The 230686-nt window shown below is 61.2% G+C and carries 191 protein-coding genes and 2 pseudogenes (2 of these 193 running past the window's edge); 109 read left to right on the top strand and 84 right to left on the bottom strand.

What is annotated here, in order from left to right; genetic code table 11:
* Positions 1 to 156, bottom strand: the 5' end (the start) of a protein-coding gene (locus tag AD666_RS16595) for a serine hydrolase domain-containing protein (protein WP_371259603.1). The gene continues 975 nt to the left of window position 1, outside the view; the window shows 156 of its 1131 coding nt (coding positions 1-156); it begins with the start codon at positions 154 to 156; the stop codon falls past the left edge of the window.
* A gap of 181 nt (positions 157 to 337) precedes the next feature.
* On the opposite strand from AD666_RS16595, the gene AD666_RS16590 reads away from it, so the two are divergent.
* Positions 338 to 1216: a LysR family transcriptional regulator gene (locus AD666_RS16590; RefSeq protein WP_053154078.1), complete on the top strand. Its 879-nt coding sequence runs from the start codon at positions 338 to 340 to the stop codon at positions 1214 to 1216.
* 52 nt (positions 1217 to 1268) lie between these two features.
* Here the strand turns inward: AD666_RS16590 and AD666_RS16585 are convergent, their stop codons facing one another.
* From AD666_RS16585 to yfcF, 4 genes are all read right to left on the bottom strand, one after another.
* A complete protein-coding gene (locus tag AD666_RS16585; protein WP_053154074.1) occupies positions 1269 to 2096 on the bottom strand; it encodes an EamA family transporter in 828 nt (275 codons plus the stop codon).
* Between the two features lie 75 nt (positions 2097 to 2171).
* Positions 2172 to 3077 (bottom strand): transcriptional regulator GcvA, encoded by a 906-nt coding sequence (gene gcvA / locus AD666_RS16580; RefSeq protein ID WP_053154070.1) that lies wholly within the window; start codon positions 3075 to 3077, stop codon positions 2172 to 2174.
* Between the two features lie 63 nt (positions 3078 to 3140).
* A complete protein-coding gene (locus AD666_RS26460) occupies positions 3141 to 3350 on the bottom strand; it encodes a YceK/YidQ family lipoprotein (protein WP_156315952.1) in 210 nt (69 codons plus the stop codon).
* Entirely contained in the window at positions 3253 to 3885 is a 633-nt protein-coding gene (gene yfcF / locus AD666_RS16575; protein ID WP_053154067.1) for a glutathione transferase, read from the bottom strand. The genes AD666_RS26460 and yfcF overlap by 98 nt, the downstream gene beginning before the upstream one ends.
* A gap of 437 nt (positions 3886 to 4322) precedes the next feature.
* Here yfcF and AD666_RS16570 point away from each other — a divergent pair, with 437 nt between their 5' ends.
* Complete coding sequence (locus AD666_RS16570; RefSeq protein WP_156315951.1) at positions 4323 to 6119, top strand: hypothetical protein; 1797 nt, start codon at positions 4323 to 4325, stop codon at positions 6117 to 6119.
* 134 nt (positions 6120 to 6253) lie between these two features.
* Here AD666_RS16570 and AD666_RS16565 read toward each other — a convergent pair.
* Positions 6254 to 6772: pseudogene (locus tag AD666_RS16565) on the bottom strand (LysR family transcriptional regulator); the annotation flags it as partial.
* A 244-nt stretch (positions 6773 to 7016) separates the two neighbouring features.
* On the opposite strand from AD666_RS16565, the gene AD666_RS16560 reads away from it, so the two are divergent.
* From AD666_RS16560 to AD666_RS16505, 12 genes are all read left to right on the top strand, one after another.
* A complete protein-coding gene (locus tag AD666_RS16560) occupies positions 7017 to 7982 on the top strand; it encodes a LysR family transcriptional regulator (protein WP_053154062.1) in 966 nt (321 codons plus the stop codon).
* Between the two features lie 363 nt (positions 7983 to 8345).
* A complete protein-coding gene (locus AD666_RS16555; protein WP_053154058.1) occupies positions 8346 to 9257 on the top strand; it encodes a dihydrodipicolinate synthase family protein in 912 nt (303 codons plus the stop codon).
* Complete coding sequence (locus tag AD666_RS16550; RefSeq protein ID WP_053154055.1) at positions 9250 to 10767, top strand: aldehyde dehydrogenase; 1518 nt, start codon at positions 9250 to 9252, stop codon at positions 10765 to 10767. Before AD666_RS16555 ends, AD666_RS16550 begins: the two co-directional genes overlap by 8 nt.
* Positions 10764 to 12110 carry an FAD-binding oxidoreductase gene (locus AD666_RS16545; RefSeq protein ID WP_053154053.1) on the top strand — a complete coding sequence of 449 codons (1347 nt, stop codon included), beginning with the start codon at positions 10764 to 10766 and terminating at the stop codon, positions 12108 to 12110. Before AD666_RS16550 ends, AD666_RS16545 begins: the two co-directional genes overlap by 4 nt.
* A gap of 72 nt (positions 12111 to 12182) precedes the next feature.
* Positions 12183 to 13031 (top strand): glycine betaine ABC transporter substrate-binding protein, encoded by an 849-nt coding sequence (locus AD666_RS16540; RefSeq protein ID WP_053154050.1) that lies wholly within the window; start codon positions 12183 to 12185, stop codon positions 13029 to 13031.
* Positions 13032 to 13106: 75 nt separating this feature from the next.
* Positions 13107 to 14225, top strand: coding sequence for a glycine betaine/L-proline ABC transporter ATP-binding protein (locus AD666_RS16535; RefSeq protein WP_053154047.1), 1119 nt, complete (start codon positions 13107 to 13109; stop codon positions 14223 to 14225).
* The gene (locus tag AD666_RS16530) at positions 14222 to 15070 is read left to right on the top strand and encodes a proline/glycine betaine ABC transporter permease (RefSeq protein WP_053154043.1); all 849 of its coding nucleotides are present in this window, start codon (positions 14222 to 14224) and stop codon (positions 15068 to 15070) included. The genes AD666_RS16535 and AD666_RS16530 overlap by 4 nt, the downstream gene beginning before the upstream one ends.
* The gene (locus AD666_RS16525; protein ID WP_053154040.1) at positions 15067 to 15903 is read left to right on the top strand and encodes a proline/glycine betaine ABC transporter permease; all 837 of its coding nucleotides are present in this window, start codon (positions 15067 to 15069) and stop codon (positions 15901 to 15903) included. The genes AD666_RS16530 and AD666_RS16525 overlap by 4 nt, the downstream gene beginning before the upstream one ends.
* A 47-nt stretch (positions 15904 to 15950) precedes the next feature.
* Complete coding sequence (locus AD666_RS16520) at positions 15951 to 16934, top strand: GlxA family transcriptional regulator (RefSeq protein ID WP_053154038.1); 984 nt, start codon at positions 15951 to 15953, stop codon at positions 16932 to 16934.
* Positions 16935 to 17057: 123 nt separating this feature from the next.
* Positions 17058 to 18044 (top strand): lipase, encoded by a 987-nt coding sequence (locus tag AD666_RS16515; protein WP_053154035.1) that lies wholly within the window; start codon positions 17058 to 17060, stop codon positions 18042 to 18044.
* Between the two features lie 238 nt (positions 18045 to 18282).
* Positions 18283 to 20079: a pentapeptide repeat-containing protein gene (locus tag AD666_RS16510; RefSeq protein WP_053154033.1), complete on the top strand. Its 1797-nt coding sequence runs from the start codon at positions 18283 to 18285 to the stop codon at positions 20077 to 20079.
* Positions 20080 to 20145: 66 nt separating this feature from the next.
* Entirely contained in the window at positions 20146 to 23319 is a 3174-nt protein-coding gene (locus AD666_RS16505) for a hypothetical protein (RefSeq protein WP_053154031.1), read from the top strand.
* A 56-nt stretch (positions 23320 to 23375) separates the two neighbouring features.
* Here AD666_RS16505 and AD666_RS16500 read toward each other — a convergent pair whose 3' ends face one another.
* From AD666_RS16500 to AD666_RS16490, 3 genes are all read right to left on the bottom strand, one after another.
* Positions 23376 to 25229, bottom strand: a complete 1854-nt coding sequence (locus AD666_RS16500) for an ABC transporter ATP-binding protein (RefSeq protein WP_053154028.1) — start codon at positions 25227 to 25229, stop codon at positions 23376 to 23378.
* 237 nt (positions 25230 to 25466) lie between these two features.
* A complete protein-coding gene (locus AD666_RS16495) occupies positions 25467 to 27032 on the bottom strand; it encodes a M10 family metallopeptidase C-terminal domain-containing protein (RefSeq protein WP_053154026.1) in 1566 nt (521 codons plus the stop codon).
* 146 nt (positions 27033 to 27178) lie between these two features.
* Positions 27179 to 28165 carry a fimbrial protein gene (locus AD666_RS16490; protein WP_082339816.1) on the bottom strand — a complete coding sequence of 329 codons (987 nt, stop codon included), beginning with the start codon at positions 28163 to 28165 and terminating at the stop codon, positions 27179 to 27181.
* Between the two features lie 290 nt (positions 28166 to 28455).
* Between AD666_RS16490 and AD666_RS16485 the strand changes: the two genes are divergently transcribed.
* Complete coding sequence (locus tag AD666_RS16485; RefSeq protein ID WP_053154022.1) at positions 28456 to 28824, top strand: hypothetical protein; 369 nt, start codon at positions 28456 to 28458, stop codon at positions 28822 to 28824.
* Positions 28825 to 28833: 9 nt separating this feature from the next.
* Here AD666_RS16485 and AD666_RS16480 read toward each other — a convergent pair whose 3' ends face one another.
* The 7 genes from AD666_RS16480 to AD666_RS16450 form a co-directional block, all read right to left on the bottom strand.
* On the bottom strand, positions 28834 to 31299 hold the full coding sequence (locus tag AD666_RS16480) for a fimbria/pilus outer membrane usher protein (protein WP_082339815.1): 2466 nt from the start codon (positions 31297 to 31299) through the stop codon (positions 28834 to 28836).
* Between the two features lie 176 nt (positions 31300 to 31475).
* Entirely contained in the window at positions 31476 to 32213 is a 738-nt protein-coding gene (locus AD666_RS16475) for a molecular chaperone (RefSeq protein WP_053154020.1), read from the bottom strand.
* A 69-nt stretch (positions 32214 to 32282) separates the two neighbouring features.
* The gene (locus AD666_RS16470) at positions 32283 to 32873 is read right to left on the bottom strand and encodes a fimbrial protein (protein WP_053154017.1); all 591 of its coding nucleotides are present in this window, start codon (positions 32871 to 32873) and stop codon (positions 32283 to 32285) included.
* A gap of 239 nt (positions 32874 to 33112) precedes the next feature.
* Complete coding sequence (locus AD666_RS16465) at positions 33113 to 33760, bottom strand: response regulator (protein WP_053154013.1); 648 nt, start codon at positions 33758 to 33760, stop codon at positions 33113 to 33115.
* A gap of 35 nt (positions 33761 to 33795) precedes the next feature.
* Positions 33796 to 37011 (bottom strand): hybrid sensor histidine kinase/response regulator, encoded by a 3216-nt coding sequence (locus AD666_RS16460; protein ID WP_053154010.1) that lies wholly within the window; start codon positions 37009 to 37011, stop codon positions 33796 to 33798.
* A 78-nt stretch (positions 37012 to 37089) separates the two neighbouring features.
* Positions 37090 to 38277, bottom strand: a complete 1188-nt coding sequence (locus AD666_RS16455) for an EAL domain-containing protein (RefSeq protein WP_053154008.1) — start codon at positions 38275 to 38277, stop codon at positions 37090 to 37092.
* A complete protein-coding gene (locus tag AD666_RS16450) occupies positions 38274 to 41087 on the bottom strand; it encodes an ATP-binding protein (protein WP_053154005.1) in 2814 nt (937 codons plus the stop codon). The genes AD666_RS16455 and AD666_RS16450 overlap by 4 nt, the downstream gene beginning before the upstream one ends.
* Positions 41088 to 41362: 275 nt before the next feature.
* On the opposite strand from AD666_RS16450, the gene AD666_RS16445 reads away from it, so the two are divergent.
* Positions 41363 to 42268: a cation diffusion facilitator family transporter gene (locus tag AD666_RS16445; RefSeq protein ID WP_053155351.1), complete on the top strand. Its 906-nt coding sequence runs from the start codon at positions 41363 to 41365 to the stop codon at positions 42266 to 42268.
* A gap of 56 nt (positions 42269 to 42324) precedes the next feature.
* On the opposite strand, the gene AD666_RS16440 is transcribed toward AD666_RS16445, so the two are convergent.
* The gene (locus tag AD666_RS16440; RefSeq protein WP_053155349.1) at positions 42325 to 42801 is read right to left on the bottom strand and encodes a DoxX family protein; all 477 of its coding nucleotides are present in this window, start codon (positions 42799 to 42801) and stop codon (positions 42325 to 42327) included.
* Between the two features lie 349 nt (positions 42802 to 43150).
* On the opposite strand from AD666_RS16440, the gene AD666_RS16435 reads away from it, so the two are divergent.
* The 3 genes from AD666_RS16435 to AD666_RS16425 all read left to right on the top strand — a co-directional run bounded on the left by AD666_RS16435 (position 43151) and on the right by AD666_RS16425 (position 45269).
* Positions 43151 to 43594: a DoxX family protein gene (locus AD666_RS16435; protein ID WP_082339813.1), complete on the top strand. Its 444-nt coding sequence runs from the start codon at positions 43151 to 43153 to the stop codon at positions 43592 to 43594.
* A gap of 52 nt (positions 43595 to 43646) precedes the next feature.
* Positions 43647 to 44570, top strand: a complete 924-nt coding sequence (locus AD666_RS16430) for an NADP-dependent oxidoreductase (protein ID WP_053154003.1) — start codon at positions 43647 to 43649, stop codon at positions 44568 to 44570.
* 141 nt (positions 44571 to 44711) lie between these two features.
* On the top strand, positions 44712 to 45269 hold the full coding sequence (locus AD666_RS16425) for a flavin reductase family protein (protein WP_053154000.1): 558 nt from the start codon (positions 44712 to 44714) through the stop codon (positions 45267 to 45269).
* A 6-nt stretch (positions 45270 to 45275) separates the two neighbouring features.
* Here AD666_RS16425 and AD666_RS16420 read toward each other — a convergent pair whose 3' ends face one another.
* The 3 genes from AD666_RS16420 to AD666_RS16410 form a co-directional block, all read right to left on the bottom strand.
* Positions 45276 to 46145 (bottom strand): helix-turn-helix domain-containing protein, encoded by an 870-nt coding sequence (locus tag AD666_RS16420; RefSeq protein WP_053155345.1) that lies wholly within the window; start codon positions 46143 to 46145, stop codon positions 45276 to 45278.
* Positions 46146 to 46297: 152 nt separating this feature from the next.
* Positions 46298 to 46723, bottom strand: a complete 426-nt coding sequence (locus tag AD666_RS16415; protein ID WP_256222677.1) for a nuclear transport factor 2 family protein — start codon at positions 46721 to 46723, stop codon at positions 46298 to 46300.
* 120 nt (positions 46724 to 46843) lie between these two features.
* Positions 46844 to 47749 (bottom strand): LysR family transcriptional regulator, encoded by a 906-nt coding sequence (locus AD666_RS16410; RefSeq protein WP_053153997.1) that lies wholly within the window; start codon positions 47747 to 47749, stop codon positions 46844 to 46846.
* A 26-nt stretch (positions 47750 to 47775) separates the two neighbouring features.
* Between AD666_RS16410 and AD666_RS26455 the strand changes: the two genes are divergently transcribed.
* The 6 genes from AD666_RS26455 to leuD all read left to right on the top strand — a co-directional run bounded on the left by AD666_RS26455 (position 47776) and on the right by leuD (position 52334).
* A complete protein-coding gene (locus AD666_RS26455) occupies positions 47776 to 47949 on the top strand; it encodes a hypothetical protein (protein WP_156315950.1) in 174 nt (57 codons plus the stop codon).
* 34 nt (positions 47950 to 47983) lie between these two features.
* Entirely contained in the window at positions 47984 to 48748 is a 765-nt protein-coding gene (locus AD666_RS16405) for an SDR family NAD(P)-dependent oxidoreductase (RefSeq protein WP_053153994.1), read from the top strand.
* A 28-nt stretch (positions 48749 to 48776) separates the two neighbouring features.
* Positions 48777 to 49085 carry a putative quinol monooxygenase gene (locus AD666_RS16400; RefSeq protein ID WP_053153991.1) on the top strand — a complete coding sequence of 103 codons (309 nt, stop codon included), beginning with the start codon at positions 48777 to 48779 and terminating at the stop codon, positions 49083 to 49085.
* Positions 49086 to 49114: 29 nt separating this feature from the next.
* Positions 49115 to 49954, top strand: a complete 840-nt coding sequence (locus AD666_RS16395; RefSeq protein WP_053153989.1) for an oxidoreductase — start codon at positions 49115 to 49117, stop codon at positions 49952 to 49954.
* Positions 49955 to 50300: 346 nt separating this feature from the next.
* Positions 50301 to 51722, top strand: coding sequence for a 3-isopropylmalate dehydratase large subunit (gene leuC, locus AD666_RS16390; protein WP_053153986.1), 1422 nt, complete (start codon positions 50301 to 50303; stop codon positions 51720 to 51722).
* A 3-nt stretch (positions 51723 to 51725) separates the two neighbouring features.
* Positions 51726 to 52334: a 3-isopropylmalate dehydratase small subunit gene (gene leuD / locus AD666_RS16385; RefSeq protein WP_053153983.1), complete on the top strand. Its 609-nt coding sequence runs from the start codon at positions 51726 to 51728 to the stop codon at positions 52332 to 52334.
* 37 nt (positions 52335 to 52371) lie between these two features.
* Here the strand turns inward: leuD and AD666_RS16380 are convergent, their stop codons facing one another.
* On the bottom strand, positions 52372 to 53289 hold the full coding sequence (locus AD666_RS16380; RefSeq protein WP_053153979.1) for a LysR substrate-binding domain-containing protein: 918 nt from the start codon (positions 53287 to 53289) through the stop codon (positions 52372 to 52374).
* A gap of 68 nt (positions 53290 to 53357) precedes the next feature.
* Between AD666_RS16380 and AD666_RS16375 the strand changes: the two genes are divergently transcribed.
* From AD666_RS16375 to AD666_RS16365, 3 genes are all read left to right on the top strand, one after another.
* Positions 53358 to 54854 (top strand): acyclic terpene utilization AtuA family protein, encoded by a 1497-nt coding sequence (locus AD666_RS16375; RefSeq protein ID WP_256222675.1) that lies wholly within the window; start codon positions 53358 to 53360, stop codon positions 54852 to 54854.
* Positions 54847 to 55155 carry a DUF4387 domain-containing protein gene (locus AD666_RS16370; RefSeq protein ID WP_053153973.1) on the top strand — a complete coding sequence of 103 codons (309 nt, stop codon included), beginning with the start codon at positions 54847 to 54849 and terminating at the stop codon, positions 55153 to 55155. Before AD666_RS16375 ends, AD666_RS16370 begins: the two co-directional genes overlap by 8 nt.
* Positions 55156 to 55256: 101 nt before the next feature.
* Complete coding sequence (locus AD666_RS16365) at positions 55257 to 56627, top strand: MmgE/PrpD family protein (protein ID WP_082339811.1); 1371 nt, start codon at positions 55257 to 55259, stop codon at positions 56625 to 56627.
* A gap of 74 nt (positions 56628 to 56701) precedes the next feature.
* Here the strand turns inward: AD666_RS16365 and AD666_RS16360 are convergent, their stop codons facing one another.
* Positions 56702 to 57907: a citrate synthase gene (locus AD666_RS16360; RefSeq protein WP_053153969.1), complete on the bottom strand. Its 1206-nt coding sequence runs from the start codon at positions 57905 to 57907 to the stop codon at positions 56702 to 56704.
* A gap of 338 nt (positions 57908 to 58245) precedes the next feature.
* Here AD666_RS16360 and AD666_RS16355 point away from each other — a divergent pair, with 338 nt between their 5' ends.
* The 13 genes from AD666_RS16355 to AD666_RS16295 all read left to right on the top strand — a co-directional run bounded on the left by AD666_RS16355 (position 58246) and on the right by AD666_RS16295 (position 72361).
* Positions 58246 to 59541 (top strand): CitMHS family transporter, encoded by a 1296-nt coding sequence (locus tag AD666_RS16355; protein WP_053153966.1) that lies wholly within the window; start codon positions 58246 to 58248, stop codon positions 59539 to 59541.
* 132 nt (positions 59542 to 59673) lie between these two features.
* Positions 59674 to 61032 carry an OprD family outer membrane porin gene (locus AD666_RS16350; protein ID WP_256222674.1) on the top strand — a complete coding sequence of 453 codons (1359 nt, stop codon included), beginning with the start codon at positions 59674 to 59676 and terminating at the stop codon, positions 61030 to 61032.
* Between the two features lie 29 nt (positions 61033 to 61061).
* Entirely contained in the window at positions 61062 to 62087 is a 1026-nt protein-coding gene (locus tag AD666_RS16345; protein ID WP_053153960.1) for a phosphoglycerate dehydrogenase, read from the top strand.
* Entirely contained in the window at positions 62084 to 63061 is a 978-nt protein-coding gene (locus AD666_RS16340; protein WP_053153957.1) for an alpha/beta hydrolase, read from the top strand. Before AD666_RS16345 ends, AD666_RS16340 begins: the two co-directional genes overlap by 4 nt.
* Positions 63062 to 63079: 18 nt before the next feature.
* On the top strand, positions 63080 to 64360 hold the full coding sequence (locus AD666_RS16335; RefSeq protein WP_053153954.1) for an alpha/beta fold hydrolase: 1281 nt from the start codon (positions 63080 to 63082) through the stop codon (positions 64358 to 64360).
* Between the two features lie 146 nt (positions 64361 to 64506).
* Entirely contained in the window at positions 64507 to 65211 is a 705-nt protein-coding gene (locus AD666_RS16330; protein WP_053153951.1) for a heavy metal response regulator transcription factor, read from the top strand.
* Positions 65208 to 66584 carry a heavy metal sensor histidine kinase gene (locus AD666_RS16325; RefSeq protein ID WP_232777336.1) on the top strand — a complete coding sequence of 459 codons (1377 nt, stop codon included), beginning with the start codon at positions 65208 to 65210 and terminating at the stop codon, positions 66582 to 66584. The genes AD666_RS16330 and AD666_RS16325 overlap by 4 nt, the downstream gene beginning before the upstream one ends.
* A 116-nt stretch (positions 66585 to 66700) precedes the next feature.
* Positions 66701 to 66961: a DUF2790 domain-containing protein gene (locus AD666_RS16320; RefSeq protein WP_053153947.1), complete on the top strand. Its 261-nt coding sequence runs from the start codon at positions 66701 to 66703 to the stop codon at positions 66959 to 66961.
* 46 nt (positions 66962 to 67007) lie between these two features.
* Positions 67008 to 68051: an oxidoreductase gene (locus tag AD666_RS16315; protein WP_371259602.1), complete on the top strand. Its 1044-nt coding sequence runs from the start codon at positions 67008 to 67010 to the stop codon at positions 68049 to 68051.
* A 72-nt stretch (positions 68052 to 68123) separates the two neighbouring features.
* Positions 68124 to 69443, top strand: coding sequence for an NTP/NDP exchange transporter (locus AD666_RS16310; protein ID WP_053153941.1), 1320 nt, complete (start codon positions 68124 to 68126; stop codon positions 69441 to 69443).
* A gap of 91 nt (positions 69444 to 69534) precedes the next feature.
* The gene (locus AD666_RS16305) at positions 69535 to 70155 is read left to right on the top strand and encodes a TetR/AcrR family transcriptional regulator (protein WP_053153938.1); all 621 of its coding nucleotides are present in this window, start codon (positions 69535 to 69537) and stop codon (positions 70153 to 70155) included.
* Between the two features lie 105 nt (positions 70156 to 70260).
* Entirely contained in the window at positions 70261 to 71040 is a 780-nt protein-coding gene (locus tag AD666_RS16300; protein WP_053153935.1) for a thioesterase family protein, read from the top strand.
* A gap of 49 nt (positions 71041 to 71089) precedes the next feature.
* A complete protein-coding gene (locus AD666_RS16295; protein ID WP_053153933.1) occupies positions 71090 to 72361 on the top strand; it encodes an OmpP1/FadL family transporter in 1272 nt (423 codons plus the stop codon).
* A 76-nt stretch (positions 72362 to 72437) separates the two neighbouring features.
* Here the strand turns inward: AD666_RS16295 and AD666_RS16290 are convergent, their stop codons facing one another.
* Both AD666_RS16290 and AD666_RS16285 read right to left on the bottom strand, forming a co-directional pair.
* Positions 72438 to 73223 (bottom strand): SDR family oxidoreductase, encoded by a 786-nt coding sequence (locus AD666_RS16290; protein WP_053153930.1) that lies wholly within the window; start codon positions 73221 to 73223, stop codon positions 72438 to 72440.
* A 56-nt stretch (positions 73224 to 73279) separates the two neighbouring features.
* Positions 73280 to 74746 (bottom strand): efflux transporter outer membrane subunit, encoded by a 1467-nt coding sequence (locus AD666_RS16285; RefSeq protein WP_053153927.1) that lies wholly within the window; start codon positions 74744 to 74746, stop codon positions 73280 to 73282.
* A gap of 221 nt (positions 74747 to 74967) precedes the next feature.
* On the opposite strand from AD666_RS16285, the gene AD666_RS16280 reads away from it, so the two are divergent.
* The 4 genes from AD666_RS16280 to AD666_RS16265 all read left to right on the top strand — a co-directional run bounded on the left by AD666_RS16280 (position 74968) and on the right by AD666_RS16265 (position 81752).
* On the top strand, positions 74968 to 76077 hold the full coding sequence (locus tag AD666_RS16280; RefSeq protein ID WP_053153925.1) for an efflux RND transporter periplasmic adaptor subunit: 1110 nt from the start codon (positions 74968 to 74970) through the stop codon (positions 76075 to 76077).
* Positions 76074 to 79154: an efflux RND transporter permease subunit gene (locus AD666_RS16275; protein WP_053153922.1), complete on the top strand. Its 3081-nt coding sequence runs from the start codon at positions 76074 to 76076 to the stop codon at positions 79152 to 79154. The genes AD666_RS16280 and AD666_RS16275 overlap by 4 nt, the downstream gene beginning before the upstream one ends.
* A 239-nt stretch (positions 79155 to 79393) precedes the next feature.
* Positions 79394 to 80491: a carboxynorspermidine decarboxylase gene (locus tag AD666_RS16270; RefSeq protein ID WP_053155338.1), complete on the top strand. Its 1098-nt coding sequence runs from the start codon at positions 79394 to 79396 to the stop codon at positions 80489 to 80491.
* Positions 80492 to 80516: 25 nt separating this feature from the next.
* Positions 80517 to 81752, top strand: coding sequence for a saccharopine dehydrogenase family protein (locus AD666_RS16265; RefSeq protein ID WP_053153919.1), 1236 nt, complete (start codon positions 80517 to 80519; stop codon positions 81750 to 81752).
* Between the two features lie 103 nt (positions 81753 to 81855).
* Here AD666_RS16265 and AD666_RS16260 read toward each other — a convergent pair whose 3' ends face one another.
* Positions 81856 to 82758 (bottom strand): LysR substrate-binding domain-containing protein, encoded by a 903-nt coding sequence (locus tag AD666_RS16260; protein WP_053153916.1) that lies wholly within the window; start codon positions 82756 to 82758, stop codon positions 81856 to 81858.
* Between the two features lie 157 nt (positions 82759 to 82915).
* Between AD666_RS16260 and AD666_RS16255 the strand changes: the two genes are divergently transcribed.
* The 3 genes from AD666_RS16255 (at position 82916) to AD666_RS16245 (ending at position 87824) form a co-directional block, all read left to right on the top strand.
* Complete coding sequence (locus tag AD666_RS16255; protein ID WP_053153913.1) at positions 82916 to 85969, top strand: FAD-binding and (Fe-S)-binding domain-containing protein; 3054 nt, start codon at positions 82916 to 82918, stop codon at positions 85967 to 85969.
* Between the two features lie 260 nt (positions 85970 to 86229).
* Entirely contained in the window at positions 86230 to 87303 is a 1074-nt protein-coding gene (locus AD666_RS16250; protein WP_053153911.1) for an alpha/beta fold hydrolase, read from the top strand.
* A gap of 23 nt (positions 87304 to 87326) precedes the next feature.
* On the top strand, positions 87327 to 87824 hold the full coding sequence (locus AD666_RS16245; RefSeq protein ID WP_053153908.1) for a cytochrome P460 family protein: 498 nt from the start codon (positions 87327 to 87329) through the stop codon (positions 87822 to 87824).
* Between the two features lie 16 nt (positions 87825 to 87840).
* Here AD666_RS16245 and AD666_RS16240 read toward each other — a convergent pair whose 3' ends face one another.
* The 13 genes and pseudogenes from AD666_RS16240 to AD666_RS26805 all read right to left on the bottom strand — a co-directional run.
* The gene (locus AD666_RS16240; RefSeq protein ID WP_053153905.1) at positions 87841 to 88890 is read right to left on the bottom strand and encodes a hypothetical protein; all 1050 of its coding nucleotides are present in this window, start codon (positions 88888 to 88890) and stop codon (positions 87841 to 87843) included.
* 31 nt (positions 88891 to 88921) lie between these two features.
* Positions 88922 to 90733, bottom strand: a complete 1812-nt coding sequence (locus tag AD666_RS16235) for a hypothetical protein (protein WP_053153901.1) — start codon at positions 90731 to 90733, stop codon at positions 88922 to 88924.
* 3 nt (positions 90734 to 90736) lie between these two features.
* Positions 90737 to 92035 (bottom strand): hypothetical protein, encoded by a 1299-nt coding sequence (locus AD666_RS16230; protein WP_053153898.1) that lies wholly within the window; start codon positions 92033 to 92035, stop codon positions 90737 to 90739.
* Positions 92036 to 92054: 19 nt separating this feature from the next.
* Positions 92055 to 92975: a hypothetical protein gene (locus AD666_RS16225; RefSeq protein WP_053153896.1), complete on the bottom strand. Its 921-nt coding sequence runs from the start codon at positions 92973 to 92975 to the stop codon at positions 92055 to 92057.
* Positions 92976 to 93036: 61 nt separating this feature from the next.
* Positions 93037 to 95418, bottom strand: a complete 2382-nt coding sequence (locus tag AD666_RS16220) for a hypothetical protein (RefSeq protein ID WP_053153893.1) — start codon at positions 95416 to 95418, stop codon at positions 93037 to 93039.
* Positions 95419 to 95430: 12 nt separating this feature from the next.
* On the bottom strand, positions 95431 to 96570 hold the full coding sequence (locus AD666_RS16215) for a hypothetical protein (protein ID WP_053153890.1): 1140 nt from the start codon (positions 96568 to 96570) through the stop codon (positions 95431 to 95433).
* Positions 96549 to 97994, bottom strand: coding sequence for an alkaline phosphatase family protein (locus AD666_RS16210; protein WP_053153887.1), 1446 nt, complete (start codon positions 97992 to 97994; stop codon positions 96549 to 96551). The genes AD666_RS16215 and AD666_RS16210 overlap by 22 nt, the downstream gene beginning before the upstream one ends.
* Positions 97984 to 99213 carry a metabolite traffic protein EboE gene (gene eboE, locus AD666_RS16205; RefSeq protein ID WP_053153884.1) on the bottom strand — a complete coding sequence of 410 codons (1230 nt, stop codon included), beginning with the start codon at positions 99211 to 99213 and terminating at the stop codon, positions 97984 to 97986. The genes AD666_RS16210 and eboE overlap by 11 nt, the downstream gene beginning before the upstream one ends.
* Positions 99210 to 100094: a TatD family hydrolase gene (locus tag AD666_RS16200; protein WP_053153882.1), complete on the bottom strand. Its 885-nt coding sequence runs from the start codon at positions 100092 to 100094 to the stop codon at positions 99210 to 99212. Before AD666_RS16200 ends, eboE begins: the two co-directional genes overlap by 4 nt.
* Positions 100095 to 100133: 39 nt before the next feature.
* The gene (locus AD666_RS16195) at positions 100134 to 100898 is read right to left on the bottom strand and encodes an EboA domain-containing protein (protein ID WP_053153878.1); all 765 of its coding nucleotides are present in this window, start codon (positions 100896 to 100898) and stop codon (positions 100134 to 100136) included.
* Positions 100895 to 101785, bottom strand: a complete 891-nt coding sequence (locus AD666_RS16190; protein WP_053153875.1) for a UbiA family prenyltransferase — start codon at positions 101783 to 101785, stop codon at positions 100895 to 100897. Before AD666_RS16190 ends, AD666_RS16195 begins: the two co-directional genes overlap by 4 nt.
* On the bottom strand, positions 101782 to 103656 hold the full coding sequence (locus AD666_RS16185) for a 3-dehydroquinate synthase (protein WP_053153872.1): 1875 nt from the start codon (positions 103654 to 103656) through the stop codon (positions 101782 to 101784). Before AD666_RS16185 ends, AD666_RS16190 begins: the two co-directional genes overlap by 4 nt.
* A 251-nt stretch (positions 103657 to 103907) precedes the next feature.
* Positions 103908 to 103973: pseudogene (locus tag AD666_RS26805) on the bottom strand (hypothetical protein); the annotation flags it as partial.
* 183 nt (positions 103974 to 104156) lie between these two features.
* On the opposite strand from AD666_RS26805, the gene AD666_RS16180 reads away from it, so the two are divergent.
* The gene (locus AD666_RS16180; RefSeq protein ID WP_053153870.1) at positions 104157 to 104981 is read left to right on the top strand and encodes a lipid II-degrading bacteriocin; all 825 of its coding nucleotides are present in this window, start codon (positions 104157 to 104159) and stop codon (positions 104979 to 104981) included.
* Positions 104982 to 104987: 6 nt separating this feature from the next.
* Complete coding sequence (locus AD666_RS16175) at positions 104988 to 105401, top strand: hypothetical protein (protein WP_156315948.1); 414 nt, start codon at positions 104988 to 104990, stop codon at positions 105399 to 105401.
* A 55-nt stretch (positions 105402 to 105456) separates the two neighbouring features.
* Here AD666_RS16175 and fabI read toward each other — a convergent pair whose 3' ends face one another.
* The 8 genes from fabI to gloB form a co-directional block, all read right to left on the bottom strand.
* Complete coding sequence (gene fabI, locus AD666_RS16170) at positions 105457 to 106251, bottom strand: enoyl-ACP reductase FabI (RefSeq protein ID WP_053153864.1); 795 nt, start codon at positions 106249 to 106251, stop codon at positions 105457 to 105459.
* Between the two features lie 19 nt (positions 106252 to 106270).
* Positions 106271 to 107881 carry an ABC transporter ATP-binding protein gene (locus AD666_RS16165; protein ID WP_053153861.1) on the bottom strand — a complete coding sequence of 537 codons (1611 nt, stop codon included), beginning with the start codon at positions 107879 to 107881 and terminating at the stop codon, positions 106271 to 106273.
* A 1-nt stretch (position 107882) separates the two neighbouring features.
* On the bottom strand, positions 107883 to 108902 hold the full coding sequence (locus tag AD666_RS16160; protein WP_053153858.1) for an ABC transporter permease: 1020 nt from the start codon (positions 108900 to 108902) through the stop codon (positions 107883 to 107885).
* A gap of 1 nt (position 108903) precedes the next feature.
* Positions 108904 to 109977 carry a microcin C ABC transporter permease YejB gene (locus tag AD666_RS16155; protein ID WP_053153855.1) on the bottom strand — a complete coding sequence of 358 codons (1074 nt, stop codon included), beginning with the start codon at positions 109975 to 109977 and terminating at the stop codon, positions 108904 to 108906.
* A gap of 4 nt (positions 109978 to 109981) precedes the next feature.
* The gene (locus AD666_RS16150) at positions 109982 to 111835 is read right to left on the bottom strand and encodes an extracellular solute-binding protein (RefSeq protein WP_053153852.1); all 1854 of its coding nucleotides are present in this window, start codon (positions 111833 to 111835) and stop codon (positions 109982 to 109984) included.
* On the bottom strand, positions 111832 to 113664 hold the full coding sequence (locus AD666_RS16145) for an extracellular solute-binding protein (protein ID WP_053153850.1): 1833 nt from the start codon (positions 113662 to 113664) through the stop codon (positions 111832 to 111834). The genes AD666_RS16150 and AD666_RS16145 overlap by 4 nt, the downstream gene beginning before the upstream one ends.
* Before the next feature lie 122 nt (positions 113665 to 113786).
* Positions 113787 to 115247, bottom strand: a complete 1461-nt coding sequence (locus tag AD666_RS16140; RefSeq protein WP_053153846.1) for a transglycosylase SLT domain-containing protein — start codon at positions 115245 to 115247, stop codon at positions 113787 to 113789.
* Positions 115248 to 115346: 99 nt separating this feature from the next.
* On the bottom strand, positions 115347 to 116114 hold the full coding sequence (gene gloB / locus AD666_RS16135) for a hydroxyacylglutathione hydrolase (RefSeq protein WP_053153841.1): 768 nt from the start codon (positions 116112 to 116114) through the stop codon (positions 115347 to 115349).
* Between the two features lie 66 nt (positions 116115 to 116180).
* Between gloB and AD666_RS16130 the strand changes: the two genes are divergently transcribed.
* The 4 genes from AD666_RS16130 to AD666_RS16115 all read left to right on the top strand — a co-directional run bounded on the left by AD666_RS16130 (position 116181) and on the right by AD666_RS16115 (position 119204).
* A complete protein-coding gene (locus tag AD666_RS16130) occupies positions 116181 to 116939 on the top strand; it encodes a class I SAM-dependent methyltransferase (RefSeq protein ID WP_053153838.1) in 759 nt (252 codons plus the stop codon).
* Between the two features lie 64 nt (positions 116940 to 117003).
* The gene (gene rnhA, locus AD666_RS16125; RefSeq protein WP_053153835.1) at positions 117004 to 117456 is read left to right on the top strand and encodes a ribonuclease HI; all 453 of its coding nucleotides are present in this window, start codon (positions 117004 to 117006) and stop codon (positions 117454 to 117456) included.
* Between the two features lie 110 nt (positions 117457 to 117566).
* Positions 117567 to 118319 carry a DNA polymerase III subunit epsilon gene (dnaQ, locus tag AD666_RS16120; RefSeq protein WP_053153832.1) on the top strand — a complete coding sequence of 251 codons (753 nt, stop codon included), beginning with the start codon at positions 117567 to 117569 and terminating at the stop codon, positions 118317 to 118319.
* A 270-nt stretch (positions 118320 to 118589) separates the two neighbouring features.
* Positions 118590 to 119204 carry a GNAT family N-acetyltransferase gene (locus tag AD666_RS16115; protein WP_053153829.1) on the top strand — a complete coding sequence of 205 codons (615 nt, stop codon included), beginning with the start codon at positions 118590 to 118592 and terminating at the stop codon, positions 119202 to 119204.
* Here the strand turns inward: AD666_RS16115 and AD666_RS16110 are convergent.
* Together AD666_RS16110 and AD666_RS16105 are read right to left on the bottom strand one after the other, a co-directional pair.
* Positions 119170 to 120063, bottom strand: coding sequence for a LysR family transcriptional regulator (locus tag AD666_RS16110; RefSeq protein ID WP_053153826.1), 894 nt, complete (start codon positions 120061 to 120063; stop codon positions 119170 to 119172). The genes AD666_RS16115 and AD666_RS16110 overlap by 35 nt on opposite strands.
* 78 nt (positions 120064 to 120141) lie before the next feature.
* Positions 120142 to 120375 carry a hypothetical protein gene (locus AD666_RS16105; RefSeq protein WP_053153823.1) on the bottom strand — a complete coding sequence of 78 codons (234 nt, stop codon included), beginning with the start codon at positions 120373 to 120375 and terminating at the stop codon, positions 120142 to 120144.
* Positions 120376 to 120555: 180 nt separating this feature from the next.
* On the opposite strand from AD666_RS16105, the gene AD666_RS16100 reads away from it, so the two are divergent.
* The 6 genes from AD666_RS16100 (at position 120556) to AD666_RS16075 (ending at position 127787) form a co-directional block, all read left to right on the top strand.
* Positions 120556 to 121113, top strand: coding sequence for an NADPH-dependent FMN reductase (locus AD666_RS16100; RefSeq protein ID WP_053153820.1), 558 nt, complete (start codon positions 120556 to 120558; stop codon positions 121111 to 121113).
* 260 nt (positions 121114 to 121373) lie between these two features.
* Positions 121374 to 124379: a hypothetical protein gene (locus tag AD666_RS16095; RefSeq protein WP_053153817.1), complete on the top strand. Its 3006-nt coding sequence runs from the start codon at positions 121374 to 121376 to the stop codon at positions 124377 to 124379.
* A 427-nt stretch (positions 124380 to 124806) separates the two neighbouring features.
* Positions 124807 to 125136, top strand: coding sequence for a DUF6124 family protein (locus tag AD666_RS16090; protein ID WP_053153814.1), 330 nt, complete (start codon positions 124807 to 124809; stop codon positions 125134 to 125136).
* Positions 125137 to 125376: 240 nt separating this feature from the next.
* Entirely contained in the window at positions 125377 to 126003 is a 627-nt protein-coding gene (locus AD666_RS16085) for a hypothetical protein (RefSeq protein WP_053153811.1), read from the top strand.
* Positions 126004 to 126123: 120 nt separating this feature from the next.
* Complete coding sequence (locus AD666_RS16080) at positions 126124 to 126471, top strand: metalloregulator ArsR/SmtB family transcription factor (protein WP_053153808.1); 348 nt, start codon at positions 126124 to 126126, stop codon at positions 126469 to 126471.
* A 32-nt stretch (positions 126472 to 126503) separates the two neighbouring features.
* Positions 126504 to 127787: an arsenic transporter gene (locus AD666_RS16075; protein WP_053153805.1), complete on the top strand. Its 1284-nt coding sequence runs from the start codon at positions 126504 to 126506 to the stop codon at positions 127785 to 127787.
* Positions 127788 to 127890: 103 nt separating this feature from the next.
* Here the strand turns inward: AD666_RS16075 and AD666_RS16070 are convergent, their stop codons facing one another.
* Positions 127891 to 128856 carry a DUF1853 family protein gene (locus AD666_RS16070; RefSeq protein ID WP_053153804.1) on the bottom strand — a complete coding sequence of 322 codons (966 nt, stop codon included), beginning with the start codon at positions 128854 to 128856 and terminating at the stop codon, positions 127891 to 127893.
* A 103-nt stretch (positions 128857 to 128959) separates the two neighbouring features.
* Between AD666_RS16070 and AD666_RS16065 the strand changes: the two genes are divergently transcribed.
* The 8 genes from AD666_RS16065 to AD666_RS16030 all read left to right on the top strand — a co-directional run bounded on the left by AD666_RS16065 (position 128960) and on the right by AD666_RS16030 (position 139342).
* Positions 128960 to 129850, top strand: a complete 891-nt coding sequence (locus tag AD666_RS16065) for an NAD(+) kinase (RefSeq protein ID WP_053153802.1) — start codon at positions 128960 to 128962, stop codon at positions 129848 to 129850.
* Positions 129847 to 130821, top strand: a complete 975-nt coding sequence (locus AD666_RS16060; protein ID WP_371259601.1) for a metallophosphoesterase — start codon at positions 129847 to 129849, stop codon at positions 130819 to 130821. Before AD666_RS16065 ends, AD666_RS16060 begins: the two co-directional genes overlap by 4 nt.
* Positions 130818 to 131690 carry a rhomboid family intramembrane serine protease gene (locus AD666_RS16055; protein ID WP_053153796.1) on the top strand — a complete coding sequence of 291 codons (873 nt, stop codon included), beginning with the start codon at positions 130818 to 130820 and terminating at the stop codon, positions 131688 to 131690. The genes AD666_RS16060 and AD666_RS16055 overlap by 4 nt, the downstream gene beginning before the upstream one ends.
* Before the next feature lie 45 nt (positions 131691 to 131735).
* Positions 131736 to 131996 (top strand): YeaC family protein, encoded by a 261-nt coding sequence (locus AD666_RS16050; protein WP_053153794.1) that lies wholly within the window; start codon positions 131736 to 131738, stop codon positions 131994 to 131996.
* A complete protein-coding gene (locus AD666_RS16045; protein WP_053153791.1) occupies positions 131993 to 132823 on the top strand; it encodes a DUF2797 domain-containing protein in 831 nt (276 codons plus the stop codon). The genes AD666_RS16050 and AD666_RS16045 overlap by 4 nt, the downstream gene beginning before the upstream one ends.
* Positions 132824 to 132836: 13 nt before the next feature.
* Complete coding sequence (gene pepN / locus AD666_RS16040) at positions 132837 to 135494, top strand: aminopeptidase N (RefSeq protein WP_053153788.1); 2658 nt, start codon at positions 132837 to 132839, stop codon at positions 135492 to 135494.
* Positions 135495 to 135870: 376 nt separating this feature from the next.
* Positions 135871 to 136923: a YCF48-related protein gene (locus AD666_RS16035; protein WP_053153787.1), complete on the top strand. Its 1053-nt coding sequence runs from the start codon at positions 135871 to 135873 to the stop codon at positions 136921 to 136923.
* A 43-nt stretch (positions 136924 to 136966) separates the two neighbouring features.
* Complete coding sequence (locus tag AD666_RS16030) at positions 136967 to 139342, top strand: RND family transporter (RefSeq protein ID WP_053153785.1); 2376 nt, start codon at positions 136967 to 136969, stop codon at positions 139340 to 139342.
* A 142-nt stretch (positions 139343 to 139484) separates the two neighbouring features.
* On the opposite strand, the gene AD666_RS16025 is transcribed toward AD666_RS16030, so the two are convergent.
* The 3 genes from AD666_RS16025 to AD666_RS16015 form a co-directional block, all read right to left on the bottom strand.
* Positions 139485 to 144197 carry a dermonecrotic toxin domain-containing protein gene (locus AD666_RS16025; RefSeq protein WP_053153782.1) on the bottom strand — a complete coding sequence of 1571 codons (4713 nt, stop codon included), beginning with the start codon at positions 144195 to 144197 and terminating at the stop codon, positions 139485 to 139487.
* A 135-nt stretch (positions 144198 to 144332) separates the two neighbouring features.
* A complete protein-coding gene (locus AD666_RS16020; RefSeq protein WP_053153778.1) occupies positions 144333 to 145052 on the bottom strand; it encodes a FadR/GntR family transcriptional regulator in 720 nt (239 codons plus the stop codon).
* Between the two features lie 236 nt (positions 145053 to 145288).
* Positions 145289 to 147025, bottom strand: coding sequence for an IlvD/Edd family dehydratase (locus AD666_RS16015; RefSeq protein ID WP_053153775.1), 1737 nt, complete (start codon positions 147023 to 147025; stop codon positions 145289 to 145291).
* A 190-nt stretch (positions 147026 to 147215) separates the two neighbouring features.
* Between AD666_RS16015 and AD666_RS16010 the strand changes: the two genes are divergently transcribed.
* From AD666_RS16010 to AD666_RS26800, 7 genes are all read left to right on the top strand, one after another.
* Positions 147216 to 148538 carry an MFS transporter gene (locus AD666_RS16010; protein ID WP_053153772.1) on the top strand — a complete coding sequence of 441 codons (1323 nt, stop codon included), beginning with the start codon at positions 147216 to 147218 and terminating at the stop codon, positions 148536 to 148538.
* A gap of 157 nt (positions 148539 to 148695) precedes the next feature.
* Complete coding sequence (gene araD1, locus AD666_RS16005; RefSeq protein WP_053153770.1) at positions 148696 to 149688, top strand: AraD1 family protein; 993 nt, start codon at positions 148696 to 148698, stop codon at positions 149686 to 149688.
* A 13-nt stretch (positions 149689 to 149701) separates the two neighbouring features.
* Complete coding sequence (locus AD666_RS16000) at positions 149702 to 151282, top strand: aldehyde dehydrogenase (NADP(+)) (protein WP_053153767.1); 1581 nt, start codon at positions 149702 to 149704, stop codon at positions 151280 to 151282.
* Positions 151283 to 151504: 222 nt separating this feature from the next.
* The gene (locus AD666_RS15995; RefSeq protein ID WP_053155336.1) at positions 151505 to 151801 is read left to right on the top strand and encodes a DUF5629 family protein; all 297 of its coding nucleotides are present in this window, start codon (positions 151505 to 151507) and stop codon (positions 151799 to 151801) included.
* Positions 151788 to 152963, top strand: coding sequence for a lactonase family protein (locus AD666_RS15990; protein WP_053153764.1), 1176 nt, complete (start codon positions 151788 to 151790; stop codon positions 152961 to 152963). The genes AD666_RS15995 and AD666_RS15990 overlap by 14 nt, the downstream gene beginning before the upstream one ends.
* 155 nt (positions 152964 to 153118) lie before the next feature.
* The gene (locus AD666_RS15985; protein ID WP_053153761.1) at positions 153119 to 153298 is read left to right on the top strand and encodes a hypothetical protein; all 180 of its coding nucleotides are present in this window, start codon (positions 153119 to 153121) and stop codon (positions 153296 to 153298) included.
* A gap of 179 nt (positions 153299 to 153477) precedes the next feature.
* The gene (locus AD666_RS26800) at positions 153478 to 153603 is read left to right on the top strand and encodes a hypothetical protein (RefSeq protein WP_256222672.1); all 126 of its coding nucleotides are present in this window, start codon (positions 153478 to 153480) and stop codon (positions 153601 to 153603) included.
* Between the two features lie 79 nt (positions 153604 to 153682).
* Here the strand turns inward: AD666_RS26800 and AD666_RS15980 are convergent, their stop codons facing one another.
* From AD666_RS15980 to AD666_RS15940, 9 genes are all read right to left on the bottom strand, one after another.
* Positions 153683 to 157324, bottom strand: a complete 3642-nt coding sequence (locus AD666_RS15980) for an AAA family ATPase (RefSeq protein WP_053153758.1) — start codon at positions 157322 to 157324, stop codon at positions 153683 to 153685.
* The gene (locus AD666_RS15975) at positions 157321 to 158565 is read right to left on the bottom strand and encodes an exonuclease SbcCD subunit D C-terminal domain-containing protein (RefSeq protein ID WP_053153755.1); all 1245 of its coding nucleotides are present in this window, start codon (positions 158563 to 158565) and stop codon (positions 157321 to 157323) included. The genes AD666_RS15980 and AD666_RS15975 overlap by 4 nt, the downstream gene beginning before the upstream one ends.
* 250 nt (positions 158566 to 158815) lie before the next feature.
* Positions 158816 to 160453 (bottom strand): BatD family protein, encoded by a 1638-nt coding sequence (locus AD666_RS15970; RefSeq protein WP_053153753.1) that lies wholly within the window; start codon positions 160451 to 160453, stop codon positions 158816 to 158818.
* A complete protein-coding gene (locus AD666_RS15965) occupies positions 160450 to 162180 on the bottom strand; it encodes a tetratricopeptide repeat protein (RefSeq protein ID WP_053153750.1) in 1731 nt (576 codons plus the stop codon). The genes AD666_RS15970 and AD666_RS15965 overlap by 4 nt, the downstream gene beginning before the upstream one ends.
* A complete protein-coding gene (locus AD666_RS15960; RefSeq protein ID WP_053153746.1) occupies positions 162177 to 163256 on the bottom strand; it encodes a VWA domain-containing protein in 1080 nt (359 codons plus the stop codon). Before AD666_RS15960 ends, AD666_RS15965 begins: the two co-directional genes overlap by 4 nt.
* Positions 163249 to 163743, bottom strand: a complete 495-nt coding sequence (locus AD666_RS15955; protein ID WP_053153743.1) for a DUF4381 domain-containing protein — start codon at positions 163741 to 163743, stop codon at positions 163249 to 163251. The genes AD666_RS15960 and AD666_RS15955 overlap by 8 nt, the downstream gene beginning before the upstream one ends.
* The gene (locus AD666_RS15950; RefSeq protein ID WP_053153740.1) at positions 163740 to 164684 is read right to left on the bottom strand and encodes a DUF58 domain-containing protein; all 945 of its coding nucleotides are present in this window, start codon (positions 164682 to 164684) and stop codon (positions 163740 to 163742) included. Before AD666_RS15950 ends, AD666_RS15955 begins: the two co-directional genes overlap by 4 nt.
* Positions 164685 to 164693: 9 nt before the next feature.
* Entirely contained in the window at positions 164694 to 165653 is a 960-nt protein-coding gene (locus tag AD666_RS15945) for a MoxR family ATPase (protein ID WP_053153736.1), read from the bottom strand.
* Positions 165654 to 166111: 458 nt separating this feature from the next.
* Positions 166112 to 166465, bottom strand: coding sequence for a hypothetical protein (locus AD666_RS15940; protein ID WP_053153733.1), 354 nt, complete (start codon positions 166463 to 166465; stop codon positions 166112 to 166114).
* A gap of 429 nt (positions 166466 to 166894) precedes the next feature.
* Here AD666_RS15940 and AD666_RS15935 point away from each other — a divergent pair, with 429 nt between their 5' ends.
* Positions 166895 to 171763 carry an NAD-glutamate dehydrogenase gene (locus AD666_RS15935; RefSeq protein ID WP_053153730.1) on the top strand — a complete coding sequence of 1623 codons (4869 nt, stop codon included), beginning with the start codon at positions 166895 to 166897 and terminating at the stop codon, positions 171761 to 171763.
* Positions 171764 to 171878: 115 nt separating this feature from the next.
* Here the strand turns inward: AD666_RS15935 and AD666_RS15930 are convergent, their stop codons facing one another.
* The 3 genes from AD666_RS15930 to AD666_RS15920 form a co-directional block, all read right to left on the bottom strand.
* Positions 171879 to 172280: a cupin domain-containing protein gene (locus tag AD666_RS15930; protein WP_053153727.1), complete on the bottom strand. Its 402-nt coding sequence runs from the start codon at positions 172278 to 172280 to the stop codon at positions 171879 to 171881.
* A gap of 141 nt (positions 172281 to 172421) precedes the next feature.
* The gene (locus AD666_RS15925) at positions 172422 to 172715 is read right to left on the bottom strand and encodes a putative quinol monooxygenase (protein ID WP_053153725.1); all 294 of its coding nucleotides are present in this window, start codon (positions 172713 to 172715) and stop codon (positions 172422 to 172424) included.
* Between the two features lie 122 nt (positions 172716 to 172837).
* Positions 172838 to 174271, bottom strand: coding sequence for a PLP-dependent aminotransferase family protein (locus AD666_RS15920; RefSeq protein WP_053153722.1), 1434 nt, complete (start codon positions 174269 to 174271; stop codon positions 172838 to 172840).
* Between the two features lie 166 nt (positions 174272 to 174437).
* Here AD666_RS15920 and AD666_RS15915 point away from each other — a divergent pair, with 166 nt between their 5' ends.
* Positions 174438 to 174878 (top strand): carboxymuconolactone decarboxylase family protein, encoded by a 441-nt coding sequence (locus AD666_RS15915; RefSeq protein ID WP_053153718.1) that lies wholly within the window; start codon positions 174438 to 174440, stop codon positions 174876 to 174878.
* 137 nt (positions 174879 to 175015) lie between these two features.
* On the opposite strand, the gene AD666_RS15910 is transcribed toward AD666_RS15915, so the two are convergent.
* A complete protein-coding gene (locus AD666_RS15910) occupies positions 175016 to 175348 on the bottom strand; it encodes a hypothetical protein (protein WP_053153715.1) in 333 nt (110 codons plus the stop codon).
* 204 nt (positions 175349 to 175552) lie between these two features.
* Here AD666_RS15910 and AD666_RS15905 point away from each other — a divergent pair, with 204 nt between their 5' ends.
* The 3 genes from AD666_RS15905 to AD666_RS15895 are packed head-to-tail and all read left to right on the top strand — an operon-like array spanning position 175553 to position 177706.
* Positions 175553 to 176185, top strand: coding sequence for a secretin and TonB N-terminal domain-containing protein (locus tag AD666_RS15905; protein ID WP_082339836.1), 633 nt, complete (start codon positions 175553 to 175555; stop codon positions 176183 to 176185).
* Positions 176182 to 176727 (top strand): sigma-70 family RNA polymerase sigma factor, encoded by a 546-nt coding sequence (locus AD666_RS15900; protein WP_053153709.1) that lies wholly within the window; start codon positions 176182 to 176184, stop codon positions 176725 to 176727. Before AD666_RS15905 ends, AD666_RS15900 begins: the two co-directional genes overlap by 4 nt.
* Before the next feature lie 37 nt (positions 176728 to 176764).
* A complete protein-coding gene (locus AD666_RS15895) occupies positions 176765 to 177706 on the top strand; it encodes a FecR domain-containing protein (protein WP_053155334.1) in 942 nt (313 codons plus the stop codon).
* A 90-nt stretch (positions 177707 to 177796) separates the two neighbouring features.
* On the opposite strand, the gene AD666_RS15890 is transcribed toward AD666_RS15895, so the two are convergent.
* Positions 177797 to 178066: a hypothetical protein gene (locus AD666_RS15890; RefSeq protein ID WP_053153706.1), complete on the bottom strand. Its 270-nt coding sequence runs from the start codon at positions 178064 to 178066 to the stop codon at positions 177797 to 177799.
* 501 nt (positions 178067 to 178567) lie between these two features.
* Here AD666_RS15890 and AD666_RS15885 point away from each other — a divergent pair.
* From AD666_RS15885 to AD666_RS15875, 3 genes are read left to right on the top strand one after another with little or no spacing between them, the layout of a single operon-like run.
* Positions 178568 to 179116 carry a TRAP transporter small permease gene (locus AD666_RS15885; RefSeq protein ID WP_053153703.1) on the top strand — a complete coding sequence of 183 codons (549 nt, stop codon included), beginning with the start codon at positions 178568 to 178570 and terminating at the stop codon, positions 179114 to 179116.
* Positions 179113 to 180393 (top strand): TRAP transporter large permease subunit, encoded by a 1281-nt coding sequence (locus AD666_RS15880; RefSeq protein WP_053153700.1) that lies wholly within the window; start codon positions 179113 to 179115, stop codon positions 180391 to 180393. Before AD666_RS15885 ends, AD666_RS15880 begins: the two co-directional genes overlap by 4 nt.
* A 53-nt stretch (positions 180394 to 180446) precedes the next feature.
* Positions 180447 to 181466 carry a TRAP transporter substrate-binding protein gene (locus AD666_RS15875; RefSeq protein ID WP_053153696.1) on the top strand — a complete coding sequence of 340 codons (1020 nt, stop codon included), beginning with the start codon at positions 180447 to 180449 and terminating at the stop codon, positions 181464 to 181466.
* A 158-nt stretch (positions 181467 to 181624) separates the two neighbouring features.
* Here AD666_RS15875 and AD666_RS15870 read toward each other — a convergent pair whose 3' ends face one another.
* The 3 genes from AD666_RS15870 to AD666_RS15860 all read right to left on the bottom strand — a co-directional run bounded on the left by AD666_RS15870 (position 181625) and on the right by AD666_RS15860 (position 184541).
* Positions 181625 to 182416: a transporter substrate-binding domain-containing protein gene (locus tag AD666_RS15870; protein WP_053153693.1), complete on the bottom strand. Its 792-nt coding sequence runs from the start codon at positions 182414 to 182416 to the stop codon at positions 181625 to 181627.
* A gap of 105 nt (positions 182417 to 182521) precedes the next feature.
* Positions 182522 to 183148, bottom strand: a complete 627-nt coding sequence (locus tag AD666_RS15865) for a response regulator transcription factor (protein ID WP_053153690.1) — start codon at positions 183146 to 183148, stop codon at positions 182522 to 182524.
* A 31-nt stretch (positions 183149 to 183179) separates the two neighbouring features.
* On the bottom strand, positions 183180 to 184541 hold the full coding sequence (locus tag AD666_RS15860; RefSeq protein ID WP_053153687.1) for a cache domain-containing protein: 1362 nt from the start codon (positions 184539 to 184541) through the stop codon (positions 183180 to 183182).
* A gap of 342 nt (positions 184542 to 184883) precedes the next feature.
* Here AD666_RS15860 and AD666_RS15855 point away from each other — a divergent pair, with 342 nt between their 5' ends.
* The 3 genes from AD666_RS15855 to yjiA all read left to right on the top strand — a co-directional run bounded on the left by AD666_RS15855 (position 184884) and on the right by yjiA (position 188361).
* Positions 184884 to 186944 carry a carbon starvation CstA family protein gene (locus AD666_RS15855; protein WP_053153683.1) on the top strand — a complete coding sequence of 687 codons (2061 nt, stop codon included), beginning with the start codon at positions 184884 to 184886 and terminating at the stop codon, positions 186942 to 186944.
* 16 nt (positions 186945 to 186960) lie between these two features.
* Complete coding sequence (locus tag AD666_RS15850; RefSeq protein WP_003201656.1) at positions 186961 to 187158, top strand: YbdD/YjiX family protein; 198 nt, start codon at positions 186961 to 186963, stop codon at positions 187156 to 187158.
* A gap of 234 nt (positions 187159 to 187392) precedes the next feature.
* A complete protein-coding gene (gene yjiA / locus AD666_RS15845; protein ID WP_053153680.1) occupies positions 187393 to 188361 on the top strand; it encodes a GTPase in 969 nt (322 codons plus the stop codon).
* A 105-nt stretch (positions 188362 to 188466) separates the two neighbouring features.
* Here the strand turns inward: yjiA and AD666_RS15840 are convergent, their stop codons facing one another.
* The 3 genes from AD666_RS15840 to AD666_RS15830 form a co-directional block, all read right to left on the bottom strand.
* Complete coding sequence (locus AD666_RS15840) at positions 188467 to 189012, bottom strand: hypothetical protein (protein WP_053153677.1); 546 nt, start codon at positions 189010 to 189012, stop codon at positions 188467 to 188469.
* Positions 189013 to 189242: 230 nt separating this feature from the next.
* Positions 189243 to 190496: a serine hydroxymethyltransferase gene (gene glyA / locus AD666_RS15835; protein WP_053153674.1), complete on the bottom strand. Its 1254-nt coding sequence runs from the start codon at positions 190494 to 190496 to the stop codon at positions 189243 to 189245.
* A 219-nt stretch (positions 190497 to 190715) separates the two neighbouring features.
* Entirely contained in the window at positions 190716 to 194564 is a 3849-nt protein-coding gene (locus AD666_RS15830; protein WP_053153671.1) for a bifunctional diguanylate cyclase/phosphodiesterase, read from the bottom strand.
* 271 nt (positions 194565 to 194835) lie between these two features.
* Between AD666_RS15830 and ettA the strand changes: the two genes are divergently transcribed.
* A complete protein-coding gene (gene ettA, locus AD666_RS15825) occupies positions 194836 to 196500 on the top strand; it encodes an energy-dependent translational throttle protein EttA (protein WP_053153666.1) in 1665 nt (554 codons plus the stop codon).
* Positions 196501 to 196687: 187 nt separating this feature from the next.
* On the opposite strand, the gene AD666_RS15820 is transcribed toward ettA, so the two are convergent.
* The 3 genes from AD666_RS15820 to AD666_RS15810 form a co-directional block, all read right to left on the bottom strand.
* Positions 196688 to 197179, bottom strand: a complete 492-nt coding sequence (locus AD666_RS15820; RefSeq protein WP_053153663.1) for a GreA/GreB family elongation factor — start codon at positions 197177 to 197179, stop codon at positions 196688 to 196690.
* Between the two features lie 195 nt (positions 197180 to 197374).
* The gene (locus tag AD666_RS15815) at positions 197375 to 199228 is read right to left on the bottom strand and encodes a DUF4105 domain-containing protein (RefSeq protein ID WP_053153659.1); all 1854 of its coding nucleotides are present in this window, start codon (positions 199226 to 199228) and stop codon (positions 197375 to 197377) included.
* A gap of 86 nt (positions 199229 to 199314) precedes the next feature.
* Entirely contained in the window at positions 199315 to 199803 is a 489-nt protein-coding gene (locus AD666_RS15810; protein WP_053153656.1) for a DUF3015 domain-containing protein, read from the bottom strand.
* A 284-nt stretch (positions 199804 to 200087) separates the two neighbouring features.
* Between AD666_RS15810 and AD666_RS15805 the strand changes: the two genes are divergently transcribed.
* From AD666_RS15805 to AD666_RS15790, 4 genes are all read left to right on the top strand, one after another.
* On the top strand, positions 200088 to 202526 hold the full coding sequence (locus AD666_RS15805; RefSeq protein ID WP_053153653.1) for a Lon protease family protein: 2439 nt from the start codon (positions 200088 to 200090) through the stop codon (positions 202524 to 202526).
* 253 nt (positions 202527 to 202779) lie between these two features.
* Positions 202780 to 203121, top strand: coding sequence for a hypothetical protein (locus tag AD666_RS15800; protein WP_053153650.1), 342 nt, complete (start codon positions 202780 to 202782; stop codon positions 203119 to 203121).
* 117 nt (positions 203122 to 203238) lie between these two features.
* Positions 203239 to 203727, top strand: coding sequence for a TIGR00645 family protein (locus AD666_RS15795; RefSeq protein WP_053153647.1), 489 nt, complete (start codon positions 203239 to 203241; stop codon positions 203725 to 203727).
* Positions 203728 to 203921: 194 nt separating this feature from the next.
* Positions 203922 to 204539 carry an FKBP-type peptidyl-prolyl cis-trans isomerase gene (locus AD666_RS15790; protein ID WP_053153644.1) on the top strand — a complete coding sequence of 206 codons (618 nt, stop codon included), beginning with the start codon at positions 203922 to 203924 and terminating at the stop codon, positions 204537 to 204539.
* Between the two features lie 123 nt (positions 204540 to 204662).
* On the opposite strand, the gene AD666_RS15785 is transcribed toward AD666_RS15790, so the two are convergent.
* The 3 genes from AD666_RS15785 to AD666_RS15775 form a co-directional block, all read right to left on the bottom strand.
* On the bottom strand, positions 204663 to 204920 hold the full coding sequence (locus tag AD666_RS15785) for a hypothetical protein (protein WP_053153642.1): 258 nt from the start codon (positions 204918 to 204920) through the stop codon (positions 204663 to 204665).
* 203 nt (positions 204921 to 205123) lie between these two features.
* Complete coding sequence (locus AD666_RS15780) at positions 205124 to 205465, bottom strand: zinc ribbon domain-containing protein YjdM (protein WP_053153639.1); 342 nt, start codon at positions 205463 to 205465, stop codon at positions 205124 to 205126.
* A gap of 123 nt (positions 205466 to 205588) precedes the next feature.
* Positions 205589 to 206557, bottom strand: coding sequence for a polyprenyl synthetase family protein (locus tag AD666_RS15775; RefSeq protein ID WP_053153636.1), 969 nt, complete (start codon positions 206555 to 206557; stop codon positions 205589 to 205591).
* A 240-nt stretch (positions 206558 to 206797) separates the two neighbouring features.
* Here AD666_RS15775 and rplU point away from each other — a divergent pair, with 240 nt between their 5' ends.
* From rplU to AD666_RS15750, 5 genes are all read left to right on the top strand, one after another.
* On the top strand, positions 206798 to 207112 hold the full coding sequence (gene rplU / locus AD666_RS15770) for a 50S ribosomal protein L21 (protein WP_007950961.1): 315 nt from the start codon (positions 206798 to 206800) through the stop codon (positions 207110 to 207112).
* Positions 207113 to 207147: 35 nt separating this feature from the next.
* Positions 207148 to 207405: a 50S ribosomal protein L27 gene (rpmA, locus tag AD666_RS15765; RefSeq protein WP_053153633.1), complete on the top strand. Its 258-nt coding sequence runs from the start codon at positions 207148 to 207150 to the stop codon at positions 207403 to 207405.
* A 189-nt stretch (positions 207406 to 207594) separates the two neighbouring features.
* The gene (cgtA, locus tag AD666_RS15760; protein ID WP_053153630.1) at positions 207595 to 208818 is read left to right on the top strand and encodes an Obg family GTPase CgtA; all 1224 of its coding nucleotides are present in this window, start codon (positions 207595 to 207597) and stop codon (positions 208816 to 208818) included.
* A gap of 203 nt (positions 208819 to 209021) precedes the next feature.
* The gene (gene proB / locus AD666_RS15755) at positions 209022 to 210140 is read left to right on the top strand and encodes a glutamate 5-kinase (RefSeq protein ID WP_053153626.1); all 1119 of its coding nucleotides are present in this window, start codon (positions 209022 to 209024) and stop codon (positions 210138 to 210140) included.
* Positions 210141 to 210149: 9 nt separating this feature from the next.
* Positions 210150 to 210614 carry a CreA family protein gene (locus AD666_RS15750; RefSeq protein ID WP_053153624.1) on the top strand — a complete coding sequence of 155 codons (465 nt, stop codon included), beginning with the start codon at positions 210150 to 210152 and terminating at the stop codon, positions 210612 to 210614.
* Between the two features lie 103 nt (positions 210615 to 210717).
* Here the strand turns inward: AD666_RS15750 and rpsT are convergent, their stop codons facing one another.
* Complete coding sequence (gene rpsT, locus AD666_RS15745; RefSeq protein WP_007970922.1) at positions 210718 to 210996, bottom strand: 30S ribosomal protein S20; 279 nt, start codon at positions 210994 to 210996, stop codon at positions 210718 to 210720.
* 253 nt (positions 210997 to 211249) lie between these two features.
* On the opposite strand from rpsT, the gene murJ reads away from it, so the two are divergent.
* From murJ to ispH, 6 genes are all read left to right on the top strand, one after another.
* Positions 211250 to 212788 (top strand): murein biosynthesis integral membrane protein MurJ, encoded by a 1539-nt coding sequence (murJ, locus tag AD666_RS15740; RefSeq protein WP_053153621.1) that lies wholly within the window; start codon positions 211250 to 211252, stop codon positions 212786 to 212788.
* A 118-nt stretch (positions 212789 to 212906) separates the two neighbouring features.
* Complete coding sequence (ribF, locus tag AD666_RS15735) at positions 212907 to 213845, top strand: bifunctional riboflavin kinase/FAD synthetase (RefSeq protein WP_053153618.1); 939 nt, start codon at positions 212907 to 212909, stop codon at positions 213843 to 213845.
* A 13-nt stretch (positions 213846 to 213858) separates the two neighbouring features.
* Positions 213859 to 216690, top strand: coding sequence for an isoleucine--tRNA ligase (ileS, locus tag AD666_RS15730; protein WP_053153615.1), 2832 nt, complete (start codon positions 213859 to 213861; stop codon positions 216688 to 216690).
* A complete protein-coding gene (gene lspA / locus AD666_RS15725) occupies positions 216683 to 217195 on the top strand; it encodes a signal peptidase II (protein ID WP_053153612.1) in 513 nt (170 codons plus the stop codon). Before ileS ends, lspA begins: the two co-directional genes overlap by 8 nt.
* Positions 217188 to 217625 carry an FKBP-type peptidyl-prolyl cis-trans isomerase gene (gene fkpB / locus AD666_RS15720; RefSeq protein ID WP_053153609.1) on the top strand — a complete coding sequence of 146 codons (438 nt, stop codon included), beginning with the start codon at positions 217188 to 217190 and terminating at the stop codon, positions 217623 to 217625. The genes lspA and fkpB overlap by 8 nt, the downstream gene beginning before the upstream one ends.
* Before the next feature lie 192 nt (positions 217626 to 217817).
* On the top strand, positions 217818 to 218765 hold the full coding sequence (gene ispH, locus AD666_RS15715) for a 4-hydroxy-3-methylbut-2-enyl diphosphate reductase (RefSeq protein ID WP_053153606.1): 948 nt from the start codon (positions 217818 to 217820) through the stop codon (positions 218763 to 218765).
* Here the strand turns inward: ispH and AD666_RS15710 are convergent.
* On the bottom strand, positions 218742 to 219251 hold the full coding sequence (locus AD666_RS15710; RefSeq protein ID WP_053153603.1) for a GspH/FimT family pseudopilin: 510 nt from the start codon (positions 219249 to 219251) through the stop codon (positions 218742 to 218744). The genes ispH and AD666_RS15710 overlap by 24 nt on opposite strands.
* A 127-nt stretch (positions 219252 to 219378) precedes the next feature.
* Here AD666_RS15710 and AD666_RS15705 point away from each other — a divergent pair, with 127 nt between their 5' ends.
* The 7 genes from AD666_RS15705 to thiO are packed head-to-tail and all read left to right on the top strand — an operon-like array spanning position 219379 to position 226171.
* Positions 219379 to 219852, top strand: coding sequence for a GspH/FimT family protein (locus AD666_RS15705; protein WP_053153600.1), 474 nt, complete (start codon positions 219379 to 219381; stop codon positions 219850 to 219852).
* Positions 219849 to 220307, top strand: coding sequence for a type IV pilus modification protein PilV (gene pilV / locus AD666_RS15700; protein WP_053153599.1), 459 nt, complete (start codon positions 219849 to 219851; stop codon positions 220305 to 220307). The genes AD666_RS15705 and pilV overlap by 4 nt, the downstream gene beginning before the upstream one ends.
* Positions 220304 to 221017, top strand: coding sequence for a PilW family protein (locus AD666_RS15695; RefSeq protein WP_053153596.1), 714 nt, complete (start codon positions 220304 to 220306; stop codon positions 221015 to 221017). The genes pilV and AD666_RS15695 overlap by 4 nt, the downstream gene beginning before the upstream one ends.
* 10 nt (positions 221018 to 221027) lie before the next feature.
* Positions 221028 to 221507 (top strand): PilX N-terminal domain-containing pilus assembly protein, encoded by a 480-nt coding sequence (locus AD666_RS15690; RefSeq protein ID WP_053153593.1) that lies wholly within the window; start codon positions 221028 to 221030, stop codon positions 221505 to 221507.
* Positions 221494 to 224607, top strand: coding sequence for a pilus assembly protein (locus AD666_RS15685; RefSeq protein ID WP_053153590.1), 3114 nt, complete (start codon positions 221494 to 221496; stop codon positions 224605 to 224607). Before AD666_RS15690 ends, AD666_RS15685 begins: the two co-directional genes overlap by 14 nt.
* Before the next feature lie 9 nt (positions 224608 to 224616).
* On the top strand, positions 224617 to 225018 hold the full coding sequence (locus tag AD666_RS15680) for a type IV pilin protein (RefSeq protein WP_053153587.1): 402 nt from the start codon (positions 224617 to 224619) through the stop codon (positions 225016 to 225018).
* Positions 225019 to 225070: 52 nt separating this feature from the next.
* Positions 225071 to 226171 (top strand): glycine oxidase ThiO, encoded by a 1101-nt coding sequence (gene thiO / locus AD666_RS15675; protein ID WP_053153584.1) that lies wholly within the window; start codon positions 225071 to 225073, stop codon positions 226169 to 226171.
* 547 nt (positions 226172 to 226718) lie between these two features.
* On the opposite strand, the gene AD666_RS15670 is transcribed toward thiO, so the two are convergent.
* The 4 genes from AD666_RS15670 to AD666_RS15660 all read right to left on the bottom strand — a co-directional run.
* Positions 226719 to 228065: a sigma-54 dependent transcriptional regulator gene (locus AD666_RS15670; protein ID WP_053153581.1), complete on the bottom strand. Its 1347-nt coding sequence runs from the start codon at positions 228063 to 228065 to the stop codon at positions 226719 to 226721.
* Positions 228062 to 229651, bottom strand: a complete 1590-nt coding sequence (locus tag AD666_RS15665; RefSeq protein WP_053155332.1) for a nitrogen regulation protein NR(II) — start codon at positions 229649 to 229651, stop codon at positions 228062 to 228064. Before AD666_RS15665 ends, AD666_RS15670 begins: the two co-directional genes overlap by 4 nt.
* Positions 229641 to 229874: a PP0621 family protein gene (locus AD666_RS26110; RefSeq protein ID WP_082339798.1), complete on the bottom strand. Its 234-nt coding sequence runs from the start codon at positions 229872 to 229874 to the stop codon at positions 229641 to 229643. Before AD666_RS26110 ends, AD666_RS15665 begins: the two co-directional genes overlap by 11 nt.
* 125 nt (positions 229875 to 229999) lie before the next feature.
* A protein-coding gene (locus tag AD666_RS15660) for an outer membrane protein assembly factor BamD (protein WP_053153578.1) crosses the window boundary here: on the bottom strand, positions 230000 to 230686 show its 3' portion. 330 nt of this gene lie beyond the right edge of the window; only the last 687 of its 1017 coding nucleotides appear in the window; the start codon falls outside the window, past its right edge — the gene reads right to left on this strand; the stop codon is at positions 230000 to 230002.

Here is a 230686-nt window from a genome sequence, read left to right as displayed (position 1 = left end):
GGCGTCGGTGCGCATCGGCAGGCCAGCCTCTCGGTCGGCCAGGCCCGCGGCGTTGCGATAAGTGATTTCGCCGCGACGGGCAACCAGCACCACGGCGCCCACCAGGCGTTTGTCTTCGATGGCACTGGCCAGGGCAGCGTCGATTCGCGTCTGCATGGGGTCAGTGGCGATAGCGCTGGATAATTGGATGGATTCTTTTGCGGTCATGATCGCGATTCCCTGCTGTAATGGACGTCGCCATGCTAGGTCGCAGACGGCAGAGGAAACAGAGGCTAGAATTCCGGACACATCGGACGTTTCGTTCCGCAATCCAAGGCGCAAAACTCAAGGAGAGAGTGTGGACAACCTCAGCGGAATCTCGGTTTTCGTCCAGGTCGCCGAAACTCGCAGTTTTGTCGCGGCCGGACGGCTACTGGGGGTGTCGTCATCGGCGATCGGCAAAAGCGTCGCGCGCCTGGAACAGCGCCTGGGAGTCAGGCTGTTTCATCGCAGCACCCGAAGCATCAACCTGACGGCGGAGGGCATGCTTTTCCTGAATCGCTGCCAGCGCGTGCTCAATGAACTGGAAGCGGCGGAACTTGAGCTATCGAGCACCAGCAGCGAACCGCGGGGCAAGCTACGCGTGAGCCTGCCCCTGGCCGGGCAGTTCCTTTTCACGTTGTTGTCCAGCTTTGCCAAGCGATACCCGGACATCCATCTGGAACTGGACTTCAGCGACCGCCTGGTGGATGTCGTGGAAGAGGGCTTTGATGCGGTGGTCAGGACCGGTGAGTTGAATGACTCTCGCCTGGTGGCGCGGCGACTGGGCGCTTTCCGTTTCCTGCTGGTGGGCGCCCCGGCCTATTTCCAGGCCCAGGGTATGCCCGTGGACGCCAGCGACTTGAGCAACCACGACTGCCTGTTATACCGGGTGCCATCGACCGGCAAGCTCGAACGCTGGCCGCTACCGGACAAAACCCACAACGGCGCGCAGGATCTGCGGGCCGTGCTGGTCTGCAACAACATCGACATGCTTTTCAACGCCGCGATAGAGGGACGGGGCATCGCCTGCCTGCCGGAATTTGCCGTCAAGGAGACTCTTGAATCCGGGGAACTGCAGGCCGTGCTAACTCAAGAGGTAACCCGCACCATCCACTTCAGCGTGCTGTGGCCGCCAAATCGCTTTATCACACCCAAGCTGCGCTGCTTCGTGGATTTCATCTCCTTGCATATGTGAGCGGGCGGGGATGTCGGGGCGCGGCGCGTCCGGATCCTGAGAAACCAATGAGTCAGCCGATCAAGAGGGTGCCGCTGACGATTACCGCGCATGCCAGGACGCGGCGTGCAGTGAGTGTCTCGCCGAGGAACACGTAGCCAATCAACGCGGCGAACAGCACGCTGGTTTCGCGCAGCGCCGACACCGCGCCCAGGGGCGCTTCGTTCATGGCGTAGATGACGATTCCATAGGCCAGCAAGGAGACCAGCCCGCCGGCCAAAGCGGTAAATATTCCGGGCCGGAATGAGAACAGGCTGCGGGCGTCGCGCACACCGATGTACACCAAAGGCATCAGGACGCCCCACAAGGCACACATCCACACGGTGTAGGCCAGCGGCGCGCCGGAGAGCCGGGTGCCGATGCCGTCGGTGACGCTGTAGGCCGCGATGAAGCAGCCTGTTCCCAGCGCATAGGGCAGGCTGGGAACCGACAGTTTGCGCCCACTGAACGCCAGCGAAATGATTGCGCCCGACACCAGCGCGATTCCCAGTAATGTGCTGGGGGCGATGTGTTCTCCGGCAAAGATCGCGGCGCCCAGGGTGATCAACACAGGTGACGAGCCACGGGCAATCGGATAGGTCTGCCCCAGGTCGCCGAGCCGGTAACTGCGCACCAGGAACAGGTTGTAGCCGACATGCAGCAACGCCGACAGCAGCGCGTAGCCCCAGCTGGCGGGCGCTGGCGGGACCATGAACGCGGCCGCGACAATACAGGCGATGGCGACCGCGATGCACATCATTGTCATCGACCAGAGCCGGTCGGCGCCGCCACGCAGCAGCGCATTCCAACCGGCGTGGAGGAGCGCAGCGAAAAGAATCAGCAAAGTGATATGGATAGGCATGCGCCGATGTTAAGCAACCCGGTGCCCGGACGACAGAGAAGTCTGCTCATCCTTTCATGAATAAAACTTCATGCATCATCCATTAATCCGTTGGAATTTCAGCGCCTCGCTCATCAACCACTGGCGGAAGCTGACAATGTGCGGTTGCGATTCGATGCCTTTCGGGCAGACGAAATAGTAGGCCAGCGGTGAAGGGAACGACACGTCGAACAGCCGCACCAGGCGACCGTCACTGATTTCGGCTTCAACGTGTCCGCTGCGTACCAAGGCGACGCCATGGCCGAGCAAGGCTGCTTCGACCGTCATGTTGGTATCGCCGAACCTGACACTCTCCTTGAGTGGCAGGAAATCCAGTCCGACTTTTTGAAACCAGGCCTCCCATTTCGGCGCCAACTCAGCGCCATCTCGCGCCAGCAACGGGTAGTGCAACAGTTCGACGGGGCTGTGGGGTGTCCCGAAGCGCTTCAGCAGATCCGGGCTTGCCACCGGAAACACCTGTTCACCGAACAGAAACTCAGAATACAAGCCAGGATAACTGCCCTTGCCGAGTCGGATCGCGACGTCCGCCTGGGCATCGGAGAAGTGGATGATCCTGTCCGTGGTGTCCAGTGAGACCAACAGCTCGGGAGACTGGCGGGCGAGGCCGGGCAAGCGTGGCAGCAGCCATTTCAGCGCGAAGGAATAAGTGGTGCTGACTTCGAGCCGGACCCTGTCCTTTTGTTCGCGCAGGTCGGCCAGGGTCGCCTCCAGGCTCATGAAGAATTCCCGCACGATGGGCGCCAGCGTAGCGCCTGCTGCGGTCAGGCTCAACGACTTGCCACGCTCGAACAGTTGCAATCCCCAAAGCGCTTCGAGATGCCTGAGCTGGTGACTGACCGCGCTCTGGGTGACATGCAGTTCCTCGGCGGCAGCGGTAAAGGTCGTGTGCCGGGTGGCTGCTTCAAAGGCACGCAATGTGGCGGTCGGTGGAAGGTCTCTCATATATGGATGTCCCGGCGAGTCTTGGAGATGCGAGGTATGAACGTGAGCTCATGTTAGAACATCTCAGCGGGGCAGGATCAGCGTATCGGCGACGAAGCCGGATGGCGGGTCGATGATTGCAAACGGCGGCAGGGCGCTCGTGGCCCTGGCGTCGTCGGCTGTATCTGCGTGTCTTCTACAGCGCAGGACGTTGCAGCTTGACCCATTCCTGCACCGTGGGTCGTTGCCACTGGCGCTGTGCGTATTCCACCAGCGCGCCGGGCACGGAGTCACCGTTGAGTATCAGTCGGTTGAGCATCACCGCCAGGTCAACGTCGGCAACCGACCATTGGCCGAACAGGTATTCCGGGTTGTCGGCCAGCAGCGCTTGTGCGGCACTCACCAGCTTGCGCGCTGCCGACTCGGCCGTTGGCGACAAAGGCGCCGATTTGACCCCGTAGAACACCACCAGTGTCGAACGCTCCTGTCGGATCGGGAGCAGGTCACTGCGCAACCATGCCTGTACTTGTCGTGCCTTCGCCCGTTGGAATCGATCCTGCGGATAAACCGGGGTCAGCGGGAAAGCCTCTTCCAGGTACTCGGTGATCGCCGATGATTCGGACAAGGCGAAGTCGTCATGCACCAGGGTCGGCACCCGCTGGGTCAGCGAAAGGCTCGAATAGTTCTCGGCCAGGTTTTCGGACGCACCGAGGTCTATGGGGTTCATTTCAAAGTCGATGCCCTTTTCACGAAGTGCCACGAAAACAGACATGGCATAGGGGCTGCAGAACTGGGCGTCAACGTACAGGCGCAGGCGGGACTGGGTCACGGGGGCATCTCCTTATGTATGAAGGGCCCACGCTACGAGTTCGCGCATCATAAATACAATTCAGGTTTTTCATGGGGGTATTCCTGGCCGGAATAGCGCTCAGTCAGCATCGCTCTTACGCCCGAAAAAACTGCGTCTACACTCGTTTTTGCTGGCCAGGAAGGATCGACGGCTGCCACAGGTTTTCGTTGGGTCCTTGAAAACTTTCTTCAAGACAAGGAGCTGTCATGACTTCCCCTGACTCTCTTGCGATTGCACAACCCATGAGTCTCAATCCGGCTGCCAGCGCATCTTCGAGTAAATGACTCAGCTGGGTTTGCACTCGGGCCTTTCATTGAAAAGTTTCCATAAGAGCTTGCGCCAACCGGCGCATTTCCCGGTCGTCGTGCAAGTCCACGGCGACTATTGCTGTCCACACTGCGCGTAGGAGAACTGTCGTGAATACACTGCAAGCCTTTCTTACCGATTCGAAAGCGCTTCCGCTTTTGTCGTCAGCAACGCCGCTCGTCCAATGGCAAGATGTCAGTACCAGCGCATTGGCGCAGTACGCGCCGTCCGACGCCTCATTACCCATGGGGCAATATGCGGTCGCCACCGTGATGAACTGGGCACCGGGGCAGGGCTTTGCCGGCGCTATCCCGACATGGGAAGTGGGCGATGGTACCTGGGGCGTCATCGGCTTCCTGCCGCATCCTGGATTGCAAGTGATGCAGATTCCACTGAGCGATCTGGCCGGCTATGACTTGACCGACCCACGGAGTTGCGGACAAGGCGTCATGCACTGGGCGCAGCTTGAGGAAAACGGTTCCAATCAGCTCGCGATCCCGATGTATGTCAACGATGGCGAGACGTTCAATGCGCTGGTGTTCACCCCGAGCTACCCGACCCTGACGTTCTACGATGCGCCGAACACCCAGCTGTATTTTTCACTCCAACAACCGGCCAAGCTGATCAATCTGATGGATCCGGCGGTCTGGGCCAATGCCGTCATGCGAGTGGCCAACAACCTGGGCTTCGCCGCCGGCTGGCCGACCTGGGAATACACCACGAACCGTGGCCTGATCGGTATCCCGGCCTATGACCTCGGTGCGGTGCCCGACGCGAGCGCCGAGAACGTCACCACCGTGCTCAAGTTGCTGCACCGCACGTTCTTGTCGCTGCAAACCTGCGAGAGTGTCTCCTCATCGCTGTCCTCCGGGGTCTTCGTCGATTTTACCGCCCCGGCGATTGCCGATCCGACGTTGCAGATTCTTACCGATTGCCTGTTCGGTGCCGTGCAGGTTTGCCTCAATGCCATTCCGGGTGTCGGCGGGCCGCTGGCGGCGCTCGTCTCGTCGGGGGTGCAGGTGGCCCTCGACGCGACCAAGAGCAGCGGCGGTACATTCTCGCTCGAGCAATACCAGACCATGCTCGTCGCCGCGTCCAATGCCACGATCAACTACGTCACCCAGTTGCACGACAAGTTGCAACAGGCAACCGGAGACGATTTGCAGACGCTGTGGCAATCCACGTACGACGATCCGCTCTCGGGACGCAGCATCACCCTCGGGCTGCTCGCCAATACCCCGGCAGAGGTCGTCAACGGTGACAGCTATTGGGCGCAACTGTCGCAGCAGCTGGAGGTGAGCTATCTGGACAACCTGAAGGTCCAGATCACCGCGCAGTTGTTCGGCATCTGGTCGCGCACTTACCAGAATCGGCCGGCGGACAAGCAGTGGTGGTACGGCACCGTTGCGTCGGTGACCGCCCCCGGCGGCGATTGCTCGAAGTACATTGCCAGCAGCGATAGCGATCTGTCGGTCTGGTACAACGATGCGCAACAGGTGGACGATTACGTCACGCTCAATGAGTGGTGGATGCAGTTGCTCGCCAGCAGCAGTCCCGAGTATCCACCGCCCTCGTTGGTGTACAACCTATTCTCCAACGACGGCTTTGGCGTGACGACCGGCTGGCTGGGGACGTTCACCAAGGAGCAGCTCTATACCCAGTTCTTCCTTCAACAGACCCAGATCGGCGTGATCGGGCCCCAGACGTGGGTGTACAACCAGTCGGATGCGATTGTCAGTGCCTCGATGATTGACCTGAAGGCAGGCTATGCGCTCGCCGGTTCTACGGACACCCACGGTCAGGTGCAGGTGTATTCATCCAACGCCATAGTCAGCGAGATGAACTCAACGTGCGGGTTCTCGCAGCCGGTCATTACCAACGAGTTGGCGCCCATTTTGACGTCCTGAGCTTCATCACAGAGATTGACAGTCCCCGGACGTGGCAGCGGACGGGGGCTGTATTGGGTGAGTGTGAACCCGCTTCCAGCTGCTACCCAGAGTCTCCTCATCCTTCCATGAGCAGACTTTAATGCATCCCAAATCCTTTGGACCTTCAGTGCCTTGCCGATCAACCACTGACGGAAGCTGACGATGTGCGGCTGCGATTCGATGCCCTTTGGACAGACGAAATAGTAGGCAAGGGGGACGGGAATGGCACGTCGAACAACCGCACCAGCCGGCCATCGCTGATTTCGGCTTCAATATGTCCACTGCCGAGAGAGACTCGGCAAGCGTGGCAGCAGCCATTTCAGGGCGAAGGAGTACGTGGTGCTGACTTCAAGCCGGCCCCTGCCTTTCTGTCCGCGAAGATCGGCCAGGGTGGCCTCGAGGCTCATGAAGAATTTCCTTACGATGGGCGCCAGCGTCGCCCCTGCTGCCGTGAGGCCGAGCGACTCGCCACGTTCGAACAACCGCAATCCCCAAAGCTCTTCGAGATGCCTGAGCTGGGGGCTGACCGCGCTTCGAGTCACATGCAGCTCATTGGCTGCAGAGGTAAAGGTTGTGTGTCGGGTGGCGACTTCGAAGGCACGCAATGTAGCGGTCGGTGGCAGATCTCTCATGTATTGGCTATCCGGCGAGTCTCTGGAAATGAGAGGCATGAACATTGGCTCATGTTAGAGCATCTCAGGGGGGAGGGGATGAGAAGTTGGCCATCGTGGGCTGATTGAACTGCATGCGGGACACCAGGGCTACAGCCGGCATGGCAATTTCCGTTAATCTCTTCCTTGCGCTCCCCAAGCCAATCAATTACCCCCTTTTCTTGCAGGCCCTCGGGTCCCGAACCGGATATCAATACACCAGGTTATGGTCAAGCACATCGAACCCGACATGACGCTGCTGAAAATGCCGTCCCTCAAAGCGGTGAAGTCGTTCGTAGCGGCTGCGAAATACCAAAGCTTTACCCGTGCGGCGGAAGCCTTGTGCGTTACCCAGGCCGCCATCAGCCGACAGATTCGGGAGCTGGAGGGATATCTCGGGGTCAATTTGTTCAAACGGGTTGGCCGGGCGGTGGAGCTGACCGAGGCAGGGGTGATTTTTTTCGACGCGGCCCAGATGTCTTTCGTCAATATTTCACAAGCGGCCGAACGCATCCGGACGAAAAACTCCGGCAAGAAGATCCTGACGCTCTGCTGCTCCCCGGCGTTCTCTGCACTGTGGTTGTCGGCGAGGCTGCCGACATTCTTTTCCCAGAATCCTGACATCGATCTTAATTTCATCACTACCCAGAATTTCCTGTCGATGGAGCCTGGGATCAAGCCCGACATCTTCATCACCAAGATGGCCAGGATCCAGGATGGCTACCGTAGCTATCCGTTGTTTCACGATGTCATTTATCCGGTATGCACGCCCCGATACCTGGCCGATCATCCCGAATTGTCGAGCCTGGAAGCCCTGCGCGATGGTGTTCTGTTGAACCTGAGCCCCTATGGGCGCGCCCAGGTCGCCGAGCACGTCGATTGGGGAGTCTGGTTTGCTTTCCACCGTATTGTCATGGACGAGCGTCCGCATGACAGTCCTCACGTGCTCAATGCCAACGATTACAACCTCATCATCAGCATGGTGTTGACCCATCAAGGGGTGGCGCTCGGCTGGAACCATCTGGTAGCGCACCTGATCGAGAGCGGCGCGCTGGTCCGCCCGGTCGCCGATGAGATGGTGCTCAAAGAGAGCTTGCATTATCTGACCTTCAGGGAAGATCGCCAGACGGATGAGGCCTGCTGTCGGCTCAGGGACTGGCTGCTGTCCCAATTCGGCCGTAACGCCGATTGATAACATTTTGTTATGCATTGATCGGCATAAAGGTTTCTTGTCGATGCGCAAGGCCAAGACGTAATCTTGGTCCAAGCCGCAAGCACCACTCGGCGTAACCAGAATAATGCCTCAAGGACTTACGACTGCCATATTCGTAGGTTTGAAAATAAGAAGCCGTCGTCACTGCCAATTGGGATAGATACGGTCTGATAAGGTTTTAAACGGCGAAAGCCGGTCTGCCCTGCATCGAGTACTGTCAGCCAGCGCTATAGACAGTGTTCTGATGACGCCTCAAATAATGGAAGTTTATACCGTGCTTCGAAGAGCGCAGGCCGTTGCGCTCGTTGATACTTCCGGTCATTCATATTCGGAGAAGTTGTCGTGAGATTCGAAGGTATTTATACACCCGCCGTCACGCCTCATAAGCCTGGTGGTGAAATCGACTGGAACGTATTTGCAGAAGTTCTGGAATATCTGGTGGAAGCGAAAGTGCATGGCATTATTATTGGAGGCTCGACGGGCGAGTATTATGCGCAAACCGCCGAAGAGCGTCTGAAACTTGCAGCTCATGCCAAGGATGTCATAAACAACAGTGTGCAACTCATCATTGGCACCGGTGCGATCCGAACCGAAGATGCCGTGTTGTTTGCCGAAGACGCCAGGGCCATCAAGGCCGACGCCATCCTTGTGACAACGCCTCCCTATGCGCTCCCGACCGATCAGGAAAACGCCATTCATGCGTTGACCATCGATCGTGCGGCCAACATGCCGATCATGCTTTACAACTATCCAGGTCGGATGTGCGTACAAATGAACGAGGAATACCTCGCACGCGTCGGCAGGTCGAAAAACGTTATCGCGATCAAGGAAAGTTCCGGTGATATGGGACGCGTGCACTTGCTCGCTCGTGAATTTCCACATATCGCACTGTCCTGTGGCTGGGATGATCAGGCACTGGAATTTTTCGCCTGGGGGGCGAGAAGTTGGGTGTGTGCCGGTTCCAACTTTCTGCCCAGAGAACATGTGGCGTTATATGAGGCCTGCGTGGTCGAGAAGAACTACGATAAGGGACGTCAAATCATGTCCGCGATGATGCCGTTGATGAACGCACTGGACGGCGGAAAGTTTGTGCAGTCGATAAAGTTTGGTTGTGAACTGAATGGGCTCAACGTGGGCGATGTACGTGCGCCGCTGCGGCCATTGAACTCAGAGGACAAACGCAGCCTTCAGACTGTTATCACTCATGTGAAGCGCACCGTCGCCCACATTACTTCGGGAGCCAACCATGCGTGATCTATTGACCGCGGCTGAATATGCAGCCATCGCCAAATCGATGTCGTTTCCCTCTAACGCATTCATCAATGGCTCGTTCAAGCCCGCGCTTTCGGGCAATACGTTTATCACCAGCAATCCCGCTACGGGCGAGGTGCTTGCCGAAGTCGCCGCCTGCAACGCCGATGACGTGAATTACGCCGTCAGCAAAGCCAGGGAGGCTTCTGAGGATGGTCGCTGGAGGTCGTTGCCGCCCGGCGAGCGCAAGGCCGTCCTGTTGAAGTTTGCCAAACTGCTGGAGGTCAATAGCCATGAACTGGCGGTCCTTGAAAGCCTGGACAGCGGCAAGCCGGTGCGCGAATGCCAACTGGTGGATGTACCGGACACCGTCCATACGTTGCGCTGGCATGCCGAGTTGATCGACAAGATTTACGACAACACCGCGCCAGTCGGTGATGGAGCACTTGCCCTGGTGGTACGTGAGCCGATTGGTGTGGTCGGTTGTGTACTGCCCTGGAATTTCCCGTTGCTGATGCTGGCCTGGAAGATTGGCCCGGCGCTTGCCGCCGGTTGCTCAGTCATTGTCAAGCCCGCCGAGCAAACCAGCCTGACCACGCTGCGGGTCGCCGAGTTGGCCTTCGAAGCGGGCGTGCCGGCCGGTGTGTTGAACATCGTCACCGGCACCGGGAAGGATGTCGGCGAGCCGATCGGCTTGCACAAGGATGTCGACATGGTGAGCTTTACCGGTTCGACAGCCACCGGCCGCCGATTCCTGCACTACGCGGCGGATTCGAACCTCAAGCGCATCGTGCTCGAGTGCGGCGGCAAGAATCCTGCCGTGGTCATGGACGATGCCGAAGACCTCGATCTGGTCGCTGAACAAGTGGTCAATGGCGCGTTCTGGAACATGGGCGAGAACTGCTCGGCGACCTCACGCCTGCTGGTGCATGAGTCGGTGAAGGATGAGTTGCTGGCGCGCATGGGCGCTTACATCCGTGAATGGAAGATGGGCGATCCACTGGATCCTCACAATCGGGTAGGGGCCCTGGTCAGCCCGGAGCACTTCGAAAAAGTGAAGTCATACCTTGAGTACGCCACGGCTGGAAAACTTGAAGTGGCCTACGGCGGTGAAACCGAGGGCGACGCCTTCGTCGAGCCTACGGTTGTCGTTGGGGTCGACCGGGAAAGCCGGCTGTTCCAGGAAGAGATTTTCGGTCCTGTACTGTCAGTCACCACCTTCAGTTCAATCTCTGAAGCCGTTGCCTTGGCAAACGACTCGGTATACGGCCTCGCCGCCTCGGTCTACACCGGCAGCCTGCGCAAGGCGATCAAACTGTCCCGTGAGATTCGGGCCGGTATCGTGACCGTCAACTGCTTCGGCGAAGGCGATGCGTCCACGCCGTTCGGTGGTTACAAGGAGTCCGGCTTCGGCGGTCGAGACAAGTCCATCTTCGCCCATGACCAGTACACCGAGCTGAAGACCATCTGGATCGATGTGTCGGATCGCTCCGTGGACGAGACCGTAAAATGAGCCACCATTGCATCAAGCGCTTGCCGGTCGATACCGGGGTTTCAGGGTGGGAAGCCATCTCGACGCGTGTGACGCCGGTGCGCATGCTTGATGGCAATGTCACGGCGGACTGGTTGATCATCGGTGCCGGATTTGCCGGATTGTCAGCCGCCCGCCGCCTGTCCCAGTTGCGCCCGCAGGACTCCATCGTCGTCGTCGATGCCCATGAAATCGCCAAGGGGCCGGCCGGTAGGAACTCGGGTTTCATGATCGACGTACCGCACAGTCTGTCATCGGGCGAGTACTCGGTCGCCGGCGAGTCCGCCACGGCGTTGGAGATTGCGCAGAACCGGTTTGCCATTGAGTTCGCGGCGCAAGCGGCGCAGGAGTACGGCATGACGGCCGAAACGTTCGATCCGTCCGGCAAGATCAATGCAGCGGCAACCGAGCGCGGCATCAAGCTGAACCTCAATTACGCCAAATCCCTGCAAGCCATTGGTGAGCAGTACGAATTGCTCGATGCCGCCCAGATGCGCGAGATCACCGGATCGAATTATTACCACGGGGGGCTCCGCACGCCTGGCGCGGTGATGATTCAACCGGCCCAGTACATCCGCGACCTGGCCCACGGCCTGGCGGATAAAATCACCCTGTTCGAGCGCTCACCCGTGGTCGAGTTATCCCGTCAGGGGGGCAGTTGGCTGGCCAAGTCTTATCGTGGTCGCGTCAGTGCCGCCAAAGTGATCCTCGCGGTCAATGGTCATGTCGAGGATTTCGGCCACTTTCAGGGCCGCCTGCTGCATGTGTTCACCTACGCTTCGATGACGGCGGCCTACAGTCATGCTGAGTTCAATCGTGACGTTACCGGGCAGGCCCGGTGGGCATTGTTGCCTGCCGATCCAATGGGAGCGACGGTCCGCAAGGTCACTGCAAATGGCTTGTCGCGAATCGTCATCCGGACCCGATTCACGTATGACCCGAGTATTCAGGTCTCGCTCAAGCGGGTGGCGCAAGTGGCGCAGGAGCAACGACATTCTCTGGATGCGCGCTTTCCTGAATTGCAATCGACACCGCTGGAGTTCAGTTGGGCCGGACGTCTTTGTTTAAGCCGCAACAGTGCTCCGGCGTTTGGAGAGGTGGAGGAAAACCTGTATTCGGCGTGCTGCGAAAATGGTCTGGGGACCGTGAAGAGTACGCTGGCAGGTGTCATGGCTGCTGAGCTGGCAACCGGGACGGATTCAAGGTTTCTCGAAACCTTCAGCCGCAGCCCTGAACCCAGCAAGCTTCCGCCAAAAATAATAACCAACCTGGGGGTCGGCTCGGTCATTCGCTGGCAAGCCCTCAGAGCAGGTCGAGAAGGTTGACTGCCCTGTACCACAACGGCTTCCGTTCCCCGGAAGCCATCACTCTCTGTTGATAGGTAGATGAGGAAGACCATGAAAAAAATGTGGAAGGCACTGTGCGCCCTCGCAATGGTGGGCCTGATGAGTTTGTCCGCCCAGGCGGAAGAAAAGACGATCACCATGGGAACATTGTCGTGGGAAGACCTGACGCCCATCACCGGCATCACCAAGAAGGCGCTGGAAAATTCCGGCTACACCGTGAAAGTCGTCGAGTTCTCCGAGTGGGGCATTGCCTACGCCGCCCTGACCAAAGGGGATATCCAGGTGCTGGCGTCGCAAATCGACTACGCGGCTTACGACTACTGGAACAAGAACAAAAACCGCCTGGAAAAACTTTCGCCGGTTTCCTTCGGGCTCTATCAGGGCATCGCCGTACCGAAGTACGTGACGATCGATTCCATCGACCAGCTTAACGACAACGCCGATAAGTTCGGCAACAAGATCATCGGCATTGAACCAGGCTCGGGCTTGATGAGCGATGCCACAAATGCGGTCAACAGTTACGGCCTCAAGCCCAAGTTGCTCGAAGGCAGTACTGCGGCAATGACCGCAGCGCTGAAGTCGGCGGTAGACCGCAAGGAGTGGGTAGCCGTCACTGTCTGGGAACCGTCCTGGATGGCGCAGAAATATGACCTCAAGTTCCTGAAGGATCCAAAGGGTGTTTTCCCACCCGCACAGGGTTACTACTGGGTAGGGCACAAGGGTTTCTCCGAAAGCTACCCTCACGCACGTGAAGTGATGGCGGGCGTTTACGTTCCCCTGGCCGACATCACTCAGATCAATAGCGCAGTCAAGGACGGTAAAACCATGGCTGAAGCGGTCAAGGACTGGACCGACAACCATGCCGAGCTGATGAAGCGCTGGGCTAATGTGAAGAATTAAGACGCACGTAGTTTGCCACTGCCGCCTTTCGTTCAATGAGAGAAGCCAGAAGCACTGGCTCGATGGGTTACCAAAATGACAACGGCTGATATCGACACCAACGAAGTACTGATAGATTGCCAATCAGTCTGGAAAATCTTTGGCAATAGAGCCCCGGCGGCAATGCAGGCTGTGGTGGAGCGGGGCTTGAGCAAGACCCAGGTCCTGCAGGACTACAGTTGCGTGGTCGGCGTCTCTGACGTCAGTCTCCAGGTTCGTCGCGCGGAGATCTTCTGCATCATGGGGTTGTCCGGCAGTGGCAAATCCACGCTGATCAGGCTACTCAACAAGCTGATCACACCGAGTGCGGGGAAAGTGCTGGTCAAGGGCAAGGATCTTTCCTCATTGACCCCCGCGCAATTGCGCGATGTGAGGGCGCGCAATATCGGCATGGTTTTTCAGAGCGTCGCGTTGTTGCCAAACCGTACCGTACTGGAAAACACCGCCTTCGGCCTGGAAGTCCAGGGCGTCGGCAAGGCCGAACGCTACAAGGTCGCAGAACGTGCGTTGGCCAAGGTAGGGCTCACCGACTGGGCTTCACGTTACCCGAGCGAGTTGTCCGGTGGCATGCAGCAACGCGTCGGGCTCGCCCGGGCCATTACGGCGGATCCCGAAGTCATCTTGATGGACGAACCATTCAGCGCGCTCGATCCGTTGATCCGCCGTCAACTGCAGGATGAGTTCCGTCAGTTGACCAAGGAGCTGGGAAAGTCTGCGGTATTCATCACCCATGATCTGGATGAAGCGATCCGCATTGGTGATCGCATCGCGATCATGAAAGACGGCGTCATCATTCAAGTTGGCACGGCGGAAGACATCGTGCTCAATCCTGCGGACGACTACGTCGCGGAGTTCGTTGCGGGCATTTCGCGCCTGCATCTGGTCAAGGCTCATTCGGTGATGACGCCGGTGGAGTCATACCGGGCCGCGAACCCTGGCTGTGATATCTCAAGGTTGCTCAAGACCACGCTCAACGCCGACATCAATGAGTTGATCGGCCTGACGATGAAGTCCGAGCGTGATGCATTGGCAGTCGTCGACGCCGGCGCGGTGGTCGGGATCATCACGCCGCGTGACCTACTGCGGGGCGTCCAGGGGATTCCAAACGAATTCACTGAGCGTTCGTGCAATGCGATGGCGGAGGTTTCCCCATGAACACGCCCGACTTTTCCAGTCAGTTCGACGCTGCGATAGACGCCGGGCTTGGCTGGCTTGCAGACAACGGTGAGTTCGTATTCGACGCCATGAACGCGGCGCTGGCCGGCGTTTATAAAGCGGTCTTGTGGTGCATTGCGTCACCACCGTCTTATGTCATTGCGCTGTTGATCGCGCTGATCGGTTGGCGCGCCGTCGGCAGGCGCTTCGCGATCCTGTCCGGGCTGGCGTTGTTGTTTTGTGCCTTTATCGGTTTGTGGGCAGAAACGGCAAGCACCCTTTCCTTGGTACTGACGGCTACGTTCCTGGCCTTACTGGTGGCTATACCCCTGGGCGTATTGGCGGGGCTCGCACCGTCCATTGATCGTGTCGTAGACCCCTGCCTGGATCTGATCCAGACGATGCCGCCTTATATCTATCTGCTACCGGCAATTGCCTTGCTGGGGTATGGCCCGGCCACCGCGCTGCTGGCAACCTTCATCGTGGCGGTGCCACCGGCGTTTCGCCTGACGTCGCTGGGCATTCGCATGACGCCCAAGGCCTTCATCGAACTGGGCGACGCCAGCGGCGTTACCGGTTGGCAGATGTTCTACAAGATCCGCTTGCCGTTCGCGCTTCCCAGCATCATGGCCGGTGTGAACCAGAGCCTGATGATGGCGTTCGGCATGGTAGTGATTGCCGGCATCGTTGGATCGGGAGGCCTGGGTGAGTCCATCTATGGTGCGGTCCGCACACTGGATATTGCCAAGTCCATCAACGCGGCCATCGCCATCGTGATCCTGACCATGATTCTGGACCGGCTGGCGCAAAGCGCCGTTCGAGCACCCAACGGAGAGCAACCATGAACTTTTCTCCCGGCGCCTTTCTGGCACCCGTCGTCGATTGGCTCAACGCCAATTTCCACGGGTTGTTCGTCGTCATCAGCAAGGTCATCGAAACGACCCTGGGTGCAGTGGAAAGCGTATTGCTCGCTCCTCATCCCTACGTCCTCATTGGCCTGGTGGTCATGGCGGCGGTGTTTTTCGCCAACAAGAAAGTGGCGGCGTATGCCGCTGTGATGCTGGCCTTCTGTTTGTTCTCGGGGCTCTGGCGCGCCTCCATGCAAACCATCGCCCTGGTCGCGGTGGCGGTGCTCATCTCGGTCGCCATCGCGTTCCCTTTGGGCGTCCTGGCCGCGCGGATAAAACGTGTCGATGCAGCGCTTCTACCGGTTCTGAACATCATGCAAACCGTCCCGCCCTGGGTGTACCTGATCCCTGCGGTGATGTTGTTCAGCCTGGGACGTGTGCCGGCGATCATCGCTACGATTGTCTACGGCATCCCACCGATGCTCCGACTGACCACCCTGGCGTTCAAGCAGTTGCCCAAGGAGCTGTTGGAGCTTGGACAGGCCTCAGGCGCATCGCCGCGGGACATCCTGTTCAAGATCGAACTGCCAACGGCCGCGCCGACCCTTTTGGTGGGCCTTAACCAATGCATCCTGCTCTCGCTCGCGATGGTGGTATTGGCGGGGCTGGTGGGGGCAGGTGGGCTGGGCGCCGAAGTGACGCGGGGTCTCACTCGAATGGAGATGGGACTGGGCTTGCGCGCCGGTCTGGCGATCGTCGCGGTGGCGTTGCTGCTGGATCGGCTGTCGCGCGGCGCACTGCAACGCCATTCGCCGCGTAAGCTTGTTTGAGCGAGGCGAGGCAGTCAGTGATCACACGGCGTCAGTTCAGCGGAGTGATGCAAGGTAAAAACCTTCGCTTCCTGCCGGAAGAAAGGGCAACACCCGCACGAGAAACCCGCGCAGGCTTTCTTTTGCTCGAGCATTTTTCGTTACCGGCGTTCACGCAGTTCCTGGACACCCTCGTGACCGCGAATCTGTTGCGGCCTGGCCTGTTCTCGACCACCACATTCGGGCTGGACGGCGCCGAGGTCGTCAGTGATCTCGGGCTGGTGATTCGTCCCGATGCGGTACTGGCTCGGGAAACGCTGCGGGGGCTGGATCTGTTGGTGATCTGCGGCGGTTATCGGACCGAGCTGAAGGCCGATGATGGCCTGATCGCGTTGCTGCAAGGCGCGTCCTGGCTCGGCATCAGCCTGGCGGGGTTATGGAATGGATCGTGGTTCCTCGGCGTTGCCGGTTTGCTCGATGGCTACCGGTGCGCCATTCATCCGGAGCACCGACCGGCGCTCGCGGAACTTGCCAAGGCGACTCAGGTGACCAGTGACGCTTTGGTCATCGACAAGGATCGGCTCACCGCGTCGAGTCCGGCGGGCGCTTTCCAGATGGCGTTGAGCTGGGTAGGCGGACTGCATGGCAAGGCGCTGGTGGATGGCATTGAAGACATTCTGTCATTCGAAGAATCGCGGTACAGGCGTATCAAAGCTTCCCCACTGGTATGTGTGAGCCCGCCCTTGCGCGAAGTCATTTCGCTCATGGAAGCGAACCTGGAAGAACCGTTGGCGATGCCTGAACTGGCCCGCTATGCCGGACGCTCCCGCCGTCAACTGGAGCGGTTGTTCAAGGAACAGCTGGGCACACCCCCTCAACGTTACTACCTGGAACTGCGCATCACCGAAGCACGACGACTGCTCCAGTACACGGCGCTTTCGCAAACGGAGGTCCTGGTGGCCTGTGGGTTTGTTTCCCCCAGCCATTTCAGCAAGTGCTACAGCTCGTATTTTGGCTATCGCCCGTCAATGGAGAGACGGCGGGTCAAGTGATTCGTCAGCACTCACATTTTTAAAAACTGCGACTACACTCGCTCTTGCTGGCCCAGAAGGATCGACGGCTGCCAAAGGTTTTCGTGGATCCTTTGAAAACTTTCTTCGAGACAAGGAGCAGTCATGACTACCCCGGACACACTTCTGCAAAGGCAGATCAGCCTTACGCATGCTTTCGTGGTCAACAATGCGGCGTTGCATTCTCAGACCTGGAAAGACATGAAGAACCCGACGTCGAGTCAGGTTTCGGACAATATTCTTACGCGTCTCAAGGCCTCCAAGGTAGGCGGCGGTTATGACATCGTCTGGGGCCCCGCGCTGGTGCCGGATGGCGAGCACGTGGCGCACATTACCGTGGTGCTGGCCGACAGGAACAATGAGAACAACCTCGTCGTCGTGACCAGTGGGACACTCATCGACTCCATGAAGGATCAGGTGGACGATCTGGATATTTTCCCCATGGTGTCATTGCAGAGTGTTATCCCGGGCTGCCAGGTGACGGCGAGTATCGCCGAGGGCACTGCAAAGGGTGTGGGCGCGATACTGACGACGGCACCTACTGTCGGTTCTCAGGACACGCTGTGCGATTTTCTAGGGAAGCAGAAAAGTGGGACGAACATCCGCTTGGTCGGTCATAGCCTCGGCGGCGCGCTGATGTCGGTGGTCGCGCTTTATCTGAAAGACAAATTTCCGGGCTTTAACTACTTTTGTGAAACCTTTGCCGCCCCCACGGCGGGCGACGGTCTTTTCGCGAGCTATTTCAATAAGCAAATGGCCGGTCATGCGTTGCGCATCTACAACAGCCTGGATGTCGTTCCGATGGCGTGGTGCGCCACTTCGCTTAATTTCTCCCTGACGGTCTATGACAACGCCATTGATGACTTCATGAAGAATTCGGTGTGCTCCAACATCGACAAGGTTGTGAATAACAACCTGAACTATACGCAATGGGGAATGGGCAGCGCGAACATGGAACTGCGGCTCTGTGGGAAACCCAATTCCGATTGCAAAAGCTACGAGTCTCAGTCCGGCTATCAGCACATCTACGAGTACATGACACTGCTGGGTTTGCAGCCTGGCGATATACCGATGCCGCCGTCCGGCAGTTAATGGAATAGTTTCGCTGTCCTGATATTCGGGTGGCAGGCAGAGGCCTTCCATGGGAAGCCTGCCACTCGGATATCCGGAAACTTTCTAATTGCAACGGTGCTTGAATCGTCTTCTGCCAAGAACCGTAGTTTTTTCTCGCTCATCAATCGGCGATTAATTGCGGAGCAACTATGTCTGATGCCGGATTCTGTTTTTTGTGTTTTCTCGCCACCGCGGACCAGCCGATGAGGAAGCTGAAATGACCAACCCGAACGCCGTGAAAACTTACATCGGCTGTTACTACCTCACCAACGTTATTAATACCAGTACCTGGTTCGCCTACCGCCAGGGTGATTCGTTGGCCTGTCAGCTATCGGACAACGGCGACTTGAAAGACGCGACCTTATTTGCCTTTTACCTGGGGGATAGCTTCACCCCCGACACTGTCAGCCTGGGCGGCCACAACTGGCTTCAGGTCCAATCGGTGCACGACGGGGTGTGGTTGGACTTTGGCAGCTCGATTCCGGGCGGTGCCGCAGGCGATTTCTATGTTGCGCTTACCTCTCCAGACACACCTGCGACCCTTGCTCTGTCGAGCGGCACCAAGTACGGGATCCCGCCAATGAATAACACCATCTGGATGGAGCTCGTCCAAGGCAAGTCGGTTGTATCGGTCTTCTATATGGACATCCTGGACAAGACGGTCGTCTGGACAGATGTGGCGAAGGCCGTGGAGTTTGCCAACGTGTCTGCACCTCTCACGACGAAGCAGCTACTCCCGGCTGCATGGGACCTGAACAAGCAGACTTACGACCAGACCGACTTCGGGTATCTGTTCCTGAACAATGCTGATTTCTCCGGTACCCGGGTGACAAACAGCAATCTGAGCAATGTCACCTTTTCGGGCACCGCGAATTTCCCGGAGGCGGTGCTTGATGGCAGTAATTTTCGCGGTTGCAAGTTGGATGGCGCGAGCTTTTGTAACGCCTCGCTCAAGGACGTCGATTTCAGCAACGCCAGCCTGAAAGGATGCGACTTTTCAGGGGCAGTGTTCGACAACTGTAACTTGGAAGGCGCTGACCTGACAGGCGCCGACCTGTCCCTGGCGACCCTTTCGGATCTCACCAAGCCCATCTGCATCACTCGAGCTGAGACAAACCGAACTATTTTTTCGAACGCCCGGGTGAACAAGATCCTCACGCATGAGTTCGACGGCGAGGATGATGATATCTACGTCTGGAGCTATGCACAGATGGACGGTGTCCAGTTCATGATGGAAGATCCCGACCACCCGGGCGCGGCGATCCTCGATGGGACGCTCGATAATCTGATCGCAAAATATGCCGTGCTGACCGGCGTGCAGTTCGGTGCCGTGGGCTCTCCAAGCATCAGCTACTCGGACTTTTCCAACGCTCAGCTCGGGGGCGCCAACCTGGTGAACGCGGACCTGTCCTACACCAAGTTCGACCATGCCACCTTCTCGACACCGGACGGCAAGCACCGCTGTAATCTGAGCGGTGCGTACCTGCTCAATGCCACATTCAGCAACGCGGACCTGTCGTACGCCATGATGCCGTTCTGCTACTTGTATGGCGGCAAAGCGACGCTGGTCGATGCGACCATCAAACAGGTGGACTTCACGGGGGCGTACCTCTTCGCGGCTAATTTCTCGGGTGTAAGTGGACAGAATGCTGTGGGTGCCACCTTCGACGGAGCGTGCCTCATCAACGCCAAATTCGTCGGTGTCGATCTGGCGACCGTGGATGATCAACGCGCCTGCTCGTTCGCGAGCGCGTGTCTTCAAGGGGTCGATTTTTCCGGTGCGAACACAAAGGGCGTCAATTTCACGGGAGCGGCCGTCAGCACAGAGGAAGGCACCTTGAATGTCCATGGCGGCCGGGAAGATACGACCCAGCTTACGTACGGCATCACACAGCTGCCGGAGAACACCATTGACGCGACGTGCCCGAACGGCCAGACAGGGCCGTGCACCGGCACTATGTGGCACGCCAACGACGCCCCCATGAGCGACTGGCATTACAACGACCACAGCTGACCGCGAGACACGACATATCCTGCGCGAACGTTCGCATCCAATATCATCGATAACAGGGAAGCAATCATGAATCAAGGGAATGATGGGGCGGCCGGCCGGCGCACGGACAAACTGCCCGGACCGACCGAGACGCGCACGCTGCACTTCGACCTCCGGCACTGCAAGGACCCGGACGACGTGCTCCTGCACGCGAATCTGAGGCAATACCGGCTCGAACGTCACACGCCGCAGACCCTGGCACGGGCCAGCCAGGACACGCCTTTCCTGGCCCTGCTTGCTCAGGAGCACGTCACGCATTACATCGAGGACCTTCCCGTCCCCTCGAACCGCCCGGCACTGGTCACCGTGTCCACGGGAACCGGTGAGGGATCGATCCGCAACACCCTCTCCATGTTCTTGCACGTTCCCAAGGCCGGCAGAGCGGCTGCACGGGAAGAAATGAAGAGGCGCGGCAAGGACGTACTCGCTTCGGCACGCGACAAACTCGCCAGGTACGGCATCACGTCGGAACATCTCGAACCGCTGGTCCTGGAGGGCGATTTCCCGGACCACGTCGATAATTACGTCGAGGCCATGGAGGCCGCGGTGGCCGTGCTTTTCCATCACCCGAGCCTGCTGAATCTCAGTGGTGACAACGGCGGTGCCATCCCGGCGTATATCAAGGAAAGCTGCATCAAGGAGGCGATTGCCAATGATGCCAACACCTTGGTGGATACGATCAACGGAGCCGGTGACGCGTGGCAGAAAAAAGTACCGCTGCTCGACTGGAATAAACAGCAGGTGTACGACGGCGACAAACCGCTCTATACGTCCAAGCTCAACGAGGGCGTGCGGATGGCCGTGTCGAGTACATTGCCACTGGCGATCCAGTTATCCCGGCAGGATGAATACCTTCGCGGCGCGCTGTGGAAAGTGTTCGAGGGTGTCGTATCGAGCGAGTACCAGGGCACGGCCGGCACTCATTCAATGCGCCGGCGTGACCAGGACTCCCAATGGCAATTGAAGAACCTGACCCCGGGCCTGGGCGTCGTGGTCGACCCTGCCAGCGTGAAGTACGACGGCAGCAACATGTCCGTGACGGTGGAGAACCAGTGGCTCAGGCACCTGGGAGCCTACATCGAGTTCCTGGATGCCCGCGGCACTCCCGTCGCGCCACCGGATTCATGGCCGGCGGTTTCGGTTCCCAGTATGTTCAGCGGCACCGCCACAACCAAGTACCTCGACCGAGTCGGGCCCATCGATGAGATCGCCGGTATCCCTATCGATGTCACCGATATGACGCTGTCGTTCCCCGTGCCGGACGCGGCCAACGCGGTGAACATCCATCTGGCGGGCCTTGGGATTTTCGGCCCCGGGCATACCGACCGGCATATCTGTCTCCTGGGCATCTTCATGACGGCAACCTTCGAGTATGCGATCCCGATCATCGCGCTCGCCGCGGGGGCCGCCTTGATGAAGACGGAGTTCGTCACCAATCTGCTGAAGGACAACGCGGTCTACGTTGGGATCCTGGGTGTCTTGGCGACGATCGACGCGGCGATCATCGACTACGCATTGACGGGCGGAATCAAGGAGGTTCTCCTCAAGCTGGCCAACATCATCGGGCCCTTGTTGTGGAAGACAGGCTTGAAGGCGATGTTGCTGGAGTTTATCGCGCAAGGGGCCCTGGAGGAGGCGATCCCATTCGTGGACCTGGCCCTGGAAGCGGTCAACGCGGCGATTACCGCTGTGCAGCTTGGCCAGACGATATTCGAGGTGCTTGAGGCCGCGCCGATCTATACCTCAACGGTGACGAGGACCATCGATCTGAATATCACCCTCATGCCGGACTCGCAGTTCCATTACTTCCCCATGCAGGCGACGCATTACGTGGTCACTGTCTCGTACGACAGCCAGGTGACGGTCCCTTCCAAGACGTTTTCGTTGTCGCAGGGGACGAACAACCAACCCATCCCGATCAGTTTCAAGGGCGTTCCGGGTGGAGGAAAGTTGAAGGTGACTGCCATTTTCTACGCCGACGACGGATGGGTTGCGGGCAAAGGGGGCACTGACTGGACACCCGCGTTGGGCACGGACGGCAGCACGCTGGTGATACCGGACCTGGAGATCAAGAACAGCTTGCCTCCACTGACCAAAAGCTCGGTCTACGAGCACGTGGAGAAGCTGGTCTACGAGGGCGGTGCGCACGTGTGGAGCAAGGGCGCGCCGCTGCCGACGGCCACGGCGACCTCCGGCTCGGATCTGCTCAGCCTGACGAGCATTACCCTGGCGCAGGGCCCCGCGTCGATCGGCTACGGCTGGCAGGCCACTCATCTGAACATTCCGGAAAACCTCCCGACCAACCCCCGGTCGATCGATGCCATGTACACGGTGCAGAACGTGTCACTTCTCGCGCCACCGGAGCAGGCCTACCAGCCACTCGACGTCGGCTATACCGGCAAGTCCGGCATCTGCTACGACCTGGTGAGCCCGTCGGACGGGTCGGGGAGAAACTTCTTTCTCGACGGCAACCCGATTGCAGCCGGTAGCGAGTATGACGCACCGTCGTATGTTCATCTTCGCAAAGTCACGCTGAGCTATGACAACGAAGCGAAATGCGCTCCTCTTCAGTCCGGGGTGGGGCAGAGCTATGGTCGATTCCCGGCGGGTATCCCACTGGACGATTTCGTCCTGCACCCGCAGGGTTATGTATTTGCCATCAGTACCGGGCGAAGCAAACTGCTGCGATGCGAGCTGTCGAGCGCACCCGTCGCGGATGGTGAAGCCCCGGACGCCTGCCTGCTCTGCGGCAAGGGCTCGCGGGAGGGGCTGCTGTCGGATCCGGTAGCGATCGCCATCGGTCTGGATGGTGTAGTGATGGTGCTCGAAGCCGACAACGCACGGGTGCAGGCGTTTGACATCCACGGTAATCCGGTCAAGTACTTCCAGGACAAGACCTCGTCGACGTTGGCGCTGAACGCCCGTGGACAGGCGACTTATCTCGACCTGGACGTGGAGGCCAAGGGGTATGTCTACGTGCTCTCCTATACCGACGACGGCAGTTCGCCGGATGACTACTACATGGATATCTACACGCCGCAGGGCGATCTTTTGGTGTCAACGCAAGGCGTCGCCGCCGGCAAGCTCACCGTCAGCCTGGACCGGAACGTATATGCGCTCAACTACGAGCTGATCCACGGCGCGGACGGCAAGCCCGAGCCCTCGATCAGCCATTGGATGCCGCCGGCTCCGTCCAGTTGAAATGAGTTTGCGCCAACCTGTGGGAGCACGGCTTGCCCGCGATAGCGGTGGGATGGTTATTCCACCGCTTCAAGCACCCCCCGATCCTCACCCAGGAACCCACCGCTCTGATGGTGCCACAACCGCGCATAAGTGCCGTTCTTCGCCAGCAGTTCGGCGTGGGTGCCTTGTTCGACGATGCGTCCCTCGTCCATGACAATCAGCCGGTCCATGGCGGCGATGGTTGACAGTCGATGGGCGATGGCAATGACCGTCTTGCCCTCCATCATTTCATCGAGGCTTTCCTGGATGGCGACTTCGACTTCCGAATCCAGCGCGCTGGTGGCCTCGTCCAGCAACAGGATCGGGGCGTTCTTGAGCATCACCCGCGCGATAGCGATGCGTTGGCGTTGCCCGCCCGACAGCTTGATGCCGCGCTCACCCACCAGCGTGTCATAGCCTGAATGGCCTTGTCGGTCGCTCAGTTGACGGATGAAGCCATCGGCCTGGGCATTGGCCGCTGCCCTGCGGATCTGTTCTTCGGTCGCATCCGGACGACCGTAGGCGATATTGTCGCGAATGGAGCGGTGCAGCAGCGAGGTGTCCTGGGTGACCATGCCGATGGCGCTGCGCAGGCTGTCTTGCGTGACCTGGGCGATGTTCTGGCCGTCGATGCGAATCTCACCGCTGTCCACGTCATAGAAGCGCAGCAGCAGATTGATCAGGGTCGATTTGCCGGCGCCGGAGCGGCCCACCAGGCCGATCTTTTCCCCCGGACGGATGTCCAGGCTCAGGCCATCGAGCACCTGGCGTTCACCGTTGTAGTTGAAGCGGACATTGTCGAAGGTCACCGCACCGCCAGTGGGCACCAGTACGCCGGCATCGGGTGCATCCACGACCTTGGGGCCGCGGGTCAATGTCGCCATGCCATCCTGCACGGTGCCGATGCTCTCGAACAGCGAGGTCATTTGCCACATGATCCAGTGGGACATGCCGTTGATCCGCAGCGCCATGGCCGTGATTGCTGCCACGGCCCCGGTGCCGACTTCGCCCTGGTGCCACAACCACAAGGCATAGCCGCCGGCGCCGAGAATCAGCGCGACCACCAGCGCCTGGTTGACGATTTCGAACTGGCTTACCAGGCGCATCTGGCGAAAGCCGGTGAGCTTGAAATCTTCCATGGCCGCACGGGCGAAGTGCGCCTCACGCTTGGAGTGCGAAAACAGCTTTACCGTGGTGATGTTGGTGTAGGCATCGGAGATGCGCCCGGTCATCGACGACCGCGCATGGGCCTGTTCCTGTCCGACTTGCCCCAGGCGTGGCACGAAGTACAGCATGGCCAGGCCGAACAATGCGACCCAGGCCATGAACGGCAGCATCAGTTTCAGGGCGAAGCCACCGGCCAGGGCGATGATCGCAATAAAGTACACCCCGATGCCGGGGGCGATTTCGATGACAGTGAACAGTACCTCGCGCACGGCGAGGGCCGTCTGCATCACCTTGGTCGTCACCCGTCCGGAGAACTCGTCGGAAAAAAACGAAAGGCTCTGGCGCAGCATCAGGCGATGGAAATCCCAGCGCAGCCGCAACGGCAGATTGATCGCCAATACCTGGTGCTGAACCATGGTGCGCAGCGCCACCAACCCGATGCTGGCGAGCAACACGATGCCGATGCCCCACAACACCCGGCTTTCCTGTCCCTGCGCGTCGCCGCCCGCTTGCCAGGTCGAGAGCAGGTCCACGACTTGTCCCAGAAAGGAAAACAACCAGGCTTCGTAGATCGACACCCCGGCACTGAGCAGCGCGAACACCAGGACATAGCCGCGAGCGCCCCGGGTGCAGGCCCACAGGAAGCGGACCAGACCGACAGGGGGAGGTGGTGCTTCATCGGGTGGGAAAGGGTCGAGTCTTCGTTCAAACACACGAAGCATTGGGGTCTCCGGAAAGTTCTTGATAGGGGATTTTGCCACTTAACGGCTGCCTGAGGGGCCGCGAGACAGGGGCGGCGCGCCAAGGCGTACCTGGACGAAACCGGACATGAGCCCATGATTGGCCGACCCATTGCACCGCAAAGCCTCACGAGAGGGGCGAGTGGGGGCTGAAGGGCGAACCGTGTCACGCCTTGCCCGGCGAGCAGTGGCGCCAGCTAAGGTTGGCCCGTGACCCGATCAGACCACGTCCGTATGCAGGTTCGGACCTGTGCCTATCAACGTCAGTTCCACATGCCCCGGCGGGGGCACCTCAGCGGACTTCGCGCCAGTATCGGCGCTGGCCGGCGCGCTGTTGTCCGCCGCACTGAACAGCAGGTTGCTCTCGTTGAGCCGGGAGGAAACGTTGCCGTCGATCACCAGTTCGAAACGTTGTCCGTCGCCATTGGCCTCGAAGCTCTTCAGGTAAGTGCGTGTGTCGTCGGCATTGTTTCGGATCGCCAGCGTCCCGTCGTATCCGTTGCCGATGCCGGTGAAGCCCAGGGCACTGAGATCGATACGGTCTTCGTCGGGATTGAAGTCGAGCAGGCGATCGCTGCCGCTACTGTCGGCGCAGCGGAAGCTGTCGGCCACGCTGGCATAGCGCAATACGTCGCTTCCCGCGCCACCGGAAAGCAGGTCACGGCCGAGATTGCCCTGCAGCAGATCGTCTCCCGCCAGGCCACGCAGGATCTCATCGGTTTCCAGGCCTTGCAGCTTATCCTCGCCAGAGGAGCCCACCAGTCTGGCGGTGCCATCCGTGCTGCCGAACGTCGTGTCAAGGCTGCCATCGGCATTCAGGCGAACCGCAGCAAAGTCACTGCCATGGTTGGCGTAGGCGTGTCCGGCCAGCAGGATCCTGCCATCGTCCAGCAAAGTGATTTCGCTGGCCAGGGCCGAGTCGCCGGGCAGGTCGACGCTGACCGTCCCCTGGTTGCCGAAACTGAGGTCCAGGCTGCCATCGGCGTTGAGCCGGGTCACGGCAAAATCCTTGAAGGTGCTGGTGCTGGCCACCAGGATCTTGCCGTCGTCCTGTATGGCCACGTCGCCACGGTAGCTGCCGAGAAAGGACAGCGACGCGATGCCGCCCTCGCCAAAGTCGGTATCCAATTCCCCATCGGCCGTGTACTTGAGCAAGCTGTTCTGGAAGCCGGGCGCGCCCTGGACCAGCAGGCCTCCATCTGCCATCGGGGTCAGGCCTTGCATGAACTCGAACGTGCCGTCGGCTTGCAGCGTCAAGGTGCCTTGCGTGCCAAACGCCATGTCCCGGGTGCCGTCGGCATTCAGCTGGGCCACTTTCAGAGTGTGACCTTCCAGCGCACTGACCAGCACGCCCCCGTCGGCCTTGGCCTGTACCAGGGGGGCTGAACCAAACCCGCTGGGCAGGCTGGCCGCGGCATTGCTGTTGAAGGTGAGGTCGGCTTTGCCGTCCGGCCCCCAGCGCTGGACGATGGCGGTATCGTCATGCCCTTCGTGGGCAGTCACCACCGCACCGTCGGCCTGGACCTGAAGCGTGTATGTCTTTTCGAGAGGGATCTGCTTGTGGATCACCTGTCGGCCGGCGTTGCCGTAGTCCTTGTCCAGACTGCCGTCGGCAAGAAGGCGGGTGAGCGAAAAGTCCATGCCCTCGTCCAGGTCGTCGCTGTACTGGCTGAAGCCGGCGATCAGAATCGAGCCATCGGGCTGTATCACCACGTCCTGGGCATTATCCGCATGTCCCGCGATATCGACGATCATCGTCCCAGGGGCGCTGTAGGTGGTGGCCATGTTTCCAGTCCTTTAGAGCATCGCAAAGCGTTGACTCTAGCCCAGTACCATTGATGCGCCAGGGTTTCTGGACAACTGGCATGGCAGGCAATCCAGCTGGCCACGGATGAGCGGGGCTCAGGCATCTCCTCGAAAGCGGGCGTCCGTCACAGGTAATTCATGATGAACCAGACGTCTGCATTCGCGGTTCCTGCGCTCAGGCCAGGATCGAGTATCCCGCTGCTTCCCGAGGGCAGGACGCGCAAATACCGCGCTGTCAGGGGGATGCTGAAGGTTCCGCCCGCGGCGGGGGACTCGCCAAGGACATAGCTTTTGTTGAGTTCCAATGGTTGCTGGTCGTTGCCAAGCAGTTGCAGTCCCAGGCCCTTGGCGGTGGACGTATTGTTGAGGTTGACGATACCCAGGCTGGCATTCCATGCGGGACTGTTCGGGGTCGGGGCGAGTGTGTAGGTAATCTTGTTGATGCCCTTGGGGCAGTTGTTGACCCTTATATTGAAACTGACCGGGGCGGATTGCGAACCATATTCCGCAAATGAACTGAGCTTGTGTTTGCCCATGTCCACGGTCACGTCTGGCGTGTCGCAGGATTGGGCAACGATGGAGGTGCTGCTGGTCACGCTCATCGCCAGGGGCGTGATGCTGTCGAAGTAGTAATAGCCATATATTCCCGAAGGAAGCTTCAGCAGCTCGCCCTGGGTGTCGGCGATCTTTATCAGGCGTAGCGCGTGCTGGGAGCCATTCCACCCCCAGGTGCCGGAGGGGCCGTTATCAATGTTGGGGTAGCCGCGTGCCGGGGTGTTGTTGATTTCGACGCGTATCCACTGCCAGGCGATGCCTGTATTGCCTATCGGGAATATGTTGTTGCCGGGTGTCGTTGTCCCAAGGCTGTTTTTGATGCCATAGGTATACCCCGAGGGGCACGTGTAGGAACTGTTTACGCCTTGCAAGGTTTTTGTCGGCGTTTCATAAAGGACCGTTCCATTTGGGGCATCCCGGGGCACCGATATCGTCGGCGGAAAATCGAATTGCATGGTGGTCAGGCCGTGTCCTTTCACAAAGGAACAGGCTGCCTCTGCTCCCTGGCCCGTCAAGGCGAGGAAAACGATGGGTACTATGGTTTTTCCTGGTGTCATTCAAGACCTGCTCTGGGTGGGTGCGACGCTGCGCGGGGATCGATTTGAAGTCGGAAGGTTGACGGAGGCTGGGACAGGGATATTGGAATTCGACGATAAGATCTGTGGTCGGCTTTTGGAATCGGAAGATTCCTATACTCCACGTCCGCAGCACCGAACCGATCGGGTGGACACGCCTGCGCTGGGGCCGGAATCGCTTGGACGGTGGTCCCGAGCTCTTTCACAACACTCAAGATCCCTCTGCCGCTGACGACATAGACCTTGATGACTCAAGCCAAGGAGCAGTCGCTATGGGCGTTAAAGAGGTAGTGATGGGCGTGTCGCTGTGGGTGGCCCTGAACGGGGCGTGCCAGGCCGAACCGGCGTTGACCGAAGGCGTTATCCGTTTCACCGGGAGCATCGTCGAGCCAGGGTGCCGAACGGACATGAACCCCGGCGTCGCGATCGAACTCGTCGAATGCCCGCGTGCGGCCCGCGGCGCTACTCTCGATGTCACACACATGGGCGGCCAGGGCAACCAGACACCCGGCGTCTCGGCACGCCTGATCGCGGACAGCGGCACGGACGAGCCTTATTACAATCAGCGCTACGCCCTGGTGGACGCGGCCGGAAAGCCCGTGCTCGATGGCACCTGGCTGGTGACGCTGACGGCGCCATGAGGCGCACCGTCAGGGCCTGCATTCGAGCCTGACCCGCTCGTAGTTCAGAGCCTTGTCGCGCTCGGGCAGGGAGTAACTCGCCTGGCATTGCTTGTCCGCCCATTTGATGGTGAGCGTGGCGCTCGGGTCCTGCACCAGGGCCAGGGCCTTGCCGGAAGGATCGGCCATCGCGATCTGCTTGCCGCTTGAGTCTTCCAGCACCGTGCCGAACGGCAGATGCTTGTGCATGGCATCGAACAGTTCGAACTGGACCCGCCGACCGGTTTGCGAGGCGTAGCGCACCAGTACGGCGGCGCCGCGTCGAGGCACGACTTGTTGGGTGGCATTCTCGATCTCGACATCGGCGCCCAGATCACGAGTGTCGAGGCTGATCCAGTTCACCCGGTAGGGTTGGGTGTTGGGGATGACCGCAAAGCCGTTGCGGCCGGTTTTGGTTCCGCTGAAACTGCTGATCTTGACGCCGCCGGGTACGTCTGGCACCTCGGCCAGTGCAAAGGTTTCACCCAGGGTCTGCCCGAGGTTGATCCCTCCCGCGTGGGCTACCACCGAACCGGCGAGGTTCAGGTTCTGCGAGGTGTAGCCGCGACCCTGGCTGTAGCCCGCATTGATGTCCACGAAGGGCTGTCGGGTACTGATGCTCGCCGATCCCGAATTGCCGCTGGTGCTGCTGTTGCCTGCCTGTACGGAATAATAGGTGTCGCTGTTTTCCGATAGGTAGCCGTTCACCCCCAGTTGAGTGCTGTCGCCGGATTTCTGGCTGGTGGTCGAGAAATACGCCCGGGGTGCCCGTGGTTTGGAACCGAGGGGAAACGACAGCGACAGGTTCATCTGTGTGTCGTTGTTCGAGGGGCCGAAACTTCCCACGTCCTGGGTGTGGATCACGCCGAGGTTGTAGGTCAGGTCACCCCAGTTGTTGCTGTAGCCGGCGGACACACTCTGGGATCCGCCTCGTCCCCAGTAACGCTGGTCGGTAGCGTTCAGGTAAAGGCTTCCGAACTGCTGGTTGCGGCCCAGGCTCTGGCTCACGGTCAGGTCCGTGCGGGTCTTGGAGTTGCCGCGACGCTGTTCGGCGTAGCTCTGATCCTCGATATGTTCGGTCAGCGTGCGGTAACCCTCGGTCGAGTAACGGTAGGCAGCGAGGGTGAAGTTGGTGTTGGTGCCACTGAAAGTCTTGGCGTACAGCATCCGCAGGCTGTTGCCTTGTGTGGTCTGGCCGTGGGACTGGCTGGACGAATGGGTCAGGTCGAACGACACGGCCCCCCAGGGCGTATTGCGACCCAGGCCCATGGACAAGGCCCTGAAATTATCGGTTGCCTGTACGCCGACGATGCCGGTCGTGTTGCTGCTCAGGCCGTAGGCCAAGGTACTGCTGAGCATCTGCGGCGATGCCAGGCCTTCGGTGTTGCTCTTGTACTGGCCCGCCGAGACGCTGTAGTTGACCTGCCCCTGGCGCACCATGATCGGCAGGCTGGAGAAGGCCTGGATGGTTTCACGTCGGCGGCCGTCCGCTTCGATGATCGTCACCTGGAGATCACCGTTGGAGCCGCTGGGGTAGATATCGCTGATCTCGAAAGGACCAGGCGGCACGTTGGTGCTGTACAGGATGTAATCGTTCTGGCGAATCTCCACGGTGGCGTTGCTTTGCGCAACGCCTCTGATGACCGGTGCGTAGCCACGTTCGCTGTCGGCGCGCATGCCCTCGTCGGAGCTCAGCATCAGCCCGCGGTAGCGGACGCTGTCGAACAACTGCGAGTCGGAAAAAATGTCCCCCGCGCTGAACTGTCCCTTCAGGGCCGTGACGTCATGTTGCACATAGCTACGGTTGCTGGTGAACGTATTCGGCCGGCCGGTCTGGCTGTTGAAGTTGGATTCGTTGCGCAGCCTCCAGCCGCCGAGGTTGATGCCGTTGCGCAGACCCAGGTTGTTGGAAATCGTCGTGGCGCTGTCGGTGCTGTTGCGATTGCTGCTCAACTGATAGTTGATGAACCCAACGGGCACTCCCGCGTCCCACAGCGCGGGGTCGACATAACCACGCATGCCTCGTTGCATGGCGATCTGCGGAATGCTGATCGACAGTCGCAGGCGACTGGGGTCGTAGTTGACGGTCGCCTGGTCGATCAAGGCCGGCAGGTCATGGCAGGCGTCCGGCGCAGCGTTTTTGAGGCGGTCCGCCACTTCGGGCCGGCTCAGGTTGATCCCCAGTTGCTGCAAGGTTTCCAGGGTCAGGCAGGCTTCCACTTTTGCGCTTTTCTCAACGCGCCGAAAATCGATATCGCGACGGCCGACCAGCACGTCGTTGCTGTAGACGTCCACCCGATAATTTCCTGGCAAAACGCTGTTGGCCGAGAGCAGCAGATCCAGGTCCACGGAGGACGCTGCGCCTTGCAGGAATGAGGTATTGAACTGGCTGACTTGAAGGGGTTCTTGAACTGCCGGGTCGCCAGCTTCTGCGAGCTGGGTCAGGCCTGCCAACATCGCCAGGTATAACGCGTTAAGACCAAAGTTAATGGACGACGTCGTTTTTGTCGGGGAGTTGGAGTTGCTGCGTGGGAATAAAGACATGCCCAGCCCTATATCGCTACGGACGACAGAAGTTAAGGTTCGTTATTGAAATCGGAGAGCGTCGGGAACTGCTGTGAGTACGGCGATCGTTATTGCACTGCTTTTCCATTGACGGCCGATGCACCGGTGAAAGTCGCTGCATAGCGAACTTGCGCACCGTAATCGTTGATGCTTGAAAAGTTGACGCTCGAATAGTTCGAATGTGTGGCCTGTTTAAGAGGGAGCGTTTTGGTCTCGCCGGGCGCAATCATCATGGAGTCCACCGGGTGTTCAGTGCTGGAGCCTGAACGAACGGCCACTTCCGACAATGAAACGTGATAGAGACTCGGGTTGCTTATCGTCAATGTCGCATGACCTTGCTGCTCGCCCAGTCGCCACGACAGTTGTTCAGGCGCCAGATACGCTTCTGACGCAAGGCCGACAGGGCGGAAGAACACCTTGATGCGCTGGCGTACCGCCAGTTGCAACGTGTTCGGCGTCTTGGCGGCCTGGGGGATTTCCTGGACATTGAGCCATACCACCGATTCCTTGTCGGTTGGCATGCCGGTGCCCTCATAGATAATCCGCAGCAGTTGCTGTTCCTTGGCCATGATCCTTGCCAGCGGCGGTGTCACGGCAAAAGGGACTGGCGCTTTCTCGGTCTCGCCGTCGATCCAGGATTGAATCAGCAGGTCGTCACCATTGTTACGTACCTTGATGCTGACCTCTTTGTGCTCGGCGTCGAACACCAGGCGGGTCGCGCTCAGCGAGATGCCGGCGCTTGCCTGTGCTGCAAGCAGTGCGCAGTGCAAACCCACGCACAACGATAGGAAGTGTCGGTTGAACATGACTGGATGCCTGAAATTGAGAAAAGGCGGGACCCTGAAGTCCCGCGCAGTATCAGCCCCGTCCGGCCCTTACTCGTATTGCAGGGTGAACGGCAGGGTGGCGTCGCCGCGACCGGCCACGGCGGTCTTCGGATCGGCAGTAGTGACGTAGGCAGCGGAGAACTTCAGGGTCGCGCTGCCGTCCTGCAGGGTGTTTTCGATTCTGGCGGCAGTTGGGGAGCTCAGGTCGATCTGGTCGCCATTGGCGTTCAGCAGGGCGATACCGATGTTCTTGGCTGCGCCTACACCGTCAGTCAGCTTGAGGACCTTGGTGCCGGTCACGATGCCCGAGCCCGCGCCTTTGGTCGGTTCGAAAATCATCGCAACCTTGGTGCCGGCGTTGCAGTTGATCTTCATGTCGAAGTTTTCCGCGCTCAGCTTGCCGCTGCCGATGGGTGCTGCTGCTGTGCCCATGTCCTTGATGGACACTTCACCCATGGGCACCGAGATGGTTTTATTCAGGCCGGCACTTTCGATGGAGCAGGCGTCGTTGTTGATGATGCCGCTGAAATTGATAGTGCCACTGCCGGCCAGGGTGGGCGTTACCGGATCAGCTGCAAACGATTGACCCGCGGCGGCGAGCATTGAAAGTGTCAGCAGTGTCAGCGATATGTTCTTCATTTAAATATCCATATGTCGGAGATAAGTTGCGTTCTAAACGCCGGGCCAATTTAGTTTTTTGCCGGGGCACGGGCCATCAGACAATTCTGATTGATGTCAATGGGCTAGTTGTGGGCGGAGCGTTTAGAGCGATGAACGGGCCTGCGCCTCATGCACAGACCGTCAATGTATGAATGTTGGAGGAGGGCGCGCGAAAGTTGAAAGTTATAGAAATGACAAGTAGGCGCGAAGAGAGTTGTTCAACTGAAGATATTGTTCTCCAGGCAATACGTCAGCAGATCCTGGTCGCTGGAAACTTCAAGTTTACGCATGGCGGCGATTTTCTGGGTGCTGACGGTCTTCGCGCTCCTGGACTGGCTTTTTGCGATGGCAGTGACGCTCAGCCCCGAGACGAACAGGCGCAGAATCTCGAACTCCTTGGGCGATAGCCTCGACAGCCGTTCATCCAGCGCGACGTTCTGCTCCCTCACGCTATGGGCCAGGGGCCTTGCACTCTTGAAAGGGCGTCCCTGGGCGATGGCCGTGAGCGCAAGCTGGATGTCGTCCTGCAACTGGTTCTTCTGGATGACACCGACCACGCCCAGTTCATGGAGCCGTGTCAGGATCAGCGGGTTGGAGATCATCGTCAGCAGGAGGATTTTCACCTCCGGGAAGTGCCGTCGCAGGTACTCCACCAGTTTGAGTCCATCACCGTAGGGTGAGTCGGCCGGCATGTTGAAGTCCGTGATCACCAGGTCGACCGGCTGGTGTTTGAGAAGCTCTATCAGTCCATTCGAACAGACCGCCTCACCGACGATCCGGAAGCGGTCGTCGCGTTCTATCAGCTCACGCACGCCCAGCAATACGATGGGGTGATCATCCGCGATCACGACGTTGAGTGTGGCCATGTTGGCTATCCCTAATACGTTATTGAGTCATACCGTCATGCCAGTGCGTCGAGCATCGCTCTCAATCGCCCAAGCATAGCCTCGATGTCGCCGGCCAGGTCAGGTGTCATGTGCCGGCCCTCCAACCGGTTCTCCAGGTCGATGCAGGTTTGCGCCAGGTCGGCCGCCTGCACGGCGCCCAATGCCCCGGCCATGCTGTGCAGTTGCCGGGCTACCGCGGCGGTGTCGTTGCCTTGGAGCGTGGCATTGAGCGTGTCGATATCCTGCTGCATCGTGCTGAGGAACAGGTCCCGCATTTTCGGCGACAGCTGTGGTCGGTCGGCATTGTGCACCGTGTCGGCCGCAGGCGGTGCCGGGCTGAAGGGGGGCGGCTCGGCGAGCTTGCAGTGTTTCAACAGCTGTGTCCGCAGCATGTGCAGGTTGAGCGGCTTTACCAGCCAGGCATTCATGCCGACCGCAGCGCAGCGCTCTCCCTCGTCGCGCAGGGCATTGGCGGTCACGCCGATGATCGGCAGGTCCGGCTCGTTCCTGCGCAGTGCCTGGGCCAGTTCATAGCCGTTCATTACCGGCATGTTCACATCGGTCAGCACCAGGTCGAATGAGCCGGGCAACCATTGATGCAGGGCCTGCTCGCCATTCGCCGTGGCGACTACCGAGCAGCCCAGCGCCTGCAGTTGCTCCTTGATGATCGCCCGGTTGATCGGGTTGTCCTCGGCCACCAGGATGTTCAGGTCCAGGTGTCGTGGCGGCTCCATGGTCGATGGGAATGTCCGTGAGTCGGTGCCCTGCTGGGCGAAACGTATTGCCCATGCCATCGCCCGGATGTCGTACGCATCCACGGTCCAACCGGCGCGGGTGTACTCCGGCGGGTTAGGACCGGCGGCCCTGGCGATTATCCGCGGGCCAGTCCAGGAGGACTCCTGGGACGAGGGCAGTACATCGAGCAACAGCGATGATGCGCACGGCGGCTGTTCCGGGTTGACGATACGGGTTTCCTGGCCTAGTCGTTCGAGCCAGTTGCAGACATGCTGCGCCAGTTCAGGCGTGGGTGCCTGTACATAGACGGGCGGGGTGTGCGGATCGAATTGCGGGCAGTCGCCCAGATGGCCTTGGCCGCAGGCAAGCTTGAGTTGCAATGAAAAACTGCTGCCGAGCCCGGGTTCGCTCACCACTTTCAGCTCGCCGGCCATCAGTTCGCATAACCATCGGCAGATCGCCAGGCCCAGGCCGGCGCCCGCTTCGCTGGACGCATCGCGAACCTGGTAGAAAGGGTCGAACAGCTGGGCCTGTTGCGCTTGGGAGATGCCGATGCCGGAGTCGCTGACCTGCCACAGCAGGCTGGCGACGTCGGCATTCTTGTCCAGGACTCGCAACCTCAGTACGACGCGTCCGTTGTCGGTGAACTTGATCGCGTTGCTCACCAGGTTGTTGAGGATCTGGCGGATCCGCAGCGGATCGCCCCGCACCTGGTCGGGAACGGCGGGGTCGATACAGGCGTAAAGCTGCAAGCCCTTGGCCTGGGCGAAAGCGCTGTAGGCCCGCAGGGTCTCTTCGGTCAGTTCCAGCGGGCAGAAGTCCTGGGCCTCGATGGTCATCTGCCCGGCTTCGATCTTCGATACATCCAGTACGTCGCTGATCAGTTGGAACAAGGTGGCCGACGAGCGCTGGATCGTGCGCAGGTATTCCTGCTGGCGGGGGGCCAGCTCAGTCAGGCCCAGGAGTTCCAGCGTGCCCAGTACGCCGTATAAAGGCGTGCGAATCTCATGGCTCATGGTCGCCAGGAAACGGGTTTTTGCCGCATTGGCGGAATCGGCGGCGTGCAGTGCCTGTTCCAGCGCCGCGGCATCCTCGATGTGGCGGGTCACGTCGTTGAATGCGCAGATCCAGACCTCCTGCCCGTGATAGCGAGCCCCGACGAAACCCACCTGCAGATGGCGACCGTCGATCTGCAGCTCCGTCTGGCCCGCACGGGTGAGCAGTTGCCTCTGCTCGAGTGCGGCGATCAGTTTGTCACTTGGCTGCCATTGTTGAAGACGCTGGTTCTGCAGGAGGATCTTGTGATCGCTGCGACGTATCACGCACAGGCCGGTGGGAGCGCTGTCGATGATCGCGCGACTGAAGGCCTCGCTTTCGGCGATGCTCTGGTGGGCCTCATGGGCGGGCAAGACCACGCGAGTCTTGTACCACCGGTTGAAAGCCCAGCCACCGCCGATGCTCGCGAGCATCAGCGTCAACATGCCCAGCAAGGGCCACCAGGCATAGTCGATGAAGCTCTTGAAGCCGACCACATAGACGGCTGTCCAGGGCTGTTGCCCGTCGCTGGAAATCTTGAGCACCAGGCCATCGAGACGAAAGTTGAGCCCGTCCTTGAGGTCTTGCCCAGGCTTTTCGGCGCCTACCAGCAGGGCACCGTTGGGGGCTACCAGGCTGAAGCGATCGTAGATCGACCACTCCATGATGCGCTCGATCTCGTTGAGCTGGTTCAGGTTCAGCAGCGAAGCCACCACCACCCAGGGGCTGGCACCCCGGATACCCAGCTGGGTGGCCGGCATGTCGATGTTGATGTAGGCCAGGACGGTCGGCGGGGCGCTGTTGTCCGTTTCGGCGCTATAGCGCACCCAGTGCACGCGACTGTCCGCAGGCCGAGGGTTGTCCTCATGCAGCCGTTGCAATATCTGGTTCATGACCTGCTGGTAGGTGCCGCCCTGGATCTGGCCGACGCCGCGCAGGCGGCCGGCAGCGGGCACGGCGATATCGAAGTTGTCCGGCATGTTGAACAGGAACACTTGCGGCGACTGGTAATACGACGCCGACCAGAAGGCGCTGTAGTAGCTGGCCAAATGGGCACCCAGGCCGAAGACCCGGTGGCGTTCCCCCGGCTCGATGGTGGCCGGGTTGATCTTCACGCTGAAGGGCAGGGAGAAAGACAGTTCCTGGCCTTTGTAGATGCCATCGCCTTCATCCGGCAACGGCTCTTCGACAAACATCCGGAACTGCCCGGTATCCAGCGGCAGGCCTTTGGCGCTTTGCCGGGCAATCGCATCGAGGAAGGCGTCCTGTTCGCCGATGTTTTCCATCAGCCTGGCGAAGTGAAACCGAACGGTGTCGCGCTGCTCCTCGATCATTCGGTTCAAGCCCCAGGCACTGAGACCGATCAATAGCGACGCCAGACCGCCCAGCACGATCAGCCCTTTGTTCATCTTCAAGGAGCTGCTGGTCAGTTTCTGTAGAAGATCATCGGAATGGGTCATTGGGCCAACCTTTGAAGGACGCTCGGAAACGTTGCGCACCGCGCGACCTTGGACAAAATGAAAATGGATTTCCAGTCGTCAGTCGACCAAGGCCGGCCCATCCTGAGTCAGCAATTGCTGGAACTCGCTGGACGACACGGCATGGGAGATCAGGAAACCCTGCACCTGGGTGCAGTTGATTCTACGCAATAGCGCCAGCTCCTGCGCCGTTTCAACCCCTTCGGCCACGACCGTCAGGCCCAGCTGGCGGCCGAGCGCGACGATGCTGGTCAGGGCCTGGGTCAGTTCTTCATTGGTGGTACAGCCGTGCACCAGCGCCCGATCGATCTTCAACTCGGTGAACGGTGTCGAGACCAGGTTCATATACGAGCTGTAGCCCTGGCCGAAGTCGTCCTGGGAAAGGCCAAACCCCTTCATGCGCAACCGGCATGCACCGGCGTAGAAGTTGCTGATGTCTTCGGGCATGGAGCACTCCATCAACTCGAAGCAGATCATCGCCGGAACACCCTGGTGCTCGAGGACGAACGCGAGGATCCGGTCCGCCAGGTCCGGGCTGTTGAGCAGATGCGTGGGCAGGTTGATCGACACCGGGATGGCATAGCCCTGGCTGCACCATTGGTTCTGAGCGACGATCGCTTGCTCCAGGATGTGCCAGAGCAGGCATTCTTCCAGGTCGAACGCCTTGAGTGCCGGCAGGAAAACCCCGGGCAGCAGAAGCCCATGCTCGGGATGAACCCAGCGCACCAACGCTTCGGCGGCCACGATCCGCCCGTTGGCCAGGGACTTCTTGGGTTGGAACCAGGCGCGCAACTCGCCGCTCTCCAGTGCATTGCTGATGGCCAGGTGGTCGATCTGCGGGCCGGGAAGGGGCAGGTCAGCCTGGCGCAGGCCGCCCAGTTGATCGGTGAGATTGCGCAATGCGGCGAGCTTGACCGGCTTGGATATCAGCCCTATGACTTTGACGCCCAGGTTACGGGCGGCCAGGCTTGCGCTCGTGAGCATTCGTCTGGACGCCACACTCATGATCGCCAGCGCGGGCCGGGCGCCGGAGGCGGCCAGTCCCTGGATGAACTGGATGCCGTCCATGCCGGGCATCAACAGATCGGTCAGGACCAGATCGAAATCACGCTTTTTCAGGCAATCCAGCGCCGCGCTGCCTTCCTGGGCGAATTGCAGGTCGAAATCCCCCAGCTCGCTGAAGAGGTTCTGCAGATACACCTGCTGGAATGGGTGGTCTTCGACGACCAGTACGCTGATGGGTTTCATGAGGGGGTTCTTTCGTAGGGCGCCAGTTGGTTATGCAGGGCCTGCAGGGTGAAAGGCTTGACCAGGCAGTGGTTCATGCCTGCGGCCAGGCACAGTGCTTCTTCGCCGCGCATGGCATTGGCGGTAGCGCCGATGATCGGTACTTCGCAGCCAAGGCGGCGTAGCTCGCGAGCCAGTTCATAGCCGTTTATGCGGGGCATGTTGACGTCGCTCAGCACGACATCGAACCGACCCCGGCGCCACATCGCCAACGCTTCTTCACCGTTTCCGGCCAGTTCCGCCGTGCAACCCAGTTCCTGCAATTGGTCATGCAGGATCAACTGGTTGATGACGTTGTCTTCCACCACCAGGATATGCAGATGCAGTTTTTTCAGGTGCCGCGGCCAGATGTCATGCGCAGGTTCGATGGCGCACAGGCCCTGGGCGCGGCTGACGGCCTGGTGGATCGCGTTCAGGTGATTGATGTTCACCACCCAGCCGTCGGCAGCCTGCTGGGGGTCGTTATAGCCGTCGCCGGTCGCCATCACCAGCGACCCGGTCCATTGCGGGGCCAGGCGTTGTTCGAAGGAACCCGGGTGCAGCTCGAGCAGCACGGCTCCCTGGGTCGGAGCGCCCGGGGCAGGGCGATCGAGTTGCGCACGTGCGCCCCAGCGACGCAACCAGCCACTCATGGTCTCGGCCAGTTCACGGATGGGGGAAACCACGAAGACCACTTTCGGCAGCAGAGGCGGGACGCTGCTCGCCGGCGCGGGCGCCATGGGCTGTTCGAGCGAGAGGGTCAGGGAAAAACTGCTGCCCAGCCCGGGCTCGCTGACCACGCGGATACTGCCATTCATCAGATGCGTGAGACGCTGGCAGATGGGCAGGCCCAACCCGGTACCGGCGATCACGTTGGTGTGGCCGCGGGTCTGGTAGAAGGGTTCGAAAATGCGCGACTGGTCTTCCTGGGTTATTCCCTTGCCCGTGTCGGAAACCTGCCAGAACAGGCTGACCCGCTCACCGTCCCGCCCAGCCAGCTTGACTCGCAGTACGATTCGGCCTGCATCGGTGAATTTGACTGCATTGTTCAACAGGTTGTAGAGGATCTGACGGATTCTGGAGACGTCGCCGATGACCCGCTCAGGTACCTTCGGATCGATGACGGCATACAAGTCCAGCCCTTTGCCATGGGCTGCGGCCGCATAGCCCTGGGTCGCCTCGTGAATCAGGTCCAGCACGCTGAACTCGGTGAGCTCCAGGGCCAGTTGCCCTGCCTCGATCTTGGAGACGTCCAGGACATCGCAGATCAATTGCAGCAATGTCGCCGAAGAGCTCTCGATGGTGCGAAGGTAGTCGGTCTGCTGGGCATCCAGTTCGGTTCGCGCCAGTAATTCCAGTGTCCCGAGCACGCCGTACAACGGGGTGCGGATCTCATGGCTCATCGTCGCCAGGAACAGGGTCTTGGCTTCATTGGCGGCGTCGGCCAGCTGTCGTGCCTGCTCCAGGGCTTCTTCGATCTGCGTGCGGGTGCTGATATCGCTGAACGCGCAAAGCAGCACGTCTTCGCCTTTGTAGCGGGTGGGGGCGCAACTCAGGTACAGGTGGCGTCCGTCGGCCGCCTCGAAGTAGTCGGTGACCTGCGGGTCCATGGCGTCGAAGGCCCGGTAGATCCATCGAGGGCTCAGGCGCTCGCGTTCGCCGCTTTGCCCCAGCCACTGCTGCGACAGGGTGTTCTCCAGGACCACCTGGCCATTGGCGCGGCGCAGCACGCACAGGGCCACAGGGGCCGTCTGGATCACATCGCTGCTGAACAGCTCGCTTTCCACCAGGGCCTGGATGCGGCTGATGGTCGGCGCGATGAAGCGATGTTCGAGGCGGCGAATCAGTATCCACACCAGGCTGATGCTGAACAGGCAGAACAGCAGGGCACCCACGAGGCGGGGCCATAGCGCCAGGAGGACGTCTCGCAAGTCGATGGAGTACACCAGCTGCCAGTCGGAGGACTTGAGCTGCTTGCGCATGACCAGGTGGTCGGGTAGCCAGGCATCGCCGACGAAGCCGAAGAAATTCTGCCGTTGCACCTGCAACAGGTTCTGGCTGAGTTGCGCCGGCTGGCTGTTGCTGAATACCAGCATGCCGTCGGGATTGAACATCATGAATTGCCCGGCGCTCCTGTCGTCCAGGGCGTGGGACACCTCGCGACCGTCCATTTCCAGCCCCAGCCAGCCGGAGTCGAGGTCGCGCCGATCGAGACGAATGAACATGTACAGCTGCGAATGACTGCTCGACTGATTGGTCAGCCAGAGCTCATTGACCGAGGCCCTGTTGTCACCTTTCAACGCTTGCAAGCGGTCCAGCATCGCCGAGGGAAAATCGCCCACGGCAGGGGTCGCCGTGTAAAGCCGCTTCACTCGCACATCGTTGCCGCTGCTGACATAGAGCAGGTTCACTTGTCTGCTGGTCAGGTAGTCCCTGACCCGCTCGGTCAACCAGATGCTCCATTGCTTGCCTTGTGCGTTGCCCAGCAGCAGGTGGATCTCCTCGGGCGACACCTGTGGCTTCACCCCCTCGGGCTTGCGGATGGCCGACAGGCTCAGGCTCTCCAGCAATGCCCCACGGGTCGTGAAGAACGTATGGGCCTCGGCGATGGCGCTGCTCATGTGGCTGCGCCTGCGCGATACCTCGGCATTGAACGTCAGCAGCAGAAAACTGTAGACACCACTGAGTATGCCCACGAGCAGCACCACGCCAAAGATGCGCAGCAGGCGTCGGGCGGCATTGGGAGTGGAGAGGAGGGGGTTGATCTGGTGAAGGTAGTTCTTCAATTTCATCCAGCCAACCTAGCGAGGCGCGAGCCGCACGGGTATCAGACGATTCCGAAAGCGTGGCCTCGGGAGCCTGGCATGGGGCACGCGCTGGCGGGCCTGACACGTGCGACGGCCATGCCCGCCGGCCCTCGATTCGAGTGTCGGCCCGGCATAGGACGATTCTTAAAATGCCGAAGGTGGGCGTCTTCAAAGGCTCCTTGCCAGGGCGATGAAGTAGACTGTCGCCCGGAAATCGATCGTGCTGTGCATCGATTCGAATGTTGTCAGAGGTAAGCTACGTGAGTAACCGAGGTGAGCAGTCGCTGCTCAAACAATCCACTTTCCTGATGTTCGCCGTGGCGATTGCCGGGATCTGCACCGGTTTCATAACGGGTGCCCAATCCATCCTGTTCGATGGTTTTTTCTCGTTGGTCGCTACCTTCATCAAGGTACTGATGCTGATCACGGCCAGGTTGATCGCCAAGGAAAGCAACCACCGCTTCCAGTTCGGATTCTGGCATCTGGAGCCCATGGTCCTGCTGATCGAAGGCAGTTTCCTGCTGCTGATCGCCATCTATGCCTTCCTCAATGGCGTGTCCGGCATCATCAACGGTGGCCGTGAAATCGAGCTGGGCATGGTGATCATCTATGCCGCGGTGTTCACCGTCGTCGAGTTCGGCTATTTCTTCTACGTTCGCTACCGCAATCGAACGCTCAAGTCATCGCTCATCCAGTTCGACAACATCAGTTGGCTGGTCGACGCGATGCTTTCGGTGGGCCTGCTGGTCAGTTTCCTGGTCGCTCTGTTGCTCAAGTCCCAGGGTTACGGGCAGTGGGCGATGTATGTCGACCCGTTGATCCTGATCCTGCTGGCGCTGAGCATGCTGGCACCGGCCTTCAAGATCCTGCGCCCGGCTTTGCGCGATGTATTGGGTATCGCACCGGATCACCTTGACGATACGGTGCGCCAGGTGATGGACGCGGCCACGGTGGAACACGGCTTCGAGGACTATGTGTCCTATGTCCAGAAGCACGGGCGGGCGCGCTTTATCGAGATCCACATCGTGCTCCCGGCGGATTACCGGTTGCAAACCGTAGGGCAACTGGACGCGATCCGTGAGCAGATCTCTGCCAGGTTGGGTCAGGCCGACGCGACGCGGTGGCTGACCATTTGCTTTACCGGTGATCGCAAGTGGATCGCATGATTGCACACCGCCCTTGAAATGCCTGACTGAGGAGCGCGACGCCCGCTCGCGCCACCTCAGCCGGCCCCCAGGCGTGTGTCCACTGAGTGCGCGCCGCCACCACGCGCAACGATGTAGAGCGCCAGGAAACCCATCAATACCGGAAACTCGATGCCCCGGTCTATCCAGGGCCAGGTCGGTCCGAGCGCATAGCTGATGGCAAGCATCTGGATTGCGATCAGCAGGGCCACCAGCCTCGTGGCGAGCCCCACCGCCAGCATCAGGGCGCCAACGGTTTCCAACAACATGACCAGAAACGCGAGCTGCGCAGCGAAGGGCAGGCCCATGACGTTCTGGATGAGGTTGATCGACCCGGCCATGGGATCGGCCATCGACCCGTGGGACGTGCGCAGCGCCTTCGGCAGTCCGTGGGTGAACAGGACGATGGCGAATACCGTGCGCAGCAGGGCGTACAGATAAGGTTCGAAGCGGTCGGCCCGCAGGTTCACGGCGGCCAGGGCGGAGCGCAACGTCGATGAATTCTCTATGGTCATGGGGAGTCCCTTGCGCAGTTGCGGGGCTGATGAGTCACAGGCTCCGCTCTGGACGGGGCGGCGTGCCTGGCGGGGATGGAGGGCATTGTTCTGGTTTGGGAGCAGGAGATAAACCGTGTGAAGTTGCCAGGTGAATTCAATGGCGACGAACAATCGGCTCCGACTGGAAACGAACCGCAAGGGCAACCGGTTCATGGGTATTTTCCAATACTTCAACCGACGCTCGGCTTTTCTATTTAATAGAACGATTTGATCGAAATTAGCTGGCTTTTTAGGTAAGTGAGTTGCGCGCAGAATTCACCTCATTGCGGCTCACCAAAGGTGGTGAGCCCTTCAAGAGGAAACCACCATGACTCACCCCAACGTATCGTCCAGCACCGTCACCAACACCGCTTTCGGCCCTGCCGCCTCGTTGTCTTCATCCGCTGCATTCGCCGGGCGCATCTTGCTGAGCGCCATCTTCCTGCTCTCCGGCGTCTCCAAGATCGGCGCATCGGCGGGCATGGTCGCTTATATCGAATCGGTCGGCCTACCGTTCCCGAGCCTGGCCCTGGCAATCGCCATCCTGGTGGAAGTGGTCGGCGGTGTTGCCCTGATTCTGGGCTACCGCACACGCCTGGTCGCGGCCGGTCTGGCCCTGTTCAGCGTCGCCACCGCGCTGGCGTTCCATAACCAGCTTGGCGACCAGAATCAGTTCATCCACTTCTTCAAGAACATCGCCATGGCCGGTGGCCTGTTGCAGGTAGTTGCCTTTGGCGCCGGCCGCTTCAGCCTGGATGCGCGCCGCGCCTGACCCTGGGCCGGCCTGCCGCCGGCTCGCCATTTCCTTTTTTACGAGGTGAGAGATGAAAGCGATTCGCGTAGCACAGTACGGCCCGGTTGAAGGTTTGTCGTTCGAGGAGTTGGCCTCGCCGGTTCCAGGCCAGGGTGAGGTGTTGATCGAAGTGGCCGGCAGCGGCGTGAACCCGGTCGATTGGAAGGTCCTTTCCGGTGCCATGAAGGCGTTCATTCCACTGCAGTTGCCCTATACGCCAGGCGTCGAGGTGGCCGGTCGCGTCGCGGCGGTAGGGGAAAACGTCAGTGGCCTGGCTGTCGGCGACGAGGTGTTCGGTTTCATCAATATCGTTGGCGGGTATGCCACCGAGGTGGTCGCCAGCGCGGAGCGTCTTGCGCATCGGCCCAATCGCCTGACGGCGTTGCAAGCCAGTGGTGTTCCGGCGGTCGCGTTGACTGCCTGGCAGGCCCTCCATGAGCATGCACGGATCAAGGCCGGCCAGCGCGTGCTGATCCACGGCGCGGCGGGCGGTGTCGGCAGCATGGCGGTGCAGATGGCGCGTATGGCCGGCGCCACCGTTATCGCCACCGCCTCGGCGTACAACCATGACTACTTGCAAGCACTGGGTGCCGCGCAGGTGATCGATTACAACCAGGCTCCGTTCGAGTCTGTCGTGGACCGGGTCGATGTGGTGCTGGATCTGGTCGGTGGCGATACCCAGGTGCGTTCCTGGTCGGTGCTCAAGCCCGGCGGTGTATTGGTCTCCCCGGTGAGCCCGCCCGACGCCAGCCTGGCCGAAGCCGCCGGGGCCTGCGGCAAGCATTTCGCCACACGCTCCGACGGTGCGCAGCTCCAGCACATTGCCTCGTTGTTCGAATCCGGTGAGCTGGTGATCGAGGTCCAGGTGCTGCCCTTGTCCCAGGCCGAGGACGCGCTGCGCCAGAGCAAGGAGCGGCACATACGTGGCAAGCTGGTACTCGACGCCAGTCGATAGGTCCGTGGCGGCAATGAATCGAACCGGGCAGACGCCCGGTTTTTTCATGCGCAATTTCCCGACACCCTCGACAGTCTTCCGACAGACCGCCGCTCGCAAGTGCGAGAAGCTGGCCTCCGGTTTCCATCGGAGGACATTGCCATGCAGCGTTATGAAAAGACCGACTTTCCCGTGGTCGAGACCCGTCGTCATCTCGAGACCGGCCCCATCGTGCTGGTCACATCCGGCTGGCGGGGCGAAACCAACATCATGACCATGGGTTGGCACATGATGATGCAATTCAGTCCCGCGCTTTTCGGCTGTTACATCTGGGCAGGCAACCACAGTTACGAACTGATCCGCCGCAGCCGCGAATGCGTGATCAACGTGCCCACCGCGGACATGGTCGATGCGGTCGTCGCGGTGGGCAACAGCTCGGGGCATTCGCTGGACAAGTTCGAGGCGTACGGGCTGACCGCGGCGCCGGCCCACCATGTACAGGCGCCGTTGATCCAGGAATGTTATGCCAGTTTCGAATGTCGCCTGGCCGATGATCGCCAGATCGACGAGTACGGTCTGTTCATCTGGGAAGTGGTGAAGGGGCACGTCGCTGCCACGGTGAGCGAGCCGGCCACCTTGCATTACTATGGGCAGGGTCGTTTTCGCGTAGCGGGCCCGATGCTCGACCTGAGCGAGCGCTTCAAGCCGCAGAACCTGTAGGGCCGCTCATGCCTGGCGGTAAGTGCTGGGCGTGACCCCCACCTCGCGCCGGAAGACCTGGGAGAAATGGCTTGGGCTGCAATAGCCCACCTCCAGCCCGATATCGATGATGCTGCGATCGGTTTCGAGCAGCAGTTGCCGGGCCCGACTCATCCGCAGGCGGATGAAGTACTGCGAGGGCGACAGTCCCGTCGCGCGCTTGAAGACCCGGCTGAAGTGGTACTCGCTCAATTCGGCGATCCGGGCCAGTTGCGCGAGGTTGAAGTCTTCGGCCAGGCCCTCGTTCATGACCGCCAGGACGCGACGCAACTTGTAAGCTTGCAAGGCGCCGCTGCGTCGGTTGTCGCCGTGCGGATCGCGGTATCGACGGATCAGGTGCACGGCCAGGGCCTGGGCCAGGCTGTGGACGAACAACGGGCTGGGCTGGCGTTGCTCGGTGAGTTCGATGCGCAACTGATCGAGGATGAAGTCCACCCGCTCATCCCGGGCCCCGGAGATGTCCAGGAAACTCACCGGATCGGGATGGTCCCCCAGGACATCGCGGGCAGCCTGATCGATCAGCGACAGGCCCAGGTACAGGTGCATCACTTCGAAGGTGTCGCATTCCACTGTCTGCCAGCGCATTTCGTAGGGATCGCGGGTATTGGTGAGGAAGAAGTCGCCGGCCTCCACGAGGGCGGCTTCCCACGCGCCGCCGAGCGCGCGCTCCTCGACCCTGGCCCGCCCCGCCAGTACCCACACCAGCAGCGGCTCCACAACGGCGGGCACCAGTATCGGCTCGACGATGCTGTGATGGCTGAACAGCTGCACCACCACATCCTGCATGGCCGGGTGCGATGGCAGTGCCTGCGCCGTTCCCGGCAAATGTTGCGGCATGGACTCGGCCATGATGCGCTGGGCATCGCTGGCGGCCAGGTCGGTATCTTCAGGCGGGTGCACAAAAGGCTCCATGGGCGACACTCTCGGACAAGGGCGGCACCGATAGGGTAACGCAGCAATGGCCTGCCGGAGCAAGAGTGTCCGTCGACTCAGTTCGCCAGGGCCGGTATGGGGGCGTCGAGGGCGAGGGCGGCCCGTACAGGGTCGAAGTATTCGCGGATGAACGCCAGCTTGCCGTTTTCCACCCGTACGAACAGCACGTAATCCTGTTCATAAAGGCGTCCGGTGTGCTTGATCGTTCCCTTGGCCTTGACTTGCGCGACGGCCTCCAGAGGGTTCGTACTCGGTTGGATACGAAGGTCGTAAAAGAGAAAGTCCTGCACCGCGCCGACGAACCAGCCGACATGGCCCAATACCTGATCGCGCCCCTCGAGCCGCGCCGGATGGCCGAGGGCAGGGGCAAACGGCAGCTCCCATACCAGGTCATCGGCGATCAGGTTCTTCCAGCGCTCATGGTCATCCACAAACAACTCGAAATGCAGGTGCAGCAGCCGCTCGGCAGTCATCATGGTCATCACTCGTCTCAAGGCGAAGGCGGGGCGTGCCGGACGGCAGGCCTGGAGCATTTGTCTCACGGCACCACCGTCATGAAAAGCCAGTTGCTTTCGACGTTCAGGTTCGATTTTCTCGAACGATCAGAGATCGGTCGCCTGTGCCTTGAAGCGCTCGATCAGCCAGCTGGCCGCGGGGCCCGGGGGCATGTCGGTGCGGTAGACGACGTCAAAGCCATAATCGCCGCCTTGGCAGTCGGGCAGGTCGAGGTGCACCAGACGGCCGCTGGCCAGGTCGTCGCTCACCCTGTCGATGGGCATGTTGCCCCAGCCGATGCCTTCGCGCAGCAGCGTGTGCTTGGCCCCCAGGTCGGCCAGTCGCCAGGTGCGGGTGCCGATGACCGCGAACTCCTGGTCCTTGGTCAGGCTGGAGCGGTCGGTGAGGACCAATTGCACATGGGCGCGCCCGGCACCCGGCGCATGGGGGGCCGATTGGGCCAAGGGATGGTCGGGAGCGGCGACCGGAATCAAAGCCACCTTGCCCACGCCGATGCGTTCGATGCCGTCGAGGTTATGGGTCAAGGGGCCGCTCACGCCCAACGTGGCCGTCCGGTCCAGCACCCGTTGCGTCACCGCGCCCAAGGCCTCGACGTGCAAGTGCAGCGACACGGTCGGGAAGCGCTCGCGAAAGGCCTTGAGCGCGTCCACCACACGCTCGCTGGGCAGCATCACATCGAGGACCAGATGCACCTCGGCTTCCAGCCCATGGAGCAATCCACGCACCTTGGCCCGCAGGCCGTCGATACCGTTGTAGATGGTGCGCGCCTCGGCCAGTACCGTGCGCCCGGCATCGGTCAACTGGGGTTTGCGGGTGGTCTTGCGGTCGAACAGGCTTACGCCGAGCTGCATTTCCAGGTTGGCGATGGAGTAGCTCACCACCGACGTGGCCCGATGCAGCTTGCGGGCGGCACCGGCGAAGCTGCCGACGTCCACCACGGTCAGGAATACCCGAAGCTGGTCGAGGGTTGGCGTGCCTGGGTCTGAAATCATTTCTAATCGCTCGAACGTTTTCTTGAATGTTATCCGGATTTTTCCGACAAGCCACTGCGATCGATGGCCGCGAGGCTGCGTCGTTCACCTCGGCGCAAGATCCCGACAGCCTCGGCAAGCCTGCAAAAGCCTGGATCGGCCCGTTGCGAGACAGTGAAGCCGTCGATAACGACAGCGCCTCACAGGCGCCGAGCCGATGAATGTCTCCTCGGCTCGCAACGCAGGAGAGCAATCATGAGCGATATCAAGCAGCATTTTCCCAACGAAGTCGAAGGCAAGGTCGCGCTGGTCACCGGTGCCGCCAGCGGCATCGGCAAGGCTATCGCGTTACTGCTGCATGCCCGTGGCGCCAAGGTCGTCGCCGAGGACCGAAACCCCGCCGTCGAGGCGCTGGCCCGTCCCGGACTGGTGCCGCTGGTGGCCGACATTACCGAAGATGGCGCGGCCGAGCGCGCGGTCGGGCTGGCCGTCGAGCAGTTCGGCCGGCTGGACATCCTGGTCAATAACGCCGGGATCATCATCAACAAACTGGTCATCGACATGACCCGTGAAGACTGGGAGCACATCCAGGCGGTCAACGCCACTGCGGCCTTCCTGCATTGCCGCGAAGCGGTCAAGGCAATGATGCCCAACAAGGCCGGCGCCATCGTCAACATCGCGTCCTATGCCTCCTATTTCGCCTTCCCGACCATTGCCGCCTATACCGCCTCGAAAGGTGCCTTGGCCCAGCTGACCCGCACCCTGGCCCTGGAAGCGATCGAGCATGGCATTCGTGTCAACGCGGTGGGCGTCGGCGACGTGGTGACCAACATCCTCAACGACGTGGTCGAAGACGGCCCGGGTTTCCTGGCCCAGCATGGCGAGGCCGCGCCCATCGGTCGTGCCGCGCAGCCAGAGGAAATCGCTGAAGTCGTCGCTTTTCTCGCCTCGGACCGCGCAAGTTTCATCGTCGGTTCGGTGGTCATGGCCGACGGCGGCATGACCGTCACCGCGGGTTGATCGATCCACTGTCATACAGGAGAACATCATGAGCATGTTGACCAATGTGGCTTTCTTCAACGCTCGGCCTGGGCAGGGCGAGGTGCTGGGCCAACGCCTCCTGGCGTTGGTCGGCCCCACCCGGCAGGAACCTGGCTGCGTTCGTTACGAGATCTACCGGGCCGCCGATTCCGCCGAGCGCTGGTTCGTCTACGAAGACTGGCGCTCGCCCGCCGACTTCGACGGCCATATGCAGACGCCCTATGTGAAGGCCTTCATGAAAGAGCTCGACTCGCTCTGCAGCGAGGCCCCCGAGATCCGCGCCTTCGGGCAGCAGCCCGATCCGGCTGGATCCTGAAACCCGACCATTCACAGGAGATACGGACCATGAGCAAGCAGCACTCGTGGCTGGTGACCGGTTGTTCCACCGGTTTCGGCCGATTCATCGCAACTCATCTGCTGGAACGCGGCGAGCGTGTGATCGTCACCGCTCGCAACGCCGAGCAGGTACGGGATCTTGCCGACCTTGGCGAGGCCCTGATACTGCCGCTGGATGTCACCGATGCCGAGCAGGCCAAGGCCGTCGTGGCGCAAGCCGAGCGCCTGTTCGGATCGGTGGATGTGCTGGTCAACAACGCCGGCATCGGCTATTTCGCCGCCGTCGAGGAGACTGACCCGCAGTCGGCGCGGCGGCTGTTCGAGGTCAATTTCTTTGGCTCCGCCAACATGATCCACGCCGTACTTCCCGGCATGCGCCAGCGAGGCCGAGGCATGATTGTAAACCTGACCTCCATCGGGGGCCTGGCCGGCTTTCCAGCAGTGGGTTATTACTGCGCGAGCAAGTTCGCACTGGAGGGGTTGTCGGAAACCTTGCGTGCCGAGGTCGAGCCGTTGGGTATCGGTGTCATGACGGTCGAGCCCAGTGCGTTTCGCACCGAATGGGCCGGTTCGGCCACCCAGGTCAGCGAGTCCATCGCCGATTACGATGCCACCGCCGGGCAGGCGCGTCGCGCCTATGACGCTTCCATAGGCCGGCAGGAAGGCGACCCGGCTCGCGCGGCTGCGGCGATCTACTCGGCGGTCACCGCGGCGCAGCCCCCCCAGCGTCTGTTGCTGGGGAACCGGGCCGTTGATGTCGCAATGGATAAACTCTCGGCCATGCAGACCGAGTTTCGCACTTGGGAACGCGTTTCCCGTGGGGCTGACTTTCCTTTGCCTGAAGCTTGAATACGGCCCGCAATGTGCACGGGTGCAATCTACCCAAAGCGAGTATGTGTTGCTCAAGCCCCGCCAGGGACGGACGGGGCTAAGCATGGGGGCTATTCAACAGAAAAGCCTCAGGCCACGACAGTGGCCGCTCCAAGGACCCTTGCTCCTGGGGGCTGTCATCGATGGGCCAATCCGTTACCGCTCCAGTAGAACAGGCTGAGTGGGCATGCCGGCTCCGAGATCGACGCGGCCCATTATTCACGAATCGTGTTCCGCACCATTACTCCGAGGCCATTGATGGGGATTTCATTGGGCCTATGCTGGGGATCAACTCCGATCCCGCATGACAGAAGAGCCCACCACCATGACCGGCCCTCGCACGCTTTATCAGAAACATATCGACAGCCATACAGTCTGTACCCTGGACGATGAGGGGCATGTCTTGCTCTACGTCGACCGGCAGGTGGCCAACGAATACACAAGCCCGCAAGCCTTCAGCGGGCTTCGTGAAGCCAAGCGCAGCGTTTGGCGTCCGGGGGCGACGCTGGCGGTGGTCGACCATGTCAACCCGACCGCCCCCGATCGTATCGCCACCATGCCCGATTCGGGCGGTGCCTTGCAGGTCTCTTATTTCGAAAAGAACTGCCGGGACTTCGGTATCGAGTTGTTCGACGTGCTGGATAAACGCCAGGGCATCGAGCATGTGGTGGCCCCTGAGCAGGGCTTCATCTTGCCCGGCATGGTGGTGGCCGCTGGCGACAGCCATACCACCACCTATGGGGCCCTGGGGGCCTTCGGTTTTGGTATCGGCACTTCCGAGATCGAACACCTGCTGGCGACGCAGACGCTGGTTTACAAGCGGCTCAAGACCATGCGTGTCACGGTCACCGGCAAGCTGGGCGTGGGCATCACCTCCAAGGACATCATCATGGCGTTGATCGAGAAGATCGGGGCGTCCGGTGCGACCGGTTACGCCATCGAATTCGCCGGCCCGGTGATTCGCTCACTGAGCGTCGAAGCCCGGATGACCATCTGCAACATGGCCGTCGAGGCGGGCGCACGGGGTGCATTCATGGCGCCCGACGAGAAGGTCTATGCCTATCTCAAAGGCAGGCCACGTGCTCCTCAGGGCGAGCTATGGGATGCCGCTCAAGATAAGTGGCGCGAACTGTTCACCGATGAAGGCGCGGTGTTCGACAATGAAGTCCGGTTGGACGTCAGCGCCCTGGAGCCGATGGTGACCTGGGGAACCAGTCCGGACCAGGTGTTGCCCGTGGGTGGGACCGTGCCAGACCCCAAGGCCGTCGCCGATCCGATCCTGCGCCAGGGCATGCAGCGCGCCCTGGCCTACATGGGCCTGGAGCCGGGCATGGCGTTGAGTGACGTGACGATCAGCCATGCGTTCATCGGTTCGTGCACCAATGCGCGCATTGAAGACTTGCGCGACGTCGCTCGCGTGGTGAAGGGCCGGAAAGTCGCTGCGACGGTACGAGCGATGATCGTTCCCGGATCGACTTCGGTACGTGCCCAGGCGGAGCAGGAAGGACTGGCCAAGGTCTTCCTCGATGCCGGTTTCGAATGGCGTCAATCCGGATGCTCCATGTGCCTTGCAATGAACGATGACGTGCTCGCTCCGGGGAATCGCTGCGCCTCCAGTACCAACCGGAATTTCGAGGGGCGCCAGGGGGCGGGCGCTCGCACCCATCTGATGAGTCCTGCGATGGTTGCCGCCGCAGCGATCCGGGGCCGCCTGACGGACGTACGCCTGTTGACCGAGGAGGCTTGAACCATGCAACCCTTTGACAGCGTGACCGGAAAAGCCGCACCCATCCTTGCCTCGAACGTCGACACCGACGTGATCATGCCCAAGCAGTTCCTCAAGGGCATCGACCGGAGCGGACTGGATAAAGGCGTGTTCTTCGACCTGCGTTTTTTGGAGTCCGGCGAGCCCAATCCAGACTTCGTCCTCAACCGGCCTGCCTGGAGCGGTGCCCGTTTCCTGGTGACCGGGCCCAACTTCGGGTGTGGTTCAAGTCGTGAGCATGCGGTATGGGGGCTCAGGCAACTGGGGATCCGTGCCCTGATCGGTACGAGCTTCGCGGGTATCTTCCACGACAACTGCCTGCGCAATGGCGTGCTCGTGATACAGCTCTGCCAAACGCAGTTGCAGGCGCTGGGGCGGGTCGTGAGCGACGGGGCGAGCGCCACGCTTACCGTCGACTTGCCCAACCAGCAGATTCGATTGAGCGACGGGTCGAGCATCGGCTTCGCCATCGACGAACTGCGCAAGCAAGCCTTGCTGCTGGGCCTGGATGCCATCGGCAGTACCCTGCGGCGAGCGGTGCAGATCCGGGATTTCGAAGCGCGGTATCACGCCGCCCATCCCTGGCTGGGCTGAGTTTTTTCACGGGCATCGGGCGGCGACTGCCGGATGCTCAAACCAGGGATAGATCGTCGAAATGCGCCTCGAAGAACTCGATGCAGACCCTCAGCTTCGCCGACTGGCTTAGCCGTGTCGGGTAGGTGGCCCAGACATTGGCGCTCTGGAAATGGTCGGGCAGCACCTGCACCAGCTGTCCGCTCTGCAGCATGGGTTTCACGTCCCATAACGAACGCAGGATGATGCCTGCGCCACTCAAGGCCCAGCGCGACACGATCTCGCCATTGTTCGATGAAAGTGGCCCGCTGACCCGGACCGATTCTTCGACGCCATCCTTTGTCAGGTTCCAGATGCCGAAGGCATTGTTACGCTCCTTGAGCACCAGGCAATCGTGCCCGGCCAGATCATCCAGAGACGTCGGGACGCCACGCCGCTGGAGGTACTCCGGAGCGGCACAGAGTACCCTGCGGTGACTGGCCAGCTTCTTGTGCAGGAGGTGGTTGGGCAGGTCGTCACCCACGCTGATTTCCATATCGAAGCCTTCATTGACGATGTCAACCAGACGATCGAACACGTCGAGACGGATCTCCATGCGCGGGTACAGTTGCGAAAGAGCAGGAATCGCTGGGGCGACATGGTTGCGGCCAAAGCCGAAGGAGCTGCAGATGTGCAAGCTTCCCTGCAATTGCTGCCGGGCGTCGGTCAGCTCGCTGATGAAATCCTCCATGTCCCCCAGAAATCGCGTGGCCCAGGTGCGGACACGTTCGCCTTCGTCGGTCAACGCGACCCGGCGGGTCGTGCGATGCAACAGCCTGGTCCCCAGTGTCGTCTCCAGGACCGCCATCCGCTTGCTCACATACGCGGGCGAATAGCCCAGTTCCTCCGCCGCGTGGCCGAAGCCGTTCTTGCGGATAACGGTGAGGAAGACACGCAGGTCTTCGGGCAGTAAGGAACGCTCGCGATTGATGCTCATATGCCTCATGACCGCTCATTGATCTTTGATGTGAACGATAAGAATGCCCAACTTACCAGCAAAGATATATGGATAAAAACTGTCCACTTGTCAGCCTGATTCCAGGCTTTATGATCGCCCCACAAATAAATAAAAAAGAGGCTTCTATGGGGCGGCTATTCGAGGGTTGCGTAAAAGTCATTGTTCCCTGTGGTTCTTTGGGGGCAGGTGTTCGCGAAGAAGAAATTGCCTATGGGTTGGCAGCCGGCGCGCAAGTCATTGCTTCGGATGCCGGATCGACCGACAGTGGCGCGGCTTATCTTGCACTTGGCAAATCGAAGAATAATCGCGGTTCGGTAAAGCGCGATCTGACTATATTGATGAAAGCCCAGGCATCCTCTGGCGTGCCGATTATTATCGGTACTTCCGGACAGGCCGGTGGCGATCTCAATCTGAACTGGACGCGGGATATCGTCATTGAAGTTGCCGGGGAACTCGGGGTGACGCCGAAAGTTGCTCTTATCTATTGTGAGCAAGAGAAAGACACCATCAAGCGACTGAATGCCCAAGGGCGTATCAAGCCTCTTGCGCCACACGGTGAACTGGACGACGCAACGGTCGATGCCTGCGAGCACATTGTCGCCGCGCTGGGGGTCGAGCCGTTCCTCGCGGCGCTTGATGGCGGCGCGGACATCATACTGGCCGGTCGCTCCACCGACACCGCCGTCATTGCCTGCTATCCGATCTGGAAGGGTGCGCCCTGGGGGCCGTCCTGGCATGCCGGCAAGACAGGCGAATGTGGCGTGCAGTGCGCCGTCAACCCGACCCTGGGCTCTGGAATATTGCTGAGCGTGGATGCCAACGGGTTCAATGTGGAGCCTCTGAGCCGGGACAACCTGTGCACGCCCCACAGTGTTTCCGCGCATATGCTCTATGAAAACAGCGATCCGTTTCGCTTGTTGGAGCCGGGAGGCATCCTGAATGTCGCCGACGCTCGTTATACCGATCTGAACGGGCGCACCGTTAGGGTGGAAGGGTCGCGCTGGGAGCCGATGCCCTACACCATGAAGCTGGAAGGCGCCGCCGCGGGTGCCTATCAGACCATCATGCTGGTGGGTATCCAGGACCCGGACGTACTCAACGACATCGATGGTTTCCACGACCGCCTGCTCGAAGCGCTCTATACCCGTACCCGCCAGTCCATTCCCGCCGACGAGTTGGGTGAGTTTCATATATCCCTGCGCATGTACGGTTGGAATGCGGTCACCGGGATGAAGCCGCCCGCAGGAACCTTGCCACCTCCCGAGATCGGCATGTTATTCGTGGCCACGGCTGCAACCCAGCAACTGGCGGACACCATCGCGCAGGCCTGCAACCCGTACTTTTTCCATTATCCAAGTGTCATGGGCAAGGAACTGCCTTCCTATGGATTCGCGTTCACGCCCGCGGATATCCCTCGCGGCCGGATTTTTGAATTCAAGCTCAATCATGTCGTGCAGCTTGAAGACCCAATGGAGCTGGTACGTATCAAGTGGATTGACCTTTCTGAGGCGGCGTCAGCTGCGAAGGAGTTGAATCGTGATTAAGTTGCGCGATGTCTGCCGTCATGTTCGATCGAAACAAGCCGGACCGTTCTGGATTACCTTCGATATCTTCTTCAATGGCCGCGAGAACTTTGAACGTTATTCCCGCAGCGACGCACTCTCGCCGGAGCAGTTTGCCCGCTTATATGGCACCGATCCCGAACGGGTGAAATACATCCCGGTGCCCAATCTGGAAATGGTCAAGATCTCCTTCCCCCGCGCTACGCCGCAAGGCGGAATGGTCGAGCGTGACATGCATGCGGGTCAGCAGTACGTGCGGTTGCTCGACGTCGTGATGGACTGAAATCGTCCGTCATCGATCACCAGGCTTGTACGAGAAAAGTCGGCGCGACGTCTCGTATAAAGCCTGGAAACCGACCGCTCAAACTGGAACAAGAGGTGAATATGCAAGAGTCGACCATTGCCCGGCGGCTGGCGCGCTACGCCCATGGGTTTGCGCAACAGCGTCTGCCTGACACCATCGTCGCGATCGTGCGCCAGCGTTTCATCGACAGCCTGGCATGCGTGCTGGGCGCCTATGGAGCGCCGCCCATCGATGCCGCCGTCCGTTATGCCGAGTGTCATCGCGGCGGGACCTCCAGCGTGTTTGGCACAAGCCTGCAGACAACGGCCGAAATCGCCGGGTTCGTGAACGGCGCCATGGTGCGCTTCCTGGATTACAACGACGGATACATGGGCCTGGAGCCCGGGCATCCCAGCGACAACATCCCGGCCTGTCTGGCGGTGGCGCAAGCCGAGGAGGCGAGTGGGGAGCAGCTGATATCGGCCATTGTGCTGGCGTATGAAATCCAGATGCGGCTGCAGGATGCGGCCAGCCTGAACAAGCGCGGCTGGGACCACGTCAATTACATCAACGTCGCCATGGCTGTGGCGGCCTCCAGCCTGATGAAACTGGACGTGGGCCAGACTGAACAGGCGATCAACATCGCGCTGAGCGGCCACTTGGCAATGCGCCAGGTCCGTAGCGGAACACTCTCGGACTGGAAAGGCTGCTCGGCGGCCAATGCGTCACGCAACGCCATTTTCGCCGCACAACTGGCGCGTCATGGCATGACCGGGCCGTCGCCGGTCTTTGAAGGCGACATGGGCTTCTTCAAACTGGTTTCCGGGCCCTTCGAGCTGGACATGGATCGTTTCGGTTCGCCTGAAAACGGTGACTACGCCATACGACGCTCGCTGACCAAGACCTTTCCAACCAACGGTGAGCTGCATACCGCCGTCTGGGCGGCGCTTGATATACGCAAGCGTATCGCCGGTCTTGAAGAGATCGCCGCCATCACCATCGAAACCTCGGAATTCAACCGTCGGGTGTTGGCCGATACTCCGGAAAAGTGGCTGCCCAGGACCCGGGAGACCGCCGACCATAGCTTGCCCTACAACGTCGCCCGGGCATTGATGGATGGCGACATCACTATCGGCTCCTATGCCGAGCAGAAGATCCACGACCCAGCGGTGATCGGCCTGATGGACAAGATCATCGTGGTGGAGGATCCCGGACTCACTGCGTTGTTTCCCCGGCATCTGGCCAACCGTCTCGTCGTCACGCTGAGATCGGGCGAGACCGTCGTCAGCGAGATGATCACCGGGCCCGGCTCCGTGGAGACGCCCATGACCGATCACGACTTCGAACGTAAATTCAGGCGCATGGCAGCCCCCCATATCGATGCATCGGCACAGGCGACGATATTGGATTTCGTGGCCGGGCTTGAGCATCAGGCGCGGTTCGAGGACCTGTTTGCGGCGATGGCCCGATAGTTCCGGGCGGTACGTCACACCTCACGCAACGTACAGGCCCGGCAGGGCAGGGAGCCCTCGCCGGGATGCAGGGATCAGGCGTGCCCCTGTCGGGAGGTTCCTGGCAGGGTTCCGGTGTACCGTGCGCGCGCGCGGGCATCGAGATGTTGGTTGTATTGCTCGCTGGCGTGGGCAATCCAGCCAATCAACCGACCGACCCCTGCCAGTGCGATTTCCTGCCCGTGCAACCCAAACTTCCTGCCAATGAAGCTCACCAGGAGAATGAATTCCGGTGGGTATGCCACCAGCTCGGCAGCCACTGAAAAAGCCTTCTGCAATTTGGCGAACTCTCCGTCCCCAGCGAATGCCTCGGTCAACGCCTGCATCAGGTTGCTGGCCCGCGGATCGTTGATGGAGTGCACATTCGGACCGAACCCCACAATACGTCCGTCCTGGCTGTAGCGTTGCAAGATAGGCTGGGTAGGATCCGTCGCCGTGCAGATCTCCTCGATCATCCTGCTGGCTGCTTCGTTCCTGCCATACGCGATCTTGTGGCCCCTGGCAGCGGCGAGTCCCGCGATCACGGCGTAGTAGGGCGTGGCACCTGTCGTGGCGGCGACGCGAACGCTGTGGGTGGTGTGGTCCAGCTCATGATCGATGCTGAGAATCAGCAGGCGTCGAATCAGGTCAGCGAGTGCCGGCCGGACCCCGCAAGCCTGGGTGATGAATTCATGCAGCGGCTGCGTGCTCGGCTCGGTTGCGCCCACCACTAGGGCGGCGAACCACCTCACCACATCCGCACCGGTGCGGGCATAGCTTTCGGTGGAAAGATCGAAGGCCTTGGGGTTCTCTCTCTGCACCAGCGGAAACAGTGCAATCGCCTTTTCCGGCGCGGACAGGTGTTCGTAGATTTTCAGTAACTTGCCGCTGTCTTTCGGAACACGCGGCAGCGAAGCGCCGAAGGCCGAAGGCACCTGCCACATCAGGCCGGCAACCTCTTCGACCGTTGCATGGTCGGCCAGCTCGGTGACGTCGTGCCCGCGGTAGAAAAGCCCATCATCGGTGATGAGGGTGATGGCGCTGTCCGCAGGCGGCGAACGTTTCACCGAAGGCTTCGCCCCCGCCGGGTGCTTGACCAGGCGCTGGATGTCTTCGGCCCAATAGCGGCGCTTGGGGGAACCCGGGATCTTGATGGAACGGATGTTCTTGCGGCTGACATAGGCGTACAGCGTAGGGAGGCTGACCCTGAGCATGGCTGCCGACTCTTCCGCCGAAAGGTACAGGTCTTCTTGTTCTGGCATGACGGATTCGTTCAGGTTGATAAATATATGTCCATATTTACTGTTTATTCGACGAATTCGTCAATGTTCATTCCGGCAGCATTTTTCCTGTACCCGTGTCCGTTTTTTCATTCGACGGGCTCATTCGCATTCGCGGATGAACAGTACGATGATTCGATCGACGATCGTCCTATCCCTGATCAAACAAGGCCTACAGCTCTTTCGGATGAGTTCGGAAACGACAGACATTGACAAAAAAAATCAAGATTTACAGCTTATTCCCGCCTATGTAGATTTTGTTAAGAAGTTGCTTGTTCACATTGATTTCAACTCCATTATAAAAATAAGAAGGTGCACGCATGGCTTGGCTAGGTTTCGCAATGGTCGTTACGTTTATGGCGTTGATCATAAGCAAGCGGCTCTCCGCGGTTACGGCGCTGGTACTGATTCCGGTGGCTTTCGGATTGGCGAGTGGCGCAGGGCCGGAGCTGGGCGCAATGGTGATGGATGGGGTGAAGCAGGTCGCGCCCACCGCACTGATGTTGATGTTCGCCATCCTGTATTTCGCGATCATGTTCGACGCCGGGCTCTTCGAGCCCGCTGTACGGCGCATCCTGCGTCATGTCGGGAACGATCCACTTCGAGTGGTGTTGGGTACGGCCTTGCTGGCCGCCGTCATTTCGTTCGATGGCGATGGCGCGACGACCGTTCTGATTGTCACGACAGCCTTCCTGCCACTGTATCTGCGCCTGGGGATGAATCCGCTTATCCTGGCGTTGATGCTTCTGTTGACCAATACGGTCGTGAACCTGATTCCCTGGGGCGGGCCGGTCGCCCGTGCCGCCAGTGCGCTTCACGTCGACGTAGGGGAAATGTTCCTGGGACTGGTGCCCGCCATGCTGGTGGGGCTTGCCTATGCCTTCCTGGTCGCGTTCTGGATCGGCCATAAGGAGCGGCGTCGCCTGGGCTGGACACCCGCGCAGAAGGAGGCCGGGCCGGCGCTGGACCAGGTGCCGCTGCCTGAAGTCCGGGCCGAGACACAAAGGCCCAGACTGTTCTGGATCAACCTGGCGTTGACCGCCGGGCTCATGTACGCCATGGGTACGGGGTTGGCGCCCTTGCCGCTCGTGATGATGGTGGGCTTTTGCCTGGCGCTGTTGATCAATTACCCGCGCCTGGCCGAACAGAAGGCCCGGATCGCGGCTCACGCCGAAAGCGTGTTGACGGTCATTGCCTTGATATTCGCTTCCGGGGTCTTTACCGGCATCTTGTCCGGCACGGGAATGGTCGACGGGATGTCCGAGAAAATCGTGCAAATGATTCCTGAGGGGGGCGGCCAGTACTTCAGTATTCTGACTGCACTTTTGGCCTTGCCGCTTAACTTCCTGCTGTCCAATGACGCGTTCTTCTTCGGCATCCTGCCGGTGCTGGGGGCTGCCGGCGCCGAATACGGGATCACCCCGATGCACATTGCCCGCGCCTCTGTCCTGGGACAACCGGTACATGCACTGAGCCCCCTGGTCGCGGCGGTTTATCTCATCAGCGGGATCATCAAGCGTGATATGGGCGATATGCAACGATATTGCTTGCTCTGGGCAATCGGCAGCAGTCTTGTATTGATAGTCACGGCCATCATTACGCGGGCGATCATCTAATAACTTTCTATTTGCACAGTTCGCTGCACCGAAGTTGAAGGGGCGCTGCTCGCGCCTGCACGTCAACAATAAAAATAATAGATGAGGTGGTCGATGAACTCGATTAACGCCGTCGTTGTGGCTTTTTGTTCAATGGTTGTTATATCGGATAGTTGCCTGGCAGCCGCCATCAGTTATCCGGACCGGTTTCAGCACGAAGGCAAGTTGAATGCCTATCTTCGTTCTGTCTATATCAATACGCGCATATCCAACGACTTGATCGAAGACCGTTTCGGTGGATTTCCCGATGGCAACGAACTGGGCGGGACCGGGGTCGGGGCAATCGTTGATTACAACTCCAACTATTGGGCCGGAATTGTAGGCTTCGATGCCTCTCTCTACGCTGTGGCGATGCTCGACTCGAAAGACAACGGCCGGGATCTGTTCGACGACACCGATGGAACCAATGGCGGCTTCGCAAAGCTCGGCCAAGGTTATCTGAAGGCGCGCCATGTGGGGGACGGATGGAATGCCGACGCACAAATAGGGCGAGGCCGTTTCGATGCCGGCACCCTGGTGAGCCTCGATACGCGGATCGTTCCAGGCTCCTACCAGGGCGCCCGTACCCATCTGAATTTCACCGACATGGGGATTGGTCCACTGCCGGGAACGCTGGGGTTCGAAGCCGCGTACATCAACAGGAGCTCGCCCCGGGACCGGGAAGAATTCGAGCACCTGCTGAGCCAGACGGGGGAGAAAATAAAGGACCTGTACACCTACGGCATCAAATACGATTTGAAGGCCATCGAGCTGAGCTACGATCACGGTGTATCGCGGGACTTCAATGAAAATACCCGTTATGGCCTGACCTTGCAGGCACCGCTTGGCAAGCGCGCCGGGGTTGTGCTGGACACCCAGTATTATCAATTCGAAAAGGCCGGGCCAATATGGGAGCGTGACTGGTCGGCAGGCCAGGCGGCCTATGATGACGAGGCCAGTTGGCTGAACATCAACCTGGGTCTGCTGCTGGATAAGGTACGCCTGGGAGTGTCCTTTTCCGAAACCAAAGCCCAGTTGAGCAACGGGCAACTGGGGTATGCCTACTTCGATCATGCGGACAACGTCGACGGCAAGATGGATGCCTGGACGCGCTCCGGCAATGACTTCAATAACGATGGTGAAAGGACCTGGCAGGTCGGTGCCGAATACGACCTCTCCGGTCTTTCGCTGTTCGGCGCTTCGCTGGACGGCTTCAAGGCCATGGCCATCTACAAGCAAGGCGAATTCGACGCCAGCAATCCCCTCAGCGGCCAACGCACCGATGTGCGCGAGCGGCAGAAGGAATATCGCGTCTATTACCGATTCGATGAAAAGGAATACGCCGGACTTTCAGTAGGCGTGATCTATATCGACTACCGGATCAACGAGGATTTTGTCGCCCTTGTATCCGCCCAGCCGGATAACGTGGTCAGCGGATCGGAAGCGCGCGTGTATCTGGACTACGCATTTTGACCATCGACTGACCGATCGAGAACCCCCTGATGAAACCACGCCATAGAATAGTGATCACCCAGCGCTTTTTTGATCCCGAAGCCGTCGCCTTCCTGCAAGCGAACGACTGCGAGGTGGTCATCGCCGAGCCTGACCGCGGGCAAACAGAGGGGCAGTGGAGCGAACGCCAATTGATCGCGCTGCTCAATGAGGCAGATGGCTGGATTGTCGGGCATGCGAACATCACGGCCAGTCTGTTAGGTTCACTCCCACGCCTGAAAGTCATCGCTCGCCGAGGCGTGGGTTATGAACGTGTCGATACGGCGGCGGTGATTGCCACGGGAAAGGTCGCGACCATCGCACCTGGCGGAAACGACGCCAGTGTCGCCGATCATACCGTGGGGCTGATGCTTGCCGTCTGTCGCAAGCTCAAGCAATGCCAGGCGGGCCTGGCCGGCGGTGACTGGACGATTCCCCTGGGAAACGACCTGTACGGCAAGACCGTCGGTGTGGTGGGACTGGGGCGGATCGGCAGGGCGGTGGTGCAGCGCCTGTCCGGGTTCGACGTCACGACCCTGATCCATACCCCTCACCCGGATGAGGCACTGAAAAGCAGCGGCCAGGGTTGTCGTTTCGTCGATCTGCAGACCCTGCTCAAGCAAAGCGATTTCATTACGCTCCACGCCCCGCTCACTCCTCAGACCCTGGGAATGATCGACAGCCAGGCGTTGGCGTCGATGAAACGTTCCGCCGTGCTGATCAATGCCGCACGGGGTGGGTTGGTGCGGGATGCGGACTTGTTGCTGGCCTTGCAACAGGACCTGATAGCGGGGGCGGGGCTCGATGTTTTTGAAAGCGAGTCGGATCCGGCGCTTGCCGCCGTCAGCGAGCAATTGATCCAGCTTCCCAACGTAGTGACGACGCCGCACGTAGCGGCCTCCACGGTAGAGGGGCTCAATCGCACCAATCTGATCGCTGCCCGGTGCGCGATGGCGGTCCTGCAGGGGGGCAATCCTCCCGGGCATTGCGTCATCGCGGATGGTCGGCAGGCCACCGCGCCAAGGGTGACGCCATGAGCCGTCGCGCAAACCCGTCGGTGGCTGTCGACCCCCAGGTTCACCCTGATCTGGTTGCCGTTGCGACGACCTTGCGTGAACTGGATCTGCTGCCTGTCGTTCACGGGGACGTGCAGAACGTCCGGGCCCAACTGGAGCGGATCAACGCCTGGGCGAACCAGGGCAGCGTGCCGCTGTGCTACGAGCGCACGCTGGGGTTTTCCGTCAACCGTCGCCGGGTGGCGTGCAAGCTGTATTGGCCGCAAGCCGAAGAGACGCCGATGCTGATGTTTTACTGTCACGGCGGAGGGTTTCGGCATGGATCGGTCACCGGTTGGGACGCTCCTTTGCGCCAGTTCGTGCGCGACAGCGGCCTGGCGGTGCTGTCCATCGATTATGCGCTGTCGCCGGAATACCGGTTTCCTGTGGCGTTCAATGAGGTGGTCTCCATCGTGAGCCGGGTCATCCGTCTGAACGCTGTCACCGATTGTCGGGTACGCGGGTACGTACTGGCGGGGGATTCCGCCGGCGCCAACCTGGCCCTGAGCGCCGCCATTGCCCTGCGCGACGCGGGAGTGGACGCGTTGCGGCAGCTGGTCCTGTTTTATGGCAGCTACTCCAGGAACGTTACCTCCGATTCGTGGCGACGCTTCGGCGGATACGGCGGGCAGAATCTCTCGGCCGAAACCATGAGCGCCTACTGGGCGAGCTACTTGGGCAATGATGAGCGCGACTGGCGAGTGCAGCCGATCCTGGCTGACCTGGCGGGTCTGGCGCCCGTGCGCCTGATTGTCGGAGCGCTGGATCCGTTACTCGACGAGAACCTGGAGCTCGCGGACAAGCTGCGGCGCTGTGGCGTGGCGACGCACTTGGATGTGCTTGCGAACATGCCCCACGGGTTCATCCGTTTCAATGAGGTGGCACCGGTGGTGCGGCAGGTGATCCGTACCCAGGGCGCCGCGTTGCGTGAGGTGCTGGCGGTGTCTTTTCCTTGATTGTCAGGTGATTGTCCGATGCTGATTTTTCGAACCTTCGCGATGGCCGCGCTGCTTGCGTCAGGGTGCCTGGCAGGCCTGACGGCAATAGTTGTCCATGCCGCCGTCGACGATAAGCTTCCGGTCGGCCCTTCGGCAGGCGACATGGTGCTGTCCCCGTTCTATCGGTGGTCCGATGCAATGCCCGCGCTGCCCGGTGTCGTTCTGAAAAAAGAGCCGCTGGCATTGCAGGAAACGATGCCGGCCGCCTCGCAAGCGATGCGCATCCTCTACAGCTCCACCGACCAACGCTGGCAGTCGGGGCAGGTCCCCGTGAGCGGGGTGCTGTTTCTGCCGAACGTTGCGCCACCGTCCGAAGGTTGGCCGCTGTTGGCTTGGGCACACGGCACCGTGGGCATCGCCGACCGCTGCGCCCCCTCATGGACGGGACTGCGCGAGCGCGACGCGGCCTATATCAATCGCTGGTTGGAACGTGGGTTTGCGGTGGTCGCGACGGACTATCAGGGCTTGGGCGGTCCGGGACCTCATCCCTATACGTTCTGGCAGGCGGAAGGCCGCTCGATCCTGGATGCCATTCGGGCCGCCCGGACAATCGGCCCCCAGGTGATTTCCGATCGCGTGTTCCTGGCCGGGCAGTCGCAGGGCGGAGGCGCCGCGCTGGGCGCAGCGATACTCGCCGAGACCTACGCGCCGGAGCTCAATATCCTCGGCGCGGTGCTCACGGCCCCGAACAGCACCTTTCCCGACGGCCCCGTGGCGTTGCCGGCGCGCCAATCCAACACGGTATTTTTATCGTTGGCCTCCGGTGGCCTGCGGGAAAACGCGCCGCGGATCGAAGATCTGCTGACGTCGAAAGGCCTTGCACTGCTCGAAGTCGCCCGAGAGGGTTGTACCCGTGAAATCGCCCGCAAATCACGCGAGCTACAGGTCGAGTCCGTGTCAGAGCTTCTGACCGTCACACCCGACATCCTGGATGCGCTGCGCATTCCAACGACGGATATGCCCCTGGCATCGATTCCATTCCCCGTGCTGATCGCCACCGGCCAGGCTGATCGGACGATTGCACCGCTGCGCCAGTACGCGGTCGCGGCGGCGTTATGTGCCGCCGGCAACCACGTTTCCTGGCGGCTCTATGACGGGTTGGGGCACGATGGGGTGCTGCATGGCTCGTTGAACGAGGCCTTTGCCTTCGCGCGGGCGCAACTGGATGGACAAGGTTTTGCCTCGACCTGTCGCGCCCTCGAGCGGCCCGGTCCGCCCGGTGAGCGAAACCCGCATGCGCCTTTCAATGACGATTGAGGCGGGTTACAGGCCACGGCCATCGAGCCTTTCTGACAGGAATGTCAGGAAGCGGTCAGCCTCCGGACACTTTCGTTATCTAGACTGGAGAATGGCTTGATGCAGGCTGTGGTGCCTGCCTGTCCCGCTTCCAGAGGAATTACCTGATGCGCCTGCTTATCGTCGAGGACGAGGAAAAGACTTCCTCCTATGTGCATCGTGGCTTGAGTGAACTGGGCTACATCGTCGATGTGGCGAACAACGGCATCGATGGCCTGCACTATGCGCTGGAGCTGGATTACGACGTAGTGATCCTCGATGTGATGCTGCCCGGCAAGGACGGATACGATGTGCTGCAAGGCTTGCGCGTGCACAAGAACACCCCGGTCATCATGCTATCGGCCCGAGGAGCGGTGGACGACCGCGTACGAGGGCTGCGCGAGGGCGCGGATGATTACCTGGGCAAACCCTTTTCGTTCGCCGAGCTGGTGGCACGGGTCCAGGCCCTGATACGGCGTCGCGCTGGCGACACGGCCGACTTGACGCATCTGCGCATCGACGATCTGGAAGTCGACCTGCAGGCGCGCAAGGTGACCAGGGGCGGGCTGCGCCTGGACCTGACGGCCAAGGAGTTCTGCCTGCTGAGCCTGTTGGCGCGGCACCAGGGCGAGATCCTGTCGAAGTTGATGATTGCCGAGCAGGTCTGGGACATGAACTTCGACAGTGACGCCAACGTGGTCGAGGTCGCGATCAAGCGCGTCCGGGCCAAGGTCGACGCGCCGTATCCGCGCAAGCTGCTGCATACCGTCCGTGGCATGGGTTATGTGCTGGAGAGCCGCGAGACTAATGCTCGCCAGGCCGGGCTCCCATGATGAAGCGATCGATAGCCCGGCGGCTGGCCCTGATGTTCGCGCTGGCCGCCATGCTGATCACATCGGTCAGCGCGACGTTACTGCGTTGTTCGTTGAAGCAATCGCTCAATGAGCAGATGCAGAACGAGCTGATCCTGCGCCATTCCGTGCTCGATCCGGTGCTCGCCAAATACGACTCGCCGGCGTTCTGGGTCGGCCTGCGACAAAAACTGGATGGCCTGACGCCTGCCGATGAACGGGTGCGCTACTGGGTCGTGGTGGATAACCCGGCCTACAGCTACGGCGGGCAGATGCCGGATGGCCAGGACTGGTCGAGGCGTCCGGATGGCTTCTCCACCCTCGAAATCGCTGACCGGGACCGTCCGATGGAACTGCTGGTCAAAACCATTCCCGCCCTGGGCAGCCGTCCTGAATTGCGATTTATCGTGGGGCTGGATTCGACGCCATTCATGAAAACCCTGGACCACTTCACCAGGATACTGATCCTGATTTCCGCCCTGGGTGTGGTACTGGTGGCGTTGCTCGGTTACTGGATTGCGCGTTTTGGCCTGGGACCCGTGAGGCGACTCAGCAGGCAGGCCAACAGCCTGCCGCCGGGCGATTCGAAGCAGCGGCTGGACACCGAGGCACTGCCGGGCGAATTGCAGGAGCTGGCGATGTCGTTCAACGGCGCCCTGGCTCGTCAGGAGGCCGCCTGGTGCCAACTCGAAGGGTTCAATGCCAATGTGGCCCATGAACTGCGAACGCCCCTGACCAACCTGATCGGGCAGACCCAGGTGGCCTTGGCTCACGGTCGGGATGTAGGCGAGCTTCAGGACCTGTTGCAGTCGAATCTCGAGGAGCTGGAGCGGCTGGGGGGCATCGTCAATGACATGCTCTTCCTGGCGGGGGCTGAAAGCGGGCAGCGGGCAACCGAGCTGAGTGATGTCTCGCTCTACGAGGAGGCGTCCAAGACCGTGGAATATCTCGAGCCCGTCTTGCACGACAAGCAACTGAGCGTGGTCATCACCGGCGATATGCGAGTCCGGATCGACCGGCGCCTGTTTCACCGTTCGCTGGCCAATCTGTTGCAGAACGCAGCGCGCTACGCGGTCCCGGCGAGCACCATCACGGTCAGTCTGGTGAGCCAGGGAATGCAGGTGGAGGTCAGCGTTTCCAATGCCGGCGAGCCCATTGACGGCGTACATCTGGAGCGTCTGTTCGAGCGTTTCTACCGTGCCGACGCCGCCAGGGCCCGAAGCGATGCGCACCACGGCCTGGGGCTCTCGATCGTGCGGGCGGTGGCGTCCATGCACGGAGGGCGCGTGTTCGCCCGCAGCCAGGACGGGTTCAATACGTTTGGATTTTCCTTGATGAACCAGGCCGTCCGCTAAGATTCCGATCCGTTTGGCGTTTGACATCTTCCTGTCAGTCGCCGGTCACCTTGACGTCAGTCACCCCTCCCTAGAGTGCTACGACCATCCCGGTGAGGACAGTCGTGGAGTCCGTTATGAACATCCGAAATGTATCGACCGCCAGCTTGCTGGCCGTTATCGCGTTGAGCAATCCGTCCCTGTTCGCCAAGGAACAGACGCAAGACCCGGCCTACGAATATGGCATGCCGCTGGACATCGCCCGGGTCATTCGCATCGAGGCGCCGGCCCCGCAAACGTGCGAGGTCGTGCGGGCCAAGATGACTTATGTGAATACGCAAGGCGTCATCGAGCGCGTCAGTTTTCTGCAATTGGCTGAGGCGTGCGCCATCCAGTAAGCGTCCGGCAATGCCGGCTCATCCTTCGAAATGGAGAATTCCCATGATGTGGATCAGCACAACAACACCCGTAGACATCAGAAACCGGCTGGTGAGGCTGGCCCGCGTGCTGGCGGCCAGCGTCACGCTGCTCAGCGTGGTGAGCGTCGAAGCCACCGACAAGGTTGCGCCGAAACCGCAATGGTCGACACGCGATATGCCGTCGCAGAAAGGCCGGATTATCCTCATCACCGGTGGTACGAGCGGTATGGGCTACGAGGATGCGCTGGCACTGTCCCGCGCAGGCGCCGAGGTCATCATTGCCGCTCGCAATCCGGAGCGCGGTGCCCAGGCCATCGCCCGGATCAGACAGGCCGTGCCTGACGCCAGGGTGCAGTTCGAAACGCTGGACCTGGCCGATCTTTCATCCGTACGCGGCCTGGCTGAAAGACTCAACCGGAGGCTGCCGCGACTGGACGTCCTGATCAACAACGCAGCCATCATGGCGCCGCCGGAGCGAGGGACGTCTGCCGATGGCTTCGAGCTCCAGTTGGCAACCAATTACCTGGGGCATTTCGCCTTGACCGGCCTGCTGGTGCCGTTGTTGCGCCAGAGCCAGGATCCTCGGGTGGTTAGTCTGTCGAGCATTGCCGCCGCTCGTGGCGCGATGAACTTCGATGATCTGCAGGCTGAGCGCAAATACGAGCCCTATGCTGCCTATGCGCAATCCAAGCTTGCTGTCCTGCATTGGGCATTCGCGCTGCAACGGCGCAGTGAGGCAGCCGGTTGGGGCATCCGCAGCCTGGCGGCGCATCCGGGTGTCGCGGTCACCGAGCTGGTCGAACGTGGCCCCGGCTTGAACAGCGAATTCGGTCAGCGGTGGGCGCAGGACCGTGACGCGTACCACTCTGCCGCGCAAGGGGCGTTGTCCACACTGTATGCAGCCACTGCGCCCGAGGCCGCCGGCGGGGCCTACTACGGCCCTATCGGCGACGAGGAAAAACGCGGCCCGCTGGGCTTCGCCAGAACGCCGACGACCGCGACCCACGAGGCGGATGCCGAACGGCTCTGGACCGTTTCCGAACGGCTCACAGGCGTCACCTATCGCTGATGTTCCCGTTGGGCACGGGGCATATGCCCCCGTGCCTGCCCCTTGGTGCATGGCCATTCCCCAGGAGCTTCCATGAGTAGGCTTACTTATCTGCATCGGTTGAGCATCGCCCTTAACGCACGCGACGAGGAACTGCGTCCGGCGCTGTGTGGGTTTCTGCTGTTTCTCTGCCTCTTCGCCGGTTACTTCATGCTGCGCCCGATCCGTGAATCGATGGGCATCGCGGCGGGTGTGGAAAATCTGCAATGGCTGTTTACCGCGACCTTTCTGGTCATGCTGGCTGCCGTTCCTTTGTTCGCCTGGCTCAGCGCCAGGGTTCCACGCCTGCGACTCGTTGACTGGGTGTATGGATTCTTCGGCATCAACCTGCTGATGTTCGTCGAGCTGTTCGAATACCAACCGGACAGTCTGTGGCTGGCTCGGGTCTTTTACGTCTGGATATCGGTCTACAACCTGTTCGTCGTTTCCGTGGCCTGGAGCCTGATGGCGGATGTCTTCGACAGTGAACAGGCCAAGCGCCTGTTCGCTTTCATCGCTGCAGGCGCAAGCATCGGCGGGCTGTTGGGACCGGCCCTCAGCGCGGCGCTCATTGGTGTCATCGGCGCTTCGGGGTTGATGCTGTTGGCGGCTCTGTTGCTGGGTGCCACGCTGGTCTTGAAGCGCAGGCTCATGGCATGGCGCGAGGAGGGCGGGGCCGGGCGACCGGGTGCCGCACCGACGCAACATCCTCGCCAGCCCCTGCGCGGCAACCCGTTCAGCGGCTTCACGGCCGTGCTCCGGTCACCCTATCTGTTGGGGATCGCCGGCTTCGTGGTGCTGTTGGCCACGGTCAGTACGTTTCTCTATTTTGAACAGGCCCGCCTGGTGAGCGAGCACTTCCCGGATCGTGAGGCGCAGGTTCGTGTCTTCGGCACCCTCGACGTGATCGTGCAGGCAGGTGCCTTGCTGTCCCAACTGTTCATCAGCGGGCGCATCGCACCGAAGCTGGGAGTGCGTGCGCTGTTGGCAATCGTGCCGTTGATCATGTGCATCGGCTTTCTGGGGCTTGCCTTGGCGCCCGGGTTCGCGTTGCTGGCGACATTGATGGTGGTGCGGCGGATCGGCGAGTACGCGTTCGTCCGGCCGGGCAGGGAAATGCTGTTCGCCTCGTTGGATGCCGAGAGCAAATACAAAGCCAAGAATTTTATCGACACTGTGGTTTATCGGGCGGGTGATGCCATGAGCGGTTGGGTGAAAAGCCTGCTCGATGTGCTGGGGCAGGGGGCCGGACTGGCGGCCATGATCGGTGCGTGTTGCGCGTTGGTGTGGGGATTGCTCGGCTGGCAGTTGGGACGGCGGGCTGATGATGGACAGGAAGAGGCGGAGCTGCACGCCAGTGTCGCCGAGACGTGAATCCTGTCGTAATCGACGAACGGCAAATTGTGACCAATAATAAAATGAGTCACAATTTGTCATCGGCCTTCAGGATGCGTAAGCTGCCCACATGAATCAATCATCATCACCTTCGCCCAGCACTCGTGGCCCAGCCGATCACGACATCCGAAACCAGATTGTCGCGGCCGCCAATGAGCACTTCAGTCAATACGGTTACGCCAAGACCACAGTGTCCGACCTAGCCAAGGCCATCGGATTCTCCAAGGCCTACATCTACAAATTCTTCGACTCCAAGCAGGCAATTGGCGAAGCCATCTGCTCCGGTTGCCTTTCGAAGATTGTCGAGGCCGTGGAACAGGCCACCCGGGAAGAGGACCTCTCTTCCACAGAGCGTTTCCGACGCCTGGTCAAGACTCTGATCACCACTGGCGTGGATCTGTTCTTCAACGACCGCAAGCTGTATGACATTGCCGCCTATTCGGCCTCGGAGCGTTGGCCCAGCTCGCAAGTCTACAACGAACGGATCAAACGCTTCGTACTGGACGTGGTGCGGGAAGGGCGCGAGAGCGGTGAGTTCGAACGCAAGACGCCGCTGGATGAGACCGTGGAGGCGATACATCTCGCGCTGCGGCCCTTCGTCAACCCGCTGCTGTTGCAACACAACCTCGATTACGTGGAAGAAGCCCCCACGCTTATCTGCAATCTGGTCCTGCGCAGCCTCATGCCCTGAGCCAGTCACGGCCGATGCGATGAGGATTGCGTTGTCTTTTTTGTGACTGTTGACACAAATGGTCACATGAATAATCATGGCGCATCTGCTTTTCGAGGGTCTGCTATGACCAGCTTCGCCCAGGTGGTGGCGCAATTCGATCCAAGTGTGCCTTTCGTCTGCCCGCCTGAATGGCGGCAGGGCCGGACCATTTTCGGCGGGCTGTCGGCGGCGCTGTCGCTGGAAGCGGTCTTGCGCGAGCGTCCCCAGGGCTTTCCTCCCTTCAAGTCCGCGCAGGTGTCATTCATAGGGCCAGTGACCCAGCCCCAGACTTTCGATGTCAGCGTGTTGCGCCAGGGGCGATCCGTTACTTCGGTATCAGTGGATTGCCTGTCCGGCGATGAGCTGGCGCTGCGCACGACATTGCTGTTCGCCCAGCCGCGGCCCAGCCGGATCGTCCACGACTCCTGGGGATGTCCAATGGTGGAAGGGCCGTCTCGATACGCCACCCTGGAGCTGGATAAGCGGATTGCGCCGGCCTGTGCCTGCAACTTCGAGATGCGCCCGGCGGGCGGTTCGCTACCGGTGTCCGGCGCCGACAATCCGGAGCTGCTGATGTGGGTACGTCATTTGGATGCGCAAGGCGTGGACCCGGCGGTGGCGTTGATCGCGCTGGCAGACAGCTTGCCACCGGCGGCCATGACCTGCTTTACCGAACCTGCCGCCATCAGCTCTGCCTCCTGGACGATTGACCTGCCACAGCCGGCGGCGGCTGGCGAATGGTTTCTGGTCAGCTCCTTCAGTCAGCAAGCCCAGGAAGGTTATTCGTTGCAGGACATGGAGGTCTGGGACGAAAGCGGTCGGCGAGTGCTTTGGGCGCGCCAGACCGTGGCGATTTTTACCTAGTAACACATCAACTGCTCCATACCTCAGCAATTGTTTCCAGAGTCCGATAATGAAAAAAATAATGCTCAAGGCCCCGGTGGGTCTCGCTGTAATGCTGTCCACTTCCCAGGTGCTTGCCAGCGGTTTCGCGCTTAACGAGCAAAGCATCAGTGGGATGGGGGTGGGGTTTGCCGGGCGCTCTTCCTCCGCTGAAGATGCCAGTACCGTCTTCGGAAACCCGGCGGGCATGTCTCGCTTGAAGAAGGAGCAGGTCAGCCTCGGGGCGGCCACATTGTTTGCCAAGAGTGACATCAGCCAGACCCGCAGTACCTTCGGCGGCCAGGAGGACGGCGACATGGTGCCGACGACCACAATACCGATGGGGTATTACGTCAAGCCTGTGGATGAGCACTGGGCCGTTGGCGTTGGCTTCTATGTACCGTTCGGTCTGATTACCGATTACGGCAGCGACTTTGCCGGGCGTTATTACGCCAACAAGAGCGAGGTCAAGACGCTGACCTTCCAGCCGACCATCAGCTACGCCTTCAACGACAAGGTGTCGATCGGTTTCGGTCCTACGATCAATCGCATCAGCGGCGAGATATCAGGGATGGTGCCAAACCCGCTCACTCCCGGCAGCAACGACGGGAAGCTGAAAAGCACCGGTGACGACACGGCGCTCGGCTTCAACGCCGGCATCCTGGTGCAGGCCACGGACCGGACTCGTCTGGGGCTGACCTACCATTCCAAGGTCAGCTATCACCTGGATGCCAAGTCCAAGCTCACCGATGGGATCTTCAGCCTGCTGGGGGTCAGCGGTACAAGCTATGACGCATCGTTGGACGTCGATACCCCGGAATCGGTGGACTTCTCGGTCACTCACCAGCTCAACGATGACTGGACCCTGTATCTGGGCAGCACCTGGACGCGCTGGAGTCGTTTCAAGGAACTGACCATCGAGAACTCGGGTCTGCCTCCGTTGCTGAGCGGGGCGCTGGGTACCATCAGCGAAGAGCAGAACTGGCATGACACCTGGGCCCATGCGATTGGCGCGGCCTACAGGCTGAACAATCAGTGGGTTCTTCGCGCCGGCTTCTCGGTCGACCAGTCACCGGCCAACAACACCAATCGTGGGCCTCGGATCCCGACCGGGGACCGCAGCGTGATCAGCCTCGGTGCCGGTTGGACTCCGGTGGACGATGTCACGATCGACGTGGCTTATTCGTACCTGTGGGAAGAGAGCGTGCGGGTCAACGATGCCTCCGCCAGCCGTGGCGCGTACAGTTCCAAATACCGGAACAGTGCGAACGGCTTCGGCGCTTCCGTCAGCTATCGTTTCTGAGACCACTGAGCCGGGAACCCATGCGGGCTCCCGGCTTCTTTTCACCCTCTCGAACATGCCCCGCCTGGTCGTCGACTCAGGTGCCCATCACCTGTGTCATCAAACGCTGGTGAAACCGTCGTGGCGTGGCCCAGGTCAACACGGTGATCGCCTTGTTGCCAAAGCCCGGTACGACGCTCATGCGGCCGGCTTGCAGCGCGCGGATTCCGGCGCGTACCACCGGCTCGGGTTGCATCATGACCATTTTCAGGGCCGGCGTGAGCTTCTGGCTGGCGTTTTGCGCGAACCCGGTGTCCGACATGCCCGGGCACAAGGCCGTCACAACGACGCCGTCGCGCTTGAGTTCCTGGTGCAGCGCTTCGCTGAAGCGAAGCACATAGGCCTTCGCCGCGCAGTACACCGAAAAGTGCTTCACACCCTGATAGGCCAGCAGGCTGGCGACCATCAGAATGTGCCCGCGTCGCCGGTCCCGCATGTCGGCCGCGAAGAGTCGCGTCATGGCCGTCAGGCTGGCGATGTCCAGATCGATCATCGCCAGGGATTGGTCCAGGGTGTGTTCCACGAAAGGGCCTTGCAAGCCATGGCCGGCGTTATTGATGAGCACGTCAATGGTGATGCCGCGCCGAGTCAATCGCTCGTGCAGTTCGATGGCCGCCGGGATCGAGGATAAATCGACCTGCTCGACGATCACCTCAATGCTGAACTGCTCGCGCAGTTGCGCCGACAGTGCTTCCAGCTTATCCAGCCGGCGGGCGACCAGGACCAGCGATTTCCCCTGTTCGGCATATTGTCGGGCGAACTCTTCGCCAAATCCGCTCGAGGCGCCCGTGATGAGTACCCAGGAATTGCCGTTGGCTTGCATGTTGCTGTGCTCCGGTGGTTTTAACCGCAAAGAAAAAGAGAAGGGCGTTGGTCAGGTCATCGAGTGGCTACAGGCTCAGGCTCAGGCTCGGCAGGCTGCCAGCCGCCGCCGAGGGCCCGGAATGCGGCGACGGCGGCCCGTGCCGATTCCGTTCGGGCCTGGGCCCGGGCGTCGGAAGCCTGCAGCAGCGTCTCGTCGGCGTTGAGCACATCGATCAGGCTGGCCGTCCCTTTCTGGTAAGCGATAAAGGACGATTGGCGAGCCTGGGTCAGGGATGTTTCGCCGGCGGTGAGCGTGGTGGCCTGGGCTTCTCGATTCACCAGGGCAGAGAAAGCGTTCTCGACGTCTTCAGTGGCCCGCAGCACGGACTGGCGATAAGCGGCCAGGGCTTCGGCTTCTTGTCCCTTGGCCTGATCGATCTGGGCATTGATGCGGCCGAAGTCGAACAATCTCCAGCGCAATCCCAGCGCGCCGGACGCCTGGCTGGCGCCGCCGGAAAACAGATGCCCGGCGGAAACGGTCGTAGCGCTGCCCAGCAACGCGCTGAGGGAAAATTTCGGATAGTACTCGGCGACGGCCTCACCGATGCGCGCATTCGAGGCCGCCAGGCGACGCTCGGCCACGATCAGGTCTGGCCGGCGACGCAGCAGATCGGCGGGCGTTCCCATCGCACTGATTTGGGGTGCCAAAGGGATACTGCCGGTAGGGGTCAGTTGTGGGCGGTGGGTGCCTGGCGGAGTGCCAAGCATGACGTCCAGCGCATTCATGGCGGCATCCAGACCCGTCTGCAGGACCGGTACGGTCGCCTGCACTTGGGCGAGTTCGCCCTCGGTCTGATGGACCTGGTAGCTGGCAGCGAGGCCTTTGCTGTAGAGCAACCGGACTTTTTCCAGCAGGTCCTGCTGGGTTTTGACCTGGTGGTTGGCGATATCCAGCCGGGCCTGCAGGCCGCGCAGGGTGATGTAGATGTCGGCGGTTTGCGCGGCGACGGCCAAACGGGTGGCTGCCGCACCGGCCTCGGACGCCTGGTACTCGGCCAGGGCGGCTTCGCGTCCGCGTCGCAGACCGCCAAAGATGTCCATCTCCCAGCTGGCGCCCAGGTTGAGCTCGTAGGCATTTCCATAACGATCAAAACCTGGGGTTGAATTGAGCACTTGGCCGATTGGGGTTTCGACCGATTGGTAGGTGCGGGCGGCCTGGCCACTGATGTTCCCCGACGGTAACAGCGCTGCATTGGCCGCTCCCAGGCCGGCCCGAGCCTGTGCGACCCGTGCCGACGCCTGCGCCAGGTCCAGATTCTGCTCAAGGGCCTTGGCAATGAAGTCGCTCAGCACAGGATCGCCAAAGCCCTCCCACCAAGTGACCAGGCTGGCGCGTGACGCGGCGGATCGTTGTTCGACGGCAGACTGGCCGATGAACCGATCCGACAGCGCGGCGTCCGGGCGGTGGTAGTCGGGGCCGACTGCGCAACCAGCCATCAGGCTGGCGCTCACCAGAAGAGCAAGGGGGCGAAGAGGGAGCATCAGGATTCCTCGGGGGGAAGCATGTTTTGTGACCATATTATATTATGGTCACTGCCTGTCAATTGACTCTTCAGGAACGAGTATTCTGTAGTGTGCAGGTTATAACCAGAAATGGCGGCGGTTCGCTTACGCAGGGCTAAGATTGACAGGCTGTGACCATTGACAGTATTGGTCACAAGCATAAGAATGTCGCATCTTCCTCTGCTCAATAAAGGGAACCTATGCTCCGGCCTCGTCCTGCCATCCTCGCCGTTTGCTTGTTGCCTCTCGTCCTGACGGCGTGTGGCGATTCATCCACCGCCAAGGATCCGCGCACGCTGGCCCCTCTGGTCAGGGTCGCTGACGTTCGGGGTTCGTCCGATAGCTCACGCTCGTTCACCGGTGTCGTGGCCGCGCGCGTCCAGAGCGATCTGGGTTTTCGCGTGTCGGGCAAGGTGCTGGAGCGTCTGGTCGATGCCGGCCAGAGCGTCAAGAAAGGGCAGCCCCTCATGCGCCTGGACCCGGTCGACCTGGGCTTGCAGGCGCGAGCGCAACAGGAGGCGGTGACGGCCGCCAAGGCTCGGGCCAAGCAGACGGCCGATGACGAGGCGCGCTACCGCGAGTTGGTTGCCGCCGGGGCGATTTCCGCGTCGGGCTACGACCAGATCAAGGCCGCCGCCGATACCGCAAAGGCGCAGCTCAGCGCTGCCGAGGCCCAGGCCGATGTGGCCCGCAATGCGTCCGGCTATGCCGTGTTGGTCGCGGATGCCGATGGCGTGGTGATGGAAACCCTCGCCGAGCCGGGGCAAGTAGTCAGCCCAGGGCAACCCGTGGTCCGACTAGCTCGGGCCGGTCAGCGCGAAGCCGTTGTGCAACTGCCCGAGACCCTGCGCCCAGCGCCGGGCGCCAGCGCGCAGGCGACGCTGTATGGCAGTACGGCCGGGGCCGTCACGGCAAAACTCAGACTCCTTTCGGATTCGGCCGACCGTGTGACGCGTACCTTCGAAGCGCGCTATGTGCTGGAAGGTGCGCTGGCCAATGCTCCACTGGGCTCGACCGTCACCCTGCGCATCGCCGAAGCCGCCGCCCAGGGGCGGGTGCTGCAAGTACCGATTGCGGCCTTGTACGACCCCGGCAATGGCACTGGCGTGTGGGTCATTGACGGCGAGCCGGCAAAAGTCAGCTGGCGACCCGTCCAGGTATTGAGCTTGAGCGACGACGCCGCACGCGTCACCGGCCAGCTCAACGTGGGCGAACGTATCGTCGGGCTGGGCGCACATCTGTTGCATGAAGGCGAGTCCGTGCGACTGACCCAACAAGCTGACATGAAGGTCGTGGAGAACCGCCAATGAGCCTCAATTTATCGGCCATCGCCGTTCGCGAGCGCTCGATCACGATTTTCCTGATCTTCCTGATTGCTGTCGCGGGAGCCCTTGCCTTTTTCAAGCTCGGGCGTGCGGAGGATCCGCCTTTCACGGTCAAGCAGTTGACCGTCATCACGGCCTGGCCGGGCGCGACGGCGCAGGAGATGCAGGACCAGGTGGCCGAGCCGCTGGAAAAACGCCTGCAAGAATTGAAATGGTATGACCGAACCGAAACCTACACCCGGCCGGGCCTCGCGTTCACCATGGTATCGCTGCTCGACCGCACGCCACCGTCAGAGGTGCAGGAAGAGTTCTACCAGGCGCGCAAGAAACTCGACGACGAAGCCACCAGGCTTCCGGCGGGTGTCATCGGGCCGTTGGTCAACGACGAATACTCGGACGTGACCTTTGCGCTGTTCGCCCTCAAGGCCAAGGGTGAGCCGCAGCGCTTGCTGGTGCGCGATGCCGAGGCCTTGCGCCAACGCCTGTTGCACGTGCCAGGCGTGAAAAAGGTCAATATCATCGGCGAGCAGGCCGAGCGCATCTTTGTCTCGTTCTCCCATGATCGCCTGGCCACCCTGGGCGTTTCGCCCCAGGACATCTTCGCGGCGCTCAACAGCCAGAACGTGCTCACACCCGCCGGTTCCATCGAAACCAATGGCCCGCAGGTTTTCCTGCGGGTGGACGGCGCCTTCGACAAACTGGAGAAAATCCGTGATACGCCCCTGGCGATCCAGGGGCGCACTTTGAAACTTTCGGATGTGGCGACGGTGGAGCGGGGCTACGAAGACCCGGCCACGTTCCTGGTGCGCAACAACGGTGAAGAAGCCTTGTTGTTGGGTGTCATCATGCGAGAGGGCTGGAATGGCCTCGATCTGGGCAAGGCCCTGGACGCCGAGACAACCAGGATCAATGAGGCCATGCCGCTGGGCATGACCCTGACCAAGGTGACCGACCAGGCGGTGAACATCAGCTCGGCGGTCGACGAGTTCATGGTCAAGTTCTTCGTCGCCTTGCTGGTGGTGATGGTCGTCTGCTTCATCAGCATGGGTTGGCACGTCGGTATCGTGGTCGCGGCTGCTGTACCGTTGACCCTGGCGGTGGTGTTCGTGGTGATGGCGGCCACCGGCAAGAACTTCGACCGGATCACCCTGGGCTCGCTGATCCTGGCGCTCGGGTTGTTGGTGGACGACGCGATCATTGCCATCGAGATGATGGTCGTGAAGATGGAGGAGGGCTACGACCGGATAAAAGCCTCTGCCTATGCCTGGAGCCACACGGCCGCGCCGATGCTGTCCGGTACGCTGGTGACGGCGATCGGTTTCATGCCCAACGGTTTTGCGCAGTCCACCGCTGGCGAATACACCAGCAACATGTTCTGGATTGTGGGCATTGCACTGATCGCCTCCTGGGTGGTTGCAGTGGCCTTTACCCCTTACCTGGGGGTGAAGATGTTGCCGGACATCAAGAAGGTCGAGGGCGGCCATGCCGCCATCTACGACACCCCGCGCTACAACCGCTTCCGTCGGATCCTGACGCGGGTCATTGCGCGCAAATGGCTGGTGGCCGGCGCGGTTGTCACGCTGTTTGCCATCGCCATCCTGGGCATGGGGCTGGTCAAGAAACAGTTCTTCCCAACCTCTGACCGGCCCGAGGTGTTGATCGAGGTGCAGATGCCCTATGGGACCTCCATCGAGCAGACCAGCGCCACGACCGCCAAGGTCGAGGCCTGGCTGCAAAAACAGGAAGAGGCCAAGATCGTCACGGCCTATGTCGGGCAGGGTGCGCCGCGTTTCTTCCTGGCGATGGCGCCGGAGCTGCCGGATCCATCGTTCGCCAAGGTCGTGGTGCTGACGGACAGCCAGGAATCGCGGGAAATCCTCAAGTTCCGTTTTCGTGAAGCAGTGGCCGAAGGGCTCGCGCCGGAGGCCCGTCTGCGGGCGACCCAGATCGTGTTCGGACCGTATTCGCCATTCCCTGTGGCATACCGGGTCATGGGGCCTGACACGGCGAAGCTGCGCGAGATTGCCGCGCGCGTGCAGGATGTCATGCAAGCCAGCCCGATGATGAGGACCGTCAACACCGATTGGGGCCCACTGACGCCGACGCTGCATTTCAACCTGGATCAGGATCGCTTGCAGGCGGTAGGCCTGACGTCCAGCGCCGTGGCCGAGCAATTGCAATTCCTGCTGGCCGGCGTACCGATCACGGCGGTTCGCGAAGACATCCGTTCAGTGCAGGTGATGGGGCGCGCCGCGGGCGATATCCGCCTCGATCCCGCCCGGATCGAAGGCTTCACGCTGGTGGGCGCGGCGGGCCAACGGATTCCGCTGTCCCAGGTGGGCGAGGTGGATGTACGGATGGAGGACCCGATCCTTCGCCGTCGCGACCGTACCCCGACCATCACCGTGCGCGGCGACATTGCCGAAGGCCTGCAACCGCCGGATGTCTCGACCGCCGTCATCAAGCAGCTGCAGCCGATCATCGACACGCTCCCGGACGGCTACCGTATCGAGCAGGCCGGGGCGATCGAAGAGTCCGGCAAGGCCGGCAAGGCGATCCTGCCGCTGATGCCGATCATGGTGGCGCTGACGTTGCTGATCATCATCGTGCAGGTGCGTTCGATCTCGGCCATGATCATGGTGTTCTTCACCGCGCCCCTGGGGCTGATCGGCGTGGTGCCGACGCTGCTGATCTTCAACCAGCCGTTTGGCATCAACGCCCTGGTCGGCCTGATCGCACTGTCGGGGATCCTGATGCGCAATACGTTGATTCTGATCGGGCAGATCCACCAGAACGCCCGGGAAGGTCTGGATCCGTTCCACGCGGTGATCGAGGCCACGGTGCAGCGGGCCCGGCCGGTGCTGTTGACGGCACTGGCGGCCATCCTGGCGTTCATCCCGCTGACCCACTCGGTCTTCTGGGGAACGCTGGCCTACACGCTGATCGGCGGCACGTTCGTTGGCACCATCATGACGTTGGTGTTCCTGCCGGCGATGTATTCCATCTGGTTCAAGATCCGTCCTGCTGCGACCGTTCGAACCGAAACCGCGAGGCCGGTCTAGACGATTGATCGCTGGATGAATCCTGCTTCCGACCCAAATAACAGAAATGCCACTCGATGAGTGGCATTTTTTTTCGCCGAAACCGCCTGGAGGGCAGCTGGACAGCGCTTTGGCGAACGCTGTTGCCAGGGGCGCCTGGCGGGTGTTTCGTATCGATCCGGCAAGCTGCACTTTCGATCTGTGGCCAGTGAAGGCACAATGCGCATCCTTTTTTGGCTGGCCTTGCCGGGGGCCTCGAAATGATCAAGACACCGTACTACCTCATCGACAAGCAAAAACTGCTGGCGAACATGCAGAAGATCGCCTACGTGCGCGAGCAGTCCGGGGCCAAGGCCCTGCTGGCGCTCAAGTGTTTCGCCACCTGGTCGGTGTTCGACCTGATGCAGCAGTACATGGACGGCACCACGTCCTCGTCGCTGTACGAGCTCAAACTCGGTCGCCAGAAATTCGTTGGCGAGACCCATGCCTACAGCGTGGCCTGGGCCGACGATGAAATCGAGGAAATGATCGAAAACTGCGACAAGATCATTTTCAACTCCATCAGCCAGCTGCAGCGTCACGCGGATGCTTGCGCAGACAAAGTGCGCGGTCTGCGGGTCAACCCGCAAGTGAGCAGCTCCGATTACCTGTTGGCCGACCCGGCACGTCCTTTCAGTCGCCTGGGCGAGTGGGACCCGGTCAAGGTCGAGGCGGTGATCGAGCAGATCTCCGGCTTCATGTTCCACAACAACTGCGAGAACGGCGATTTCGGCCTGTTCGATCAGATGCTGGGCACTATCGAGGAACGCTTCGGTCATCTGTTGCATAAGGTCGAGTGGGTCAGCCTGGGCGGCGGTATCCATTTCACCGGTGAGGGCTATGCCCTGGATGCTTTCTGCGCACGCCTCAAGGCGTTCTCCGAAAAGTATGGCGTACAGGTCTACCTGGAACCGGGCGAGGCGGCGATCACCCAGAGCGCTTCGCTGGAAGTCACCGTGCTCGATACCCTTTACAACGGCAAGCATCTGGCCGTCGTGGACAGCTCCATCGAGGCGCACATGCTCGATTTGCTGATCTACCGCCTGAACGCCAAGCTGGCGCCCAGCGAAGGCGAGCATACGTACATGGTTTGCGGCAAGTCGTGCCTGGCCGGAGACATTTTCGGCGAATACCAATTCGATCGTCCGCTGGCCATCGGCGATCGACTGTCGTTCATTGATGCGGCGGGTTACACCATGGTCAAGAAAAACTGGTTCAACGGTTTGAAAATGCCATCCATCGTAGTGAAACAACTCGACGGTACCGTCGAAGTGGTTCGTGAATTTGGGTTCGAAGATTATCTGTCCAGCCTCTCGTAACTGGCGGAAAGGAGAATTGAAAAAATTGAAGAAGAACGTCCTTATCATTGGTGCAGGAGGTGTCGCCAAGGTGGTGGCCCACAAGTGCGCGCAGCACAACGACGAACTCGGTCGTATTGCTATCGCGTCGCGCAACATCTCCAAATGCCAGGCCATCATCGACAGCGTCAAGGCCAAGGGTAGCCTCAAACAACCCGCTGAAATCAAGGCTTTCGCACTGAACGCCCTGGACATCGAGGCGACCAAGGCGCTGATCCGCGAGACCGAATCGCAGATCGTCATCAACGTCGGCTCCGCTTTTCTCAACATGTCGGTGCTGCGTGCCTGCATCGATACCGGCGCGGCCTACCTGGACACCGCCATTCACGAAGAACCGGGCAAGATCTGCGAGACCCCGCCCTGGTATGGCAATTACGAGTGGAAGCACCTCGAAGAATGCCAACAGAAGAACATCACGGCCATTCTCGGCGCGGGTTTCGATCCGGGTGTGGTCAACGCCTACGCGGCGCTGGCACAACAACAGTATTTCGACCAGATCGACTCGATCGACATCCTGGACGTCAACGCCGGTTCCCATGGCAAGTATTTCGCCACCAATTTCGACCCGGAAATCAATTTCCGTGAGTTCACCGGACAAGTATGGAGCTGGCAGAACAGCCAATGGACCAGCAATACGATGTTCGAGGTCAAGCGTACCGATGACCTGCCGGTCGTGGGATCGCAGAATCTCTACCTGACCGGCCACGATGAAGTGCACTCGCTGTCGAAGAACCTCGGCGTGCCCAATGTGCGTTTCTGGATGAGCTTCGGCGAGCACTACATCAATGTCTTCACCGTGCTCAAGAACCTGGGCCTGCTTTCCGAGCAGCCGGTCAAGACAGCCGAAGGGCTGGAAGTCGTGCCGCTGAAAGTGGTCAAGGCCGTGCTGCCTGACCCTAGCTCCCTCGCACCCGGCTATACCGGCAAGACCTGCATCGGTGATCTGGTCAAGGGCACCAAGGACGGTAAGCCGCGCGAAGTGTTCATCTACAACGTGGCTGACCACGAAGAAGCGTACGCGGAAACCGACAGCCAGGGCATTTCCTATACCGCAGGCGTACCGCCGGTGGCCGCCGCCTTGCTGGTTGCCCGTGGCGAGTGGGACGTGCAACGCATGGTCAACGTCGAGGAACTGCCCGCCGAGGCTTTCCTCAAGGCACTGGATGTCATGGGTCTGCCGACACGCATCAAGGATGAGCACGGAGACCGTCCCTGGAACTGAGATGCTTGAGATTGCCTGATCAGGCGAATCTCGTTTCTCGTTCCTGGCCTTGAAAAAATGGACCTCTGAAAAGAGGTCCATTTTTTTTGCGTGACCGCAGGGGTCATTGATCCGGAAACGGCAGCGACAGCAACCATTGGCTGAAGGCTTTCAGTGAAGGCAGGTGCTGGTAGCGGGTCGGGTAGGCGAGGAAGTAGCTGCGTCCACTTTCCATCGGTTCGGATACCGTGACCAGCTCGCCACTTTTCAATTCGTCCTGCACCAGAATGTGCGGGATCAGTCCGATGCCGATGCCCGCGGACACTGCCTGGATCAAGTGAGCCGTAAGCTCGAAGCCGGGACCGGATCTCATTTGCCGATGGTCGAGGCCATGGGCGTCGAACCAGTCCGACCAGACGCTGGGCCTTGAAACCACGTTGAGCAGCACCTGCCCGGCAATATCCTCGGGTGACAAAGTGCGGTATCCGGGCAGCGCCGAGGGGCTGGCAATAACCACCAGTTTTTCTGTGAGCAGCTTGTGCGAGATATAGCCGGGCCACTCGCCGGAGCCTGCGCAGATGATCGCGTTCATGTCCTGGGTGGACGCCTGGACGTCTTCGCGGATAATTCTGGAATGGATATGAACCAGTATGCCTGGATGCCTGGCGTAGAACTCATGCATCCGGGGCAGCAGCCATTTCGAACCCAGCGTTGGCAGCACTGCCAGGTTCAAGGGGCCCCCGTCGTTCCGGTACGAAATGGCTTGCAACGTTGCGCTGCGAATGCGCCCCAGCGCTGCCGTCAATTCGTGCTGATAGAGTGCCCCGACCGCCGTCAGTTCGATTCTGCGGCCTTCACGTCTGAAGAGTTCGATGTCGAGTTGTGCCTCCAGGGTTTGAACCTGGCGGCTGACGGCGCTCTGGGTCAATGCCAGTTCTTCGGCGGCCTTGGTGAAACTGCCATGGCGAGCGGCGGCCTCAAAGGCAACCAACAGAGACATCGAAGGCGTCAATCTTCTTGGATTCATTCATAAAGCTCATGCAAAAACGGCAGGAATTACGTTTGTTCCAAGGACGTATAGACGCAAGAATCAGCAAAACCAAATGCGTCCGTTAAGCGTACCGTGTCCCGAGCATGCGTAACGAGAATGCATAGATTAGCTTTTAGCCTGCAGGAATCCCATCATGATTGCCCGGTTAGCGCCTTCTTCCCCCCAGGAAGCGACCTATGACGCTTTTTTAAACGCCCTCGAAAGGGCGGGGTTCCGCGGCGAGATTGCCCGCCACCTTGGCGACCGGACGGTATTGGCAACCGACAACTCCATCTACCAGCGCCTGCCCCAGGCGGCGGTGTTTCCGCTCGATGTAGAAGACGTGCAGTGCCTGTCGCGCCTGGCTGACCAGCCCGAGCACCGTCAGGTGGTGCTCACGCCTCGAGGTGGCGGAACGGGCACTAACGGGCAGTCCCTCACCGATGGTGTGGTGGTCGACCTCTCTCGCCATCTGAACAACATTCTGGACATCAACGTCGAAGAGCGCTGGGTCAGGGTGCAGAGTGGCGTGGTCAAGGACCAATTGAACGCGGCGCTCAAACCCCATGGGCTGTTCTTCGCACCTGAACTGTCGACGTCGAATCGCGCCACCATCGGCGGGATGATCAATACCGATGCCAGTGGCCAGGGGAGCTGTACCTACGGCAAGACGCGCGATCACGTCCTAGAGTTGTCGACAGTGCTGCTGGGCGGCGCCTGTTTCACCAGCTCGCCTGTCGATGCGCAGCAATTGTCCGAACTGGCCAGTCGCGGTGATCGGGTGGCGCAAGTCTACCAATGCGCCCTGGACATCGCCGACACCCAGGCTGAGCTGATCGAGACCACCTTCCCGAAACTCAATCGTTGCCTGACGGGCTATGACCTGGCGCACCTGCGTGAACCGGACGGGCGCTTCAATCTCAATAGCGTGCTCTGCGGTTCCGAAGGGTCACTCGGCTTTATCGTCGAGGCAAAACTGAACGTCCTGCCCATCCCCAAATATTCCATCCTGGTGAACGTACGCTACGCGGGATTCATGGATGCCTTGCGAGACGCGAAGGCGCTGATGGGGATGAAGCCGCTGTCGATCGAGACCGTGGACTCCAAGGTCCTGATGTTGGCGATGAACGATATCGTCTGGCACGGTGTCGCGGAGTATTTCCCTGAAGACCCCGCCAGGCCGACGCTGGGAATCAACCTCATTGAATTCAGCGCCGACGATGAAGAGGTTCTCCAGCAGCGTGTCCATGAGTTCGTGCAGCATTTGCAGCGCGATACCTCCGTTGTGCGCCTGGGCCACACGCTGGCCATCGGTGCCGATGCGCTGAAGCGCGTCTATGCGATGCGCAAGCGCGCAGTGGGCTTGTTGGGCAACGTCAAGGGAGAGGCCAGGCCACAGCCGTTCGTCGAAGACACCGCTGTGCCTCCCGAAAACCTGGCGGATTTCATCCTCGAGTTTCGAGCACTCCTGGACAGCCATGGCTTGCAATACGGCATGTTCGGCCACGTCGACGCCGGTGTCTTGCACGTGCGCCCGATCCTGGACATGAAGGATCCTGCCCAGGCGGCCCTGATTCAACCTGTTTCCGATGCGGTCGCGGCCCTGACTCAAAAATACGGTGGGCTGTTGTGGGGGGAACATGGCAAGGGCTTGCGGTCGCAGTATGTGCCGGATTATTTCGGTGACCTGTATCCGTCCTTGCAAGCGTTGAAGGCGGCGTTCGATCCCGGCAATCAACTGAACCCGGGCAAGATCGCCACGCCCGCAACGGTCCCCGATGCTCGACTGACACGGGTCGATGAAGTGCAGTTGCGCGGCGATCTGGATCGTACGATCGACGAGCGCGTCTGGAAAAGCTATGACGCGGCGGTGCATTGCAACGGCAACGGCGCCTGCTACAACTTCGATCCCGATGACGCCATGTGCCCGTCATGGAAGGCCACGCGCAACCGGGTCCACTCGCCGAAAGGCCGGGCGTCGTTGATACGTGAATGGCTGAGGCGGCAGGGGCTTGAGGGCGTCGATGTCCTCGCTGCAAGCGATCGGTTGCGGTCCGCCGCGCCTTGGAACATTGCCCGCCGCGCGATCAACAGCCTGTCGCATAAGTTGGGCCAGCAGGATTTTTCCCACGAAGTCTATGAGGCGATGGCGGGGTGCCTGGCCTGTAAATCCTGCGCGGGCCAATGCCCGGTCAAGGTGAACGTGCCGGAGTTTCGCTCGCGTTTCCTGGAGTTGTACCACAGCCGGTACCTGCGTCCCTTGAAGGACTACCTGATCGGCTCCCTGGAATATACGGTTCCCTACCTCGCCAGGACGCCGCGCCTCTACAATTTCGTCATGAGCGCGCGGCCGGTTCGCTGGTTACTCGAACGGGCGGCCGGGATGGTCGATAGTCCGCTGCTCAGTCTGGTGGACTTCACGGCCGCTTGTCGGACATGGGGCGTGGAGGCCGCAACGCCTGAACGTCTGGCCGCGCTGTCAGACGAGCAGCGAGAGAAAAGCGTCATCCTCGTCCAGGACGCCTTCACGCGCTTCTTTGAAACCCCGTTGCTGGTTGACTGGCTGGAATTGATTGCTCGGCTTGGCTACAAGGTCTACCTGGCCCCGTACGCGCCCAATGGCAAGCCGCTCCAGGTCCAGGGTTTCCTCAAGGCGTTCGAAAAGGCCGCCAACTTCAACGGGCAGACCTTGTCGAGCCTGCAGCACTACCGGATCCCATTGGTGGGACTCGATCCGGCGATGACCCTGGTCTATCGACAGGAATACACCAAGGCCGCGGGCGACGTGACGCCTCGGGTGCTGCTCGCGCAAGAGTGGCTGGCCAGCGCAATGCCGCACACGCAGGTCGCGCAGTCGGATGAGCCTTATCAGTTCCTTCCCCATTGCACGGAAAAGACCAACGAGCCAGGCAGTGTCGCGTTGTGGCAGAAGATATTCGAGCGCATGGGACTGGTTCTTCAGGTCCCGGCCAGTGGCTGCTGCGGCATGTCGGGGACCTACGGTCACGAAGCACGCAATGCCACGACATCGGACACGATCTACGGACAGTCCTGGAAACCGCTCATCCAGCGGCTCAACCGGACGGGGCGAGTCGTTGCCGATGGGTATTCCTGCCGTAGCCAGGTCAAGCGCCAGGAGGGCACAACGGTGCTGCACCCCCTGCAGGTCGTGTTGGCACGTGTGAAGGCGCTGTCGGACCTCACCTGACAGGCATCCGATCTCCCGGGGCTGCAATGGCCCCGGGAAACCCCTCGATCGCTTTGTATCTCTGTGTATCAGAACCCCACGTCGATACGGACTGTTTCCAAAACAGGCCGCCGTGACACATCCGCGATACCTCCCCGGCATTAAATGACCCCATCGAGACAGCGCAGGGCCGTCTTGCCTCGGGCAAATCCGTTGGCAAACCGCTTCCAACCGCTCTCACATTTCGAACCGCTACCTGCCGTCCCCAAGGGAGATTCACCATGGCCACGACTCTGTTGAACCCAACCTCCTCACCGCGCCTTCGGCGGCTGCTCGCGCCCTCTGTCCTGGCGATTGCCTTGTTGCAACTGGGCGCCCTGGGGGCTGCCTCGTCGCAAGCGAACGCCGCTGAAGTACCGGCAAGCACCGTCGGCGCCATTACGCCGGGCAGTCACACTTCGTTCGGATCGCTGAAGCATGTAAAGGCGGGGCTACTGGAGGTTTCCTATGCCGAGGTCGGTCCCGTCGACGGGCCGGTGGTGATCCTGCTGCACGGTTGGCCCTACGACATTCACAGTTACACCGACGTGGCGCCGGCACTGGCGGAAAAAGGCTACCGGGTGCTGATTCCGTATGCCCGCGGTTATGGCGATACGCGCTTTCTGTCGGCCAAGACCGTTCGCAACGGCCAGCCCGCCGCGCTCGCCAAGGATCTGATCGACTTCATGGACGCGCTGAACATCAAACAGGCCGTGCTGGGCGGTTATGACTGGGGGGCGCGCACGGCCGACATAGTCGCCGCGTTGTGGCCCGAGCGTGTGAAGGCGCTGGTTGCCGTCAGTGGTTATCTGATCGGCAGTCAGGATGCGGGCAAGGCGCCTTTGCCGCCGGCCGCTGAGCTGCAGTGGTGGTATCAGTTCTACTTCGCGACAGAGCGTGGCCGTCTGGGCTATGAGAAAAACACCCATGACTTCGCCAAGTTGATCTGGAAACTGGCTTCGCCCAAGTGGAACTTCGATGACGCCACCTACGACCGAAGCGCTGCCGCTTTGCAGAACCCCGATCATGCCGCCATCACCATTTTCAACTATCGCTGGCGTCTGGGCCTGGTCAAGGGGGAAGCCCGTTACGAGGCCCTGGAGAAAAAACTGGCGACATTCCCGTCCATCGGCGTGCCGACCATCACCCTTGAAGGCGATGCCAACGGGGCGCCGCATCCGCCTGCCGAGGCTTATGCCAAGCGCTTTACCGGCAAATATGAGTATCGCCTGATCAGCGGAGGCATCGGCCACAACCTGCCGCAGGAAGCCCCGCAGGCTTTCGCCCAGGCGGTGATCGACGCCGATCACCTGTGAGCGTCCTTGAAGGGAGAGCCGCGATGAAACACCGATACCTGACCTTGCTGGCCGCCGCCCTGGCGACCTTTGCCGGAGTCGCCCTGGGCGACTCGGGTGACGGCAATGCCTCACCCATCTATGGCGTGAAGCTGCCCGAGGGCTATCGCCAGTGGGCGTTGATCGCACCGGCGCAGGAAGCGGCGCCCCTGAACGAGCTCCGGGCCGTGGTGGGCAATGATCGGGCGGTCAAAGCTTATCAGGCGTCTACGCAGCCGTTCCCGGATGGTACGGTGCTGGTGAAGCTGGCCTGGAAACATGTCCAGTCGCCGGAATTCGAGCCGGCCTCCATTCCCGGCGCGGCCACCACCGTCCAGGTGATGGTCAAGGACTCGAGCAAATACGCATCGACCGGCGGCTGGGGCTTCGGTCGCTTCATCGACGGCAAACCCGCCGACGAGGCCCAGCACCAGACCTGCTTCGCCTGCCACCAGGCGCGCGTGCAGAACCATGATTATGTCTTCACGCGGTGGGCGCCATGACTCGATCGCATGTCGATCAGAGCGATACCCGGCGAAGCCTGCCGCTCAATGGGACGATTCGATTGTCTGGCGTGGGCAACGGCCTTCCGGTCAGGCCCATGCCTTCGCTCACCAGCACGGCGTCCGGCACTACACACAGGTTGGACGGGGTATCGAGGTTCCGTGCGAGCACATTGACCTGGGCTGTCTGCAGATTGCAGCTCAGCAACCGGCCCGAGAACCGGGTGAAGCCGCCATGTCGGACCTCGCCGTTCCAGTCGGGCAGCAGGGGTTGTTGCAGGTGGTCGCAGAGTTCCAGCACCAGCACGTTTCCTGTCGGGCAGAGCGCCACGCCCGTGGGCAGTTGCAAGCCGCTGATCAGCAGCTCGATCTGCCCACTGTCGGGGTGGACCCGAATGACCTGGCCGGCCCGGTCGGCAAAGTCGATGCCCTTGCGGCTCGGGTCGCCGTGCAGTTCGCCGGAGAACAGGCTGATCAGCACCGCGTCTGTCGCCGGTTCGTACACCAGGGTCACGGGGACGGCTTCCTGACCCTGAGCCAGTTCAGGCAACTGGACCAACACGTGTTCGTCCTGTCCGGCGGTGAACTCCACCAACTGGTTGGTATCGGGTTTGACGGCCAGCCAACTGCGGCGAGAGGGGTGATAACACAGCGCGTTCAGATTGCCCCGGCTGCGAAATACTGGCTCGGGCGGTGTGTATTGCATGTCCAGCAATTTCGATCCCTCGACGTAGTCGGTCAGGCTGGCGAGGCAACGTCCGTCACCGCAGGCGATGTCCGACAGTCCCATGATTTCATCGCGCAGCATGCGAACCTGCATGTTCATAGCGCGAAAACCGTCCGCCAGGGTTTCGCGGGGCAGGTAGGTGCCGGGCCGGCGGGGGGCTGGGCGCAGTCGACTGATGCGGCCGCTGAAGGTCTGTTCCGGCAGGCCGGAACCGGCTTCCGCCAGCAGCAGGCTGCCATCGGCCTGTACGCAGACACCGCGAGGGTTCAACAAGCCTTCGGCGATGATCGTGCTCGGGCGCAGGTTTTCGCTGGGCTGCGCGGGGATCTGGATAAGCATGGGACTTCTCTCCGTTGTGAAAGGGGCGTGATTACTGCGGCGGTTGCCACGGTTCACCGGTGAGATAGGCTCTGAGCAGCGCCCGCTGGCAGGGTGACATCGAGCGCACCACGGGCATGAACAGGGTGGTGCCTTTGTAGGCGTCCGAGGTCCGGGCGAGAATGGCGTTCTTCGCGCCCATGATTGCGTCGGGCTGGTTCAGCGGGATATAGCGCGACATGGCGGGGAAGGCCAGGTAGTGAAAGCGCAGGACGTTGGGGTACATCAGCGGCCAGGTGATGGTGGTGCCGTTGGGGATGCCGAAATCGGTCTGGGCGTACTTGCGAAAGTTGGTGAAGCAGGCACTGCTCGCAATGCCGTTGGCCGTGCAGGTCAGGGCGACAAAACCCGCCTGGGCGGCGCTGCCCGGTTTGAGGGTGACGGGGAAGCTGACCGATAGCTGGCCGCTGTCGACGGTGAGCGAGTCGGGGAAGTCAAGGAAATGCCAATATTGCCGGTCCGTATACACCGCAGGGGGTGCCGCTTGCAGACCGATTTCGGTGGGACTGGTCACGGGGCCGCCCAGGTAGCGGACCTGCAGGGTGATCGACAGGCCGTCGGGGTAGTCGTCCAGATAGACGTTGCGTTGGTCGGCATAGACCCGGTACGTGGATTCGATGGCTTGCAGGGTAGTGCCGGCAACGGTGCCAGGTGCGGTGATCGCCAGGGCGCTGTTGCGCAAGGCCTGCTGCTGGTCGAAGGTCGTGGGGATGTCGACGATGCCCCCGTACAGGTAGTAGTCCGATAACCACTGGCTGGTCGGCGGCAGGGTCGCCAGGGTGGTGGTGCCAGCGCTGATGGTGACCGCGCCGTAGTTCGCATTGGGCCCAATGGGGCTGGTGATGTCGTCCCGTACCGCCCTGAACGTTTCCTTGGGAATGACGTTCACCATGTCGATGCTCAGGTAGCCGTTGCCGCTGCCTAGTTCGGCATAGCCGGCACCCCCCGTGCCTTGGTTGACCAGTTGCCGGCCGGGTTGGCAGTTCAATGGTTCGTCGGCGAAGGCCGGGGCCAGCGTACCGATCACCCGGCCGATGCTCGGGTTGGGCGTGTACCTGCCGGCGGCATAGTCGGCGTCCAGTTGTTCGGTGGTCATCGTCGGGCACATCTCGAACATGACGAAACGCAGGACGATGCCCGTCGCCCCCGGTGCCTGGATGATTGCGCGCAGGCCCGCGCTGTTCTGGTTCCAACTGACGATGCTGCTCAGGGGAAAGGTCAGTTGGAAGGTGCCGCTGGCATGGAAGGAGCCCGGCGCATCCATTGTCTTGGGCAGCAGCACACGTCCCGCCACGTCGAAACTGCTGCACACGGTATTGCCGTGGATCAGCAATTGGATATCGCTGTTGCCGCCGATCTGCAGGCCGCCAACGACGATCTGCGTGGTCGTCGTGCCGGTGGGGTCCAGGTCTACCATCATCGGGCCGGACACCGGTGCCTGGCCGGTGACCGGGTCCATCGAGCCGAGCAGGTACACTGGCTGGCCCACCAGGTCGCCGGTGGTGCTGATGCCACCCGGTATGCCCTGGGAGCTGATCAGGGCGTTTTGCATATCGACGACGTGCTGCCCATAGTGATTCCAGCCGCCGGCAGTGTAGTAGTCACCGTTGGGGGCGTTGATCATGTCGTTCAACTGGTCGTCGGTGTAGGACTGGGCACCCGGTGCCAGGGTCGAGGTGGTCAGGTCGAACAGCGGCCACTCGTCGTTGCCGTCGTAAGGAATGGTGGGGGAGTTGTTCGGCAGGCTGACGTCCGTGCGGATACCGCCCCAGAAATTCAGTCGGGGTCCGTTCAGGATGCTCATGATCTATTCCTCGTCCTTGATGGCGTTGACGACAGGCGAATTGGCGAATTTGAACAGATAGGAAAAGTCGGACTTGTAAGGGTTCTTGACCGGTGTCGCCATGGAGTGGCAATTCATGCAGCTGCTGTTGGGCTGGATATAGCTCTCCATGGTCACGTTGGCCGAGAGCGCCGGTGTCGGCTGGCCCAAGGGGTTGCTGGGGTTGTCGGGCATCAGCGGGCGCTGGGTGGTGATGAGCTGGTAATACTTGAGCACGCTTTTTTGCAGGCCAGGATCGGACTGGTAGTTGGCATTGACGCCGTTGGTCACGTCGGCAATCGGGGTGACCCGGTTCAATGGGTTCGGGGTCTGGAACGTCGTGCCGGCCTTGGGCACGCAGACCAGGTGCGCACCCTGGGTCTGCCAGTCGCAGGGGGACTGGTTGAGGCTGGCGACGGGTGCGGCAGCGTTGAAGTAGGAATAGACCGTGCCCGAGGTCGGCTGATCGACCCACTTACCGCCCGACAGCGCCTTGGGCGGCACATTGTCGACCTGCTCGAAGGTCGACCAGATCCACTGCGGGTACCCGTTGGCCTTGGTGATGATGTGCAGCCCCACCAGTCCCAGGTACGCCTCGGTGACACCGTTGCGCTTGCCCTGGTCATCGAATGTTGCCACTTGGGCGATCTGGGTCAGGTAGTGGCTGGCGTTGTCGTTGGGGGTGAGGATGCGCCAGCTCGACTTGACCTCGATGACCCCGTTGGGAAAGTCGATGTTGCGCGCCTTGGAGACCACATCGGCGTTGTAGTACTGGTTGTCGACGATGTAGTCATAGGAGGTCTCGTTGGCCGAGATATCGTAGTAGGTCGGGTTGCCGGCCTGGTCGATCAGCCAACCGCCGACGGCCTGGTCGACGGCGTTCACCTGGGTGCTGTTCTTCAGGGCGGCGATGTTGATGATGCCCAGACGCTTGGCTTTTTGCGGGCTATTCCAGGGGCCCGGATTGGCGCCCTGGGGCAGAAAGATTTCTTCCACGGTCTTGTAAGTCTGCCAGACCGTGTAACCGGGGTCCCCGGGTTGCTTGTTGCAATCGGGGTCGCCACGCTGGCCGTCCTGGGCCGGCCAGTTCAAGGCGATGAACATCTGCCAGCTGTATTGATCGAACAAGTCCTGGCTGGCATTGGCGGCAGGCGCCGTGGTGGGGGGCTGGCAATCGAGGGTTGTGGTTGTCTTCGGCATGGCCTGCTGAGACGGTGCCAGGGCGAGCGCGGGCAGGCTGACGACACCGAGTAGCATCGCGGTGAAACCAAGAGAAGTGTTCATGATGAGGCTTCATCCTTGATCAGGGTTTGCGCTGCATGAGCTTGTTCCATTGGGCTTTCTGGCCGTTGCTCTGGGACGCCGGTGGCTCGAACAACTGGCAGGGCGGCGGGTTTGCCGGGCACATGGCGGCCACCTGGGCCCAGGTCTGGGCCGGGTCCGGCCTGGCGATGCGGAAGTTGGTGTAGTTCTGGCTGACGATGGGCGCATTGGCGACGCTGGCGTCGCCGGAGAAATAGAACGATTGCGGCTGCCGGTAAGGCGGTTGCCCCGTCATTTTCTTGTAGAAGGCGTAGCCGAACAGGATGGGGCCTTGAGGGGAGTCAACGTCCAGGGCGTAGGCCTGCACGCTGCCATCGAGATGCTTGCTGCGCTCGGCGCTGTAGGGCAGGTGCTGGACGAAGTCTTGCCGGGGCGGGTGATTCATCGGCGAAAACATGCAGCAGGCCGGCATGTCCTTGGGGCGGTCCTGCGGGTAGGTCAGGAAGTACGCCTTGTTGCCCAACGACACGAACGAACAGGTGTAGTTGTTGTTCTTGATCGGGAAGATCGGCAGGCAGTATTTCTCGTAGTGTTCCATCATCGCGCCGAAGCCGTCGCCATCGGCCGGGATGTAAGTCGTGTCGTAGTAGCTGGTGCCGCGCGACACGGTGTAGTCCGCCGGGACGAGGGTGCTGGGCGGATTGCTGTAGGGCGGCGGGTTCTTCTCGTAGTTGTGCATCACCCGGTACATGGTCCAGTCACTGATCCAGAACGCGGGGAAGAATGGATCGGAAGGGTCACCCGGTGCGCGCTTGGCGATGCAGTTGCCGTTCTGTTCGTTACAGCCCTCGGTGTTATGTACCCCCATGGTGAAGTACACGGCGCCGCTGTCCTGTTGGGCGAACAGTGGGGGGCTCAGCAGCAAGATCGACAGCAACAGTCGATTCAAGATGGTTTTCATAGGACACCTCCTGTGAAGTGCCGGGTGGCGGACGCGCCACCCGGTCATCCCGCGTGAAACGTCAAAGGTTGTTGTAGTCGCTCATCGAGAGCTTCTTGGGCGGAAAGTTGAGCTTCACCAGACGCTTGGCCCACAGCTCCAGTATGGCGCGGCGGCTTTGCGACAGGTCACGGGTGATGGGCATTGCGAGGGTGCTTTCTTCCTGGTTCGGCTTGCTGATCAAGATGATCAACTGATCGACGGCGCCCTCCACGCGCGTGCGGGAATCGAGCGGCATGTATTTGTTCATGATGGGGTAGAGGTAATAGAAGGTCTGCAGGACTTTCGGAAAGATGAAGGTGTTCCATATCTGCTCCGGAGCGTCCGTGGACGTGCACATGCCGTTCCAGGTGTCGACGAATTCCTGTTGCAACGGCATGTCCAGGGGCAGGACCCGGATGGGCGCGAGGAAGTCGACGAAGGCCTGGGTGAGCGGAAAGCTGAAGGGAATGACCGGTTTTTTGTCATTCTCCTTCACGAAGAAGCGCAAGGTAGGGAAACCCGGCGCCACGGCCCGGCAGGTGATCTGGGCGATACCTTGGGCATTGGTGGTGATGACGGCATAGGAGTAATGGATGCTGGCTTGATTGTCCTGCAGTGTTCCGATGCCGATGTGAGGGTTTTCGAAGACCAGGCAAGGGCGCAGGTTGACGGCGACCGGTGTACCGGAAACCTTGAGAAAGTCCTGATAAGCGACTGGGTTGCCCACGGGTTTGGGCACGTCCTCCAGGTCGGTCAGCCGGCGACCGCTGCCAGTGCTGCGATAGGGCACGACCGTTGACGCGTCGGTGAACTGCGGCAGCCAGGCCGTGTTTTTGGTACGGTCCGGCGGGTTGTCGTAGAACAGCGTGAAGTCGGCTGCGTTACTGAACGCCAGGTAATAGTCGCTGGTGGTCACCATGTAGGGATTGCCGTACTCCGCCACATACAGCGTGGTGTCGGCGGCCGGCTGACCATTGTTCTGCACCATGATATTGAACGTCTTGCGCTCACCGACGTCGATGAAGCTGCCGCTCTCGATCACCTCGGCGGTCCATGTCTGCTGGGTGGCGGCGACGGTCTGGGGAGCGCCGTACAGGCCCAACTGACGTAGAATCAGGGGACCGGATTCCAATATACCCTTGGTATAGTCATCGAGGGAGATATCGAGGATACCCGAGCGCTGGTTGAAGGCAGCCTGCCGGTATTCCGCGAAGCTCAAGATGACCGCCGGCTTGAATTTTCCATCCTTTTCGGCGCCCAGGTGGTAGGTGCCGGCATTGTATTTTTCCGGGACGGGAATATCAGCCGTGTCATCCACTGGATAGCTCGGAAAGGTATTGCCCAGGTCAAGTGACAGGGTGTAGTCGTTAATCTGTGCTGAAATCACCCCCAACTGGACTTTTTCTGTCTTCTGGGAATGTGCTTTGCTCATCGACACCGCCTGATCGGGCACCAGGCGCAGCCCGCCAGGAGCGGTGGGGTATTCATTGGCGAACCACAGGCCCAGGACTGCCGAGGTGCAGCTGTAGGCAGGGTTGAAGAAAATCTCGTTGACGTTTTTCAAGCCTTTGTTGTACAGATCACGCACTTTCGCCATGACGTTCGGGTCGTTGGAGCGGGTGTTCACGCTCTGCGGGTAATCATTGAATATGCCGTTCTTGTCGTAGCAGGTCAGGTAGACGCAAAAGCGGAACATCAGGCCCTGCGCCCCTTGCTGCTCCATCTGTTGCTGGAGGTTGGCCAGCAGGGACGATTTGCCGATCAGCCATTCCAGGTTCTCCTTGGGGAAGCAGGTCTGCCAGGTGGTGCTGACGTTTACCAGGCCACCCAGAGCCCCCCAACTGAAGTTCAGGAAACGGTCCATCATCCGGTACTTGCGGTTGAGGGTCAGGCCGCAGGACGTCCCCCCCAGCACCAGTTTGTCGAAATACAATGCGGTGAACGTGTTTTGCCATGGGCTGATATCCACGAAGCGCGCAGGGGTCTGGGCTGCGCTGCCCAGGGGGCTGCCGAGCAACTGGTAGGGCGTGCCCACCAGCGGATCCTGGTTGATGTAGGTATTGGCCTGCAGTTCGCCGCCGATGACGGTCGACTTGGTTTTCCCGTAGTTCACCAGCCCGCAACCGTTGTCGCCGAACAGATCCCATTCGGCGGGCATGTACGGGTCATGCTTTGGATTGATATTGCCCGGCACCTGCTGTACGTAGGTCGGCATGTTAGCCATGTACTGGGTGGAGAGGGTCCATGGCATCAGTGTGTCGGGGGCGTTTTGGCGGTCGATGCCGAAGTGCTTCACGAACGGCCAGTTGATGTCCATCGCCACCGCGTCATACAGCGGGAACATGTCGTTGTTATTGGCCGTCGGCGGGTTCCAGAACATTTCGCCGTTGAGGTAGATGCGGGGAAAATTCAATACGCTCATGTCGTGCTCTCCTTAGCGTTGCCACTGGGCGCGTTTCAGCGACCAGACGAAATCCAGTTTGTTGTAACCGGTGAAGTCCTTGTCCGGCAGCGGCTTGGTGGGGTAGGTGAGACCGCCTTGGGTCGGGATGGCGAAATTGAAGTAACCGTCGTTCTGCGAATAAGCGGCGGTGCTGTGGCAGGCCAGGCAGGACGACGTGTCCTGGAATGCCGATTCCAACTGCGAGTTCGCCAGGACCTGGGTAATGGGTTTGAACTCCACGCCGATCAGCTCGTACTTCGACAGCGCCGGGTTATTGGCCTGGAACTGGTTATTGACCGGTATGGCATCCGGTGTCGGCCCGGTGAGATTTTTCATCGGCTTGGGTGGATAGCCCTTGGTCACGGTGTACTTGTGGTTATTGATGTTTTCGAAGGTGGTCCAGACCCAGTTGGCGTCCAGCTTGTTGACGACATGCAAACCACTCAACGCCGCATAACCGACCTGGTAGCTATTGCCCACGGCGTAGTAGGCCTGGGCCACGTAGTAGCCATCGTTTTCCAGCTGCGTCTTGTAGTTCGCGTCCGCGCCGATCCACAGCCAGGCGGCTTTCAACTCCCAGGCCGTGGCCGGAAAGTTCAGGTTGCTCGACAGGGCGTCCTGGCCATTCATGTTGTAGACATTGTTCTTCACGATGTAGTCGTAGGTGTCCTGGCCCATCAGCAGTTGAAAGCGCACGACGAGACCTTTTTGTGCCTCAGGTACGGCTTTGCCTCCCATTTCCAGGCTCTGGCCGTCGACTTGCTGGGTGGCATTGAGGTTGTGCAGCAGACGGTTCGGGTCCAGTCCCAGGGCTTTGGCTTGCCTGAGCACCTCGCCCGGTGGCCTCATGCGGCTGTCATACGTACCGGGGTTGACGCCGTTGGCCAGATAGACCTGGTCGGAAGGCTTGAATAACTCCCACTGGCGGTTGTAGCCCCTGGTGCCGGTCTGGTTCAGGCAGACGAACCAGTTCCAGGCCATGGTCTCGGGGCTTTGGTTGAACGCTTTACGCGTCGCGTCAGCGTCTGGCCCGAAGGTGAGGAAGTTGCTGCAATCAAAGCTATTGGTGTCCTGTGCCTGAGCCAAACCGGCCAGGGCACTGAGAACGGTTATTGAAATGGCTCGCCGCATGGAAGCTCCTTGGCATTGGCCGTGTCGGTAGGAGAGCGCCCCAGGAAGTGTTCCAGGAGCAGTTGCTTCACCGCCGTGGCCGCAAGTTGCTGGGGCAACGGCAGATCACAATTGGTAATGAGCAGCGGGCCGGTTTGCGCGCTGGTTGGCAGGCGGCCATGACTGCCGCGGATCAATCCGGTGTCCAGCGGAATCAGGTCCATGTAGTAGCGAAAGCCGAGTTTTTTCTGCAACAGGCGGCGCGCCACTTTCAACGTGGGGAAACGAATGGCGGGGTCGATGAACAGCTCCAGCGGGTCGTAGCCAGGCTTGCGATGGATGTCCACGGTGCGGGCGAAATCCGGCGCCTTGCGGTCGTCGAGCCAATAGTAGTAATCGAACCAGTAGCCCGGCGCCGCGACAGCCACCAGTTCACCGCTGCGCGGGTGATCCAGTTGCCAGGCGCGTTGCTCGGTTTTATCGAGCACTTGCTCGACGCCGGGTTGTCGCTGTAACAGTGCCTTGACCTGCGCAATGTCCCGCGCCTGCCGCACGTAGACGTGGGCAATCTGGTGATCGGCCACGGCAAAGGCTGCGCTGGCGCCTGGGTCGAGCAGTTCCCAGCTAAGGGACTGGCGCACCTGCAACAGGCCTTCCGAACGCAACAGGCGGTTGATGGACACCGACTGGTGGACGGCTTCGATGCCGTATTCAGAGAGCAGCATCACCGCCGCGCCTTGTGCCTGGGCAAAGTCCAGCAGGCGACCCACTTCGCTGTCGATGGCCCGGACCTCATCGTCGATGGACGGATCGTCGGGGCCGAGGCGTTGCAGGCTGTAGTCCAGATGAGGCAAGTAGATCAATTGCAGGTCGGGCCGGTTGATTCCGAATTCGGCGATGGCGCAATCGACGATCCAGCGGCTCGAGGCGATGCCGGCCGCCGGCCCCCAGAAACTGGGAAACGGAAACTGGCCGATCTGCTGTTCGATCCGCTCATGCAGGCTGGCTGGCGAGGAATACAGGCCGAACAGCTTACGGCCATCGGCGGGGTAGTGCGGACGGGGGGTGATGGCGGCGTCCACCTCGGCGTACATGTTGTACCACCAGAACAACTGGCTGCAGCGAAACCCGGGCAGTCGGCGCTGCAGCGTATGCCAGATCTTTTCACCCTGGACCAGAGCGTTGGGTTGCAGCCAGAACCGCACTTCCGCCTGGTCGCGAAAATACCAGCCATTACCGACGATGCCGTGCGCCGACGGTGCCTGCCCAGTCAGGATCGAGGCTTGTACCGTGGACGTGACGGCCGGGAATACCGGTTGCAGGTAGGTCATCCTGGCCGTCTGCAACAGGGCATTGATATGCGGCGTCGCCGCACCGAGCAGCGCCGGCGTCAGCCCTACCACATTGATCAGCAGCAGCGGTTGACGAGGGGGCTCAGCGTGCATTGGCGTACACCTCCCATGACTGGGGATGCAGCAGTTGCCGGTGGCGCAATTGCTCTTCGACCCAGTGCAGTTCCCTGGCGATGCCCTGGAGCTGGGCCTGGGCGGTGGCAGGGCGCAATGGGGCAGGCAGCACGCCCCAACTGTAAGTCTCCACCTCAAGGACCGGGCGAAAATCCCCATGGTCGGCAATAAAGTCGAAGGTTCGTGACAGGGCGTCCTGGCTGCCGCTGAGCTCGGGCAACAGCAAATGCTCGCTGAACAGCGGAATGTGGAAATGGATTCTCAATTCGGCGTGTTGCTGCGGATGGTCTGCGTAATCGCCGAGGGCGATGGGCAGGTCGGCCCAGGCTTGTAAATGCGCCTGCTCATCCTGGGCTTTCACTTGGTGCAGATAGGTGGTTTCAGCGAAGTCCGCCAGGGTGTCGAGCACCTGTTCGCGCCGATCGGGGGCCTGGGGCAGGCGGCAGATCAGGGCGTTGGACAGCTGGATCTTGCCAACGGGCACCCCGGCCTGACGCAGCCGGTCCAATGACTGATAGCAATCCTCGAAGACCACGGCCTGGTGGCAGACGTCGAAACACAGCGCCAGATGGCTGCAGTGCGGGTCCCTGGCCTGCAGGCGATGGAAGAAGGCGATGGCCTGTTCGGTGTTTTCCAGCACACAGTCTGGTTCCATCTCCAGGCAAAACACGATTTTCTTGCCCGTCTCCAGGTGGAGCCGGGCGAGGGAGGCTGTGAGCTGGCGTAGCTGATGCTCGGCCCGCTGCTGCAAGTTCCCGTTCCAGTGGGCGGCATAGCCCAGGGGCACGGTGGAAATCACACCTTGGGCACAATCCGATGGCAACGCCTGGGCGAGGATCCGCGCCAGATTCAAGCTGTACTCCAGCCGTCGCGGATCGGCCCAGTGGGGCAAATAGACCTCGGCTTTCACCGCGCCCTGATGAAACTGGCCGTAGGGAAAACCATTAAGGGATGTCAGGCGCAACCCGTTGCATCGCAGCAGGTGGAGAAAGTCCGTGCGCGCCGACGCCTGTTGCAGCTCCCGCGCTGCGAGGGCGCTGATCCACAGGCCGCTGTCCTGTTCGTCGAGCCCGCGCAGCCTGCGAACGGCCTGGAAATGCTCCGCGATGGACGCGCGCAGCGTGGCCAGGTCCGGTGTCGGGTGCACGTTGCTGCAATAACCGAGCTGTGCGGCATGCCAACCGGTCGCGACCGTCATTTGATCACCGGTTCCTGGCCTCGCAGGGCTGAGTTGTCTTGCCACTGTTTGCGCTGATCGATGGGCAGCGGTTTACCGACCAGGGCCTTGTCCAGTTGGCCGCTCTGAGCAAAGAAATCCACCGGGTTATGGAACAGCACCTGTTCCACCTGGGCCTCGCTGAAGCCGGCCGCGCGCATGGCTTCGCCGGTCTTGGGCACCTTGAGCGGGTCGCTGATGCCCCAGTCGGCGGCGCTGTTGACCACCATCTTTTCCGTGCCGTACTGCTGGAGCAACGCAACCATGCGCTGCTCCGACATCTTGGTGTTTGGGTAGATGGAGTGGCCGCGCCAACAGTCCGTGTCCAGCACCAGGGGCAACGTCAGCTCGTTGAGGTGGTCGATGATCACCAAGTGTTCGGCGATGCCGACCTCGCGAATCACCGCCAGGGTGCGCTTGGTGCCGCCGATTTTGTCCCGGTGCGGCGTATGGACCAGTACCGGCAGGCTGAACTGCTTGGCCAGTTCCAACTGGGCGGCCAGGAAACGGTCTTCTTCCGGGGTAATGTCGTCATAACCGATCTCGCCCACCGCCACCACGCCGTCCTTCACGAGGTAGCGCGGCAGGATCTCCAGCACCTCATTGGCCACCGAGAGGTCGTTGGCCTCCTTGGGATTCAGGCCGATGGTGCAGAAATGGTGGATGCCGAACATGCTGGCGCGAAAGCGTTCCCAACCCAACAGCATGTCGAAATAGTCGATGAAGCTGCCGACGCTGGTCCTGGCCTGGCCTTGCCAGAACGCTGGCTCTATGACGCCGGTTATGCCGGCGGCCGCCATGTTCTGGTAGTCGTCCGTGGTGCGGCTGACCATATGGATATGCGGGTCGAAATATTTAGGCATGATGCATCCTCATCAATAGAGCAGGGGATCGTCGGACGGCTAGGAGGCGGTCAAGTGCTCACGCCATTGCGGCGGCAAGCGTTGCTGTCGGGCCAGGCCTTCCAGGCGCTGGCGCTGCGCCGGGCTGAGCAAGTCGAAGGCAATCGCCAGGGGCAGCCCGGCCGATACCGTACGCCCGGCCGCGAGCTGTTCGGCCAGCAGGTCGAGGGCCAGTTGGTTGAGGGCGACGCTCTGGCGCTGCTCCAGGCCGAGCAGACGGCGTATATCGAGCCCCATGCCCAGTGCCTTGAGCACCAGTTGATGAAAGGCCCGGTCGTCGTAATGGCGCGACGGATAGAGGGTGTCCAGGGAAAGGGCGGCGAACACCTGGCTGTTGCTGGTACGCCCGGCTTGCAGCGCAAGCTCCACGCACAGCCCCTGGCTGTCGAGCCAATCGAGGGCTTTGAGCAGGGCGATCTTTTCCTGATCGTCGCCCCACAGGAACAACTGGCGCAGCAAGGGCAGCTGGCCGGTGGCGGGTTGCCGTTCCAGCACCTCGGCCAGCAACAGCGCCCGCGCCAGCTGCACATGGCTCCAGCCCGTCCCGTGGGTCCACATGTCTTGCTTGAGGCCTCGCTTGCACTGGCTGCTCAACAGCGCCGCGCTCGTGGCATCCGGGCGTTGGGTAAGCTGTTCCAGTGCCTGGCGCCACCACCGCAGGCCGGCCTCGTCGAGGTGCTGGAGGAAGGCCTGGCGCTGTTGCTCCAGGCAGTCCCGGCGCATTTCAAGAGCCGTCGATGACGACCCGGCAACGTCCTTGTTCATGTCGGTTTGATCCAGCGTTGGAAGTGGGGAAGCAGGAAAAACACCAGGACACATGACAGGCTGCCCAATGGCTGGTCGGCTACCGCCAGCACCAGGGCATCGAACAGCGGCAGGGCCGCCAGGCCAGCGCCGATAAACGCACGGACCTGCCGTTGTCGGGGGTTGGCCAGATGACGCCAGTAGTGCCAGCCCAGCCAGCCAAGCCAGAGCAGCAGCACTGGCCAGAACCAGGGGTTATCGTTATGAATTGCCAGGACTATCGGGCTCAGCATCAGGACCAACGGCAGGCGGTTGAGCAGTTGGTTGCGGTGTTCCTGGCGAGCCAGGTAAGTCAGGCCGCTGATGTAGACCCCCAGCAGCATGGCGCAGAGCCAGATCGGCGCCGGTGGAACCGCCAGGCTGGTGGCTGCCACGAGGTAGAGGGCCGAGCGACAGGCCCCCATCAGCCAGACGCTGTGGGCGTACTTCTTGTGCAGCAGGTTGTAGCCCAGGATGCAGGCCAGTAGCAGGAGGGCGCTGCCCAGCAGCCAGTATGGCTGATCGATCAGCCGGCTCAGGCCCAGCATGGCAACGGCGGCCAGCCCCAGCAAGAGGGCGCAGGCGAGCCCGACCTGCTGTCGGCTGACCAGGCCGAGGGTGATGGGGCGCGGGTTGTGGTGTCGCTGATCCCAGTCGGCGTCCAGCAAGTCATTCAACAACATGCCGGCCAGGTACAGCATCGACAAGGCCCCCAGCAGCAGGATCCACACGGCCGAAGACGGTGGCGCCAGAGCCCCGGCACTGCTCGCCAGCAGGGCGGCGGCGAGGGTGTTGGTCCATACCGTAGGTAGATTGGAAACCCGGCCCAGGGTCATCCAGGTTTTCAGGTCCGGCAATGCCTGGCTCATTGCACGCAACCCTCGCTCAACGCAGGGGCCGGATCGGCGAGACCGGACAGCCGCCGTAGCGCCTGCTCCATCCGCGTGGCGTCGATCTCATGCACATCCAGCGATTCGCCGATCCGGCTGAGCATGGGAATGGACAGCTCGCCGCCCAGGTGCTGACGGAACTCTTCCAGGCCCAGCAACAGCAGCGAGCGGCCTTGTGGATCCTTCAGGCTCAGTTCCGGTGGGTTCAGGCTGAAGCCGAGCCTGAGTAGCAGGCCCACGATACGCTCGGCGTCGGCATCGCTCAGCAGGCCCAGAATATTCGCGTAGAGACCATCAAGGGCGATGCCCACCGCCACCGCTTCGCCATGGCGCAACCGGTGCTGGCTGAGATTTTCCAGCTTGTGGGCGGCCCAGTGCCCATAGTCCAAGGGGCGGCCGTTACCGCGTTCGAAGGGATCGCCGGCACCGGTGATGTGGGCCAGGTGCAGCTCGGCACAGCGGCGGATGGCATGACGGCTGGCCTGGTGATCGAAGCGGGCCAGGGCGTCGGCCTGTTGCTCCATCCATTGAAAAAACGCCGCGTCCTTGATCAGCGCCACCTTGACCGCCTCGGCCAACCCGGCGATCTGGTCGCGCCGGCCCAGGCTGGTCAGCAACTGAAAATCGTTGATGACGGCGGTGGCGGGATAGAACGCCCCCAGCAGGTTCTTCTGGCCGAAGGCATTGATGCCGTTTTTCACGCCGATGCCGGCGTCGTTCTGGGCGAGCACGGTGCTCGGGACGCGGATCAGGCGAATGCCCCGGTGGAAGGTTGCGCAGGCGTAACCTACCGCATCCAGTACCGCCCCGCCTCCCAGTGCCAGCACATGGCAATGCCGATCCAGCCCGTGGTGCAGCATGTCGGCGTAGAGCCGCTGCAACACCTGTGCATCCTTGCTCGACTCACCGGCCGGAACCGCAATGGGCGCAGCCCGCAGGCGCAAATCCGCTGGATGGCTTGCGAAGTAGGCACCGATCTGTTCCAACAGTGGGGGATTGCTGCGCAGCAACTGTTCATCGGCGAACACCAGCACCGTCACCGGCTTGTTTTGATGGGCGGTAAGCTGGCGATGCAGGCAGGGATTGGAAGGATCGAACACGTAATCGGTGAACACCACCGGATAGTCGTAGCTGACTTCGAAACGCCCGTGCAGGAGGGGCTGTGCGTCGCGCTTGCGAAAAGCCTTGAGCAGACTGTAGCCGGCGATGAACAAGCCGGGCAGGACCATGCTGGCCAGGATCGTCACCAGCAGGACATTCTGTTCGACGAGTAAAGTACCGATGGCGGCGTAGGCCAGGGCCAGGCCGGCGTTGGCCAGCACGATCACCGGTACGAAGGCTCGCAGCGGATAGCGCTGCATGCCCGCTGCCACCACCGAGGTTTCCGCCAGCACTGGCACCCCCCGCAGGCAGACCAACGATAGCGTGCCCAACCGGTACCCCAGCTGTCCCGGCTGACGCTGGTGCAGGCCCAGTCGCCCGGATAGCAGCTGGAAGTAGCCGGCTCCCAGGGCATATCCCAAGCCGGCCCCCAGGCACAAGCCGACGAAAATCACCAGGTACCCGCCGACGCTTCCCAGGGTCGCCACCGCCAGCAGCGCCACCAGGCTTGAAGGCACCGGCAGCACCACGTCCAGGGCCAGCAGGGCGATCAGCAACAGGGCCAGGTTGAGTTTTTGCGAGGCAGTCGAGGGCAGGTACAGGTGGAGATGGGTCAGGAATGCCTGGATCTGTTGCTCGAACAACAGGAAGCTGGTGATCACCAGGCCACAGAAGCAGAGCAATGACAGCCAGAAGGGCTTGGCTGGTCCTTTTTTCGAGAGCGCACGATACCACCGGCTGTGCTTCATCAAGCATCCCTCTTGTTGTCTTTGACTGATTCCGTGTCAACTTTTCAAAAGCTATGTCGGCTGGTTTTCGGGTCGATAGGCGGTCTCGTTTTCGGTGGGACCCGCTGCGGCGGGTTGCGCTTGGGAAGACAATTCTGAATCTAGTCGGCCATTGTCGTTTTGCAAGGCCATTTGATGGCAATGTGATTTTTCAATGGAAGGATGATGGCCATCGTCAACCGGGCTCGCTCTCGCAGCGGGGCCAGAACGAAAACGCCGCTCGCCAGGTCGGAGCAGAGGAAGGCGCCGGCGTTGCCGACTTCTTCGAGGGTGACGTTGGGTATTGCGAAGGGGGCGAGGTACGGAGACAGCCGCAGTAAGCAGCGATGTTGGTATCGGTGTAACCCTATAACTATATACCGCACCAAGGGATTAGGAGATACGGAGAATGAGTCTTCGCATCGTGTGATGCCGGCTCATAACCGCAGCTTTATCTCTAATTTGACTTGATGGGTACTCGTATGAACATCGAACTGCCTCCGACATTTGTTTATCCCGATAATTTCGGCACTTCACGTGGAAGTGGTAGAGGCCTCCCAAACCCTGCACCCATGGCGATGATTGGAACAATGATTCAACAGCGTAACATGGCGTATGAAAGAGGGCATTGGCCGCAGATGGTGCAACGTCATCTCAAGGCCATGCGCAACAACAGGCCTGTTCGCTATGGGTTGGACGGCATCATTCTTGGTGAGCTGAAAGTCGTTCACGGAGCCGATTTGCTAATGTTGAGGAATTCAAAACTTAGCACCGCAGATGCGTGGAAACTCGGGATCAAGGAAGGGGCAAAGATCCAGAACACCGAGCAGTTGGCCATCGAGCAGGAATTCTCCGGTGGGATCTTCACGCCCTTCAAAGCGTTTGGTCACTGGTTATTAGGGAAAGGGAAACCTGTCAGTGTTCGACTGGAAAGAATCGGTATTACCCCTGCTCCAAACAAAATTCCAGATTTGATGGCGATTATAAATACCGCAGGGGTTGGGGTCACTACAGTCAATCTCAAAGTTCCCTATTCCACGGCTCAGGACTCAAATGTCGCACGGATTTATCTTGGAAACATTACGCTTCAAATTACCGGAGCCGTTACACGATATACATCGGGTACTCTCAAGTTCGCCGGCAAGGTTAAAGCGTTCTCGGATCGTTATGATGCCAATGCCAGCAGTCATCGAGCTGCATTTGATGAGCATGCCACCAGCGCGCTTCGTGAAGTGGGGAGAGTGGCCAACGCTCGAGACTATGAAATTCGAATAACTGGCGAATTGCCCATCAATTTCTCTAGGTGAACAGCAATGGTAGGACGAGGGAAAAAAATATGTCTGGCTGTTGCTTCGGTGTTGGGAGCGTGTGCGCTGATGGTTTTTTTTGCGCTGGATGGTGTCACGGAAAATCCCAAGAATTTAAGTGATACTCAGGGTATTCCTGCAGCAACGATGTACACCGTCATTCTGATAATCATGACTGCCGCTTCGGTGGTTCTGACGGGGCTGGGTAGTCTGTTTCAAAAGCTTCTAAGCAGCCGGCCCTTTCAATGGCGCATTGGCTTGTATGTGCTTACCAATGCTTTGCTTTTCCTGACGTCGCTCCTGGGTACCTTCGTCGCCGCCATCTATACGTACTACAGCATCGCGGGTGTATTGGGGGGATTGTTATTTGCGCTGTCTGTCGTTCTGATACTGATCGGTGTGCCACGGAAATCGGAATGAAAAAAGCCGCTCGCCTTTTGCAGGACGAGCGGCGTTTTTTCGTGCCCGCCGAAGATTACTCTTCGATGTTGCCCATGGCGGTGGTGTTGAAGCCGCCGTCCACGTACATGATTTCGCCGCTGATGCCCGACGCCAGGTCCGAGCAGAGGAAGGCGCCGGCATTGCCGACTTCTTCGATGGTGACGTTGCGACGCAGTGGGGTCTGCGCTTCGTTGGCGGCCAGCATCTTGCGGAAGTTCTTGATGCCGGAGGCGGCGAGGGTGCGGATCGGACCAGCCGATACGGCGTTGACGCGGGTGCCTTCCGGGCCCAGGGAGCCGGCGAGGTAACGTACGCCGGCTTCCAGGGAAGCCTTGGCCATGCCCATGACGTTGTAGTTCGGCATGGTGCGCTCGGCACCCAGGTACGACAGGGTCAGCAGGCTGCCGTTGCGGCCCTTCATCATTTCGCGGCCGGCCTTGGCGAGGGCCACGAAGCTGTAGGCGCTGATGTCGTGGGCGATGCGGAAACCTTCGCGGGTGGTGGCTTCGGTGAAGTCGCCGTCCAGTTGGTCGCCCGGGGCGAAGCCCACGGAGTGCACGATGCAGTCCAGGCCGTCCCACTTTTTGCTCAGTTCTTCGAAGACCTTGGCGATTTCTTCATCGCTGGCCACGTCGCAGGGGAAGCACAGTTCAGGGCTCGAACCCCAGCCTTGCGCGAACTCTTCGACACGACCTTTGAGTTTGTCGTTCTGATAAGTGAAGGCAAGCTCAGCGCCCTCGCGATGCATGGCGGCAGCGATGCCGGATGCGATGGACAGCTTGCTGGCGACACCGACGATCAGTACGCGCTTACCGGCGAGAAAACCCATGTGTTGCTCCTCTTTCAGGTTATTCGGCAGCTGTTGGGGCCAGGAAGGCGGCCTCCAGCAACTGCTGTGTATAGGGGTGTTGCGGCGCGGCGAATATGCTGCGGGCATCACCTTGTTCGACCACTTGGCCATGCTTGACCACCATCAATTGGTGGCTCAGCGCTTTGACGACAGCCAGGTCATGGCTGATAAACAGATACGTCAGGTTGTACTTGCTTTGCAGCGACCGCAACAGCTCCACCACCTGGCGTTGCACGGTACGGTCCAGGGCCGACGTCGGTTCGTCCAGCAGAATCAACGCCGGCTTGAGCACCAGGGCCCGGGCAATGGCGATACGCTGCCGTTGCCCTCCGGAAAATTCATGGGGGTAGCGGTTCCGGGTTTCCGGGTCCAGGCCTACCTCCTTCAGTGCCGCGATTATCGCCTGTTCCTGTTCCGCTTCGGTACCCATCTTGTGGATCCGCAGGCCTTCGCCGACGATCTGGCCCACACACATCCGGGGGCTCAGGCTGCCGAACGGGTCCTGGAACACCACCTGCATCTCCCGTCGCAGTGGCCGGACCTGTTGCTGGGACAAGCTGTCGAGCTGCTTGCCTTCGAACCGGATCCCGCCCTGGCTGCCGATCAACCGCAGAATCGCCAGCCCCAGGGTGGATTTGCCGGAACCGCTTTCGCCCACGATGCCCAGGGTCTGGCCCTGGGGCAGGCTGAAGCGGATCCCGTCCACTGCCTTGATGTAATCCACGGTGCGCTTGAACAGGCCTTTCTTGACCGGGAACCAGACTTTCAGGTCCTCGACCTCCAGCAGCGGCGGGCCGACAACGTTGGCTGCCGGGTTGCCGCTGGGCTCGGCGGCCAACAGTTCCCGGGTGTACGGGTGCTGTGGCGCGCGGAACAATTGCTCGCACGATGCCTGTTCGACGATGCAACCGCGCTGCATGACACATACACGATGCGCAATTCTTCGCACCAGGTTCAAATCGTGGCTGATGAGCAGCAGCGACATGCCCAATCGGGCCTGCAATTGCTTGAGCAGATCGAGGATTTTCAGCTGGACAGTGACGTCCAGGGCGGTGGTCGGTTCGTCGGCGATCAACAGTTCCGGCTCGTTGGCCAGGGCCATGGCGATCATCACACGTTGGCGCTGGCCGCCGGACAGTTCATGGGGTAGGGCCTTGAGACGCTTGTGGGGCTCGGGGATGCCCACCAGCTCCAGCAACTCCAGGGTCCGGCGGGTCGCGACCTTGCCGACCAGGCCCTTATGGATGCCAAGCACCTCGTTGATCTGCTTGCCGATGGAGTGCAGCGGATTGAGGGATGTCATCGGCTCCTGGAAAATCATCGCGATCCGGTTCCCGCGGATGTGGCGGATGGTCTTTTCCTTCAGGCTCAGCAGGTCCTGGCCGGCATATTGGATGACACCGGTGGGATGGTGAGCCAGCGGGTAGGGCAGCAGCCGCAGAATCGAGTGGGCGGTCACCGACTTGCCCGAGCCGCTTTCGCCCACCAGGGCCAGGGTCTCGCCACGCTTGATGTCGAAACTGACGCCCTCGACCACCCGCTGGTTGCGTTGACCCGCGATGAACTCCACCGACAGGTCGCGTACTTCGATCAGATTGTCCTGGTTCATGTCACTTCCTCGGATCGAAGGCATCGCGAGCGGACTCGCCGATGAACACCAGCAGGCTCAGCATGATCGCCAGCACGGCGAACGCGCTGATGCCCAGCCAGGGCGCCTGGAGGTTGGATTTGCCCTGGGCCACCAGTTCGCCCAGGGACGGTGCGCCGGCCGGCAGGCCGAAGCCGAGGAAATCCAGGGCGGTGAGGGTGCCGATGGCGCCCGTGAGAATGAACGGCATGAAGGTCATGGTCGAGACCATGGCGTTGGGCAGGATGTGGCGGAACATAATCGCGCCGTTCTGCATGCCCAAGGCTCGGGCGGCGCGCACGTATTCCAGGTTGCGCCCACGCAGGAACTCGGCGCGCACCACGTCCACCAGGCTCATCCAGGAAAACAGCAGCATGATCCCCAGCAACCACCAGAAATTGGGCTGGACAAAGCTGGCCAGGATGATCAGCAGATAAAGCACCGGCAGCCCCGACCAGATCTCCAGGAACCGCTGGCCCGCCAGGTCGACCCAACCACCGTAGAACCCTTGCAGGGCCCCGGCGATCACGCCGACGATGGAACTGAGCAGGGTCAGGGTCAGGGCGAACAGCACCGAGATGCGGAACCCATAGATGACCCGCGCCAAGACATCGCGGCCCTGGTCGTCGGTGCCCAGCCAGTTCACCGAGGAGGGCGGCGCAGGAGCCGGCACCTTCAAGTCGTAGTTGATGCTCTGATAGCTAAAAGGAATCGGCGCCCACACCACCCAGGCATTCTTGGTCGCCAGCAGTTCACGGATGTACGGGCTCTTGTAGTTGGCTTCCAGCGGGAACTCGCCGCCGAAAGTCGTTTCCGGGTAGCGCTTGAGGGCCGGGAAATACCAGCCGCCGTCGTAATGCACCACCAGCGGCTTGTCATTGGCGATCAATTCGGCGCCCAGGCTCAGTACGAACAGGATCAGGAACAGCCACAGCGACCACCAGCCGCGCTTGTTGGCCTTGAACAACTCGAAGCGACGGCGATTGAGGGGGGACAGGTTCATCTCAATGCTCCCGGCTTTCGAAGTCGATGCGCGGATCGACGAAGGTGTAGGTCAGGTCACCGATCAGTTTCACCACCAAACCCAGCAGGGTGAAGATGAACAGGGTGCCGAACACCACCGGGTAATCGCGATTGATGGCCGCCTCGAAGCTCATCAGTCCAAGGCCATCGAGGGAAAAGATCACTTCCACCAGCAAGGAGCCGGTGAAGAAAATGCCGATGAACGCCGAAGGGAAGCCGGCAATCACCAACAGCATCGCGTTACGGAATACGTGGCCGTAAAGCACGCGATTGCGGGTCAGGCCCTTGGCTTTAGCAGTGACGACGTATTGTTTGTTGATTTCGTCAAGAAAGCTGTTTTTGGTCAGCAGGGTCATGGTGGCGAAGTTACCGATCACCAGCGCCGTCACCGGTAACGCCAGATGCCAGAAATAGTCGAGGATCTTGCCGCCCAGGGTCAGTTCATCGAAGTTGTTGGAAGTCAGCCCCCGCAACGGGAACCAGTCGAAATAACTGCCGCCGGCGAACACCACGATCAGCAGGATGGCAAACAGAAACGAGGGGATTGCATAACCGATGATGATCGCCGAACTGGTCCATACGTCGAAGTGACTGCCGTGGCGCGTGGCCTTGGCGATCCCCAGGGGAATAGACACCAGGTACATGATCAGTGTGCTCCATAGCCCGAGGGAAATGGACACCGGCATCTTCTCCTTGATCAGGTCAATGACCTTGGCGTCGCGGAAGAAGCTGTCACCGAAATCCAGGTGGGCGTAGTTCTTGATCATGATCCACAGGCGTTCCGGCGCCGACTTGTCGAAGCCGTACATGCGCTCGATTTCCTTGACCAGTGCCGGGTCCAGGCCCTGGGCGCCGCGATAGGCGGAACCGGCCACCGACACTTCCGCGCCGCCGCCGGCGATGCGGCTGGTGGCGCCTTCGAATCCTTCGAGCTTGGCGATCATCTGTTCCACCGGCCCGCCGGGCGCGGCCTGGATGATGACGAAGTTGATCAGCAGGATGCCGAACAGCGTCGGGACAATCAGTAGCAGCCGCCTCAAGATATAAGCCAGCATCGGGTTACTCCACGCTCGCCGGGGCAGCGTTGTTCTGTTTTTCGATGACCTGTTCCACTTCTTCGGCAGGCTTGGTGTCCGGCTTGACCCACCAGGTGGTGGTGCCGATGTCATAGGTCGGCGTGACGTTGGGGTGGCCGATATGGTTCCAGTAAGCCACGCGCCAGGTCTTGATGTGCCAGTTGGGGATCACGTAGTAGCCCCATTGCAGCACGCGGTCCAGCGCACGGGCATGGGCCACCAGGCTCTTGCGAGAGTCGGCGTTGATCAGTTGCTCCACCAACTGGTCCACGGCAGGATCCTTCAGGCCCATGGTGTTGCGGCTGCCGGGCCTGTCGGCGGCCGCCGACATCCAGAACTCGCGCTGTTCGTTACCCGGCGAGCTGGACTGCGGGAAGCTGCCCACCACCAGGTCGAAATCCCGCGAGCGCACGCGGTTGATGTACTGGGACACGTCCACCCGGCGGATCACCAGTTCGATACCCAGGTCGCTGAGGTTGCGCTTGAACGGCAACAGCACCCGCTCGAATTCGGTCTGGGCCAGTAGGAATTCAAGCACCACCGGTTTGCCCTGGGCATCGACCATCTTGTCGTCGACGATGCGCCAGCCGGCTTCCTGCAGCAGTTGGTACGCCTTGCGCTGCTGGTCGCGGATCATGCCGCTGCCATCGCACATCGATGGCTGGAAGGCTTCGGTAAAGACTTGCTCGGGAATCTTGCCGCGAAGGGGCTCGAGGATCTTCAGTTCGTCTTCGCCGGGCAGGCCGGTGGCGGCCATCTCCGAATTCTCGAAATAGCTGCGTGTGCGGGTATAGGCGCCGCTGAACAATTGCTTGTTGGTCCACTCGAAGTCCAGCAGCAGGCTCAGGGCTTTGCGTACTCGCACGTCCTGGAACACCGGGCGGCGCAGGTTGAAGACAAAGCCCTGCATGCCGGTGGGGTTGCCATTGGGGATCTGTTCCTTGATCAGCCGCCCTTCGGTCACGGCGGGGATGTTGTAGGCGCTGGCCCAGTTCTTGGCGCTCATTTCCAGCCAGAAATCGAACTGCCCGGCTTTCAGCGCTTCGACCGCGACGGTGTTGTCGCGGTAGTAGTCGGTGGTCAGCACGTCGAAGTTGTAGAAGCCACGGTTGACCGGCAGGTCCTTGCCCCAGTAGTCCTTCACCCGCTCATAGCGGATCGAACGCCCGGCCTTCACCTCGGTGACCCGGTAGGGGCCGCTGCCCAGCGGGATTTCCAGGTTGCCCTTGTTGAAATCGCGGTTGGCCCACCAATGCTTGGGCAGTACCGGCAATTGGCCGAGGATCAGTGGTAATTCCCGGTTATTCGTGTGCTTGAACTTGAACAGCACCTTGAGCGGGTCTTCGGCGATGACTTCGGCAACGTCGTTGTAATAGCCCCGGTACAACGGCGCGCCGTCCCTGGTCAGGGTCTGGAAGCTAAAGACCACGTCTTCGGCGCGCACCGGATGGCCGTCGTTGAAACGCGCTTCGGGGCGCAGGTAGAAGCGCACCCAGGCGTTGTCCGGGGCTTTCTCGATTTTCTCGGCGATCAGGCCGTATTCGGTAATGGGTTCGTCCAGGCCCTGCTTGGCCAGGGTGTCGTAGATCAGGCTGATGTCATCGGCCGGCACGCCCTTGCTGATGAATGGATTGAGGCTGTCGAAACCGCCAAACCCGCCCTGGCGAAAGATACCGCCCTTGGGCGCATCGGGGTTCACGTAGTCGAAATGCTTGAAATTGGCCGGATACTTTGGCGGCTCGTTGTACAAGGTCACGGCGTGCTGCGGGGCGGCGCAGGCCAGCCCGGCGAACAGCAGGCCACCGGCCTGCATGAGCAGGGCACGAAAAGGCTTCATTGATCTTTCTCCGAAGATTTCAACCACCACGCGCTCAGGCCCAGGGTATAGGGCGGCGTGGTGACGAAGGCGAACCGGTTGCGGTACGCCAGGCGATGATAATTGAGGTACCAGTTGGGAATGCAGTAGTGCTGCCACAACAGCACGCGGTCCAGGGCCTTGCCGGCGGCCACCTGTTCGTCGCGGGTCTGGGCGGCCAGGAGCTTTTCCAGCAGATGATCGACCACGGGATTGGCGATCCCGGCGTAGTTCTTGCTGCCCTTGACCCCGACCTGGCTGGAGTGGAAGTACTGCCATTGTTCAAGACCCGGGCTGAGGGTCTGGCTAAGGGTCAGCAGGATCATGTCAAAATCGAACTGGTCCAGGCGCTGCTTGTATTGGGCACGATCTACCGTGCGCAACCGGGCCTGGATGCCGATGCTGGCGAGGTTCTCGACATAAGGTTGGAGGATGCGTTCCAGGTTCGGGTTCACCAACAGGATCTCGAAGCGCAGGGGTTGGCTGTCGGCATTCACCAGGCGCTGGCCGTTGAGCGTCCATCCGGCTTCCTTCAGAAGTGCCAGGGCTTTGCGCAGGGTTTCCCGCGGGATGCCACGGCCGTCGGTCTGGGGCAGGCTGAAGGGTTCGCTGAACAACCGCGCCGGCAATTGCTCGCGGTAGGGTTTGAGCAACAGCCATTCGTGGCCCACCGGCAGGCCGCTGGCAGAGAACTCGCTGTTGGGGTAGTAACTCAGAGTGCGCTTGTAGGCGCTGCTGAACAGCGTGCGGTTGGTCCACTCGAAATCGAACATCAGCCCCAGCGCTTCACGTACTTTGACCTCGGCGAAGGTGCTTCGCCGGGTGTTCATGAACAGGCCCTGGGTCTGGGTCGGGATCTGGTGGGGAATCTGCGCCTTGATCACCTCGCCGCGGTCGACGGCCGGGAAGTCATAGCCATTGGCCCAGTTCTTGGCCTGGTGCTCGATATAGATATCGAACTCACCGGCTTTGAAGGCTTCGAACGCGACGTCGCTGTCGCGATAGAACTCAACCTCCATTCGGTCGACATTATATTTGCCCCGGTTGACCGGCAGATCTTTGCCCCAGTAATCCTTGACCCTTTCGAACACCAGCTGGCGTCCAGGCTGCACCTTTGTGATGCGATAGGGACCGCTGCCCAGGGGCGGTTCGAAGCTGGTGGCCTTGAAGTCGCGGTCTTTCCAGTAATGCTGGGGCAGCACCGGCAATTCGCCCAGGCGCAGGATGAACAACGGATTGCCCGCCCGCTTGAACACAAAGCGGATTTTCAGTGGATTGAGGATGTCGACCCGCAGCACTTCCTGAAGGTTGGTGCGGTATTGCGGGTGGCCGTCCTTGAGCAACGTCCGGTAGGAAAACGCTACGTCATAGGCAGTGATCGGTACGCCATCGTGGAACCGTGCTTCGGGTCGCAGGTTGAACACCACCCAGCTGCGATCCTCGCTGTACTCCACCGACTGGGCGATCAGGCCGTAGCTGGAGGTCGGTTCATCACCGGACGGCGCGTACTGGCCAGTGCCGACCATCAGCGGTTCGTTCAGCTCGTTGATGCCGTATTGCAGGAAATTCGCCGTGGAAACCGGGCTGCTGCCCTTGAATGTGTAGGGATTGAGCGTATCGAAGGTGCCAAATGCCATGACCCGCAAGGTACCGCCCTTGGGCGCTTGCGGGTTGACCCAGTCGAAATGGGTAAATCTGGCCGGGTACTTGAGCGTGCCGAACTGCGCATAGCCATGGCTTTCGCTGATGGCTGCGCTGGCGGAAGAGCTCAAGGCCAGGCTGATCAGGAGCAGGAGGAGGGGATGTATCAAGTCTGAGATCCGATCCAGGCGGCTTGGGCTTTTATGGCCCGTACAGTAACAGCTTGTATCGGCAGGAAAAAGGCGGGGGGCTGTGGCGAGGGGATTTATCCCCTCGCCACAGGAGTCCGGTGTCAATGTGGAGAGTAGACCGTCAGCATTTGCCCGGGCTTGAGGGCCTTGCCCATGCGCGGATTCCAGCGCTTGAGGTGTTGCATTTCGACGTTGAAGCGCTTGGCCACCACGTACAGCGAGTCCCCTTGCTGGACTTTGTACTGGGTCTGCTTCTTCTGGTTCTTGCTGTTGGCCGCGACCACGGTGTTGATTCGCTTGCCAGTGTTCTTGGTTGCCTTGGTGGCCTTGACGTCCTGCATCACCAGGGTCTGGCCGACCTTGAGCCTGTTGCCACTGAGTTTGTTCCAGCGCTGCAGGTCCTTGGTCTGGACGTTGTTGGCCTTGGCGATCTGCGCCAGGTTGTCACCGCGCTTGACCCGGTAGGTGCGCCGGGCGCCTGCGACTTCCTCGCCGTCACCGGCGGTTTCAAAGACCGGTTTGAGCGAGCGTTGGCTGATCAGCTCTTCGGGGCGCATGGTCGACAGGCTGGCCGTCAGCAACTGGGCCTTGGAGGTGGGTACCAGCAGGTGTTGCGGGCCGTCGATGGTGGTGCGTTGCTTGAAGGCGGGGTTGAGCTGGAACAGCTCGTCTTCGTCGATGTTCGCCACTGCCGCGACCTTGGACAGGTCCATGCGCTGGTTGATCTCGACGACCTGGAAATAGGGCTCGTTGGCGATCGGGTTGAGGTTCACGCCATAGGCATCGGGAGACAGCACCACCTGGGACAGCGCCAGCAACTTGGGCACATAGGCCTGGGTTTCGGCCGGTAGCGGCAGGTTCCAGTAGTCGGTGGGCAGGCCCAGTTTTTCGTTACGCTCGATGGCGCGGCTGACGGTGCCTTCACCGGCGTTGTATGCGGCCAGTGCCAGCAGCCAGTCGCCGTTGAACATGTCGTGCAGGCGCGTCAGGTAATCCATGGCGGCCGTGGTGGACGCCGTGATATCACGTCGCCCGTCGTAAAAACGGGTCTGGCGCAGGTTGAAGTAGCGCCCGGTGGACGGGATGAACTGCCACAATCCGACGGCATTGGCCCGGGAATAGGCCATGGGGTTGTAGGCGCTTTCGATGACCGGCAGCAGCGCCAGTTCCAGCGGCATGTTGCGCTCTTCGAGGCGCTCGACGATGTAGTGCATGTACAGGCTGCCGCGTTCGCCGGCGCCTTCGAGAAAGGACGGGTTGCTGGCGAACCACAGGCGTTGCTGCTCGATACGCGGGTTCACGCCGGCGGTTTCCTGCAGCTGGAAACCCTGGCGCATGCGCTCCCAGATATCCTGGGGCACTTGGGGGCTGGGCTTCTCGCTGAGCCATACAGGCTTCTGCTTGGCGCGGGCAGCCATGTTCTTCGGCGTGGCCGCGTCGGTCTGCGGCACCTGGCCCGTGCTCTGGCAGCCCGCCAGGGTGGCGGACACGGCCACCGCAATGGCTTGAGCCAAGCGGGTCAATGTGTCTGACTGAACGGACCTACGTATGGATGACGACATTGGCTGGAAGTAAGTTCCGGGCAAAAATGTCGGCCGATTCTAGAAAGCGCACCCCAACAGGTCAACCATTCAGAATTTTTGTATCGCCGGACGACGGGCTTAGAACTTATCTTTCCAAGCCCTCAAGGCCGCAAAAACCTCACTCGGCGTCCCGTTTCGCTGGCCGTTCCGTTCGTCTGCTTTTTGTTTAACTAATGTTTCAGCGGTTCGCAGGAAGGGGTTGGTGCGTTTTTCCAGGGCCAGGGTCGAGGGCAGGGTCATGACACCGTCGCTGCGCTGGCGGGCGACTTTTTCCAGACGGGCGGCAATGTCAGGATTGTCGGGTTCCACCGCGGCGGCGAACTTCAAGTTGCTCAACGTATATTCATGGGTGCAGTACACCAGCGTATCCTCGGGCAGGGCGGCGAGCCGGCCGAGCGAGCGATGCATCTGGTCGGGCGTACCCTCGAAGAGGCGCCCGCAGCCGGCGGCGAACAGGGTGTCGCCGCAGAACAGCAGGCCATGATGGTAATAAGCGATATGGCCCAGTGTATGGCCGGGCACGGCGAAGACGTCGAAGTCCAGCCCGAGCACGTTGATCCGGTCGTCGTCCCCGAGCGCCACATCCCGCGCCGGGATGTTCTCGCTGGCCGGGCCATAGACCGTAGCACCGGTGGCTTTTTTCAACGCCTCGACACCGCCGACATGGTCATGGTGGTGATGGGTGACCAATATGTCGCTCAGGGCCCAGCCTGGATGGGCTTCGAGCCAGGCTTGCACCGGCGCGGCGTCGCCCGGGTCGACCACGGCGCAGCGCAGGGTGGCGTGATCCTGTAACAACCAGATGTAGTTATCGGTGAACGCGGGCAGTGCACTGATCTGTATCATCGCGGAATTCGCCAAGCGGAAAACAAAGGCGCATCTTAGAACTTCCTGGCGCGTTGGAGAATGTAAATGACCGATGAAGCGTTCGCTCAGGCCGATCCCGAGTGGCTGGCGCTGATCAGCGCGGCCCGTGAATGGCTATCCGGCCCCGTCGGGCAATTGCTGCTGGAAGAGGAGCGGCGCATGCTCGAGGACGAGCTGGGCCGTTTCTTTGGCGGTTACCTGGTGCATTACGGACCGTCGGCACAGACGCCACCGGCTGCGCCGCAGGTCCAGCGCAATGTTCGCCTGGGGGCGCCGCTGCCAGGGGTCGAGATCGTCTGTGAAGAACAGGCGTGGCCCTTGAGCGAGCACGCCGCCGACGTGGTGGTGATGCAGCATGGCCTGGATTTTTGCCTGTCGCCCCACGGCTTGTTGCGTGAGGCCGCCAGCAGCGTGCGTCCCGGCGGGCACCTGGTGATCATTGGCATCAATCCCTGGAGCAGTTGGGGCCTGCGCCATGTATTCGCCCACGACGGCTTGCGCCAGGCCCGTTGCATCTCGGCGTCGAGGGTGGGCGACTGGCTCAACCTGCTGGGCTTCGCGCTGGAGAAACGCCGCTTCGGGTGCTATCGTCCGCCGCTCGCGTCGCCCAAGTGGCAGGCTCGTCTGGCTGGCTGGGAACGCCGGGCCGGCGGCTGGCAACTGTCCGGCGGCGGCTTCTATCTTCTGGTGGCGCGCAAGATCGCCGTCGGGCTGCGCCCGGTGCGCCAGGTGCGGCGCGAGCCGATGGGCAAGCTGATTCCCTTGCCGATGGCCAAGGTCAATCGTCGCCATATCGAGCCATAACCTATTTTCCATGGCCTGACCGGTATCATCGCCGGCGGGCCTGTGTTTTTTCTGGACAGACCGCATGAGCGATAGCGTAGAACTTTTCACTGACGGCGCCTGCAAGGGCAATCCCGGCCCGGGTGGCTGGGGGGCGCTGTTGATTTACAAGGGTGTTGAAAAGGAACTCTGGGGCGGCGAAGCCAATACCACCAACAATCGCATGGAACTGATGGGCGCCATTCGTGGCCTCGAAGAACTCAAGCGGCCCTGTGACGTGTTGCTGGTGACCGATTCGCAGTACGTGATGAAAGGCATCAATGAGTGGATGGCGAACTGGAAAAAGCGCGGCTGGAAGACCGCTGCGAAAGAGCCGGTCAAGAACGCCGACCTGTGGATGCTGCTGGATGAGCAGGTCAACCGCCACAAGGTCACCTGGAAATGGGTGCGTGGCCACATCGGCCACCCCGGTAACGAACGGGCCGACCAGTTGGCCAATCGCGGGGTGGATGAGGTGCGTGGTTACAAACAGGCCTGATTCAACCCTGTCCACAAAAGTTACAGCCAGCAAAAGCTGCGGTCAGTCATTCCCCGCAGCGTGTTAAGATCCGTGCTTTTGCAAGCCTGCCCGCTGAGAACTGAACACTGATGGCCAACAGATCTGTAGTACTGGATACCGAAACCACCGGCATGCCGGTGACCGATGGTCACCGGATTATCGAAATCGGTTGTGTCGAGTTGATCGGCCGGCGCCTGACCGGTCGCCATTTCCACGTGTACCTGCAACCGGACCGCGAAAGTGACGAGGGCGCCATCGGCGTTCACGGCATCACCAATGAATTCCTGGTGGGCAAGCCGCGTTTCGCCGAAGTGGCCGACGAGTTCTTCGAGTTCATCCAGGGCGCTCAGCTGATCATCCATAACGCGGCGTTCGACGTGGGCTTCATCAACAACGAATTCGCGTTGATGGGCCAGCACGACCGGGCCGATATCAGCCAGCATTGCACCATTCTCGACACCCTGGTCATGGCCCGCGAACGGCATCCGGGGCAGCGCAACAGCCTCGATGCGTTGTGCAAGCGCTATGGCGTCGACAACTCCGGTCGTGAACTGCACGGCGCCTTGCTCGACTCCGAGATTCTGGCCGACGTCTACCTGACCATGACCGGTGGTCAGACCAGCCTGTCCCTGGCAGGCAACGCCTCGGATGGCAATGGCACCGGAGAAGGCTCGGGCAACAAGGCTTCGGAAATCCGCCGTTTGCCTGCTGATCGCCGGCCTGCCCGGATCATCCGCGCCAGTGAAAGCGACCTCGCCGAACATGCCGCGCGTCTGGAAGCCATCGCCAAGTCGGCCGGCGCTCCGGCACTGTGGACGCAGTTGGCTGAGGCTGGCCAGTGAGGGATTGACGATCGGATGCCCGTTGGGGGCAGGCTTGCTCGCCAAGGCGGTGTGTCATAAAGATGGTTGCTGAGCCACCGCTTTCGCGAGCAAGCCCGCTCCCACAAGGGGCGTTGTTTGTATTCATTTCTCGCCACAATCGCCCATACCTTCTACCCTGAGGGCACGGACAGGCTATGGATCCCGCTTGATGTACGACGTTTCGATAGGCAAGAGCAATAGATGGCGCCGTGCCGTTGATTGCCTCATGGAATGAGGAGCTTTCCCAGCATGCAACCGGTCGTGAATCCCAAACATCCTGGCCTGTCGGTGCGGGTCGTCGATGACGGCTTCGCTGCCTATATCTGGGGCAGCGATTTCAGTTTCGAAGTCAACGCCTACGGCACGGCACAGATCGGTCGTCCGGTGAGCCAGTGGCCGATCACTCCTATCGTTCCTTACAGCAAGTGTTATGGCATCGATCCTGAAGAGTTCAGCGGCTTCCACGGTGTTCCGGACAGCGAAATCTTCATGGCGTACCTGGACGACCAGCCGGTGGGCCATTTAGTGATCAGCACCAACTGGAACGGTTTCGCTCACATCGACGAACTGGCGGTGCATGCCCCGGCCCGTCGCCATGGCGTGGCCAGGGCGTTGCTCGACGTCGCCCAGTTCTGGAGCCGCAAGAAAAAACTGCCGGGAATCATGCTCGAAACCCAGAACAACAACTTGGGGGCCTGCCGGCTCTATGAACGTTGTGGTTACGTGCTGGGCGGCATCGATCACCTGCGTTATCGCGGCATCGACCGGCATACCGCCGAGGTGGCGTTGTTCTGGTACCGGCTGTTCGATGACCCGCTGGGCATGTCGGTCAGTGGCTCAGCAACGCCTCGGCTTGTTCCCTGATCAGTTCCAGCAGCGACTGGAGGGTAGGCGAGGGCGCCGTGTCGTTCAGATGCAGGGCATAGAGGCTGATGGGAACGGCGGGCGACACCGGGCACACATCCAGCCCACCCTCCTTGGCGCCCGAGGCCGTGAAGGGGTCGACGATGGCCAGCCCTTCGCCGGCCTCGACCATGGCGCGCATCATCTGATGGGTTTGTACGCGAATCTGGACCAGCGGCGCCGGGCGCAACGCCCCCAGCTTGTTGTCGAATGCGGGGCTCAACGGATCGTGACCTTCCAGCCCCACCAGCGACTGACCCGCCAGATCCTGTAGGGAGATGTACTTTTGTCGCGGTTGCAACCAGCCGTGGGGCGCCAGCAATTGCAGTTTGCCCTGGGCGATCACCTGGCAATGAATGTCCGGGTGTTCGGGATCGTGCAGGCTCAGGCCCAGGTCGCTGTCGCGCAACAGCAGGCTACGGACAATGTCGCGGGTCGGCTGGCTGAGCAGCGTGCAGGGGGCATCCGGATAACGACGACGCAGGGCGGCCATGCTGCGGGGCAACAATTGCTGGGCCAGCGGCGGGGTGCAGATGATCCGCAGCGGAGGCGCTTGATGGTGCTTCAGGCTGGCGGCCAACCGTTGTACCGGTTCGAGGGCGTCATACACGCCCGTGATGCCTTCGCGCAAATCAAGGGCTTCCCGAGTGGCTTGCAGTCGCCCGCGTACACTGGCGAACAGCATGAAGCCCAACTGGGCCTCGGCGTCGCGCAGGATCGCCTCGACCTCAGCCGTCGGCAGTTGCAGCCATTCGGCCGCCGTGCCGAGGTGGCCGGTCTGCAACAGCGCCTGGATCACTTCGATGTGGCGTAAACGCATGCAGGAAGTCCATGTTGGGCGGGTAGGCCGTTGAGTGGCTGAATCCTAACCCAAGTCCAGGTACGACTTCTGCTTAACTTATAACGCTATGGAGGTTTCAGGTTCGCGTGTCAGTTCGATCCCTGACTGCACCAGTACAAACCGGTCGTTGTCCACCTTGTTGACTCGGTCCCCGATGGCCAACTTGTAAGTAGTGACAGGCTCCTTGCCATTACCGTCCGGCGACGGGGTCGACTCCTGGAATTCATACACCGAATAGACGCGACCTTCAGCGTCTCGCGCATGAAACTGTCCGACTTGTACTGCTGCCATTGCTTAGAACCTCTGGAAATAGATCACTCGATTTGCGGTTCTGTAGACCTTGCTCACTCGCGGTAAGTTTTCCTACAAGAAAAAAATAGTCCAGACGGCAGGTTTTCGGTTTTCCGCTGGTCCAATAGTCCGCCCGATCATCTATAAATAGGGCTCCCTAATCCCGAGTCGAGAACACCAATGAGTAATGTCTACACAGTGGCTGTTTTAGTGGGTAGCCTGCGCAAGGCGTCGATCAATCGCAAAGTGGCGCTGGCCCTGGCGGATCTCGCGCCGGCCAACCTGAAGCTGGAAATCGTCGAGATCGGCGAGCTGGCGCTCTATAACGAAGACCTCGATGTCACGCCGCCAGCGGCCTATCAGACCTTTCGTCAGAAGGTCGGCGCCGCCGATGCCCTGCTGTTCGTCACGCCTGAATACAACCGCTCGGTGCCGGCCCCGTTGAAGAACGCCATCGACGTCGGCTCCCGTCCGTACGGCCAGAGTTGCCTGAGCGGCAAGCCTGGCGCGGTGATCAGCGCATCGCCGGGGGCCATCGGTGGTTTCGGTGCCAACCATCATTTGCGTCAATCCCTGGTGTTTCTCGACGTGCCTTGCATGCAACAGCCGGAAGCCTATCTGGGGGGCGCCGGGGCCGCATTCGACGAGGCGGGAAATCTGTCCGAGTCGCTGAGGCCGATTTTGCAGAAATTCATCGATGCTTACGGCAAGTGGGTCGAACAGCATAAAAAGCGCTAGTCGATAGGCCCTGAATCTGTAGGAGCAAAGCTTGCTCGCGATAGCGGCGGACCAGCCACAGCAGTTGTCGACTGATTCACCCCAATCGCGAGCAAGCTATGCTCCCACAGGTTTCGCGTCAGCCGACCTCTCGTCTTAGACCTGCTTCAACCTGTCATTCCTGACAGTAGACGCTCCCATCTCGACGCGTCTTAATAATTCCTCGGTCACGTCGCCTCTATTGCTTTATTGGCAACCCCTCAAGCATCGAGGTGTTCTCCATGGAAAAGCGATTTCCCCCGCGTTATTCGCCAAACAGCCAATCATTGGCAGGCCTTGATCCGCCTTGGTTTCCGGGCTGGACACTGTCCGTCGAGGACTTTGATGCCGGCATTCCGGCCAGGCTGGTGGAAGGTGGGCTGCTCTGCGTTGTCGATCCCTGGACCGACATGGAGATCGGCGACGCCTTCAGCCTCTACTGGAGCGACAGCACAACGCCGGTCTGGAGCACCACCATCGATCTGAACCAGAAGAACGAGCGACTGACTTTTCGGATCGATGAGGGGCATATCGTCAGAGGCGACGCTTTTCCAGTGTTCTACAGCGTGCTGCGGGTAGGCGCCACGCTGCCCATAGAGTCTCAGCCGAAGTGGAAGCTGTTTGTCAAACTCGACCCACCCGGCGGTTTCGATGAGGACCAGGGCACCCCGGGTCACTCGGGTCTGGAATATTCGATTCCCCAGGACATTATCGATAACGGCGTCGGCCCCATCGAGGCCGCGGCGGGTGTGCAGATCACCATCAAGCCCTACAAATTCATGCGCCGTAATGACCGGATCAATGTGGCCTGGGGCAACGAGAACGTCTATCGTACGGTGGCCGATGGCGAGGTGGGGCAGGAGATCATCATCACCATTCCCCCGGAGGTCATCGAGCGAGCCGACGACAGCGATGCCCTTGCCGTGGCCTATCAGGTGGTGGACGAGTGCGGCAACTATCCGGGCGGGTACTGGCGCTGGTCGGCGGTCACCTATCTTCTGGTAGATGTGAACAACAACCGGCTCGACCCGCCGCTGGTGCTGGTCAATGGCTTCCCCGTCGAGGAAATCGACCTTGCCGAACTGGCCGGGAACCCGGTCACCGTCCGAGTCACCGCCAACCGCTACGAGCACGTCATAGGTGATGTGCTGCGCATGACTTGGCGCGGCACGGCCGCCGACAGTACGCCGGTGATCGTCGGCCCGCTGGAGGAAACGGTTCAAACCATTCCCTATTTCTATGACTTCACCATTCCCTATGCCGATGTTGCGGCCATCGCCAAAGGGCGAGCCACGGTGGGTTACGTGCGGATCCGCAGTGGCGAGAAGGATCTTCCCTCGAAAACCACCTCCGTGACGGTGATCGGCGACACCCGCCAATACCTGGCCCCCGACATTGTGGAAGCCGTGGGCGGCACGCTGGATCCGGACCTGAATTTCTACACCCTGTCCATTCCGTACTACCCAGGGCGAACCGACGGCGACGAGATCATCATCGTGTGCGACGGGCGCACTTCCACCACGCTGCCGACCTACCATGAAGTGACCGCCATCGTCAGCGGGGAGGCGGTCGGCGCGCCGGTGCTGGCGAACCTGGCGAAAGAGCAGGTCAAGCGGCTCGATGGCGGCTCGCTCACGGTGTACTACAGCGTGAACGGCCAGCCCGAGTCGGAGCATTTGGCTTTGAGCGTGGGAGTTGCCGCGCCGTCATTGCCTATCCCGACGGTAGTGGAAGCACCCGACGACGTACTGAACCCGGACGACGTTAATCCCGCCATCGGCGCTAACGTGATCGCGACCTACACCGCAACCCTGCCGGAGGACAAGGTCGTGCTGCGTTGGCGCGGTTCGTCGAGCAATGCCCCTGATCAGACAAGAACACTGACCGCGAACACCGCGGGCAAAGTGGTGCCGTTTACCGTGCCGTTCAGGTACGTGACCGAGAACCTCAATGGCACCGTGGATGTCAGCTACGCCGTCACTCGTGGCACGACCTTGGTGGGCAACTCCATTGTCCGGCACCTGACGGTGGGGTCGGCCCTGGAGCTCAGGGCCCCTTCGGTCAAGGAGGCCAACGGCGCCATCCTGAACCCGGTCCAAGCCAAGGACTCGCTCCACATCGTTGTGCCGGCCAACGCCGCGCTGCTGCCCGAGGACAAACTCAAAGTCACCTGGACCGGCGCACCGGGCACGCCGGCCGGGGGGTCGTACACCTCGGAGGAATGGCCGGTCAGGGATGGCTGGGAGGTGCCTATTCCCAACAGCGTGGTGGCGTTCAACCTGGGCAAGGCGGTGACGGTGACCTACACGGTGATCCAGAACGGCGTGGAGTCGCCGCCGTCGGATGCGTTTGTGTTGAATGTACAAGCGATGCCGGTGGCGAGCCTGACGATACCGTTGATTCCGCAGGCGGCGCAGGGAGGACTTGGTACGGAGTTGGATCTGGGGACATTTACCGGACATGCTCGTGTCACTGTCGCCCCCTGGCCGTTGATTGCCGTTGATCAACGAGTCTGGCTGAAGTGTGAAGGGACTGCGAGCGATGGCTCGGATTACACGATTCCGCTTTATATCGGCTCAGAGGTCACCTCAAGCCAAGTGGCCGGCGGGCTCTCCACGACGCTATCACGGAGCGAGCTTGAGAAGCTTCGCGATGGTTCTGATCTCAAGGTTGTGCTACTGGTGACGTTCAATCGCACTAATAATCAGAGTGAGGCGGTTACCTTTCCGCTGCGCACCTATACGGTTAAGGTTGGCACGTACACAACCGGTACTGAGACATTCGAAGATGAGCCATCCATCTACCAGATAATGCCGGGAGAAAAACGAGTTACCGCACATGATTTGACCTTGACCTGCATCGCTGTGGACCAAGAGCCGTATGTACTGGTAGATCCGAAGCACGCTTTTTTAGGTGGATACCTCGGCCTCAACTTCGTATCCCATCCTGGAACAGCGCATGTAACCGTTGAGTTCCCAGGCGCGGGGGCAACCAGATCATGCTCCATTGAGTACAGGACCAATCAACATGATACTCCCAATCCTGAGCAAGGCGTGATGATTGAGGTCATGGGCGGGAACGTTGTACTCGACTCGCGAATACACAAGGAGGGAGAAATCAAAGACACATGGAATTTCACAACTTTAGCTGGACAAATAGCGACTGGGTACCGGCTGACAGCGAACGGCAGAGGGACACTCAGCGGTAATCTAGCGCTGTTCGTCCTTGCCATTACGTGGAATTCCTAACCCGACCGGGAAAAAGGCGACGCATTTATTCAGGACAAAACACCCTGTGAAAGCGAGGAAACTCGCTTTCACAGGCCCGAGCTTGCCGAAACCGCGACAACGCCATCCTTCAGCCTCCGGCTACACCGCCTTGCGCCATTGCCTACAACTGCGCCAGAATCCGCTGGCTTGTGCGCCTGGGGGGCGGGTTCTATCGTTTGCGGGTTGCTGACGAATCAGCGACCGGGTTTGGTAGCCCGTCTTCCACATGGCGTATAGCGTTACCTTGTGCATGCCTTTTGGCTTGTCTGATGGTGGCCATGCGCAGGGCGTCTTCGGGCGCGCCGGTTTTCCATGTGGGCCGGTCTACCAACCTTCGTATGGCCGCCACCCTTTGTTTGGTAGCAAGGGTGATGGCTCCTTATGAGCACACATGGAGCGTCATCTTATGTTTAAAGTTACCCCCAATCCGCCAGAAGCCGATCCAGAATCGAGCGCCCTCGACAAAGCCGCCAAACGCGCCCTCGATTTCTACCTCAAGCCCGACTCCGAAACCGACCCACCCCCAGGCCAACTCTTCACCGTGGTGAACGGCATCGACACCGAATGCCTGCTCGCCAACCTCAGCGAAACCCTGGCCTCGGCCGATGCCATGATCAGCGACCTGGCCTTCGAACTGGAAGGTTCGCGCCGGCATGTGGCGTTGGGCATCCAGCAGTTGATCGAGCTGGGTGGGCTGCTGGCGAACCGCGCACTGGATAAGGTCGACGCACGCTAGTCGATACAGCCTATAAACCTGTGGGAGCAAGGCTTGCCCGCGATGACGGCGGTACATTCAATAGGGATGCAAGCTGGTCCGCCGCTATCGCGAGCAAGCTATGCTCCCACAGGTTTTGTGCCAGTTCGCCATTCGTCTTAAACCTGCTTCCACCTGTGAGTTCTGACAGTAGCCGTCCCGGTCCGGCAGCGGTCTGATAACCCCATCGTCTGAATGCTTCACGACAAAGGGAATCCGACCATGACCGATTCATTAACAGTTCCCGATCAAACGGTGCTGAATCTGTCCCAAATGCTGGTCCTCGCATTCTTTCTATTGACCTTAGGAACTGCCGAAGCGGCCGTGCCTTCGGACACTTCAGAACAAGGTCCATGGGGAGATTGGGGCGCGCCTGCTTACTGCCCTGCGAATCAATATGTCTGGGGCTTCCGGGTCAAGGGTGAACCCTATCAAGGCAGTGGCGATGATTCGGCATTGAATGCAATCCAGCTCATCTGTAAGGACACCAATACCGGGGCGAAAACGTACATTCGCAGTCTCGAAGGGAGGTGGGGAACCTGGGGCAAGGATCACCTCTGCCAGGAGGCCCCCGCTATCAGGTTTGCCATTCAAGTAGAGCGGTTCCAGGGCAGGGATAAGGAAAAAGGCTCCAAGGATGATACGGCTGCCGGCAATATCAAAATGACTTGCGGGTCGGAAACTCTAGTGGGTGATCCGCCCGCTGCGTGGGGGGATTGGACCCGGTTCTATAGTTGCCTTGATGAGGGCGTTAAAAAGATAAAAGGGTTCCGGACCAAAGTGGAGCCTGATCAGGGCAATGGTGACGATACGGCCCTGAATGCAATGCAGGTGTACTGTGATTATTAGAAAAGCCTTGCCTGATTTATCTGTTCTTGTGAGTGAACAGCATCGGTGCATTGATCCCCGCTTTACCGAATATTTGGACTTCCATATATTCACCCTTCGCTCATCCAGAAGTCTCCCACCATGCCCAATCCCCCCACACCCGTCGACATCTTCAAGGCCCTGGCCGACGACACCCGTACCCGCATCGCGCTGTTGGTGGCTCGGGAAGGGGAGTTGTGTGTCTGTGAACTCACCGCCGCCCTGGACCTGAGCCAGCCGAAGATCTCCCGGCATCTGGCGCAGTTGCGTCATGCGGGCCTGCTCAGCGACCGGCGGCAAGGGCAGTGGGTTTATTACCGTTTGCACCCGCAATTGCCAGCCTGGGTCGGCACCCTGCTGGAGCAGGCGCTGGCGGCGAGCACAGAGTGGCTGGCGGAAGATGCCCGGCGTTTGACCGCGATGGCCGACCGTCCAGTGCGTTGCTGCTGATCTTTTCTACATTTTCCTCAAGGCTGTTGTGCATGCTCATTGCGTCGTTGATTTTCCTGCTGACCATTACCCTCGTGATCTGGCAACCCAAGGGGCTGGGCGTCGGTTGGAGTGCCACCCTCGGTGCCGTTCTGGCCCTGTTGAGCGGGGTGGTGCAGGTCGGTGACATTGCCCTGGTGTGGCACATCATCTGGAACGCCACCGGCACGTTCGTCGCGCTGATCATCATCAGCCTGTTGCTGGACGAGGCGGGTTTCTTCGCCTGGGCGGCGCTGCACGTGGCTCGCTGGGGGCGGGGCAACGGACGCAAACTGTTTGCCTTCATGGTGTTGCTCGGTGCGTTGGTGTCGGCGCTGTTTGCCAATGACGGCGCGGCGCTGATCCTGACGCCCATCGTGATCTCCATGCTGCTGGCCCTGCGCTTTTCCCCGGCGGCGACCCTGGCCTTCGTGATGGGCGCCGGCTTCATTGCCGACACGGCGAGCCTGCCGCTGGTGGTGTCGAACCTGGTCAACATCGTGTCGGCGGATTTCTTCGGCATCGGCTTCAACCGCTACGCCTCGGTGATGGTGCCGGTGAACCTGGTGGCGGTGGCGGCGAGCCTGGGGATCCTGCTGTGGTTCTTCCGGCGCGATATCCCCCGTGATTACGATCCGGATCAACTGGACGACCCGGCGAGTGCGATCCACGACACGGCCACGTTCTACGCCGGCTGGGTGGTGTTGGCGATCCTGTTGCTGGGCTGTTTCGCCCTGGAGCCGCTGGGCATTCCCATCAGCGCGATTTCGGCTGTCTGCGCCGCGTTGCTGCTGGCGGTCGCCGCTCGCGGCCACAAGATCTCCACCCGCAAGGCCATGAAAGAGGCGCCCTGGCAGATCGTGATTTTTTCCCTGGGCATGTATTTGGTGGTCTACGGGCTGCGCAATGCCGGCCTGACCGATTACCTGTCCCGGTGGCTCGATGTTTTCGCCGGCTATGGGGTGTGGGGCGCGGCCATGGGGACCGGGTTGCTGACGGCGCTGCTTTCGTCGGTGATGAACAACCTGCCGACGGTGCTGGTCGGCGCTTTGTCCATCGACGCCAGTCAGACCACTGGGGTGGTGAAGGAGGCAATGGTCTATGCCAATGTGATCGGCAGCGACCTGGGGCCGAAAATCACCCCCATTGGCAGCCTGGCCACTTTGCTCTGGCTGCATGTGTTGGCGCGCAAGGACATCCGGATCGGCTGGGGGTATTACTTCAAGGTCGGGGTTGTGTTGACGGTGCCGGTATTGCTGGTGACGTTGGCGGCGCTGGCCTTGCGGTTGTCGTTCTAGACCGCGGCGGCCTCTTCGCGAGCAAGCCCGCTCCCACATTGGAATGCATTCCCTTGTGGGAGCGGGCTTGCTCGCGAAGGCGGTGGTCCGAGCCCAGCAACATTCAGGTATTACCCGGCACATCCGGCCAAAGATCCGCCACCAGGAACACCCGCTCGGCTTCTTCCCACTCGCCGCCGGCGTTTTCGGTCAGGCGCACCATCAACTGGGCCGGGGCCATAGGGTCAAGTGCCCCAAGCCACGTCCGCAATTGTCCGGCGTTCCAGGTCTGGTCCGCCGGATAATGCGCCGGCGCCAGCCAGGCGGCGCGGGGCAGGGGTTGCCAGCGGCCCGGTGGGCGTTGGGCGATGAAGGCCGGCCAGTCGCGCTGGTGCAGCCAGCTACCCCGTAAGTGCCTGGGATGCGCGCCGGCTGGCGGTTCGGCGTGGCCGGGCCAGGGGTAAAGCAGGTAGCCCCCCAGCCAGAGTTCGGAGCGGAACGACTCGATGCCGGAAGGCTCGACGCCCAGCGCCGACAGGGCGTCGCGGCTTTCCGGGCGCGCCGATATCGGCAACTGGTGTTCACGCAGATGAGTCAGTTTGCGGTCGAGCCGGTCGTGACAGCCCGGGCCGAGCCATTGCGCGCTGTCCTGCCCGTTGCCGTCCTGAGGGCCCAAGTACAACTTGATCGCCAGTTCCAGATGATGGACGCCATCGCCGTCGCGCAGCAGCAGGTCCAGCTCGCCCAAGGTCTGGCCTAGATGGCGGATCGGCAGGTTCGCGGCGATCAGTTCGATGCCCGGTGCATGCTGCACGGCGAACTGCCACAACCTTTCGTAATACAGGCCCAGGCGCCGGGTCCGGGCCTGGGACAGGCAGTGCAGCAGGGGATAGCTGTCGCGGTCCAGTTGCCGCAGCCAATGTGCCAGGCGATCAGGTTCGCGCACCCAGTCACTGCCGGTCAGCGGATGGCGTTGGGGCCAGGGCGCGTCGATGAGCATCGGCGGGGCGAGGATCACCCACGCCAGATCGCGCACCTCGGGGTGGCGCAAGCGGCGGGGCAGGTCCAGCAGTTCGGGAAAGAGGATCATTTTGCGAGCATAGCCTGCCGCGACGGCTTAAAGCATTTTGTCTATGGGCCGCTTTCGCCCATAATCGGGTTTTTCGCCCGTCGCAGACCCTCGCAGGAGCCCCATGGAGCAATTTCGCAATATCGGCATCATCGGTCGCCTGGGCAGTTCACAGGTGTTGGACACCGTTCGCCGCCTCAAACGTTTCCTCCTGGAGCGGCACCTGCATGTGATCCTCGAAGACACCATCGCCGAAGTGCTGCCGGGCCACGGCTTGCAGACATCGTCGCGCAAGATGCTGGGCGAAGTCTGCGACATGGTGATCGTGGTCGGCGGTGACGGCAGCCTGTTGGGCGCCGCGCGGGCCCTGGCGCGGCACAACATTCCGGTGCTGGGGATCAACCGGGGCAGCCTGGGGTTCCTGACCGATATCCGCCCGGACGAGCTGGAAACCAAGGTCGCCGAAGTGCTGGACGGCCACTACCTGGTGGAAAACCGCTTCCTGCTGCAGGCCGAGGTGCGCCGTCACGCCGAGGCCATCGGCCAGGGCGATGCCCTCAACGACGTGGTGCTGCACCCCGGCAAATCCACGCGCATGATCGAGTTCGAGCTGTACATCGACGGCCAGTTCGTCTGCAGCCAGAAGGCCGACGGCCTGATCGTCGCCACGCCTACCGGCTCCACGGCCTATGCGTTGTCGGCGGGTGGACCGATCATGCATCCCAAGCTCGACGCTATTGTGGTTGTGCCCATGTATCCCCATACCTTGTCTGGGCGACCCATCGTGGTCGATGGCAACAGTGAGCTGAAAATCGTCGTGTCCAAGGATATGCAGATCTACCCGCAAGTGTCCTGTGACGGCCAGAACCATTTCACCTGCGCGCCGGGTGACACCATCACCGTCAGCAAAAAGGCGCAGAAGCTGCGCCTGATTCATCCGCTTGACCACAATTACTACGAAGTCTGCCGGACCAAGCTCGGCTGGGGCAGTCGGTTGGGAGGAAGGGGCGACTGATGCTCGATCCTGCGCGAAGTTACGACCTGATCGGTGACGTGCACGGATGCGCCCTGACCCTGGAACACCTGCTGGACCGTCTCGGTTACCAGAAGCAGGGTGGGGTCTGGCGGCATCGGTCACGCATGGCCGTGTTCCTGGGCGATATCATCGACCGGGGCCCGCGTATCCGCGAGGCGCTGCACATCGTCCACGACATGGTGGTGGCCGGCCAGGCGCTGTGCATCATGGGCAACCATGAGTTCAACGCCCTGGGCTGGAGCACCCCGGCGTTGCCCGGCAGTGGCCAACGCTATGTGCGCGAGCACACGCCGCGCCATGCCCGACTGCTCAACGAAACCCTGACTCAGTTCGAACACCACCCCGGCGACTGGCACGATTTCCTCGCCTGGTTCTACGAACTGCCACTGTTCGTCGACGCCGGTCGGTTCCGAGTGGTGCATGCCTGTTGGGACGCTGGCCTGATCGAGCCGCTGCGGGGGCTTTTCCCGGATGGCTGCGTCGACGAGCATTTTCTCCAGGCTTCGGCGCAATCGGGCAGCTTTGCCTGCACGGTGTTCGACCGTCTGCTGCGCGGCACCGACATGCGCCTGCCCCATGGCATGACCCTGACCGGCGGCGATGGCCTGACCCGTTCGTTCTTCCGCACCAAGTTCTGGGAGGACGACCCGCAGACCTACGGCGATATTGTCTTCCAGCCCGACGCCTTGCCCGAACCGGTGGCGCGCAGGCTTCTGTCTCCCGATGAAAAGAACAACCTGCTGCGTTACGGCATCGATGAACCGCTGCTGTTCGTCGGTCACTACTGGCGTAGCGGCAAACCCGCGCTGATTCGTCCGAACCTGGCGTGCCTGGATTACAGCGCCGTGCTCTACGGCAAACTGGCGGCCTATCGCCTGGACCAGGAAACCCACCTGGATCCGAACAAGTTCGTCTGGGTCGATGTGGAACGACCGGAGGTGGTAAAGTGACCGCTGTCGCTGTGTTGCGTTTACCCCTGGCCCAAGACCTGAGCGGTTTCGTCAAGTTGCTGCAACGCATGCAGGTGCCTCACCGCGTCAGCGAAGAGGCGGGCGAACAGGTGCTGTGGGTGCCGGACGACATCAGCGAGGACGTGCGCTCCCTGTACGAACGCTTTCCGGCGGGTGATCCCGAGCAACAGCTGGAGCTGCCTGTCAGCAGTACCACCCCACGGCGACCGGGTTTCGTCGAGCAATTGACCCGCAGTCCGATCACCGCCCTGGTGTTGCTGCTGAGCCTGATCGTTGGCGCGGTCACCTTGCTGGGCGACAATCTTGGAACCTTGCGCTGGCTGACCTTCCTGGAATTTCGCGTCGTCGGCGACTACATCCATTTCACCCCCCTGGCAGACAGCCTGGCGGCGGGGCAGTGGTGGCGCCTGGTGACGCCGATGCTGATCCACTTCGGTTTCCTGCACATTGCCATGAATGGCATGTGGTACTGGGAACTGGGCCGCCGGATCGAAGCGCGCCAGGGCGGCATCAACCTGCTGGGGCTGACGCTGCTGTTCAGTCTCGTATCCAATTTTGCCCAGTATTTCTTCAGCGGGCCGACCCTGTTCGGTGGGTTGTCCGGGGTGCTGTACGGCTTGCTGGGGCATTGCTGGATCTATCAACTGCTGGCGCCAAACCCCGCCTATCACTTGCCCCGTGGGGTGCTGGTGATGATGCTGGTGTGGCTGCTGCTGTGCCTGTCCGGGCTGGTTTCGCTGATCGGCTTCGGCGACATCGCCAACGCGGCCCACGTCGGCGGGCTGCTCGTCGGTTGCTTCACAGGGCTGTTGGGTGGGCTGTTCGCTCGCCGTAAAATGGCCCCCTGACCGGCGCCTGTGCCTCTTGAATATGCGCGATAGCGCGGAGAACCTATGTCTTCGTTCAACGAAATGATCAAAAACATCACCCCCGACATCTACCGCAGCCTGAAACTGGCGGTGGAGATCGGTAAATGGGCCGACGGCAACAAGCTCACCGCCGAGCAGCGCGAGCTATCGTTGCAGGCGATGATCGCCTGGGAAATCCAGAACCTGCCCGAGGAAGAGCGCACCGGCTACATGGGCCCGCAGGAGTGCCAGTCGAAGGCGCACGAAGTGCCGAACATCCTGTTCAAGTCGGATGCCATCCATTGATCGAGATTGGCCGCGGTGCAATCAGCAAGATGTCGGCGCGCCTTGACGGGCCGACCGTGCAATATGCCTTTCGCCTGGGTGATGTCGAGGTGCCGGTCAACCCGCTGATCGGCAGCACGGTGCGCCTGGAGTTTCTCGGTGCGATCCATTGCACCCACTGCGGGCGCAGGACCAAGACCAGCTTCAGCCAGGGTTATTGCTACCCGTGCATGACCAAGCTGGCGCAATGCGACGTGTGCATCATGAGCCCCGAGCGCTGCCATTTCGAGGCTGGCACCTGCCGCGAACCGGCCTGGGGCGAGCAATTCTGCATGACCGCTCATGTGGTCTACCTGGCGAACTCGTCAGGCGTGAAGGTCGGCATCACCCGCGCCACGCAACTGCCGACCCGCTGGCTCGACCAGGGCGCCAGCCAGGCGCTGCCGATCCTGAGGGTCGCCACGCGCCAGCAGTCGGGGTTCGTCGAAGACCTGTTCCGCAGCCAGGTGGCGGACAAGACCAATTGGCGCGCCTTGCTCAAGGGCGACGCGGTGGCGGTGGACCTGCCGAAGATCCGTGATTCGCTGTTCGAAAGCTGTGCCGAGGGATTGCAGGGCTTGCAGGAACGATTCGGCCTGCAGGCGATCCAGACCATAGCGGACGTCGAACCGATCGAGATCCGTTATCCGGTGGAGCAGTACCCGGCCAAGATCGTCAGTTTCAACCTGGACAAGGACCCGATTGCCGAAGGCACGCTGCTGGGGATCAAGGGCCAGTACCTGATTTTCGACACCGGCGTGATCAACATTCGTAAGTACACGGCCTATCAGCTCGCCGTGCATCAGTAGAAGGATTCGACCCATGCGCACCGAACAACCGAAGATGATTTACCTGAAGGATTATCAGGCGCCCGAGTACCTGATCGATGAGACGCACCTGACCTTTGAGTTGTTCGAGGACCACAGCCTGGTCCATGCGCAACTGGTGATGCGCCGCAACCCCGAGCGCGGTGCCGGACTGCCGCCGCTGGTGCTGGATGGCCAGCATTTGGAACTGCTGTCGGTCAAGCTGGACGATGCCGATCTGAGCCCAAGTGATTACCAATTGGACGACAACCACCTGACCCTGCATCCAAAGACGCAGGCGTTCACGGTCGACACCAGCGTGCGGATCCACCCGGAAACCAACACCGCCCTGGAAGGCCTGTACAAATCCGGCAGCATGTTCTGCACCCAGTGCGAGGCCGAGGGTTTCCGCAAGATCACCTATTACCTCGACCGCCCGGATGTGATGAGCAAATTCACCACCACCGTGGTGGCCGAGCAGCACAGCTATCCGGTGCTGCTGTCCAACGGCAACCCGATTGCCAGCGGCCCGGGCGAAGACGGCCGGCACTGGGCGACCTGGGAAGATCCATTCAAGAAGCCTGCCTACCTGTTCGCTCTGGTGGCCGGTGACCTGTGGTGCGTCGAAGACACCTTCACCACCATGACCGAACGCACGGTGGCGCTGCGCATCTACGTCGAGCCGGAAAACATCGATAAATGCCAGCACGCCATGACCAGCCTGAAGAAGTCCATGCGCTGGGACGAAGAGGTCTACGGGCGCGAGTACGACCTGGACATCTTCATGATCGTCGCGGTCAACGATTTCAACATGGGCGCCATGGAGAACAAGGGCCTCAACATCTTCAACTCCAGTGCCGTGCTGGCCCGCGCCGAGACCGCCACCGACGCCGCGCACCAGCGGGTCGAGGCCATCGTCGCCCACGAGTATTTCCATAACTGGTCGGGTAACCGCGTGACCTGCCGCGACTGGTTCCAGCTGTCCCTCAAGGAAGGTTTCACGGTGTTCCGCGATGCCGGGTTCTCCGCCGACATGAACTCCGCCACCGTCAAGCGCATCCAGGACGTGGCTTACCTGCGTACCCACCAGTTTGCCGAAGACGCCGGCCCCATGGCCCACCCGGTGCGTCCGGACAGTTTCATCGAGATTTCCAACTTCTACACCCTGACCGTGTACGAAAAGGGCTCGGAAGTGGTCGGCATGATCCACACCCTGTTGGGGCCGGAAGGTTTCCGCAAGGGCAGCGACCTGTACTTCCAGCGCCACGACGGCCAGGCCGTGACTTGCGACGATTTCGTCAAAGCCATGGAAGACGCCAACGGCGTCGACCTGAGCCAGTTCAAGCGCTGGTACAGCCAGGCCGGCACACCACGGCTGGCGGTAAGCGAATCCTACGATGCCGCGGCGAAGACCTACAGCCTGACCTTCCGCCAGAGCTGCCCGCCGACGCCGGACAAGGCGGAAAAACTGCCGTTCGTGATTCCGGTGGAATTGGGGCTGCTGGACGGCAAGGGAGCTGAAATGCCACTGCGCCTGAGCGGGGAAGCCGCTGCGAACGGCACGTCCCGGGTGATCTCGGTGACCGAAGCCGAGCAGACCTTCACCTTTGTCGACATTGCCGAAAAACCGCTGCCTTCGTTGCTGCGCGGCTTCTCGGCACCGGTGAAGCTGAGCTTCCCGTACGACCGTGACCAGTTGATGTTCCTGATGCAGCATGACAGCGATGGTTTCAACCGCTGGGATGCCGGCCAGCAGTTGTCGGTGCAGGTGTTGCAGGAGCTGATCGCCCAGCATCAGAAGGGCGAAAGCCTGGTGCTGGATCCACGCCTGGTCACTGCGTTGCGCACCGTGCTGTCGGACGACACCCTGGATCAAGCCATGGTTGCGGAAATGCTCTCGCTGCCAAGCGAAGCCTATCTGACGGAAATCAGCGAAGTGGCCGACGTGGAAGCGATCCACGCCGCTCGTGAATTCGCACGCCAGCAACTGGCCGACAACCTGTTCGAAGCCCTGTGGCTGCGCTACGAGGCCAACCGCGATCTGTCGAAACGTACGCCGTATGTGGCCGAGGCCGAGCATTTCGCCCGTCGTGCCTTGCAGAACATCGCGCTGTCGTACCTGATGCTGACCGGCAAGCCTGAAGTGCTGAGTGCGACCCTGGAGCAGTTCGACACCGCCGACAACATGACCGAACGCCTCACGGCGCTGGCGGTGTTGGTCAACTCGCCCTTCGAAACCGAGAAGGCCAGGGCACTGGAAGTGTTCGCGGAAAACTTCAAGGGCAACCCGCTGGTCATGGACCAGTGGTTCAGCGTCCAGGCCGGCAGCCCGCTGCCCGGTGGGCTGGAGCGGGTCAAGGCGTTGATGGAACACCCGGCGTTCAACATCAAGAACCCGAACAAGGTGAGGGCGCTGATCGGTGCATTCGCCGGGCAGAACCTGATCAACTTCCATGCCGCCGACGGCTCGGGCTACCGCTTCCTGGCGGACCTGGTGATCCAGCTCAACGGCTTCAACCCGCAGATCGCCTCGCGGCAACTGGCGCCTTTGACCCGCTGGCGTAAATACGACAGCGTCCGCCAGGCCCTGATGAAGGCCGAGCTGGAGCGCATCCTGGCCTCCGGCGGGCTGTCCAGCGATGTGTTCGAGGTGGTGAGCAAGAGCCTGGCGTGATGTGAGTGCTGCGGTCTACCTTCGAGACCGCAGTGCTTTCTTCGCGAGCAAGCCCGCTCCCACAGGGGATTTTTGTTGGGCATGAGTCTTGTGTCCGACGCCAATCCCTTGTGGGAGCGGGCTTGCTCGCGAAGGGCGCACCACCGATATCCCCCGAAATACATCCAGCCATCACCCCACCGAATACCCCGCCATTCACCCCCTGCGCCAACCCTTGCGGTTAACAAAAGATAACGTGCCGTCGATTGTCAGGTCTTCCGAAAGCCCGATAGGATAGGTCAGCTTCCGAAGGGGCTCTAGATTGCAGGTTTCAGGGCTATGCCCGGCGATCGGCGAAGAGAAGGGCCCGCTAACAATAATAATGGGGGAAAGGTCTATGAGTGAGCCTGTCATGGCTGTGGGCTGCCGCCGCCCGCCGGTACTGCGCCGCGTCGCGTTGCTGGCCTCGGCGCTCTCGCTGCTGGGCTCTGCGCTGTTGTCCGCGCCGGCGCTGGCCGTTGCGGCGTCGACAACCGATGTCATCTATTCCGTCGAATCGGCCAGGGCCAGCAAGACCCTGATGCTGGATGTGGTACATGCCGGCCAACGCCTGGTGGCGGTCGGTGACCGTGGGCACATTGTCTATTCGGACGACCAGGGCACCTCGTGGACCCAGGCCAAGGTGCCGACCCGCCAATTGCTAACCGCTGTGTTTTTTGTCGACGACAAGCGCGGATGGGCCGTCGGCCATGACGCACAGATCCTCGCCAGCGAAGACGGCGGCAGTACCTGGACCAAGCAATACGAAGACCTTACCCGTGAGGCGCCGCTGCTGGATGTCTGGTTCAAGGACCCCGACAACGGTTTCGCAGTGGGTGCCTACGGCGCGTTGTTGGAAACCACCGATGGCGGCAAGCACTGGGAAGACGCCAGTGATCGCCTGGAGAACGAGGATCAGTTCCACCTCAATGCCATCGCCGCCGTGAAAGACGCCGGCCTGTTCATCGTCGGCGAGGCCGGCAGCATGTTCCGCTCCGCCGACTGGGGCCAGACCTGGGAAAAGGTCGAAGGCCCGTATGAAGGTTCGTTGTTCGGCGTCATCGGTACCGCCCAGCCTTCGACATTGTTGGCCTATGGCCTGCGCGGCAATCTCTTTCGCTCCACCGATTTCGGCGGCACCTGGGAGCAGGTCGAACTCAAGGCCGCACGGGGTACGCTGGAGTTCGGTCTGTCAGGCGCGACGCTGCTGCCGGACGGTTCCATCGTGATCGTCGGCAACGGCGGCAGCGTGGCGCGCAGCACCGACGATGGAGAAAGCTTCAGCGTGTTCAACCGTCCGGACCGTATTTCCGTGGCGGCCGTCACGGCGGCAGGCAACGGCAACCTGATCCTGGCAGGACAAGGGGGCGTGCGCACCACCACCTCTACCGGCGCTGAACTGAGCAAATGAGCCGCGCATATGAGTCGGGCACAATAACAACAAGGCGGACCCCATGAGCAGTCATCACCAAGACAAGGCGACATTCCTCGAGCGCCTGATTTTCAACAACCGCCCGGCAGTGATCGTCATTTGCCTGCTGGTCAGCCTTTTCCTGTTCTGGCAGGCCACGCTGATCCGGCCGTCCACCAGCTTCGAAAAAATGATCCCCCTGGAGCATCCCTTCATCGAGAAGATGCTCGAGCATCGCAATGACCTGGCGAACCTGGGCAACACGGTGCGGATCTCCGTGGAAGCCACCAATGGCGACATTTTCTCCAAGGACTACATGGAGACTTTGCGTCAAATCCACGACGAAGTCTTCTACATCTCCGGTGTCGACCGTTCCGGCCTCAAGTCGCTGTGGAGCCCGAGCGTGCGTTGGACCGAGGTGACGGAGGAGGGTTTCGCCGGTGGCGAGGTGATCCCCCAGAGCTACAACGGCTCGGCCGACAGTCTGGACCTGCTGCGCAACAACGTGCTCAAGTCCGGCCAGGTCGGACGCCTGGTGGCGAACGATTTCAAGTCGAGCATCATCGACATCCCGTTGCTGGAGTCCTATCCGGACCCGCAGGACCAGGGCAAGCTGCTGGCGCTGGACTACCAGAAGTTCTCCCACGAACTTGAAGACAAGATCCGCAACAAGTTCGAAGCCCAGAACCCCAACGTGCAGATCCACATCGTCGGCTTCGCCAAGAAGGTCGGCGACCTGATCGATGGCCTGATCATGGTGGTGATGTTCTTCGGCGTGGCCTTCGTCATTACGCTGATCCTGCTGTACTGGTTCACGAACTGCATGCGCAGCACCATCGCGGTGCTGAGTACCACCCTGGTGGCGGTGGTGTGGCAACTGGGGCTGATGCATGCGGCGGGCTTCGGCCTGGATCCGTATTCGATGCTGGTGCCGTTCCTGATCTTCGCCATCGGCATTTCCCATGGCGTACAGAAAATCAATGGCATCGCCTTGCAGTCCAGCGAGGCGGACAACGCCCTGACGGCAGCGCGGCGGACGTTCCGGCAACTGTTCCTGCCGGGCATGATCGCGATCCTGGCGGACGCCGTCGGCTTCATTACCTTGCTGATCATCGACATCGGCGTGATCCGCGAACTGGCTATCGGTGCCTCCATTGGCGTGGCGGTGATCGTGTTTACCAACCTGATCCTGCTGCCGGTGGCGATCTCCTACGTGGGTATCAGCAAGCGCGCCATCGAGCGCAGCAAGAAAGACGCGAACCGCGAGCATCCGTTCTGGCGTGCGCTGTCCAATTTCGCCAGCGCCAGGGTTGCGCCGGTTTCCATTGCCTTGGCGGTGCTGGCCTTTGGCGGCGGCCTCTGGTACAGCCAGAACCTGAAGATCGGCGACCTGAACCAGGGCGCGCCGGAATTGCGCCCGGATTCGCGGTACAACCAGGACAACAACTTCATCATCAGCAACTATTCCACCAGCTCCGATGTACTGGTGGTGATGGTCAAGACCAAGGCCGAAGGCTGCTCGCGCTACGAAGCCATGGCGCCCATCGATGAATTGATGTGGAAAATGCAGAACACCGAGGGCGTGCAGTCGGCGATTTCCCTGGTGACCGTGTCCAAGCAAATGATCAAGGGCATGAACGAGGGCAACCTGAAATGGGAAACCCTGTCGCGCAACCCTGACGTGCTCAACAACTCCATCGCGCGGGCTGACGGTCTGTACAACAACAGCTGCTCCCTGGCGCCGGTGCTGATCTTCCTCAACGACCACAAGGCCGAGACCCTGGACCGTGCGGTGAAGGCCGTGCAGGCGTTCGCCCAGGAAAACAACCGCGATGGCCTGGAATTCATCCTGGCCGCCGGTAACGCCGGCATCGAGGCGGCCACCAACGAAGTGATCAAGGAATCGGAACTGACCATCCTGATCCTGGTGTACATCTGCGTGGCGACCATGTGCATGATCACCTTCCGATCCTGGGCGGCAACGCTGTGCATCGTGCTGCCGCTGGTGCTGACGTCGGTGCTGGGCAACGCCCTGATGGCGTTCATGGGCATCGGCGTGAAAGTCGCGACCCTGCCGGTGGTAGCGCTGGGTGTGGGGATTGGCGTGGACTACGGCATCTACATCTACAGCCGCCTGGAGAGTTTCCTGCGGGCTGGATTGCCCCTGCAGGAGGCGTACTACCAGACGCTGAAATCCACCGGCAAAGCCGTGCTGTTCACCGGCCTGTGCCTGGCGATTGGCGTCTGCACCTGGATTTTCTCGGCCATCAAGTTCCAGGCGGACATGGGGCTGATGCTGACGTTCATGCTGTTGTGGAACATGTTCGGTGCACTGTGGCTGCTGCCGGCGCTGGCGCGGTTCCTGATCAAGCCGGAAAAACTGGCGGGGCAGAAGGGCAATTCGTTGTTTGCTCATTGATTGAGGCAACAGGAAAAGTCTGTACAGAGGAAGACTTGTGGGAGCGGGCTTGCTCGCGATGGCGGACTGTCAGCGACATCTTCGCCAACTGCCCAACGCTTTCGCGAGCACGTCTGCTCCCACATAGGCTTGGGGGCAGCCTTCAGGGCGCCAACGGCAGGAACTTGCTCAGTGCCAGGGGCCTGCCGATCTGCCCGCGATACACATCCACGACCGCGTAGGGACTCTTGGCCTTGGCCAGCAGGGAGTAGTAGTGCTCCCGGCGCTGTTCCTTGGTCTTGAGGTGCGCAACGCTGAAATCGGCTTTCGGTGTGTCGGCCGTTTCGTAGTGAAAATGCGCATACCAGATCGGCCAGCCGTCGCGGTCATTGACGGCGTATTCCTGGAGAAAATCCTTGCGCTCGCCTTTCAAGGCCTTGCGCTCGCCGAGCCGGGCGACCTGTATCAGGCCTTTGTCGAACAGATAACGCAGGTTGCTGTCGGTGGGCGGCAATTTGAAACTCAGTTCGGTGCGCAGGGCACTGCCTTGGGTGGTCAAGCGGGTGATAGCGTCCGACAGCTGAGTCATCAAGGTCTGTTCGGCTGGCGTGGCCGGCTTCTGCGAGGCACGAAACGCCCTGCCGAGTTCTTCGTCGAGTCGACGAAAGCGGTTCGCCTCGTTGTTCAGGATTTCCTCGATTTCCTGGGGAAAGCGACACCGGGTCTTGTAGCCCTCGGCGCTGAGCAGGCTGTTCTCCAATTGTCCGAGCAACTTGCGCGCATCGCCCTTGATCGCCTTGAGCGAGCGGGTCCGGGGCTGTGGTGCCGGACGTTGGACTTCCACCAGGTCCCATACATCGTCGTGCTGTGAATAGGTGGCAAGCAATTTGTCGTCGACTTCGGAGCGCAGCTCGACGACCTCGATTGGCAGGGTTGTGCCGGCTGGCTTCAGGTCGCCGATCAATACGCCGCTCTTGCGTGTCCTGATGACCTTTTTCTGCGGGCGCCCGGCAAGCGTTCTGCTGCGCTTGGGTGGGCGCTTGCGCGATTGCGGTTCAGGTTTGATCTCGGCGGCCAATTTCGCGGACGCGTCTTGGTAGAGGCCTTCCACCAGCCTGAACAGCCTGCCGAAATAGGAGTTGTCCATTTCTTCGGCATTGAGGGCCTTCATGCCTTGCATGGCATCAAGCGCGGCGCCGTAGTGTTCGATCAGGCTTTCCAGCACCTGCATCTGTTCCGCTGACGTCAGCTCGTAGGTGCTCAGGTCGGACTGGGAGCGTGCCTGCTCCATCAGCAGTTGAGTGATGTTGTGCAGGCTTTCGGGAAGGTCGGAATCGGGATCCTTGAAGATCAGCGCCGCCAGTGTCGGTAATTGCAAGGCCTTGGTGGCCAGAGCCGTTCGCTCCCCCAATGGGCGGTCCCGGGTCAACCGCTCGAAGGCTTGCGCGCCGGCGGCGTCCAGGTTCAACAGCGCTTCCAGGTAACGATCCCTGAGTTCAAGCCAGTGGATCGAGCGATCGTTGATGTCACTCAACGCGTCGAGGTAATTGAAATAGTCGGGCAGGTTGCCGGGCACAGTCGCTTGGAGGGTCGAATAATCTCGTGTGAATCGGCTATAGGCGGCCTCGAGGGCGGTCATGTCGAACTCGGTGATCAGGAAAGCCTTGCGGGCATTGTTGATCACATTCTCCATCAGCGCGCGAATGATGTCGGGGGGCAGCTGCATATCGAGGCTGGCATATTCGTTTATGTTGTCCAGCAATTTCAAATAGCCGTCGGTCTGCTCCTCAAGCAGCTTGTAAAACCGCGTCCGCTTTTCCACCCGTTGCGCCTCGGTGAAGTTGCCTTCCTGGACTTTGGTCATGACTTCCTGGGCGATGTCCAAGGCTCGTTGCCGATCGGCTTCCTGGTTGTAGTGATCCATCAGTTGTTTGCTCAGTTCGGCGGCTCGCTGGGTCTTGAGCCGACGCATCTCGGCCAGGCGCTTGGGAGGCATGCCCCCACGCAGGCGCAGACGCAGGTCGATGGACCAGTTGCCTTGGGCATCCGGTTGCAACACGGGACCGTTCTGGGCCGGATCCCGCGGGGCGAGGGGGTTGACGATGACTACGCTGCCGTCCGATTCCGGGGTCACCTGATACATTTTTCCATCCACTAGGGCGTGCCAGATGTTCCGGATGACGTACAGGCCTGTGTAGGGGCCATATTTTGTTGGTTCGGGCATGGACGCCGGGCGGCTTACCTGAAAACGTTGCAGGCGGGCGAGTTGCTCCGCTGTCAACCGACGGTGGGCGCTGGCGAAGCTGAGGTCCAGGTTCCTGCTGGTGTTCTCCAAACGTGCGCCTGGCAAGGCCACGCGCCCTTCATGAATGCTCGGTGGCGCGGGCGCGGGCCACTGCTCGGGGATGATGCGCGGCGCGGGAGGGCGCATCGCCTGTTCCTTGAGCGTTTCGGGCAAGGGGGCATGAGGTGGCGCACTGAGGGAGGGGAATTGAAGCAGCAGCATGCCGAGGTTGAGCAGCAGATCGACGGCGGCGAGTTCTCGCGTCACCGCGTCTTCGCTGCTCAGCGCCGGAATGTCCTGACTGGCATTGGCCATCAGGTTCCACAGCCAGGCGGTGGCCAGGGCCGGGCCACGCAGCAGGGGCAAGAGCAGCGTGTTGAACAGCAGGCTGCCGCCATGCAGCAAAACGGCCCAGCGGCTTTCGCTGTTGGAAACCGAATCCCGGTCGGCCTGGATGACCAGGGCTCGCGCGTTACTGCCGTAAAGATACTGCATCAGCTCGCCGTTGCGCAGGAACTGCCGCAGCTCGTCGTTGACGCTGTCGATCGCCAGGGTTGCCGGGGCGGGTTTCTCGGGCAGGCTGAACTCATCGCCTTGGTAGAAGCGCACGATGTGGGGCTCCTGGAAGCCGCCATTGGCATAGATCGGGCGGGCGGCGTCGGACATCCAGGCCAGGACACTCTGCTGCAGGTCTCCGGGGGCGACGATGGCTTGCAGCAAGGCTTGGCGCGTCGGGTATTGCTGCAGCGACGGCGTATAGAGCGGGCGATACAGCACATGCGGGCCAGTGGCGATGTCCTCCGGTTCGATGATGAACATGTTCGCCACGGTATCGGGATGCGCTTCAGGCTTGCGCAGGAAGGCCAGGTGGCGGATGACCACGGGAGCGCCCATGACTCGTTGCTCATCGGCCTCGGGGTTGAGCAGGGCTTCGATCAGGGCCAGGCCTTGGCGAGTCATGCCGTTTTCGTGGTTGAGGATCTGCTTGAGGGCATCCAGGGGCAGTTGGGCGGGGATCTGCTCGGCGAATATCCGCTGGCGCTCGTGCGCTTGTGGCGCATCGTCCAGCAGCTTTTGCTGCAGGTAACGCGGGTAGGTCGTGCCGATGTCCACCTGTTCGATCAGCCCGCCCTTGCGGGTGATGAAATCCGCCGTCAGCCATACCGGCAATGCCAGCCCCTTACGATGGCTGAGCACCGGGTCCACGCCGGGCCGGGCGACGAGATTGGCAATCGCCAGTTCGGTCAGGCTGATGGTTCGTTTTTCGACGATGCCGATGGTTCCCGGATAACCCGCCGCTGCGCTGAAAGTCAGTCGCACATCGTCGGGTTGGTATTGGCTGGCCTGGGCCTTGGCCGGGCTGCGGTCGTTGGCCTTTTGCAAGACACCGAGCAGGGCATCGGCGGCGAAGGCCTTGATGTCCTGGATGTTGCTGAGAAAGGTGCGCCCCTGGTTGCGTTTCTTGGCACTGGCCAATGCCAGGCTGTATTGCTGGATTTTCGTCTTGTCGATGACGGACGCCTGTTTCAGCCAGTCCGGAATCAGGGGGGCAATCCGTGCCGATGTTTCGGGCATCGGGCGCGGGGCGTCGAGCAGGTAGCGAGCGGGGTCGCTCAGCTCGGCATAGAGTGCCTCCAGATCTGGCAGGCCAATGCGTGAGGGCAGTTGCACGGCGTCCAGGTCGGCCAGCTGTTGTTCCAGGATCATGGCCGACTGGGTTTCGAAAACGTTGCCACCGATCTCGTTGCGCTGGCAGGTCACGGTGTCCACGACGTAACGGCTGGCAATCACGGTGCCCCAATGACGCGTAAAAGCCTCCAGGGAGTCGAAGGCCTGGACAGCGCCTCCAGCACTGCAAAGCAGCAAGACCGTCGCGTTCTTCACGCAGTGGATCAGCAGGACCTCGCTGCCGGTCAATACGCTGTGGGAGCCGTCCCGAGTGAGCCGGGTCTCCAGGCTGTAGGCATGGACGGCGGCTTTTGCATGGTGCCGCAGGCGTTGTTCACGGTCCGGCCATCGGACAATCTGGTCGAGGACTTGCCGAGCTTGGCCGCCAAGGTCTTGCTGCTGCAGGCTACGGATGTGCAGCAGGTTCCTGAGTACATCGCTGAGCCACTGCCAATGGCTGGTGCCGTCCTGCCTGTCCCTCTGCGGGCTGCTGTCGATGTTGGCGTTCCAGTAACGCGTCAACGCATCCTCCAGCCCGATCGGCACACGCCAGGGCAGTTCGAGCAGCAGCTTTTCGATGACGTTCATGTCCAGCTTGCCATCGTCTGGCGCAAGGAGCCGCGGTGGTGCGTCGGACAGGAAACTGCGCCGCCCGTTGCGATCCTTGAATTGCACGGGGGTACCCTGCGCCAGGTAGTCCAGGACGCGGGCCATGAAGGGTTCGAGCAGATAGCCGCGAGAAGCCGTATCGGGCGTCGCCAGGCGGGTCCTGGAGAGGTCGAAGGCCAGCGTGGGGTATTTTTCCTTGATGGCCTGCTCGAGCATGCGTGTGGCGTACTGCTCGAAGGTGGGGCGACTGGAAAATTGCAGGCTGACGCTTTGCGCAAGCGCAAAAGGGGTGGTGGCCGGTGAGGGCAGGGTCATGGGAAGTCCTTTTCATAGGGGCGTTGGAATGACGCCTGGAAAAGTATCGACCTCTGGGACCCGTGCGGGCGGTATATAGATACCACCGGTAAGGATGACGTTTATGTCAGGCCCTGATGGGCCTGGCGGGAGATATCAGGCCGGATCGGTACCCAGCACCACGTTCAGTGCGCTGCGGGCATCGTCCAGTTGCACCAGCGTGGCATGGCGGGCGCCGAGGGCGTCGCGGTTCTCGATGGCGGTAAGGATTGCCTTGTGCCGTGGCATCGCCAGTTCATGCAGGTTGGGGCGCTGGTTGGAGTGTTTGAGCGCTTCGGCGATGGCTACCGACAACATGTTGCAAAGGTTGGCGAGCAGATCGTTGTGGGTGGCATCGGCGATGAGGCTGTGAAAGTCCAGGTCCGGTTGCAGCATGGCTTCCGGCGTCGGTGCCGCTTCCATGCGTTGGTACGCTTCACGGATGGCGGCGATGTCGGTCTCGGTGGCAAACTGCGCGGCGAGGGCGGCGGCGGCTGGCTCGATGATGCTGCGCACGCTGGTCAGTAGATTGAAGAATTCGTTTTGCGGACTGCTTTTCATCAGCCAGTGCAGCACGTCGGGGTCAAGCATGTGCCACTCCCGGCGCGGCTTGACCACCGTGCCGACCCGTGGCCGCGAGTACACCAGGCCCTTGGCGACCAGCACCCGGGTGGCCTCGCGCAAGACTGGGCGGCTGACGGCATATTCTTCGCAAAGCAGGGCTTCGGCGGGCAGTTTGTCGTCGGGCTTGAAGCGCCCCGAGACGATCTGCATGCCCAGTTCCTGGACGATGCGGGCGTGCATGCTTTTACGGTCGGAAGGTTTACGGTAGTCCATGGGACGCGTCGCGTTCCTGTGCGAGGAGTTGCTGCGCATGATAGCAGGCGCGGCGAGGGCGGGTCGCTAGTGCGATTTTGATGTCGACACGGCTCACATTGCCAGAGCCACCCCCTGTGAGGGTTAACCCTGTGGGAGCAAGGCTTGCCCGCGATAGCGATGGCGACTGATTCACCGCCATCGCGGGCAAGCCTTGCTCCCACGGAGGATCTGTGCCCCATCGGGGATGGATAGTGTCAGTGGGAGTGACGCGGTACTTCAGCGCCGCGGCAACCCACCAGGAAGTCGAAGTCGCAACCCTGGTCCGCTTGCAGCACATGGTCGATGTACAGCTGGCGATAGCCGCCGACGAGCAGTTGCTGCGGTGGTGCCAGGTCGGCCAGGCGGGCGGCGAGTTCGGCGTCGGAAATGTCCAGGTGCAGACGCCCGTTGGCACAGTCCAGTTCGATCCAGTCACCTTCCTTCACCGCCGCCAGAGGGCCGCCGGCTGCCGCTTCCGGCGCCACGTGCAGCACCACGGTGCCGTAGGCCGTGCCGCTCATGCGTGCGTCGGAAATACGCACCATGTCGGTCACACCCTGGGCCAGCAGCTTGGCCGGCAAGCCCATGTTGCCCACCTCGGCCATGCCCGGATAACCCTTGGGTCCGCAGTTCTTCATCACCAGGATTGAGTTGGCATCCACGTCCAGCTCCGGGTCATTGATCCGAGCCTTGTATTCATCGAAGTTCTCGAACACCACCGCGCGGCCGCGATGCTGCATCAGTTCGGGGGTGGCGGCGGATGGCTTGAGCACAGCACCCAGCGGCGCCAGGTTGCCGCGCAGCACGCAGATGCCGCCGTCGGCGCGGATCGGGTTGTCCAGGGTGCGGATGACTTCGTCCTGGCCGTAGATCGGCGCGTCCTTGGTGTTCTCGCCGATGCTCTTGCCATTGACTGTCAGGGCGTCCGGGTTGGGAATCAGGTTGGCCTCGCCGAGACGGCGCAGCACCGCCGGCAGGCCGCCGGCGTAGTAGAACTCTTCCATCAGGAAGCGTCCGGAGGGTTGCAGGTCGACAATGGTGGGCATGCCGCGACCGATGCGGGTCCAGTCGTCCAGGTCCAGTTGCACGCCGATGCGCCCGGCGATGGCCTTGAGGTGGATCACCGCGTTGGTGGAACCGCCGATGGCGGCGTTGACCCGGATGGCGTTCTCGAACGCCTCCTTGGTCAGGATCTTCGAGAGTCTGAGGTCTTCGCGGACCATTTCCACGGCGCGCATGCCGGACATATGGGCCAGCACATAGCGCCGTGCATCCACGGCCGGAATCGCGGCGTTGTGGGGCAGGGAGGTGCCGAGGGCCTCGGCCATGCAGGCCATGGTCGAGGCGGTGCCCATGGTATTGCAGGTGCCGGCCGAGCGGGACATGCCGCCCTCGGCCGCGAGGAAATCGTCGATAGTGATGGTGCCGGCCTTGACCTGTTCGCTCAGTTGCCAGACCACCGTGCCCGAGCCGATGTCCTGGCCCTTGTGCTTGCCGTTGAGCATCGGCCCGCCGGTGACGACGATGGCCGGTACGTCGCAACTGGCGGCGCCCATCAGCAGCGCGGGGGTGGTCTTGTCGCAACCGGTGAGCAACACCACGCCGTCAATCGGGTTGCCGCGAATCGCCTCTTCCACGTCCATGCTTGCCAGGTTGCGAGTCAGCATGGCGGTGGGGCGCAGGTTCGACTCGCCATTGGAGAACACCGGGAATTCCACCGGAAAGCCTCCGGCCTCGATCACGCCGCGCTTGACGTGGTCGGCGATTTGCCTGAAATGCGCGTTGCACGGCGTCAGCTCCGACCAGGTATTGCAGATGCCGATGATCGGCTTGCCATGGAACTGATGGTCGGCGATGCCCTGATTTTTCATCCAGCTGCGGTACATGAAGCCGTTCTTGTCGGCGGTGCCAAACCATTGGGCCGAGCGCAGGGAGGGTTTCTTATCAGACATGATCGATTCTCTTATTGTATGACTATATTGTTCCAGCATGAGCGTAACATAAGCGCAATTTGCACGGTTTGGAAGTGTTGTTGGTTAAATAGTATTACTATATAGTCGATTCAACGGAGGGGTTGTCCTGGCGTGCGTTCGCGAGAGAAATCCCCCGGTTCTATAACAACAACAATTGGAGACCGGACCCATGAGCCAGGAATTGCGGCTTATCCGTCGCATTACGCTGAAACTGATTCCCTTCCTGATCCTGCTGTACCTGATTGCCTACGTGGATCGCTCTGCGGTGGGCTTCGCCAAGTTGCACATGGGTGCCGACGTCGGCATTGGCGACGCGGCCTATGGCTTGGGGGCAGGGCTGTTTTTCATTGGCTATTTCCTGCTTGAGATACCCAGCAACCTGATGCTCGAACGCTTCGGTGCCCGGCGCTGGTTCGCCCGGATCATGGTCACCTGGGGCGCAATCACCATCGGCATGGCGTTCATCCAGGGCCCCTACAGCTTCTATGTGATGCGCTTCTTGCTGGGTGCCGCCGAAGCCGGCTTCTTCCCGGGCGTGCTGTACTACATCACCCAATGGTTCCCGGTGCGCCATCGCGGCAAGATCCTGGGTTTGTTCATTTTGTCCCAGCCGATTGCGATGATGATCACCGGCCCGGTGTCCGGTGGCTTGCTGGGCATGGACGGCATCCTGGGCCTGCACGGCTGGCAATGGCTGTTCATCGTTATCGGTCTACCGGCGGTGCTGTTGACCTGGCCGGTGCTGCGCTACCTGCCCGACGGTCCGCAGCAGGTGAAATGGATGGATCAGTCCGAGAAGGATTGGCTGACCGGTGAGCTGGAAAAAGACCTCCAGGCATACGGCCAGACCCGCCACGGTAATCCGTTGCATGCGTTGAAGGACAAGCGTGTCCTGCTCCTGGCGCTGTTCTACCTGCCGGTGACGTTGAGCATCTATGGCTTGGGCCTGTGGTTGCCGACGTTGATCAAGCAATTCGGCGGCAGTGACCTGGTGACCGGTTTCGTGTCATCGGTGCCGTATATCTTCGGCATCGTCGGCTTGCTGATTATTCCCCGCAGTTCAGACCGCTTGAACGACCGCTATGGTCATCTGGCGGTGCTCTACGTGCTGGGCGCCATTGGTCTGTTCCTCAGCGCCTGGCTGTCGGTGCCGGTGTTGCAACTGGCAGCGTTGTGCCTGGTGGCGTTTGCGCTGTTTTCCTGCACGGCAGTGTTCTGGACCCTGCCGGGGCGTTTCTTCGCCGGTGCCAGTGCGGCGGCCGGGATTGCTCTGATCAACTCGGTGGGCAACCTGGGCGGTTACATCGGGCCGTTCGTGATCGGTGCGCTGAAGGAGTACACCGGTAGTCTGGCGTCCGGGTTGTATTTCCTGTCGTGCGTGATGGTGTTTGGGCTGGTGTTGACCGGTGTGGTTTATCGACTGCTGGAGCGCAGGCACGTGCTGCCGGCGGATCAATTCGCGGCCAGCGCCCGGGGGGCGACGCGTACTTGAGACTCGAAGGCTGAGACGATCAGTGTGGGAGCGGGCTTGCTCGCGAAAGCGGTGGGTCAGCTTGCATAAATATTGACTGTGCCACCGTCTTCGCGGGCAAGCCCGCTCCCACAGTGGATTGGCGGTGTGTTCAAGGTTTGTTTACAAGGAGAGATCCATGCGTTTAGTTCAATTCGAATTACCCGGCGGCGAGCGCCGCGTCGGTGTGGTCGAGGGCGATCAAGTGCGCGAAGTGTTGGGCGCGCAAACGGTGCGGGAGCTGGCGCTGGCCGCTATCGAGGCGGGTGTGAAGCTTGAGCAGCAGGTCAATGGCTTGGGCCTGGGCGCCAGCCATGACTACACAAAGCTGCTTGCCGAGCTGCGCATCCTGTCGCCGCTGGATCATCCGGACCCGGCGCACTTGCTGGTCAGCGGCACCGGCCTGACCCACCTGGGCAGCGCCTCGGCGCGGGACAAGATGCACCAGCAGGCCGGCGACGAAAGTGCCATGACCGACACCATGCGCATCTTCAAATGGGGCGTAGAGGGCGGTAAACCCGCGGCGGGGCAGGCCGGCGTGCAACCGGAATGGTTCTACAAGGGTGACGGCAGCATCGTGGTCCGTCCGGGGCATCCGTTTCCACTGCCGCCCTTTGCCGAAGATGCCGGGGAAGAGCCGGAAATCAGCGGATTGTATGTCATCGGCTTCGACGGCAAACCCTATCGGCTGGGCTTTGCGGTGGGCAACGAATTCTCCGACCACGTGATGGAACGCAAGAATTACCTGTACCTGGCCCATTCGAAATTGCGCAGTTGCAGTTTCGGCCCGGAACTTCGCGTGGGTGAACTGCCTCAACATCTGTCCGGGACCAGTCGAATCCTGCGCAACGGCGAAGTGCTGTGGCAGAACGAATTCCTCAGCGGCGAGGCGAACATGTGCCACAGCCTCGAAAACCTGGAGTTCCACCATTTCAAGTACAGTCAGTTCTTGCGCCCAGGGGACGTCCACGTTCACTTCTTCGGCACCGCGACCCTGTCGTTCGCCGACGGCATCCGCACCCAGCCGGGGGATGTGTTCGAGATCAGCCAGGCCGAGTTCGGCGCACCGTTGGTCAATGGCATTGCCCCGGTGGACGCAGTGTTCAACCCGGGTACTATCGGCACACTTTAAGAGGAGACTTGCGATGAACCAGATCCTTGGCCACAACTACATCGGTGGGGCGCGAAGCGCGGCCGGTCAGACCCGTCTGCAGAGCGTCGATGCGAGCACCGGCGAAGCCTTGCCCGGCGAATTCATCCAGGCCACGGCAGAAGAAGTCGACGCCGCCGCCAAAGCCGCCGCTGCCGCTTATCCGACTTATCGCAGCTTGAGCGCGGTGCGTCGGGCCGAGTTCCTCGACGCCATTGCCGATGAGCTGGACGCCTTGGGTGATGAGTTCGTCGCTGTGGTGTGCCGTGAAACCGCCTTGCCGGCGGCGCGTATCCAGGGCGAGCGCGGTCGTACCAGCGGCCAGATGCGCCTGTTCGCCAAAGTCCTGCGCCGGGGTGATTTTTATGGCGCACGCATCGACCGAGCGTTGCCTGAGCGTACACCACTGCCACGCCCCGATCTGCGCCAGTACCGCATCGGCCTGGGCCCGGTGGCGGTGTTCGGTGCGAGTAACTTTCCGTTGGCGTTCTCCACCGCCGGTGGCGATACCGCGTCGGCCCTGGCCGCCGGTTGCCCGGTGGTGTTCAAGGCCCACAGCGGCCACATGGCGACGGCCGAATGGGTGGCGGACGCGATCATCCGCGCCGCCGAGAAAACCTCGATGCCGGCCGGTGTGTTCAACATGATCTATGGCGGTGGCGTCGGCGAGTGGCTGGTCAAGCATCCGGCGATCCAGGCCGTGGGCTTCACCGGTTCCCTGCGCGGTGGTCGTGCTCTGTGCGACATGGCGGCGGCACGCCCACAGCCGATCCCGGTGTTTGCCGAGATGTCGAGCATCAACCCGGTGATCGTGTTGCCCAAGGCCTTGGACACCCGCGCCGAAACCGTCGCCCGCGACCTGACCGCTTCGGTGGTGCAGGGGTGCGGCCAGTTCTGCACCAACCCCGGCCTGGTGATCGGTATCCGCTCGCCGCAGTTCACCGCGTTCACCCAACAAGTGGCCGCGCTGATCGGCGACCAGGCGCCGCAGACCATGCTTAATGCCGGTACGCTGCAAAGCTATGGCAAAGGCCTGCAAAAACTGCTGGCTCACCCCGGCATCGAGCATCTGGCCGGGCGCGAGCAGCAGGGCAACCAGGCCCAGCCGCAGTTGTTCAAGGCTGACGCCAGCCTGCTGATCAACGGTGACGAGGCACTGCAGGAAGAAGTGTTTGGTCCGACCACGGTATTCGTCGAAGTGGCCGATCAGGCCCAACTCACTGCTGCGCTCAATGGTCTGCACGGCCAGTTGACCGCGACGATCATTGGCGAACCGGCGGATTTCGAAAAGTTCGGCGAGTTGACGCCGTTGCTGGAGCAGAAAGTCGGTCGCATCCTGCTCAACGGTTATCCGACCGGTGTCGAAGTGTGTGACTCGATGGTCCATGGCGGGCCGTACCCGGCCACGTCCGATGCCCGTGGCACGTCGGTGGGTACGTTGGCGATCGACCGCTTCCTGCGGCCTGTGTGCTTCCAGAACTACCCCGACAGCCTGCTGCCGGAACCGCTGAAGAATGCCAACCCGTTGGGGATCCTGCGGTTGGTGGATGGGGTGATGGGGCGCGAAGGGCTCTGAGCCTTGGGGTGGCCGGCACGTTGTGGTTGGATGTGCCGGTCTCTTCGCGAGCAAGCCCGCTCCCACAGGGATCAGCGGTGCCACATACCACAACAAATCCTTGTGGGAGCGGGCTTGCTCGCGAAGGCGATGGCCCTGGCAACAGCCTATCCGGAGCCTGACCCCGGACCCACCTCCACATTGGGTTATCATGCCGGCTTTCCCCAAGAACGACTGATCGCCATGACTGCCCAGACCGACACCTTGCTGCAAGCCCTCGAATCCTGCGACATGCTGATCATCGACGGGCTGCACGCTTTCGATTTTTCCTTCGATGAACAGGACCAATTGCACGTCGAGTGCATGAACGGTCGTACCCTGGAACGTTGGCGTTTCACCCCGGCGCAAATGCAGGCCGCGACGTTCGACAAGGCTGCGAATCACTGGATCATCTCCAGCGATTCGGGCGACCACCAATTGGAGTGCGTGGAAGCGACCAGCGGCCACAATGATGAGGATGACGAACATGAAGATGCGTAGTCTCTGGCCGCTGTTGATGGCCGGCAGCGTGGGCGCCATGGGTGTCCAGGCGGACACCGAAGAGCGCCATCAACTGTTGGTGGGTTCCTACACCGCCGGCCAGAGCCAGGGTCTCTATCGCCTTCAGTTCGACAGCCGCACCGGCCAACTCGATGCCAAGCCGTTGCAGGTGATCAAGACTGACAATCCGTCGTGGTTGACCCTTTCGCCGGACATGAGCCGCCTGTTCGTGGTCAACGAAAACGGGCCGGGTCAGAAGGATCCGGTGGGCAAGGTCAGCAGCTATGCCATCGATCCCAAGACCCATGAACTGAGCCTGATCAACCAGGTGCAGTCTCTGGGCAACGAGCCGACCCATTCCAGCCTCAGCGGCGACCGCCGGCATTTGCTGGTGAGCAACTATTCGGTGATGGAAGACCCGGGCGGCACCCTGGCGGTGTTGCCGGTGGGCGCCGACGGCAAGCTTGCGCCCCCGGTGCAGCTGAGCAGCCATCAGCCGAGCCGGGTCAATCCCGAGCGGCAGAGGTCGGCCCATGTTCACTCGGCGGTGTCCTCTCCCGATGGCCACTATGTATTCGCCAACGACCTGGGGGCGGACAAGGTGTTCGTCTACCGCTACGACCCCAAGGCCAACCCCGAACTGCCGCTGACCGCCGCCGACCCGGCCTTCGTCCAATTGCCACCCGGCAGCGGGCCGCGCCATCTGTTGTTCAGCGCCGATGGCAAGCACGCCTGGCTGACCCTGGAGATGAGCGCACAGGTCGCGGTGTTCGAGTACCGCGAGGGCCAACTGACCCAGCGCCAATTGGTCGACCTGGCGCCGGGTAAGCCGCAGGCGGGCAGGGCGGCGGCTGCGCTGCACGCCTCGAAGGATGGAAAGTTCCTGTACGTGAGCAATCGGGGGACCAGCAACGAAGTGCTGGTGTTCGCCATCGACCCGGCCGCCGGTACGCTCAAAGAACTTCAGCGCCGCTCCGTGGAAGGGGACCATCCGCGAGAGTTCAGTCTGGATCCGAGTGAAAAATTCATGCTGATCGGCAACCAGAAGAGCAATCAGATCGTGGTGGTGGAGCGCGATCTCAAGACCGGTCTGCTGGGTAAAACCGTGCAGAAGCTGGCGATGGATGCACCGAGCGATCTGAAATTCATACTGCGTCAATAGACCGCAGGCCCCGTTTTTCGGGGCCTGCGCCGTTGTATCAATGAGGCTGATATTCGCTAGCAGTGCAAAGCATTTCAAGACGAGACGCCTCGGCGCGTAAGTTTGCTTCACGGCCCAACCGGGCAAGACAGCCAACTGAATCCGAGGATACCGCCATGAACCTTAACCTTTTTTCCGTGATCGCCGCTTCCGCTATCTCCGCCACCGTGGCATTGCCAGCCAGTGCCAGCATCGAGATCAGCGACAAGAAAAATCGCACCCAGACCTACACCGAGAAATACCTGCAACAAAGCGCCAACTTCTACGCCGCCCTGGATCACAAGTCCCAACACTGAGCGACGTGCGACCTCTGAAGCCTGCGATCTTTTCATCTTTCAAGAAGAGAAAAGATCGCAGGCTTCGTCGTTTTCATAAGGCGCTTCAGGGTGTTCTGAAAATCCCGCTGTAATATCACATGGCCATGTGTTTAAATTTGACGCTGAAAAATTGACTCCTCCTCACAAGGATCAACACCATGGCGATGCGTCTGGCAATGATGCTGCTGTTCCTCTATTCCACCCCGATTGTTTCTGCCGCCCAGCCGGTTCCCGGCGAGCCGGAAGCGGCGCGTGAGCGATTACTCAGCTTGCTGCAAGAGTGATCGGGTGAATCAGTCAAGCCGCAGTCCTTGTGGGAGCGAGCCTGCTCGCTCCCACAAGGTCCACAGGTATTCAGCCGTCTTACTTGACCTCCACCGTACTCAGCCCATTCCCTTGACGATGCACCCGAATCTGCACCGGGATCCGCTCATGCATTTCCTGCACATGGGAAATGACCGCGACCTTGCGTCCCTGGGCCTGTAAGCCGTCGAGGGCATCCATTGCCAATTGCAGGGACTCAGGATCGAGGCTGCCGAAGCCTTCATCGATGAACAGCGATTCGATTCTCAGCGTATTGGACGCCATCGAGGCCAGGCCCAGGGCCAGGGCGAGGGACACCAGGAAGGTTTCGCCGCCGGACAATGAATGCACCGAGCGCAGCTCATCACCCATTTCCGTGTCCAGCACCAACAGACCGAGCATGCTGCCGCCGCGCTTGAGCCGGTAGCGTCGCACCAGTTGTCGCAGTTGGGCGTTGGCGTGGTGCACCAGCAAGTCGAGGTTGTAGGCCTGGGCCAGTTTGCGGAAGCGATCGCCGGTGGCCGAGCCGATCAGTGCATCCAGTCGCGCCCAGCGCTGGTATTCGGCGTAAGCCTGTTCGATTTGCAAGGCCAGGGCCTGGTTGGCGTTCTGCCGGCGTTGGTCTTCGGCTTGCTGGGCGCGTAGTTCGGCGCACTGCTGTTCGCTGGCGTCACATTGTGTCTGCAGTTCGTTGAGGGCATCGACCAATTGTTCCAGCGACAGATGGCCGTTGTGCTGGGCCTGATGGTTCTGCAAACGCTGCTCACGTTCGGTCAGCAGCACACGGGCCTGTTCGATGGCTTTCTCGGTGTTGAGCAGTCGCTGGCGCAATTGCCCGACGTGTTGCTCGTCCAGGCCGAGCAGCGCTTCAAGGGCGGCGTCGTCCAGCTCCGGATGGGAGGTGCGCCATTGGGCAATGCCGGTGGCCAGCGCCTGACATTCCGCCTCCAGCGCCAGCGCCTGTTCCTGGCGGGCCTTGAGTTCGGTGGCCAGTTGCACGAGGCTGTTGCGCAGCTCGTGCAGTTGCTGGTTGGCCGTCGCCTCGGCGGCGCGTGCCTGCTCCAGGGCCTGGTCGAGCTGCTGCTGCCACTGTTCGGCGCTGGCGTGATCGCCCAGCAATTGTGTGAGTCTTTGTTGGCAAGCCTGCCGTTGCTCGGTCAAGGCCTGGAGTTGCTGGCGCGCCGACTCCAGTTGCTGGGTCCGGGTCTGCTGGCGGTCCTGTTCTTTCTCCAGGGTTTGCTGGCGCTGGAGCTGTTCGCTGAGTTCCTCGCGCTGCTGTTCCAGCTGCTCCAGACGCTGGGCGATCTGCCGGTCCAGCTGCAGGAAGGTGGCGGCGGGTTCGGTGCGCAGGGCTTGCAGGGTGTCGGCGGGCAGCAAGGTGCTGAAATGGCTCAGCTCCTCGTCCAGGCGCTGACGGTCGTGGGCCAGTTCCTGTCGCTGCTTATCCAGGTGTTGGGTTGCCTGCTGGCTCGCCGTTTCAGCGCTGCGCAGGCGTTGAGTCAGGCGCGAAGCGTCCTGTTGCAGGGTCAGGAGGGCGGCTTGTCGTTGTTCATCCTGGGTGATGCGTTGGTGGAGCTGGTTGTTCTGCTGGGTCAGCCAGGCCTCGCGTCGGATCCCGTCCTGCGCCAGCAGTGGCGCGGACAGCGGATGGGCTTCAAGGCTGGGGGCCAGGCCTTGCTGCTGGCTGGCGAGCTGTTCCTGTTGCTGGCGCAGCTCTTTGAGCTGGGCGATGACGCCGCTGTATCGGGCGCGCAGGTCGATGACCTTTTCATTGAGCAGGTCGACGGCTTTGCGGGCGTTGGCCTCTTCATGCTCATCATGACGGCCGAGGCTTTGCAGCAGGGCCTCGGGTTGATGGTAAGGATGCTCGACGCTGCCGCACACCGGGCAGGGCTGGTCGTCCTGGAGTTGGGCCCGCAGTTGCTCAACGCTTTCGCTACGGGCCAGGCGTTGGCGCTCCAACAGTTCACGGGTGACCGTCAGGGTCTGTTCGGCAAGCGCCAGCTCGGCCTTGGCTTCACTGCCCTCGCGCACCAGCCGGTCGCGCTCCTGCAACGCCTGTTGCTGGCGTTGTTCCAGTTCGGCATTGCGCTTGTCCAGCTCTTGCTGTTGGGCCCACAGCCGCGTCAGCTCCTCGAACGCACGCTGTTGTTTGCGGTTGTCCTGTAGCAGGTTGCCAAGCAACTGGATCTGTTCGGCCACTGCTTCGGGCTCGGCACCGGCTTCCTTGTAGAGCACTTCCAGTTCTTGCCGGCGGGCCGTCAACTCCTCGCTGGCGCTGGCGGCGTTTTGCTCCAGGGCGGCGAGTTCGGCCTGGCCCTTGTTCAGGCGATTGCCGATCAGCATCAGTTGCTGGAGGCGATCGCGATAGGCATTCCAAGCGTCACTCAACGGGGCGAGGTGCAGGCTCTGCTCCAGCTCATCGGCGATGCGCTGTAAGCGCCCGGCCACCTGCCGTTGCTGTTCCTGCAAGGTTTCAAGGGTGTGCTGGCCCTCGGTGCAGGCTTGTTGGGCCTGCTGTTGGCGCTCGGCGCCCTGGTCGGCGTCACTGGACAGGCGGGCTAGGGTGCTCTGCTCTTCGAAAGCCTGGCGCAGCAACGGCGCGCTGTCGGTGCTTTGCTGGCGGGCCGCAACCAACGCCAGTTGCGCTGCACCCAGGGCCTTTTCCAGTTGCGTCTGTCGTTCGGTCAGGTCGATCTGTTGCAGGCTGAGTTGCTGGATCTGTGCCGCCAGGGGCGCCAGTTGCCGGGTCAGTTCCGTCTGGCGGATGAACTGATGCCGCTGGGGCGCCAGTTGCTCCAGGCGAGTCAGTTTCAGGCGGTCGTCCGCCAGGGCGTTCCATTCGGCCTGGGCCTGTTGCAGTTGCTCGGTGGCGCTGGCGTGTTCGTCCTGCAGCTGGCGCAGGTCCTTGAGCCAGGTGTGCTGCTGCTCCAGTTGCTTGAGTTGTGCCTGCTGGGTCTTGAGCCGTTGCTGGGCTTCGTTGAAATGCTGGTCCAGCTCCGCGCGTGCTTCAGGTGCCAATGGCGTGACGCCAGTGGCCTGCTCCTGCAATTGCCGGTGGTATTCCTTGGCGTGCTTGGCCTTGTCGAAGGCCCGCCGGCCGAGCCGAGTGTACAGGGCGGTGTCGGTGAGCTTTTCCAGCAGCTCGCTGCGTTCGTTGTCATCGGCCTTGAGAAAGGCGCTGAACTCACTCTGCGCCAACAGCACGGCGCGGGTGAACTGCTCAAAGTTCAGGCCCAGGACCGCTTCGAGCTGAGTCTTGTATTCACTTTTCTGGCTTGCCAGCAATTGATCGTTGTCCAGGTCCCGCAGGCTCTGGCGGCTGGCTTGCAGTTTGCCGCCAGCCTTTTCCCGGGCGCGATTGGCCTCCCAGCGGGCGCGATAGCGGCGCCCGTCGATGCCCCGGAAATCCACTTCGGCGTAGCCCTCGCCGGTGCCGCGGCGCAACAGCGTGCGTGGGTCGCCCGTGGCGATCTCGCCGTCGGCATCCGGGACCTTGGCGTCGCGCCCGGTGTTGTTGAGGCGCGGTACGGCCCCGAACAACGCCAGGCACAGTGCGTCGAGCAACGTGCTCTTGCCGGCGCCCGTCGGGCCGGTGATGGCGAACAGGCCGGCGCTGGCGAGGGGTTCGGCGGTGAAATCGATGTCGAACGGGCCAGCCAGGGAGGCGAGGTTCTTGAGGCGGATCGCAAGGATCTTCATGGCTGCTCGTCCTCCATCTGCACGTCCTGCAACAGCGCGGCAAAATCCTGGAGTGTCTGTTCGTCCACTTCGTTGCCATAGGTGTCCTGCCAGGCGCGGCTGAACAGCTCGTGCGGGCTCAGTTGATCCAGCTCGATCAGCGCCGCGTCGTCATCGGCGCGCCCGGCATCGCCGGTGCCGGCGTACTCGGCGGCGATCCGCACCAGGCGCACGGCTTTGCCTTGCAGTGCACTTTCCACCTGGTGGCGCAGGTCTGGTTGCGGTTCGTCGAGGCGTATCCGCACTTCCAGCCAGGGTTGGCGTTGGACATCGGCCAGCAGGTCGACGTCGGGCAATTCCTTGAGTTGCACCAGGATCTCGGCGAGGGGCGCCGGGCCCAGGCGTTGCAGATTGACGGCACGGGGAATCAACCGTGGCTCGACCTTCGCCAGGGTTTCGCCGTCCAGGGTGATGTCCAGGATCTGATGTTGATAGCCGATCTCGGAGAACGACAGAGGAATTGGCGAGCCGCTGTAGCGGATGCGTTCCTCGCCGTTGACCTTCTGTGGCTTGTGCAAATGACCGAGGGCAACGTAGCTGATGCTCGGGCCGAACAGGCTGGCGGGCAGGGCCTCGGCGTTGCCGATGATCAGGCTGCGCTCCGAGTCTTCGGACACGGAACCGCCGGCCATGTGGGCGTGACTGACGGCAATGAGTGCCTGGCCTTTCTTGCGCTTGGCGTTGGCAGCGGCGATCAGCCACTCGTGGACCTGACCGATGCCTCGCAGGTAATCATCCCCCAGTTGCGCGCCGGTCACTTCGGCGGGACGCAGGAACGGCAGGGCCAGGCACCACGCCTTGACCTTGCCCTTGGCGTCGGGCAGCGGCAGCAACAGGCGCTCGACGTCCAGTTGTCCGTCGTCCAGCCACAACACCCGGCCCAGGGCATGGGTACGCAACCGCCGCATCAGGGGGGCGGGCAGTTCGATCCGTGAGCCGGAGTCATGGTTACCGGCAATCATCACGATGGTCAGGTTGGGGGTTTGTTCATGGGCGCTGACGATGAAGTCGTACAGCCGCTCCTGGGCTTTGACCGGTGGGTTCACGGTGTCGAAGATATCCCCGGCGATCAGCAGTACGTCGGGTTTTTCACTGGCCAACTGGCGCAGCAGCCACTGGAGGAAACACGCGTGCTCGAAATCGCGCTCCTGGCCGTGCAGGTTTTGCCCCAGGTGCCAGTCGGAGGTGTGGAACAGACGCAAGGTGAACTCCATAAAACAGATAATGGCCGCAGGAAGGGAGAGGCGGCTAAAAGAAACAGAGTTTACTGGGAAACAGGCGAGAGGACGTGTTCAACTTCTTACTTTGGGAGCATTTGCTGTGGGAACAATTGCTGTGGGAGCAAAGCTTGCTCGCGATAGCGGTGGGTCAGGTTGCAGTGAGGTTGAAAGGGATGGCCTCATCGCGGGCAAGCCTTGCTCCCACAGGTCCCCAGGGGGTCGCTTCCCCTGACTACTTGGGGTACAGCGGTGGCAAGCCCGAGTCGCCGGCCGAGTTCGGCGTGCCCTCGGTGGGCGGAATGGCACGAATCGCCCGCCACAGGTCTTCACCTTGCCAGTGCTGGCCGGTTTCGCTGTAGAGGGCACCATTGAGGCCATCGAGGGCGTCGGACAGCGGCACGAAGCGCGCCGCCATGTCGGCCAGTGTTTCCGGTTGCTGTCGGGCCCAGGCATCCAGTGCCTGGCGGGTGGCGTGAGGGTCGTTGGCCAGGCAGGTCCGCTTGAGGTCGTCCAACAGGGTGCGCGGGCTCGGTCCGGCCTGGGCCGCACGCAGGACCGCCGGTTGCGAGCGGGCCCGCCACCACAGACCGAAGCCCAGTAATGTGGTACAGGCCAGCAGCAACGAAGTCAGTTGCCAATACCACAGCGCGTCGCTGTCGACCGTCGTCACGACCTGGGGCGCACCCGCCGGTGTGTCCACCATCAGGCTTGGATTGTTCGCCACCTGCAGGGTCCGCGCCGGGAGGCTGGTTCGGTCCAGGTGATTCTCCAGGGTGTTCCACCAGATCACTTCCACCGGTGGCAGTTCGATGGTCCCGCTGCGGTTGGGCACCAGCGCCTCGCGGTCCTCGCGACTGCCCACCAGCCCGCGTTCACTGCTGCGGCTGCTGAGAACCGGTTGGTCGGGATAACGACGCAAGCCATTGATCTCCGTGGCGGGCAGCGGTGGTAACTGGGAGCTGGCCAGGCCTTCGGCTTCAAGGGTCAGGCTGCGGGTCAGGGAATCGCCCACCTGGCTGTGGGTCGGTTCGGGGCTCCAGCTTTCGCTCAGGGAAAGGCTGCGGGCCGGCAGCCACGGCACATCGGGCGGATAGCTGGCCGGCTTGGGGTCGACGGTCAGTCGCAGGTGTTCGGAACTGACGCGCATCAGCTGGCCGGGCTTGGGTCCCGATGGCGCGGCGCCTTGGGCCACCGGCTCGACCAGGGTCGCGCTGAACGTCTGGGCCGGTATCGTCAGTTCGCCGCTGCGCTGGGGGTAGATGCCATAGCGCAGCTCGATCACGCCATGACGTACGTCATTGATGACTTTTTCATAGGTGCGCGATTCGCCTAGCTGCTCGGTGCGGGCATCGGGGATGTGCAGCGGCGTCAGGCTGCTGTCGTCGTACAGCGACACCGAATGGTAGATACGCAAGGTCAGGATCGCCTGGGCCTGCACGTACACGCGGTTCTGGTCGAGGCTGGCTTCGATGAACACCGGTGCCAGGGTGCCTGAGGCGTTGCGGGTTTCGCTTTCGATCACTTGGAGGGTGATCGGTTGGCTGCTCACTTCCCCCAGTTGCAGGGAAGGGATGATCACGGTGCCGCTCTGGCGTGGCAGCAGGGTCACGATCCAGCGAGTGGTTGCGCGGTTTTCGCCGTCCAGGGTCGTCAGTTGGTTGACCTGGCGGGTGCCACGCACATCGAACAGCGCCTGGAGCGGCCCCAGGTCAGGCTTGCCGAACAGCGTGGCGTCGTTGGATTCCAGGGTCAGCTCCACCGTTTCCCCGGAGTTCAGGCGGCTGCGATCGACACTGGCGGTCAACTGCGCGGCCTGGGCTGCGCAGATCCAGAGCAGCAAGACAAGGAACTGGACGGTGACGCGGATCATTGGGTTTTTCCCTGGACCTGGTGGCTTTGTTGTTCATACCAGAATTTACGCCGGAGCAGTTCGCCCGGATTGTCCGGAATCTGGCGCAACCATTGTTCCAGGGCCTGGCGTTGTTCTTCTTCGTTGCGTTGGCCGGCGGCGGGGCGCAGCGGCGGAGTGGTGGTCTGTTCATCGGGCAATTCGCTGCCCGGTACCTCCTGGGCGCTGTCGGGTGTCGTGTGCGATGCCTGGGCTTCATCCGGCGGGGCCGTTGCCTCGTCGGATGGCGATTGGGCCTGCGAGGACTGGGACGGCGTTTCGGCGCTCGGCGATTGTACCGCGGAGTCCGGCGATTCGTTATCGGCAGGCTTGGGCTCGTCCGGGGAGGCCTGTTCTTTCAACAGGCTCTGCACCAGGGCTTTATTGGTCTGGGCGGGGCGCAGGTCCGGTTGCAGCTCCAAGGCTTGTTCATAAGCATCCAGCGCGGCTTCCAGCTCGCCGCTCCTGGCCAGTGCGTTGCCGCGATTGTAATGGGCGCGGGCGTCGGAGCCCCCGGCAAAGCGTCGGGCGGCTTCGCTGTACTCTCCGGCTTCGTAGAGGGCAACGCCTTGCCATTGGCTGTCCTGGAAATGGGCGGCGGCCTCGGCCGGACGTTTTTGCTTGAGCAAATGCTGGCCTTGTTGGTCGGGGCGCAACCACAAGTCTTCGAATTCGAAGGCGTGCCCGGTCTGTGGCAGCACGAACAGCAGCGGCAGGCAGAACAGCCAGCCCCGGCGCCCGGCACAGGCCGCCAGCAGCAACAGTGGCAGGAGCAACCAGTACCCCTGGTCGGCCCAGGTGTCCAGGCGCAGCGTCTGGCCGTCGTGGCGCAGATGGCGAGGGCCATCCAGCAGACCGAGGCCTCGCAGGTCGCTGTCGTCCAGACGTGCGGGGCGGTAACGGCCGTCCAGTTCGTTGATGAAGGATTTGAGGCTGGGGTTGTCCAGGCGCGGTATCAGAATCGCGCCTTGCGCATCCTTGAGGTAACTGCCATCGCTTTGAGCCACCGGCGCGCCCTCTCGCGTACCGATGCCCAGCATCAGCAAACGGGTGGCCGAGCCGTCCAGCACCTGGCGGATGCCCTGGCGTTCCTGCTCGTTCAAGGACGAGCCGATCAGCAGGATCCGGCCATGACCCAGTCCGCCCTGGTCCAGCAGGGCCATGGCCTTGTTGATTGCCAGGTCGGCGCGATGCCCCGCTTGAGGCATGATCGAAGGGGTCAGGGCTTCGAGCAGGTTGGCGCTGGTGGACAGGTCGTCGGACAGCGGCACCAGCGTATGAGCACTGCCAGCGTAGACGACGATTGCGGTCTGGGCATCGCTGCGGTTATGCAGCAGGTCCAGCAGCTTGCGCCGCGCCTGTTCCAAACGAGTGGGCGGTACGTCGGTGGCGAGCATTTCCGGGGTCAGTTCGAAAACCACCACCAGTGGGTCGGCGGGCTTCTGGCTGGCCTGTTCGACCCGTGCCCAGCTGGGCCCGAGCAACGCCAGCACCATCAACAGCCAGCCCAGGCCGAGGGCAATCCAGGGCAAGCGGCTTTCCCGGCCGCTGCCGCCACTGAGCAGTACGGCATGGAACGCCGGCGGCAGGATCATCTGCCAGCGACCGACCCGTTTCTGCCGATGCCACAGTTGCCAGAGCAGCCATCCCAGCAAGGGCAGCACCAACAAGAAAGCGGGGCGCAACCAGTGCGGCCACAGACCGATCATCGCCGCCTCCGCAAACGCAGGCGCTTGAGCCGTTGGCGCCATTCGACGGATTGGGCAGGTTGGAACAGCGACTGGCTGAACAGGCGCTGCAAGGGGTTGTCCGGCCAGCGTTCGCGGGCCGCGAGCAATACGCTCAGCAGCAGGGCGGCACTCAGTGGCCATTGATACAGCGCCCGGCTGGGACGTGCCTGGGTCGGTTGCTGGACCACCGGTTCGAGTTGGTCGAGCGTGCCCTTGATCTCAAGCAGCTGTCCGCCGTCCTGGGCCCGGAAATATCGACCGCCTGTAACCTGTGCGATTTCCCTGAGTGTGGGTTCATCCAAGTCCAGGCTCGGATTGACGCCGAGGAAACCCGCCGTGCCGCTTTGCTCCGGATCGGCGCCAATGCCGATCGGGTAGATTTTCACGCCCTCGTCGGCAGCCAGCCGGGCGGCGGTCAACGGATCGATTTCGCCACCGTTATTGGCGCCGTCAGTGACCAGGATCAGCACACGGCTGTTGGCCGGGCGCTGGCGCAGGCGCTTGAGCGCCAGGCCAATGGCGTCGCCAATGGCGGTATTTTTGCCGGCGATGCCGATGCGCGCCTCGTCGAGCCAGCGTCGCACGGTACGGCGATCGAAGGTCAACGGTGCTTGCAGATAAGCCTGGCTGCCGAACAGGATCAGGCCGACCCGGTCGCCTTCGCGGTTTTCGAGAAAGTCCCCCAGCATCTGTTGGACCAGCGTCAGGCGACTGACCTCTTCGTCCTGCCAGCGCATGTCAGGAAAGTCCATGGACCCGGAAACATCCACCGCCACCAGCAGGTCACGGCCGCTGGCAGCAATCGGCAACGGCTCGCCCAGCCATTGGGGGCGGGCGGCGGCGATCAGCAGAAGCAGCCAGAGCAGGATGAAAGGTGCCTGCTGGCGCCAGCTCGGCAGGCTGGCCCGGGCGCGACGGCCGACGAGGCCTTCGAGGTCTTCCAGGAAACTGACCTTGAGCACCGATTCGCCGCTGTCGGCCGGAGGCAGCACCAGGCGCATCAGCCAGGGCAGCGGCAGCAGGGCGAAGATCCACGGCCAGGCGAACTCAAACATGCTTGCGAATCCAGATTTCGATGGCCTGGGTCAGGCCGGCGATGGCTTTGTCGTCCAGCTTGCACTCCGGTTTGTAAGCACCTTCGACCAGCACCATCCAGCGAGTCAGACCGGCCGCCGGGCAGCGGTTGTCCAGGAAGGCCAGCCATTTTCGCCCGTTGAGGGTGTGGCTCTGGCTGTAGGGGTAGTGGTTGCGGCACACGCGCTTGAGCAGTGCGTTGAGCTGTTGTAGCCAGGCGCCGGCCGGCGCGCCGTCGTAGGGCTTGGGCAGTTGGGCGAGTTCGGCCAGGGCGGCCAGGCGCACTGGGTCCAAGGGTTGCTCAGCGCTGGCGGTGGTGCGTTTCGCCGGGATGAACCGACGTAATTGCCACAGGCCCAGGCCCAGGAGCGGCAACAGCACCAACAGCAGCCACCAGCCCGGCGCGGGAGGCCAGAAGCCGATAGGGGGCGGCGCCATCAGCGGCTGTAATTGATCGAGACTGCTCATCGGCTTTTCCCCGGTCGTCCGGGATTCAAGTATTCGCGCAATTGTTCGACCATGTCACCCTGAGTACTCAGTGGCATCAGCAGGATCCGCAGTTTCTGCGCGAGCATTTCCCAGCGACCCAACCGTGCTTCGGCCTGGGCGCGATAGGCCTGGCGCAGTTCGACATTCAGCGTATCGAGCTCCAACTGCGCGCCGCGCTGGGCAAAACGCAGCAGACCAGCCGCGGGCAAGGCGTGATCCAGTGGATCCGACAGCGGCAGCAGCAACAGGTCGCAGTGTCGCGACAGCAGGCTCAGTTGTTGCTCGGCACTGTCGGACAGCGCACGCTCATCGCAGATCACGATCACCAGGCTGCCGGGTCGCAGCACTTCCCGGGCCCGACGCAAGGCAATGCCGAACGAATCGCGATCAGGCTCGCCTTCGGTATGCAGTGACTGATTGACCCGCACCAAGCGGTTGAGCAGTTGCAGCAGGCTCTGCTTGCTGCGTCGGGGCTTGACCTCGTAATGGGTATTGTTGCCGAACACCAGGCCGCCGACCCGGTCGTTGTGCCCCAGCGCGGCCCAGCCGAACAGACTGGCGGCCTGGGCGGCGAGTACGGACTTGAAGGTCAGCCCCGAGCCGAAGAACAGTCGATGGCTTTGCTCGATCATGATGAAGATCGGCCGTTCCCGTTCTTCGTGGAACAGCTTGGTGTGGGGTTCCTGGGTGCGAGCGGTCACGCGCCAGTCGATGGTGCGCACGTCATCGCCGGCCTGATAGACCCGCACCTGGTCGAAGTCCACACCGCGCCCACGCAGCTTGGAGTGGTGCAGGCCGATCAGCGGGCTGCGCTGGCCGGGCGTGGAGAACAACTGCACTTCGCGCACGCGATGACGCATCTCGATCAGCTCCGACAGGCTGACGCGGATGCCCGGTGCGGGCGCCAGTGGGTTATTCATGAGTCATGCTCAAGCGACAGCGACGACGTCGAGAATCCGCTGAACGACCCGATCCTGATCGATGCCCGCGGCTTCGGCTTCGAACGAGAGGATGATGCGATGGCGCAGCACGTCGAACAACACTGCCTGGATATCCTCGGGGCTGACGAAATCGCGTCCGGCCAGCCAGGCGTGGGCGCGGGCGCAGCGGTCCAGGGCGATGGAGCCCCGCGGGCTGGCGCCGTAGGCGATCCACTCGGCCATTTCCGGGTCGAACTTGGCCGGGTTGCGGGTGGCCATGACCAGTTGCACCAGATATTCCTCCACGGCGTCGGCCATGTACAACCCGAGAATCTCCTTGCGGGCGACGAATATTGCTTGCTGGCTCACACGGCGCTCGGGCGTGGCTTCGCCGTGCAGCGCTTCGCCCCGGGCCTGCTGGAGAATACGGCGTTCCACGGCAGCGTCCGGGAAACCGATCTTGACGTGCATCAGGAACCGGTCGAGCTGGGCTTCGGGCAGCGGGTAGGTGCCTTCCTGCTCGATCGGGTTTTGCGTAGCCATTACCAGGAACAGCGGCGACAGCTCATAGGTGCTGCGCCCGACGCTGACCTGCCGCTCGGCCATCGCTTCGAGCAGCGCAGACTGGACCTTGGCCGGGGCACGGTTGATTTCGTCCGCCAGCACCAGGTTATGGAAGATCGGCCCCTGCTGGAACACGAAGCTGCCGGTTTCCGGACGATAGATCTCCGTACCGGTGATGTCGGCGGGCAGCAGATCGGGGGTGAACTGGATGCGATGGAACTGCGCCTCGATGCCTTCGGCCAACTCCTTGATGGCCTTGGTCTTGGCCAGCCCCGGCGCGCCTTCCACCAGCATGTGGCCGTCGGCAAGCAGGGCGATGAGCAGGCGCTCGATGAGTTTTTCCTGGCCGAGGATCTGCGTTGAAAGAAAGGTTCGCAGCGCCAGCAGCGCTTCACGATGTTCCATCGATGACTGTTCCTGGAAAGGGAGGCCCGGGGCATTCGGATAATGCCGGGGCTGGGGGCGTTACTTTAATGCATGGCGGGGGGCGGCGACTAACGGGATTTTGAGTGGCCGTGTGGATTTGTGATCGGTTTGGAAGCACAGGGAAGGGCTCTTGCTCTCGTTTGAGTGGGAAGCTCTCACATAATGAAGGAATGTTTATCCGGACACAGGAGTGTTCTGGAGATCGCAAAACCTGTGGGAGAGGGCTTGCTCGCGAAGACGGCGGTACATTCAACATGGATGGAGTCTGAACCACCGCCATCGCGAGCAGGCTCGCTCCCACAGGGTCTGTGGAAGGCCCGGATTTGCGAGCGTTCGCTGGAGCTGTGGAAGCAGAGATTGCTCGCGATATAGGCGACGCGGTTTGGCGGCAGCGCCAGCTATCGGTTAGCGCGAAGGTACTTGGCTCCCATTGGGGATCAAAGCTCGCTGATATAAGTCCCGGTCCCCCGGAGAATATTCTGCAAGGTCAATTCCACCTCGGCCAGGTCCGCGGCATCGGTGTCGTGGCTGATCTCCAGCACATCGTCGCCGTCGAGGGCATCTGCGTCCGCTGCGGCGACCTCGATCTTCAGCAAGGTCGGTGACAGGGTGACCTTGACCCCGTCCAGGGTAGAAGGCTCGCCATCAAGCGCAATCTCCAGCTCGTCCTCGTCGGGATAGCGGGTCATCAGGAACATTTCGCCCTGGGCGCCGTGGCAGCAGAGCATGGCCATGTTGTCTTCTTCTTCATCACACGGGTTGGCAATCAGAAGGGCGGTGGTCATTTGCATGGTGATGGCTCCAGGATCGAGTGCACCTGCGGGGTGCGAAAAGTGGATTTTGCCAGCGCCAAGGATTTTCTGCTGGTTTACCGCTTAGGGGGGCTGTTTGGTTCCCAGCCTGCTAGGGTTATCCGGTGCGTACCGGCTGTTTAGCTAGCCGATGACCGAATATGTCGCAGCGCTGCAAGCATGCCCATTGTCGCACTCGTTAAGCTGCGCAACGGATGTGCACGTGCAAAGGCCACCCCCCGGTGTTTTTTGCAGGTGTTCATTACATGGAATTTAGATGGAAAAGGAATGTGACCTGCGGGTCTTGTCCAGCTTCACCCACCTGTCGTCCTGTTTCCTCTGCCCGAGAACCAGGAACAGGATGGCCGGCAGCCCGAAAGGGGTTGCACGACGCTTTCATCAATAACAAGCCCAAGCGGAGTACCACAGATGGCGTTCTTCACCGCAGCCAGCAAAGCCGACTTCCAGCATCAACTGCAAGCGGTACTGGCGCAGCACATCAGTGAACAGGCACTGCCACAAGTGGCGCTGTTCGCTGAACAATTCTTCGGCATCATTTCCCTCGATGAACTCACCCAGCGCCGGTTGTCCGACCTCGCTGGCTGCACCCTGTCTGCCTGGCGCCTGCTTGAGCGCTTCGATCACGCGCAACCGCAGGTGCGTGTGTACAACCCCGATTACGAACGTCACGGCTGGCAATCGACCCACACCGCCGTGGAAGTGCTGCATCACGACCTGCCGTTCCTGGTGGATTCGGTGCGTACCGAGCTGAACCGTCGTGGCTACAGCATCCATACCCTGCAAACCACTGTGCTGAGCGTGCGCCGTGGCGCCAAGGGCGAGTTGCTGGAAATCCTGCCCAAGGGCACCCAGGGCGAGGGGATCCTGCAAGAGTCGCTGATGTATCTGGAAATCGACCGCTGCGCCAACGCCGCCGAACTCAATGTCCTGAGCAAGGAACTTGAGCAAGTGCTGGGCGAAGTACGGGTGGCCGTGGCCGACTTCGAACCGATGAAAGCCAAGGTCCAGGATATTCTCGTCTGCCTGGACAACAGCGCCTACGCCATCGATGCCGATGAAAAGAGCGAAATCAAGACGTTCCTGGAATGGCTGGTGGGCAACCACTTCACCTTCCTGGGCTATGAAGAGTTCGTGGTCCGCGATGATGCCGAAGGCGGTCACATCGAGTACAACCCCGATTCGTTCCTTGGCCTGACCAAACTGCTGCGCGCCGGCCTGACCGCCGACGACCTGCGCATCGAGGACTACGCCGTCAACTACCTGCGCGAACCGACGCCGCTGTCGTTCGCCAAGGCCGCGCACCCGAGCCGCGTGCACCGTCCGGCCTACCCGGACTACGTGTCGATCCGTGAAATCGACGCTGACGGCAAGGTCATCAAGGAATGCCGCTTCATGGGCCTGTACACCTCTTCGGTGTATGGCGAAAGCGTGCGGGTCATCCCGTATATCCGTCGCAAGGTCGAGGAAATCGAACGTCGTTCGGGTTTCCAGGCCAAGGCGCACCTGGGCAAGGAACTGGCCCAGGTACTCGAGGTTCTGCCTCGCGACGACCTGTTCCAGACGCCGGTGGACGAGCTGTTCAGCACCGTGATGTCGATCGTGCAGATCCAGGAACGCAACAAGATCCGCGTGTTCCTGCGCAAAGACCCGTATGGCCGTTTCTGCTACTGCCTGGCCTATGTGCCGCGTGACATCTATTCCACCGAAGTTCGCCAGAAGATCCAGCAGGTACTGATGGATCGCCTCAAGGCCACGGACTGCGAATTCTGGACCTTCTTCTCCGAGTCCGTACTGGCCCGCGTGCAGTTGATCCTGCGGGTGGACCCGAAAAACCGTATCGACATCGACCCGCTGCTGCTGGAAAAGGAAGTGGTGCAAGCCTGCCGCAGCTGGAAGGACGACTACGCCAGCCTGGTCATCGAGAGCTTCGGCGAAGCCCAGGGCACCAACGTGCTGGCGGACTTCCCGAAAGGCTTCCCGGCCGGTTACCGCGAGCGCTTTGCCGCGCATTCGGCGGTGGTGGACATGCAACACCTGCTGAGCCTGAGCGAATCCAATCCATTGGTGATGAGCTTCTATCAGCCACTTGGCCAGGTGTCCGGCCAGCGTGAACTGCATTGCAAGCTGTACCACGCCGACGCGCCGCTGGCGCTGTCCGACGTCTTGCCGATCCTGGAAAACCTCGGCCTGCGCGTGCTGGGTGAGTTCCCGTACCGCCTGCGCCACACCAATGGCCGCGAGTTCTGGATCCATGACTTCGCCTTCACCGCCGCCGAAGGCCTGGACCTGGACATCCAGCAGCTCAACGACACCCTGCAGGACGCCTTTGTCCACATCGTGCGCGGCGATGCCGAGAACGATGCGTTCAACCGCCTGGTGCTGACTGCCGGCCTGCCATGGCGCGACGTCGCGCTGCTGCGTGCCTACGCACGCTACCTCAAGCAGATCCGCCTGGGCTTCGACCTGGGTTACATCGCCAGCACTTTGAACAACCATACCGACATTGCCCGTGAGCTGACCCGGCTGTTCAAGACCCGCTTCTACCTGGCGCGCAAACTCAGCAGCGATGACCTGGAAGACAAACAACTGCGCCTGGAACAGGCGATCCTCACGGCGCTGGACGACGTCCAGGTGCTCAACGAGGACCGCATCCTGCGTCGCTACCTGGACCTGATCAAGGCCACCCTGCGGACCAACTTCTACCAGACCGACGCCCACGGCCAGAACAAGTCCTACTTCAGCTTCAAGTTCAACCCGCACCTGATTCCGGAACTGCCGAAACCGGTGCCCAAGTTCGAAATTTTCGTGTACTCGCCACGGGTCGAGGGCGTGCACCTGCGCTTCGGCAACGTTGCTCGCGGCGGCCTGCGCTGGTCCGACCGTGAAGAGGATTACCGCACCGAAGTGCTGGGCCTGGTAAAAGCCCAGCAGGTGAAGAACTCGGTGATCGTGCCGGTGGGTGCCAAGGGTGGTTTCCTGCCACGTCGCTTGCCGCTGGGCGGCAGCCGGGACGAGATCGCGGCCGAGGGCGTTGCCTGCTACCGCATCTTCATCTCGGGTCTGTTGGACATCACCGACAACCTGAAGGATGGCGCCCTGGTACCGCCGGCCAACGTCGTGCGGCATGACAACGATGACCCGTACCTGGTGGTGGCGGCGGACAAAGGCACCGCGACCTTCTCCGACATCGCCAACAGTATCGCCGTCGAGTACGGTTTCTGGCTGGGCGATGCGTTCGCTTCCGGCGGCTCGGCCGGCTATGACCACAAGAAGATGGGCATTACCGCCAAGGGCGCGTGGGTAGGCGTGCAACGCCACTTCCGCGAGCGTGGCATCAATGTCCAGGATGACAGCATCACCGTGGTGGGCATCGGCGACATGGCCGGTGACGTGTTCGGTAACGGCTTGTTGATGTCCGACAAGCTGCAACTGGTCGCGGCGTTCAACCACCTGCACATCTTCGTCGACCCGAATCCGGATCCGGCCAGCAGCTTCGCCGAGCGCAAGCGCCTGTTCGACCTGCCGCGTTCGGCCTGGACCGACTACGACACCAGCATCATGTCCGAAGGCGGCGGTATCTTCTCGCGCAGCGCGAAGAGCATCACCATCACGCCGCAGATGCAGGAACGTTTCGACATCAAGGCCGACAAGCTGACCCCGACCGAACTGCTGAACGCCTTGCTCAAGGCGCCGGTGGACCTGTTGTGGAATGGCGGTATCGGCACTTACGTCAAGGCCAGCAGCGAAAGCCACGCCGATGTGGGCGACAAGGCCAACGATGCACTGCGCGTCAATGGCAACGAGCTGCGCTGCAAAGTCGTGGGCGAGGGCGGTAACCTGGGCATGACCCAGCTGGGTCGCGTCGAGTTCGGCCTGCATGGCGGCGCCACCAACACCGACTTCATCGACAACGCCGGTGGCGTGGACTGCTCCGACCACGAAGTGAACATCAAGATCCTGCTCAACGAAGTGGTGCAGGCTGGCGACATGACCGACAAGCAGCGCAACCAGTTGCTGGCGAGCATGACCGACGAAGTCGGTGGCCTGGTGTTGGGCAACAACTACAAGCAGACCCAGGCCCTGTCCCTGGCGGCCCGTCGCGCGTTCGTGCGGATCGCTGAGTACAAGCGTCTGATGAACGACCTGGAGGCCCGGGGCAAGCTGGACCGTGCCATCGAGTTCCTGCCGACCGAAGAACAACTGGCCGAGCGTGTCGCGGCGGGCCACGGCCTGACCCGTGCCGAGCTGTCGGTGCTGATCTCTTACAGCAAGATCGACCTCAAGGAGGCGCTGCTCAACTCCCTGGTGCCGGACGACGATTACCTGACCCGTGACATGGAGACGGCTTTCCCACCGACCCTGGTGAGCAAGTTCTCCGAGGCCATGCGTCGCCACCGCCTGAAGCGCGAGATCGTCAGCACGCAGATCGCCAACGACCTGGTCAACCACATGGGCATTACTTTCGTTCAAAGGCTCAAGGAGTCTACGGGCATGAGCCCGGCGAACGTGGCGGGTGCCTATGTGATCGTTCGGGACATCTTCCACCTCCCGCACTGGTTCCGTCAGATAGAAGCCCTGGACCACCAGGTTTCGGCCGACGTGCAACTGGAGCTGATGGACGAGCTGATGCGCCTGGGGCGTCGTGCAACGCGCTGGTTCCTGCGCAGCCGTCGCAACGAGCAGAACGCTGCTCGCGACGTTGCCCACTTCGGTCCGCACCTGGCGGCGCTGGGCCTCAAGCTCGACGAACTGCTGGAAGGCCCGACCCGCGAAGGCTGGCAGACCCGCTATCAGGCCTACGTGGCCGCCGGCGTGCCGGAGCTGTTGGCCCGCATGGTGGCAGGCACTACGCACCTGTACACCTTGCTGCCGATCATCGAGGCGTCCGACGTCACCGGCCAGAACGCCGCCGACGTGGCCAAGGCGTACTTCGCGGTGGGCAGTGCCCTGGACATCACCTGGTACTTGCAACAGATCAGCGCTCTGCCGGTGGAAAACAACTGGCAGGCCCTGGCCCGTGAAGCATTCCGCGATGACGTCGACTGGCAGCAGCGGGCGATCACCATCTCGGTCCTGCAAGAAGGCGACGGTTCCCAGGACGTGGAAACCCGCCTGGCACTGTGGCTGGAGCAGCATCACGGCATGGTCGAACGCTGGCGCGCAATGCTGGTGGACATCCGTGCCGCCAGCGGCACCGACTACGCCATGTACGCAGTCGCCAACCGCGAATTGCTGGACCTGGCGTTGGCAGGTCAGGCGGTCGTGACGGCTAACTGATCCGGCGTTGAATGAAAAGCCCCGCATTGAGAAATGCGGGGCTTTTTTTGTTGAATCCGGCACAGGTTCAAATGCAAACAGGTCCCTTGTGGGAGCGGGCTTGCTGTTGTACCTGTCAGTTTTTCAGCGGGATCAACACCGCCTCTTTTTCGCCCATTACCATGAACACCAACAGTTTCGCCGGCTCGGTCGTGCTGGCGTTCTTCGAGACGAGATGTTCGGAACCTGCCGCTTCATACCAGAACTCGCCTGCTTTGTAGGTCATCGCCGGTTCGCCTTTGACCTGGGAGGTGATAGCCCCCTCAAGCACGTAGGCCATGGCGGTGCCTTCGTGTCTGTGAGCGATGGACGACTGGCCCGGGGCATAGTCGACGGTCAGCATCATGGTTTTCTTGCCCGGCACGTTCTTCAGCATCTTTTCCTGGAGCACCTTGACGTTCTCGGGTGCGGCTTCGTGGGCGTGGACCTGGGCGAGGGGGAACAGGCCGAGGGCGGCGATCAGGCAGAGTGTTTTCATGGTGGTGTGTCCTTCATGGCTTAGGGTGAATTCGAATGAATCCACCCTAAGCCCCATGCCCCATCAAACAAACGTCCAATTTTTCGGAAGGTCGGTAGACCAATACGCCGTTGCCGTGACTCTGTGGGCAGGGAATGGCATTCACACGATGGGGAAGCTGTTGAAGTCCACGCTGCGGGCCAGGCGGTTGTCGATCAAGCCGATAAAGCCTTGCACTTCGGGGCAGTTGAAGTGGGCTTGCATGGCCGCTTCCGATTGCCAGCGGGCGCTGACGGTCCAGCGGTCGCCGTCGACCGGGCAGCGGTCGACCATGTAGGCATCGCAGCCCGGTTGGGCCCGCAGGGTTTCGACGATCTGCTGCAACTGCCGGCCCAGTTCCTCCGAGCGGCCGGGGGCAGCCTGCACCTGCACGGTATTGATCACTTGACGGGACATGGCTCTGGCTCCTGAATCAAGTCGAACGGGGATCGTGGAACGATCAACGACACCGCAGCAGGATAGGCCCGCATGGGCGTGGCTCAAACAGCCAATGGGCGGATAAATGCCCAGTCCAATCTTCAGGCTACCTGCTGCAGGATGTCTCGCAGACGGTCCAGTGCGATGTCGATGTCGAGGGTTTCGATTGCGCCAAAGCCAAAGAACAGGCCGGGTCGCACAGGGGCTTCGTGGAAGAACCCCGCGATGCTGTAGAGCCCGATCTCGGCTTTTTTCGCCAGTTCGATCACCAGTGCCAGGTCGATGGGCACCTTGCACAGCACCGCCAGGTGAAAACCCGCAGTGGTGGGCACGGCCTCGAACCAGGGCGACAGATCCCCGGCCATGCGTGCCAGGATTCGCTCTCGCCGACCGGCATACAGGGTGTGACAGCGCCGGATATGCTTGAGTAGGCAGCCTTCGGCGATGAACTTGGCCAGCGCCCATTGGGGCAGGGTGGAGGTGTGCTGATCGGTGAGGCGCTTGGCCAGGATCACCGCTTCGAGAATCGCCGGAGGCAAGATGGCGTAGCCGAGCCGCAATTCGGGTAAGAGGGTCTTGGAGAAGGTGCCGACATACGCCACGATCCCGCGTTCGTCCATGCTTTGCAAGGAATCGGCGGGCCGGCCCTCGTAGCGGAACTCACTGTCGTAGTCATCCTCGATGATGATCGCGCCCAGCTCATAGGCCCGGGCCAGCAGGGCCTCGCGCCGGGCCTGGCTCATGGGCATGCCCAAGGGAAACTGGTGGGACGGGGTCACGTAGATCAGCCGTGTACCATCGGGAATCAGGTCCACGCGCATGCCTTGGTCATCCACCGGCACGCCTGCCACCGTGGCGCCATGGGAGCCGAACAGCAGGCGCGCCGGCGGATAGCCCGGATCCTCCATCGCCACCAGGCTACCGGGACGGGTCAGCACCCGTGAGATCAGATCCAGGGCTTGTTGCGCACCGTTGCACACCACCACGTCATCGTCCTGGCAATTCACCCCACGGGAAAACGCGATGTGTCGGGCAACGGCGTTGCGCAGTGCCGGCAGGCCTTCGGGCTGGCTATAGAAACCCTTGGCATTGGCGATCTGGCGCAAGGCATGAGCAGTGCAGCGACGCCAGTCGTCCAGTGGGAATTGGCCCTTGCCGATGGCGCCGCCGATGAAATCGTAACGCAACGCGCTTTCGACGGTCGGGTGACGCAGCAAGTCCGGCATGCTGCGCCAGGCCTCGACGACCTCGGCTCCGGCCAGCTCGCGGTGGCTTTGTTTGCGCACGATCCGGGCTGGCCGTGCATTGACGTAGGTGCCCTTGCCGATGATGCCGGTGAGGAAGTTCTCGTAGGTCAACTGGGCATAGGTGTCGGAGACGGTCTTGCGGGAAATGCCCAGTTGCTCGGCAAGCAGGCGACTGGGTGGCAATTGCGCGCCAGCCGCCAGGCGGCCGCTTTCAATGGCGCTGCGCAATTGCTGGTATAACTGGCCTGCCAGGTCCTTGCGGCCGTTGATGACGACGTGAAGTTCCATACCCGTGGGCTCCTGGGCAAATGCCTGGCGGCAAGCGTCAAAGGCGCAAGATTAACCGTATTGCGCGACGGCATTGAAGTTGCGCGTAAAAATTTCCGCGAATTGGATCTGTCGCTGGCGGCGTCCAGGTTTTACTTTGGATCCGTCACCCGCCCCGGAGTCCGTCATGAGCCAGCGTCTGGATTACTACACTGCGTCCCCAAACGCCATGAAAGCCATGATCGGCCTGGAGGCATTGACCAGTCGCCTGAGTATCGAACCGTCACTGCTGCACTTGATCAAGATCCGTGCCTCGCAGCTCAATGGCTGCGCCTTTTGCACCGACATGCACTCAGTGGATGCCCGACGCCAGGGAGAGACTGAACGGCGTCTGTTCGCCGTGGCGGTCTGGCGTGACAGCGGATTCTTCACTCCCCGTGAACGGGCTGCATTGGCCTGGACCGAAGCGGTGACGTTGTTGGCCGAAAGCCAGGTTCCGGACGACCTCTATGCCTTGGCCCGAGCCCTGTTCAGCGAAGAAGAACTGGTGGATCTGACGCTCGCAATCAGCACCATCAACAGCTGGAACCGCCTGGCGGTGAGCTTTCGCCAGAGCCCCAGTATCTGACGTTGCTAGCTTGTAGCGCTTGTGGGAGCAGGGCTTGAATGACTGGCAGTGGTGCCTGTATCGCGAGCAAGCTTTGCTCCTACAGTGCGGACTGCTGTGGGAGCAAGGCTTGCCCGCGATGAACGACCACGCAGTGGTCATTGACCGCCGGCCGGCCTCTGCGGCTTGACCGATGTGCCGAAGGTATTGCCCATGCGCACCCCGGTGGCTGCCGGAGTCGCCAGGCCGATGCTGTTCGGCGCACGTTTATCGACGGGCACGTTCAACGCATCCCGCGTCTTTTGCGCGGCTTCGGCGGCATGTGGATCGTTGCCCATCTGCCGGCTCAGGCAATTGTAATCCGGGGTTTTGTAGCCACCGACGGTGACCTCGATACAGGCGGGGGGCTCTTCGCCGTGGGCCCACGGCAGGGTCATGGTCAAGGCCATGAACAGTCCCGGCCCAACCGTCATTTTCATCCACCGATTCATCACTGGCCTCCTGGCCCGTCACAGGGGACGGTGCGTCGTCTGGCAACAGTCTAGTGTGCTCCGCAGGATTTGTATCAGTTGTCATACGACATTCATAAACTCCCCTCAGGATGACGTTTTTCAACGGATACGTCAGTCGTGCAGCAAGGCAGCGTCAGGGGGAGACACAGGCGTGGATTGACCAGGCCCTCCTTGGGTTGGCTGGTGGTGTTGCTGTGTCTGCTGTCCACGCCGCTCCAGGCGGTTGGCCTGGTGGACCTGGACATCGCACCCCAGGAACTGACCACGGCGCTGGAGCGATTCAGTCGGGCGACCGGCATGGCGGTGCTGGTGGATCATGCGTTATCGAACCGACGCCAGACGCTGGGTGTCCAGGGGCGGTTTACTCCTTCCGAAGGGTTGAATGTGCTGTTGCGTGGTACCGGGCTCGCGGCGCATTACGCCCGGGAGGATGCCTTCACGCTACAACCGGTGCGGGTTCGCGAAGTGCCGGTGCCCCGCGGTGCTGTGCCGGGGTTGAGTGACAGTAATTATGCGGCGGCCATCCAGACGGCCATCCAGCGCAACCTGTGTGCGTCGCCGCTGACGCGCCCGGGCAGCTTTCGGGCGCTATTGCAGGTATGGATCGGCCGTGACGGGGTGATTCAACACAGTCGGCTGGTGAGTTCCACCGGGGATCCGATACGCGACAGGGCCTTGGTCAACAGTATGCAGAATCTCAGGATCGACCGTCCGGCGCCAACGTCGTTGCGCCAGCCGGTGACCCTGCTCTTGTTACCCGATTCATCAGGAAAACGCATGGAATGCACAGCAGGGGAAGGGGTGTTCGGGCAATGAAAGACAGCGGCCGCAGCCCGATGGTCAGGTTGTTCCTTTCCTCCTATGAGGATTTCAAGGTTCGCCTGCGCCGACGCCTGGGCTCCGAGGAGCTGGCCAACGATGTGTTGCACGAGACCTACCTGCGGGTAGATCGCATGGTCGAGGCACCGGACATCGCCCAGCCCAACGCCTATCTTTACCGCATGGCCTTGAACATTGCCGCCGATCGTCGGCAATCCGATGCGCGCCTGCTGACCGGTGACGAGATCGAGGAGCTGTTGCAAGTCTCGGACGAGGCGCTGGACCCAGCCCGGGTGGTGGGGGGGCAGAGGGAGTTGCAGATCCTGCTCAAGGCCCTGTACGAGCTGCCGGCGCGCCGCCGCAGGATTTTCATCGCGGCGCGTCTGGAGGAAGCGCCGCACCTGGAGATTTCCCAGCGCTTCGGCATTTCCACCCGGATGGTGGAGAAAGAGATCAAGGCCGCCCTGGGGCATTGCGCCCAACGCCTGGAAAGAAAAGTCATTCAGCGGTTCGGTCCCGGGGCGGGAAAACCGTCTTGAAAGTAGAGACCGGATCAATTCGTGAGTATGTGTGCGCTTGAACATCTTCAGTATCGCTTCCCCTGACGCCACGCCAGAGGCCCGACTGGCCAGCGAGGCACGCGACTGGCTGATCCTGCTGACCTCGGGGCACGCCACCGTGGCCGATGCCCGGGCCTTGCGCCAATGGTGCGGGCAGAGCGCCGAGCATGCCCGGGCTTTTGAACAGGCCAAGGCACTTTGGCACGGGTTGCAACCGGCTGCCCAGGCATTACAGGTCCCGCGTCGTTTGGGTCGCCGGGCGTTTCTGGGCGGGGCGATGGCGGCATCGGCCGCTTTCCTGTTGATCCGGGCGACAGTGCCCGGTGGGGTTTCCGGACTGGGGGCCGATTACATCACCGAGGTTGGCGAACAGCGTCGGGTGGAGCTGGGCGAGGGCATCAGTCTGGAGCTCAACACCCAGACCCGCCTCAGCCGTCGCCCATTGACCGAGGGCGGACAGGCACTGGAGTTGCTGGGTGGGGAGATCGAGGTATCGGGCCGCAGCGCCTCGACGATCAGCATCCAGGCCGGTACCGGCTGGATCAGCGCCGCCCGGGCACGGTTCAACATCCGCTACGTTGACCAGAACGTCTGCGCCACCTGCCTGGAGGGTGTCGTTCAGGTGCGGGTGCAAGGCCGCAGCTTCCGGTTGGAGCCGGGGATGCAAATGACTTACGACAATGTCCGCGCAGGCAGTCCGCAGAATGCCGACGTGTCGGCTGCCATTGCCTGGCGCGAGCAAGTGTTGGTGTTCAACGATGCCACGCTGTCGAGCGTTATCGATGAGATCAACCGCTACCGGCCCGGCATGTTGCTTTTGCTCAATCCCCAATTGGGCAGACGCAAGGTCCAGGCTCGCTTCCGTCTCGATCAACTGGCCGGCGTGGCGCTGTTGATCCGCGATGCCTACGGGGCCAAATGCATCGAATTACCGGGTGGGGTCGTGGTGCTCAGCTGAGTCCGCTGTCGCTTCGCCAGCGGTCTCGATGCTTGCGTGGCGACGCTGACTGCCTCGCCACGCAACTTCCGGAGTGCATTCAACGGCCTATCAGGCGACGGTCGCAGCGCTGCGTTCGCGCAGCTCATTCAAGCGGTCAGCGCCACCTTCCGCGACACGGTTCTGCTGCAGCCGGTCGGAACCGCCTTCGGCCACACGCCGTTCCAGCAAATGATCGGAGCCGCCTTCAGCCAATTGTTGCGCGGCCTGACCGTGGGTCGGTGTGCTTGCTGCCGGGGCCGAGGCGGCGTTCGCCAGGCTGACTCCGCCAACCAGGGTCAGGGCAATTGCCAGGGACGACATCTTCGAAAAACTGAACATGGTGATTCTCCTTGCGCTTAATGAGTGAGGCCGTGGCAGCGAAGCGTGTGTTGCTGCCCGGTGATCACAGTTAAACGCCCGGATGTATCGGTGCTGTGTGACAGGAGAGGGCGAAACCCTCGGTATCGTATCAACCGAGGGTTCTTATACAGAACGATACAAATCCATCTGAAACCCGGACAGAGAGCCTGGCCTTTCAAGTGACTTCATTAACCGATAATCGCACGTTTTATGCGAGGCACTTGCCTGGGTTATTGACCGAACTAACTGGTTGGTACATTTTAGCTGCAAGTCGTCTTGCTCGACTCGGCCAAGACCCATAATAAAAATAGAGGACCTCCTTATGCGCAGCTTTCTGCGGGCACTCGATGCCCTCCCTCCGCCCCTTCGTTTCAGCCCTGAACCCCTTTCCCTCTCCGGGTCGATGCTGTAGCGGTTCACGTAGCCGCGGTCCTGTTGCGTCGCTATGCCGGCGCTCGACACACCCGAGAGGTTTTGAAGATGGCCAAAGTCGTCGATCTGTATTTCAAGTTGCTCAAGCTGCTGATTGTGCTGTGTATGGTCGCGATGATCGCACTGGTGTTCGGCAACGTGGTGTTGCGCTATGCCTTCAACTCCGGCATCAGCGTTTCCGAGGAACTGTCGCGCTGGTTCTTCGTCTGGATGATTTTTCTCGGCGCCCTGGTGGCCCTCAAGGATAGGGCGCATCTGGGCATGGACAGCCTGGTCAGGCGACTGCCAGCGGCGGGCAGGCGCGCCTGCCTGGTCATCGGACACTTGTTGATGCTGTACATCTGCTGGTTGATTTTGCAGGGCAGTTGGCAGCAGGCGGTGATCAACCTGGAGGTGGCCGCACCGGCGTCCGGTCTGTCGATGGCGCTGTTTTATGCCGCCGGCCTGGTATTCGGTGCCAGTGCCGCGCCGATCCTGCTTCATGAACTCTACCTGGCCCTGTTCGGCAAGCTCGGCGACGACGAGCTGGTGATGATCAAGGACAACGACGCTACGCAAGCGCTGGCGCATAACCCCATCAAGAGTGACCGCCCATGACCCTGGCCATTTTCCTCGGGTCCCTGATGGGCAGCATGGCGCTGGGCATGCCCATTGCGTTTGCCTTGCTGGTGGTCAGCGTGGCGTTGATGGTTTACCTGGACCTGTTCGACGCCCAGATCATTGCCCAGAACTTGCTCAACGGTGCGGACAGTTTCCCACTGATGGCGGTGCCGTTCTTCATGCTGGCCGGCGAGGTGATGAATGCCGGCGGCTTGTCCAAACGTATCGTCAACATCGCCATGGCGCTGGTCGGACACAAGCGCGGTGGCCTGGGTTATGTGGCGATCATCGCGTCCTGCCTGTTGGCGTCGCTTTCCGGCTCCGCCGTGGCCGATGCCGCGGCATTGGCGGCGTTGCTGGTGCCGATGATGGTGCAGGCCGGGCATGACAGGGGGCGCTCGGCCGGTCTGATTGCGGCCGGCAGCATCATTGCCCCGGTCATTCCGCCGAGCATCGGGTTCATTGTGTTCGGCGTGGCGTCCGGTGTTTCGATCTCCAAACTGTTCCTGGCCGGTATCGTGCCGGGGTTATTGCTGGGGGCTTCGCTGGCGGTGGCCTGGTGGTACATCTCGCGCAGCGAGAACGTCGAAACGCCGCCCAAGCGCTCCTTCGCCGAGGTCTTGCGCGCCTTGCTCGATGGCAGTTGGGCGATGGGCCTGCCCCTGATCATCATCCTGGGCCTCAAGTTCGGCATTTTCACCCCCACCGAGGCCGCTGTAGTCGCGGCGGTCTATTCGCTGTTCGTGTCCCTGGTGATCTACCGGGAAATGAAAGTCAGCCAGCTGTACGAGGTCATCCTGTCCTCGGCCAGGACCACTTCGGTGGTGATGCTGCTGGTGGCGGCAGCCATGGTTTCGTCCTGGCTGGTGACCATTGCCGATCTGCCGGGCCAGTTGGCGGACCTGCTGGCGCCTTTCATGGACAACCAGACCCTCCTGCTGCTGGTGATGATGGTATTGATCATCCTGGTGGGCACGGTCATGGACATGACGCCGACGATCCTCATCCTCACGCCGGTGCTGATGCCAGCGGTCATCCAGGCGGGGATCGACCCGGTGTATTTCGGTGTGCTGTTCCTGATCAACACCGCCATCGGCCTGATTACGCCGCCCGTGGGCACGGTGCTCAATGTGGTATGCGGCGTGTCGAAGCTGGATTTCGAGGAAATCGTCCGTGGGGTCTGGCCGTTCATGCTCGCGCAACTTTTGGTGCTGTTCCTGTTGGTGCTGTTCCCGCAACTGGTCATGGGGCCGTTGAAATTCTTCACCGGATGAGGGTAGCCGGTGGAAGTAGCTCGTCCTGAAAACAATAACGATCGGAGAATGACATGCGAAAACTGATGAAGACCCTGTTGGCCGGGGCGTGCGCAACGGGGCTGTTACTGGGCAGCGTAGCCGGCCAGGCGGACGAGATACGCGAGCGTACCTTGCGATTCGCGTTCCAGAACGTCAAGGAGCATCCGCAGGGCCAGGGCGCGCAGAAATTTGCCGATTTGCTCAGCGAAAAGAGCGGCGGCAAGATCAAGGTCCGCCTGTTCCCCGGCGGTACCCTGGGCGGTGATGTGCAGACGGTGTCAGCCTTGCAGGGCGGCACGCTGGACATCACGGTGCTCAACTCCGGCATCCTGGCGGCCCAGGCACCGGATTTCGCCATGCTCGATTTTCCATTCCTGTTCAACAACGCCGAAGAGGCCCATGCGGTCATCGATGGTCCGGTCGGCCAGAAACTCGCGGCGCAACTGGACAACAAAGGGTTGGTAGGCCTGGGCTATTGGGACCTGGGGTTTCGTAACCTGACCAACAGCAAACACCCGGTGACCCGTCTGGAGGACATGCAGGGCCTGAAGATTCGTGTCATCCAGTCGCCGATCTACCTGGAAACCTTCTCCGCGCTGGGGGCCAACCCTGTGCCGATGGCGTTTCCCGAGGTCTACACCGGCCTGGAACAACACACCATCGACGGCCAGGAAAACCCGTTCACCGTGATCGAAGGCAACAAGTTCTACGAGGTGCAGAAGTACCTGTCGGTGACGGGCCATATCTTCAACCCGCAATCGCTGATCATCAGCCAGAAAACCTGGGGTCGCCTCAACGATAGCGAAAAAACCATGATTCGCGAGGCCGCCGCCGAGGCGCAGACGTTCCAGCGGGAGGTCACTGCTGCGAGCATGGACAAGGCAAAGGCGACGCTGGCCGGCGCGATGACCGTCAACGAAATCACCCCAGCCGAGAAAGATCGCTTTCGCGAACGGGTGCAGCCGGTGATCGACAAGTTCGCCAAGTCGCTGGATGGCAACCTGGTGAAGATGATGTACGACGAAATTGCCAAGGTGCGGACAGCTCAGTGAGCTTGGCCCGACATCAGGGACAATTCAACCTGTGGGAGTAAGGCTCTGTGGGAGCAAGGCTTGCCCGCGATGGCATCGCCTCGGTATCCAGATAAACCGAGGTGCCTGCATCGCGGGCAAGCCGTGCTCCCACAGGGTTTTGCACCCTCATCAAACCGTTATTGAGCCCCTGGCACCGCCAGCCATTGGCCGATGACTTTCTGGTAGCTGCCGTTGGCCTTGCTCAGGTGCAACCACTGGTCGACATACATTTTCCAGGTGGTGTCGTCCCGCGGCAGCAGGTAGGCCTTCTCGCCATATTGCAGGTAGCGGGTCGGGTTGACGGCGCACAGGCCGGGTTTGAGTTTCTGCTGGTAGAGGGCTTCCGAGGCATCGGTGATCATCACGTCGGCCCGCTTGTCCAGCAGCTCCTGGAAGATCGTCACGTTGTCGTGAAAGGCGAGCTGACCCTTGGGCAGGAACGCCCGTACGAACGCTTCGTTGGTGCCGCCGGCCGGCTCCACCAGACGCACCGAAGGCTGGTTGATCTGCTCGATGGTCTGGTAGCGCGACTGGTCTTCGCAACGCACCAGCGGGATCTTGCCGTCCACATCCAGGGTGTCGCTGAAGTACGCCTTCTTCTGGCGTTCCAAGGTGACCGAGATCCCGCCCATGCCGATGTCGCATTTGCCGGCAACCATGTCCGGCATCAGGGTTTTCCAGGTGGTCTGGACCCATTGCACCTTGACGCCCAGGCTGGTAGCCAGCGAGCGGGCCATGTCAATGTCGATCCCTTCGTATTCACCGTTTTCGGCTTTGTAGGTATAGGGCTTGTAGTCGCCGGTGGTGCAGACCTTCAGTTCACCGCGTTGCAGGACCTCGTCCAGATGGGAAGGGGCAGTCTGCGCCAAAGCGCTGCCGCTCAGTGCCAGCAGGCCGAGGATCGTCAGGGTGCTTGTTGTTTTTTTCATTGTATTGGACGGCTCGCGAGGGAAGGGGATAAGCAACGCAGTGTAGTAAAAGTGTTTGCGGGCTGTCTTCCTGTGATGTCTCGCTGTGGCAGGTTTCAGTCAGCGCTAAATGATCCCGTGATCGATGGCGTATTTCACCAGCGCCGCCGGTTTGTCGATGTTGAGCTTGCGGCGGATGCTCAGGCGATGGGTCTCGACGGTGCGCACGCTGATGTCCAGTTCGCGGGCCATTTCCTTGTTGTTCAAGCCCTGAACCATCTTGCGCAGGACTTCGCTCTCGCGGGGTGTCAGTTCTTTATCGGCGTTCGGGTCAGTGGCGAGCCGTTGGGCAATTTCGGCGCTGTAGAAGGTGCCGCCGCCGATGATCGCTTCGATGGCGGCGATGATTTCCCGCGAAGGAGCGTTCTTGATGACATAGCCGCTGGCGCCGGACCGCACGGACTCGCTCACGTATTCGTAATTGTCGTACATGCTGAGGATCAGGATCTTGAGGCTCGGGTACTGCTTGCCCAGCAACCGGGTCAGTTCGAGTCCGTTCATGTCCTTGAGACCGATGTCCATCAGCAGCAGATCCGGCTGGCAGCGGCCGACCATCTCCAGCGCTTGCTCGCCATTCTCCGCTTCGCCGACGACCTCCAGGTGCGGCATGACGGACAGCAAGGCCCTGATGCCATCGCGGACCAGAGAGTGGTCATCGACCAGCGCGACGCGGATCACGGAGGGCAGGTTCATTGGCAGGTGCTCTTGTTGTAGTGGCGCTGCATCAGCTTTGCGTGGCCGACAGGTTCATGGGCAGCAGGACGTCCAGTTCGCTCCTGCCCGGTGTCGACGTCAGTTCCAACCGTCCGCCGAAATGCTCGACCCGTTCGCGGATATTACGCAGGCCTATGCCGGCATGGCCACGTTCGACCTGTGGCACGTTGAACCCCATGCCGTCGTCAACCACCGTCAGGCGCAAGGACTGGCTCGAACCGAAGAGGGTGATCGCGACCCGCTTGGCCCCGGCGTGACGTTCGATATTGGTCAAGGCTTCCTGGGCGATGCGGAACAGCGAAACGGGCGCGCCATTCTCCAGTCGACAATCGAATTCGTTGCTTCGGTAGGACACCTCGAGCCCGCTGCGCTGTTCGAATTCAGCCGCGAGCTGGCCGATGGCGGCGGGCAGGCCCAGAGTGTCGAGCAGGGAGGAGCGCAGATCATGGGAGATGCTGCGGATCTCGCCGATCGCTTCGCCCAGCCGATCCGTGGCGTTTTTCAGGATACCCAGGCCGTTGTCCTGGCCATTTTCGAGCACATGGCTGGCGAGTTCGAACTGGAATTTGATCGACACCAGCAACTGGCTGATCCCGTCGTGAAGCTCGCGAGACACCCGCGAGCGTTCTTCCTCCTGCAGGCTGACAATGCGTTGGTTCAGTCGTTGCAGCTTTTTGTCGGCCAGGCGATGTTCGCTCACGTTGAGCGTCATGCCACCGGCGAACACCAGCAGCACCGCCACCAGGGCGACGGCGGCAATGGCGAGCATGGTGGAGTGGATACCCTGGGCCACTTCGTCGCGCGCCTGCTGGGTGGCGCGCTCGACGTCTTCCAGGTAGATCCCGGTGCCGAGCATCCAGCCCCAACGGTCCAGCATCACCACATAGGCCAGTTTTTCGGTCACCTGGCCGGAGGAGGGCTTGTTCCAGGCATAGCGCTGGAAGCCCTCGCCGGACTCGGCACTTCTGATCAGCGCCTGGATGACCGGCAGGCCATGGGGATCCTTCATGTCCCAGAGGTATTGCCCCACCAGTTCCGACTGGCGGGCGTGCATCAGGCTGCGGCCCTGACGGTCGTAGACGAAGAAATAGCCGTTGATGCCGAAACTGAGTTTGCGCAGTTCTTCAAGTACCTGTTGTTGTGCGCGTTCGTCACCCTTGCCGTCGTTGTACAGCGGTGCGATCAGGCTCTGCGCCATCTCCACATAGTTCTTCAACTCGGCGCGCTTGCTCGCCAGGATACTGTCTTCGATCAGTTGCGCCTGTTGATCACCCAACTGGCGATTGAGGGAAACCACCAGCCCGCAGATCACCGCGATCGCCAGGACCAGCGGCAGGATCCCGAGGGCGACGATTTTGTGTTTGAGCAGCATGGGTATTCCTGTCCGGGCCTGACGGGGGATGGCTCGCATCATATGCCAAATGTCCTGCCGGATAGGAGAGATAACACTGTGGGTGGCGAACACCGATTCTGTAGGCGTCCAGGAACGTTGTGGGAGCGGGCTTGCTCGCGAAAGCGGTGTGTCAGCTAAAGAAAGTGTCAGTGATATTCCACTTTCGCGAGCAAGCCCGCTCCCACAGGGCGAAGGCGTATCTACGTAGTACTACGGATTTATTTATTGACCGCTTGCAGGGATATTGGGCCGGCTCCGATAGCCGGGGCACACTATAAAAACAATCGCCGCAGTCCACTGGACCTCGGCAGGAGACACGCAATGACAACCCGTCTGGTTAAACACCTCGCCTGGTTTGCCGTGGCTGTTCTAGGAGCCTGTGCGTTGAGTGTCGTGGCCTTGCGCCGCGGCGAGCCGATCAACGCCCTCTGGATCGTCGTCGCAGCCGTCGCGATCTACCTGGTCGCCTACCGCTACTACAGCCTCTTCATCGCCAACAACGTGATGCAACTCGATGCGCGCCGGGCCACGCCTGCCGTGCTCAACAACGATGGCCTGGACTACGTCCCGACCAACAAACATATCCTCTTCGGTCACCACTTCGCCGCCATTGCCGGCGCCGGGCCGCTGGTCGGGCCGGTCCTGGCCGCGCAGATGGGCTATTTGCCCGGTACGCTGTGGCTGATCGCCGGCGTGGTGCTGGCCGGTGCGGTGCAGGACTTCATGGTCCTGTTCCTCTCCACCCGCCGCAACGGTCGCTCCCTGGGCGACATGGTGCGCGAGGAAATGGGCCGCATCCCCGGCACCATCGCGCTGTTCGGCTGTTTCCTGATCATGATCATCATCCTCGCGGTGCTGGCGCTGATCGTGGTCAAGGCCCTGGCCGAGAGCCCGTGGGGCATCTTCACGGTGATGGCGACCATCCCGATCGCGATGTTCATGGGCATTTATATGCGCTACATCCGTCCGGGTCGCATTGGTGAGATCTCCCTCATCGGCGTGCTGTTGCTGCTGGGTTCGATCTGGCTGGGCGGGCAGGTGGCCGCCGATCCGGTCTGGGCCAAGGCCTTCACCTTTACCGGCGTGCAGATCACCTGGATGCTGATCGGCTACGGCTTTGTCGCGGCGGTGCTGCCGGTGTGGCTGATCCTGGCGCCGCGGGACTACCTGTCCACGTTCCTCAAGATCGGTACCATCGTCGCCCTGGCGATCGGCATCCTGATCACCATGCCCGAGCTGAAGATGCCGGCGCTGACCCAGTTCACCGACGGCACCGGCCCGGTGTGGAAGGGCGGGCTGTTCCCGTTCCTGTTCATCACCATCGCCTGTGGCGCGGTGTCGGGCTTCCATGCGCTGATTTCATCGGGCACCACGCCCAAGCTGCTGGATAACGAAGTCAACGCCCGTTATATCGGCTACGGCGGCATGCTCATGGAGTCCTTCGTGGCGATCATGGCCATGGTCGCCGCTTCGGTGATCGAGCCGGGCGTGTACTTTGCCATGAACAGCCCGGCGGCCATCGTCGGCACCGACGTGGTGGCCGTGGCGCAGACCGTCAGCAACTGGGGCTTTGCCATCACGCCGGACGCGTTGCAGGCGGTGGCCAAGGACATCGGCGAAACCACCATCCTGGCCCGCGCCGGCGGTGCGCCGACCCTGGCGGTGGGTATCGCGCAGATCCTGCACTCGGTGCTGCCGGGTGAGAACACCATGGCGTTCTGGTACCACTTCGCGATCCTGTTCGAAGCGCTGTTCATCCTCACCGCGGTGGACGCCGGCACCCGTGCCGGGCGGTTCATGCTGCAGGATTTGCTGGGCTCGTTCGTGCCGGCCCTCAAGCGCACCGAATCCTGGCCCGCCAACCTGATCGCCACCGCCGGTTGCGTGGCGCTGTGGGGCTACCTGCTGTACCAGGGCGTGATCGATCCGCTGGGTGGCATCAACACCTTGTGGCCGCTGTTCGGCATCTCCAACCAGATGCTGGCGGGGATCGCCCTGATGCTTGGCACCGTGGTGCTGATCAAGATGAAGCGCCAGCGCTACGTCTGGGTCACGCTGCTGCCGGCGTCCTGGTTGCTGATCTGCACCACCACCGCGGGCCTGATCAAGCTGTTCGATGCCAACCCGGCGATCGGCTTCCTGGCCCTGGCGCGCAAGTACAACGATGCCTTGGCCGCCGGCCAGGTCCTGGCCCCGGCCAAGAGCGTCGAGCAGATGCAGCACGTGGTGTTCAACGCTTACACCAACGCGACGCTGACGGTGCTGTTCCTGTTCGTGGTTTTCAGCATCCTGTTCTACGCGCTCAAGGTCGGCATCGCCGCCTGGAGCACGAAAGAACGCACGGACAAGGAAGCGCCATTCCAGGCCCTGCCGGACGCGTAACCCGAGGATTGCAACGATGTTCAATGACTTGAGTCGCCTGGGTAAATACCTCGGTCAGGCCGCCCGCCTGATGGTCGGCATGCCTGACTACGACAACTACGTCGAGCACATGCAAACCAAGCACCCGGACAAGCCGCTGATGGACTACGAGGCGTTCTTCCGAGAACGCCAGGAGGCCCGTTACGGCGGCAAGGGCGGGCCGAAGTGCTGCTAAAGCGCTGGGCCAGAATGAAGTAACACTTGTGGGAGCGAGCTCTGTGGGAGCAAGGCTTGCCCGCGATGCAGACACCTCGGTTTATCCTGATACCGAGGCGATGCCATCGCGGGCAAGCCTTGCTCCCACAGAAACCCGCTCCCACAGGTTTTGGGTGGCCTCAGAATTTGCATTAGCCACCGCTCCACAGTTGTATTGTGTGTCTTCTTCCCATTTCGCAGCAGGAGAATCCCGTTGTCCTCTCCCATCCCGGTCACTATCCTCAGCGGCTTCCTGGGCGCCGGCAAGACCACGCTGTTGCGTCATCTGCTCAAGGCCGAGCATGGCCTGAAAATCGCGGTGATCGAAAACGAATTCAGCGATGCAGGCATCGACACCCAATTGTTGGGCGACGAGCCGGTGCAAGTCATGACCCTGGCCAACGGCTGCGTGTGCTGCACCATCCACACCGACCTGACCAAGGCTCTTTACCTGTTGCTCGAGCGGCTGGACAGCGGTGAGATTGCTTTTGATCGTCTGGTAATCGAATGCACTGGCCTGGCCGACCCGGCCCCGGTGGCCCAAACGTTTTTCATCGATGAAGAACTGCGCGAGCGCTACATCCTCGACGGCATCCTGACTCTGGTGGACGCTGCCCATGCCGAGCTCCACCTGACCCAGGCCATCGCCCAGGCCCAGGTCGGCTTTGCCGACCGCCTGCTCCTGAGCAAGACCGACCTGGTGGACGCTGCCCATGTCGAGGCGCTGGGCGAGCGCCTGACCCGCATCAACCGACGAGCGCCCGTCCGGGTCGTGGAGCACGGCAAGATCGACCTGGCAGAACTGCTCGATATCCGAGGCTTCAACCTGAATGCAGACCTGGGTGCCGGATTCAGCCTGCGGCCGGTCATCAAATCGACCCCAGGCGATCGCATCAGCAGCCTGGTGCTGCGCACCGACAAACCCTTGGACATCGACCGGCTCAGTACTTTCATGAATGAGTTGCTGGAAGAACATGGCAAGCAGTTGTTGCGCTACAAGGGGGTGCTGAACATTGCCGGCGAGCCCCGGCGATTGGTGTTCCAGGGCGTGCTCAAGTTGTACGGCTTCGATTGGGACACTGAGTGGGCTCCCGACGAAGCCCGGGAAAGCGTGATCGTGTTCATCGCCGACGAACTGCCGGAGGAGAAGATCCGTGCCGGTTTCGAGGCCGCGCTACTGTGATTCACCCGCGCCTGCGGCCATCAAGAGTTTTTGTTCGAGAGGGTCCAGGTGCTCATCATCAGTCGCACCGCTTCATCGACCTTGCCGCTTTCCACGGCGTCTGGATCAGGCGTGCCTTGCCTCAAAAATGCTCAGGATGAAAGTTATCCGAGACTTTTGTTCCGTCTCGGCGAGATAAAGATAAGGTGAACCTCGAACTTTTAATCCACCGATATATTTATTATTGGCAGTCATGAGCGAAACAGGCGTATGTCGTGCCTTGATATCGGCCCGAGTAATTACATTGTCCTGATGATCGATCAAAGTGACTGCCGTGGGGTTGTCGATGTGCGAATCGGTGACACCCAATACTTCCAACCAACGTTTTCCAATCAACTTATTGTAATGCTCGCCCGGGTTTTTGATGAATAACCTGTAGCCTTCTTGCGTGGCGTGAAAATCGAGCCTCAGCGGCTGTGCGGCGGCACCCTGGTCATGGGGGCGCATCCCCAACAGGTGCGAGTGGTCAAGAGTCTGCGGCCTGCCGGTAAAGAAACCGCCGCTGAATGAACTGACGGTGGCCAGTGCGGGTTTGCCATGCAGCATTTCCAGCAGGTTGACGTGTGTGTCGGGCAGGCTGAGTGTTGCCTCGAAAGAGTATGTACGGTCCATGTAGTATTCGAATCCTTTACTGAATTTCATAAGTTGCGCTGTTAAACGGAACCGATGGTAATGGAATTCTCAACAGGTGACGCCGCGTGTGTATTGCAAGGCATTAAGTGACACGGCGTTGAAGTTAAAAGTGGACTTCGAATGGGCTGGCACGGCTCTTGTTGAATACATGAAAAAAGGCCCGCATCTTCCGATGCGGGCCTTTTTTCATTTGCGGTTGGCCGGGCTGATTAAGCGCCGTACACCGGCAGTTTCTTGCAAATGGCCTTGACCTTCTCACGAACGGCATCGATGACCGCTTCGTTGTTCAGGTCGGCCAGGATGTCGCAGATCCAGCCGGCCAGTTCCTTGCACTCGGCTTCCTTGAAACCGCGAGTGGTCACGGCCGGGGTGCCGAAGCGCAGGCCCGAGGTGACGAACGGAGAGCGTGGATCGTTTGGCACCGAGTTCTTGTTCACGGTGATGAATGCCTTGCCCAGCGCGGCGTCGGCGTCTTTGCCGGAGATGTCCTGCTTGATCAGCGACAGCAGGAACAGGTGGTTCTCGGTACCGCCGGACACCACGTCGAAGCCGCGCTCGATGAACACGCCAGCCATGGCCTTGGCGTTCTTCACGACCTGCTGCTGGTAAGCCTTGAACTCAGGCTGCAGTGCTTCCTTGAAGCAGATCGCCTTGGCGGCGATGACATGCTCCAGCGGGCCGCCCTGGGCGCCCGGGAATACGGCGGAGTTGAGTTTTTTCTCGATGTCGGCATTGGCACGAGCCAGGATCAGGCCGCCACGTGGACCGCGCAGGGTCTTGTGAGTGGTGGTGGTGACCACGTCGGCGAATGGCACCGGGTTCGGGTAGACGCCAGCGGCGACCAGGCCAGCCACGTGGGCCATATCCACGAACAGGTAGGCACCGACCTTGTCGGCGATTTCGCGGAAACGGGCGAAATCCAGCACTTGAGAGTAGGCGGAGAAACCGGCCACGATCATCTTCGGCTTGTGTTCCAGGGCCAGGCGCTCGACTTCGTCGTAGTCGATCAGACCATTGCCGTCGATGCCGTACTGGATGGCGTTGTACAGTTTGCCGGAGGACGAAACGCTGGCGCCGTGGGTCAGGTGACCGCCGTGGGCCAGGCTCATGCCCAGGATGGTGTCACCGGCCGACAGCAGGGCCAGGTAGACGGCTGCGTTGGCCTGGGAACCGGCGTGGGGCTGGACGTTGGCGTAGTCGGCGCCGAACAGTTGCTTGGCGCGGTCGATGGCCAGTTGCTCGACCACGTCGACGTATTCGCAACCACCGTAGTAGCGCTTGCCCGGGTAGCCTTCGGCGTACTTGTTGGTCAGAACCGAGCCTTGAGCTTCCATCACCGCAGGGCTGGTGTAGTTTTCCGAAGCGATCAGCTCAATATGCTCTTCCTGGCGCTGAGCTTCTTGCTCCATGGCGGCAAAGAGATCGGCGTCGTACTTGGCAATAGTCAAATCACGGCTGAACATGGCGGTCCTCAAGGATCGGGGGCAGAAAAGGGAGGCATTCTAACCCAACCGGTTTTGGAAGGCATATGAAAGGACGTCATGTCGCGGACGAATGGGTTTCACGCCGCCTTCGGTGTTGTCTGGACAGCCTCTTCGCGAGCAAGCCCGCTCCCACAGGGTACGATCTCAATGTGAGAGCGGGCTTGCTCGCGAAGAAGCCGGTGCCGGAGCCACAAGGACTCAGTCGAGCATGAACAACGCATCATTGCTGAACTGCGCTTCGAACCGGGTGGCCGGCATCGGGCGGCCGAACAGGTAACCCTGGACTTCGTCGCAGCCATGCTCGCGCAGGAAGTCGAGTTGTTCGTGGGTCTCGACGCCTTCGGCGATCACCGCCAGGTTGAGGCTGTGGGCCATGGCGATGATCGCCCGGGCGATCTGGGCGTCCTGTTCGCCGGAAGGCAGGCCATCGACGAAGGTGCGGTCGATCTTCAACACGTCGATGGGGAATTGCTTGAGGTAGTTGAGGGACGAATAGCCGGTGCCAAAGTCATCCACGGCGATGCTCAAGCCCAGGTTCTTCAGCCCGGCCAGGATCTGCATCGCCTCGCTGACTTCGCGCATCAGGATACTCTCCGTCAGTTCCAGCTCCAGGCAGGCCGGCGGCAGGCCGGTGCTGCGCAGGATGTTGGCGATGCGTGTGCCGAGCTGGCCGTCGGAGAACTGCCGGGCCGAAATATTGACCGAAACCTTCGGCACCCGGACCCTGGCCTGGTGCCAGGTCTTGAGCTGACGGCAGGCCTCGCTGATCACCCAGTCGCCGACATCCACCACCAGCCCGAGCTCTTCGAGCACCGGGATGAAGTCCCCGGGCGGCACCAATCCACGCCGTGGATGGCGCCAGCGCAGCAGGGCTTCGGCGCCGGTCAAACGTTTGCCATCGCCGCTGAACTGCGGTTGGTAATACAACACGAATTCGTTCTGCTCCAGGGCATGGCGCAAATCGCTTTCCAGTTCCAGGCGCTCCAGGGCGCTGGCGTTCATGTCGGCCTGGTAGAACTGGAAGTTGTTCTTGCCGCGCTCCTTGGCGTGGTACATGGCGGTGTCGGCGTTTTTCATCAGTTGGCTCAGTTCGTTGCCGTCCTGGGGACTCAAGGCAATACCGATACTGGCGGTGACGAAGAATTCCCGACCTTCGAGCACGAAGGGGCGGATCAGGCTGGCGAGAATCTGCTCGGCGACGTTGATCGCCCGGTTCAGCGCCATTTCCCGGCTGGCGCGTGGTTGCAACAGCAGCGTGAACTCGTCGCCCCCCATGCGCGCCACGGTGTCGTCGTCGGCGACGCAGCCGAGCAGCCGGGTGGCCATTTCCTTGAGCATCCGGTCGCCGGCGGCATGGCCCAGAGAGTCGTTGATCGGCTTGAAACGGTCCAGGTCGAGGAACATCAGCACCACCCAGGTCTTCTGCCGCTCGGCCGATTGCAGCGCGGTGTGAAGGCGATCCTGGAACAACGTGCGGTTGGGCAAATGGGTGAGGGCGTCGTAATAGGCCAGGCGATGGATGCGCTGTTCACTGGCCTTGCGTTCGCTGATGTCGCTGAAGAAACAGACGTAGCTGGCCAGGTCGCCTTCGTCGTCCAGCACCGCCGTGATGCCGACCCAGGCCGGGTAATGTTCGCCGTTGCGGCGCTTGAGCCAGACTTCGCCTTCCCAGGTGCTGTGCTGCTCCAACTGCTTGAGCACATAACGCAGGTGGGCTTCCTGCTGATCGTCCACGGTCAGCATGTTGGGCAACTGGTCCAGCACCTGGGACACCGCATAGCCGCTAACCCGGCTGAAGGCGTCATTGGCCTGGACAATGTAGCCGGCCGGGTCGGTGATCAAGATCGCCGAGGTCGAATGCTCGAATACGGTGGCGGCCATGCGCAGGTCTTTTTCAGCGCGCCGCTGCTGGCTGATATCGCGGCCGACGCCGAGTACCCCTTCGAATGTACCGAGATCGTCCCAGACCAGCACCAGGCGCAGCTCGATTGGAATCTTGCGCCCGTCGGCCCGCAGGCAGTCGAACAGGAACAACTGAGTCTGCATCTGGTTGCGCAATTCGGCCAGTTGCTCGGGTTTGTCGAGGGCCTTGCTGACCCGGTCCATCAAGGTATAGATGCCGGTCAGCTGTTGCGGATTGGCGATGGTCGATTGCCAGCCGTTCTGGAAAATCCAGTCGGCGCTGTAGCCCAGTACTGCCTGGACCGACGGGCTGACGTAGTTGAGCGAAAGTTTGTTATCGGTGGAAAAGATCACGTCGCTGATGCTTTCGGCGAGCATCCGGTAGCGTTGTTCGCTGTCGCGCAGTGACTCGCTGGCCTCGATCTGTTCGGTGACGTCCTTGGCCACGCCGATGATCCGGGTCACCTGGTTGTGCCGGTCCCGGGCCAGGGCTTGTTCGCGGATGTCGAAGCGACGCCATTTGCCGTTGCGATGGCGAAAGCGCAGTTGGCATTGCAACAGTTGCGTGTAGCCGCCGCGTCGCTGCTCCTGGCGCAGGTTGTGATAATGGTCGGCATCGTCGCTGTGCAACAGGATTTCCCAGAAGTACTCACCCATCTGGTGCAGTTCGGTGCGGTCGTACCCCAACGTCTGCCCCAGGTGATGGTTGCTGAAGATCATCCGCTGGCTGATCACGTCCTGCACATAGAGGTGATCCGGCACGGTGCGCACTACATCGGACCAGAAACCTTCGCGTTCGAGCAGCGACAACTCGATCAGCTTGCGACTGGTGATGTCGTTGATGCTCAGGATGACGGCGTTATAGTCCTGCTGCCTTTCCGGCAGGCGCAGTACCAGCCACAGGTGTTGATCGCGCCCGTGGGCGTCCTGGAGCTTGATTTCCAGCTCCAGTTGCTTGTGCGGGTCGAGCAATGCTTCGAGCAGTTTCGAGCCGACGGGGCTGCTGTCTTGCGGCCGATTGCCTACCAGCAGCCGCCAGGCTTGTTCACAGGAGTCGACGTTGAGCAGTTGCAACGCCATCTGATTGACTTCAGTGATGCGTACTTCCTGTTGCAACTGCTCGAGCTGATGCGGGGCTTTCATCCAGGCTCGCAATTGATCGCCATTGTGCAGGCCGGCCCTGGCAAAGAATGACTTGAGCCCCGACAGGTCAAGGACGCACAAGGCAACGCCGGTGCCTTCGAAAATGTCCTGATAGCGACGACGACCTTCGTGCAGTTGCCGTTGACGACGGCGCATGTTCAGCAGCGCAATCACCGGCAGCATCGAAAATGCCAGCCCCAACAGGCATTTGCCGATGAAGGCCGGCAGCAGTTGTTCGAGCACCTGGCGCTGATTGAAGAGACCGCGCAATTGCCAGTCGCTGCTGCTCAGCGGTACGGTCAACACCGTATTATCCAGGTCATCAGGCGATACCCGGACAGGATTGGTCGCGGGTGGGCTCTCGTCGCGGCTGACGATTTGCTGGTTCAGGCGATTCTCTACCAGCCATTGCGGGCGCAGGCCCGTATCGGCCTGCTTGGTCAACGTCGAGAAAAAGCTTGGCGTGAGGCGCAGGGCCCAGTAGCCGCGGGTGCTGCCGGAGGCCTGGTGCAACAGCAGATGCACCACGGAACCATCGTCGGCATTGCTGAAATAGTGCGCCTGGGCGCGACTGCGGCGTACCAGTTCGGCCAGGTAGTCGGCATCGTGACTGTCGGCGTCGGTGTCGCTGAGCACCCGACCGGAGGGGCTCAACAATACCAGGCTGCGCAGTTCGGGCAGTGATTGCCGGAGTTTGCGCAACAGGGCTTGCTGTTCGTCGGCCGTTTGCGGTTGTTCGACGATCGGTAACAGATTGAGGGCGATCTGCGCGTTCAGCGCCATGTTCAGGCTGACCTGCGCGGCCAGGTCGGCGGTGTAGTCGATGGTGTATTGGCGCTGTTGCTGCTGGGTGACACGCAACTGGTCGAGCAGTTGCCAGAAGAGCAATCCGAGCAGCAACAGTACCAACGTGGCCAGCGCGCCCTTCAATGTCCCGCGCAGGGGCGAGCCAGGCACAGCATCCGGTGCGCGAGGGGACAGGGTCGGCGTGACATTGGACAAGCTGTAATCCTGCAGTTTGCTGGACTGGCGCGACGTGCACTATAAGCTGGACGCCCGAAGGGCGGCTAGCATGCCTTGAGTTGTGGCAAAGTGCCAGTCCCTGGCGGCTGGACCTTGACGGACGGTTGAGGTAGCTTTGCCGGTCAAACAAGAGCGTTCCAGCTCCAGATTCCCAGGCTTTATCCGCCCGCAGGCATTGATGACCGTCAACTGCCGGCGCCGCGCATGGCCCGGCTCGTTCTTTTCACCTGTCACAGACGCTAGGTTCACCATGGCTCAATACGTCTTCACCATGCATCGGCTGAGCAAAGTTGTTCCGCCGAAGCGGGAAATCCTGAAAAACATTTCATTGTCATTTTTCCCCGGCGCCAAGATCGGCGTGCTGGGTCTCAACGGTTCGGGTAAGTCCACGCTGCTGAAAATCATGGCCGGCGTCGATAAGGAGTTCGACGGCGAAGCTCGTCCGATGCCGGACCTGAACATCGGCTACCTGCCCCAGGAACCGCAACTGGATCCGACCAAGACCGTCCGTGAAGTGGTCGAGGAAGCCGTCAGCGCGATCAAGGACGCCCAGGCCCGCCTGGACGAGGTTTACGCTGCCTACGCCGATCCGGATGCCGATTTCGACAAATTGGCCGCCGAACAGGCCAAGCTCGAGGCGATCCTGCAAGCCAGCGACGGTCACAACCTGGAGCGCCAACTGGAAGTCGCCGCCGATGCGCTGCGCCTGCCGGCCTGGGAAGCGAAGGTCGAACACCTTTCCGGTGGTGAAAAACGCCGTGTGGCCCTGTGCCGCTTGCTGCTGTCCGCCCCGGACATGCTGCTGCTCGACGAACCGACCAACCACCTGGACGCCGATTCCGTCGCCTGGCTCGAACACTTCCTGCACGATTTCCCGGGCACCGTCGTGGCGATTACCCACGACCGTTACTTCCTGGACAACGTCGCCGGCTGGATCCTGGAGCTCGACCGCGGCGCGGGCATTCCTTACGAGGGCAACTATTCGGGCTGGCTGGAAGCCAAATCCGAGCGTCTGGCCCAGGAATCCAAGCAGCAGTCGGCCCATGAAAAAGCCATGAAGGAAGAACTGGAGTGGGTGCGCAAAGGCGCCAAGGCCCGCCAGTCCAAATCCAAGGCTCGTCTGCAACGCTTCGAGGAAATGCAGTCCCAGGAATTCCAGAAACGCAGCGAAACCAACGAGATCTACATCCCGGCCGGTCCGCGCCTGGGCGACAAGGTCATCGAATTCAAGAACGTCACCAAGGGCTACGGCGACCGCGTGTTGATCGACAACCTGTCGTTCTCCATGCCCAAGGGCGCCATCGTCGGTGTCATCGGTGGTAACGGTGCGGGTAAATCCACGCTGTTCCGCATGCTGATGGGCAAGGAGACGCCAGATTCGGGCACCATCGAAATCGGTGAAACCGTGCAACTGGCCTGCGTCGACCAGAGCCGCGAAGACCTGGACGGCAGCAAGACCGTATTTCAGCAGATCTCCGACGGTTCCGACCAGATCCGCATCGGCAACTATGAAATCCCGTCGCGCACCTACGTGGGCCGCTTCAACTTCAAGGGCGGCGACCAGCAGAAGTTCGTCAAGGACCTGTCCGGCGGTGAACGCGGCCGCCTGCACCTGGCGTTGACGTTGAAGGAGGGTGGCAACGTCCTGCTGCTCGACGAACCGTCCAACGACCTCGACGTTGAAACCTTGCGCTCCCTGGAAGAAGCCTTGCTGGACTTCCCTGGCGCCGCCATTGTGATCTCCCACGACCGGTGGTTCCTCGACCGCGTGGCGACCCACATCCTGGCGTACGAAGATGACTCCCAGGCGGTGTTCTTCGAAGGCAACTACACCGAGTACGAAGCCGACCGCAAGAAACGCCTCGGCGAAGCGGCTGCCCAGCCTCATCGCGTACGGCACAAGAAACTGGCCTGATCAGCGACAAAGCCTGCATGTGGGAGCGGGCTTGCTCGCGAAGAGGGCGTGTCAGTCAATAATATGTGACTGATACACCGCTTTCGCGAGCAAGCCCGCTCCCACAATGGATTCCCGGTACGCGAACATGGCGGGTTGGCTCGGGTCATGTGTGGGAGCGAGCCTGCTCGCGATGAGGCCGCCCGGATTACCCAGGCTCTATCGCCACCACCTCGATCGCCAGGTCCCCCACCGGCCGCTTCCAGACCACCTCATCCCCAACCCTGGCCCCCAACAACGCCCGCCCCAGCGGCGAGCCCCAATTGATCAACCCGCTGGCCGCTTCGGCCTGGTCCTCGCCCACCAATTGCACTCGCTGCTCATGGTCATGCTCATCGACAAACGTCACCCAGTGTCCGATCCGCACTTGATCGACTGAAGTGGCCGTTACGACCTGCGCGCTTTTCAAGCGCTGGTTGAAATATCGCAGATCGCGCTCGATGTCGGCGATGCGTTGTTTGTCCGTCTGGTCTTTCCTGGCGGCCTGCTGGCTGCGCTGTGCCTGCAACTCGGCGACCCGGACCTGCAACTGGGTGAGTCCGGCGGGTGTGACGTAGTTGATCTGCGCGCTGACCTGGCGTTCGACCGGCTGATCGGCCTGGGCGGCGGCGCTGTCTTCGTTGACGAAGGCGCGACTCATGGTGTTCTCCTCTATTGGAGTTTGGGCCATGGTCGCAGGCTTTTGGTTTCGACGGATGTCTGTACGCGACTCACTGCGAACGATAAGCCCGGGCGGCACGGTCCTTCTCCTAGTGCCAGGCCACTGCTGCAACCGTTGTCATAGCCATCTGCGAAGGCGGGTGGATAACCCCCGGTGAGGATGGGCTTCGTCTGATCAATAGTGATACCACTTCACCTCAAGCATCACCTCGTTTTCCGGCGTGGCGAGGTGACTGAATTCCCGCTGGGCACTCAGGCGCAGGCCGAGGTTGCGGGACAGTTCCCATTGCTGGTTCAGGCTCAGGCTACGGCGCACTTCACCATTGACGAAATAATCGCCCTTGGCTTCCAGGCTGAGGTTGCCAAGTGGGTTTTTCCACAACAGGCCCGTGTTGAAGCCGGCGGCCGGGGCGATGAACTGGGCGAAGTCATTGTTGTGTTCGACCCGCACCGTGCCGAGGGCGAACCCCAATGTGTCGTCCCCCAATGACCAGGTACCGCCGGCACCGCCGTTGACATGGCTGACCAGGGTTTCATCGTTGTGCTTGCCCGGCACCCGCTCCAGGCCGCCCGTGACTTGCCACGACAGCGGCTGCAGCAGCTCGTTGCGCGGGGTCAGGGAGCGAATGGTCGCCAGGTCCAGTTGTTGCACCTGCCAGTCGTTGCCTTCGTACTGGCGCAGTTTCAATTGCAGGATTTCGATCTGCGCCCCCAACGGGAAACTCTCGGCGTTGTCGTTGAGGTCGTGATAGGCCATGCGCAGGCCATATTCACCGAAGGCCCGGTCGCCTCGCGTGCCGAGGCCGGCTTGCCAGGTGCGCGACTCGTGGCCGTCCTCGGGCAGGCCCGGTTGCGGAATGTCGAGTTCCGGCGCGGGGTTCTGGTTGATCGCCCGCAGCAGCTCGAAACTGCGCTGGGCACGCTGCGGATCGCGCTCCTGGCCATTGGCCCGATAGCGCTCAAGGCGGTAGGCCGCGTCGATGACCAGCGCCTGGCGTTCCCGGGGCAGAGCCTTGAACTCGGGCGCTTGCAGTTTTTGCTGGTCAGCGCTGACTTTCAGGACCCATTGCTGTTCGTCATCGCTCAGCGGCTCGGCGCGGCTGAGCAGTTCTCGTTCACGGGACGGCCGATACTGGATGCTTTCCACCAACCCGGCTTCCTTTACGGCCTTCACGGTGTCGGTGGGGATCGCCGTCAGCGGGAATTGTTCGGTCAGGCGCAGACTGGGACGGGCAACTTGCAACAGTTCGAGCAGGCGATAGGAGCAGTTTTCATCGAAGAAGAAATAGTCGAACTGGATCTGCTTGAGCTCCCACACATGCTCGACCATGCGCTCGGTTTCCGCCTGGCTCAGGTTAAGACGGTATTCCCACAGGTCGCGGTTCTCCAGGCTACGGTACTCGGAGAGTTTTTCCTGATAGGGCACCAGGGCGAACAGGCCGGGATAGCCGCCCATCAGGCCTTTCCAGGCGTAGAGGAGGCTGTTGTCCGAGCCTTCGATATAGGCGCCGAAATTGATCGCATAGCTGAGCAGGGCGGTCTTGTCGCTTTGCACGTCGGCCTGGTCGATGCGTAGCAAGGTGTGGCCGAACATCGAGGACGGACTGTTGAGGTAGGCAGCCGGAAAGATCATCACAGCGCTGTGGGGCGAAACGTCCTTGAACCATTGGGTGAATTCACTGCAATCGACTGCCGGCAGGTCCGTCAGGTTGAGCTGCGCTTTGAGCCAGCGTGTGCGCGCCGGATACACGCACTGGGCATGTCGTTGGCCGGTGTTGGTCGGACCGTACAGGGCCTGCAGCGTGGCACTCAATTCATGGTCGGGGCGTTCGTTGCCATCGGGTGCGAGGAAGAATTTCCTGTCGCTGATATAGCTGCGCCAGCCACCCAGCTTCGCGGCTTCGTAGTGACCCAGGGAAATCCAGAAGCGGTCATTGGCCAGTTGCTGCAAACGTTGAGTGTCGACATGAGGCGCGGCGGACAGCGGGGCGCACACACAGAGCGCCAGCCAGGCAAGGCGTTTGAGCATAGTCGGCTACTTGGAAAGTCGAAATAAAGACCAAAAGGGCCCAAAAAAGAAAACCCGCTCCCCGAAAGGAGCGAGTGGGGTCGAGCTTAAGCTTGAGTTGCGTACTTGGCCAGACGAGGGTCGTTTTTCAGCACGGCCAGGGTATTGGTATGCACGTCTTCCGCGGTCACGTCAGCCTTGTTGAAGATTTGCTGGAAGTGCTCGTGGGTGACGGCGGAGAAATGCGCACGGTCTTCCGGTGCCACGCCCAACACCACGGCGTAGGTGGTCAGCGCTTCGCCCTGCCCCTTGGCCATGTCTTCGGACAGTTCGTTCATCATGCCATTCATGGCCAGCCAGGACTTGCCGCCGTAGGTCAGTGCGGCGTTGGTGGAGCAGCCGTTGGTACCGGATGTCATGCCGAAGGTGGCGTTGCCGGAGGTGCCGTTGGTGGTAGATGCCAGGAAGTGAGCCGGAGTGCCACGCTGACCTTCGAACAGCATGTTGCCCCAGCCGCAATCCGGGCCGCCCGGCGCCTGAGCCATGGCGTTGAGGGATACAGCGGTGAAGAGAGTACCGAGAAGAATCCGTTTCATAGCTATGTTCTCTTTTATGTGCATACCAATGGACAGGTCTGGCCCGTGGCGGTTGAGCCGTGTGCCAGTGGGCCGGTTATTGTTCCAGCCGCGCAGTTTGGAGTTTAGGCACGATCCGCGGGTTCCGTGACATTTTGCAAAAACTATCTTCCCAGTCATGAATTTACCGGCGCCGACCCAGGGGGAGCCTCTTGACTATGCTTTGACCTGAGGCGCTCCTTGCCAGTGCGGTACGCGCAGCGCCAGAATGCCGTTATCTGCCCCGCCTGATGTAAGGAAGCCCGATGCCTGATCCTGTTGCTGCCAGCTTGCGTCTAGCGCCCGAAGCGCTGACCCGTCCGTTTTCCGCTGAACAGTTCAGCTTCTCTACCACCAATGATCTGGAGCCCTTCCGCGGTGTGCTTGGCCAGGAGCGTGCGGTCGAAGCATTGCAGTTCGGCGTGGCTATGCCGCGCCCCGGTTACAACGTATTTGTCATGGGTGAACCCGGCACCGGCCGGTTTTCGTTCGTCAAGCGCTATCTCAAGGCCGAAGGCAAGCGCATGCAGACCCCGGCCGATTGGGTCTATGTCAATAATTTCGACGAACCCCGCGAGCCTCGGGCCCTGGAGCTGCCTTCCGGCACTGCCGGCGCTTTCATCGCCGACATCAACGGCCTGATCGACAACCTGCTGGCGACTTTTCCGGCGGTGTTCGAGCATCCGTCCTACCAGCAGAAAAAAAGTGCGATCGACCGTGCCTTCAACCAGCGCTACGACCGCGCCCTCGACGTGATCGAGCGCCTGGCATTGGAGAAGGATGTCGCGTTGTACCGCGACAGCAGCAATATCGCCTTTACCCCAATGAGCGAAGGCAAGGCCCTGGATGAGGCGGAGTTCGCCCAACTGCCGGAGGCTGATCGCGAACGTTTCCATGACGACATCTCCGGTCTGGAAGAGCGCCTGAACGAAGAGCTCGCCAGCCTGCCGCAGTGGAAACGCGAGTCCAACAACCAACTGCGCCAGCTCAACGAAGAAACCATCACCCTGGCCCTGCAGCCGTTGCTGGCGCCACTGTCTGAAAAATATGCGGAGAACGCGGCGGTCTGCGGTTATCTGCAGGCGATGCAGGTCAATTTGCTCAGGACGGTGGTCGAGCAACTGGTGGACGACAGCAAGAGCGATGCCGTCGCCCGCAAGCTGCTGGAGGAGCAATACGCGCCAAGCCTGGTGGTCGGGCATCCAGCCAGTGGCGGGGCTCCGGTGGTGTTCGAGCCGCACCCTACCTATGACAATCTGTTCGGGCGCATCGAATACAGCACGGACCAGGGCGCGCTCTACACCACCTACCGGCAGTTGCGTCCCGGCGCCTTGCACCGGGCCAATGGCGGCTTCCTGATTCTGGAAGCGGAAAAGATGCTGGGCGAGCCGTTCGTGTGGGATGCGCTCAAGCGCGCCCTGCAATCGCGCAAGTTGAAAATGGAGTCGCCCCTGGGTGAGCTGGGACGACTGGCGACGGTGACCCTGACGCCGCAGCACATTCCACTGCAGGTCAAAGTGGTGATCATCGGCGCTCGCCAGCTCTACTACGCCCTGCAAGACCTGGATTCGGATTTCCAGGAAATGTTTCGCGTGCTGGTGGACTTCGACGAAGACATTCCCATGGGCGACGAAAGCCTGGAGCAGTTCGCCCAGTTGCTCAAGACCCGCACCTCGGAAGAGGGCATGGCGCCGCTGACCGCTGATGCAGTGGCGCGCCTGGCGACCTACAGTGCGCGCCTGGCCGAACACCAGGGACGCCTGTCGGCGCGCATCGGCGATCTGTTCCAGCTGGTCAGCGAGGCGGACTTCATCCGCCAGTTGGCTGGCGACGAGATGACCGACGCCGGCCATATCGAGCGTGCCCTCAAGGCCAAGGCCACCCGCACCGGGCGTGTCTCGGCGCGAATCCTCGACGACATGCTGGCGGGGATCATCCTGATCGACACCGATGGCGCCGCCGTGGGCAAATGCAACGGGCTGACGGTACTGGAAGTGGGGGATTCGGCGTTCGGTGTGCCGGCCCGGATTTCCGCGACGGTGTATCCGGGCGGCAGCGGTATCGTCGACATCGAGCGTGAGGTCAACCTCGGCCAGCCGATCCACTCAAAAGGCGTGATGATCCTCACGGGCTATCTGGGCAGCCGCTACGCCCAGGAATTCCCGCTGGCGATTTCGGCCAGCATTGCTTTGGAACAGTCCTACGGCTATGTCGATGGCGACAGCGCTTCGCTGGGCGAGGCTTGCACCCTGATCTCCGCCTTGTCGAAGACGCCGCTGAAACAGTGCTTCGCCATCACCGGTTCGATCAACCAGTTCGGTGAGGTGCAGGCCGTGGGTGGGGTCAACGAGAAGATCGAGGGCTTCTTCCGCCTCTGCGAGGCCCGCGGGCTGACCGGCGAGCAAGGGGCGATCATTCCCCAGGCCAACGTCGCCACCCTGATGCTCGATGAAAAAGTATTGGCCGCCGTGCGGGCAGGGCAGTTCCACGTTTACGCGGTGCGCCAGGCGGACGAGGCCCTGAGCCTGCTGGTAGGTGAGCCCGCCGGTGAGCCGGATGAAAACGGTGAATTCCCTGAAGGCAGTGTCAATGCCCGGGTCGTGGAGCGGTTGCGAGTGATTGCCGAAATGGTCAGCGAGGAGGACATCAAGGAGGCGGAAAAGGAACTGGCGCAGCAGGCCCTGGCAGAGGCCAAGCCGGCCTGACCCTGGATTTCATTGTGGGAGCGAGCAGGTTCGCTCCCACAATGGTTCTGTGATTGAATTCTGCTGCGATCAGGTGAAAAAAAGACGCCACTTTGGCGTCAATATCCACACTATGACCATTCGGCGCATTCTGGTCTCGGTGCGCTTGCGAGCGGAACTTTTCTTCTATTCTCAGTTCAAGGATAACGAGAGCCATCATCGGATCGAACCAGCCTTTGCAGGCTGAAATACCGTATCACTGAGGGGCGCCGCCATGTCGCGCAACCTTTGTCTCACCCGTCAATGCCTGGGACTGGTCACCCGTATCGAATGCGCTATCCGCCCGCTGGCGGGCGATAACGGCATGTGGACCTTGCTCTTCGCCGCCGGAATGGCCGGCGAACAACCTTCCGCCCTCAAGGCCCAAGGCCCTTTTCCCGGTCCGAACGCCGCTGAATCCATCCTTGACAGTATCGTGCAAAGCCTGACGTTGCACGGCTATAAGTTGGCCGATGACCCGCAGATCTGGTGCCTGCACATGCAAGCCCAATTGCGTGAGATCAACGGCGGGCGCAGTCGCAGCGGCGGCAGCTTTGAGTTCCGCCCGCCCCATTGATGATCCTCGACGGGGGCTGAGCATTGATTCGAAGGCGTGGCCAGGGAGGGGCGGGCGTTTGTGAGGGCCAGGGCGGCTGATATACTCGCCGCCATTTAAGCCCTGGTGTGAGATTCAATGGAACGCTTTATCGAAAATGCAATGTATGCCTCCCGTTGGTTGCTGGCGCCGATCTATTTCGGGTTGTCCCTGGGTTTGCTGGCCCTGGCGCTGAAATTCTTTCAGGAAGTCTTCCACGTCATCCCTAACGTGTTCTCCATGGCCGAGTCCGACCTGATCCTCGTGTTGCTGTCGTTGATCGACATGGCGCTGGTGGGCGGCCTGCTGGTGATGGTGATGATTTCCGGCTATGAGAACTTCGTCTCGCAGCTGGACATTGATTCCGATAAGGAAAAGCTCAACTGGCTTGGCACCATGGACTCTTCTTCGCTGAAGATGAAGGTCGCGGCCTCCATTGTGGCGATTTCCTCCATCCACCTGCTGCGCATCTTCATGGATGCTCAGAACATCGATGCCGAGCACTTGATGTGGTATGTGATCATCCACATGACCTTCGTGGTGTCGGCCTTCGCCATGGGGTATCTGGACAAGCTGACCAAGCATTGAGGTCCGCGCAACGGCCCGCCTGCCTGGCTCGCGGGCGGGCGTTGCCGTTTCCGGCGGAGCGCTTTGGTGAACGAGCGCCTCATCCGTCGCGGCATCTGTGCTAGTCTGCTCGCCCTTTTTGGTTCCGGACGCCCCGGGAGGGGCTGTGTCACGCACGGCCTTATTCCGAGCCGTCCCCACAGCGGAGCAGTACCATGTCCGAAGTTAACCTGTCCACCGACGAAACCCGCGTCAGCTACGGCATTGGCCGTCAGTTGGGCGACCAGCTGCGCGACAACCCGCCACCGGGCGTCAGCCTGGACGCGATCCTGGCTGGCCTGACCGACGCTTTTGCCGGCAAGCCGAGCCGTGTGGGCCAGGAAGAAATGTCCGCCAGCTTCAAGGTCATCCGCGAAATCATGCAGGCCGAAGCAGCCGCCAAGGCTGAAGCCGCTGCTGGCGCCGGTCGTGCTTTCCTGGCTGAAAACGCCAAGCGTGAAGGCATCACCACCCTGGCTTCGGGCCTGCAATTCGAAGTGCTGACCCAGGGCGAAGGCGCCAAGCCGACCCGTGAAGACCAGGTGCGTACCCACTACCACGGCACGCTGATCGACGGCACCGTGTTCGACAGCTCCTACGATCGTGGCCAGCCAGCCGAATTCCCGGTTGGCGGCGTGATCCCGGGCTGGACCGAAGCGCTGCAACTGATGAACACCGGCAGCAAATGGCGCCTGTACGTGCCGAGCGAGCTGGCTTACGGCGCTCAAGGCGTTGGCAGCATCCCGCCGCACAGCGTACTGGTGTTCGACGTCGAACTGCTGGACGTTCTGTAAGACTTGCCGATCCGGTAAACCTGTGGGAGCGGACTTGCTCGCGAAAGCGGTGTGCTATTCAGCGAAGATGTTGAATGTGCCGACCTCTTCGCGAGCAAGCCCGCTCCCACATGACCTCTGCGTTCATCCGTGGAACCTGCCGCTGAAATCACTCGTCGGGCGCAACGCCCGGGCATAGCAGAACAGGAACAGGTTGCGCACCAGTTCCTTGAGCACCGTCGGCTCGCTGGAATTGAGACTGGTGAGGTCCAGATCCCCCTGGTCCTGTAGTTCGTTCAGGGCGTCTTCTTCTATCACAGCGCAGACTTCCCCGGTTTCCCGATGCAGAATCCTGAGATAGGGATGTGGGCGGTCCAGCCAGGCATCGATCAAATAAGTCATGGTGCTCATCTCCTTGATGGGTTCGATGAGAATAATTCTTATTCGCTAAATAGCAAGGCTCTATTTGTGTTCCGAATTTTTTTCGGACGATGGGTTGTGGCTGCTAAAACCGCAGGCATCGCTCGGGTGCGCGGAAACGCGGGCTGAAACGGGTAAGGTGTGGCGCCATCCCACGCTGGGCGCGGGATGGAATCACTGATGAATCAGACTTTTCTGACGAACTCGGATTTGAGCTTCATCGGACCGATGCCATCGATCTTGCAGTCGATGTCGTGGTCGCCATCGCACAGGCGGATGTTCTTGACCTTGGTGCCCACCTTGACCACCAACGACGTGCCCTTGACCTTGAGGTCCTTGATCACAGTGATGGTGTCGCCGTCCTGCAGGACGTTGCCGACCGAATCCTTTTTCACCGTGTCCTCGGACGCCGCCTCAGCTTCACCGCTGGCGGACCATTCGTGGGCACACTCCGGGCAGACCAGCTGGGTGCCGTCTTCGTAGGTGTATTCAGAATTGCATTTCGGGCAGGGAGGCAACGTGCTCACTAAGGTTCCTTGAGTGTCAGGAGGGCAAAAGGGCGCACATTATATAAGGTTTTGCGAAGGGAAGGGCAGGCATGACTCTCTAAATGTGGGAGCGGGTCGCTCCCACAGAGTACTTTGTTGCAATCAGTGAGTGCGAGCCACCGCAAACTCGCTCAGCTCAACCAGTGCATCACGGTATTCGCTGGCCGGCAGGGCATCGAGGCATTTGATGGCGCGGGCAACATAGTCGCGAGCGAGTTTCGCGGTGTATTCCAGCGAGCCGGACGCTTCGACCGCTACGCGAATGCTTTCCAGGTCTTCGATCCCGCCTTTCTGGATGGCCTGGCGTACCAGCGCCGCCTGTTCCGGCGTGCCTTCGCGCATGGTGTAGATCAGCGGCAGGGTCGGCTTGCCTTCGGCCAGGTCGTCTCCGACGTTCTTGCCCAGGGTTTCGGCATCACCCTTGTAGTCCAGCAAGTCGTCCACCAGTTGGAAGGCCACGCCCAGGTGATCGCCAAAGGTGCGCAGCGCTTCGCTCTGTTCGGCGGTGGCGCCGGCCAGGGCAGCCGCGCTGTGGGTGGAGGCTTCGAAGAGCATCGCGGTCTTGCCGCGGATGACCTCCATGTACGTTTCTTCGGTGGTGCTGGCGTCGCGCACCTTGGACAACTGAAGGACTTCGCCCTCGGCAATGATGCGGGTCGCCTGGGACAGAATCTTCATGACCGGCATCGAGCCCAGCTCGACCATCATCTCGAACGAGCGCGAGTACAGGAAGTCGCCCACCAGGACGCTCGGCGCGTTGCCCCACATGGCATTGGCGGTCGAGCGGCCACGGCGCATGCCGGACATGTCGACCACGTCATCGTGCAGCAGGGTCGCGGTGTGCAGGAACTCGATGGTGGCGGCCAGCAGGCGCAGATCGTCGCCTTCGCGGCCCAGGGCCTTGCCGCACAAAAGCACCAATAAAGGACGCAGGCGCTTGCCGCCAGCCGAGGTGATATAGTCGCCGATCTTCGAGACCAGCGGCACTCGGGAAGTCAGCTGCTTCTTGATGATGCCGTCGACGGCACTAAAATCGTCCGCCACTGCGCGGTAGAAAGCTTGGGGTTGCATCAGCGACAGGCGCTCCAGAAGGGTTGCGCGGCATGCTAGGACCCATGTCCGGGGCTGTCAAGGCACGATGGACGGCTACTTGCAAGGCTCCGTTGGCTTGCGTACAATCGCGCACCCTGAACTTCCTGGGCAGCACCTGCCTTACGCAATTGCATCCCGGGCCTTCCAGCCCATGCAGCCATGCCAGCCAATACCTTTTTCTATAAAGCGCTGGGTGAGCAGGATTATCGGAGAAATACCATGTCGTACGCAGTAATCGTTACTGGTGGCAAGCAATACAAGGTCGCCCCAGGTGAATACCTGAAGATCGAAAAACTGGAAGTCGCCACCGGCGAATCCGTGACTTTTGATCGTGTTCTGTTGGTCGCCAATGGTGACGACGTGAATATCGGCGCTCCAGTCGTTGCTGGCGCTACCGTTGTGGCTGAAGTGATCTCCCAAGGTCGTCACGATAAAGTCCGCATCATCAAGTTCCGTCGTCGTAAGCACCACATGAAGCGTATGGGCCACCGCCAGTGGTACACCGAGATCAAAATCACCGGTATTCAGGCTTAATTTCAGCCTAATTCCTCACTAGGAGAATTGAACTCATGGCACACAAAAAAGCTGGTGGTAGTACCCGTAACGGTCGCGACTCAGAAGCCAAACGCCTTGGCGTGAAGATGTATGGCGGCCAGGCTATCAAAGCAGGCAACATCATCGTGCGTCAGCGCGGCACCCAATTCCACGCTGGCTACGGCGTGGGCATGGGCAAGGATCACACCCTCTTCGCTAAAATCGAAGGCGTGATCAAGTTCGAAGTAAAAGGCGCCTTCGGTCGTCGTTACGTAAGCGTTATCGCAGCTTAATTGCGAGCTCGCTGGAAAAGCCCTGTCTTGCGACGGGGCTTTTTCGTTTGTGGGGTGAGTCTCTTGCAAAGCTGTTTGTATGGGCTGTCGGCGCTGCAATTGGGGCGTGAATCAGGCCGCTGCGCTCATTTTTGCAAGAGTCTTATGTCTTGTTTTTTCGGCTCGTCCATATGACGAGAGGCGTGTGTCATGAAATTTGTTGATGAAGTATCGATTCGAGTAAAGGCGGGCGACGGCGGCAATGGCTGCATGAGTTTCCGTCGGGAAAAATTCATTGAAAACGGCGGTCCGAACGGTGGTGACGGCGGCGACGGCGGCTCGATCTTCATGGTCGCCGACGAAAACCTCAATACCCTGGTGGATTACCGTTACACCCGGCACTTCGATGCCGAGCGTGGTTCCAATGGCGGCAGCACCGACTGCACCGGCAAAAAGGGCGAGGATCTGATCCTGCGCGTGCCAGTGGGTACCACGGTGATCGACTCCGCCACCCAGGAGGTCATTGGTGATCTGACCAAGCCGGGCCAGCGCTTGCTGGTGGCCCAAGGGGGGTGGCATGGCCTGGGTAACACCCGTTTCAAGTCCAGTACCAACCGTGCGCCGCGCCAGACCACGCCAGGCAAGCCAGGCGAGCAGCGTGACCTGAAGCTGGAAATGAAAGTGCTGGCCGACGTGGGGCTGTTGGGTCTGCCGAACGCGGGCAAGAGTACGTTCATTCGCTCGGTTTCGGCTGCCAAGCCCAAGGTTGCCGACTACCCGTTCACCACCCTGGTGCCAAACCTGGGCGTGGTCAGTGTCGATCGCTGGAAAAGTTTTGTGATCGCGGATATTCCAGGTCTGATCGAAGGTGCTTCCGATGGTGCGGGCCTGGGGATTCGCTTCCTCAAGCATTTGTCCCGCACTCGCCTGTTGCTGCACCTCGTGGACATGGCGCCTCTGGATGAAAGCAATCCCGCCGATGCCGCCGAAGTGATCGTCAGTGAGCTGGCCAAATTCAGTCCGGCCCTGGTCGAGCGGGATCGTTGGCTGGTGCTGAACAAATGTGACCAGATCCTTGAGGAAGAGCACGAGGAGCGGGTCAAGGAAATCGTCGACAGGCTGGAGTGGGACGGTCCGGTTTACGTGATCTCGGCCATTGCCAAGGAAGGTACCGAGCGTCTGTGCCATGACATCATGCGTTATCTGGAAGACCGCGCCGACCGGCTGGCCAATGATCCTGTCTACAAGGAAGAATTGGCTGAGCTCGACCAGCGTATCGAAGACGAAGCGCGTGCGCAGTTGCAGGCGCTGGATGACCAGCGTGCCTTGCGTCGCAGTGGCGTGAAGTCGGTCCATGACATCGGTGATGATGATTGGGATGAAGAAGACGTGGATGACGAGGACGGTCCGGAAATCATTTACGTACGCGACTGACATCAAAGGTGTGCCTGGCTCCTGTGGGGGCGAGGCTTGCCCGCGATGACAGTATATCTGGCGAGGCGCGGTGTTATCATCGCAGTCAGCCGGTTCCCAGGCGCCGCTCATTCGAGCGGCGTTTTGGTATCTGTAGAACGCAAATACGAATAATCCCATGGGCGGCGCTGGGTCGCGCCGTTCGCTGGCAAAGGTTGAAGAAAATGCGGAGCAAGGTGACGGGTGCGCGGCGTTGGGTCGTGAAGATCGGCAGCGCACTGCTGACGGCGGATGGCAAGGGGCTGGACCGCAAAGCTATGGCGGTGTGGGTCGAGCAGATGGTGGCCTTGCATGAGGCTGGCGTCGAGCTGGTATTGGTCTCTTCGGGGGCGGTGGCGGCTGGCATGAGTCGCCTGGGCTGGACGTCGCGACCCAGCGCGATGCACGAATTGCAGGCCGCCGCTGCCATCGGCCAGATGGGGTTGGTGCAGGCCTGGGAGTCCAGCTTTGCCGAGCATGGGCGCCATACGGCACAGATCCTGCTGACCCATGATGACCTGTCCGACCGCAAGCGCTACCTCAATGCCCGTAGCACTTTGCGTGCGTTGGTGGAGTTGAAGGTCATTCCGGTGATCAACGAGAACGACACCGTGGTCACCGACGAAATCCGTTTCGGCGATAACGATACCCTGGCTGCGCTGGTGGCGAACCTGGTGGAGGCGGATTTGCTGGTGATCCTCACGGATCGCGATGGCATGTTCGACGCCGATCCGCGCTCCAATCCCGATGCCAATCTGATCTACGAAGCCCGCGCCGACGACCCGGCGCTGGATGCGGTGGCTGGCGGTACCGGTGGTGCCTTGGGTCGCGGCGGTATGCAGACCAAGCTGCGTGCAGCGCGGCTGGCGGCGCGCTCCGGGGCGCATACCATTATTGTCGGTGGACGTCTGGAGCGGGTGCTGGATCGCCTGAAAGCGGGCGAGCGCATCGGTACGCTGTTGTCGCCTGAGCGTGGCATGCTTGCCGCTCGCAAGCAGTGGCTGGCGGGGCACCTGCAAACCCGTGGCACGTTGGTGTTGGATGCTGGTGCCGTGTCGGCGCTGTCTCAGGGCAATAAAAGCCTGCTGCCGGTGGGGGTGAAGCTGGTCCAGGGTAGCTTCCGTCGTGGCGAAATGGTGGTTTGCGTGGCGCCGGATGGTCGTGAGATCGCTCGTGGCCTGGCCAACTACAGCGCTCTGGAAGCGCAGAAAATCATCGGCCAGTCGTCAGATGCGATTGTTGGCCTGTTGGGCTACATGGCTGAGCCGGAACTGGTTCATCGTGACAACCTGATTCTCGTCTAAGGAAAATTCATGGGTGTGGCAAAAGGATTGATCGGCTTGCTGCTGGCGTTGCCGCTGCTGGCCTCGGCCGAGGAAATCGGCCAGGTGTCGACGGTATTCAAATTCGTCGGGCCGAACGACCGGATCGTGGTCGAGGCGTTCGACGATCCCAAGGTGGATGGGGTGACCTGCTACCTGTCGCGGGCCAAGACCGGCGGTGTAAAGGGTGGATTGGGCTTGGCGGAGGATCGTGCCGAGGCGTCCATTGCCTGTCGCCAGGTCGGGCCGATCAGTTTCAAGGGCGAGCTCAAGGACGGTGAGGAAGTCTTCCGGGAGCGCACGTCGCTGGTGTTCAAGACCATGCAAGTGGTGCGTTTTCTCGACAAGAAGCGCAATACGCTGGTGTATCTGGTCTACAGCGACCGGGTGATCGAAGGCAGTCCGCAGAATGCGGTGACGGCTATTCCGATTTTGCCGTGGGCTCGCGCTCAATAGTCAGAATATAAATAAACCTGTGGGAGCAAGCCTTGCTCCCACAGGTTAAATCGCAGGCAATAAAAAACCGACCCTGGGGTCGGTTTTTTAACGAGCGTGTCGCTTAGGCAGCAGCGGCAACGTTCAGGGCCTTTACGTGGCCATTCAGGCGGCTCTTATGGCGAGCAGCCTTGTTCTTGTGGATGATGCCTTTATCGGCCATGCGGTCGATAACAGGCACAGCCAGAACGTAAGCAGCTTGGGCTTTTGCAGCGTCTTTTGCGTCGATGGCCTTGACTACGTTTTTGATGTAGGTACGAACCATGGAACGCAGGCTGGCGTTGTGGCTGCGACGCTTCTCAGCCTGTTTTGCACGTTTTTTGGCGGAAGGTGAGTTGGCCACCGTCGAGCTCCTCGAAAGACTTTTTGGGAAATAGCAAACAAAATAGGCCGCGAATCATGCCGATGAGTTGAGGTCTTGTCAAGGGCGGGTGACGCGTTCCGCTGAATGGCAGGTACGGCGCACCGGATGATTTCTTTCCGGCGTGCGACCTGTAAACTCGCGGGCTTTGGCGCTGTGCTGTTGGCGGCGCGGAGTATCGCACAAGTGGGCGCGTAGTTCGCCTGCTGTTTATCGACAGGCAAGAACTCTTTTCATGAATCTGCTCAAATCGTTGGCCGCCGTCAGCTCTATCACGATGCTTTCCCGTGTCCTGGGGTTCGTTCGCGATACGTTGATCGCACGGATCTTCGGTGCCGGGATGGCCACTGACGCCTTCTTCATCGCCTTCAAGTTGCCCAACCTGCTGCGCCGGATTTTCGCCGAAGGGGCCTTTTCCCAGGCTTTCGTGCCGATCCTGGCGGAATACAAAAGCCAGAAGGGCGACGAGGCGACTCGCACCTTCATTGCCTACGTCAGCGGTTTGCTGACCCTGGTGCTGGCGTTTGTCACGGCGGCCGGCATGCTCGCCGCGCCCTGGGTGATCTGGGCGACGGCGCCGGGGTTCACCAACACCCCGGAAAAATTCCAACTCACCAGTGACCTGTTGCGGGTGACCTTTCCTTATATATTGCTGATCTCCCTGTCGTCCTTGGCTGGCGCGATCCTCAATACCTGGAACCGTTTCTCGGTGCCGGCGTTCGTGCCGACCCTGCTCAATGTCAGCATGATTGTATTTGCGGTGTTCCTGACGCCGTATTTCAATCCGCCGGTGATGGCCCTGGGGTGGGCGGTGCTGGTGGGCGGGTTGGCGCAACTGCTGTATCAACTGCCTTATCTGAAAAAGATTGGCATGCTGGTGCTGCCACGGTTGAATCTGCGCGACAGCGGCGTCTGGCGGGTACTCAAGCAGATGTTGCCAGCGATCCTTGGCGTTTCGGTAAGTCAGATTTCCCTGATCATCAACACGATTTTCGCCTCGTTCCTGGTGGCCGGCTCGGTGTCGTGGATGTATTACGCCGACCGCCTGATGGAGTTGCCGTCCGGGGTTCTGGGCGTAGCGCTCGGCACGATCCTGCTGCCGACCCTGGCCAAGACCTACGCCAGCCAGGATCGCCAGGAATACTCGCGCATTCTCGATTGGGGCCTGCGGCTGTGTTTCGTGCTGGTGCTGCCGTGTGCCCTGGCGCTCGGGATCCTGGCCGAGCCCCTGACCGTTTCACTGTTCCAGTATGGCCAGTTCAATGCGTTCGATGCCGCCATGACCCAGCGGGCCTTGATCGCTTATTCGGTGGGGCTGCTCGGGATCATACTGATCAAGGTGTTGGCGCCAGGCTTCTATGCCCAGCAGAACATCCGCACGCCGGTGAAGATCGCCATTTTCACCCTGGTGATGACCCAGTTGTTCAACCTGTTACTGATCGGTCCGCTGGCTCACGCCGGCTTGGCCTTGGCGATCAGCATCGGTGCCTGCCTCAACGCAGGCCTACTGTTTTACCAGTTGCGCAGGCAGAAGATGTATCAGCCGCAACCGGGGTGGGGCAAGTTTGGTCTCAAGCTGCTGGTGGCCGTGGGGGTGATGTCGGCGGTCCTGCTCGCGGGAATGTATTTCATGCCGGCCTGGGGTGGGGGGCAGATGCTGGAACGTTTCCTGCGCCTGGGCCTGCTGGTTGTGGCCGGTGTAGTGGCATATTTCGGCATGTTGCTGCTGCTGGGGTTCCGTCTGCGGGACTTCAATCGCAAGGCCTTGAGCTGACGACGGGCCGCGGGCGGGTAGCGGTTTTGTCGGTTCGATCACTTTGGGTTACGGTGTTGCCTGTCGTTGGCCGTCGGGTGTGGTTATAATCGGCCACTTTATGAGCAAGAAGCGCGTTATGCAGCTGGTTCGAGGCCTCCACAACCTGCGTCCCCGGCATCGGGGCTGTGTCGCCACCATTGGCAACTTCGACGGTGTTCACCGTGGCCACCAGGCTATCCTGGCGCGGTTGCGTGAGCGTGCGCTGGAGTTGGGCCTGCCCAGCTGCGTGGTGATCTTCGAGCCGCAGCCCCGGGAATTCTTTGCCCCGGACACTGCGCCGGCCCGTCTGGCCCGGTTGCGGGACAAATTGCAGTTGCTGGCTGCCGAAGGCATCGACCGGGTCCTGTGCCTGGCCTTCAACCAACGGCTGAGCCAGCTCAGCGCGGCCGACTTTGTCGAGACCATCTTGGTGGACGGTCTTGGCATCAAGCATCTGGAGGTCGGTGACGACTTCCGTTTCGGTTGCGACCGGGCAGGGGATTTCACGTACTTGCAGCAGGCCGGTATCGCCCATGGCTTCACTGTCGAAGCGGCGCAGACCGTCGAGATTGATGGCTTGCGAGTCAGCAGCACCCAGGTTCGCAACGCCCTGGCGGCCGCCGATTTCGCATTGGCCGAACGCTTGCTCGGGCGGCCTTACCGGATCGCGGGACGGATCCTGCACGGGCAGAAGCTGGCGCGCCAGTTGGGAACGCCGACTGCCAACGTGCAACTCAAGCGCCGTCGCGTGCCATTGACCGGTGTGTACCTGGTAAGTGTCGAAATCGACGGCAAAACCTGGCCCGGTGTCGCCAATATCGGCGTACGCCCCACGGTCCAGGGAGATGGCAAGGCCCATCTCGAAGTACATGTTCTGGATTTTGCCGGCGATCTGTATGACCGGCGTTTGACGGTGGTTTTCCACCATAAGCTGCGTGAAGAGCAGCGTTTTGCCTCTCTGGAGGCGCTCAAGACGGCGATCCATGCCGATATCGCCGCCGCCCGTGCCCTTGTCGCAACCAGCGCCAATCGCTAATGAAGAGCCTTAAATGACCGACTATAAAGCCACGCTAAACCTTCCGGACACCGCCTTCCCAATGAAGGCCGGCCTGCCTCAGCGCGAACCACAGATTCTGCAGCGTTGGGACAGCATTGGCCTGTACGGAAAGTTGCGCGAGATTGGCAAGGATCGTCCGAAGTTCGTCCTGCACGACGGCCCTCCGTACGCCAACGGCACCATTCACATCGGTCACGCGCTGAACAAGATTCTCAAGGACATGATCGTTCGCTCCAAGACCCTGTCGGGTTTTGATGCGCCTTATGTCCCGGGCTGGGATTGCCACGGCCTGCCGATCGAGCACAAGGTGGAAGTGACCCACGGCAAGAACCTGGGCGCGGAGAAGACCCGCGAGCTGTGCCGTGCCTACGCCACCGAGCAGATCGAAGGGCAGAAGTCCGAATTCATCCGCCTCGGCGTACTGGGCGACTTCGCCAACCCGTACAAAACCATGGATTTCAAGAACGAAGCCGGCGAAATCCGTGCCCTGGCGAAAATCGTCGAGGGCGGCTTCGTGTTCAAGGGCCTCAAGCCGGTGAACTGGTGCTTCGATTGCGGTTCGGCCCTGGCCGAGGCGGAAGTCGAGTACGAGAACAAGAAGTCGTCGACCATCGACGTGGCGTTCCCGATCGCCGACGAAGACAAGCTCGCCAGTGCTTTCGGCCTGGGCAAGCTGAGCAAGCCGGCCGCCATCGTGATCTGGACTACCACCCCGTGGACCATTCCGGCCAACCAGGCGCTGAATGTCCATCCGGAGTTCAACTATGCCTTGGTTGACGTGGGCGACAAGCTGCTGGTGCTGGCCGAAGAGCTTGTCGAATCCTGCCTGACCCGCTATGGCCTGGAAGGCTCGGTGCTGGCCACTGCGCCGGGTTCGGCGCTGGAGCTCATCAATTTCCGTCATCCGTTCTATGACCGCCTGTCGCCGGTGTACCTGGCCGACTACGTGGAGCTGGGTGCGGGCACGGGTGTGGTTCACTCCGCGCCGGCCTATGGCGTGGACGACTTCGTGACCTGCAAGAAGTACGGCATGGTCAACGACGACATCCTCAATCCGGTCCAGAGCAACGGCGTATACGTGCCGTCCCTGGAATTCTTCGGTGGCCAGTTCATCTGGAAAGCCAACCCGGCCATCGTCGACAAACTGACTGAAGTCGGCGCGCTGCTGCACACCACTGTTATCGAACACAGCTACATGCACTGCTGGCGCCACAAGACTCCGCTGATCTACCGCGCCACCGCGCAGTGGTTCATCGGCATGGACAAGCAGCCCACCAGCGGCGAAACCCTGCGTCAGCGCTCGCTCAAGGCCATCGAAAACACCAGGTTCGTTCCGGCCTGGGGCCAGGCGCGCCTGCACTCGATGATCGCCAACCGTCCGGACTGGTGCATCTCCCGCCAGCGCAACTGGGGCGTGCCGATTCCGTTCTTCCTGAACAAGGAAAGCGGCGAGCTGCACCCGCGCACCGTCGAGCTGATGGAAGAAGTGGCCAAGCGCGTCGAAGCCGAGGGCATCGAGGCCTGGTTCAAGCTGGACGCCGCCGAGCTGTTGGGCGATGAAGCGCCGCTGTACGACAAGATCAGCGACACCCTGGACGTCTGGTTCGACTCCGGTACCACCCACTGGCACGTGCTGCGCGGCTCGCACCCGATGGGCCACGAGGCCGGCCCGCGTGCCGACCTTTACCTGGAAGGTTCGGACCAGCATCGGGGCTGGTTCCATTCGTCCTTGCTGACCGGTTGCGCCATTGATGAGCATGCGCCGTACCGCGAACTGCTGACCCATGGTTTCACCGTGGACGAGGCCGGCCGCAAGATGTCCAAGTCCTTGGGCAACGTGATTGCGCCGCAGAAAGTCAACGACACCCTGGGCGCCGACATCATGCGCCTGTGGGTCGCGTCCACCGACTATTCGGGCGAGATGGCGGTTTCCGAGCAGATCCTGCAGCGCAGTGCCGACGCCTACCGGCGTATCCGCAATACCGCGCGCTTCCTGCTCTCGAACCTGACCGGCTTCAACCCGGCCACCGACCTGCTGCCGGCCGAGGACATGCTCGCCCTGGACCGCTGGGCCGTGGATCGTACCCTGCTGCTGCAACGCGAATTGCAGGAGCACTACGGCGAATACCGCTTCTGGAACGTCTACTCCAAGATCCACAATTTCTGCGTGCAGGAGCTGGGTGGTTTCTACCTCGACATCATCAAGGATCGCCAGTACACCACCGGCGCCAACAGCAAGGCCCGTCGTTCATGCCAGACCGCGCTGTTCCACATCAGCGAGGCGCTGGTGCGCTGGATCGCGCCGATCCTGGCGTTCACTGCCGATGAGCTGTGGGAATACCTGCCGGGCGAGCGCAACGAATCGGTGATGCTCAACACCTGGTACGAAGGACTGACCGAATTGCCGCAAGGTTTCGAGCTGGACCGTGCCTATTGGGACCGGATCATGTCGGTCAAGGCCGCGGTCAACAAGGAAATGGAAATCCAGCGTGCGGCCAAGGCCGTAGGTGGCAGCCTGCAGGCCGAAGTGACCCTCTATGCCGAAGAGGCTTTGGCCACCGACCTGGCCAAGTTGGGTAACGAGCTGCGCTTCGTATTGATCACCTCCACCGCCAGTGTCGCCCCGTTGGTACAGGCACCGGTCGATGCGGTGGTCACTGAAGTGGCCGGCCTGAAGCTCAAGGTGGTCAAGTCGAGCTTCGTCAAGTGCGCCCGTTGCTGGCATTGCCGCGAAGACGTCGGCGTGAACCCGGAGCATCCGGAAATTTGCGGTCGTTGCGTCGATAACATCAGCGGCAGCGGTGAGGTTCGCCACTATGCCTAATGCAGCAGGCCGTTTCGGACGGCTGAGCTGGCTCTGGTTGAGCGTGCTGGTACTGGTCATCGACCAGGCCAGCAAGTTCTACTTCGAAAGCTCGCTGACCCTGTACCAGCAGATCGTGGTCATTCCCGACTACTTCAGCTGGACCCTGGCCTACAACACTGGCGCGGCCTTCAGCTTCCTGGCCGACAGTTCGGGCTGGCAGCGCTGGCTCTTTGCACTGATCGCGATAGCGGTCAGCGGTGTGCTGGTGGTCTGGCTCAAGCGGCTGGGTCGCAACGAAACCTGGCTGGCCGTGGCGCTGGCCCTGGTGCTGGGTGGCGCGCTGGGCAATCTCTACGACCGCATTGTCCTGGGCCACGTGATCGATTTTATCCTGGTGCATTGGCAGAACCGCTGGTATTTCCCGGCGTTCAACTTTGCCGACAGCGCCATCACCGTGGGCGCCGTGATGCTCGCGCTGGATATGTTCAAGAGCAAGAAAACCGGAGAAGCCGTCCATGACTGAGCAGCGCATCGCTCAAAACACTGAAGTGAAACTTCACTTCGCCCTGCACCTGGAAAACGGCGACACCGTCGACAGCACCTTCGACAAGGCCCCGGCCGTGTTCAAGGTCGGTGATGGCAACCTGCTGCCAGGCTTCGAAGCGGCGATCTTCGGTTTCAAGGCCGGTGACAAGCGCACCGTAGTCGTTGCGCCGGAAAACGCCTTTGGTCAGCCCAACCCGCAGAACGTGCAGACCATGCCACGCTCTCAGTTCCAGGACATGGAGCTGTCCGAAGGCCTGCTGGTGATTTTCAACGACGCCGCCAATACCGAACTGCCGGGCGTGGTGAAGGCATTTGACGACGCCCAGGTGACCGTGGACTTCAACCACCCGCTGGCGGGCAAGACCTTGAACTTCGAAGTGGAAATCCTCGACGTCAAGGCGGTTTAAGCACTGTTCGATTGGCTGTGTGGGCGAGCCTGTGGGAGCAAGGCTTGCCCGCGATGCAGGCGACACGTTTCAACTGAAGGATCGTGTCATCGTTCATCGCGAGCAAGCTTTGCTCCCACAGATTCGCTCCCAAATGAGATACCCATTGTTCCTGGCAAGTGATCAGTCCTTGCGCAAGACACGAGGCACAGCATGCAAATCAAACTCGCCAACCCCCGTGGCTTCTGCGCCGGGGTGGACCGGGCGATCGAAATCGTCAACCGCGCCCTGGAAGTCTTCGGGCCGCCCATCTATGTGCGCCATGAAGTGGTCCACAACAAATTCGTCGTCGAAGACCTGCGCAGTCGCGGGGCCATTTTCGTCGAGGAGCTGGACCAGGTGCCGGATGATGTCATCGTGATTTTCAGTGCCCACGGGGTTTCCCAGGCCGTGCGGACCGAAGCCGCTGGCCGTGGCCTGAAGGTGTTCGACGCGACCTGCCCGCTGGTGACCAAGGTACATATCGAAGTGGCCCGCTACAGCCGCGACGGCCGTGAATGCATTCTGATTGGCCACGAAGGGCACCCGGAAGTCGAAGGCACCATGGGGCAGTACGACGCCAGCAATGGCGGTGCGATCTACCTGGTCGAGGATGAGGAAGACGTGGCGGCCTTGCAGGTGCGTAACCCGGAAAAACTGGCCTTCGTCACCCAGACCACCTTGTCGATGGATGACACCAGCCGCGTGATCGACGCCCTGCGTACGCGCTTCCCGGCTATTGGCGGGCCGCGCAAGGATGATATCTGCTACGCCACCCAGAACCGTCAGGATGCGGTCAAGCAATTGGCCGACGAGTGCGATGTCGTACTGGTGGTCGGTAGCCCGAACAGTTCCAACTCCAACCGCTTGCGTGAGCTGGCCGAGCGCATGGGGACGCCGGCGTACCTGATCGACGGTGCCGAGGACATGCAACGCAGCTGGTTCGAGGGCGTCGAGCACATCGGTATTACCGCCGGTGCTTCAGCACCGGAGGTGTTGGTGCGTGGCGTGATCCAGCAATTGCAGGCCTGGGGCGCCACCGGGGCCGACGAGCTGGCCGGTCGCGAGGAAAACATCACCTTTTCCATGCCCAAGGAACTACGGGTCCGCTCCCTCCTTTAACTCGCATAGCGCCTGCTCGGCCTCCTTGCTGCGCAGGCTGACGCGCCCGGTACGCGACAGCACCACCTGGTGGTGGCTGACCGGCTGGTGTTTCGCGCAAATGTGTAGAGTGCCCGCTTGAAACGCGCCACTGGGCAGCAGCGCCTGCCCATGACCGGCGAACCTCACCGAATGCTTCACCGCCCAGTTGCCGATGATGCGAGCACCGCTGCTGCGCTGTATCAGCAACGCCTGGTCATCTCCGTCCTGGATGATTTGCCACCCTTGGCTCCAATCGTTGTCTATTCCTTTGATCGCCACCGTTTGGTTGCGTGTGATGGCTTCGCTTCGTGCGGTACGCAAGCCGCTGGCCAACAGGCGGGCGGCTTCCTTGCGCTCGATGGACTCGATGAGGGCTTTGTAGCCGGATCCAGCCCATGGCAGAACAATCGCGGCAATTGCCAGTCCCATGAGCAGTTCGATCAGACTGAAGCCCTGTTGGTGCATGGCGTCTCCTCCCTGGAGAGCGTGGAACGGCGTGGTAGTGCAATCAATGGTGGGGCAGGGCTTGTTGTGGCAATGGTTTGTTCTAGCTTGTAGAGGCAGGTATAGCCGACGTCGGCGGAGGGCATCGATGGATCTTCGTACAAAAGGTTTCACGCTGATCGAGGTGCTGGTCGCCCTCGGCGTGTTGCTGGTCCTCATCACGATGGCGGTGCCTGCATTCACCGGCTCGATGCAGCGCACCAAGGCCGACACCGAGATCGGCGATCTGCGCCGGGCGCTGAATTTTGCCCGCATGACCGCGATCGACCGCGGCGCCACGATACGCATTCGCCCCACGATCCTTGGCAGCGCCTGGAGCAGCGAACTGACGGTATACGACAGCACGGGCACGCCAGCCAATGTATTGCGGGTTGTTCCAGCGATGAGCAGCGGTGCGACTCTGACGCTAACCTCAGAGGTAACCCGCATTGATTTCAACAACCTCGGAGGGTTGTCGGCATCGACCACGCCGGTGACCTTCAATTATGTGCGAGGGACACAGAGCAGGTCGCTGAGTGTTTGCCTCAACGGACGAATCGTATTGGGTGGAAGTTGCGGATGACGGATTGCAGTAAAAGGACACAGGAGGGCATGACGCTGATCGAGGTGTTGGTGGCGATGCTGATCCTCGGCGTGGGCTTGCTGGGGGCGGCAATGATCCAGCTCAATGCGCTCAAGTACACCGACAGTTCGCGCATGACCAGCCAGGCCAGTTTCATCGCTTATGACCTGCTGGACCGCATTCGCGCCAATTCCGGTGCGGACTACACCGTCACGCCACCCAGCTCGCCGAACCTCAACGTGGCGAGGGACCAGGATCTTTACGATTTCAAGACCAACATCATCGCCTTCGGCGGTGCCACGGCCACCGGCACCGTTGCACTGAACCAGCGGGTCTACACCATCACCATTTCCTGGGACGATGCGCGAGCCGCCAATACGAGCAATGCGGCCGAGGCGCGACGCAGCTTCGTGCTGACCAGCCGCGTTGCCGTCGACCCGGTGGCGACGCCATGAACAGACGCTGTCGGGGCTTCGGTCTGATTGAATTGATGATCGCGCTGGTGCTCAGCCTGGTCGTGGTGCTGGGTGTGGTGCAGATCTTCATCGCCGCGAAGAACACCTATATCAGTCAGGACGCCGCGGCGGTGATGCAGGAAGACGCTCGCTTCGCACTGAGCAAGATGCTTCAGGAGCTTCGCATGGTGGGCATGTTCGGCTGCCTGGGAAGCATCACCGATGCGTCCCAGGCAGGGGATTTCAATGCCAGCCAGGTCACGCCCATTCGCTGGGACAACGCCAACCTGAGGCTGACCCTGGTGACCGCGGATGTAGGCAGCAGTGGCGGTGTGCCGGCCTGGACCGTGGTGTCCGATTGCCGCACTTCGGCCACTGCCTACACCGGCGTGCGGGCGCCAGCGGCGGGGCAGATGGCGTTCCCGATAAGACGGTTGATCTACGGCTTCAGCAATAATCAGTTGTTGATGGGCTCCGGGCCCGGCAACCCGACCATGGCGGTGCTGGTGGATAACGTGCGGGCCTTCACCGTGACGTTCGGCGTGGCCAGCAGCGCTACGGACATTGCGGCATCGAGCTATAACAGCAATCCGTCCGACCCGGCACTGATCCGTAGCGTACGCCTGACTTTGACGCTCTTCGACCCCAGAAACGTGGTGCGCGATCAGACCTACAACGTGGTTGCCGCTTTGCGCAACCGGTTGTTGTGAGGGGCGACTCATGATGCTGACGTCCACTCGACACAACCAACGTGGCATGGCCTTGCTGGTGAGTCTCGTCTTTCTGCTGCTCCTGACGCTCATCGGCCTGTCGTCGATGCAGAGCGCCACCCTCCAGGAAAAGATGACCAGTAGCACCATGCTGCGTAACCAGTCGTTCCAGTTGGCCGAGGCGGCGTTGAGGATGGGCGAAAGCGCCGTGCAGGTGGAGACCTATTCATTGCCGGTTTGTACCACCGCGATCCAATGCGCGCCGCCGGCCGAGTCGGCGACCCTGACGGCGGCGGGGCGCAATTCCACCTCCGGGGTCAACTGGATTGCCGTTCCTGGCGGGTTCTATGGCGTGCAGAACATTGGCACCACGCTCACGGCGGTCAACGTGCCCAGCAATACGTCGGCGACCCTGTACCGGATCACGGCGGTGGCGGTGGTGGGCAATAACCAGCGCAGCGTTGTGGAGAGCGTCTATGCGAAATATTGAGGCTCTTCGTGGCTGGAGGCAGGCGCTGTGGGGCGTACTGCTCAGCCTTTATCTCACAGCTCCGGTCCATGCCTTCACGCCATCGGATTCGCCATTGCTGAGTGCAGCTGCGGTAACGCCGAACGTGATGCTGCTGATCGATGACTCGGGGAGTATGAACAACATCATCTGGGCGGCGGGGTTCGATCCAACGGCGGCGCAAACGCGCACGTATGCATGCAGCACCAGCAGCAATTGCAATGAAAGGTATGAGTTAGACCTGGACGACTCGAATATCCTGTTGCTGAGCCTGCTGCGTGGTGGCTGTTCGTCTGGCTGGTACGGTTTCTATCGCTCCGGCATTGGCCGGGTCTGTCTTCGACTTCCAGATCCCGTGGGCGGCGGTAATACCCGTTATACCGCCAGGTACCTGGCCTATCTCGTAACCTTGGCCAATGGTTCGAGCCGGGACTTCACCACAGGCGTGATCCCCTCCGACTATCGGATAAACGTGGCGCGTGACGTTTCCAACGATCTGGTCGCCAGCAACCGCGCCTTGCGCATTGGCCTGGCCACTTTCAATCCGCCCAATAGTGGGAACTCCGGCCCGGGGGGGTACATTGTCCGGGCCATCAGCGACCTATCGCCCGTCAGCGGCAGTGTCACCCAGACCCAGGCCAACTCCAACTACACAGCGCTGGTCAACGCCATCAATGGTTTGGGCGCTGTCGCGAACACGCCACTGGCCGAGAGTTACTACGAAGTCACCCGCTACTTCAGGGGCATGGCACCGTACTACAACGGCACCCCCAGCACCTACACCAGCCCGATCCAGTATCGGTGCCAAAAAAACTTCGGTGTGGTGATCACCGATGGCCTGCCCACGTTCGACCGGACCTTTCCCACTAACGACCCGCAGGCGACCTCGACGGGCGGTCCACGCTTGCCGAACTGGGATGGCATCGGCACCAACGATGGCGACAACCTCAGTGGCGATGCCGAGGGCGACACGCTTTACCTGGACGACATCGCCAAATTCGCCTTCGACATCGATATGCGCTCCACCGGCACCGATGCTACTGGCAAGAGTTGGAACTCGACGGACTTTCCCCGACAGTACCTCAACACCTACACCGTCGGTTTCGCTGTCAACAACCAGATGCTGTCCGATGCTGCCCGTTACGGTGCTGGCCGGTATTACCCGGCGAGCGACAGCGAAGGCCTGAACTCGGCTCTGTCATCGGCCCTGAGCGACATCACATCCAAGGCCGGATCAGGGGGCGGCGGCACCGCCAACAGCGCCACGCTCTCCAGCACATCCAGTTTCTACCAGACCACCTACGACCCCAAGGACTGGCACGGCACCATCCGGGCATTCGGCTTCAACTCGACAGGCACGGTCAACACGGCGGCGGTGCAGTGGACCACCAACACCACCATCGTACCCGGCGCCACGGCGCCGATTTACCAGTCATGGAACACCGCGACCAACGTGCCGGTAACGTTGGCCTACGCCAACTTTTCGCCCGCCCAGCAAGTCAGTCTCAGCCAGAACCTGCCTACGGGGATCACCGGCAACGATCTGGTGGAGTGGAGCAAGGGCACCAACAAAACCGGCCTGAAGGTGCGCAGCCTGTTGCTGGGAGACATCATCAACTCACCCCTGGTGCTGGCATCGCCCAATGACCAGACTGCCGCGGACCTGGTGAACGACACCAGTTACAGCACGTACCTGACAACCAAGGCCGCGAGCATGAACAGCAGCCTGGTGGTGAACGCCAACGACGGTTTCTTCAATGTCATCAACAGCGCCAATGGCACGCGACGCTACGCCTACATGCCGTCGAGCGTACTGCCATCGCTGCAGTCCATTGCCGACGTCAACTACATCAACGGAGTCAGCCACAAGTTCCTGGTGGACGGGCAGGTCGGGGTGTTCGATACGCAATCGGGCAGCGCCTGGAAGACCGTTGCCGTTGGGGGAACAGGGGCCGGGGGCAAATCATTCTTTGCCGTTCAGCTGTACGACGCGACGGCAGGCAACACGATCCGGGCGTTGTGGGAAATCAGCGCGCCGACCGTTGCCAACACGGCGCACACTTTCAATGACCTGGGCTACGCCTACGCGCGCCCCGAGGTAGCTCGTCTGGCGGATGGTCGCTGGGCCGCCTTCATTTCCAATGGCTACGGCAGCAACTCCGGCGTGGCGGCGTTGTACGTGGTGGATATCCGTGACGGATCGTTGATCAGGAAAATCGTCATCAACAGCAGCGAGACCGATAATGGCTTGTCCTCGGTCAAGCTTCGGGTCAACTCCCAGAACGTGGTCCAGGCGGCCTATGGTGGCGACTTGAAGGGACGGATGTGGAAGTTCGACCTCAGCGGCACCTCTCCGAACACCTGGGGCGTGGCATTTGCCGGCCAACCCTTGTTCACCGCGCCGGGCGGCGCGACCCAGCCGATCACCGTGCAGCCTTTGTTGGCGGACAACCCCCAGGGCGGGGTCCAGGTGTTCTTCGGCACCGGCAAGTTCAATGAAACAGCCGACAAGCTCAACAAGGACTTGCAAGCGTTCTATTCGATCTGGGATGCCGTCGGTGGCGCCGGGGCGATCACGGTGTCGAGTCTGCAGGCCCAGTCGATCACCGGCGTGTTTTCAGGCAGCACGGGGCAGTTCGTGACCACCAGCCAGACCGACGTGACTTACCCAGCGAAAAAAGGCTGGTACTTGCCTCTGGTGTACAACAATGCGTTGACCGGGGAGCGGGTCATCAACCCGGCCAACCTGGTGCTCGGGCGTGTGGTCTTCACCACCGCCGCGGTGGACACCACCGACCCCTGTGCCAGCTTCGGTACAGGCAAACTGATCGAAGTGGATGCTTTCAACGGTAAGATGCTCAACTATGCGGTGCTCGATACCAACGGGGACGGCACACTCAGCAGCCTCGATACGATCTCCGCCGGGGTGGTTTTCACCGGTGGTATCCCGACCCTGAGTGCAGTCGTCAGTGCCAACGGAGCCACCAACATGGTCGTGAACGATTCCGGAGGCGGTATTACCGACCTGCTGGGGAAAGCCGTTGGCGGCAGCCGTCGCATCATGTGGCGGCAAATACAGTAAGAGGTAGGTATGCGCAAATCCAACCGGGGTTTTACCTTGATTGAAATCATGATCGTGATCGCCATCATTGGTATCGTGATCACCGTCGGCTACCCGAGCCTGACCGAGTACATGAAAAAAGGCCGACGTACCGAAATAGCCAGTCTGCTATCGGAGCAGGCTCAGATCCTCGAGCGCTACTACTCGAAGAACAACGTGTACACCAATGCCACCGGGCTGAGCAGTGGCAATGATTTCTACACCATTACACAGACGCTGGCGGACCAGAGCTTTACCTTGACCGCCGTGCGCAAAAGCGGTTCGTCCATGGCTACGGACAAGTGTGGCGATTTCACGATCAACAACACGGGGGCGCGAAGCATGCTCAATGCCGCTGCCGGCTTGACCGCCAAGGATTGCTGGGGTCGCTGAGTTTTTCATTCGGGCGCCGTTTGCGCCCCTGTCTTATGAGTCGAATCAGAACATGACCAGGCAACAGCAAGTGGTGATTGTCGGCGGCGGAGTCATCGGCCTGCTGACGGCGTTCAATCTGGCCTCGGAAGGCCAACGCGTGGTTCTGCTGGACCGTTCCAGTGTTGGCCAGGAGTCGTCCTGGGCCGGTGGCGGTATTGTGTCGCCGCTCTACCCCTGGCGCTATAGCCCGGCTGTCACGGCACTGGCGCATTGGTCGCAGGATTTTTATCCACAGCTGGGGCAGCGTCTGCTCGCGGCCACCGGGGTCGACCCGCAAGTGCATGTTACCGGTCTGTATTGGCTGGACCTGGACGATCAGGACGAAGCGCTGGCCTGGGCCAGGCGGGAAGGGCGTCCGTTGAAGGCTGTGGATATCTCTGCTGTCCATGATGCCGTGCCGGTGCTGGGGGCGGGGTTTTCCCGAGCGATCTACATGGCCGACGTTGCCAACGTGCGCAACCCCCGGTTGGTGAAGTCCCTCAAGGCTGCCTTGCTGGCGCTGCCCAATGTCACGCTTCATGAGCACTGTGAGGTCGGCGGGTTCATCCGCGACGGTGAGCGGGTTGTCGGGGTAGAGAGTTCGACCGGACCGATTCGTGGCGATCAAGTGGTACTGGCCGCAGGCGCCTGGAGCGGTGAGTTGCTCAAGACGTTAGGGCTGAAGTTGCCGGTCGAGCCGGTCAAGGGTCAGATGATCCTGTACAAGTGCGCGTCGGATTTCCTGTCGAGCATGGTCCTGGCCAAGGGCCGTTATGCGATTCCGCGTCGCGACGGACATATTCTGGTGGGCAGCACCCTGGAGCGCGAAGGTTTTGACAAGACGCCGACCGATAACGCGCTGCAAAGCCTGAAGGCTTCTGCGCAGCAGTTGATCCCGGCCCTGGCCGATGCTGAGGTGGTTGGGCATTGGGCGGGGTTGCGACCCGGTTCGCCGGAGGGTATCCCGTATATCGGTGAAGTGCCGGGCGTTGCGGGTCTGTGGCTCAACTGCGGACATTTCCGCAATGGGTTGGTGCTGGCGCCGGCGTCGTGTCAGTTGTTTGCTGATTTGATGTTGGGGCGTGAGCCGGTGATCGATCCTGCGCCGTATGCGCCTGCCGGGCGGTTGTAGGCTCTGATCTGGGTGTCCTCTGGGCTGTTTTTCTGGGGGCAGTTCACTCTGTGGGAGCAAAGCTTGCTGGCGATGGCAGTGTCCGGAATTCTGTTAAACGGGTGTATATCCATTGCTGCGGTAGCGGCTGCCTACGGTTCTGCTTTTACAGCGGGTCACTTTTGGCAAACGCCCGGAATGCCGGCCCAGCCAAAAGTAACCAAAAAGGCTCGCCCCAGCGTACGGCCCCTCGCCAAGGCTCGGGGTTCCTTCGCTCCGGCATTCATCAGGGGGGCATCGGCTCCGGTCCGCTGCGCTTGACCTCCACTCGATGGGTTCGACTGCGTCGAACGGCGCTGCGCGCCATCCCCCTGATGAATGCCTGCGCTCAGCCTTCCGAAGGGGCGGAAGATCAAAAGCCGCGGCGCGACTTATAGCTCGACACGGCTCTCAAAGGTATACACAGAGCCATTGTGGGAGCGAGCTTGCTCGCGATGACGGTCTGACAGCCACCACCGATTGGTAGGAATGTGAGCCCTGCCATTGGTCATGCTGACTCTGACACCTCTCAATCCAACCCCAACTTCTTCAACCGATACCGCATCGACCGAAACGACAGTTTCAACCGCTGCGCCGCCGCTGTGCGGTTCCAGCGGGTTTCTTCCAGGGCCTGGAGGATGAGCTTGCGCTCGACGTCTTCCAGGTAGTCTTCCAGGTTGTCGACCCGTGTCAGGTCGGGGCTGGCGACTTCGGTGGGGCTGGTGCCTTCGGACAGGCGCAGGTCGCCGGCTTCGATCTGTTGGTGTTCGCAGAGCGTATAGGCGCGTTCGAGCATGTTTTCCAGCTCTCGCACATTGCCGGGGAAGCGATAGTTCTTAAGGGCTGCCACGGCATGGGGGTGAAGCTTGGCGGGGGGATTGCCAGTGTTGACGGCCAGGCGCTGGAGCATGTGGTTGGCCAGTGGTTCGATGTCTTCGCGGCGTTCGCGAAGGGGCGGGACGCGCAGTTCGATAACGTTCAGGCGGTAATAAAGGTCCTGGCGGAAGCGTCCGGCGGCAACTTCGGCGCCCAGGTCTTTGTGAGTCGCGCAGAGGATTCGTACATCCACCACTTCCTCCTGCTGGCCGCCAACGGCGCGCACGGCCTTTTCCTGAATCGCTCGCAACAGTTTGACTTGCATCGCCAGGGGCAGGTCGGCCACTTCATCAAGGAACAGCGTCCCGCCGTGAGCGGCCTGGAACAGGCCGGGCTTGTCCTCGATGGCGCCGCTGAAACTGCCCTTTCGGTGGCCGAAAAACTCGCTTTCCATCAGTTCCGTCGGAATCGCCCCACAGTTGACCGGTACGAATCCCTGGTTGGAGCGAGGACCCTGTTCATGGATCAGCCGCGCCACCAGTTCCTTGCCGCACCCCGATTCCCCGCTGATATACACCGGTGCCTGGCTACGAGCGAGTTTCTCGATCTGTTTGCGCACATTGCGCATCGGTGGAGAATCGCCCAGCAGGCAACGCTCGATGGTGGTGGTCGGGACGGCGACCGACGGTAAGCGCAGGGCACTGCTGACCAGTTCCCGCAGCCGCCCCAGGTCGACCGGCTTGGTCAGAAAATCAAAAGCCCCGGCCTTCAGGGCGTCGATAGCGGTTTCCAGACTGCCGTAGGCGGTAATCATCGCCACGGGCAGTTGGGGAAAACGTTGCTGGATGTGTTGCACCAGCTCCAGGCCGGTGCCGTCGGGCAGGCGCATGTCGGTCAGGCACAGATCGAACGCTTCGCCGGCCAGCAGGGCCTGGGCTTCGGCAAGGTTCTTGGCGCTGCGGGTGTCGAGTTTCATCCGTCCCAGGGTGATGTCCAGGAGTTCGCGGATGTCCGGCTCGTCGTCGACGATCAGGATTCGTTGCCGTGAGCGTGTATTCAAATCTGTTTCCGTCCGTGAGCAAAGGTGATGCGAAAGCAGCCGCCGCCTTGGCGTGGTTTGAAGTCTAGGCGGGCCTGGTTGCTTTCGCACAGCTCACGGGACAGATAGAGACCAAGGCCGGTGCCCTGGCTGCTGGTGGTGAAAAAAGGCTCGAACAGGTGTGCCTGCTGGTCCGGTGTCACGCCGGGGCCGTTGTCGATGATGTCCAGCGTGGGCAGATGGCTGTGGGGATCGATGAAGAGCTTCAGCCAGGCCTCGGCTTGCTCATGGACCTGCGCACTGTGGCGCCAGGCGTTGCGCAGGAGGTTGTCCAACACTTGGGTCAACTGATCGGGGTCCATGAGCGTGGCGTAGTCGCCCGGATCGATGCTCAGGTGCAACTGCTGGTGCCCGGTCGCGTTTTCGCGGGCCTGCCGGACGAATTGGCCGAGCCAGGCTCGCAGGTCCAGGCGCTGGGGAGTGGTTTGCTGGCGGCGGGACAGCTGCAGGACATTTTCAATGACGCGGTTCATTCGTTGGGAGTGATCTTGAATAATCTGCGTCAGACGCCGATCCGCGTCGTTCAGTTCCTCGGATTCGCGCAGCAATTGTGCCGCGTGGCTGATCGCCCCCAAGGGGTTGCGGATTTCATGGGCGATACCGGCTGTAAGACGTCCCAGGGAGGCGAGTTTAAGCTGCTGCGCGTGTTGGGCCACTTGGGCCAGGTCTTCGAGAAAGACCAGGATCTGGTGCTGTTCATTGTGCCCCAGGGCGATGAAGCTCGGTTGCAGGGTCAGGCCCGTGCCGGCGATGGTCAGGCTTGGTGGACGCAGGCTGGGGTTGTTCTGCCACAAGGTCAGGCACTCGACCAGATCGCTGGAGTAATCATCGATCGGCTGGCCGACCAGGTCGTGCATGCCCAGCAGGTTCAGTGCGCTTTCGTTGGCCAACTGCACCCGTCGCTGCCGGTCGAGGACCAGGATCCCGGTGCGCATGCGCTGCAGGATCAACGCGTTGAGCGCTTCGAGTCCGATCACCTCGCTGGCCCGCTGTTCGGCCAGTGTTTCGCTGGCCTCCAGGCGCCGGGTCAGGCCCTGCACCAACAGGGCGGCGGCAAAGCACAAGGCCCCAAGGGTGCCGGCCTGCAGATAGCTGCTGGGTCGGTTCGAGTCGCTGAGACCCAGGAAAAAGGTCGAGCTGACGATGCCGAGGGTGGCGACGGCCGCGATCAACAGGCCGATTCGGTCTCGCAGCAGGGTGTTGCCGATGGCCACCGAGACGATGAGCAGGTTGCCGATGGCGCTAGGGGCACCGCCCGCGGCGAAGAACAGCCACGACAGCAGCAATACGTCGGTCAGAGCCAGGCCGAACAGCCGTGCTGGGCGGCGGGTATTTTCCAGAAACACCACCAGCAGGATGTTGAGTACCAGGTACAACCAGCTACCGCTTCGTAGCAGGTCGTCGTTGGCGTACTCCAGCAGACGGTAGTCCATGTTGCTGGAGATCAACAGTACGAGGGTGATGCCGATGCTCAGGCGGTACAGGTGATACAGGCGCAGCAGGCGCTGCGTCTGCTTGACGCGAGGGCTCGAAGCCTCAGCGATCACGAGGGCCCGGGCCTTGCTCGAGGTGAGCCTGGCTGCAATACCACTGTTGCTCGAGCGCCAGCGCCCGGTCACGGGGAAGGTGTACGCCGCAGTGGGCGCAACGAACCATGGGCGGTGCGTCTTGCTCCCGGGGGGCGTCCGGTGCGGAGGAGGCGGCCTTTAATTTGCGCCAGAACCATATCGCGGCGGCAATCAAGGCGATCCAGAACAGTAAACGAAGCATGATGGGCGGCTTTTCGGCTGATGATGCGGCAGTTTAGCCAAGGACCGGAACGGCGCACAGCGCAATAAAAGGCAGGCATGAAAAAGGGAGACCGCCGGGTCTCCCTTTGGATGCATGCCTTGGCTTCAGTCGAACAGGCCAAAGGTCATGTAACTGAACCAGGAGCGGTCGCCGGACTCCTGCTCGGGCGCTTCCTCCTCGATCACATCGCCATTCTCGTCCTTGGGCTTGAGTTCGTTCGGGATGGCTTCCTTGGCGTCCTGGAACTGGCGCTGCACGTCCTGGTTGGCGCGGGTTTCGCCCGGCGGCAGAGGTGGACGGGATTCGATCAGGCCCAGGGTCGCCTTGCTCAGCCACGACCGGTTGTCGGCTTCGTCGACCCGTGGGGTGAACTGGCCATCGACCAGGGAGGGGTGATCGGGGTAGTTCAGCTTGAGGGTCTCCAGGCTGGAGGCCGCCAGGTCGTCCAGGTGCAGGCGCTGGTAGGCTTCGGTCATCACCGCCAGGCCGTCGCCGACCGATGGGGTTTCCTGGAAGTTTTCCACCACGTAGCGGCCACGGTTGGCGGCGGCGACATAGGCCTGACGGGTCAGGTAGTAGTCGGCCACGTGGATTTCGTAGGAGGCCAGCAGGTTGCGCAGGTAGATCATGCGCTGCTTGGCATCCGGCGAGTAGCGGCTGTTGGGGAAGCGGCTGGTCAGCTGGGCGAACTCGTTGTAGGAGTCGCGCGCGGCGCCCGGGTCACGCTTGGTCATGTCCAGCGGCAGGAAGCGCGCCAGCAGGCCGACGTCCTGGTCGAAGGAGGTCAGGCC

Source organism: Pseudomonas sp. Pf153 (assembly GCF_001269775.1).
GTDB lineage: Bacteria > Pseudomonadota > Gammaproteobacteria > Pseudomonadales > Pseudomonadaceae > Aquipseudomonas > Aquipseudomonas uvaldensis.
The sequence above is the reverse complement of the archived record's forward strand: the minus strand, read 5'-3'. Positions and strand labels throughout refer to the sequence as shown.

Bases quoted from the DNA above. Each gene is read 5' to 3' on its own strand.
- AD666_RS16105 (WP_053153823.1), bottom strand. From the start codon at position 120,375: ATGGCAGCAGTACAAGTCGGACAGTTTCATGCGCGAGACGCTGAAGGT.
- AD666_RS16525 (WP_053154040.1), top strand. From the start codon at position 15,067: ATGAACTTTTCTCCCGGCGCCTTTCTGGCACCCGTCGTCGATTGGCTC.
- AD666_RS16520 (WP_053154038.1), top strand. From the start codon at position 15,951: ATGCAAGGTAAAAACCTTCGCTTCCTGCCGGAAGAAAGGGCAACACCC.
- fkpB (WP_053153609.1), top strand. From the start codon at position 217,188: ATGACTGAGCAGCGCATCGCTCAAAACACTGAAGTGAAACTTCACTTC.
- AD666_RS16250 (WP_053153911.1), top strand. From the start codon at position 86,230: ATGGCCACGACTCTGTTGAACCCAACCTCCTCACCGCGCCTTCGGCGG.
- AD666_RS16065 (WP_053153802.1), top strand. From the start codon at position 128,960: ATGGAGCAATTTCGCAATATCGGCATCATCGGTCGCCTGGGCAGTTCA.
- AD666_RS16440 (WP_053155349.1), bottom strand. From the start codon at position 42,801: ATGACCATAGAGAATTCATCGACGTTGCGCTCCGCCCTGGCCGCCGTG.
- AD666_RS15840 (WP_053153677.1), bottom strand. From the start codon at position 189,012: ATGGACCGTACATACTCTTTCGAGGCAACACTCAGCCTGCCCGACACA.
- AD666_RS15920 (WP_053153722.1), bottom strand. From the start codon at position 174,271: ATGGAACTTCACGTCGTCATCAACGGCCGCAAGGACCTGGCAGGCCAG.
- AD666_RS16015 (WP_053153775.1), bottom strand. From the start codon at position 147,025: ATGTCTGATAAGAAACCCTCCCTGCGCTCGGCCCAATGGTTTGGCACC.
- AD666_RS16240 (WP_053153905.1), bottom strand. From the start codon at position 88,890: ATGCTTATCCAGATCCCCGCGCAGCCCAGCGAAAACCTGCGCCCGAGC.
- AD666_RS16010 (WP_053153772.1), top strand. From the start codon at position 147,216: ATGAGCCAGGAATTGCGGCTTATCCGTCGCATTACGCTGAAACTGATT.
- AD666_RS16180 (WP_053153870.1), top strand. From the start codon at position 104,157: ATGAACATCGAACTGCCTCCGACATTTGTTTATCCCGATAATTTCGGC.
- AD666_RS15935 (WP_053153730.1), top strand. From the start codon at position 166,895: ATGGCGTTCTTCACCGCAGCCAGCAAAGCCGACTTCCAGCATCAACTG.
- AD666_RS16155 (WP_053153855.1), bottom strand. From the start codon at position 109,977: ATGCTGGCTTATATCTTGAGGCGGCTGCTACTGATTGTCCCGACGCTG.
- AD666_RS16195 (WP_053153878.1), bottom strand. From the start codon at position 100,898: ATGAACAAGGACGTTGCCGGGTCGTCATCGACGGCTCTTGAAATGCGC.
- murJ (WP_053153621.1), top strand. From the start codon at position 211,250: ATGAATCTGCTCAAATCGTTGGCCGCCGTCAGCTCTATCACGATGCTT.
- AD666_RS15900 (WP_053153709.1), top strand. From the start codon at position 176,182: ATGAAAGACAGCGGCCGCAGCCCGATGGTCAGGTTGTTCCTTTCCTCC.
- AD666_RS16360 (WP_053153969.1), bottom strand. From the start codon at position 57,907: ATGCCAGAACAAGAAGACCTGTACCTTTCGGCGGAAGAGTCGGCAGCC.
- gloB (WP_053153841.1), bottom strand. From the start codon at position 116,114: ATGATACAGATCAGTGCACTGCCCGCGTTCACCGATAACTACATCTGG.
- AD666_RS16215 (WP_053153890.1), bottom strand. From the start codon at position 96,570: ATGCGGCGAGCCATTTCAATAACCGTTCTCAGTGCCCTGGCCGGTTTG.
- AD666_RS16585 (WP_053154074.1), bottom strand. From the start codon at position 2,096: ATGCCTATCCATATCACTTTGCTGATTCTTTTCGCTGCGCTCCTCCAC.
- lspA (WP_053153612.1), top strand. From the start codon at position 216,683: ATGCCTAATGCAGCAGGCCGTTTCGGACGGCTGAGCTGGCTCTGGTTG.
- AD666_RS15870 (WP_053153693.1), bottom strand. From the start codon at position 182,416: ATGAAAAAAACAACAAGCACCCTGACGATCCTCGGCCTGCTGGCACTG.
- AD666_RS15815 (WP_053153659.1), bottom strand. From the start codon at position 199,228: ATGCTCAAACGCCTTGCCTGGCTGGCGCTCTGTGTGTGCGCCCCGCTG.
- gcvA (WP_053154070.1), bottom strand. From the start codon at position 3,077: ATGAGAGACCTTCCACCGACCGCCACATTGCGTGCCTTTGAAGCAGCC.
- AD666_RS15995 (WP_053155336.1), top strand. From the start codon at position 151,505: ATGACTGCCCAGACCGACACCTTGCTGCAAGCCCTCGAATCCTGCGAC.
- araD1 (WP_053153770.1), top strand. From the start codon at position 148,696: ATGCGTTTAGTTCAATTCGAATTACCCGGCGGCGAGCGCCGCGTCGGT.
- AD666_RS16140 (WP_053153846.1), bottom strand. From the start codon at position 115,247: ATGTCGTCATCCATACGTAGGTCCGTTCAGTCAGACACATTGACCCGC.
- AD666_RS16130 (WP_053153838.1), top strand. From the start codon at position 116,181: ATGACCGATGAAGCGTTCGCTCAGGCCGATCCCGAGTGGCTGGCGCTG.
- AD666_RS15775 (WP_053153636.1), bottom strand. From the start codon at position 206,557: ATGCAACCCCAAGCTTTCTACCGCGCAGTGGCGGACGATTTTAGTGCC.
- leuD (WP_053153983.1), top strand. From the start codon at position 51,726: ATGCAACCCTTTGACAGCGTGACCGGAAAAGCCGCACCCATCCTTGCC.
- AD666_RS16505 (WP_053154031.1), top strand. From the start codon at position 20,146: ATGAATCAAGGGAATGATGGGGCGGCCGGCCGGCGCACGGACAAACTG.
- AD666_RS16450 (WP_053154005.1), bottom strand. From the start codon at position 41,087: ATGAAATTGAAGAACTACCTTCACCAGATCAACCCCCTCCTCTCCACT.
- AD666_RS16340 (WP_053153957.1), top strand. From the start codon at position 62,084: ATGAGCCGTCGCGCAAACCCGTCGGTGGCTGTCGACCCCCAGGTTCAC.
- AD666_RS16300 (WP_053153935.1), top strand. From the start codon at position 70,261: ATGACCAGCTTCGCCCAGGTGGTGGCGCAATTCGATCCAAGTGTGCCT.
- AD666_RS16510 (WP_053154033.1), top strand. From the start codon at position 18,283: ATGACCAACCCGAACGCCGTGAAAACTTACATCGGCTGTTACTACCTC.
- rnhA (WP_053153835.1), top strand. From the start codon at position 117,004: ATGAGCGATAGCGTAGAACTTTTCACTGACGGCGCCTGCAAGGGCAAT.
- AD666_RS16165 (WP_053153861.1), bottom strand. From the start codon at position 107,881: ATGAACCAGGACAATCTGATCGAAGTACGCGACCTGTCGGTGGAGTTC.
- AD666_RS16160 (WP_053153858.1), bottom strand. From the start codon at position 108,902: ATGAACCTGTCCCCCCTCAATCGCCGTCGCTTCGAGTTGTTCAAGGCC.
- AD666_RS16185 (WP_053153872.1), bottom strand. From the start codon at position 103,656: ATGAAGCACAGCCGGTGGTATCGTGCGCTCTCGAAAAAAGGACCAGCC.
- pepN (WP_053153788.1), top strand. From the start codon at position 132,837: ATGCGCACCGAACAACCGAAGATGATTTACCTGAAGGATTATCAGGCG.
- AD666_RS16365 (WP_082339811.1), top strand. From the start codon at position 55,257: ATGCAAGAGTCGACCATTGCCCGGCGGCTGGCGCGCTACGCCCATGGG.
- AD666_RS15885 (WP_053153703.1), top strand. From the start codon at position 178,568: ATGGCCAAAGTCGTCGATCTGTATTTCAAGTTGCTCAAGCTGCTGATT.
- AD666_RS16425 (WP_053154000.1), top strand. From the start codon at position 44,712: ATGCAGCGTTATGAAAAGACCGACTTTCCCGTGGTCGAGACCCGTCGT.
- proB (WP_053153626.1), top strand. From the start codon at position 209,022: ATGCGGAGCAAGGTGACGGGTGCGCGGCGTTGGGTCGTGAAGATCGGC.
- AD666_RS16305 (WP_053153938.1), top strand. From the start codon at position 69,535: ATGAATCAATCATCATCACCTTCGCCCAGCACTCGTGGCCCAGCCGAT.
- AD666_RS16275 (WP_053153922.1), top strand. From the start codon at position 76,074: ATGAGCCTCAATTTATCGGCCATCGCCGTTCGCGAGCGCTCGATCACG.
- AD666_RS15695 (WP_053153596.1), top strand. From the start codon at position 220,304: ATGAACAGACGCTGTCGGGGCTTCGGTCTGATTGAATTGATGATCGCG.
- AD666_RS16500 (WP_053154028.1), bottom strand. From the start codon at position 25,229: ATGCTTCGTGTGTTTGAACGAAGACTCGACCCTTTCCCACCCGATGAA.
- AD666_RS15865 (WP_053153690.1), bottom strand. From the start codon at position 183,148: ATGAACCTGCCCTCCGTGATCCGCGTCGCGCTGGTCGATGACCACTCT.
- AD666_RS16050 (WP_053153794.1), top strand. From the start codon at position 131,736: ATGTCTTCGTTCAACGAAATGATCAAAAACATCACCCCCGACATCTAC.
- AD666_RS16200 (WP_053153882.1), bottom strand. From the start codon at position 100,094: ATGCCTAAATATTTCGACCCGCATATCCATATGGTCAGCCGCACCACG.
- AD666_RS16035 (WP_053153787.1), top strand. From the start codon at position 135,871: ATGAGTGAGCCTGTCATGGCTGTGGGCTGCCGCCGCCCGCCGGTACTG.
- AD666_RS16245 (WP_053153908.1), top strand. From the start codon at position 87,327: ATGAAACACCGATACCTGACCTTGCTGGCCGCCGCCCTGGCGACCTTT.
- AD666_RS15945 (WP_053153736.1), bottom strand. From the start codon at position 165,653: ATGGAACATCGTGAAGCGCTGCTGGCGCTGCGAACCTTTCTTTCAACG.
- AD666_RS15965 (WP_053153750.1), bottom strand. From the start codon at position 162,180: ATGATCGGTCTGTGGCCGCACTGGTTGCGCCCCGCTTTCTTGTTGGTG.
- AD666_RS15880 (WP_053153700.1), top strand. From the start codon at position 179,113: ATGACCCTGGCCATTTTCCTCGGGTCCCTGATGGGCAGCATGGCGCTG.
- AD666_RS15810 (WP_053153656.1), bottom strand. From the start codon at position 199,803: ATGAAACGGATTCTTCTCGGTACTCTCTTCACCGCTGTATCCCTCAAC.
- AD666_RS16550 (WP_053154055.1), top strand. From the start codon at position 9,250: ATGCGTGATCTATTGACCGCGGCTGAATATGCAGCCATCGCCAAATCG.
- AD666_RS16460 (WP_053154010.1), bottom strand. From the start codon at position 37,011: ATGACCCATTCCGATGATCTTCTACAGAAACTGACCAGCAGCTCCTTG.
- AD666_RS16435 (WP_082339813.1), top strand. From the start codon at position 43,151: ATGACTCACCCCAACGTATCGTCCAGCACCGTCACCAACACCGCTTTC.
- AD666_RS16320 (WP_053153947.1), top strand. From the start codon at position 66,701: ATGAACATCCGAAATGTATCGACCGCCAGCTTGCTGGCCGTTATCGCG.
- AD666_RS16070 (WP_053153804.1), bottom strand. From the start codon at position 128,856: ATGATCCTCTTTCCCGAACTGCTGGACCTGCCCCGCCGCTTGCGCCAC.
- AD666_RS16375 (WP_256222675.1), top strand. From the start codon at position 53,358: ATGGATAAAAACTGTCCACTTGTCAGCCTGATTCCAGGCTTTATGATC.
- AD666_RS15980 (WP_053153758.1), bottom strand. From the start codon at position 157,324: ATGAAGATCCTTGCGATCCGCCTCAAGAACCTCGCCTCCCTGGCTGGC.
- AD666_RS16310 (WP_053153941.1), top strand. From the start codon at position 68,124: ATGAGTAGGCTTACTTATCTGCATCGGTTGAGCATCGCCCTTAACGCA.
- AD666_RS16225 (WP_053153896.1), bottom strand. From the start codon at position 92,975: ATGAAAACCATCTTGAATCGACTGTTGCTGTCGATCTTGCTGCTGAGC.
- AD666_RS15785 (WP_053153642.1), bottom strand. From the start codon at position 204,920: ATGACTTATTTGATCGATGCCTGGCTGGACCGCCCACATCCCTATCTC.
- AD666_RS16115 (WP_053153829.1), top strand. From the start codon at position 118,590: ATGCAACCGGTCGTGAATCCCAAACATCCTGGCCTGTCGGTGCGGGTC.
- ribF (WP_053153618.1), top strand. From the start codon at position 212,907: ATGCAGCTGGTTCGAGGCCTCCACAACCTGCGTCCCCGGCATCGGGGC.
- AD666_RS16455 (WP_053154008.1), bottom strand. From the start codon at position 38,277: ATGAAACCCATCAGCGTACTGGTCGTCGAAGACCACCCATTCCAGCAG.
- leuC (WP_053153986.1), top strand. From the start codon at position 50,301: ATGACCGGCCCTCGCACGCTTTATCAGAAACATATCGACAGCCATACA.
- AD666_RS15685 (WP_053153590.1), top strand. From the start codon at position 221,494: ATGCGAAATATTGAGGCTCTTCGTGGCTGGAGGCAGGCGCTGTGGGGC.
- AD666_RS16490 (WP_082339816.1), bottom strand. From the start codon at position 28,165: ATGACACCAGGAAAAACCATAGTACCCATCGTTTTCCTCGCCTTGACG.
- AD666_RS15680 (WP_053153587.1), top strand. From the start codon at position 224,617: ATGCGCAAATCCAACCGGGGTTTTACCTTGATTGAAATCATGATCGTG.
- AD666_RS15850 (WP_003201656.1), top strand. From the start codon at position 186,961: ATGTTCAATGACTTGAGTCGCCTGGGTAAATACCTCGGTCAGGCCGCC.
- AD666_RS16220 (WP_053153893.1), bottom strand. From the start codon at position 95,418: ATGAGCGTATTGAATTTTCCCCGCATCTACCTCAACGGCGAAATGTTC.
- AD666_RS15955 (WP_053153743.1), bottom strand. From the start codon at position 163,743: ATGAGCAGTCTCGATCAATTACAGCCGCTGATGGCGCCGCCCCCTATC.
- AD666_RS16540 (WP_053154050.1), top strand. From the start codon at position 12,183: ATGAAAAAAATGTGGAAGGCACTGTGCGCCCTCGCAATGGTGGGCCTG.
- AD666_RS15930 (WP_053153727.1), bottom strand. From the start codon at position 172,280: ATGAAAACACTCTGCCTGATCGCCGCCCTCGGCCTGTTCCCCCTCGCC.
- AD666_RS16095 (WP_053153817.1), top strand. From the start codon at position 121,374: ATGGAAAAGCGATTTCCCCCGCGTTATTCGCCAAACAGCCAATCATTG.
- AD666_RS16085 (WP_053153811.1), top strand. From the start codon at position 125,377: ATGACCGATTCATTAACAGTTCCCGATCAAACGGTGCTGAATCTGTCC.
- AD666_RS15950 (WP_053153740.1), bottom strand. From the start codon at position 164,684: ATGAATAACCCACTGGCGCCCGCACCGGGCATCCGCGTCAGCCTGTCG.
- AD666_RS16380 (WP_053153979.1), bottom strand. From the start codon at position 53,289: ATGAGCATCAATCGCGAGCGTTCCTTACTGCCCGAAGACCTGCGTGTC.
- AD666_RS16545 (WP_053154053.1), top strand. From the start codon at position 10,764: ATGAGCCACCATTGCATCAAGCGCTTGCCGGTCGATACCGGGGTTTCA.
- rpmA (WP_053153633.1), top strand. From the start codon at position 207,148: ATGGCACACAAAAAAGCTGGTGGTAGTACCCGTAACGGTCGCGACTCA.
- AD666_RS15990 (WP_053153764.1), top strand. From the start codon at position 151,788: ATGAAGATGCGTAGTCTCTGGCCGCTGTTGATGGCCGGCAGCGTGGGC.
- ispH (WP_053153606.1), top strand. From the start codon at position 217,818: ATGCAAATCAAACTCGCCAACCCCCGTGGCTTCTGCGCCGGGGTGGAC.
- AD666_RS16235 (WP_053153901.1), bottom strand. From the start codon at position 90,733: ATGAGCATCCTGAACGGACCCCGACTGAATTTCTGGGGCGGTATCCGC.
- AD666_RS16295 (WP_053153933.1), top strand. From the start codon at position 71,090: ATGAAAAAAATAATGCTCAAGGCCCCGGTGGGTCTCGCTGTAATGCTG.
- AD666_RS16480 (WP_082339815.1), bottom strand. From the start codon at position 31,299: ATGTTGGCAGGCCTGACCCAGCTCGCAGAAGCTGGCGACCCGGCAGTT.
- AD666_RS16000 (WP_053153767.1), top strand. From the start codon at position 149,702: ATGAACCAGATCCTTGGCCACAACTACATCGGTGGGGCGCGAAGCGCG.
- AD666_RS15800 (WP_053153650.1), top strand. From the start codon at position 202,780: ATGTCGCGCAACCTTTGTCTCACCCGTCAATGCCTGGGACTGGTCACC.
- AD666_RS16290 (WP_053153930.1), bottom strand. From the start codon at position 73,223: ATGCAAGCCAACGGCAATTCCTGGGTACTCATCACGGGCGCCTCGAGC.
- AD666_RS16190 (WP_053153875.1), bottom strand. From the start codon at position 101,785: ATGAGCCAGGCATTGCCGGACCTGAAAACCTGGATGACCCTGGGCCGG.
- AD666_RS16030 (WP_053153785.1), top strand. From the start codon at position 136,967: ATGAGCAGTCATCACCAAGACAAGGCGACATTCCTCGAGCGCCTGATT.
- AD666_RS26110 (WP_082339798.1), bottom strand. From the start codon at position 229,874: ATGCTTCGTTTACTGTTCTGGATCGCCTTGATTGCCGCCGCGATATGG.
- AD666_RS16330 (WP_053153951.1), top strand. From the start codon at position 64,507: ATGCGCCTGCTTATCGTCGAGGACGAGGAAAAGACTTCCTCCTATGTG.
- AD666_RS16415 (WP_256222677.1), bottom strand. From the start codon at position 46,723: ATGACCATGATGACTGCCGAGCGGCTGCTGCACCTGCATTTCGAGTTG.
- cgtA (WP_053153630.1), top strand. From the start codon at position 207,595: ATGAAATTTGTTGATGAAGTATCGATTCGAGTAAAGGCGGGCGACGGC.
- AD666_RS16535 (WP_053154047.1), top strand. From the start codon at position 13,107: ATGACAACGGCTGATATCGACACCAACGAAGTACTGATAGATTGCCAA.
- AD666_RS16270 (WP_053155338.1), top strand. From the start codon at position 79,394: ATGATCAAGACACCGTACTACCTCATCGACAAGCAAAAACTGCTGGCG.
- AD666_RS16405 (WP_053153994.1), top strand. From the start codon at position 47,984: ATGAGCGATATCAAGCAGCATTTTCCCAACGAAGTCGAAGGCAAGGTC.
- AD666_RS15970 (WP_053153753.1), bottom strand. From the start codon at position 160,453: ATGATCCGCGTCACCGTCCAGTTCCTTGTCTTGCTGCTCTGGATCTGC.
- AD666_RS16230 (WP_053153898.1), bottom strand. From the start codon at position 92,035: ATGAACACTTCTCTTGGTTTCACCGCGATGCTACTCGGTGTCGTCAGC.
- AD666_RS16530 (WP_053154043.1), top strand. From the start codon at position 14,222: ATGAACACGCCCGACTTTTCCAGTCAGTTCGACGCTGCGATAGACGCC.
- AD666_RS16485 (WP_053154022.1), top strand. From the start codon at position 28,456: ATGGGCGTTAAAGAGGTAGTGATGGGCGTGTCGCTGTGGGTGGCCCTG.
- AD666_RS16345 (WP_053153960.1), top strand. From the start codon at position 61,062: ATGAAACCACGCCATAGAATAGTGATCACCCAGCGCTTTTTTGATCCC.
- AD666_RS16515 (WP_053154035.1), top strand. From the start codon at position 17,058: ATGACTACCCCGGACACACTTCTGCAAAGGCAGATCAGCCTTACGCAT.
- AD666_RS15710 (WP_053153603.1), bottom strand. From the start codon at position 219,251: ATGCACCAACAGGGCTTCAGTCTGATCGAACTGCTCATGGGACTGGCA.
- AD666_RS15750 (WP_053153624.1), top strand. From the start codon at position 210,150: ATGGGTGTGGCAAAAGGATTGATCGGCTTGCTGCTGGCGTTGCCGCTG.
- AD666_RS15690 (WP_053153593.1), top strand. From the start codon at position 221,028: ATGATGCTGACGTCCACTCGACACAACCAACGTGGCATGGCCTTGCTG.
- AD666_RS26800 (WP_256222672.1), top strand. From the start codon at position 153,478: ATGGCGATGCGTCTGGCAATGATGCTGCTGTTCCTCTATTCCACCCCG.
- glyA (WP_053153674.1), bottom strand. From the start codon at position 190,496: ATGTTCAGCCGTGATTTGACTATTGCCAAGTACGACGCCGATCTCTTT.
- AD666_RS16075 (WP_053153805.1), top strand. From the start codon at position 126,504: ATGCTCATTGCGTCGTTGATTTTCCTGCTGACCATTACCCTCGTGATC.
- AD666_RS15915 (WP_053153718.1), top strand. From the start codon at position 174,438: ATGAGCCAGCGTCTGGATTACTACACTGCGTCCCCAAACGCCATGAAA.
- AD666_RS16410 (WP_053153997.1), bottom strand. From the start codon at position 47,749: ATGATTTCAGACCCAGGCACGCCAACCCTCGACCAGCTTCGGGTATTC.
- AD666_RS16020 (WP_053153778.1), bottom strand. From the start codon at position 145,052: ATGGACTACCGTAAACCTTCCGACCGTAAAAGCATGCACGCCCGCATC.
- AD666_RS16355 (WP_053153966.1), top strand. From the start codon at position 58,246: ATGGCTTGGCTAGGTTTCGCAATGGTCGTTACGTTTATGGCGTTGATC.
- rplU (WP_007950961.1), top strand. From the start codon at position 206,798: ATGTCGTACGCAGTAATCGTTACTGGTGGCAAGCAATACAAGGTCGCC.
- AD666_RS15910 (WP_053153715.1), bottom strand. From the start codon at position 175,348: ATGAATCGGTGGATGAAAATGACGGTTGGGCCGGGACTGTTCATGGCC.
- AD666_RS15805 (WP_053153653.1), top strand. From the start codon at position 200,088: ATGCCTGATCCTGTTGCTGCCAGCTTGCGTCTAGCGCCCGAAGCGCTG.
- AD666_RS15790 (WP_053153644.1), top strand. From the start codon at position 203,922: ATGTCCGAAGTTAACCTGTCCACCGACGAAACCCGCGTCAGCTACGGC.
- AD666_RS16395 (WP_053153989.1), top strand. From the start codon at position 49,115: ATGAGCAAGCAGCACTCGTGGCTGGTGACCGGTTGTTCCACCGGTTTC.
- AD666_RS16400 (WP_053153991.1), top strand. From the start codon at position 48,777: ATGAGCATGTTGACCAATGTGGCTTTCTTCAACGCTCGGCCTGGGCAG.
- AD666_RS16255 (WP_053153913.1), top strand. From the start codon at position 82,916: ATGATTGCCCGGTTAGCGCCTTCTTCCCCCCAGGAAGCGACCTATGAC.
- AD666_RS15855 (WP_053153683.1), top strand. From the start codon at position 184,884: ATGACAACCCGTCTGGTTAAACACCTCGCCTGGTTTGCCGTGGCTGTT.
- thiO (WP_053153584.1), top strand. From the start codon at position 225,071: ATGACCAGGCAACAGCAAGTGGTGATTGTCGGCGGCGGAGTCATCGGC.
- AD666_RS15985 (WP_053153761.1), top strand. From the start codon at position 153,119: ATGAACCTTAACCTTTTTTCCGTGATCGCCGCTTCCGCTATCTCCGCC.
- AD666_RS16470 (WP_053154017.1), bottom strand. From the start codon at position 32,873: ATGAAGAACATATCGCTGACACTGCTGACACTTTCAATGCTCGCCGCC.
- AD666_RS16315 (WP_371259602.1), top strand. From the start codon at position 67,008: ATGTGGATCAGCACAACAACACCCGTAGACATCAGAAACCGGCTGGTG.
- AD666_RS16210 (WP_053153887.1), bottom strand. From the start codon at position 97,994: ATGCACGCTGAGCCCCCTCGTCAACCGCTGCTGCTGATCAATGTGGTA.
- AD666_RS15940 (WP_053153733.1), bottom strand. From the start codon at position 166,465: ATGCAAATGACCACCGCCCTTCTGATTGCCAACCCGTGTGATGAAGAA.
- ileS (WP_053153615.1), top strand. From the start codon at position 213,859: ATGACCGACTATAAAGCCACGCTAAACCTTCCGGACACCGCCTTCCCA.
- AD666_RS15890 (WP_053153706.1), bottom strand. From the start codon at position 178,066: ATGTTCAGTTTTTCGAAGATGTCGTCCCTGGCAATTGCCCTGACCCTG.
- AD666_RS16175 (WP_156315948.1), top strand. From the start codon at position 104,988: ATGGTAGGACGAGGGAAAAAAATATGTCTGGCTGTTGCTTCGGTGTTG.
- AD666_RS15705 (WP_053153600.1), top strand. From the start codon at position 219,379: ATGGATCTTCGTACAAAAGGTTTCACGCTGATCGAGGTGCTGGTCGCC.
- AD666_RS16420 (WP_053155345.1), bottom strand. From the start codon at position 46,145: ATGCCGCAACATTTGCCGGGAACGGCGCAGGCACTGCCATCGCACCCG.
- AD666_RS16495 (WP_053154026.1), bottom strand. From the start codon at position 27,032: ATGGCCACCACCTACAGCGCCCCTGGGACGATGATCGTCGATATCGCG.
- AD666_RS16110 (WP_053153826.1), bottom strand. From the start codon at position 120,063: ATGCGTTTACGCCACATCGAAGTGATCCAGGCGCTGTTGCAGACCGGC.
- AD666_RS15795 (WP_053153647.1), top strand. From the start codon at position 203,239: ATGGAACGCTTTATCGAAAATGCAATGTATGCCTCCCGTTGGTTGCTG.
- AD666_RS26455 (WP_156315950.1), top strand. From the start codon at position 47,776: ATGTTATCCGGATTTTTCCGACAAGCCACTGCGATCGATGGCCGCGAG.
- AD666_RS16560 (WP_053154062.1), top strand. From the start codon at position 7,017: ATGGTCAAGCACATCGAACCCGACATGACGCTGCTGAAAATGCCGTCC.
- ettA (WP_053153666.1), top strand. From the start codon at position 194,836: ATGGCTCAATACGTCTTCACCATGCATCGGCTGAGCAAAGTTGTTCCG.
- AD666_RS15875 (WP_053153696.1), top strand. From the start codon at position 180,447: ATGCGAAAACTGATGAAGACCCTGTTGGCCGGGGCGTGCGCAACGGGG.
- AD666_RS16325 (WP_232777336.1), top strand. From the start codon at position 65,208: ATGATGAAGCGATCGATAGCCCGGCGGCTGGCCCTGATGTTCGCGCTG.
- AD666_RS15860 (WP_053153687.1), bottom strand. From the start codon at position 184,541: ATGCTGCTCAAACACAAAATCGTCGCCCTCGGGATCCTGCCGCTGGTC.
- dnaQ (WP_053153832.1), top strand. From the start codon at position 117,567: ATGGCCAACAGATCTGTAGTACTGGATACCGAAACCACCGGCATGCCG.
- AD666_RS15960 (WP_053153746.1), bottom strand. From the start codon at position 163,256: ATGTTTGAGTTCGCCTGGCCGTGGATCTTCGCCCTGCTGCCGCTGCCC.
- AD666_RS16430 (WP_053154003.1), top strand. From the start codon at position 43,647: ATGAAAGCGATTCGCGTAGCACAGTACGGCCCGGTTGAAGGTTTGTCG.
- pilV (WP_053153599.1), top strand. From the start codon at position 219,849: ATGACGGATTGCAGTAAAAGGACACAGGAGGGCATGACGCTGATCGAG.
- AD666_RS16280 (WP_053153925.1), top strand. From the start codon at position 74,968: ATGCTCCGGCCTCGTCCTGCCATCCTCGCCGTTTGCTTGTTGCCTCTC.
- AD666_RS15925 (WP_053153725.1), bottom strand. From the start codon at position 172,715: ATGTCCCGTCAAGTGATCAATACCGTGCAGGTGCAGGCTGCCCCCGGC.
- AD666_RS16025 (WP_053153782.1), bottom strand. From the start codon at position 144,197: ATGACCCTGCCCTCACCGGCCACCACCCCTTTTGCGCTTGCGCAAAGC.
- AD666_RS16465 (WP_053154013.1), bottom strand. From the start codon at position 33,760: ATGGCCACACTCAACGTCGTGATCGCGGATGATCACCCCATCGTATTG.
- AD666_RS16090 (WP_053153814.1), top strand. From the start codon at position 124,807: ATGTTTAAAGTTACCCCCAATCCGCCAGAAGCCGATCCAGAATCGAGC.
- AD666_RS16285 (WP_053153927.1), bottom strand. From the start codon at position 74,746: ATGCTCCCTCTTCGCCCCCTTGCTCTTCTGGTGAGCGCCAGCCTGATG.
- fabI (WP_053153864.1), bottom strand. From the start codon at position 106,251: ATGGGTTTTCTCGCCGGTAAGCGCGTACTGATCGTCGGTGTCGCCAGC.
- AD666_RS15820 (WP_053153663.1), bottom strand. From the start codon at position 197,179: ATGAGTCGCGCCTTCGTCAACGAAGACAGCGCCGCCGCCCAGGCCGAT.
- AD666_RS16335 (WP_053153954.1), top strand. From the start codon at position 63,080: ATGCTGATTTTTCGAACCTTCGCGATGGCCGCGCTGCTTGCGTCAGGG.
- AD666_RS16100 (WP_053153820.1), top strand. From the start codon at position 120,556: ATGAGTAATGTCTACACAGTGGCTGTTTTAGTGGGTAGCCTGCGCAAG.
- AD666_RS16475 (WP_053154020.1), bottom strand. From the start codon at position 32,213: ATGTTCAACCGACACTTCCTATCGTTGTGCGTGGGTTTGCACTGCGCA.
- eboE (WP_053153884.1), bottom strand. From the start codon at position 99,213: ATGACGGTCGCGACCGGTTGGCATGCCGCACAGCTCGGTTATTGCAGC.
- AD666_RS16350 (WP_256222674.1), top strand. From the start codon at position 59,674: ATGGTTGTTATATCGGATAGTTGCCTGGCAGCCGCCATCAGTTATCCG.
- AD666_RS16150 (WP_053153852.1), bottom strand. From the start codon at position 111,835: ATGAAGCCTTTTCGTGCCCTGCTCATGCAGGCCGGTGGCCTGCTGTTC.
- AD666_RS16080 (WP_053153808.1), top strand. From the start codon at position 126,124: ATGCCCAATCCCCCCACACCCGTCGACATCTTCAAGGCCCTGGCCGAC.
- AD666_RS16260 (WP_053153916.1), bottom strand. From the start codon at position 82,758: ATGAATCCAAGAAGATTGACGCCTTCGATGTCTCTGTTGGTTGCCTTT.